The sequence below is a fragment of the Streptomyces pimonensis genome, from assembly GCF_041380215.1.
Taxonomy (GTDB): domain Bacteria; phylum Actinomycetota; class Actinomycetes; order Streptomycetales; family Streptomycetaceae; genus Streptomyces; species Streptomyces pimonensis.
In genome coordinates, this window is sequence record NZ_JAHWZY010000010.1 from 57,672 (window position 1) to 220,459 (window position 162,788).

Here is a 162,788-nt window from a genome sequence, read left to right on the forward strand (position 1 = left end):
ACGGCGGAGACCAGCCAGCACGTGAACACGCTCGGGCAGGCGACAGCCATCAGCCGGCAAGGCAGCGTGAACGCGTGACGAAGGGTTCTACGGGCACTGTCACGTTGTCGGCTGTGTGAGTTCCTGATGGTGTGTCGGGGACACGGTGGACCCACGGTCCGGACCTGTGCCCAGGCCGTGACGGGCCGGCCGGCAGGGCCGGTGGCCCGGTCCCGGATCGCGAAGCGGACGGTCACCTCGGCCCGGTGGCCGGAGGCTGTCATCAGAGGGCGACGGGACCGGAAATGCGGTGAGATGCCGCTGAACACGGACAGGAACCGCTGCGCTGCGCCCCGCCCACGCTGCGGGAGCCCTTCATTGCTCGTTCCCGCTGCCGCGTGGACTGGTGGCTGTTGTCGGCGCGGTTGTTCGAACACCTGTGACAGTGCTCGGCCGAGGGCATGACCTCGCGGTGGCCGGCGCCGCAGGAGCGCAGCCTGTCGGTCACGATCACCCGCGGCACCGTACCCGCCTTCCTCATCGGCCTGCGGAAGAACCGTGTGGCGGCTGCCTTGTCCCGCTGGTTCTGCGCGAGGACGTCGAGCACGGTGCCGTCGGCGTCGACGGCACGCCACAGATCTTTCTGTTCACCGTGGACCTTGATGCAGACCTCGTCCCCGTGCCGTATGCCCCCGGGCCGGAGCCAGCGGCGGCGCAGTCCGTTCGCGTAAGCCTGGCCGAACTTGGCGCGCCAGCGGCGGATGGTCTGGTAGGAGACGACGACGTCGCGCCGAAGCACCAGTTCCCCGACCTCACGGAAGCCGAGCGGGAAGCGGAGGTACAGTCACACGCAGCGGGAGATCACCTCGACCGGGTACCGGTTCCCCCTGTACGACGGCAGTACGCTGGCCACGGGCGATCATCAGTGGAGCCATTCACGCCGGCTCGCGGACTGCTCCAGTCTGACTTCGCGATCTCGCGGTGGACCAGGCTGGGAACGGGCACGGCCGCCGCGTGATCATCGGGGGTATGGACTCCTGAAGATCGTGCGGTGGCCGCGGGCCACAGCGTGGACCCTGCCCGCCGACGGGCGATGTTCGACCAGACCAGGGCCCGGATCGCGGTACGGTTCAGCCGAGTCGAGCCCCGGGCGACCGCCCGCGCCTATCTGCTCGGGCTGCTCCTGAGTGTCGAGCGCAAGAACTGCCGGCAGCAGGCCGGTCGCGCCCGGACCGGGTCGATGCAGCGCCTGGTGCGCTACGCCCGCTGGGACGCCGATGCCGTCCGCGACCACCTGAGTGCCTACGCCGTCGGCCACCTCGGCGCCGACGGCGCGGTGCTCATCACGGACGAGACCGGCCTCGTGAAGGGCCGTGCCTCGGCGGGCGTGCAGCGCCAGTGCACCGTGACCGCAGGACGCATCAAGAGCTCCCCGCTCGGCGTGTTCCTCGCCCTGGCCATCAGCCGGGGACGCCCAGGTTCTTTGGCTGTAGCTGCCGTCGGCGTCGACCAGGTCTGTGAGCACCCAGCAGCGCTGTTGCCGGTCCAGCGGTCACGAGTGGTTCCAGTCCGGGGAGATCTCCGCGGGCTGCGGGCCCTTCCCGCGGAGGCCGGCCATGCGCCGTCCGGGCGGGCCCCGCTCGCCTGCCGCGTTCCCGCATACGGCGTCCTGCCTCGGGGCAGGTGTCCGTGTGCGCACCGGTACGAGCGCAGCGCCGCCGGTTTCGTCCCCCGGCTGCCTCGCCCGGTTCCCCCACCATCCCGGCTTCGTCGGGCTGTGTCTGACAGGCACGGTGTCGGCGCTGGCGGCCGGCTGCTGATGTGGCCGGTTCGGCGAGCCGGGTGGAGTCCGGCGAACCGGCGGGTTCGGCGCAGGAGGACGGCGGGGACGCTGACGGCGGGTGCAGAGCTGACGGGCCGCCGTCCGTGGGCCCCGGCGGTCATGGGGCAACACGATGTCCTTCACCCGGCCCGCTCGGACTGCTGCTGGGTGATCGGTGAGCCTGTCCCGGGACCCCCAGTTCTCTGGGATGGGATACACCGGCCGGCTGCGGCACTCTTTACCCGGCCGACGGCGGTGAGCCGCCTTCGGCGCGTTCGGTCACGACAACGAGGGGGAAGAGATGTCCGTACGAAGAAAGTCCGCCGGAATGCTGGTCGCGGCCGCAGTCGCCGGCTTAACGGTGGCTGGGGTTCCGGCCGCTGTCGCGGCCCCGCCTGCGCCGGGTGACGCGGTGACCGCCTCCGTGTGGCGGGACATCGCTCTGACCGGCACCTACACGATCCGCGACGACGAGGGCATATTCGCCGCCGGTACGTACTGCAACGGCAACGTCGCCTCCGAGGGCTGGGTGAACGAGGTCCGCACGCCGTCGGTGTGGTGGGAGACCACGTGCGGGGGCGAGATCCGTGTGGAGAAGCACGTGTCCGCGGAGACGGACGCCACCGGCGGAGTCATGATCCATGTGACCCTGCAGTTCTACGAGGGCACGAACGACACCAACACCGACCTCGACGCCGAGCACAGCTTCAGCCGCTACGTCCCCGCGGGACAGACCTCGACAGTCAGTGAGATCACACTCCGCAACGGGGAGAACGGCGGCAAGGACTGGGCGAAGCTCAACCTCGTCCTGCACAACAACCGCTGACCCGCAGCGAGGCGCCGATCGCGCGTCTCCGACACCGACGGTCCCCGGGCCCGACAAGCGGAGGCACAGCAGCCTGCGCAAATCGGGCTCGGGAACTGTTGTACGCACTTAGCCTTGGGGCATGGGGAGCTACGGGGGAGTGACGCGGGTCGGCGGAATCGGGGACGCGGCGGTACGGGCGGCGCAGTCCGCGCGGAGCGTCGAGGAGTTCTTCGAGGCGGTGAAACGGGTCGTACGGCCTGTGCTGCGGTTCGACGTATGCGCCTGCGTGACCGTGGATCCGCAGACGCTGATGAACACCGGCGGTGACTACCGGGACGGCCTGCCGTCCGCCATGATGCCGCGCATGCTCGACATCGAGTACCGCGAAGGGGACGCCAACGACCTGGCGGATCTGGCGGCCAGACCGACGCCGGTGGGCCTGCTCAGCCGGGAGACGCGCGGGAACCTCGACCTCAGTCCCCGGTACCGCGACATCATGCGGCCTCTGGGATTCCGCGACGAGTTACGTGTGGTGCTGCGGGACCGTCACGGGGCGTGGGGCGCCCTGGTCATGGGCCGCACGGTCGACGCGCCCCCGTTCGGCTTCCCGGAGCTGGCCGTGGCGGCGTCACTGGTCCAGCCGCTGGGGAGCGCGCTACGCCGGTTGCACCTGACGCGGCTCGCCGAGGGGAACGCCTCGGGGGCGGCACCGGGACTGGTGCTGCTGGACGGCGGCCACCAGGTGGTCCATGCGACGCCCACCGTGGCCATGTGGTTCGACGAGCTGGCTCACACCGACGGCGTGCCCCACGTCGACCGTGGACTGCCTCCCGCCCTGTACGCGGTGGCGGCGGCGGTGCAGGCTGCAGGAGCCGCCGCCTCCCACACCTCGTGGATGCACAGCCGCAGGCACGGCCGGGTACGGTTGCACGCCTGGCGTCTGGAGGATCCCACGGCGACCTCGGCCCGTACCGCCGTCGTCGTCGAGCGGGCCGGTCCCGCCGAGCACATCGCACTGATCGTCGCGGCGTACGGACTGACCCCTCGTGAGAGGGACATCACGGCGCTGGTGCTGCGAGGGCGGTCCACAGCCGACATCAGTCACAGTACCGGCTTGTCACCCCACACGGTCCAGGACCACCTGAAGGCGGTGTTCGACAAGACGGGCGTCCGCAGCCGGCGAGATCTGGTCGCCACCTTCTTCGCCCGTCACTACTTGCCGGACATGACGCCGGCGTGACGACACCACCCGTCAGGTCGGAAGAGGTCCACTCCCGCAGCGATGATTTCCGGCGTACAGCGAAGATCCTTCTCCCGCCGGGCGTTTTCTCATGAACACCCAACCGGCGTTCGGACGTGCTGTCATGACAGGGTGACGAGGGAGCCGGAACGCCCGGGCGCAGGGGAACGGTCACCACTGCCGCGGTGACGAGCACGGCCGGCCGTCTCGCTCCGGGCCCTCACCTCCTGGGGCTGATGGAGGACCAGCTGGATCGTCTCCGCGGTGCGGGGTTCGCCGACCGTGACGCCGCCCTCATCACCTACGTACTGGGCGTGTACGTACAGGGCTTCGTGCTTCAGGAGCAGGCGCCTCTGGCAGCGGATCAGGCCGACGGTGTTCCACGTACCGCAGTCGCCGAGACCGCGGCCGACAGGTTCCGCAGCCTTCCGCAGGACACCCCCCCATTTTGTCGCGCTCGCCGACCACCTCACCCTCCCCACCATGGAAGAGCGGTTCCGTTTCGGCGTCGAGCGCCTGTTGGACGGGATGTCGGCACTGCTTGCGGATCAGCATCGTGGACGGCTCGGCGGAGACGAAGAGGACCTCCAGACCTCCACTTCTGCCGGACGAGGCCGGTGAAACAGGTCGCGGACCGGGTGGTCGAGCGTCCAACGGGTGGACGGCGGTGTCGTGGCGGGCGGTGGACATGACATAGAAGGCGTCAGGCTGCTCGGGCTCGGCCCTCACTCCTCGCCGAAGCCGTACCGGCCCACGGGCGCACCGGTTCGCCGGTCTCGTGCGCCGGCCCGCTCTGCCGGGTGGGGCGGGGGGAGGACCGGGAGACGCCCGGCCTGCCGGACGGTGTGTTCGGGAGGGAACCCCATGGCGGTGAGCGCGCTGATCAGTATGCCGTGGGCCAGCACGGCGGTGGTGTCGGCCTCGGCGCCCAGGGGCAGGTGAACGGTCTTCCACAGCCGTGCCCACCCGGCCCGTACCGTGCGGCCGAACTCACGGTCGTCGGCCGCTTCGGCGGCAGCGACCGTGAGGTACGTCTGCAACTGCATAAGGAGCGTCTCCGGGTGCTCGGCGGCCAGACGGGTGTAGGCGTCCGTCACGGCGCGCAGCGCCTTCTCACCCCTCAGCCCGCGCGTCGCGTCCTCCAGCACGCGGCACGTGTCGTCGAGCGCGCGGAGCGAGGCCGCGACGAAGATCGCTTTCTTGTTGCTGAAGAGCCGGAAGAGATACGGTTGGGACACGCCCACACGCCGTGCGATCGCCTCGGTGGAGGTGCCGTGGAATCCCTGCCGCGCGAATTCGGTGACCGCCGCGCGGACCACGCTCTCGCGCCGTTCCTGTGCGTTCATCATGCCCATGATGGAGGGTGGACGATCATCGGCTGACGGTGTCGTGGGGTGGTCCCGCGTGCGGGTGCGGTGGCGGCCGCCGCCGGGCGGGGCGCCACCGCACCCGCACGCGGGCGCTCATCCGGTCATACGGTTTCCCGCACCGCTGTCCTGGCGTCCGGTTTCCCGGGGGACGTCACCGAGGGGCGCGGCTCGCGCGGGATGCCGAGGGCGCACAGGGCGCCCGCGAGGACCACCGCGACACCGATCCACACCGCCGGGCGCAGTCCGTCGACGAACTGCTGCGGTCCTTCTGTGCTGCCGTGCGCCACGAACACGGTGCTGAGCACCGCGATCCCGAGGGCGCCGCCGATCTCCCGGACGGTGGTGTTGGCCCCGGACGCCTTGCCGGCGTGCTCGCGGCTGACCGACGCCAGGACCACGGCGGCGGTCGGCGCGAACACGAAGCCCATCCCGACGCCGGCCACGATCATCGGGCCGACCAGGGCGGAGTAGGCGGTGTCCGTGTCCGCGACCAGGTTGATCCAGCCGAGGCCGATCCCCTGCAGGAGCAGCCCGAGCGCCATGAGGCGGCCGCCGCCGACCCGGTCGGTCAGCAGACCCGCGACCGGGGCCACGAACATGGGCATCAGGGTCCACGCCAGGGTGCGCACCCCCGCCTCCAGCGGCGTACGCGGGGGCACGATCTGCAGGTACTGCGACAACAGGAAGATGGAGCCGAAGACGCCGAAGTACATCGTGGCGGAGACGACGTTCGTCAGCGTGAAGGCGCGGACCCGGTAGAACGACAGGGGGAGCATCGGTGCGGGCACCCGTGCCTCCCACAGGACGAACGCGGTGAGCAGCACCGTGCCCGCGGCGAACGCGCCCAGAACCTTCGCCGACGTCCAGCCGTCCGTTTCGCCGTGCACGATGCCCCACACGACCGCGAGGAGCCCGGTGGCGGCCAGCAGCATGCCGAGCAGGTCCAGACGGGTTCCCGCCAGCGAGCTCTCGCGCAGCGTCATCAGTACCAGCGGCACGGCGGCGACGCCCACCGGCACGTTGATCCAGAAGATCCACCGCCAGTCCAGGCCGTCGACCACCGCGCCGCCCACCACCGGGCCCATCGCGACGGCCAGGCCGCTGATGCCCGACCACAGGCCGAGGGCGAGGCCGCGCATCCGGTCCGGCACGGCCTGTGACAGCAAGGTCAGCGACAGCGGCATCACGGCCGCCGCGCCGAAGCCCTGGGCCGTCCGCCAGGCGATCAGCTGGGCACTGGTGTCGGCCAGCCCGCAGCCGGCGGAGGCCAGGGTGAAGACCACGATGCCGGTCACGAACAGGCGGCGGCGGCCGAACCGGTCGCCCAGCGCGGCGCCCGTCATCAGCAGGCAGGCGAAGCTGAGGACGTAGGCGTTGACGAACCACTGCAGTTGCTCGGTGGACGCGCCGAGGTCTTGTGCCAGGGTGCGCAGGGCGGTGGAGATGACGAGGTTGTCGAGCGCGACCATGAACATCGGCACGCTGCAGGCCACGATGGCCAGCCACAGCGGCGCGTTCCGCCCCTCGCGGTGCGGGGCGGCGGCCGGCTCGTCGGGACCGGTTTTCTTTTCGGACAGTGTCATGACGGGGGAGTCTCCTCGAGGGATACGTGTCCGGAAGGAGGGGGAACGGCGCGGGTCAGGTGGCGGCGGTGTCGCCGGGGGCGCCGTCCAGGCGCTCCTGCTCGGCGAGGCGGTGCCGCGCCTGCGCCCAGTCGGCGGACAGGCCGGCCGCCGGCGCCCGCCAGAAGGTGAACACCGAGCGCCTCATCGTCGGGCGCAGGTCCTTCATGATCGTGCGGTGCGGTTCGGCCCGGGCGTAGGCGTGCAGGGCCTGCTCGTCCTTCCAGGCCGACAGAGTCCAGAAGGTGCGCCTGAGGGGCTCGGCGGCCAGGGAGGCGCCGAGGGCGCCGGGCGCCCCCTTGACCTGCTTCCACGCCTGGAGCGAGCGCAGGAGGAAACGCGGTACGTCGGTGAGGGAGCGCACCTCCAGGCGGGACGCCATGACGACGGCCTCGGTGTCGGGCAGGGGCGGGTCGGCGGCGGTCCAGCGCAGGGTGGGCATGGCTGTGGCCTTTTCGTGCGGAGGCAGGAGCAAGGGAAAGGGGCCATTGGATACCTTCGCTATCCATGTTAGACAGTTAAGGTATCCAATTGCCAGAGCGGAGCCGTGCGATGCGCATGTCCGAGCTGAGCCGCCGCAGCGGCGTCCCCGTGGCGACGATCAAGTACTACCTCCGCGAGGGACTGCTGCCCGCCGGGCGGCAGCTGTCGGCGACCCAGGCCGAGTACGACGAGCAGCACCTGCGCAGACTCCGTCTGGTACGCGCCCTCATCGGCGTGCGCGGCCTGCCTGTGAGCACCACCCGCGAGCTGCTGGGCGCCCTGAGCGAGTACACCGGCGACACCCACCGTCTGCTGGGGCTCGTGCTCGGCGGCATCCGGACGTCCGACGCCGCCGAGCAGGGCGTCCCCGAGCCGGCCGACGTGGACGCCCTGGTGGCCGAGCTGGACTGGGACGTGCACAAGGCGGCCCCGGCCCGCCTCGCGCTGGCCGGGACACTGGCCTCGCTGCGTACGCTCGGCGTCCCCCTCGACCGGCACAGCCTGCTGCCCTACGCACGGCTGGCGCAACGGACCGCGGTCCTCGACCTCGACCAGCTGCGGGGGATCGACGACCCGCTGGAGACGGCCGAACGCGCACTGCTGCTGACCGTTCTCCTGGAGCCCGCGCTGATGGCGCTGCGGCGCATGGCCCAGGAGAACGAGTCGGCGCGGCGTCATGCGGAGGCCGGAGACTGACCGGTCACCGGCCGCCCAGCTCCCGCAGCAGTTGGGCCGCGGCCTCCTTGCCGGAGGAGAACGCGGCCTCGTGCGAGCCGATCTGGTCGTGGTACTGCTGCCTGGAGTGGAAGTAGGAGCCGCAGAGCTTCACCCGGGTCCCCTCGTTGACCCGGTAGACGGTCCGCTGGGCGTCGCGCATCGCCATATCGATGACCGGGTGCTCGTAGTGGAAGGTGCGGATCACCGCGCCCTCGCGGATCTCCTTCGGGTAGTCGAGGGTGACGACGTAGTCGGTCTCCGACTCGAAGCCGTGCAGCTTGTTCATGTAGTACGCCACGTAGGTGTGCGGCTTTCCGTCCAGGGTGACCTTGCCGTAGTTCCAGGCCTCCCACCGTGAGCGGTCCCGGGACAGGACGGAGGTGTCGGTGTGCAGGACCACGGTGGAGGAGTGGTAGCGCAACGGGGCCAGCAGGTCGCGCTGTGCCGGGGTCGGGTTCTCCAGCAGGTCCCGGGTGGTGTCGGCGTGGGTGGCGACGACGGCGTGGTCGAAACGCTCCTCGCCGGACGCGGTGCGCACGAGCACCCCGTCCTCGTCCTGCCGGATGCCGGTGACCGGCTCCGACAGGTGTGCCTTGGGGTCGATCGCCGCGATCGCCCTGCGCACGTAGGAGACCGAGCCGCCGCCCACGGTGCGCCAGTCGACGCGCCTGCCGCCCAGACCGCCCTCGTCGTGGGCCATGAAGAAGGCGATCACCGTGGTCGCGGGCATCTCCCAGATCAGCTCCGCCGGCACCGACCACACGGCGCTGCACAGCAGGATGAAGTAGCTGTACCGGAACTCCCGGCTGTAGCCGTTTCGGTCCAGGTACTCCCCCATCGGCATGTTCGTCCGCTTCCGGAGGAAGTCCCGGCGGCCCTCCTCGTGGAAGCGGCGGGCCTCGCGGAAGACGGTTTGGAAGGACTCGGGATAGCGTGCGCGGACCTCCTCGTCCGGCAGGTCCAGTTCGTCGCTGCCGAACTGGACCCCGCTGTCCTGGTCGAAGAAGTTGAAGCCGCTGAGGAGGCGCTTGGACTCCACGCCCAGTTCGTCGAAGAAGCCGGTGAGGTTCGGGTAGGCGGGCGCGTTGAAGACGACGAACGCGGTGTCGATGCCCAGGGTGCGGCCCGCGTCCCGCACCTCCACGGTGTTGGCGTGACCGCCGAAGCGGTCCTCGCGTTCGAACAGGGTGATGCGGGCGTGCTCGCGCAGGGCGTAGGCGGCGGAGAGGCCGGCGACTCCGCCGCCCACGACGGCGACGCTGGGCTTGTCGGTCATCGGGAAACTCCTCGTGACAGGGGGGATGAGGGGTCAGCCGGACAGGACGGTGACGTGCAGTCCCGCGGGTCCGGCGTACTCGGTGGCGACGGCCACCACGTGGTGCGGGCTCGGACGGATCAGGTCGAAGTGCCAGTGCGCGGTGGGGCGTTCGAGGTCGTGCAGCCGGACCGGCGGAGCGGACGGGCTGGTGAAGGCGAACGAGGAAAGCCTGCGGCGCAGCCCGGTGCCCAGTGCCTTCAGATAGGCCTCCTTGAGCACCCAGTACTCCGCCACGCGGACCGCCCGCGCCCGGCCGTCCGCGGCGGTTGCCAGGTCGGCCCGCTCCCGCGCGGCGAGCAGCCGCGGCAGGTACGTCACCGCGTCGGCGCCTGCGGGACAGGACTCGGCGTCCACGCCGCAGGCGCGGCCGCGGTCGGTGACCACGCAGGCGATCAGACCGTCGGTGTGCGAGACGTTGAAGCGCAGGCCGGAACCGGCGGACAGGGCCGGCTCGGGCCTGCCGTCCGCGGTGGTGCGGAAGCGCCACGAGCCGGCCGGACGTCCCGACCGGGCACTCAGTGCCTGCCGGACCAGCAGCCGCCCGGCGACGCGGCGCAGCCGGACGTGCGGTGCGAGCGCCCGCTCGCACCGGGCACGCTCGTCGTCGTCCAGCAGGGCCGTGCCGCCCAGCCGGGCGACGAACGCCTCCGCGGCGGACTCCGGAAGCAGCCACAGGTGGCGGTCGCCGGGCGACGGCCGTCCGTACTGCGCGGCGCCCGCCGCGGGAGCCTGACGCACCGCGCCGTCACCGGCCCGGGTGTGGCCGGGACGGGCGGGAGCAGCCGCGCCCCGCACGGTCGATCCGTCGACGGCCGGTCCGGCCGTCCGGAAATGATGGGTCGTGCGCATGCAATGCTCCGAGGGCTCAGCGGCGGGCCGCAGACAGGTCCCCCCGCTCCGCGAGCGGGAACTGCCAGTGACTGAACAGCCGGTCCTGCCGGTACAGGTGCCGCAGCACCCGCATCACCTCGTCGACGGTCGCCGCGTCGGTGACGGCCTCGTGCGGGCGCAGGTGCCGGCGCAGCCGTTCCAGCTGCAGCAGCAGCAGCGCGCCGCTGGGCAGCGGGTCGTCCAGCGCGGCGGCGGAGTGGACGTAGGTGTGCACGCAGGCGGCGGTGGCGTGCAGCAGGCAGTACTCCTTGGCCAGATCGAACAGCTCCGCGGACTGGCCGTGGGCACGGCCGAGGGAGGCCTTCAGCGCCGCGAGCCGCTCCCGTACCGAGGCTGCGTGTCCGAGGAGCTCCCCGGCGACGGCGACGGACCTCTCCAGCCACGCACGCTCCTCGCGCTTGGCCTCCCCGGCGAGCCGGCGCAGCCGTTGCAGGGCGGCTGGGGCGGCCAGGAGCGCGTCGTCCCGGCCGCGACTGAACAGCTCCTGGTCCCAGGGCCGGTACAACGGCAGCTCCCGGTCGATGCCGAAGAGGACGGGCGCCCGCTCCTCCGCCTCGGCGCGCGCCGCCCGGTCCGGCTCGGCGGTCGTGGCCAGCAGCCCCTCCAGCTGCAGGGCGACGTTCTTCAGGTTCACCACGGTGTTGCCGTCGGCGAAGTTGGCCACCGGCAGGTCGCGCAGCATCTTCTGGTGGACGGCGTAGTGCGGGTGGTCCCGGAGGTAGAATCGCGCGCCGAGCACCACGTTGAGCTGGGAGAAGGTGCGCTCCAGCAGGGTCGGCACGAAGTACTTGACCACGGACGACCACACACTGGTCTGTTCGGGGACCACCTGCAGGGCCCGCACCGCGCCCAGACTGACCGCGTCCGCGATCATCAGGTCGGCGAAGCACTCCGTCAACTGGCGCCGCGAGTACGGGATGTCGCTGACGGTGGAGCCGAACACCTCGCGGCCCTCGGCGAAGTCGAGCGTCACCCGCAGCCCGGTGTCCACGGCGGACAGCGCGATCCCGCTGATCAGCGCCCGGGCCGTCTGGGAGGTCTTCAGGGCGATCTCCAGGCCCTGACCGGCACGGCCGAGCAGGGCCGAGTCCGGGACGAAGACGCGGTGCAGGCGGAAGCCGCTCATGTCCAGGCCGCGCAGGCCGTGCATACGCTCGCGCGGCAGCTCCTCCACCCAGCCCGCGGGCGCGCCGCGCTTGTCCACGACGAACACCGAGTAGCCCCCGGGGCCGCCCCGGGGGTCGGTGCGGGCGTGGACGCTCAGGCCGTCGCTGACCCGGCCGTTGCCGATGAGCCACTTCTCGCCGGTGAGCAGCCAGCCGCCGTCGGTCCGTGCGGCGGTGAGCTCGTTGGCGGTCAGGTCGCTGCCGTGACGCCGCTCGGACAGGCCCCAGGCGTACCGGGTGCCGTGCCGGATGGCGTCGACCATGCGCCGCTTCTGCTCGTCGGTACCGGCGATCCAGGCGGGCATGAAGCCGAGACTGGTGATGATGAAGGCGGTGGCGGTGGTGGGATCGCGGCGGGCGATCAGCCGCATCAGGTTGAAGCCGATCTCCACGTCGCCGGCCTTGCCGCCCTGGGCGCGCGGCAGCGAGTGGTCCAGGGCACCCCAGCGCTGCAGCAGGTTGACGAACTCGTAGGGGTAGTCCTCGCGTTCGTCGTACTCCAGTACGCGGGCGTACGGCATCCGGCTGCCGGCGTCGTGCGGATCGCCGAGGTGGTGCTCCAGCCGCCGGGCCAGTTCCGTCAGGTCTTCCTTCGGCACGGATGTCTCTCCCAACAGGTCAGTGGTGGCGGGCGAGCAGGACGGGCAGGGCGGAGAACAGCAGGCCGCCCCCGTGCAGGCCGGCGGTGACGTCGAGCGCGGGCGACTGGGCGGCCGCCTCCCGGCGCGGGTCCACCTGGTCGGCGCGGGCCAGGAGGTGGGCCAGGCAGGCGCCGAGCCAGGCGGAGGAGCCCGGTTCGGTGCCGAACAGGGGCCTGGCGGGGTTGGCCCACCACAGGTGGAGGCAGCAGGCGGCCGCGTGCAGCCAGGCGAACCGTTCCGCGAGGTCGGCCAGGCCGGTGTGCCGGTCGGCGGCGGCCGCCCGGGCGGGCAGCTCCCCGACCGCCGAGACCAGCCGCGCGACCAGGTCCGCCGTGCTCGTGTCACCTCCTGACGCCAGCCGGGCGAGCACCTCGGGGGCGACGGCGCCGAGCGCGGCGGTCACGGGGTCGCGCCCGCGGGAGCCGAGGTCCAGCCGCTCGGGCGCGTAGGGCGGCAGCGGGGCGCTCAGGTCGAAGACCGTGCGCACCGCCGGCACCGGGTCCCCGGCGTGTGCCGGCCGCACGAGCGCCGGCAGCTGCCCGGCGTACGAGCGCAGGTTCGCCAGCGTGCTGGTGTCCACCACCCGCACCACCGCCGCATCCCGCTGGAGCTTCTGGAACAGCCCGCCACCCGGACCCTCGGTGCGCAGCACCGCGCGCGTGGCCAGCACCGTGCCGCAGCGGCGGATCAGCTCCTCGGCGCTCTCGGCCACCACGTGTTTGGCCGCGCAGCCCCACACGCTGAACACCTCGGGCGCCACGTGGATGCCCCGCGCCGAGGCCAGCGCGGTGGCGTCCGCGGCCAGCAGCGCCGCCGAGGCCAGGGCGAGCTCCCGCCGGGGGTGAGGGGAGTCCAGCACGGTCCGCCGCCCCACCCGGCGTCCGGAGGCGAAGTCCAGGGTCAGCCGGAGCGCGGTGTCGGCGCAGCCGAGGCTGCCGGCCATGCTCATCACCCGCACCACCTGCTGCGCCTTCATCACCGACTCCAGCGCCCGGCCCTCCGCACCGACCAGCGCGTGCGCCGGGACGGGGAAGCGGTCGAAGCGCAGGTGGGCGAAGTCGATGCCGCGCATGCCACCGACGGGCACGGCCGGACCGCGTTCGACGTCCCGTTCCGTCAGGTCCAGCAGCACCGCCGAGAACGCCCCGGGGCCCCGCTCGCCGGTCCGCGCGACCACGTAGACCGCTTCGCAGCGGTGGCCCAGGCCGACCAGCCATTTCTCGCCGCTCAGCGTCCAGCCGCCGCCCGCCGGCTCCAGCCGGGCCGTGTTGGCCAGCAGGTCGCTCCCGTGCTCGGCCTCGGACAGCGCGAAGCCGACGGCGCCGCCCCGGCCGAGCAGGTCGGCCGCGTACCTCTGCTGCTCGGGCGAACCGTGCAGGGCCAGGCAGGTCGCGGCGGTGATGCCGAACATGGTGCCGGGCATGACGTTCAGGTCCCGTCGGGCGGCCGTGCGCGCCAGCAGCATGCTCCGGTCGAACGACTCGAACCGGCCGCCCCACTCCCGCGGCAGGTAGTTGAGGTGGAACCCCGCACCGCGCAGAGCCGCGGCCAGCTCCTCCGGGAAGGCGTCGCGCTCGTCCCGGCAGACGGCCGCCGCGAACCCGTACGGGCTGCCGTCGTCGTACGGGTCGCCCAGCAGCTCCTCCAGCTCCTCGGGGGTCACGCGGCCTCCTCCAGCGCGCCCGTGGAAGCCTCCAGGGGCACCGGCCGGTAGTCGGCCGCCGCGGCCGGGAAGCGCACGCCCGCCGCGCGCAGCTGCGCCAGCCGGGTGTGGAAGGCGGCGCCGCGCATCAGGTGGTGGGCGACGTCGGCGACCTTGCGGTTGCGCGGCGCCTTGAGGTAGCTGGCGGTGACCCAGTCGTTGAAGGCGCCCATCGCCGGCCCGCACCACACCTGGTAGTCCAGGACGCGGTCGGGGTCGCCGACGGTGGACCAGCGTGAGGCCATGCCCAGGTACCAGCGGAAGACCAGCGCCATCCGCCGCTTGGGGCTGCCGGCGGCGCGGGCGAGCTGCTCGGGGTCGCGCCGGGTGAAGTAGCGCACGCACTCCTGCCAGACGTCCTCCAGGGGGCGGCGCAGGATCTGCTCCTCCAGCTTCGCGCGCTCGGCCTCGGGCAGTGCCTCCAGGCCGTCGTACGTCCGGTACAGCTCGTACAGGCGCTTGGCCCGCATCGGGAACAGGGTGCCCTTCTTCAGCACCTGCAGCTCCACGCCCATCTCGAACATGTCGGCGGCGGGCGCCATGTCGCAGTCCGCGATCCCGGCGTCGGCGAGCAGCGCCTTGGTGGCCCTGGACGCGCCGGACTCCACGCAGGACTGGTTGACCGAGCCGGTGACGACGTAGGCGGCCCCCATGGTGAACGCGGCGGCCACCGAGGTGGGGCAGCCCAGGCCGCCCGCCGCGCCGACCCGGACGGGCGTGGCGTAGCGGTGCTCGTGCTGCACGGTGTCGCGCAGCCGCAGGACGGTCGGCAGCAGCGCGGTGAGCGGGCGCCGGTCGGTGTGCCCCCCGGAATCGCCCTCGGCAGTGATGTCGTCCGCCATCGGCACGTGCCTGGCCAGTTCCGCCTGCTCGGGCGTGATCAGCCGCTGGTCGAGCAGTGCGCCGACCAGGCCGGCCGGCGCCGGGCGCATGAAGCGTTCGGCGGTCTCCGGGCGGGAGACCTTCGCGATCAGCCGGTGGTCGCAGACGACGGCTCCGGACGGGGCGCGGCGCAGCCCGCTCAGCCGGTAGCGGACCACGTGCGGGCTGAGGTCCATGAAGGCGGACGCCTCCACGCACCGCACGCCGTGCCGGAGGAACAGCTCGACCGCCTCACGCTCCAGACGTTCCTCGCTGGGGCTGTGGATGAGGTTGACGGCGTACGGCAGGTCGGGGATCTCCTCGGCGAACCGGGACAGCGCCTTCCCGATGGTCTCCGGCAGCAGCCCGGCCGCGCCGTAGGAGGCGAGGTACCCCTCGCGGGCGAGGGCGATCACCATGTCGGCGGAGGCGATGCCGCCGGCCATCGCGCCGGCCATGTAGGCGTGCCGGACACCGTGGGCCGCCCGGAAGGCTGGAGAGCCCAGGTCGTGGGCGGGCAGCGGGGCGGCGGCCGCCAGCAGGGGCAGGCCCTGGCCCGTCCCGGCCCGGCCGCCGGAGGCGGCGCCGACGCCGGCGGGCGTGCGGACGATGAAGCAGGGGCGGTCCAGGTCGGCGAGGGCCCGGTAGACGCCGGCCGGATCGGTGCTCGGCCCGCTGCCTCCGTACCAGCGCAGCGGAGTGGTCTGGGTGTCCATGGGAGTGTCTCCTCCGGTCCTTCAGGTCTGGTCGCCGGTGTCGTCCGGGCGGACCTCGACGGCCACGTCCGTCAGCTCGTAGATCCGCAGACCCGGCTTCCACAGGTCGGCGTCGGCGATCACCACCAGCCGCTCGCCGTCCCGGCGCACCTCCTTGATGTGCACGTCGAAGCGCAGCTCGCCGTCGTGGCGCAGGATCTGCCCGCGGTACTTCCAGCTCATGGGGATCTCGCGGGCCGGGGCGAACCGCGGGCGGGGGACGCCGTCCGCGAGGCCCTCCTCCAGGACGTACAGGCGCAGCGCCTGCAGGACCGCCTCCACGCCGAGGGAGCCGGGCATCACCGGATCGCGGTGGAAGTGGCAGTCGAAGTACCACTCGTCGGGCCGGATGCGGCGGTGTCCGTACAGGTACCCCTTGCCGTGCCGGCCGCCGTCGCGGACCAGGTCGACGTGGTCGACGAGGTGGAAGTGACCGCCGGGAAGGTGCAGCCGGCCACCCGACGGGTCGGTGAACTGCGGAGCGTCGTCGTCGAGTTCGATACGGCATACGGCGGCGGGGCGGTTCTGCTCGATCCAGGGCGCGACGTACGCGCCGTTGTCCAGGCCCACCTGGTTGGCGAGCGCGGCCTCGCCGAAGTAGCCGAAGAGGGACTCGCCGGTGTAGAACACCTCGCCGTCGGCGGACAGTTCGTAGCGGAACTTCTGCAGTACCGCTCCGGACACCGCGCTGGTCATCAGCAGCGTCGAGTGGTGGCGGACCGTCCGGCCGCGCAGGTCGATGTCCTTCAGGAGGGTCGCCGTGCCGTCCAGGTTGCGGATGGAGTACTCGGTCTGCGGCTGCTTGAGGGTGGCGCCGAGGTAGTAGCCGAGCAGGATCGCCGCCTGCAGCGAGGTCTCCATGTACACGCAGTTGGGCATGTGCGGGTGGGAGTTCTCGGCGTAGTACCAGGCGTCGGCGGGGGAGTCGTACTCCGTGACCATCTCGGAGCCAGGCCTCAGGTCGCCGCGCACGCCCTGGAGCCGCATGATGCGGTCGACGAACTGGAAGTCGCCGTTGGGGATGTGGGGGGCGCGGCCGTCCCTGTAGACGTCGAACTCCGGCCCCATCGCCGTGCCGAGATCGCCCTTGGCGGCGTGTGCGAGATGCAGTTCGTTGATCATGGCGGGCTCGCCGGCGCGGTTGCGGCGGCCCAGGAACTCCGGGACGCCGCCGGCCTGCGGCCGGTACGGGGTGCCGTCCTTCTCTCGGATCTGGATGCCGAAGTCGCGCATCCGGATCACCGGCTTGTCACCCAGGTACACCAGGATGTCGGCGATCACCGAGGGGCGCGGGAGCAGGGTCAGTTCCATGATCTCGATCTCGTACCGGATCTCGGAGTGCGCGGGCGTGATCTGACCGCGCACCTGCACCTCGGTCTCCAGCCCGACGATGGTCTGGAAACGGGCGTCGGGCAGCACCAGGTGCATGCCCTGGTGCAGCAGGTAGGCCTGGAGGGTCTGCACGGCGCCCTCCGCCACCAGCGAGCCGGCCAGCACCGGGTCGTCGGGGAAGTGACACTCGAAGTACCAGGCGTCCGGCCGGAGCCGCTTGTACGCGGTGATCGCGCCGATGCCGCGCGGCCCTCCGGTGCGGTCGATCACGATCTCGTCGACCATGCGCAACCGGGCGTTCGGCAGCCGCAGCGCCGGGTTCAGGCCGGGGTCCTGGGCGTGGTGCGGCCCGAAGACCTCGCCCGGTCTGCCCTCGGCCAGCAGCTCCAGGTCGGCTGCGGTGAGGTGGTTCCTGTCGGTGTACGCCAGCGGCTTGAACCAGGTCCTCGTCAGCGCGGCCCGCCGCTGCCGGTCCTTCTCCGTGATGACGACGCCGAGCGGGGCGTCCAGCTCCGCCTGGCTGAAGAAGCCGGCGCAGGCGTCCTTGAGCTCGAGGATCAGCTCGCCGTCGGCGTAGCACAGGTAGCTGAAGAAGAACAGCGTGGTGTCGCCCTGGCGGACGAAGCGGTTGATGGAGATGTCGTAGCGCAGGGTCTGCCCGGTGCGCGGCAAGTCGCCGTGGAAGACCAGCCTGCTGTCCAGCAGCCGGTACACGCGCTCGCCCCTGTTGCGGAAGTCGATGCCCAGGTAGCTGATGAGCAGCAGGTCGCACTGGCCGGCCTCGATGGCCACCGCCGGCGGCACCCCGCCGTCGACCGCGTACCAAGCGTCCTCGGGCACGTCGTACTCGGTGCGGATGAACGAGGGCTCGTAGACACCGGTCCCGGCCTGCAGAGCGGTGACGCGGGTGACGAAGTGGTACGGCGGCGCGGGCAGCCGGACCCGCTTGGCGTACGCGTCGACGGGCGCGAACTCGGGACCGAAGACGTCCGCGACCTTCCCCGTGGCGAAGGCGAGGAGCTGCTCCTCGCCCCAGATGACACCGGACGGCTCCGACGCGGGCGCGGGCTGCGGTGGCAACGCGGAGGGCGGCGGGGCGGCCGGCCGGCCGGCCGCCCGCGGGACGGCGGGCGCGGCAGGGGCCGCCGGGGCGTCGAGCAGCGCCTCCGTACGTGCAAGGACCGCCTCCTGGAGCACCCGCTGGGTCTCCATCACGACCGAGTGGGTGGCCACCATCTGCTCGCGGATGTCACGTACCAGGCCGGCGACGGCGGCACCGGAGGCCCCGGCGGCAGGCGCGTCGCCGTCGGCCGCCGGAGCCGGGCGGACCGCGGGCGCGGGCGGCGCGCCGGAGTTCCCGGCGGGCCCGGGGGAAACGGGCCGCGCCGGCCCCGGGGCCGCGGCGTCCGGCTCCGCCCAGGGCAGGAACGCGATCGGCTCGCCGTCGAAGGCGATGCGGTCGGCGTCGTCGAGGGTGGGGTCGGCGGGCATGGGGTCGGTCACCTCCAGCGGGACGGCCGCCGCGGGGGCGGGTCGCGCATCCTTGACGTCGGCTGAGGGCGTGGCCGCGGGGGGTGCGGGCACGTGCGCCGTGTGGGTGGGCGGCGCGGGCTGCGGCGCGGGTTCCGCAGCGAGGACGGGCAGGGCCCCGGCCCGCTGAGCGATCCCGGCCGGGACGGGCGCGCCGCCGCCGACCGGAACCCGCAGCCGGGACGGCCGACCGGTGGTCACCGGGTCGGGGCCGAGCAGCGCGACCAGGTCGACCGGCAGCCCGTGCGCGGCCAGCCGGGCCGCGAGCTGGGCCACGGAACGGGCGGCCGGCACCCCACGGCGGTCGGTCGGCATCGCGACGTGCGGTGCGTCACCGAGGGTGTCGTGGATCCAGCGGGTGCAGGTGGAGCCGGGGCCGGTCTCGACGAAGTAGCGGAAGCCGCGCGCGTAGGCGGTGCGCACCAGACGCGGGAAGTCGACGGTGCAGCGCAGGGTGCGGGCGATGCGCCGCGCCGTCCCGGAACGCTCCAGGCCGGGGACGGGGCCGTAGTCGTAGGAGCTGAGCAGCTCCAGTCCACCCGGCGAACCGGTCGGGTGGTCGTTGAGTTCGGTGAGGCCGTCCAGTTCGCCGTCGACGACCGGGCAGTGCATGACCGAGCCGACGGGGGAGCGGGCCGACGGGCAGCCCAGCTCCTCGATCAGCGCCCGGCACCGCGCCGGGTCGCCCGCGATCACCGCCTCACCGGGGGTGTTGACATGGGTGAGGAACACCCGGTCGTGGCGGTCGAGGGCCTCGGTGATCCGGTCCGCCGACTCCAGCAGCACGTAGCTGCCCCACACCTTCTCGTCGGGGGTGTCCTCCGGCAGGTTCCACAGCTCGCGGACCGTGCGCCGCGGGCCGGTGAGCCGGTCGTGGAACAGGGGGGTGGCGCCGATCCGGTCGTCCCGGCGGGCCGAGCGCAGCCAGCCGCCGGTGGCAAACAGCATGCTGGACTCGCCCAGGCTGTAGCCGAAGGCGCCGTGCGCGGGCACGCCCAGCAGGTCGCGGACCAGGTCGGTGTGGAGGATGGCGAAGGTGGTGCCGGTGGCGAGCATGAAGGGGATGTCCTCGCCCAGCTCCGCCTCCAGGGCCATCAGCGCCCGCCGGTCGGGGGCGGTCCGGGTGCGCGGGTACAGCTGTGCGGCGCGGAACATGCGGTCCGGGTCGGCCGCCTCCGCCTCGAAGCGGCTGAGCAGCGAGGGGAAGATCCGGAACAGGTCCCGGCCGAGCCCGGGGTAGGAGTTGAACGCGCCGGGGTAGACCAGGGCGACCTTGCCGTCCGGGCCGAGGGGGCGCGGCGCGAAGCAGCTGCCGGCCGGGGTGGTCCACTCCTCGCCCCGGGCGTACGCGTCCCGGAGATCGCGGCGCGCCGATTCGAGCTGTTGCCGCAGCTGCGCGCGGTCCCGGCCGACGAGGACCACGCGCAGCGCGCTGCCCGGCAGCCGTTCGGCGGCGGCGCGGCCCAGCCGGTAGGGGTCGGTGCCGTCCGCCAGGAGCTCCAGGTGCCGGTCCACCTCGGTCAGCAGGCCGTCCACGTCCGCCGCGCCCAGCGGCAGCAGGACGGGGGCCGAGGCCCGGCGCCAGTCCGAGGACACGTCGTCGCCGCGGGTGCGCTCGGCGGACAGCACCACATGGCCGTGGGCGCCGTCGGAACCGATCACGTTCACCGCCGCGTACCGGCGGGCGCCCCGCGCGGCGCGCAGCCACGGCCGCGACGCGTCCGGCACGTGGCAGGCGGAGCCCGCCAGCAGCCCGGCCAGCTCCGGGTCGGGCCGGCGCCAGCCGGGGACGCCGGGCACGTAGGCGTGGTGCAGGCACAGCACCGCCCGAAGCAGGCCGGCCATCGCGGCGGCGCAGCCGGTGTCGCCGAGCTGGGCCTTGGCGCTGCCCAGGGCGAAGGCCCCGGAGCCGGCCGGATACACCTGCGCCAGTGCCTCCAGTTCGGCGGCGTCCTGTGCCGCCGAGCCGCCCGCGTGGGCCTCCACGTAGCCGACGTCCCCGGCAGTGATCCCCGCGGCCGCCAGCGCCTGGCCGGCGGCCCGGGCCAGCGCGGCGGCGTCGGCCTCCGGCAGCACGCCGTCGACGGGGACGCTGTGCCGTACCGCGACGGCGTCCACGCGGGCGTAGGCGGTCCGGGCACCCTCGCCGGGACGGGTGACGACGACCGCGCCGGCGCCCTCACCGATGCGCACGCCCCGCTGTCCCTCGCCGAAGCTCAGTCCGGCGCCGGCGACCGGGCGGGCGCCGCGCAGCAGCAGGTTCTCCGGTGAGCCCGCCAGGTCCACGGCTCCTACCAGGACCGCCTCCACCGTCTCGTCCAGCAGCAGCAACTGGGCGATCTGCAGGGCCTCGGCGGTGGCCGCGCCGTCGGAGGAGAGGGTGAAGGAGGGGCCGGTCAGGTTCCACAGGGAGGAGATCCGGCTGGCCATGATGTTGCCGATGTAGCTGAGCACCTCGTTGGCGACGATCGGCCGGTGCACCCCGTCGCGGGCGACGGCGGCGAGCGCGGTCCGCTGCTCGTCGGTCGGTTCCAGCCCGGCGTCCTCGTACGCGCGGCGCAGGAAGTCGCCCAGGCCGTGGCGGGCCAGGTGCAGGTGGGCGCTGGGTTCGATCTCCATCGCCACCACGACGGCGACGCGGCGCGGCCGGGGGGCCCTCTCGCCCTGCGGCACGCTGCGGTCGTATCCCGCGTCGCGCAGCGCCTCGTCGGCGACCTTGGACATCAGGGCGTGCTGGAGGTTGTAGTGGCGCAGGTCGGCGGGCGGGATGCGGTGGTCGGCCGGGTCCATGCCGATGCGGTCGACGAAACCGCCCTCGGGCAGCGCGGCGCGGGTCAGGCCGGCCCGCTCCAGGGTCCCGCCCGTGACGTCCTCCAGGCCGCGCCAGCGGTGTTCGGGCAGCGGCTGGAAGGCATCCGTGCCGTCGTGCAGCGCGCGTTCGAACGCGGTGACGGAGTCGAGGGTGCCGAAGTGGGCGCCCAGGCCGACGACGTCCAGGGCCGGAGGCGTGACGGGGCCGGTCTCCTCGGCGGTGTCCTCGGCGGCGGCCTGTCGGGAGACCACGACGTGGGCGTTGGTCCCGCCGAACCCGAACGCGGACACGGCCGCCCGGCGGGGCCCGGGGCGCTCGTCGGGCCAGGCCCGCCCCTCACGCACCAGCGGCAGCGCTTCGGTGAGCGGCTGCTCCACCCCGATCGTGGGCGGCACGTGCCCGTGCCCCATGGCCAGGATCACCTTCAGCAGACTGCTCAGGCCCGCCACGGTCAGCAGGTGGCCGAGGTTGCCCTTGACGGAACCCAGCGGCGGCACCGGACCGTGGGCGCCGAACCAGGCGGCGACCGTCTCGGCCTCCGTGCCGTCGCCCACGGGCGTGCCGGTGGCGTGGCACTCCAGGTAGTCGACCTGCTCGGGACCGAACCCGGCCCGGGCGTAAGCGAGTTCGTAGGAGGCCAGCTGCCCGGCGGGGTTGGGCACCAGCAGGTGACGGCCGGCGCCGTCGTTGGACAGACCGATGCCGTCGACGACCGCGTGGATCGCGTCACCGTCGGCGAGGGCGTCCTCGAGCCTGCGTACGGCGACCATGCCGGCGCCCTGCCCGGTGAGGATGCCGGTGGAGCGGGCATCGAAGGGCTGGCTGACGCCGTTGTCGGGATAGGCCTTCAGGTCGGAGAAGGACAGGTGGATCAGGGTCGGGTCGGGCGCGCACACCCCGCCCGCGAGCACGAGGTCGGCCTGCCCGGCGGCAAGGTGCTCGCAGGCCAGCTTCAGCGCGTACAGGGCCGAGGAGCAGGCCGCGTCCAGGGCGTAGCGGGGGCCGCCCAGGCCCAGCGCGGCGGCGGCGACGCGGGCCGGGGCGCCGCTGACCCGGGCGTCGGCCGGCGACACGGCGGACGGGTCCAGCAGCGGGGCCGGACCGGGGGCCGGCCGCCCGGACCGGCGCAGGCCCTCCAGCACCGCCTCCTGCACCAGGGGCAGGCTGATCCGGGCCGAGGCGGGTGTGGGGAAGGAGTAGTTGCCGATCACCAGGCCGGTGCGGGCCAGCATCCCGGGACGGTCGGCGTGGCCGCTGTCACGCAGTGCCTCGCGGGCCACGTGCAGGGTCCAGTGGAAGACGCGGTCGAGGCGGCCGATGTCCTCGGCGCGCAGCAGGAACCCGGTGGGGTCGAACTCGAAGTCCGTGACGAACCCGCCGCGCACGCAGGTGATGGTGTGCGCGGGGTCCGCGTCCCGGACGTCCGGGGCGGGGCCGAAGACCTCCGGCCCGCCCTCCGTGCGGCTGTCGAGGCCGGCGCGCAGGTTCTCCCAGAAGGCGTCGGGGCGGTGCGCTCCCGGAAAGAGGCACGACATCCCGACGATCGCGAACTTGCTCATGGGCAGCTGTTTCCTCCGAGGGACCGGTTCCGGCGGACGGGCGGGCAGCCCGCCCGCCGGAACCGGCGGTCAGTGGGTCTGCTCAGCGGCTCGCGAACTTGGCGGCCAGCTGCGGGGTGGACACGAGGGACACGTCGGCGAACCGGAGCAGCACCCGCCCGTCGGGGGCGCACGCGGTCACCGTGAGGGTCGCGCCGACGCCGTTCGCCGACACCGGCTCCACCACCACGACGAACGGTCCGCCGTCCGGCAGCGCCTCGTGCAGTTCGGCGCGCGCCACCGCCGTCGGCAGGCTCGCCACACCGTGGTTCAGCCGCATCCACACCAGTGCGGCCTGCAGCAGCAGGTCGGCGGTGCCGGGCGCGTAGCGGCTGCTGCCGAACGCGCCGCCCTCGGGCCGGTGCTCGTCCAGGGAGCAGGAGATCACCAGCCGCGATTCGTCCGACTCCAGCACGCGGCGCAGCCCTCGCAGGGAGGTCCCGTGGAAGAGGGTGCCGTCGGTGTAGAAGCCCTGGGCGTCGCTGCCGTCGCCGAGGGCGGGCAGCGTGGTGATCCGCGGGGCCTCGCCGGCGGTGGTGCCGAGGATCACCCGGGCCGCGTAGCGCGGGCGTGATCCGCCGTCGCCCCCCACCGAGCGGACGGTGACGTCCGCCTCCCTCCCGTCGGGCGTGGGGTCGACGCCGAGCCGGAACACGTCGCCGTCGGGACCGCCGTCGAAGACGACGCCCTTGTGCACCGTGAAGTCCCGGATCTGCGTGACGGCCCGGCCGGTCAGCCGCTCGACGGCGCCGGCGATCCAGCCCAGGGCGGCCGTGGCCGGCAGCACCGGTGCGTCGCCGATGACGTGGTCGGCGACCAGCGGGTGGGCGGCCAGGACGGTCAGGTCCCGCTCCAGGACGACCGGTGACGCGGGCGCGGCCGCCGCGCGCACCGACAGGGGGGTGGTGGGGCCGAGCACGGTGACCAGGTCGCCGGCCCGGCCGGGCGCGAACTGCTCGGTGAACAGGCGGGTTCCCGTCTCCACCGGGATCAGGGCGATGCCCCGCTCCTCGAAGACCGCCTTGATCTGGGGCGACACCATGCCGCTGTCCCAGGCACCCCAGTTGAGGGAGGTGACGTGGGCCTCGGGGTGGCTGCGCCGGAAGGCGGCGGCCCAGGTGTTGAGGGTCTCGTTGGCCATGGCGTAGTCCGACTGGCCGCGGTTGCCGAAGAACCCGGCGACCGACGAGAACAGCAGGACGTGGCGCAGCCGCTCGGCCGGCAGGGCGGCGAGCACGGACCGCAGGCCGCCGAGCTTGACGGAGAGGACCCGCTCGATCTCGGCCGCCTTCTTCGCGGAGATCAGCTGGTCCGCCAGGACCCCGGCGCCGTGCACCAGACCGGTGATCCGCTCCCGGTACGGGGCCAGGGCGGCCGCAGTCGCGGCGGCGTCCGTGATGTCGACCGGCAGGTATGCGACCTCGCTGCCCGCGGCGCGGATGTCGGCCAGGGTGTGCCGGACCTCGCGTTCCCCGACGACCGCCCGGTACAGCTGCTCGACCCGCCTGGGCGTCGGCTTCTGCCCGGACTGCTTCAGGTGGGCGGCGGCGGCCGCCTTCAGCTCGCCGGGGCCGGTCAGGCCGTGCGCCCAGGCCGGTTCCTCGTCCAGGGCCGTGCGGCCCAGCAGGAGCAGCCCCGGCCGGTGCGCGGCGGCCAGCGCCACGGCGCAGCGCGCGGTGATGCCGCGCCCGCCGCCCGTCACCACCAGCAGGTCGTCGGGGCCGACCGGGACGGCCGGTGCGGACCCGGTGCGGCCGAGGGGTTCCTCGCCCAGGGTCAGCGCGATCCGCCGGGTACCGTCGCGGCCCACCTGCACCGGCTCGCCGGCCGCGTCGTGCGCCTCCTCCAGGACCAGGTCGGCGGCCCGGTCGGCGCCGAGCGCGGGAGCCAGGTCGACGGCGCGGCAGAAGAGTTCGGGCGCTTCCACCGCCAGGGTCTTGACCAGGCCGCCCACGCCGCCGGCGGGAGCGGCGTCCTCGGCGACGCCGGTGAGGCCGAAGGTGCCGTCCAGCCGGGTGACGGTGAGGAAGGAGGCCCGGCGGCCGGTGGCCGCCGCGTCGGTCAGCGGGTGGACGAGGTGGCGGGCGACGAGCAGCAGGTGCGTGAGCCTGCGCACCCCTTCGGCCCACGGCAGGCCTTCGGCGGCCGCGAAGCCGAGCACGAGGTGCACCGGTTCGCCGTCCAGCTCCTTCGTGCGGGCGGCCAGTTCGTCGGGGTCCCAGCCGGTGAGGGGCAGGTCCGCCGCCCCGTCGACGCGCCGCTCGACGCCGGGCAGACGCAGGGTGCGTACCCGCCAGCCGGCCGCGAGGAGCCGGGCCGCCGTCGTCACGGCGACCTCGCTGCCGTCGTCCACGACGAGCGCGGTCGCCCCCTGCGGATAGGCGTCGACGATCCGGTCGGGCAGCGGCAGGTCCACGACCGCGGCCTGGCCACGGCCGATCGCGGCGGCCGGGGCCGGCACGGACGGCGCGGGCCGGACGGCGTCCGGCGTCTCGGCGGCCGGGGCTCCGGACAGTCCGGTGACGAAGTCGACGATCTCGCCGAGGGTGCGTAGTTCGGCGAGTTGTTCGGGGCCGACGGGGGTGGGGCTGGGGAAGGTCTCCTGCAGCACGCCCATGATCTCGACGCGCTTGATGGAGTCGATGCCGAGGTCGGCCTCGATGTCCATGTCGAGGCCGAGCATGTCCGCGGGGTAACCGGTCTTCTCCGCCACGACATCGAGCAGCGCGGCGCGTACGTCGTCCCCGGCGGGCGGGGCGGCCGGAGCGCTCGAGGCGGTGTCCGGCGGGGCCGTGGTGACGGCCGGCGTGGTCCCGGCGGTGGCCGGGACCGTGGACCGCGTGCCGGTGCCCCCGAGGTCCAGGACGAAGTCGACGATCTCGCCGAGGGTGCGTAGTTCGGCGAGTTGTTCGGGGCCGACGGGGGTGGGGCTGGGGAAGGTCTCCTGCAGCACGCCCATGATCTCGACGCGCTTGATGGAGTCGATGCCGAGGTCGGCCTCGATGTCCATGTCGAGGCCGAGCATGTCCGCGGGGTAACCGGTCCTCTCCGCGACCACGCCGAGCAGCGCGGAGGCGACGGCGTCGGTGTCGAAGGCGGGGGCCGAGGCGGTGTCCGCGGGGGCCGCGACGGCGGGCGCCGGCTCGTGGGCCGCGGACCCGCCGAGGCTGAGGACGAAGTCGACGATCTCGCCGAGGGTGCGTAGTTCGGCGAGTTGTTCGGGGCCGACGGGGGTGGGGCTGGGGAAGGTCTCCTGCAGCACGCCCATGATCTCGACGCGCTTGATCGAGTCGATGCCCAAGTCCGCCTCCACGTCCATGTCGAGGTCGAGCATGTCCGCCGGGTAACCGGTCTTCTGAGCCACCACGTCGAGCAGGGCCTTCGCCACGTCGTCGGCGGAGGGGCCGGACGACGTCGTCCCCCCGGACCGGGCAGCGGCCGCGGTGGGCGGCTGCTCGACCACCGGTGCGGACGGCCCGGGGACGACCGGCTCGGCCGCGGGGGCCGGGGCCGGCGCGAGGGCGGCGGGCACGCCGGACTGCGGCTCGACGGCACGCGTCTCGTACGAGGGGGCGGCGGGCACCTGCGCCGGAGCGTGCTCGGCGGCCGTGTTCACCGGCGCCGGAGCACCCGTCTCCAGAGCGGCCAGGTCCCGCAGGATCTCGTTGGCCCGCAGGTGGGTCTGCCCGATCGCCAGGCCGTGCTCCTTCACGGCGGCCAGGCCGGGGACCACCGCGTCGGCGCGGCCCTGCTGGCCGGCGCGCTCCAGGACGTCCATCATGCGCCGGGCGCTGGAGAGCTGGCCGCGAAGGTAGTCGTCGTGCAGGGCGAGGTGGTCCGCGATCAGCGCGGAGAGCCGGTCGTGGGCCGGCGCGGGAACGGAGGATTCATCTCGCACGGTCATGTCCTGGGGGACGTCTGCGGGAACGGACAGGGCCGTGGACGCCGTCGCGGTCGGCGCCCCGGTGGCCGGGACGGGCGGTGCGGTCTCCCGCGGTGCGGGAGCGGGGGCCCCGTCGGCGGGCTGCCGGTCACCGGCCGGTGGGGCGGTGCCCACGGAACGCGGGTCCTCGGCGGCCGGAAGCGGTTCCTGCGGGGACCGGCCAGGCACCCGGTAGCCATTGTCCAGCGCGTCGCGGTACGCCGCCCTACGGGCCTCGGAGACGTGGTTGATGCCGTTCAGCGGTACCGTCATGCCCTTGGCGGGCTCGGCGGTTGTGGGCGGGGCCACGTAGCGGTCCCGGGGCGTCAGCGGCAGTCCGAGCACGGACAGCTGGGCCACGGCACGCTTCAGGGTGAGGTCGGCGTCGCCGCCGCTGCCCGGGTCCAGCTGCACCGCGAAGTGCTCGCGCTCGCCGAGGATGCGGTCCACCAGCCGGGTCAGCACGCCCTTGGGCCCGAACTCCACGAAGGTGCGGAAACCCGCCGCGTACATCTCCTCCACCCGGTCGGCGAACTCGACGGGACGGACCAGCTGGTCGACCAGCGTGCGCCGGTTGGCCTCGACGTCCGCGCCGTAGGAGGCGCCGGGGGCGTTGGCGAACACCGGCCGGCGCGGCCTGCGTATCTCCGCCTCGGCGACCCGGCGGCCGAACGCCTCGACGGCATGCGCGACGAACGGCGTGTGGAAGGCCGCGGACACCGGCAGCCGCAGCGCCCGCAGGCCGGCCTCGCCCGCCGCCCCGATGAACCGTTCCACGGCGTCGGTGGCGCCGCCGACCACGGTCTGGTCGGGGGCGTTGCGGTTGCAGACGGTCAGGTCGGGGTGGGCCGCCAGCAGCTCCTCGAGCCGTTCGGGCGGGGCGGTGACGGCGGCCATGGCACCCGGATCGAAGTCCGGGTCGGCGGGCGGGGCCATCGCGGCGCCGCGCGCCCGGGCCAGCGCGAAGTAGGTGGCGTCGTCGAGCGCGCCGGCGGCCCACAGCGCGGCCAGCTCGCCGAAACTGTGTCCGAGGAACCCCTCGGCGTCGAAGCCGAGTTCGGTCAGGTAGCGGTACTGACCGGCAGCCAGGGCGCCGATGGCGGGCTGGGCGTACTCGGTACGCCGCAGCTCGCTCTCCTGGGCCTCGCGGGTCACCTCGTCGAAGGCGGGCGGCGGGAAGGCGACGCGGGACAGGGGTCGCTCGTGGTCGCCGAACGCAGCGTTCGCCCGGTCGAAGGCCGCTCGCAGCGGCGGCAGTGCGAGCACCGCGGTGCGGCCGGGCTCGACGTACTGGCTGCCCTGCCCGGCGAAGAGCGCGGCCACCTTGCCGGTCGGCGCCGCCGAGCTGCGGAAGTAGACGCCCTTGGGGTGCGACCAGGACTCCGCCGAGGGTCTGGCGCGCAGTTCGGCGACGGCGAGCGCACGCAGTTCGGCGAGTTCCGCGTCGGTGCGGGCCACCAGGGCGAGCCGCGGGTGGCCGTCCGGGGCCGGGGTGTTCCCCGGCTCCGCGCCGTCGTCCAGCGCCCGCACCAAAGCGTCCACGTCGGGGCCGTGCCACAGGTGGACCCGGGCGGTCGGGAACATCACCCGCAGGTCGTCGCCGTCGCCGTGCTCCTCCAGCACCAGGTGGAAGTTGGTGCCGCCGAAGCCGAACGAGGACACGGCGGCGCGGCGCCGGGGGCGGTGCGGGTCGCGGATCCAGGGGCGGGTGCGGATGCTGACGTAGAAGGGGCTGCTCTCCCAGTCGATCGCGGGATTGGGCTTGTCGACGTTGATCGTGGGCGGCAGCAGCTTGTGGTGCAGGGCGAGCGAGAGCTTGATCAGGCCGGCCGCGCCCGCGGCGGCCTTGGTGTGGCCGATCTGCGACTTCACGCTGCCGATCGCGGCGAACTGCCGGTCCTCGGTGTGCTGCGCGACCACGGCCGTGAGCGCGGACAGCTCGGTGGCCTCGCCGACAGCGGTGCCGGTGCCGTGGGCCTCGAAGAGCTCGATGCTGCCCGGGGAGACCTCCGCGTCCTCGTACGCCCGGCGCAGCGCCGTCATCTGTCCTTCCTTGCGGGGCGCGTAGATGGACTTGAAGCGGCCGTCGCTGGAGGAGCCGATGCCGCGGATCACCGCGTAGATCCGGTTGCCGTCGCGCTCGGCGTCGGAGAGCCGGCGCAGCGCCAGCATGCCGATGCCCTCGCCGATCAGGGTGCCGTCGGCGTCCGCGTCGAACGGGCGGATGCGGCCGGACCTGGAGAAGGCGGGCGTCTTGCTGAAGCACAGGTACATGAAGATGGTGTTCTCGGCGTCGCAACCGCCCACCAGCATCATGTCCGAGCGCCGCTCCAGCAGTTCGCTGATGCCGACCTTCACCGCGCCGAGCGAACTGGCGCAGGCCGCGTCGATCGTCAGGTTGGTGCCGCCCAGGTCGAGACGGTTGGCGATGCGGCCGGCGACAACGTTGCCGAGCATGCCGGGGAAGGAGTTCTCCTCCCAGGGCGCGAAGGCCAGTTTGAACTTCTCCGCGATCTCCTCCGCGTCCCGCTGCGAGAGGCCGCAGGAGCGGACGACCTCCTTGAGCACGGGAGTCTGGAGGCGCGCGGACAGCGGCTGGGTGAGCTGGTTGGCGCCGGTCACGCCGAGGACGACGCCGGTGCGGGAGGCGTCGTACCACTCCTGGTCGGAGCCTGCGTCCTTCAGCAGATCGCGGGCCACCACCAGGCTCAGCAGCTGCAGTACGTCGGTGACTTCGAGGGTGTTGGGCGGAAGCCCGAACTCCAGCGGGGCGAAGGGAACGGTGGGGATGAAACCGCCGCGCCTGGAGTACGTCTTGTCGGGTACGGAGGGGTCGGGGTCGTAGTGCTCCGACAAGTCCCAGTGGGTTGCGGGGACGTCCTCGATGCAGTCGGCGGCGGAGACGACGTTCGCCCAGAACTCCTTCAGATCACGGGACTTGGGGTACAGGGCGGACAGCCCGACGACGGCGATGGGGTCTCGGGCGAGCCGACGGTCGAGGTCGGCAGGGTGCGAAGCGTTCACGGCGAGGCTCTCTCGGTCGGACGGCGGGGCCGGGCGGCCCGGCCGGTCGGTGGCCCTGAGGGCGGCGGGCAAGGATGTGCGGAAAAGAGGGATGCGGTGAACCGACCTGTCGTCAGGGGCTGCTCAGCAGCGGGGCGATCACGCCGAGCGAGTCGGAGCGGCTGAGCATCGTGTAGTGGTCCCCGGGACAGCCGCGGACCGTCAGTCCGTGCGGGGCGAGCGGCGACCAGCCGAGCGTGTCGTCGCCCGGTACCAGACTGCGCTCGGCCTTCACCAGCAGCAGCGGGAGGGGTGCCGGCCCGGGGCGGTGTGCGGCCGTCAGGCGGTTGTTGCGCAGCAGGCCGTCGACGTAGGTGTCGTAGAGCTTGCGCAGGCCCGGCAGCGGTGTGTCCGCGGGCAGCGCTCCCGCGGCGACCGCCGCGTCGAGCACTGCGACGAGGCCGTCGTCGACCCCCCGCCCGGCCAGCGCGTCCCGGGTCACCTCGACGGCCCGCTGCCGCTTCGCCCCGAGGTACATGGCGAACCAATCGAGGAGAAGAGCGGGTTCGAGTGCCTCGTCGGGCTGCTGGTACCCGTCGACGGGTGCGATGCTGTCGAGGAGGACCAGGCGCTCGGGTCGCCGCTCCCGCGGCATCGCGTGGACCATCGCGAGCGCGAGCACGCCGCCGAAGGACCAGCCGGCCAGGGTGTGCACATTCTGGCCGGGCCCCAGGCTGGCCAGCAGCCGGCCGGCCAGCGCCTCGACGGTCGTGGCCGCCCTGCCCCCGGTCAGCGCGGCCTCCGCGTACTCGGGTACCGCTCCCAGGTCCAGTACGGTCAGTCCGTCGCCCTTGGGCAGCGCCTCGGCGAGTCCGCGGTGGACCTGGGGTGAGAGGGCGCCGGGGTGGACGACGCAGATCGTACGCCGGCCCGGTGAGGCGGCTCGGAACTCGTGCGCGACCACGGGGCGCGCCTCACGCGGCGGCCGCACGCTGAGCGCTCTCTTCGGCTATGTAGGCAGCCAGGTCCTTGACGCTGGGGTGGTACCACAAGGTCGTGGTGTTGAGCTCGAAACCGAGCCAGCTCTCCATCTCGCCCGCGAGGATGAGCGCCTCGGTCGAGTCGAGGTCCAACTCGTCGAAGTACACCTCGCGCGACACCTCGTCGGTCGCCACGCCCAGACGGTGGGCGATCTTCTCGATCAGCCACTCTTCGGCCTGTTGAGCGGTCACTGCGGTCATCGTGCGTCGTCCTTCCTCGTGTGCTGGTGCGCGGGACCCTGGGGACGGCGGGCCGAGATGTGCCGGCATCGCGTCCCGAAGGCCGTCACGGACGGGTGGGGGATGCCCCGGGTGCGTCCCACGGCACGGCCCATGGGCAGGCCGGGGGCTTCCGTCCGGTTCGGTGCGGGGATTGCGGCGGAGTCGGGGATCTTCGGGCGCGAAGGGCGGCGTAGGCCGAGCAGCGTTCTTCCACGTCCTCGTCGTCGATGCGACGCGTCGATTCGGCGGGAACGAATACTCGCCGGTAAGCCGACTCGCGGGTAAACCAACTCGCGGTGTTCTGGTTCGCCTCCGGTGATTCAGACATGTGAATCCACTACGTCTGCCGGTGCCTTCGGAGTGGCCGCCCCGGGCACGCAGGCGACAGTGTTGCCACTTGCGCGAAGCTTGAACAACCGGCCTTCCGGAGAGTGAAAAACGATCCACGCCATACCGTGTGGGCTTGCTGCGGGACGGTGCCGCATTCGAGCGAATCCGTCCTGCTCACACGGGATTTCACGGTCGTGGGCGTCCGCCGGTCCTGCCGCGGGGGTCGTCGGTGCCGTCCTGGGCGCACACGTGCCGCGCCGGCTTGAGGACCGCGCCGTGCCGGCACGGGCGGTGCCGGCTGAGGCGGGCGCATGTCGTGCCGGCCCGGACGGGGACGCGCCGGGGCCGGCCTCCGCGGCCGGTGCCCGCCATCAACTCCCAAGCCCCGCAAGGGGACCGCTGCAATCGGGTGCGCCACGGCCGGCGCCGTGCGGGGGCGCGGCCGCTCCGGCGGCAGCCCGGACCGGTCGGGAAGGGGAGGGACTGGGGCGGAGCCGGTTCTCCCCGACCGGCCACGGCGACGTGGTGGCTCCGGCGGGTGTCCGGCGCGACCGGACCGGTGCGATGGCGCCACGGACGCCGGCGTGAGGGGCTTTTGAATAATCGCGTGATTGGCCAATAATAGGAGTGGCCGTCCCGACTGAAGCCGTCAACGCATGCGTGTGCAAACTACTACGATGTGCAGGTGAAGGGAACTGACGGGATGACCACCCCGCCCGCTGGTATGACAGAGCGTTCGGTCGTCGACAGGACACTTCGCATTCTCGGAGTATTCGACCGGGAGAACCGGAACCTTACGCTTAGCGGCATCAGTCGGCGCTCGGGGCTTCCCGTCGCCACGGTTCACCGCATCGTCACCAAACTCCATGGTTGGGGAGCGCTGGAGAAGTGTGCGGACGGCACCTACCGCATAGGGCTGCGCCTGTGGGAGACGGCGACCCTCGCACCGCACACCGCCCTGACCGAGACCGCACAGCCGCACCTGGTCGGCCTGCACAAGCAGACCTCGGCCGCGGTGACGCTGGCGGTCCGCGACGGAGCCGACAGCGTCTGCCTGTCCCTCATATCCAACGACGCGCACCGCACGGCGTACCGGAGCGACGTCGGCTCCCGGACGCCGTTGCCCGACACGGCGGCGGGACTGGTGCTGCTCGCTCACACGGGTGAGAACAGCGGAAGACAGGTCCGCGCGGCGCTCCCGCGCACTCACCCCTCGCGCGGGGCCGCGGACGGAGCCGCGCTCCAAAGCCGTCTCGCAAAGATACGGCGCGAGGGCTGTGCCGTCGTCGTGGCCCCCTCGTCCCGAGGCGGCAGCGTCGCAGCTCCGGTGTGCGGCGGCCAGGGAACCGTGATCGCCGCCGTGGCGGTGACGGTTCCCGCTCGGCCCCTCCCGGTGATGCAGCTGCTACCGCAGGTGCGTGCCACCGCGGAGGCCGTGTCGCGTTCCATGCGGATCGACGGGGGGCGGATGGCGGAAGTCGGGGCGTGACGGCGGAAGGGTGACCGTCTGCCCGGACCCGCCGGGCCGGGCAGCGCGGACGGGAACCGTCATTCCCCAAGAACGGCGGCCGGCTGTGCGGTCCGGATCCCGCGGAGCGGAACCGGGACGCCGCCGGCCGCATGACGCCGACCGGGGACGGCATCCCTTGGAACCGCGAAGGCGAACGACACCGCCGACCGCATCGACAGACTTTTCGCGGACCTCGGGCAGCCCGCCCCTCCCGAGGCGAGTACCGACAACTCCAGTGCGTGACCGCTCTCCGGTGGGTCACCGGACCGGTCCTCGCTCGTCGACAAGCACCGTGGGCGGAGACAAGAACACGTCAGCTTCCACCGGGCCGTAGGCGACGTTGAAGGTGTCAAGCCAGTACGACCGCCCCGCACCCCCGCCGCGCTGCTGAAACGGTAGTTGAGCTGCCAGCGAACCCACTGTCCGGGAGCAAGCCGTACGGCCGGGGGCCGTCGTGGCCGAGGAGGTAGGGCAAAGAGGGGCCGGACCCGGGGGAGGACTCGCAACCGACCGTCGTCCTCGCGGAGCCGGACGTCGACCTTGCGCAGGTCTTCCCGGCCGTCAGAAGGGTCGAAGCCGTCGCACTCGTGCATACGGACCACGTGCGCGGCCCCGGGCGCCATGGGCGGGACACGAAAGCCGACCGGAACGGCGTTCCTGCGAGCTGCGGTCTCCCCGCCCCGGGACTGCTTCGTCCAGGACGTCCGTACCCATTGAACGGTGCCCCCCACAACGCCTTCCCCTGCCCACCTCACCGAAAGCCCCACCCGGTGCCCGCACGGCCTGACGACACCTCGGAGGGAGATCAACCTGAACTGTCGACATGGACTGCGACATGGTGTCCGGCCTGTTCCGGACACTGAGCTGCTCCGGCTCCCGTGTCGTACGGTCCGAGGTCGCGGTCGCCTGCCGTCGGCAACGGACCTCACCGTACCCGGCGGTGCCGCCGGGTACGGCCGAAAGATCTGAACCAATACCGGGAATCAGGCCGCGAGGAGCTCCTGCTGGCGGTCCGGCGTCCTGACCTTGGGCTTCCTGTTCGGCAGCGAGAGCCGGAAGACCTTGCGCCACGCGGAGAACACCTGCTTGGGCAGCGGCCCGGTGACGTACTCCAGCTCGTACTTCTCGAACAGCGCGCGCACCTTCACCGCGACCTCGGCGTACCGGTTGCTCGGCAGGTCCGGGAACAGGTGGTGCTCGATCTGGTGCGACAGGTTGCCGGTCATGAAGTGCATGGCCCTGCTGCCGCTGATGTTCGCCGAGCCCATCATCTGGCGCAGGTACCACTGGCCGCGCGTCTCGCCCTTGATCGACCGGCGCTCGAAGACCTGCACGCCCTCGGGGAAGTGCCCGCACATGATCACCGAGTGGGACCAGATGTTGCGGACCAGGTTCGCGGTGAACGTGGCGGCGAGCGTGTTGAGGAACGACGGGCCCGACAGCAGCGGGTGGATCACGTAGTCCTTGAGCACCTGCTTGCGGATCTTGCGGCCCACGGCCTTGGCCCGCGCGCGGAACTCCGGGTTCGTGCGGCGGCGCTTGTGCAGGTTCTTGCCGAGCTCCAGGTCGTACGCTGCGATGCCGTACTCGAAGAAGCAGGCGTTGATGAAGTTCCACAGCGGCTGGCCGAGGTGGAACGGGTGCCACTTCTGGTCCTCGTCGACGCGCATGATGCCGTAGCCGAGGTCGTTGTCCTTGCCGATCACGTTGGTGTACGTGTGGTGCAGCTCGTTGTGCGAGTGCTTCCACTGATCGGACGGCGAGACGTGATCCCACTCCCAGGTGGTGGAGTGAATCTTCGGGTCTCGCATCCAGTCCCACTGGCCGTGCAGGACGTTGTGGCCGATCTCCATGTTGTCCATGATCTTCGCCACGGACAGACCGGCGGTGCCGAGCAGCCACGCGGGCGGGAAGATCGAGAACAGCAACACGCCCCTGCTGACCAGCTCGAGCGTGCGCTGCGCGGAGATGACCTTACGGATGTAGGCGGCGTCTTTCTCGCCGCGGCTGGCGATCACCTCGTCGCGGATCGCGTCCAGCTCGCGGCCGAGCTCCTCGATCTGCTCCGCGGTCAGGTGGGCGGTGGGGTCGATGGCGGTCAAAGTGCTCCTACCGTTCGATGTCGCAGGGGCCCGCCGCGGCGGACACGCAGGTCTGGATGAGGACGCCCGGCTCGGCCTCGGTGATCTCGCCGGTGCGCAGGTCGCGGACGGCGCCCGCCTTGAGCGGCGTGATGCAGCCGAAGCAGATGCCCATGCGGCACCCGGAGGGCATGAGCACGCCGACCCCCTCGCCGATGTCCAGCAACGGTGTGGCGCCGTCCGCGTCGACGGTCTTGCCGGTGGCGCTGAACGTGACCTCGCCGCCGTCGCCGGCGACGACGATGCTGGGGCGGAAGCGTTCGGTGTGCAGGCGCTCCTGTACGCCGTGCTCGCTCCAGTGCTTCTCGGCGGCGTCGAGCAGGCCCGCGGGCCCGCAAGCCCAGGTCTCGCGCTCGGTCCAGTCGGGCACGAGTTCGTCGAGACGGGCGATGTCGAGCATGCCGTCCGTGGCGGTGTGCACCTCGGTGAGCCGCAGCTTCTTGTCCGCGACCAGGTCGTGCAGTTCGCTGCGGAAGATCACGTCGCGCGGCTGTGGCGCGCAGTGGACCATGACGACGTCGTCGAACTCGGTGTCGCGCAGCATGCCCATCACGGGCGTGATGCCGCTGCCGGCCGTCAGGTAGAGCACTTTGGCGGGCTTGACCTGCGGCAGCACGAAGTCACCGGTCGCCTGGTCGAGCTGGATCAGCGTGCCCGGTCTCGCCCGGTGGACCAGGTGGTTGCTGACCTTGCCGTCCGGGATCGCCTTCACGGTGATCGTGACGCAGCCGTCCTGGCGGTTTGTCGGCGAGGTGATGGAGTAGGCACGCCACAGGCGCACCCCGTCGACGTCCACCCCGATCCGCACGTACTGACCGGCTGTGTGGCCGCGCCAGCCCCGTCCCGGCCTGATCACGACAGTCGCGGCGTCACCTGTTTCGGGACGCACGGCCTCGATGCGCCCACGCAGGTCGGCGCCCGCACGCAGCGGGCTGACCAGGTCGAGGTAATCCGACGGCAGTAGCGGCGTCGTGACCATCTCCAGCAGTTTCCACGCCCTGCCGCGCAGGGCTGCACTCGTCATGCCTCCAGCTTGCTGCGCCTCAAGGCGTAAAGTCCTGACCGCAGGACGTGAATCTGGTCGGCTGAATTGTTCGCAGGGAACAAAAACGTGAGTCATGCAATCCGGAGGGCCAGCGAACTGGCCCTGGACGAGACGACGGTCACCGCACTTCGGACCGCGCTGAAGACCACCGCCGACGAGGTCGTCCAGGCGATCATCGACGAGGTCCCTTCCTACGCCAACGCCCTTTCGGGCCACATGGGCGCCACCATCCGCCGAGCCGTCCGCACCGCTCTGGGTCACTACCTGGACCTCGCGAGCGGGAACGCCACAGGCGGTGACGCCGGTGACGCGGCCTACGAGCTGGGCCGCGGCGAGGTCCGCGACGGCCGTTCGATGGACGCCCTGCTCAGCGCCTACCGCGTCGGTGCCCGCGTGGCCTGGCGATGCCTGGCAGCGGGTGCAGTCCCCGCAGGCCTGCCCGCCGCCGAGGTCGCCAAGTTCGCCGAGCTGACCTTCGCCTACATCGACGAGCTCTCCGCCGCGAGCGCCGCGGGCCATGCCGACGAACTGGCCGCCCAGGGCAGGGCCCAAGAGCGACACCTGGAACACCTGGCCCGCGACCTCCTCGCCGACGCGAGCTCGGACGTGCTGCTGGCCTCCGTCCAACGGGCCGGGTGGCAGCCTCCGGTTTCGCTGACCGCGGTCCTGCTGCCCGCTGCTCAGGCCCGGCCTGCCTACCGCGCGCTCGACCCGGGCACCCTCGTCCTCGACGATCTGCCGGACGCCACCGGTGTGCTGCTCGTCCCCGATGCCGACCGGTCGCATCTCCTGAGGCAGCTGTCCGACCGCACCGCCGTGGTCGGCCCGCCCCGGCCATGGACTCGTGCGTCCGCCTCGTACGCACGAGCCGTACGCGCGCGCTCCCTCTCCTCCGATATTCGCGACACCGAGGACCACCTGCCCGAGCTGGTGCTGAGCGCCGACGTGGAGGCGTTCGCGGACCTGCGTGCCCGAGCCCTCGCACCGTTGCGGACCTTGCCTGTCGCGACCGCACGACGGCTGGAGGAGACGTTGCGGGCGTGGCTGCTGCACCAGGGCAGACGGGAGGAGGTGGCGGCGGCATTGTTCGTCCATCCCCAGACAGTCCGGTACCGGATGTCGCAGCTACGAGAGCTGTTTCCGGATCTCGCATCGCCACACCGGGTCCTTGAACTGACGCTGGCGGTCGGTCTTCGGGACAGCTGAGGAGCACTGCCTCGTTCCCGGTGTCGTCAGCCGGCTCATGCGGCCCAGGGAGAGCGGTATGAGCCGGCTGAGGCCGGGGGCTGATGCGAGGACCGGACAAAGCCCCGGGAAGCCCGTCGGGGGCGCTGTCTGTGAGAAGCGCGGTGGCGGATACGGCTCGACTGGGTCCGGTGGACGATGCGCACCGGCCCGCTCGTGCCGGGGACCACCGTGGTTCCGCGACGGCCCCGTGTCTCCCTTCCGGCAGGTCAACCGACGATCGACCGGGCCGGCCCGGCACACCGCGCGAGGGATGATGGGGACGGAACAACGGATGTGAGGCCAGGAGCTTCCACGGCGAGGCGGGTTCACCGCCCCCGTGAGGACGCGGAGCTCAGTCTCATCCTCGGGATGAGTGGGGTTCCGGTCCTCGCATCCTCGCCGGGACATGGCTCAAAACAATCGAGCCCTGCCGGGTGACGGACCTCGTCGTGGGGCATCGCCGACGACTGTACGGACCGCCTGACGGCCGTCCGTACCGGCATCACGCGTTGTCCGGCCGCAACCGAGCGACACGGGATCACCAGAGCCACTTCCTGCGTCCTGCTGAAGGAGGGAGAGGCGGTGGCGCACGGCGCGGAACCCGTCACCATCGCCGAGGTATGAAAGTTCCGGGACGGCAACCTCTGAGCGGCCGCTGCGGCACGTGGCCGCGACGCCCGTCACGTCTCGTCTGTGGGAGCCGCGCCGCCTGAGGCACCTCGAGGCCGAGACACCCGCTGCAGGTCGCGCGCTGCGGGGGCAGGGCCCGTCAGCCCGGTGACACATCTCCACCCGCGTTGCGAATCATGCGCTGCAGAACCTTCAGCGTGATCAGGTACTCCTCATCCGGAACACCCGTGTGCACGTGCCTCCGGCTGGCCTGCTGTGTCTCGGCGGCGCGCCGATGCAGCGCCCTGCCTTCGTCGGTGATGTGGAGCCGGCCGTCCGCGTCCGAGACGAGCAGCGTCCGCTCCACCAGAAGGTCGAGGTCGGGTGCTATACCAGCGCCGACGTCCAGGTTGGCCTGGTGGGTACTGATCACCTCTTCCCGGGTGACGCCGTTCCTGCTGTGCAGGGCCTGGTGCAGAACCCACCACTGGGGCTGTGTGATCCCGATCGCCGCGAGTCGCCCCCTGACATACGCCATCAGCGTCTTGTTCGCAGCCCACGTCCAGTACCCGATCGGCTGGTTCACCAGCTCCCCGTCCTCGTGCGAGTACTCCATCACACCGCCTTCCGTCTCGGCCGGATTCACCTCGTGTGGTGTCCCGGGCGCCAGGCCCCTCAGACGCCGTACGTCACCGGGTCCGCTTCCGTCACGAGCAACCGTAGAACCTCAACTGCGGTTCAGTTCAAGGGGACAGCTGCTCTTGCTTTCGTGGAGTCCTTGAAGTCTGAGTTACGGCCCAGGCGTGAGGAGAACCACCTGCAGTGCCAGTACCACGTAAGTACCCGACGAACTCCGCAAGCGCGCCGTCCGCGAGGTCCGCTCGACCGACCGCCCGATGGCGCATGCCGTCCGTGACCTCGGCATCCACAAGGAGGCCCTGCGGTCCTGGGCCCGCCATGCCGAGGCCGACGCGGGCGAGCGCGATGACCGTACTTCAGCTGTAGACCGTGATCTTCATGTCTGGGATGCGGTTTGTCGTCGGTAATGACTGGCTCGTGATCGCGCCTGATGGCGGCGTCGCCAGACGGACCAGCTGAGCCGGTGGGCCGGGCCGTGATGGAGTCGGACAGCGACAGTGATGAACAAGCGTTGGATTTCGTTGCAGGTCAGTGGGATCAGGTCGTCCGGTGTGGGTCGGTGTGTGTTCGTCGGCGCGGGCGGCGGCGAGGAAGGCGTGAGCGAGCATCGCGAGGGCGACCCAGCGGGCCCAGGAGGGGGAGCGGCGGACCGGGTGCTCATCCAGCCCGGCCAGCCCCTTTTCGCTTTGGAAGGTCTCCTCCACCCGCCATCTGGAACCTGCGTCCCTGACCAGGGTGGCCAGGGACGCCGGCATGGTGGAGTGACAGCGGTAACAGGCGAGTTCACCGGTGGTGTGGTTGCGGCGGATCGGCAGCTGGTGGCGGCCCGGCGATGGGTCGGCGAGGTCGATGAGGTCGATGAGGGCCCAGTCGTAGAACCGCTGTCCCTTTGCGCCGCGTCCGGCCGAGAGCTTCTGCCAGACCCGCTTCGGTACCTTCGCCGCCAGAGCATCGGCGCGGAACCCGCCTGCACCGGTGGACGCTTCGGCCGAGCGGGCCACTGCGAGGACGTAGCCGATGCCGCGTTCCTCCAGAGCCGTCCGCGGGTTCGGGCTGCCGCCGTAGACCTCGTCACCCGTGACCCAGCCGACGCGGTGTCCGGCGGCCGGGAACCGTTCGATCATCACCCAGGCCGGTTCCGGCTTGGTCGCGCGAGCATCAGGGGCCATGGCAAGACTTCGGTGAAGTCGAGCGGGCCGTCTTCCAGCGGGTCGCGTGGTACAACGGTGAACGACTCCACTCCTCCCTCGGTTGCATGCCACCCGACGAGTACGAACAGGTGTGCTGGGCGAGGCCGGAGCAAGTTCCGCAGACCGCTTGATCACACGACTCCACCGAACTCAGGACACTCCGCGGACTCTACGAAAGTCGGGACAGCTCGCCCCTTGCCCAGGTGCACCCGGCGCCCGTCGTCGCCCCGTCCGCTCACTGGTTTCTGCGCCCCCGCATACTTGGCAGCGTGATCAACGAGTACAGATACGTGGCCTGACCAGCGGCGACGGATCTCCGGACGGCACAGGGTCTTGCGCAACCCGGTACGACCAGCCGGGAGGAACAGCCGGTGAGCGCAGCCCGACCGTGTACCCGTCACCGCCTACGTCCCCGGAGAGGGCGTTGACCCATTGGGCAGGAATGATTTTGATCAGGCGGTGAGGGCGGGCGGGGCCGTAGGGGTCGGGAGGATGAGGGCGAGCTGTCGGGCCGCGGCGATCAGGGTCCGGTCGGCCAGGTACGGGCCGATGATCTGGACGGCGAGTGGCAGGCCGGTGTCCGTGGTGCCCGCCGGGAGCACGATCGACGGCAGGCCGACGGGCCCGGCAAGGTTGATCCAGGTCGTCTGATCGAAGAACGAACGCCGTTCGCCGTCGACGGTGATGTATCGCTGGGGCGACGGGAGGGACGTCTGGTCGTCGACGGCCGCGGTCGGCGCCGCCGGCGTGAGGAGGATGTCGTGCTCTGCGAAGTAGTCGGCCCACCGGCCACGCAGCTTGTGCCGGGCCTCGTCGGCGCGCGCCCAGTCACGATGCCGCATGGTGCGTGACTTGAGGTAGAGGGCTCTGGGGTCGTCATCGGTGAGCGCGTCGGCGGCCTCGCAGTCGGCGGCGAATGCCTCGTCGCTCGCGGACGCGGCCCCGGTGGCGTACATCAGGCGCTGGAACAGCCGGTCGCTGGTGGCGAAGTCCACGGGCCGGGAGCTGTCGTCGACTATGGCTCCGGCGCTGCGGACGAGCCGGGCGACCCGGTCGAGGAGACCACGGGTAGCGGAGTCGACCCGGCAGTAGTCGTCATCTGCCCATATGCCGACGCGGTACTGGCTCAGGTCGGTGAACTTCGGTGCGGGCAGGTCGATCCTCCAGGCGGCGCCGTCGGCGGGGGCCGGGGCGGCGATCACGTCCAGGAGGACGTCCAGGTCCGCGGCCGTGCGGGCGATCGGGCCCAGGGCGATCATGTCGGAGCTGGTGAGCCACCCCGGCGGGCGCGGGATGTGGCCGCGGGTCGGCACGACCGGCGCAGCGCCCCGGGAGGTGCGCAAGGCGTAGACGCCGCAGTAGGCGGCCGGGAGGCGCAGGGATCCGGCGAGGTCGGAGCCGATTTCCAGCGCGGTGAGGCCTGCGGCGACGGCCACGGCCGGGCCGCCGGAGGAACCGCCCGGGGTCCTGGTCTCGTCGAACGGGTTCTTCGTCCTGCCGAACACCGGATTCGACGTCTGGATGTCCTGGCACATGGCGGCCGTGTTGGTCTTGCCGATGATGATGGCGCCGGCCGCGCGCAGCAGGGCGACGACGTCGGCGTCCCGGGCGGGGACGTGGTCGGTCAGGTCGGGGGAGCCGCAGGTGGTGCGCATGCCCTTGGTCTCGAGGGCGTCCTTGACGGTGACGGGCAGGCCGTGAAGGGGACCGAGGGTGGTGCCGGTCGCCGCGAGGTGGCGGTCGGCGGCGTCGGCTGCGGCGCGGGCGCCGGCGATGTCGAGGGTCACCACGGCGTTGAGGCCGGGGTTGACCTTCGCCAGGTGCGTGAGCGTCTGGTCAAGCAGCCAGCGGGCGGTGATCTGCCGGCAGCGCAGCGCGTGAAGCTGGGCGCACGCGGAGGAACGGTACGGGGCGGTAACACTCATGACGTCCTTTGTGCTGGTCGCGGCGGCGGCAAGCAGGGTACGGCGATTCAACTACGGGCTCCCGTGGTGCTTTGCGGTTCCACCCCCGCGTGTGGCCGACGGGATGAAGCAGACCGCCATATCGACGAGGTGACAAGGGGCGTTGTCACGTTGTTGGGTGAGTGACTGTCCAATGATGCGCCGTCAGTGGGTGTTTTGCGGCGCCTTCGGACCACTCGGCCAACCGTGTGCCCTCAGGCAGCAGTGTGCCCTCGGGTAGAAGACCGGCCTGGAATCTTCCCGGGCGGTGGTGGCGGCATGGGCCAGATGGCCGGGGCGGCGGAACCTTGAAGGTCTTGGACCGGTACCCCGCACACCTTGCGATGCACGTGACTCACGCCACAACAGGGGAATGTGTCCGTCCGTGCCTCCGTGAGCAGGAACGTCGAGATTGGGAGCGAGGAATCACCGAGTTCGCACCCACTATCAGATGGAACCGGTCCTACGGAAGGTGGATGGACGTGGCACTCCAATGCGCCATCGGCAGCAGCAGGTTCAGGGACCCACTCCTCCTGGCTGGAACTCTGGCGATGGCAGTCGGCAGCCTCGCCGCCGTGCCCGAGCGGGCGACGGCGGCCCAGCAGACCGAACTGGTGGCGGAAGCCGAGCAGTCCGATCATGTCGTGTACTGGAACAAGGTTCTGGTGGAGAGCTTCCAGGACTTGAAGGATGCCCAGGCCACTCCGGGAAGTCTGGCACGGGCGGGGGCGATGATGAACGTTGCCGTGTACGACGCAGTCAACGCGATACACCCCATCGGCAAGCCGTACCTGCTCAGACCCACATCCGGCGGGGGCGGGTCCGTTGACGCGGCGATCGACCACGCTGCCTACGGCGTGCTGAGCAGAACGCTGCCCCAACTGGACTTCACCGACGAGTTCGAAACGGCCCTGGCGATGTCGCCCAGCACGACGCCGGAGGCCTTCGCCACGGGCAAGGACATCGGTGAGAAGACCTCCCGGGCGGTCACGTTTCTGCGGGAGCGGGACGCCTCTTCCATCAACGTGCCGTACACTCCCGGGAACCAGCCGGGCGATTGGCGCCCCACCAGTCCCGGCGTCCCCCCGCTGACGCCCAACTGGGGTCGAGTGAAGCCCTTTGGTATCGAGTACGGCTCGCAGTTCCGTCCGCCCCTGCCTCCGGCCCTTACCAGTGCCCAGTACGCGGCGGAGATGAACGAGGTCAAGGAGTACGGCGGTGCCGATCCCGCCACCACCAAGCGGACGACGGAGCAGACGGAGATCGCGCACTTCTGGGCGAACGACCTGGACGGCACCTACAAGGCTCCGGGCCACCTCTACGCCCTCACCAACGACGTCGTCGAGAAACGGTGGCCGGACAGCCGCCCGACGCAGACGGCCCGCCTGTACGCGCTGATGTCGATTGCGCTGGCAGACGCCGGCGTAGCCGCCTGGGACGCCAAGTACATCACCGAAGTGGACCTGTGGCGGCCCGAAACTGCTATTCGGCTTGCGGACACCGACGGAAATGAGGCCACCACGAAGGACGCCTCGTGGCAGCCCCTCTCCCAGGATCTGGAGGGCAACCACTTCTCGCCACCGTTCCCCGCGTACGTCTCTGGGCACGCCACCTATGCGGCTGCCTGGGCGGGCATCATGAAGAGGTACACCGGCAGCGATACGTTCGACTACACGCTGGAAGCGACGACGGTGGATCCGTTCGCTAAGGACGTCGTCCGGTCGTTCAACTCCTTCAGCGAGATCGCGCGGGAGAACGCGCTCAGTCGCGTTTATCTGGGTGTGCATTTCCGTTCGGACGCCGAACAGGGCCTCGCGGTGGGTGACAAGGTGGCCGACTACGTGTACAACAACGCCTTGCGCTGACGGGCGACTCCATGCGGGAGGGCCCGCCACCTCGTGGTGGCGGGCCCTGTGCCAAGCCGCGTCGGCGCTCCTACTTCTGGTAACCGATGCGCAGGACACGCCAGGTGTTGGGGCCGACGATGCCATCGGAGGCGAGTCCGACATCCTTCTGGAAGGCCTTGATCGCCGTCTCGGTAGCAGGGCCGAAAATGCCGTCCTCGGCGCCCGCGTCATATCCCCAGAGGTTGTTCACCAGGCACTGGATTTCTTTCACCCGGTCGTGGTACTGGGAGTTGTTGTAGTTGATTCCCACTTCCACGTTCCAGGCCCACGAGTACCCCGCCGTGTAGCCGTTGTAGTTCTCGGTGTCCCGGATGTACGGTGACTCGCAATTGAATCCGCTGGCGGCGGTGGCGGGCGCGGCAAGTGTCTCCTCACCGGGCACCGATGCCGAGGCCACGCCGGTCAGTGAGGTGCCGACCAGCAGAGCGGAAAAGGCGATTGTGGTGGCTCTTCTGCGAAGTGACATGTGAGGTCTTCCTGTGTCTGACCTGATGGCCGTGGACGACGGACGACGGGACCCTGTCCGCCGGCCCACAGGAACAATCCCTTCCGCTGCTGTGGTCCACGCCACGCACCAGGACGACGCTCGTCGCCAGCTTGCTCCCCGTCCCGAAGGGTTACTTCACCAGAAGGAGTGTCGACTTGACGACCCTGTCGCACATTCGGTGGTGACGGATCGAACATGTCAAGCACCCCTGTCTTGCGGAGAGTGAGGATGGCGCTCTGACCTCAATGCTCCGAGGCGAACGGCGTCACGCCAGGGCGCCGGTGTTGTGCCCCGTCGGAATCTCACGACCAGACGCCAGCTGCAAGGCCCCGGTCTGCGGTTTCGTGGCCGATGTCCTGTCCGTCGCCGTCGTGACTTGCCGGCACCATCGAATGTGAGAAGGAGCTGTTACTTCTGCAGTCCCCTCTCGTCGCAGCACTCCCGCCGAGGGTGAGTTCTGCACCTTCCACCCTGTCGTGAACGGCGGCGCCTGCTCCTGGAACCTCGACTGCCACAACTGCGACAAGTTCGTCCTGTCCGGCGCCGACCCGCTCTATGGGCGTCGCAAGACTACCCCCGCAGAAGGCGCCGGCGAGCGTCTCCTGCTCCCTGCTCCCTGCTCCGTGCGGGAGCGGGCGGTTGCGGCTGGGGCGTGCCGATCGCGTGGGCGAGGTCGTGTTCCAGGCGGTCGTTCGTGCGCAGGATGTCCGCGTCGGCCCGCGGCGCGGGCCAGGTCATCACGAGGTAGTCCTCCACCGGTTCGGAACTGGTCTTGTCCGGGAGGATGCCGCGGCCCCGCGCGTGAACGCGGAGCCGATACCAGCCCGGTCCCGCTGGGCTGAGGTGGGCAAGCCCGTCGACCGGGCCCTGCTCAAGGGATTCGACCCGCAGGCCGCCTGTGGGAGCATGCACGCTGACTTCCACGATCTCTTCCCAGAGGTCATCTGCGGGTCCGGATGGTGCGCCGGTCATAGGGGTTGCGGTTGCCCGGATCTCGCCAGTGTGGATTCCCGTGACGACGAGAGCCCCGTGTGACATGGGGACGGCGAGTCCGTTGCTCCAGTCCGCCGTCTGAACAGGGATTTCTCCGGCGTCGAGAACACCGAGAGTACCTTCGGGGACGTACACGTTGTGTGCGGCGCTCATGGGAGTCTCCCGGCTGGTGCGGCATTGATCAGGGCGGAAGTCTGCCATGGCCTGCACAAGTGCGGGCAGAGAGCAGGCTCATCCGGAGACACCGCGGTTCTCCGCGGGTGCGGGTGCCGTGGTGTCCCTCGGCACCCGCATGGTGCATCAGGAAACGGTGACTTTGAAGGGGGCTCCGTCGAGGCCGCGCTCAGCTCGGAAGAACTGGGTGTCCAGACCGCCCCGGGCGCTGTTCTCCGTGGGTGGGATCACGCAGACGCTGACGCCCGTCGGGCCGGTCCCGGAGCATCAGTTCGTCTTGTCGGCGAAATACTTGGCCGCCTTGCGCAGGATGTCCCGCTCGGCAGCCGGCTTCCGCTCGCTCGCCTTGAGATCGGCCACCCGGGCCTCCGGCTGCCGGATCCGCTCGTCCGGGCCGGCGGACGGTTCCGGCTGTCCTGCTCTGGCCGGCGCTGCCCACCCGCCCGAGCGGCCTCGGGGACGACGCCGCTTCGAGGACCAGCTCACCGCTTCGCGTTACCCCGCTCCGGTCGACACCGACCATGCCGGCCAGAGGAGGCGGCGCAGCATGATCCGTCGCTCCGCCATCTGGCGAAACCGTCACATCACCGGTCAACGGCTACGGGCCGTGGCCGACAGGGCGAGCGCTGCCCGGCACGGTACTGGACGTCTGCGGGAGCCGTACTCGTCTCAGTGCTCTGGATCCCATGGCACTGGTGCAACGGTTTACGCACCGTCACTCGGGTGACGGCAAGTGCCCCATGCGTAGCCGTGGTGTTACCGGCCCGTGTCTTGACGGCCGCTTGGCCGAAGTGCAGGGTGTTGTTCACTCACCGTAGAGAACGTTTTACGCGTTCTCCTCGTGCTGTTCGCCGGGCCTGCTTACTGCCCCTGGCCCTGCTTGACCGTCACTTCGCCTTCTTCTGCAACACCACCTGGGAGTCCTCAGTGTCCATTCGTACGCCTCGTACGCGGCCGAGCCTGTTCACCGCCGGGACCGCCTCACTGGCGTTGCTCGTCACCGCCTGCGGCGGCAGCGGCGGTTCCTCGGCCGCGCCGGAGGACTTCAGTTACCTGAGCGCCACTGAGAACACCACCGTCAAGAACACCTTGACCACGCTGTCGAAGGGGGTGTGCAGGACGGCGAACGAGGCCCTGCCGCTGAAGGTGGAGACCGTGCCCCAGGCGAGCCTGGACCAGAAGCTGCAGCTGCTGGCCGGCCAGGACGCGCTGCCGGTGCAGTTCGCGGCGGGCAACGCCCCCTCCTTGACTCGGCAGTTGGCCGATTCGGGCAAGGTCGCCGACCTGGAGGAGCAGCTCAGCCTCAAAGCCATCAGCCATCTGGAGCCGGCCGCCGTTTCCACGATCAAGGCGCTGTACGGCGGCGAGCTGCAGGTGCTGCCGTACGAGTACAACGTCGAGGGGATCTTCTACAACAAGAAGATATTCGCTGACAACGGACTGGAAGTGCCGGACACGTGGGAGGAGTTGGTGGCGGCCGCGGCGAAGCTGGAGGGTCTGGGCGTCCAGCCGTTCTCCGCCTCCGGTCAGCAGGGCTGGCCGCTGACCCGGCTGATCAGCGGTTACCTGTACCGCAGTCTCGGTCCGTACGCCATGGAGGACGTTGCCGGCGGCAAGGCGAAGCTGACCGACCCGGAGTACGTGAAGGCGGCCGAGGAGGTCGCCGCGCTGGGCGGGAAGGGCTACTTCGGCAAGGGCGTCGGCTCCATCGACTACGACACCGCGATGAACCAGTTCCTGAACGGCGAGGCCGCCATGTTCTACATGGGCAGCTGGGCGCTGGCGAACATCTCCGACGACAAGCAGAACAAGGTCGGCGCCGAGAACGTCGGCTTCATGCCCTTCCCGGCCGTCTCCGGCGGTAAGGGCTCGGTCGACCAGTACCCCTCCAACGTGGGTCTGGGCATCGCCCTGTCCGCCAAGTCCTTCGACGAGAAGACCGGTGACTGGGTGTCCTGCATCGCGAAGAACTACGGCAGCACCGCCCTGAAGGACCACGGCTCCATCTCCGGCTTCAAGGTGAACACGGAGGTGAAGGACGCCAACGAGGTCACCACCCAGGTCCGCGACACCATCAGCTCCTCGAAGCAGAACGTGCTGTGGTTCGAGGCCCTGTTCGGCACCAAGGCCACCACCGTGTCCCAGACCAACGCGGCGAGCCTGGTGAGCGGGAGCATGAAGCCCGAGCAGTTCATGCAGACCGTCCAGGAGGCGCTGGCCGCCCAGTGACCGGCCGGGGCGGCGCACGAGCCTCCTCGCATATCACCGTGAGCCGCCCCCGCCGACAGCAGGTCTTCTCAGCGGAAACGAACGGGGCACCACCCCATGCGCCGCATCGAGTGCAGGAACCGCGAGGCCGGAACGCATGTGGTCAGCCCTGGACCGATCCACCACCCGGCGCGAGTACATGCCGATGACCATGGGATGCCGTGGCGGCCGAGAGGCCGGTGGGCAGTGGTAGGCCGCGGCGGTCGACGACGAGATGGATTCTCGCCGCCTTTCTTGCCGCGGTCGGTCGGGTTCTGTCCTGTCAGCCGCCCCTTTGGGCTCAGGCACTGAGCGGATCCGTCGGGGGGCTTGGGGCTTGGGCTCATCTGCCCTGCCTCCACCAGCATTCCCAGGTCAGGTCCCGCGAGTCGAGGTAGTGCCGGAACGCCGTGAGGTCTCCGGGACGGTGGAGGTGTGCGGCCGGCCAGGATGACGGGCCTTCTGCCGACCCGGTCCGCCCGGGGAGCGACGAGGAGAGCACCCAGGGCCATGCCGACCAGTCCGCTGCTGAGGAGGAGTCCCAGGGTGCCGGAGTCCAGGTTCCATTCCCCGGACACCGTCTTTCCGGTGAAGGACATGACGAGCACGTCGAATCCGTCAAGGGTGTTGAGGAGTGCGCAGATGGCGATCGCGCTCCACTGGAAACGGCTCATGGGCCCGTTGTCCAGGGCCTCTCTCAAGGGGACGTTCATCGGTCACCTCGTCGGGGGGCACGGCGATCGGGGAACTGGCGCATGACAGCCCTCCGTTGTCGACTGCGGTGTAGCCGGCGGAGCCCGGAGCGGAACGGACGCTCCGGCCGTCGGCGCAGTCATGGTGCGAGTGACGAGGCGCGGTAACCAGGTGTTTTCCCGCATACCGGGAAACGAATTGTCGCCGGCGGACGCCGTTCAGGCGACGGGCGGGCCGAGTGCCCGGGAGATGGCCCGGCCGGTACGGCGGACCAGGTCGGCCAGTGCTGTCACGGACGTCGATCCGTGCCGGACGACGACGGAGACGGCTGCCGCCACCTCGCCTGCCGCGGTGGTGACCGGTGCCGCCACGGACAGTGTGTCGACGGACAGTTGGCGGTCGCTCACCGCGTACCCGTAGGTGCGTACCTGGGCGAGAACCCACCGGAGCAGGGCGCCGTCGGTCAGCGTGAAGTCGGTGTGGCGCCGGATGGGGGCCCGCAGGGCGTCGTCCTGCACCGGGCCGGGGCATGGGCGAGCAGGACCAGCCCTGTGGCGGACGCCGTGACGGCGGGCCGCCCGCCCACGCGGGTCAGCGTGGGCACGGCGCCGCCGGCACGGATGTGTTCCACGAAGACGACTTCGGAGCCGTCACGGACGGCCAGCTGCACGTTCTCGCGCGTGAGGGCGGAGAGAGCCTCCAGGTGGGGCAGTGCCCGTTCACGCAGCCCTTGGGTGCGCGGGGCCAGGACTCCGACCTCCCACAGCCGCAGGCCCACCCGGTAACGCCCCTGTTCGTCCCGTTCCAGTGCTCCCCAGGCGAGGAGTTCTCCCAGCATGCGGTGCACGGTGGAGACGGGCAGGTCCGCCCTGCGGGCCAGGTCGCTCAAGGACAGGTGCGAGTGCTGGGCGGTGAAGGCCCCGAGGATCTGCAGGGCCCGGCCGATGACGGGACCGGTTCCGGGGCCCCGGGGATTCGGATGCTGCCGTTGTCCGGGCGGAGTCGGGGCGGGGAGGGGGCGTTGAGCCAAGGCGTGACTCCTTCGTCGACCCTGGACCGGCGGCCAGGTGAGTTCTGGTGCCGCAGGGCGGCAAGGGGCGGGACCGGCCGAGTCCGGACCGGTTCACTGCCCGGGCCCTCACGCCTCGCCGTCGGGGGACTCGTCGTCCATGGACGCGATCTTGCGGAGAACGCCCGTGGCCAGGGGACGCTCGCTCTCCGACAGCGACATCAAAAGCTGCTCGTTGACCCGTTCCGCCGAAGGGATCAGGGCGTCGAGCAGCTCGGCTCCTTCGTCGGTCAGCTCCAGCAGCGTCCGCCTGCGATCCGTCTCGTCCCGTACCTGGCTGACGTAGTGCTGCTCGGTCAGTCGGCGGACCATCTGGTTGACCGTGGAGCGGTCCAGTGACGTCCGGTCGGCGAGGGTGCGCTGGTCGATGCCGGGTTCCCGGCGCAGGGCGTTGAGGACGGCGAACTGCTGGGAGGTGATCTCCCGGGAGACGTGCCGGAACCACAGCGCGGTGTGCACCTGCTCCGCGCGCCGGATCAGATGTCCGATGTAGTTGTGCAGGTCCAGTGCGCGCGCCACAGTGCTCCGTTCGTCCGCGGCCCGGGTGCTGCCTCCCGGGCGGGCCGGTCGGCCCACCCGGGAGTTTATGAGTGCGCGGCACCACCGCGCGCCGCGGGGCCGTCAGCGGGCCCGGCGGCCGGGGCGCTGCTCGTAGGGGACGGCCCGGGAACCGTCGACGCCCACTTCCAGCCGGCCGACCCGCTCGATCTCCAGGACGACGCGGTCACCGTGGCCGAGCGGCCCCACACCGGCCGGCGTACCGGTGGCGATCACGTCACCGGGGTGCAGCGTCATGACGGAGGAGGTGTAGGCGATCAGCTCGCGGACACCGAAGATCAGGTCCGCCGTGTTGGTCTCCTGGCGGGTGACGCCCCCGACGTCGCAGCGCAGGTCGAGGGAGTCCGGGTCGGGTACCTCGTCCGCGGTGACGATCCACGGGCCGATGGGGGTGAAGGTGTCGAACGATTTCCGGGTGGATCGGTCCTCACCGGAGCGGACGGTGATGTCCAGCACGCAGGTGTAGCCGAAGACGTGGTCCAGCGCGTCGTCCGCGCTGACGTGGCTGGCGGTGCGTCCGATGACCACGCCCAGTTCGCCTTCCTGGTCGGTGCGCTTGTCGGTGTAGGGCAGCAGGATGTCCTGGTCCGGGCCGATGACCGACGAGTTGGCCTTGAGGAAGACGCCGAGGTCGGCGATGGAGGTGGTGTACTCCATCTCGGCCTTGTGGTCGAGGTAGTTGACCGGCGCACCGATGATCTTGCCGGGGCGGGGGAGCGGGGCTTCCAGATCCGCCTCGGTGAGCGGGACGCGCGGGCGGCCGGTGAGGTCGAGGTGCCCGGCGTCGTCGCGGGCCGTTGCCTCGATGTACTGCTGGAGCGCTCCGGCGGGGCCGGGGTTGCCGGGGCCGGCTAGCTGTTCGGTCACGTCGACGAGGTCGTCGCCGTCGATGAGTCCGAGGCGCCCCTTGTTGAACAGGGCCAGACGCATCATGGTCTCCTTGTGAGGTGTCGGGGGAGTGGCGGATCAGGCGCCGGGGTCGGCGTCTTCGGTGCGGTAGAGGCCAAGGGAGCGCATGACGGGCTCGTCGCTGTAGGAGAAGAGCACGGCGTCGTGTGAGGACGAGGTGTTCAGATGCCGGTAGGACGCCCAGCCGGGCACGGCGAAGGTGTCGTGCTCGGACCACTCCAGCCGCTCGCCGTCCACGATCGTGGCGCCCTCGCCGCGGACGACGCTGAAGACGGTCGAGGCCGTGTGCCGGCGCCCCGCGCCCTGGAAACCGGGGCGCAGCCGCTGGACGCGGCAGCCGATGGTGGGCATGACAGGTCCGCCCGTCCAGGGGTTGGTGTACTCCAGGACGATGCCGTCGACGTCGCTGCCTTCGGCGGTGTCGGCGACCGCTTCCAGGGCACGTCGGGTCTCCTCCCATGTGTAGCGCGTCACGGGGGAGTTCGGCCCGTCCTGGCTGAGCCAGGCGGGGTTGAGCCGGCCGTGCAGGAACTGGCGGCTGCCCGCGTCGTCGGGCCGGGTGACCGGCTGGAGTCGCTGCGGGTACTGCTCGTAGAAGCCGGCCTCCAGCGCGTTGACGAGCGGGTAGTCGAGCGCGTCGAGCCAGATCATCGGCGCGTCGCCCTCGTGGGTGTGGTCGTGCCAGTGCCAGCCGGGAGTGAGCAGCAGGTCGCCCGGGGCCATGAAGACGCGCTCGCCGTTGACGGTCGTCCACGCGCCGTCGCCCTCGAGGACGAAGCGGAAGGCGTTGGAGGTGTGCCGGTGGGCCTGCGCGGTCTCGCCGGGCAGAATGATCTGCAGTCCGGCGTACAGGGTGTTGACGGTGGCCGGCGGGTCGGTCAGGCCGGGGTTGACCAGCATCAGCACCCGGCGTTCGGCCTCCTCCAGCGAGAGCGTCCCGGAGAAGTGCAGCAGGTGCGGACGCAGCTCCTGCCAGCTCCAGCGGTAGGGCACGGCGCGGCTCTTGGGCTGGGCGGGGAACAGGTTGCCGTAGAAGCGCCACAGCGGCGCGGCCCCCGCGCCCTCCAGAGCCTTGTAGGCGAGGTCGTCGGTCGTCATGGTGTCCTCCTGCGGTCGCGGTTTCAGGGGGTGGGAACGGTGGCCGCGGACGGCGTCCACACCCAGGAGATGTCGTCGAAGTCGTCGGCCCTGCGGGACGAGAGCAGCATGGTGCGCAGGGTGGCCCCCATGCCCTCCAGATGACAGATCTCGCCGAAGCGGCGGGCGCTGGTCTGGATCAGCGCCGCCCGTTCCCGGCGCCGGTCGGCGTACGCGTGGAAGGCTTCGGTGGGGTCGGTGAACTGTCCCAGCGCGTTCCCCAGGGCCACCGCGTCCTCCAGTGCCTGGCAGGCACCCTGGGCCAGGTACTGCAGCATGGGGTGGGCGGCGTCGCCGAGCAGCACGATCCGGCCGTGCACCCAGTCGGCGACGGGCAGCCGGTCGTACAGCGGCCAGCGCCGGTCACGAGCGACCAGCGGGAGGGCGTCGCGCACGGCCTGGCAGGTTCCGGCGAAGCGCTCCTCGAGTTCGGCCTCGGTGCCCCAGTCGTCCGAGTCCGGTGTGTAGTGGTCGCTCTCGAAGACGGCGACCTGGTTGTACAGCTCGCCGCGGCGTACGGGGTACTGCACCAGGTGCATGCGGGGACCTGCCCAGACCATCACCGCTTCCGAGGCGGCGTGCTGGGACATGCGGCCGGTCATCTTCTCGGTGGGCAGGGCGCCGCGGAACGCGACGTAGCGGGAGCAGACCGGATCGCCGTCGTCCACCAGTATCCGGCGCAGGCGTGAGTGGAGGCCGTCCGCGGCGACGACCGCGTCCGCGGTCAGGACCGTCGGGGACTCGGCGAAGTGCAGCCGGACGCCGGATTCGTCCTGGTCGACGCGGGTGACGGTGTGTGCGGTGCGCAGCGTGACGGAAGGCTGTTCCTGGCAGGCGGTCAGGAGCGCGGAGTGGAGATCCGTCCGGTGCGTGACCAGGTAGGGGTGGGTGAAACGCTTGGTGTAGGCCGTGCTGCGGAGGTCCAGCGACGTGATCTGATGTCCCGTCAGTGCGTCCATCATCACCAGGGCGGGCGGTACGACCGCGGTGCGCCGGACGGCCTGAAGGACGCCGAGTTCCTCGAGAGCGAGGGAGGCGTTCGGGGCGAGTTGCAGCCCGGCGCCGATCTCGCCGAACCGGGCGGCCCGTTCCACGAGCGTCACGGTGTGCCCGGAGCGGGCGATCGCCAGGGCCGCGGCCAGTCCGCCGATGCCGCCGCCGATCACGGCGATGTGAAGGGGGTCAGTGGTCACGGGCACTTGGCCTCCTGGTGTGGAAGGGAGTGGAGGGCACCGGGGAGCGGGGACGGCGGACACCGGCACGTCCCTCATGGTCAGTAGACCAATCATTGGTGTGCTGATTATGTTGCGGAGGTGTCACCCCGATGTCAATGGTCTGCGTCGTGCAAAGGGCCGGTACGGCGCGCGCCGACCTCGTGGAGCGCCGGGGCGCGTGTTCAGCAGGCGGCCGTGCAACTGTCCAGACGTATGGATGCGTCGGTGCGGGCGGTGATGTCCTCGACGGTGACGTGGGGGGCGGTTTCGACGAGGGCGAGGCCGTCGGCGGTGACGTCGAGGACGCCGAGGTCGGTGATGATCCGGTGGACGCACCGCTCGCCGGTGAGGGGGAGGGTGCAGTCGTCGAGGATCTTCGGGGATCCGTCCTTGGCGGTGTGCTCCATGAGGACGATGACGCGGCGGGCGCCGTGCACCAGGTCCATGGCACCGCCCATGCCCTTGACCATCTTGCCGGGGATCATCCAGTTGGCGAGATCGCCGGCCGCGGAGACCTGCATGGCGCCGAGCACGGCGGTGTCGATGTGGCCGCCGCGGATCATGCCGAAGGAGAGCGCGGAGTCGAAAAAGCTCGCTCCGGGCAGCACGGTGACGGTCTCCTTGCCCGCGTTGATCAGGTCGGGGTCGACCTCCGCCGCGGTGGGGTAGGGGCCGGTGCCGAGGATGCCGTTCTCGGAGTGCAGGACGACGTGGACGTCGGGCGGGAGGTGGCCGGGTATGAGGGTGGGCAGGCCGATGCCGAGGTTGACGTAGGAGCCGTCGGTGAGCTCGGCGGCGGCGCGGGCGGCCATCTGGTCGCGGGTCCAGGCCATCAGTTGCTTACCGTCCTCTTCTCAATGGGTTTGTCGGCGGCCTGCTCGGGGCTGAGCGGTACGACCCGCTGGACGTAGGCCGGGCAGGTGGATTTCGTCCGGGGCCAGTTCGCCGGGTTCGACGAGTTCCTCCACCTCGGCGATCGTGACGCGGCCGGCCATGGCGGCCAGGGGGTTGAAGTTGGCGGCGGCCTTGCGGAAGACGAGGTTGCCCTGCCGGTCGCCGCGCCAGGCCCGTACGAGGGCGTAATCGGTGGTGATGCCGTGCTCCAGGACGTGTGTGCGGCCCGCGAAGTCACGGGTCTCCTTGGGCGGCGAGGCGACGGCGACCGTTCCGTCGGGCGCGTACCGCCAGGGCAGCCCGCCCGTCGCCACCTGGGTGCCGACGCCCGCCGGCGTGTAGAAGGCGGGGATGCCCGCGCCGCCGGCCCGCAGCCGTTCGGCGAGGGTGCCCTGCGGGGTCAGTTCCACCTCCAGTTCACCGGCCAGGTACTGGCGGGCGAACTCCTTGTTCTCACCGACGTAGGAGCCGGTGACGCGGGCGATGCGGCCGGCGGCGAGGAGGACGCCGAGACCACGGCCGTCCACGCCGCAGTTGTTGGAGACGACCTCCAGACCGGTCGTGCCCTGCGCGTACACGGCGTCGATGAGGGCAGCGGGGACGCCGGAGAGACCGAAGCCGCCGACGGCGAGCGAGGCGCCGTCGGGGATGTCGGCGACCGCCTCGGCGGCGCCGGCGCGGACCTTGTTCACGTGCGGGTCTCCTTTCAGGTGGGGGCGCCGGGCAGGACGGTGGACCACCCGCCGTCGACTACGAGGTTGGCGCCGGTGACGTAGGCGGCCTCGTCCGAGGCCAGGAAAACGGCGGCGTCGGCCACGTCGTCGGGAAGCCCGACCCGGCCGAGCGGGATGTGACGGCCGACGGCGCGCATCGGGTGGTCGTCGGCGAGCAGGTGGGCGCGCGAGCCGTCGGTGTCGATCATTCCGGGGCTGACGCAGTTGACGCGTACGCCGTGCGGGGCGCCCTCCGCGGCGAGCTGCCTGGTCAGCGCGATCACCGCGCCCTTGGACGCCGAGTGCGCGGTGCGCGGGGCGGTGAGGGAGCCGGCCAGGCCGGCGGTCGAGCCGACGGTCAGTACGCAGCCGCGGCTGCGGACCAGATGCGGCCAGGACGCCCGGACGGTCAGCCACACCGAGTCCAGTTCGGCGCGCACCGTGAAGGCGAAGTCCTCGTAGGCCTGGCTTCCGATTGCGCCGAAGCGGACGGCACCGGCGTTGGCGTAGACGATGTCGACGCCGCCGAAGGCGTCGACGGCCTCCTCGGTCCAGGACCGCACGGAGTCCTCGTCGGTGACGTCCAAGGGGCCGGGTGTGAGGATCGTGCCGCCCTCACAGGCGATCAGCCGCTGGGTCTCCAGGGCCTCCTCGTGCAGCAGGTCGCCGCCGACGACCAGCGCGCCCCCGGCGGCGAAGCGCAGGGCCGCCGCCCGGCCCTGGCCCCGGGCGGCGCCCGTGACGACGACGACCTTGCCCAGCAGCCTCCTGGGGTGCAGGTCGCTCACGGCCGCTCCCGGCTGCGACGTCGGCCGGACGGCAGGAGGACGGGCTCGACGCCGGGGACGACGGTGTTGGTGAGGGTGCCGATGCCCTCCACCGTGAGGGATACGGTGTCACCGGACTTCAGCGGTGGCGGCGACTGCTCGCCGCGCCTGCCCCACAGTTCGGCCAGGCAGCCGCCGTTGCCGCAGGTGCCCGAGCCGAGGACGTCACCTGGTACGACACGGGTGCCGCGGGAGGCGTAGGCGGTCATCTCCTCGAAGGTCCAGCTCATGTTGGACAGCAGATCCTCGCCGACCTTCTCGCCGTTGACCTCGGCGGTCAGCGCCAAGCGCAGGAAACCCTCGTCGTCCCGGTACGGCTCCAGCTCATCCGCGGTGACGAGGCAGGGGCCGAGGGTGGTGGCGGTGTCCTTGCCCTTGCAGGGGCCGAGGCCGACCTTCATCTCCACGCCCTGCAGGTCGCGCGCGGACCAGTCGTTGAACACGGTGTAGCCGACGATGTGGTCGCGGGCCTGCTCGGGAGTGAGGTCGCGGCCCTCACGTCCGATCACCGCACCCACCTCCAGCTCGAAGTCCAGCACATCCGAACCGGGCGGCACCGGGATGTCGTCCCCGTGGCCGTAGACCGCGTGCGGGTTGGTGAAGTAGAAGGTCGGCGCCGCGTACCACTGCTCCGGTACGCCGCCGGTTCCCTCCACGGCGCGGCGCACTCCTTCGACGTGCTCCTCGAAGGTGACGAAGTCCCGTACCGACGTAGGCCGTACCGGAGGCAGCAGCCGCACCTCGGAGACGTGCGGACCGGGCGGGACGTCGAGCGCCGCCCGGCCGGCGGCGAGCAGCCCGGGCAGGCCGTCGGTCTCGGCGAGCAGCGCGGTGAGCGAGATGACGCCGGGCAGTGGGAGGAGAGTGCCGTCGTCCTCCACGACGGCCACCCGGTGGCGGTGCCGGTGTTCGTAAGCGGCGAAACGCATGGTGCGGCTCCTGTGGAGGGTGGTCAGTCGAGGGGAATGCGCATGAGGTCGTGGCCCACGGTCACGCGGCCCCGGTAGCCGGCCGTCCGGGCGGAGGCACGGGCCGCCGCAGCCCACTCACGTGCGGGGAACCGGGTCGGGTCGGCCGGTGCGAGGTGGCTGAGGACCACCTGGCGCGCCCCCGCGGCGGCGGCGATCCCGCCCACCTCGGCGACGTCGGTGTGGACCTCGCGCATGTGCTCGACGACGGTGGTGGGCAGACCCTGCTTCTCGAACCATGCGGCATCGACGGCCTCGTGGACCAGCAGGTCGCAACCGCGGGCCAGGACGAATGAGGTCGTCACTGCGGCTGGTGTCGCCGGAGAAGACGACGGAGCCGTCTGCGGTGTCGAACCGGTAGGCGTACGCGGGGGACATGTTGCCGTGCGGGGCCCTGGTCGCCGTCACCTTCACGGTGGCGGTCTCCAGGACGGTCACCACCGTGCCGGGCCGCGCCGACAGCCCAGTCACGTCGAGCACGGACACGGGGTCGATGCCGAAGCCCTCGGCGGCGAAGACGTTGGTGGATGCGGCGAAGGCGGCGTTCGCGCGGTGGGTGGTCTCGGCGATGCCCGGCGCGGGCCGCTCGGGGGTGACGGGGCCCGGGGTGACCGTGTCGCTCGGCCCCGGACCCCATACCCGCCGTGCCGCCGGGCCCGGGCTGGGACGGCATCACACCGGCGCACAGCAGCGGGAAGCCGAAGTAGTCCACGATGTGGTCGGCGTGCAGATGGGTGAGGAGGATGCCCTTGAGCGACGGCATGGACAGCCCCGCCCGCAGGTACTGGGTCACCGCGCCCCGGCCGCAGTCCACCAGGTAGGTCTCGCCGCCGACGGTCACGGCGGAGGCGTGCCCATGCGCTCGCCGTACGGCGGGGGGCCGCCCGCCGTGCCCAGCAGATGTACCACTGTGCGGTTCTTCGGCCGTGACCCTTCCGTGCCTCGGTGTGGGGCGCCGCGGCGGCCTGCGGGGTGACCGCGAGGGCGGTGGCGGCCGCGCCGCCGGCCAGCAGACCGCGGCGGGACAGCGGGGTCGTGCGAGGGGGCATCGGGCGGTTCCTTCGATCGTCGTTGATGCGGAGCCGTGGGGGAGCCAGGGGAGGGAGGGGCCGGGGCGCGGCGGTACGAGTCAGGGCGTGGACACCACTGCCGCGTCCCCGGTGCGAGGGGGATGGATCAGACCGGCGGGGCGACGAAGACGCCGCGGTCGGGGTCGTTGAACGACTCCTTGGCGACGAGTTCGTTCATGGGGTTGGCGGTGCCCCACTGGTCGGTGACCTCCGGCTGGGAGAAGTCGTAGACGTGGGGGTGCCAGGTGTCCTCGTCGAGGAGTTCCAGCTCGGTGGTGTACTCGACGGTGTTGCCGTGCGGGTCGAGGAAGTAGGTGAAGGTGTTGTCCCCGGCCATGTGCCGGCCCGGACCCCAGATCTTCTGGTACCCGGCGCGGATGACGCGTCCGGAGCCGCGCATGTACTCGTCGATGCCGCGCATCTCGAAGGAGATGTGGTGCAGGGACGTGTACGGGCCCTTGGCGAGGGCCATCGAGTGGTGCTGGTTGCTGATCCGCATGAAGTGCATGACCTCGCCCATGTGCGGCGAGCTGAGGGTGTCCGACAGCGCGAAGCCGAGGTGACGCTCGTACCACTCGCGGGTGCGGTTCAGGTCGGGGGAGTTGAGCACGACGTGGGAGAGCTTGACCGGGACGGACTCCTTCTCCTCGATCCTGCGGTGCTGCCTGACCTCGACGTCGGCGGAGACCTCGACGGTGCGGCCGTCGACGTCGAAGAAGCGGAAGCCGTAACCGCCGCCGGGGGTCTCGACCTTCCCCGGCCGGGAGATCAACCGCACACCGCCGGCCAGCAGGCGCTCGGCGAGGGTGTCGACGTCGGCCGCGCTCGCGGCACCGTAGGAGACGAGGTCGAGGCGCTTGTCGTCGGCCTTGCGCAGCCGTACGACGTACTGCTCCGGGGAGCCCTCGGCGGCCAGGAAGGAGATGCCGGCGTCCTCGGCGACCTTGGTCAGGCCCCAGACGCCGGAGTAGAAGTCGAGCTGCTTGTCGTAGTCGGGCACGGCGAGGTCGACGTGCCGCAGGTGGGTGAGCAGGCGTGTGCTCATGGGTTCCATACCTTTCTTCCTCCTCAGATGAGGGTGAGGTCGAGCAGGGCGGCGGCGTTCCGGCCGCGGACGGCGTCGAAGTCGTCCTCGGGCAGTCGTGCGGCGCGCAGGGCACCGACGGGGTCCTCGGCGCCCATGTCGAAGGGGAAGTCGGAGCCGAGCAGCACCCGGTCGGCCCCCGCGGCCCGGACCAGCTCCCGCAGCACGTGCGGGTCGTGGACGAGGGAGTCGAAGTACAGGCGCTTCAGGTAGCTGCTGGGCAGGTGTGCGCAGCCCGCGCCGGCGTCGGAGCGGGCCGACCAGGCGTGGTCGCTGCGGCCGATGTGGGTGGGCAGGTAACCGCCGCCGTGTGCGGCGATCACCTTCAGCCCCGGGTGCCGGTCGAGGACCCCGGAGAAGATCAGATGGGACAGTGCGACGGCGTTCTCCACCGGCTGGCCGACCGTGTTGGACAGGTACCACCGGTCCAGCCGCTCGTCCAGGGTGCAGCCGAAGGGGTGCAGGAAGAGGATCGCGCCGGTCTCCTCGGCCCGTGTCCAGAACGGCTCGTACGCGGGGTCGGAAAGTTCCCGGCCGGGGGCGTGGCTGGAGATCTCCACCCCGGCCAGTCCCTGCTCCAGGGCGTGGTCCAGGGCACGGACCGCCAGGTCCGGGTGCTGGAGCGGTACCAGGCCGAGCCCGCGCAGCCGGTCCGGGACGGCCGAACAGTGCGCCGCCGTCGCCTCGTTGGCGGTCCGGTACACCTTCTCGGCCGTCTCCTCGTCCACCCAGTAGTGGTAGTGCGAGGGCGAGGGACTGACCAGTTGGACGTCCACGCCCTGGGCGTCCATCGACTTCAGGCGCACGGTGACGTCGGTCAGCTTCAGGATGCGCTCGCGGACCATGGGACCGCTGACGGCGAGGGCTGCGGGACCGTTGCGCCGGGCGTCCAGCTCCTTGGCCGCGTCGTGGCCCGGCAGACCGGACACGAGCGCCTCGATCTCGGGGAGCAGGATGTGGGCGTGCACGTCGACGGTGGGGGCCGTGCTCACGGCAGCTCCCGGAGCATCGTCATGGTGCGGGCCATCAGCCCGGGCACGTCGGCGTCGCGGACGCCGTCGAGCTGCCACTGCCCGATCTGCACGGACGCCTCCACGACCGGCCGGACGCGGGCGATCCGCCGCTCGTGGTAGGCCTGGAGCAATGCGTCGTCCCAGGTGTCCGCGGTGGTCAGCATCTGCGCCAGCACCCAGGCGTCCTCCATCGACAGGGCGGCGCCCTGGGCGAGGGTGGGTGGGCAGCAGTGCGCGGCGTCGCCGATGAGCACGACTCGGCCGCGGTGCCAGGAGCCCTCGACCAGCATGCGGTCGAACCAGGTGTAGTTGACCTTCGCGGGGTCGGTGATGTGCTCGGTGATCTCCGGCCAGAAGCCGCCGTAGGAGGAGGCCAGGCGGCGCATCTCGTCGGCGTACGACTCCGGGGGTATGGAGGCGCGGTCGCGGTTGGCCTCGACGACGTAGGCGTAGAGGGTGGTGTCGCTGGTGGGGCAGTAGCCGGCGATGTAGGCCGGGCCGCCGTAGGCGAGGTCGGTGCGGGTCACGCCGGCGGGCCGGGGTGCGGCGACGCGCCAGATGGCCATGCCGGTGGGCTCGGGCTTCGCCGTGATGCCGATCGCCGCCCGCGTGGTGGAGCCCAGTCCGTCGGCGGCGATCACCAGGTCGTAGCGGCTCTCGGTGCCGTCGCTGAGGCGGACGGAGACGCCCTCGCCGTCCTGGTCCAGGATCTCGGCGGTGGTGCCCAGGCGGACCGACGCGCCACTGGCCCGCACGGCCCCGATGAGGATCTGCTGAAGTTGCGGGCGCTGCATGCCGACGGTGGCGGGGAGGTCGTCGCCGCCGGTGCGCAGGTCGTCCTGCGCGTGCAGGACGGTGCCGTCGGGGGCGGTGATGCCGACGGAGCCGAAGCCGTAGCCGGATTCCTCCACCTCTTCCCACACACCGAGTTCCCGCAGGACGCGCAGGGCGTTGCCCTGGAGGGTGATGCCGGAGCCGGCGGTGACGTTCCAGTCGGTCCTGACCTCGATCAGGTCCACGGTCAGACCGGCCCTGCGCAGCAGGACGGTGACGGCGTTGCCGGCCGCGCCGCCGCCGACGACGAGGACCGTGCGGGGTGTGCTCATAGGGGAACTCCTTCGTTCCGCTGGTTACTTGACGGCGATCGGGTTGACGGGGGAGCCGACCGCGCCGGTGATGGGCAGGGGAGCGGCGGTGAGCCAGAAGTCGTACCTGCCGTCCTCGGCGCAGTCCTCGGCGAGCGCCTCCAGGTCCCACATCTCGCCGATCAGCAGGCCGATGTTCGGGAGGGCCACCTGGTGCAGCGGCTGGAAGGCGTTCTCGAACTCGTTCGGCCGGACCTCGAAGCCCCAGGTGTCGGTGGCGATCGCGGCGATCTCCGTACGGTGCAGCCAGCCGGCCGTGGTGAACGACAGCCCGGGTGCGGGGCCGCCGGCGTAGTCGCCCCAGCCTCCCCCACTGCCTTCGGCGTGGGGGGACCCCCATCGGCGGACCCGGGCGAGCTGCCCGGTCCGTACGACGACGACGTCCCCGCGTCCGACGCTCACCCCGTGCGCCTCGGCGGCGGCGGTCAGGTGCTCCTCGGTGATCGCGAACCCGTCGGGCAGCTCGCCGTCCTCACCCACGACGCGGCCCACATCGAGCAGTACAGCGCGCCCAGCGACGTGTGAGGCCATGTGCTCGATGCCGGTGACCAGGTCGCCCTCGGAGGTGACGACCTTCTCTGCGGGGCGGCCGTTCCACGCCTTGCCGTGGTCGAAGATGTGCCCGAGCCCGTCCCACTGCGTGGAGCACTGCAGCGGCATCGTGATCACGTCGTCCGCGCCGCCGAGGCCGTGCGGGAACCCCTGGTGGCCGAGGGCCGCGTCGGTGCCGGTGTCCAGCATGGTGTGCACCGGGTTGGTGCGCCGCCGCCAGCCCTTCTGCGGGCCGTTCATGTCGAACCGCTGGGAGAGCGAGAAGCTGACGCCCCGCCGTACCAGCGCCGCGCCCTCACGGCGCTTGCCCTCGTCCAGGAAGTTGAGGGTGCCGAGCCGGTCGTCCTCGCCCCAACGCCCCCAGTTGGAGAACGCCTTGGCGGCCTCGGCGATCGCGCCCTCGGGGTCGTGGCGGTCCGGCGTCATGACGCCGCCTCCGCCACGCAGCGGGTGCGCTGGGCGCCGAGCCCGGTGATGGAGCCGTCCATGACGTCGCCGTCGCGCAGCAGCCGTCCCCAGTGCATGCCGTTGCCGGCCGGTGAACCGGTCAGCACCAGGTCGCCGGGCAGGAGCCGGGCGGTCTGCGAGGCGTACGCCACCATGCGGGCGACATCGAAGATCATGTCCTTGGTGGACTCGTCCTGCATGGTCTCGCCGTTCAGCTTCAGCGTGAGGCGCAGGTCGTCGGGGTGCGCGATCGATGCGGCGGGCACGATCCAGGGGCCGAGCGGGGTGAAGCCGGGCGCGTTCTTGCTGCGCAGCCAGTCGGTGCCGATCTGCGGCATGTCCCGGCGGAAGACGGTGGCGCGGTCGGTGAGGTCGTTGGCGATCGTGTACCCCGCCACGCAGTCCAGCGCCTCTTCCACGGAGACCCGGTGGGCGGGCCGGCCGATCACGGCCGCCAGTTCCAGCTCCCAGTCCGGCTGCTCGGCCCACGCGGGGAGGACGACGTCGTCGTAGGGGCCCGTGATCGCGCTCGGCAGGCCGAGGAACACGTACGGCAGGTCCTCGGCCGCCCGCCGGTCCATGATCTTCGCTGCCTCGGCGCGCCGCTCCTTCACGGGCCGGTCGTCGCCCGGGGCGCGGTGGGCCACGTGCAGATCGATCACGTGCTGCCGGTAGTTCGCCCCCGACTGGAACACCTGGCGCGGCTCGACCGGCGCGTGCACCCGGAAGTCCGCCAGCGGCCTGCGCCCCGGCCCGCCGTCGGCGGCCAGCGTCCGCAGCCGCGGCAGCGCCGACTCCCAGCTCTCCAGGAGGCTCCGGGTGGTCAGCCGGTCGTCGCCGAAGGCGACGCGCAGGTCGAGCACCTGGGCGTCAGGCGTGACGAGGGCAGGGAAGGCCGGCCCGTCCGGGGCCGAGAGGGTGCCGAGGGCGAAGGGTCCTGCGAACAGCGCGGACGAGGGTGCAGGTTTCACGGACATGTCCTCCTGATTGCGGTGCGACTAATCTGGACCCGCCACCCGGGATCAGGGAAATCGCTTCTATGGATGACTGGCATCCATGCCGTCGATTACTCCTGGTCAGCGCCGTATCGCAAAGGGAAGACACGTGAATCTGGCCCGCCTCGACCTCAACCTCGTCGTCGCCCTGCGCGCGCTGCTGGAGGAACGCAACGTCACCCGCGCCGGGCAGCGCGTCGGTCTCAGCCAGCCCGCCATGAGCGCCGCCCTGGGCAGACTCCGCCGCCACTTCGACGACGAGCTCCTCGCCCGTGTCGGCAGCCACTACGAACTCACCGCCCTCGGCCAGGTCCTCCTCGACCGCACCGCCACCGCCTACGACCTGCTGGAACGCCTCTTCGCCAGCCAGGCCGCCTTCGACCCCGCCAAGGAGAGCCGCGAGTTCAAGCTGATCGCCTCCGACTACGCCGTCGCCGTCTTCGGGGCCGAACTCGCCCGCGTCGTCCACGAGGAGGCCCCCGGCATCCGCCTGCGGTTCGCACAGACTCCGACCACGGTGGTGGACGCCACGGACACGCTGCTGAGCACCACCGACGGCCTGCTCATGCCGCACGGCGTCATCAGTGACTTCCCCGCCACCGACCTCTACGACGACCGTTGGGTCTTCCTTGTCGCCGACGGCCATCCCAGCGTCGACGAGCGGCTCACCCGTCAGGACCTCGCCCGGCTGCCGTGGGTCACCTACCAGCGCACCTACGACACCCCCGCCGTGCGGCAGCTCGGCATGCTCGGCATCGAACCCCGGGTCGAGGTGTCCGTCGACAGCTTCCAGATCATGCCGCTGCTGGTGACCGGTACCCAGCGCATCGCCCTGATCCAGGCCCGCCTCGCCCGGCTCCTCGCACCGCTCACCGCCGTACGCGTCATGGAGCCGCCGTACGAGGCGGTGCCGCTGCGGGAGGCGCTGTGGTGGCACCCCGTGCACACCCATGACGCGGCCCACATCTGGCTGCGGGAGACGGCCGCCCGGGTCGGCAGACGACTGGCCGAGGCCCCCGGGGCGTGACTGCGGTCCGGCGGGCGCAGTGTCCGGGAAGCCAGCCCGGCGGCCTCGCGGCAGGTCGTCACCGCCGCTGTCCACGGCCTGGATCGACGTCATCCAGGACGCGGACCGCCGCAGGGGTGGGCGGGCCGGTGCCCGGCCCGCACAGTCGTGGCACGTCACGCGCCCATGCGCCGAGTTCCCCGGAAGCGGGACCCGTCCGCGCCGAGGTGCCGCCTTCCCGCCGTCTGCCCCGGAGCGCCGTCATGCCTGTCTTTGCCGTCCCGCCCTCCCCCGACCGCGGCGAGGCCCCTACCGCGCGGGGCGGGCTGCCCGCCGTCCTGCTGATGGCCGGCGACTGCCCACCCGTCCCCGGCGCGGTGCCGCTCGCTCCGGTCCCGCCGCGCATGCAGGAGCACGTCGAGACCGCGCCCGGTCATGTGGCGCTGGTCCCCCTGGCGCTGACCGTCCCGGCGCTCCCACGCGGTACGGCCTGTGGATGGCGGCCTTCTTCCTCGGCGAGTTCGTCTGCCCGCTGCTCCTGCTCGGCGGCAAGGGAGCCCTGGGCTCGTCGGCCTCGGCCGTCGGACTGCTGGGCCTGGCCGCTCTGCTGGTCTCGGCCCTGCTGGTACTCCTCACCCGCCGCGCTTCGCGAGCCCTGCCCCGCCATCTTCCCGAACGGCTCCGACCGGCCCGCGTCACCGCGCCGGCGTCCCCATGGACGACCGGCGCACGACCAGTTCCGGCTGCAGGACGACGTGGGCGTGCCCGTGGACGACGCCGCGGCCGGTGTCCTCGACGAGCAGGCGGCCGGCCTGCCGGCCCATGGCGGCGGCGGGCCGTCGCACCGAGGTGAGCGGGACGACGGCGGACGCCGCGAACTCGATGTCGTCGTAGCCGACGACCGCGATGTCGTCCGGCACCCGCAGTCCGGCCTCGTACAGCGCCTGCATCACCCCCAGGGCGCGCAGGTCGTTGGCGCAGAAGACGGCGGTCGGCCGGGTGGGCAGACCGAGGACGCGGTGTCCGGCGTCTCTGCCGGCGTTCACGGTGAGGGCCGGGCACGGCACGTCCCGCAGCGAGGCCGCCGGAAGGCCGGCCGCACCGATGGCGCCGAGGGCACCCCGGCGCCGGTCCCGTATCTGCTGGAGACGGTCGGGACCGCTGACGTGGGCGATGGAGCGGTGTCCTCGCTCGACCAGGTGGTGGATCGCCGCATGGCCTCCCGCGACGTCGTCGATCCCGACGGAGCAGGCGCCGGGCTGGGACGCGCTCTGGTCGGCCACGACGAAGGGGACCGCGTTGCGGCGGAAGGCGGCCACGGTGCGACCGACCCCCTCACCCGAGGTCAGCACGGCGCCGCGGACCTGGTGGGAGGTGATCAGCGCGAGGTGGCGCGCGGCTTCCGCGGGGTCGCGGGCGCCGGTGCAGACCATCACGCCGAGGTCGGCTTCGCGCGCGGCCTGTTCCACGCCGGTGGCCAGGGCGGTGAAGAACGGGTTGGCCAGATCGTGGACCAGGACGGCGATGACCCGGGAAGTCCAGCCGCGCAACTGCCGCGCCCCCTCGGCGCGTACGTAGCCCAGCGAGTCGATCACGTCGAGGACCCGTGTCCTCGTGGACTCGGCCACGATCTCGGGACGGTTGAGCACGTTGGAGACGGTGCCGAGGGAGACACCGGCCGCTCGGGCGACGTCCTTGATGCCTACTCTGCGGCGCGCAGTGCCGTCCCGGACCATGGCGGTGTCACGCCCGTGTCCCACCCCGCGAATCGCGGCGGGTACATGCTGGCCCATGGTTCAACGGGCCCGCGGGGCCGTGGTGCTGCCGCGCTCCACCAGCCGCGGCGTCATCGTCGTCTGCATGGCCCGGTCCCGTCGGCCTTCCACGCGTTCGATGAGCATGCGGGCGGCGGCGGAGCCCATGGTGTGACCGGCCTGGTCGACGCTGGTGAGCTGGACGGGGGCCAGCGCGGCCAGCGCGGTGTTGTTGTAGCCGACGAGCGACAGGTCGTCCGGGATGCGCAGGCCGAGTTCGTGGGCCGCGCGGTAGATGCCCAGGGCGGCGACGTCGGCGCCGGTCATGACGGCGGTCGGCGGGCGGTCGGCCGTCAGCAGGGTCATGCCGGCCTTGAAACCGCCGTCGTCGGAGTACGCGGCGTGGTGCACGCGCGCGTGGTCTGTGAGGCCGTGCCGTTCCATGGCTTCCAGATAGCCGTCGCTGAGCACGATCTCGGGAGTGCGCTTCCACCGGTTGGCCTTGGTGCCGTGGGCCGACACCAAGGCGATGTCACGGTGGCCGAGCGAGACGAGGTGGTCGACGACCAGTCCGGCGCCGACGTCGTCGGCGTCGACGACCGAGTCGTGGCTGTCCGCGGCGTCGTGGTGGCCGATGACCACGGTCGGCGTCGAGGCGGCCGTGGTGAGGATCTCGCCGCGCGGGGTTCCCGGCGCGATGAGGATCAGTCCGTCCATCTGGCGGTCGACCATGGACCGGATGGTTCTGGCCTGTTCCTCCGGCCCGAATCCGGCCGCGCCGATCAGCACGGTGTACTCGCTGGTGCGCAGTTCGTCCTGGACGCCGTCGAGGATGTCGGCGAAGAAGGCGTTGCGGACGTTGTCCAGCAGCACGCCGATCGTGTACGTCCGGCCGCGCATGCCGCGTGCCGCCGCGTGCGGACGGTATCCGAGCTCGCTGATGACCGCTGTCACCTTCTCCCGCATGGCCGGGCTCACACCGTAGGCGTTGCGCAGCACCTTGGAGACGGCGGCGGTGGACACGCCCGCGTGCCGGGCGACATCGGTGATGGTCACACGTCTGTTCTGTCGGGGTGCCGTAGCCCGGTCCATCGTCAGCGCTCCGGTTCTTGTGGGCGTAGGTGCAACGGTCTACATGATAGCCCCCCGGCGTCGTCAAGTCTTCTGGCGTGTGACTCCAGCGTTACATGGATGTGTCTTGACGGAACCGGAGGAGAGGTGCAGGGTGTTGCCCACTTGCTTGTAGAGAACGTTTTACACGATCTCCGCCCGCCTTCGCCGGGCCTGTTCGTCGCCCCTGGCACCGCACTTCACTCCTCTGCTTTTCTCTCCAAGATCCCTGGGAGTCTTCCGTGTCCGTACGTTTGCCCCGTGCCCGTCGTGCGCGCCTGAGCCTGTTCACCGCCGGGACCGCCTCACTGGCGTTGCTCGTCACCGCCTGCGGCGGCAGCGGCGGTTCCTCGGCCGCGCCGGAGGACTTCAGCTACCTGAGCGTCACCGAGAACACCACCGTGAAGACGGCTCTGACCACCATGTCGAAGGGGGCGTGCAGGACGGCGAACGAGGCCCTGCCGCTGAAGGTGGAGACCGTGCCCCAGGCGAGCCTGGACCAGAAGCTGCAGTTGCTGGCCGGCCAGGACGCACTGCCGGTGCAGTTCGCGGCGGGCAACGCCCCCGCCCTCACCCAGCAGTTGGCCGAGTCGGGCAAGGTCGCCGACCTGGAGAAGGAGCTGAAGAAGCTCGGCGTTCTCGACCAGCTGGAGCCGGCCGCCGTCTCCACGATCAAGGCGCTGTACGGCGGCGAGCTGCAGGTGCTGCCGTACGAGTACAACATCGAGGGGATCTTCTACAACAAGAAGCTCTTCCAGGAGAACGGCCTGAAGGCGCCCGGTACCTGGAAGGAGTTGGTGGCGGCCGCGGCGAAGCTGGAGTCGAAGGGCGTCCAGCCGTTCTCCGCCTCCGGTCAGCAGGGCTGGCCGCTGACCCGGCTGATCAGCGGCTACCTCTACCGGAGCCTCGGCCCCGACGCGCTGCAGAAGGTGGCGGACGGCAAGGCGAAGCTGACCGACCCGGAGTACGTGAAGGCGGCCGAGGAGGTCGCCGCGCTGGGCGGGAAGGGCTACTTCGGCAAGGGCGTCGGCTCCATCGACTACGACACCGCGATGAACCAGTTCCTGAACGGCGAGGCCGCCATGTTCTACATGGGCAGCTGGGCGCTGGCGAACATCTCCGACGACAAGCAGAACAAGGTCGGCGCCGAGAACGTCGGCTTCATGCCCTTCCCGGCCGTCTCCGGCGGTAAGGGCTCGGTCGACCAGTACCCCTCCAACGTCGGCCTCGGCATCACCCTGTCCGCCAAGTCCTTCGACGAGAAGACCGGCGACTGGGTGTCCTGCATCGCGAAGAACTACGGCAGCACCGCCCTGAAGGACCACGGCTCCATCTCCGGCTTCAAGGTGAACACGGAGGTGAAGGACGCCAACGAGGTCACCACCCAGGTCCGCGACACCATCAGCTCCTCGAAGCAGAACGTGCTGTGGTTCGAGGCCCTGTTCGGCACCAAGGCCACCACCGTGTCCCAGACCAACGCGGCGAGCCTGGTGAGCGGGAGCATGAAGCCCGAGCAGTTCATGCAGACCGTCCAGGACGCGCTGGCCGCCCAGTGACCGGCCGGGGGCGGCGCACGAGGCCTCCTGACGCACGCAGCGCGCGCCGCCCCCCGCCACCACCAGGCCGGTCTCTTCAACGGAAACGAAGTGGACACCACCCATGCACCGCGTACTCGGTGACCGCAGGGCCGTCGCGATCCTGCTCGGTCCCGCCCTCCTCGTCTACTCCCTGATCATGCTGGCCCCGATGGTGTGGTCGCTCGGGTACTCCTTCACCAAGGGCAACACCATCGACGGTTTCACCGGCAACGGTGTCGCCAACTTCTCCCGCCTGCTCGACGACCCGGCCGTCCACGACGCCCTGTGGTTCACGCTCAAGTACGCCGTCGTCGTCACCGCCGGGCAGGTGGTCGCCGGCTACCTGCTGGCCCTGCTGTACGTCTTCTTCCTCAAACGGGCCTCGGCGCTCATCCGCACCCTGGTGTTCTTCCCCGTGGTTCTGCCCACGGTCGCGGTGGGTCTGCTCTTCCAGAAGTTCTTCCAGGTCGCCCCGCAGACCGGCCCCGTCAACTCCCTGCTCAACGCGGTCGGTCTGGAGTCGGTCGACTTCTTCGGCAGCGCGGGCAGCGCGTTCTGGGTGCTGATCGTGATGGACATCTGGCGCTCCATGGGCTTCTACGCCGTACTGCTCTTCGCCGGCCTGGTCGACATCCCCGACGAGGTCCTCGAGTCCGCCCGCCTGGACGGGGCGACGGGCCTGCGGCTGGTGCGGCACATCGTGCTGCCGCTGTCGCTGCCGGTGCTGATGTCGTCGCTGATCTTCAGCATCAACGGCACGCTGAAGGTCTTCGACTCCATCGTCGCCCTGACCAACGGCGGGCCGGGCAACGACACCACCCCGCTGACCCTGTACATGTTCCAGACGTCGTTCACCTACAGCGACTACGGCTACGGCAGCACCATCGCCCTGCTGCTCACCGTCGTGTGCCTGCTGGTGAGCCTGGTCGTCTACCGCGTCTCGCGGCGCGACCTCACGGAGGGCTGAGAGCCATGGCCATCGACACGACTGTGAAGACCTCCGCGGGCCGCCCGGGCCGGGGGACGTCCGACGGCGCGGTCCGGGTCCGCCGCCTCCGCAAGGGGGGCCGGCTGTGGGTGAAGGCCGTTGTCGGCCTGCTGCTGGTCGTCGAGATCTACCCGCTGGTCTGGATGTTCCTGACGTCGCTGAAGTCCAACGACGACTACCTGAACAACTCCACCTGGAGCCTGCCCACCACCTGGGAGTGGGGCAACTACACCGAAGCCTGGACCACCGGCAACATCGGCCTGTACGTCCAGAACAGCCTGCTGGCGGTCGTCCCGGCCCTGGCGCTCATGCTGCTCCTCGGGACAGCCGCAGGCTTCGCCCTGCAGATCATGGTCTGGAAGGGCCGCAGCCTCACCCTCCTGATCTTCCTCGCGGGCATGATGGTCCCGCCGCAGATGATCCTGCTGCCCCTGTTCACGGTCTACTTCCAGACCGGCCTGTCCGGCACCCTGTGGCCGCTGATCCTCACCTACACCGGCACCGGCCTGCCGCTGACCGTCTTCATGATGGCCACCTACTACCGCACCGTCCCGCGTGAGCTGTTCGAGGCGGCCACCATCGACGGCGCCGGCATCCTGCGCGCCTTCTGGACCATCAGCGTCCCCCTGGTGCGCAACGCCCTGCTCACCGTCGGCCTGGTGCAGTTCTTCTTCATCTGGAACGACCTGCTCATCGCGCTGACCTTCACCAACGACCAGGACCTGCGCACCATCCAGGTCGGCCTGCTCAACTTCACCGGCGACTTCGGCGCCACCCAGTACGGGCCGCTGTTCGCGGCCATCTGCATCAACGTCTTCGGCACCCTCCTGATCTACCTCTTCCTCAACCAGAAGGTCATGAAGGGACTCACCTCGGGAGCGGTCAAGGGCTGACCACGAGTCAGTCCCACCGCCCCACGCACGTGACGAAAGGTTTCCCTTGCTGCCTCCTCAGCCTTCCCCGGTGTCCTTCGAACATCTTCCGGACGGACTCGGTATCGGAGTGACCGCTCCCCGCCTCACCTGGACGCTGTCTCCGGGCGCCGGTCGTCAGGAGGCGTACGAGCTGCGGCTCGACCGCTCCGGCGACGTGTACCGCACAGGACGCGTCAACAGCGCCGATCAGATCCTGGTGGCCTGGCCCGGTGAGCCGCTGACCTCCCGTGAGCGCGTGACGGTCCGCGTCCGTGTCTGGACCCCGGACGCCGACGAGCCGTCGGCGTGGAGTGAACCGAGCGTTGCCGAGGCCGGACTTCTGACGCCCGCCGACTGGCAGGCCGTTCCCGTGGGCGCCGGTTGGGACGAGGACCCGGAAGCGGAACGCCGCCCGGCCCTGGTCCGCAAGGGCTTCCGTCTCGACCGGTCCGTCGCGCGCGCCCGTCTGTACGTCACGGCCCACGGCCTGTACGAGGTGGAGATCAACGGCCGGCGCGTCGGCGACGAGATCCTGGCCCCGGGCTGGACGGTCTACCCGCACCGGCTGCGCTACCGTACCCACGACGTCACCGGCCACCTCACCACCGGTGCCAACACCATCGGCGCGTGGCTGGGCGACGGCTGGTACCGCGGCAAGTACGGCTTCGACGGCGGCACCCGCAACATCTACGGCACCGACCAGTGCCTCATCGCCCAGCTGGAGGTGACGTACGACGACGGCACCGCCACCGTCGTCGCCACCGACGGTTCCTGGACCGCTGCCCCCGGACCGATCCTCACCAGTGGCCTGTACGAGGGGGAGACCTTCGACGCCCGGCTCGACGACCCCCACTGGGCCACACCACAGGCGTCCGGTGCCGGGTGGACTCCCGTGCGCACCGGTATCCGTGACCCGGCCACCCTCGTCGCCCCGCTGGGACCACCGGTGCGCTGCACCCAGGAGATCACCCCGGTCACCGTCACCCGCACCGGCGACGGCCGCCACCTGCTCGACTTCGGGCAGAACCTGGTCGGCAGGCTCCGCGTCACCGTCGACGGCCCGGCGGGCGCGGAGATCACGATCCGGCACGCCGAGGTCCTGCAGGACGGTGAGCTCGCCACCGGGCCGCTGCGGGAGGCGTACGCGACGGACTGCTTGATCCTTTCCGGAGGAGGCCCGTTCACCTGGGAGCCCCGCTTCACCCTCCACGGTTTCCGCTACGCCGAAGTCACTGGATGGCCGGGCGAGTTGACTCCGGAGGCGGTCACGGCCCGGGTGTACCACACCGACATGCGCCGCACCGGCTGGTTCGAGTGCAGCGACCCGATGGTCAACCGGCTGCACGAGAATGTCGTGTGGAGCATGCGCGGCAACTTCGTCGACATCCCCACCGACTGCCCCCAGCGCGACGAACGCCTCGGCTGGACCGGCGACATCCAGGTCTTCACCCCGACCGCGAGCTACCTCTACGACTGCGTCGGCCTGCTCGACTCCTGGCTCACCGATGTCGGCCTGGAACAACTGCCCGACGGTACGGTTCCCTGGTACGTGCCCGTCATCCCGGGCGAGCCGATGTGGACACCGATCCATCCCGGAGCCGCCTGGGGCGACGTGGCGACCCTCACCCCCTGGACGCTCTACCAGCGTTTCGGCGACCTCGGCCTGCTGCGCCGCCACTACCCCATGGCCAGGGCGTGGGTCGACCTCGTCGAGCGTCTCGCCGGCCCGAGCCGCCTGTGGGACACCGGCTTCCAGCTGGGCGACTGGCTCGACCCGGCAGCCCCGCCGGACGACCCGGCCGCCGGCCGCACCGACCGCTACCTCGTCGCCACCGCCTACTTCGCCTACTCCGCCCGCCACCTCGCCCTGATCGCCGCCGAATTGGCGAACAACGCCGACGCGACGCGGTACGCGGCGCTGGCCGACGAAGTGGCCGACGCCTTCCGGCGCCGATACGTCCTGTCCTCCGGGCGCATGACGAGTGACAGTGCCACCGCCTACGCCCTCGCCCTCGCCTTCGGCCTGCTGACACCGCAGCAACGGCAGGCGGCCGGCGATCGCCTGGCCCAGTTGATCACCGAGGACGACGCCCGCATCGCCACCGGCTTCGTCGGCACCCCGCTCATCTGCGACGCCCTCACCGACACCGGCCACCTCGACGTCGCCTACCGCCTGCTCCTCCAGACCGAGTGCCCTTCATGGCTCTATCCCGTGACGATGGGCGCCACCACCGTCTGGGAGCGTTGGGACAGCATGCGCCCCGACGGCACCCTCAACCCCGGCGGCATGACCTCCTTCAACCACTACGCCCTCGGCGCAGTCGCCGACTGGCTGCACCGCGTCGTCGGTGGCATCACCGCCACCGCGCCCGGCTACCGCTCCATCGCCTTCCGGCCGCGCCCCGGTGGCGGCATCACCTGGGCCCGCACCCGGCACGACACGCCCTATGGAACGGCGTCGCTGTCCTGGGAACTCCGGGCCACCGGACTGACGGCCCGTATCACGGTGCCGGAAGGCTGCACGGCCACCGCCGAACTCCCCGGCTGCGCCCCGGTCGACCTGGGGCCGGGCGAGCACCTCCTGGATACGGCGGAACTCGCCACAGAGGCTGCCTGAGCGGCCGTCCGACCCGACAGCAGAGCCCGGCGCGTGACTGAAACGCGCCGGGCTCTGCTGTTTTCAGGAGGAGTGCGGGAGCTTTCGTATTCGTCCAGTGAATGACTCCCATCCATTGCGTCGATAAAAGGGTGCCTCGCGCGGTTGTTCAATTGAAATTTCAAATCGAATTTCACTTGGATCGGCCTGTATTCGCTGGTCAGGGGGTTGCCTGGGAAAGTGTTGCACGAGGGTTGACCTGGGACACAACAAGCCATAGTTTTCCGGTTCGTTGGATGAAACGCTTCGCGAGACGGTGCCTACGGGCACTGGAACCGTTGCCGTGGGACGCGGCAGCCGTTGTCTTGAAAGAAGTGAAACGGAGGGTGCGCTCTTTGGGACGCGCACCGTGCGTCACCGTCTTCGAAGCCTCACAAAACTGAGGCCGGCCGTATACCTGACCCCTCGGCCGGCCTCACCTCCCCCACTCCTGCGACGGCGCGTCGAGCAGCCGTCATCTTCGTCCGGAGAGCCGCTGTGAACAGACGAACATTCCTCTCTGTCGCCACCTTCACCGCCCTGGCCGTGAGCATGGCCCCGGTCATGGACAACCAGGCCGCCGCCTTCGGCCCCGGCCCGCGGGACCGGGCGGACGCGCTGCTCGCCCGGATGACGGCCGCCGAAAAGGAGGCCCTCGTCCGGTGCGACTTCGCCGCCGTCGCCCACCTGGGTATCCCGGCGCTCGCCATGGTCGACGCCTCGGCGGGGCTGCGCGGCGAGAAGGGGGTGACCGCCTTCCCTGTGCCCGTGGCGCAGGCGGCGACCTTCGACGAGAACCTGGCGGGCCGCATCGGACGGGTCCTTGGCGCGGAGGGCCGCGCCAAGGGCTACAACAACCTCCTCGGCCCCACCGTTGATCTCACCCGCACCTGGCACTTCGGCCGCCAGGCCGAAGCCATGGGGGAGGACCCCTTGCTGGCCGGCCGCCTCGGCGCGGCCCTCACCGTCGCCATGCAGAGCCAGAACGTGGCGGCCACTGTCAAGCACTTCGCCGCCTACACCCAGGAGACCAACCGTTTCTTCACCGACACAAGGGTTTCCGACCGCGCCCTGCACGAGATCTACCAGGCGCCCTTCCGCCGTGTCATCGCAGCCGCACCGGTCACCTCCGTGATGATGGCCTACCCGAAGATCAACGGCACCTTCGCAACCGAGCACCCCGCCCTGTTCGACGACTTGAAGGACCGGATCGGTCTCCAGGGCTACACCGTGCCGGACTTCTGGGCGGGTGCCGACCAGGTCGCCGCCGCCCGCGCCGGTATGGACCTCGCCGGACTCGGCCCCGGCGCCGTCAAGGTCCCGGCGGGCGCCCTCACCGACGGCGCGATCCCCGGCACACGTCTCGACGACGCGGCCCGCCGCATCCTCGTCACGATGTTCGGATGCGGCCTCATCGACCACCCCGTCCCCGCCCCCGCCGACGACGTCAGCACCGAGGAACACAAGAACCTTGCCCACGAGGCCGCGGTCGCCTCCACCGTGCTGCTCGCCAACCGTTCCTCGGCACTGCCGCTCCCCGCGTCGCTGAAGTCCCTGGCCGTCATCGGCCCTGCCGGCACCGACGCCTTCCCCGGCGTGGCCGGCTCCACCTTCGTCGACCCCGGGACCTGGAGCACGCCCCTGCAGGCGATCCGCACCCGCGCCGGAGATTCCGTCAAGGTCACCCACGTACAGGGCACCGAGGGCGACGTCCCCCTCACCACGATCCCCTCGAGCGTGCTGCGCACCGCCGCCGGAGCAGCCGGCCTGATGGGCGCTTACCACGCGGGCGCAGACGCCAACGGCACACAGATCACGACCCGGACCGACACGACCGTCGACTTCACCACCGCGCCGGTCGAGGGCCTGCCCGAGGTGTGGTCGGCGAAGTGGACCGGCACCCTGGTTCCGACCGTCACGGGCCTGCACCGCTTCTCCCTGCTGCCCGCCGGAACCGCGTCGCTGAAGATCGAGGGCAGGACGGTCGTCTCCGGTACCCGGCAGATGCGCCGCTTCTTCCTCGGTCCTTACGACTATCCGCTCCAGGGCATCGCCGAACTGACCGCGGGCCACCCCGTCACCGTGGAGCTGACCTATACCAACGCAACAGCAGAGCCCGGCACCTGCGGCCTCACCCTCGGCTGGCAGCCCGACTCGCTGATCCCCGCAGCCGTAGCCGCAGCCCGCGCCGCCGACACCGCGGTCCTTCTCGTCAACCGGGTCGCCGGTGAAGGCATGGACCACGAACGACTCGAACTCCCCGGCGATCAGAACCAGTTGATCTCAGCCGTCGCCGCCGTCAACCCCCGCACGATCGTCGTCCTCAACACCGACGGGCCCGTCGCCACCCCCTGGCTGAACGACGTGGAGGCCGTGATCCAGGCGTGGTACGGAGGCCGCGGCATGGGCACCGCCCTCGCTGCAGTCCTCTTCGGCGACATTGACCCCTCCGGCCGTCTGCCCGTCACCTTCCCCGCCGATGCCGGCCAGGGACCGGGCACCACGACCGCTTCCTACCCCGGCACGAACGGCATCGTCTCCTACGACGAGGGCATCGCCGTCGGCTACCGCTACTACGACGCCAAGGGCCAGCAACCCCGCTTCCCCTTCGGCCACGGGCTGTCCTACACCACCTTCGCCCACGGCTCCCTCGAAGCCTCCTACGACCCGGCGGCCGGGAACGTCACGCTCACCTTCACCGTCACCAACACCGGGCGGCGCCGGGGCACCGACGTCGTCCAGGTGTACGCCACCCTGCCGGCAGCGGCAGCGGCAGCGGCCGAACCGCGCCGCCTGGTCGCCTTCCAGAAGGTCACGCTTCCGCCGGCGGGATCCCGGCAGCTCCGCATCACCGTCCCCGCGCAGGACCTCACCGTCTGGAAGTCGGGCACCTGGACCCTTGTGCCCGGCCGGTACACCCTCGCGACGGCGCATTCATCGCGCACCTTCACAGCACAGCGAACCTTTACGATCGGCTGATCGTTCCCGGTGACCTCCGCGTGACGCTTCCTCCGGTGAGGGGCGTCACGCGCACCGTTCACCGGGCTCTGTCCCACATTCGGTGGTTACGGAAAGTCATGACGGGGACGGACAGGCCATCGGTCACAAACCTGCAGTCCTACGCCTCCGCATCCCGCGGTACGAGGGCGGGGCGTGGTGGATCTGTCCGGCTCGTGCTGACAGCCGTCCGCCTGTGAGAAGCCGTGCGTGCCCATGCCTCAGGGAAGGCCAACTCGTCTGCCGGCGGCACGTACGGTGTGCTCGTGAAGAGTGCGCGCATTCCGGATACCGAAAAGTACGACGGCTCTGTCGTCGATTGACATAGGACACAGCAGCACCAACGCCGGGGTTCCAAGATGATGCTCGGGGCCCCGCCCGGCAAACCCGAAGGGGCGCCAGTGAAAGACTCCACGATCGGGCCGTGGGCATGGGCTGGGGATCCGCGCGCCGTGATGTGGTGCGTGACCATCACCTACGGCATCACTCCTGAAGAAGTGCTCGCCCGCTACGGAGCCGATGCCCGCACAGCCCGGCTTCTCACCCGGCAGCAGGCCGCTCAGCTGGCCGGTGACGACCTGCCGGAGGGTTCGGTACTGCGGTCAGGGCGGACGGGTGACTGGTCGTTCTGCTTCGAGGACTACGGGGTCATGGGATGCATGTCCGGCCCGTTGTCCGCGCTGTCCCGCGGCACGGAGACCTTCAGCGTACTGCGGGGCGGGGACGGCATGAACGGCTTCGCGTACTGGCGGAACGGACAGTGCGTCGAGCGGTTCGAGCCGGGCGCTGCCGGCACCAAACCGCGTCCTCCCCATCCCTGGTGGGATGGGGTGCAGGGGCGGCTCGACGCATCGGGCGAAGAGTTCCCCGGCCTGGTTCCGGTACTGGAGGCGACAGCGCACCATACCGGAGCCGTACTCGGCACGGGCACCCTCGACGGGCCACTGCTCACCCTGCGGCTCGAGGACAGCGACCGCGCCCCTGACCCTCGAACTTCCCAGCAAGCATCTCAGCCTCCCCGGGGGATGCGGGGCGTCCCCGTCCGGCCTGGACCACCCCCGCCACCCACTATGAGGCAAGCCGTCGTAGTCCCCGTCATTCAGCACAGCTCTGCTGTCGAAGAGAAGGGGTGGAGAAGCAGTGAAGTTCCCCCGGCTCCCGACAGCAGGTGCTTACGCTGCGGGGGTGAGGCCTTGTCCGAACAAGATCCTCGTTTCGAGCGGAGTGACGTACCCGTACTCGGGGTGTCTGCGAAGTCGGCTGCGGTCGCACCCGGTCTCGATGGAGCGGAAGACGTCGGCCCGGGCGGCCCGGGCCGCGGACCGCGCGGCCCACTGGTATCTGGGCCGGGTCCAGGACCGCTACCCCGGCGACCCGGTGGTTGGTGCCGCCTTCCGATCCGTACTCAGCCTGTCCGCACCGCTGACCGCCGTGTTCACCCCCTCGGTGGCCCGGGCCGTTCTGTTCGGCCCGCCCGTCCCGACCCCCGTCGAGCCCCCGATGACCCGCGAGGAACCGCGACCTGACATCCGGTGGACCGGGCAGAAGACGACGGGATCGTGTGCGTCAGCGACCGGAAGCCGTCAGGTCCTGTGGTGCTCGTGGAGTCGTCGCTGCAGATCAAGTCGTGTACCGGTACTCGTGATGATCCCGGGAAGGAGGCGGGTGCGCAGGGTCCTGCAGGGCACGCGATCGTGCAATACCGCAGGCTGTTCTCGGGCCTCGGGTGGTCGTTGGTCTCGTGATCGGTGTGGGGGCGATGCGTGGTGTGGTGCTCTTGACACGCAGCGAGAACCTGGTGGGCAGGTGCTTCGTTCATCACCAGGATGTGATCGAGGGCCTCGCGTCGGATCGTTCCGGTCGCACCGTCAGACCTCTCGATAGGCGCACATCACGAGGGGGCGTGGGCGAGAACCTGGCGACTCCGGGCGTCCTTGGTGTACCTACGGGTCGGGCCCGTGGATGAGCCGGCCTACTGACCAACGTCGGGGTGGGCCTGGTTGTGCTGTGCGTACGTGAGCATGAGCAGGCGCGCGGCATCACGGGCCTGGGTCGCCGGCTGGGCAGTGCCGGTGATCGCTGCTGTGGTGATGGCGCCTTCGGCCAGCAGCACGAGTTGGTCTCCCAGTGTCGCCGGGCGCCCGGTGGCCGTGACGAGGGTGACGAGGTAGTCACGGAAGGCCTGTTTGTGGCGGCGGGTCTGGGCTGCGACTTCGGGTGAGGTTCCGCCCAGTTCGCCGAAGGAGTTGATGAAGGCGCACCCGCGGTAGTCCGGTTCCGAGAACCAGGTGTGCAGCCACTCGAACACCGCGATGACTCGCTCCTCGGGTGTGGTGTGAGTGTCCACGTAGTGGGCCAAGGCTTGCCGCCACTGTCTGTCACGCCTGCTCAGGAACTGCAGTACGAGGGCCTCTTTGGAGGGGAACAGCTGGTAGAGGCGTTTGAGCGACAGTCCGGAGGCATTGCGCACCGCGTCCATTCCCACCGCCCGGATGCCGTGGCTGTAGAAGAGCTTTTCGGCCGCTCTGAGTGCCTGGTCCTGGGCCGCTTCGCGGTCCGGCATGTCCGCCCCCTTGCCTGGAGAACCATCGTTCTCTACTTTAGCAGGACGAGGAGAGAACGAGCGTTCTCCCCTGCGGCGCGCAGCGTGCGCGTAGCGCCCCGGAGCGAGGAGCTGACATGACCGACGCCATCCGTCCCCCGGTCCCGCCGTTCACCCGGGAGACCGCCACCGAGAAAGTCCGCCTCGCCGAGGATGCGTGGAACTCCCGTGATCCACAGAGGGTGTCGCTGGGCTACACGGTGGACTCGCGCTGGCGCAACCGCTCGGAATTCGCGACCGGACGGGAGGCGATCGTCGCGTTGCTGACCCGCAAGTGGAACACCGAACTCGACTACCGGCTGATCAAGGAGCTGTGGGTGTACGACGCCCACCGCATCGCGGTGCGCTTCGCCTACGAGCACCGCGACGACGCCGGCCACTGGTATCGCTCCTACGGCAACGAGAACTGGGAGTTCGACGAGAACGGACTGATGCACACCCGCCACGCCTCCATCAACACCCTCCCGATCGCCGCATCGCAGCGCAGGTACTTCTGGACGCTGGGCCGTCGCCCCGACGACCACCCCGGTCTCAGCGACCTCGGTTTTTGACCCGCGTTCTCGATGCTCGGCTCCGTCCAGGGACCGCTCACGCAGTCGAGCAGGACGACCGCGAGCAGCACTTCTCCTGCGGTCGTCCGCCCGCTCGGGCCCGGGTCGAATGAACAGCCCTGTCCAGCACTCGGTGGTGACGGCAGATCATGACAGTGACGGACAGGTCATCGGTCACGGAATCGCAGGCCTGCACCCCGCAGCGGACGTCCCCCTCCCGGGATCGGCCGATGGGGCGCGTTCTCGCCCACGGAGGGAAGGCCGTGCTCGGCGCACCCGGCAATCCCGCCGCGACGGCGCTGATCGAGCGGGAACGCGTCACGCACTGCGTGCTGCCCCCTGCGGCCGCCCGCCAGTGGCTCACCGCGCACGCCGGCCTCACACGGGCCCGACCTGTCGGGCCCGCAGGTACTGCAGGTCGGTGGGGCCCGCCTGGACGAGGAGACGGCCGGGCAGTTCGGCGACGCCTTCGGCTGCCGGACCCAGCAGGTACACGGAACGAGCGAGGGACTGCTGAACTTCTCCCGGCTCGACACCCCCCAGAGGTGGGGTTCACCACTCAGGGGCGGCCCGTCTCACCAGGGCGACGAGACTCTCGTGATGCTGTGCGGGGACGGGCCGGTGAGGTCGCCGACCGAACTGTTGCCAGCGGGTGAACGCCGTCGTGGCCACGGCGAGCTCTGCGCCGCTGTCGCCCGGGGCCGGGGTGATGCCGGCCGGCTGCGGCGGGGCCAGGCGCAGCCGCAGCGTCGCGGACGCGTTCGTCACGCCCGGGTACGCCGGTTCCAGCAGCACGACCGAACGTCATGCCGCGCTCACCGCCGCCGCGCGGCAGCGGCGACTCGATCGGCCACGGTCAGCGCCCCGAAACCCGCTCTCACCTGTATGGGTAAGGTATCCGTCAAGGGCCGGGCCGGGAGCAGGCGGCGCTGCTGCTCGCCCCGCCCGTGCTGGGCGACGGCCGCGTCCACCAGTTCCGGTGCGAACACCCTCGTCGAGGTCCTTGTGCGCGACCGGCACCCGGCCTCCCCTCATGAGTGAGCCGGCGTTCCGCCCAGCTCAAAGGCGACCGCGTCGGCCGGCGAAGACTTCCAGCACCTACCGGCCCCGGCTCTTCGGCGAGCGGAGAGGACGATTCCTTGACACACCCCGACGAGGACGAGGTGGACCTGTGTCCGTAGCCGTATGCCGGGGGAGGCTGTCTTCCCCTGTCGTCATCGCCCTTGTCTCCCTCCGGGGACGGCTGCCCCGAACCGCTCGGCCCGGCCGGTCAGCATGTGCCGACCGGTTCGGAAGTCTCGCAGGCGTTGTCGATGAACTCGTTGTCCTTCCCCTTGTCGTCGCGGGTGGCCAGGTCCGCCGGGCGGTTGCCCAGTACGAGGTTGCCGCGGACGACGTTCCGCTCGTTGGAGACGCCGTCCATGCTGCCGAATACGACGATGCCGCCGGAATACGGCGAGTCGCCCACGTTGTCGTGGACCGCGTTCTGTGTCACCAGCGCTTTCTCCGTACCGACGAGGACGATGCCGACCCCCTGGAGGTGGGGCAGGCGCGCGGTGGCAGGGCAGTACTTGTTGTTCTCGTGGACCGTGTTGCCGCGGATGGTCAGATCGCCCACCGTGCGCGGCAACACGACGAAGACGCCCGCGCAGTTCCCGGTGATGGCATTGTGCTCGATGGTGAGATTCCTGAGCCGACGGGTGGTCGTGCCGATCCGATTGCCCGTCAGGCGGTTGCCGCTGATTACCGTGCCGCGGGTGTCGAAGGTCTTGCTCTCCGCATCGGCCTCGAACACGTTGGCCGTGTAGATCCCGGCGTCGCCGTTGCCGCTTGCGGTGTTGTGGCGGAACGAGGCACGGGTGGAGCGGTCCTGTGCGATGCCCCACTGGCCGTTGTCCCGGGCGGTCACACGGTGAACCTCCAGTTGGTCGGTGTGCGTGGCCGAAACGCCGTTCTTCTTGAACCCTTCGACGGTCAGTGACTGGATCCGTACCCCGGTGGCGGGGTGCTCGTCCGTACCGGTGACGCAGATGCCGTTGCCCTCCTCAGCGCAAGCACTCCGCCCTTCCTCGTCCTTTCCGGGCGCGATCACGGTCTGGTCGCCCGCGCCCCGGAGGGTCAGCCGCTTGGTGATCGTGACGCTTTCTCTGTAGGTGCCCCGCGTCAGGACGATGGTGGCTCCGGGGCCGGCCGCGTCGATGGCCCTCTGGATGGACTGGCCCGGCCGGACCAGTTGCTCGGATTTGCTGTGGGCGGAGACGGCCGGAGCGAGGGCGCCCGTGCCGACGGCGAGGGGCACGATGGCGCAACCAAGGGATACAACCCGACTTTTTCTCATGATCTCGACGTTATGGGCCAACCCATGGAATCGCCACTCTTGGTGACTCCATGGATTCAATCCGTCATCGACCGGATCGGCTCCCTGGCTCCGTCACCGGCTGCCCGGCCGGGGCAGGCCTGAGCGCCGACAACGATTCCAAGGCCACCCTGGCCTACGGCGGCGGGCTGCTCTTCGCCCGGATCGGCCGAGACGTGGAGTCCCCGGTCATCGGGGAGGGCCGGGAGGAGGCGGGGGGTGCCAAGCCGCGGTGGGGACGGTGAGCAGTCCGTCGGGCGGGGTGCGGCCAGGGCGGTGGCTCCTGTGGGCGGAGCCCCGCGCGGAACGGTGTGCCGGCTCGGCGGGGTGACGGTCCGCATGGGCGGAACGTCCTTCGCCGTGCGGGTGGCAGAGGGAGGTCAGGGGCGGAGGAGGGTCTTGAGGACCTGACGGTCGGCCATGGCCCGGTAGGCGTCCGGTGTCCGACCGAGGGGGGAAGGTGCGGTCGGGGACGAGACCGGCGATGGCTTGGTAGGTGACGGGCAGGGCCTCGCGTCGATGGGTCCAGCGGGCCAGTTGCTTCCAGCGCTTGTGGTCGGCGGGGGCGTCTTCGGCTGCACGCTTGACTCCTTCACGGTGTGCCGGCGGGCTCCTGGTCCCGCTCCGCGACGAAGATGCAGAACGGGTGGCCCTCGGGATCCCGGTAGACGCGGAAGCGTTCCTCGTCGTCGGGGTCCGGCCGGTCCCGGTTGCTGAGCAGACTGCCGCCGAGGGCGAGCACGCGCTCGTGCTGGTTCCGCAGTTCCTCCAGCGAGTCGACGCTCATGTCGAGGTGCAGTTGCTGCGGCACCGGCCCGTCGGGCCAGTCCGGCTCCCGCAGGCGCTCCGCCTGCTGGAAGGCGAGCTGTGGGACACCGTCGGGCGTACGCAGTACCAGCCAGTCCCGGCCGCGCTCGTCCGGCTGCCCGGCCGGAGGCGGCTCGTCCCCCTCGGCGTAGTCGAGGCCCAGCAAGGAACGGTAGAACTCGGCCAGTCGGCGGACATCAGTGCTGTCGAGCACGGTCTGCACCAGCCGGAGGCGACTTGCATCAGTGGTCATGCGATGCAGGTGCCCGGCACGGACCCGTCCGAACGACCCACTCGGGGGAACACGCGTCCCCCCTGGCCTCCGACACCCGGATGACATACCGAGGCGGCGGGTGCCGGGACCATGATGGGGCAGCCCCGACTGCGCCGTCGACGCGGGCTGCGCAGCGACGGGCTGTACACCGCCCTCGGCAGCCTGCCCGACGCCGATCCGGACGATCGGAGCCCCTGTGATTTCCGGCCGGTGATCGTGACTACGGAGGGCAGGAAACCCTTTCATCCCTCGCGCTCTGTTCCGGAAGGCGTAATCCCGGCCGCCGGCAGTGCCTCGGCATCCCGGTGGATGGTGCGCACCGAGACCTCCAGGCGCTGGGCCAGCCCTGTCGCGGGGACGCGCTCCCACTGCTGGAGCAGCAGGAGGACGGAGAGGAGTCGGTCGAACTTCACTCTTTGAGTCTTCCCTATACCTGTCGGTGGTTGTCATGTCTCGGTTTCACGATGGCGCACGCCGGTACGAACCGAATGGAGAGACTGTGAAGCGTGCCGACATCCAGACGCTCGCCTCCCAGGTGGAGGGACCCGTCCTGCTGCCCGGGGACAAGGGGTACGACGAGGAGCGCACCGGGGCGAATCTCGCCGTCCGGCACGAACCCGAGGTGATCGTCGGAGCCGCGCGGGCGGAGGACGGTCCAGGAGGCGGTCCGCTTCGCCGCGGGACGTGGACTGCCCGTAGCCGTGCAGTGCACCGGGCACGGCTACGCCGCCACCGCGCGGGGCGGGCTGCTCGTCACCACGACCCGCATGACGGGTGTCGACGTGGACCCGGACCTGCGAACGGTGAGGGTCGAGGCAGGCGTCCGTTTCGAGCAGGTGATTCCGGCGACGGCGCCGCACGGGCTCGCGCCGTTGAACGGGTCCGCCCCGCACGTCGGCGTCGTTTCCTATGTCCTCGGCGGCGGCGTGGGTCTGCTGGTGCGCACATGCGGCTATGCCGCGGACCGGGTGCGCGGCCTGGAACTGGTGACCGCGGACGGAGAGCTGCGCGCGGTCACCGCGGACAGCGACCCGGACCTGTACTGGGCGGTGGTGGGCGGCCGCGACAACTTCGGGATCGTGACCCGGCTGGAAAGGGATCTGGTTCCGGTGTCCCGGGTGTACGGTGGCGGCTTCTTCTACGACGCCGAGGCTGCGCCCGGCGTTCTGAGCGCCTACGTGCGGTGGGCCGACGGCATGGCCCCGGGAGATGAACTCCTCGGTCGCGCTGATCCCCATGCCGGACGACCCGGAGGTGCCCGAGCCGATGCGCGGCCGGTGCGTCTACCACGTGCGGATCGCCTACACGGGCGACGCGGCGGAGGGCGAGCGGCTGGTGGCGCCACTGCGGGAGGCCGGGCCGGTCCTGCTGGAGATGCTGCGGGACATGCCGTACACGGAGAGCGCCTCCATCCACGACGAGCCGCCGGTCCCCCTCCCGTTCCAGCGGGAGACCACCATGCTGCGCGAGGTGAGCGACGACGTGCTGCGGACACTTCTGGAACACGCGGGCCCGCAGGCGCCGGTGCCGTGCGTGGTGGAGCTGCGGCACCTCGGCGGCGCCGTTGCCGAACCGCCCGAGCACCCGAACCCGGTGGCGCACCGGGACGCCCCGTACCTGCTGTCCGTCGTCACCCTGCTGGTCGGGATCACCGCCGAGGACACCCGAGGGGTGTACGAAAAGCTCTTCGAGGCGCTCGAACCCTTCTCGTCCGGCGCCGGCCTCAACTTCCTGGGCTTCGGCGCGAACGCGGGCGAGAACCGGGTCCGCGTCGCCTATGCGCCGACCGACCTGGAGCGATTGGCGCGGCTGAAGGCCGGGGACGACCCGCAGAACCTCTTCCGCCTCAACTACAACATCCCGCGGCCGCCGATGCGACCGCGGCGAACTGACGGGGAGCCGCCATGACCAATCCCCCATCCCCGCCGACTTTCCCCGCACCGACCGTCCCACCAGCCGGCGCGGCGCCGAGGACGGACTGCGCCGGGTACTTGCCCTGGGCGCGGTGTGCATGGCCGTCGTCGGAGTCGGCTATCTGGCGGCGGCCGGTCCCCGTCGTGCGCGCCGGTGCCGACAGGGCGACAGCTGAACCGAGCGACGGATCACGCTGCTCAGGATGCGGCTGGACCCCACCACGAAGGCGTACGTCGTCCGCCGCACCGGCGAGGGCAAGGGCCTGCGCGACGCGCAGCGATGTCTCAAACGGAACCATCTGCTGCCACAGGCGCAGATGGCCGACTTCGCAGCTGTCGTCGATGAGCTACCGGCAGGCGTCAGTGCAGCCGTCGGCGCATTCCCTGTCCTCACCGTAGTAGGAGCGGATCGGCCGTTCCTCTCGCTGGACATCAGGGCGTGAGCCGCCGGGTGGCGATCACAACTGAGTGGTCTCTGTCCGGTTTCGATCGGAGTGCCCAACTATGAGATTATATGACTGACTTCCGTCCGGTTCCAATCGGGGTGTCCGACTGTAAAATTATCAAAAGGCGGTTGACGATCAGGATCAAGCCAACCTAGGCTCCTTCTCGGTTCGAACATGGAGATGGGGGAAGTGCTGCTCTGCGGCGCGATAGGGGGCTGGGGGAATTTCACGACTTTTTCAAGGCGCCTCGGGTCGTGCGCGTCCTGGTTTCCTAGGCCATTTTCCTCTGTTCGGCTATTGGGTGTCCCGTGGTCCGGCTGTTGCGTGTTCGTCGTCCCATGGCCGCTGTTTCTCGGTGGCGGCGATTCCGGTGATGATGTTGAAAGCGTCCGGAAGTGCAGTGGTGGCCCAGCCGCGCCCTCGTGAGGTGTTGTGTGTCCAGTCCTTTTGAAGAGAACGATGGCAGCTACCGCGTGCTGCGCAATGACGAAGAACAATACTCGGTGTGGCCGGTCTCGGTGGACGTGCCCGCAGGATGGCAGATCGCACTGAACGACGCGAACCGCCAAGACTGCCTCGCCTTCATCGAGGATAACTGGCCCGATATGCGGCCGCGCAGCCTTCGCTGGGCCATGGCGCCCACTACAGGTGCCCATTCCGGCATAGAAAGTTGAACTCGAGACCAGGGGGACGACGCGTGCGCTCGCACATACTTGGCCGCATTGAACTCGACCAGGAACGCCTGGCAAAAGATCTCGCCTATCTCGCCGCGGTGCCCACTGTGGAGGAGGAGTACGACGAGTTCAGCAACGGGTTCTGGAAGAACATTCCGCTGTACAATGCGAGCGGTGGCAGCGACGACAGGCTGTACCGCGACCTTCACGGCGCGGCGGCGCAGATCACCGAGCACGTGGAGCACGTTCCGTACCTCGACGAGATCATCACCACCGTCTACAACGGCGAGCGCCTCCAAATGGCCCGCACCAGGAACCTGAAGAACGCCGTCGTCATCCCGCACCGCGACTTCGTGGAGCTCGACCGCGAACTCGACCAGTACTTCCGCACCCACCTGATGCTTGAGGACAGCCCGCTGGCCTTCCACTCGGACGACGACACCGTCATCCACATGCGGGCCGGCGAGATCTGGTTCCTCGACGCCGCCGCCGTCCACTCGGCCGTCAACTTCACCGAGTTCAGCAGGCAGTCGCTCTGCGTCGACCTCGTCTTCGACGGCGCCTTCGACGAGAAGGAAGCCTTCGCGGACGCCACCGTCTACACCCCGAACCTCAGCCCCCACATTCACGAACGCAAGCCGTTCACCAAGGAGCGGGAGGCGGGGATCCTCGCCCTGTCCGGCGTGATCGGACGAGAGAACTTCCGGGACATCCTGTTTCTGCTGTCCAAGGTCCACTACACCTACGACGTTCATCCGAGCGAGACCTACAAGTGGCTCGTGGCCGTCTCGAAGGGCGCCGGGGACGACGAGATGGTGGAGAAGGCCGAGCAGATCAGGGACTTCGCCATCGGCGCACGGGAACTCGGCGAGCGCTTCTCGCTAACCACCTGGTAAGCGGCGGGAGAACGGGGCCCGGGGGAACAGTGATCGAGGAAATACTTTCCGTCGACGTGATGTCCGCGGAGGCGTTCGACGACGACGCGGACATTCATCTCTTCGCCGAGGAACGAGCGGCCGTCGCCGACGCCGTACCACGGCGCCGACGAGAATTCTCGACGGTACGCCGGTGTGCTCGCAGCGCGCTCGGCGAACTGGTAATTCCCCCGGCTCCCCTGCCGCCCGGGCGGCACAGGGACCCGCAATGGCCGGCCGAAGTGGTCGGCAGTATGACGCACTGCTCCGGATACCGTGCCGCCGCGGTGGCCGGGGCCAGCCGGCGGCGCTCCGTGGGCATCGACGCAGAGGAAAGCGCCCCGCTTCCCGAAGGCCTGCTCGACCGGGGCGCCCTGCCGGCCGAACGGAACCTCGCGGAACGGCTCGGTGCGCGGAGCGACGCGGTGCTCTGGGACCGATTGCTGTTCAGTTGCAAGGAGGCGGTCTGCAAAGTCTGGTTCCCCCTCACCCAGCGGAGGCCGGGGGTCGGCGGGGCCCGGATCGACATCGATTCCGGCGGGTTCTTCTCCGCGCGATTCCTGGCGCCCCCACCCCGGGCGGCCGGGAATTCGGTGCCCCGGCTCACGGGCGCTGGATGCACCGCGGCGGGTTCCTTCTGACAGCCATCGCCCTCCCCCTGTCCGTAAACGAATCCACGGTTTGCGCCACGCGCATTTGGGCACCCTCGCGCGCCTTTTCTAGGACGGAAAACCGATGACCGAATCGCCCACGTTCACCGAGACCTTCACCGTCACCGCCGACAACCCCCTGTTGCGCGGGCACGTCGTGTACGGCCGCAGCCTGCTGCCCGGTGTCGGTTACGTGGACCTGGTGCTCCAGGTGCTCGCCCGGCACGGACACCCCATGCCCGAGGTGGAGCTGCGCAACCTCACCATCCTCGCGCCGCTCGTCGCCGGGCCCGGTGAGGCCGCCCTGACCACCGTCGAGGGGCGCCCCGCGGCGGGCGGGGGATGGCGCGTCGAGGTGCGCAGCCGCCGCGCCCAGGACACCACCGACGTCCTGCACGCCGTCGTCACCGCGTACCACCGCGGCCCCGTCGCCTTCACGGAGCGGCTCCCGCTGCCCGTCCAGGGGGCGACCCGGCGCACCACCATGGACGAGATCTACACCTGGTGCCGGGAGTACGAGCTCTTCCACTCGGGTCTGATGAAGCTCGGCGGTGCCGTCTACCACCGTCCCGGCGACTGGATCGCCGAGCTGGAACTCGCCCCCGAACACCAGACCTCCACCGGCGCGTTCCTCTTCCACCCCGCCCTCTTCGAAGCCGGGCTCCTCGGCGGCGGTGTCGCCCTGGGCATGCTGCACGGGGACAACGAAGGCCCCGGCCTCTACCTCCCGCTGATGTTCGACCGGTTCCGCGCGGCCGGGCCGCTCGGCGAGTGCTGCTACGTCCGCGTGCCCGCCGACTCCGTCCGCCGCGACGACGAGCTCATCCGCCTGGTCGTGGAGTTCTACGACGAGGCCGGCCAGAAGGTCGCCGAGGTCGGCCAGTTCGTCGCCAAGCGCATCCGGGCGGCCGGCGCGCTCGACGTGCGTGGCGACGCTCCCATGGCGACCGCACCTGCGCCGGTCCCGGCCGCCCCCGCTCTCGGCGTGTCGGTCTCCGCCGTGCTGCGGGAGTTGGTGGGGGCTCGGCTGGGGGTGTCCGCCGACTCGGTGGACGCGGGGCTGGGCTATTACGAGTTGGGGTTGGGGTCGGCTGATCTGTTGGCGTTGGTGGGGGAGTTGGAGGGGCGGCTGTCGGTGGAGTTGTCGCCGACGGTGATGTTCGAGCACCGGACGATCGCGGAGCTCGCGGCATGGCTGGAGCCTCAGATGCCCGCGGGTGCCGTCCCCGCTCCCGCGGCGGCCGCCCCCGCTCCGGTGGCGGATTCCCTGCCCGTCTCCGCCGTGCTGCGGGAGTTGGTGGGGGCTCGGCTGGGGGTGTCCGCCGACTCGGTGGACGCGGGGCTGGGCTATTACGAGTTGGGGTTGGGGTCGGCTGATCTGTTGGCGTTGGTGGGGGAGTTGGAGGGGCGGCTGTCGGTGGAGTTGTCGCCGACGGTGATGTTCGAGCACCGGACGATCGCGGAGCTCGCGGCATGGCTGGAGCCTCAGATGCCCGCGGGTGCCGTCCCCGCTCCCGCCGCCGAGGCTCCGGCCGAAAGGGCCCCGGTCCCGCACGCCCAAGTCACCCCCGACGTCCTCTCCGCCGTACGCACCGCCCTCACCGAAGAGGTGGCGGCCCTGCTCGGCGTGCTCCCCGCCGATGTGCACTCCGACGCGGAGCTGGGCGAGTTCGGGCTGGACCTGGGCGGACGCGCGCGGCTCGCCGAGCGGGTGAACGAGCGGTACGGGCTGGCGCTGACTCCGGGCGTCTTCGGCGAGCACCGCACGCTGCAGGCCATGGCGTCCCACCTCGTCGGCACCCACGGTGTCCAGAACACGCCCGCTGCCCACGGCAACCCGCCGAGCACCCTCGCCCCGCAGGACCACTCACGAAACACCTCCGTCCCGAAGACCCACCCGCTGCTCCAGCGGACCGTGCCCGGCGGCCCGGCGGACGAGGTGACGTACGAGACCCGCTTCGACGGCTCGGAACCGTATCTGCGGGACCATGAGGTCCGCGGCAGCCGGGTGCTGCCCGGGGTCGCGCATCTGGAGATGGCGCGGGTGGCGGTCGCCCGGGCGCTGGGCCGGGAGGACACCGCCGCCGTCGGGCTGACCGGCGTGGTGTGGCTCCGGGCCGCCGTGTGCGGCCCCGACGGGCTGACGCTGCGCGTGCGCGTGCGCACCGGCGCGCAGGGCTGCACGTACGAGATCCTCGCCGTCGGCCCCGACGGCACCACCACCCTGTGCGGCCAGGGCCGGGCGGGCCTCGCCGAGGACGCCACCCGGCGCACCCTGCCCCTCGCCGAGCTGCGGGCCGCATGCACCGAGGCGACGTACTCCGACGAGCACGTCTACGGCCTCTACGACGGCCTCGGCCTGGAGTACGGCCCCTCGCAGCGGTCGCTGACCGAGCTGCGCACCGGCAGGGACGCGGAGGGCCGCCGCCAGGTCCTCGCCGAGCTGCGCCTGCCGGAGGCGGCCCAACCGCTGCACGGCGGCCTGCTGCACCCGAGCATCCTCGACGGCGCCCTCCAGGCCACCATCGGCCTGTGGCTGGGCGACGGCGGCTCGGCGGCGCTCGCCCTGCCGTTTGCGCTCACCCGCGCCGAGGCCCTCGCCGCCTCGCCCTCCCGGGCGTACGCCTGGATCCGCCACCAGCCCGGCAGCGGCACCGACCGGGCCGCCGCCCGGCTGGACGTCACCGTCGTGGACGAACAGGGCCGCATGTGCGCCGAGCTGACCGGGCTGTCCAGCCGGCCGCTGCCCGCCGTCGAGACGCCGGCCGAGCCCGGGGCCGTACGGCCCGGTGACATCGCGATCATCGGCGTGAGTGGCCGCTACCCCGAGGCCGCCGACCTGGACGAGTTCTGGCAGAACCTGCGTGCGGGCCGCGACTGCGTCCGCGAGGTCCCGGCCGGCCGCTGGAACCACTCCCGGTACGCCGAGGCCGGAGCCGGCGGCTGGGGCGGCTTCCTGGACGACATCGACCGGTTCGACCCGCTGTTCTTCCAGATCTCGCTGCTGGAGGCCGACCACCTCGATCCGCAGGAGCGGCTGTTCCTCCAGTGCGCCCACCACACCCTGGAGGACGCCGGATACACCGCCGACCGGCTCTCGCGCGGCGCGAAGGTCGGTGTCTTCGTCGGCGTGATGTACCAGGAGTACCAGCTCCTCGGCGCCCAGGCGCAGGAGCGCGGCGAGCCCGCGGCGCTGTGGGGCAGCGCCTCCACGGTCGCCAACCGGGTGTCGTACTTCTACGACTTCCACGGGCCGAGCATGGCCGTGGACACCATGTGCTCCTCCTCCCTGACCGCCATCCACCTGGCCTGCGAGGCCATCCGCAGCGGTCAGTGCGGCACCGCGCTCGCGGGCGGCGTCAACCTCACCCCGCACCCCAACAAGCACCTGGTGCTGGGGCAGCGCAAGTTCCTCTCCAGCGACGGCCGGTGCCGCAGCTTCGGCGAGGGCGGTGACGGCTATGTGCCCGGCGAGGGCGTCGGCGCCGTCCTGCTCAAGCCGCTGGAGCGGGCCGTCGCCGACGGCGACCGGATCCTGGGGGTGATCAAGGGCACGGCGGTGAACCACGGGGGACGCACCTCCGGCTACTCGGTGCCGACCCCGGTCGCCCAGGGCGAGGTCATCGCCGACGCGCTCGCCTCCGCCGGGGTCGACCCGCGCGCCCTGAGCTACCTGGAGGCCCACGGCACGGGCACCTCCCTGGGCGACCCGATCGAAGTCAGCGGCCTGGAGCGGGCGTTCAGCAGCGCGGGCGGAGCACCCGAGCGGCTCGCCATCGGCTCCGTGAAGTCCAACATCGGGCACCTGGAGTCCGCCGCCGGCATCGCCGCCCTCACCAAGGTGCTGCTCCAGCTGCGCCACGGCGAACTGGTGCCGAGCCTGCACTCCGCGACGCTCAACCCGCACATCGACTTCGAGCGCACGCCGCTGCGCGTCCAGCGGACCCTGGAGCCGTGGCGGCGCCCCGTGCTGGAGGGCCGTACGCTGCCGCGGGTCGCCGGGGTGTCCAGCTTCGGCGGCGGCGGCGCCAACGCCCATGTCGTCATCGCCGAGTACCAGCCGCCGGCCCGCCCGGCCGAGGCCCCGGCCGACGCCCGCCCCGCGCTGCTGGTGCTCTCCGCCAAGAGCGTGGGCCGGCTCGCCGAACAGGCCCGTCGTCTGCACGCCCGGCTCGGCGAGGCGACCGACGCGGACCTGTCCGCGATCGCCTTCACCCTGCAGACCGGACGTATGGCGCTGGAGGAGCGCCTCGCCTTCGCCGCGAGCAGCCTGGCCGACGCCCGCGCCCGGCTCGCCGCCTTCGCCGCCGACCCGGGCGCGCAGGGCGCCTGGCACCGGGGCACCGTCCGCCCGGACCGGCCCGCCGACGCCCCGGCGGCGCGCGCCGCCCTGGACGCCTGGACGCGGCAGGGCGCGTACGAGGACCTGCTCGCGCGGTGGGCCGACGGAGCCGAGGTGCGCTGGGAGGACGCCTGGCCGGCCGGCAGCGCGGTGCGGCGCATCGGCCTCCCCGGTTACCCGTTCGCCCGCGAACGCTGCTGGTTCGACCTCGGCACCGAGGGCGCGCCGCACCGGCCCGCGCCGGCCGGCACCCCGGCCGCCGGCGGCGCCGACGTGGTGCTGCTGCGGCCCGAGTGGGCCGAGCGGCAGGCCACGAACGCGGCGCCGGGCGCCTTCTCGGAACGGCACGTCGCGGTGCTCGGCCTCGCCGCCGACGCACGCGACGCCCTGCGCTCCGAGCTGCCCGCCGGAACCGGGTGCACCTTCCTCGAACCGGCGGACGCACCGCTGGAGGAGCAGTACGCCGATGCCGTGCGGCAGGTGTTCACGCTGACCCGGCGGCTGCTGGAGCAGGGCGTGCGCCGGCCCACGCTGCTCCAGGTGGCGGCCGTCGGCGACAGCGACCGACTCGCCTGCTTCAGCGGCCTGGCCGCGCTGCTGCGCACGGCCAGCCTGGAGAACCCGAAGCTGCACACCCAGTACCTGGAGTGCCTGGACGGGGCGTCGCCCGCCACCGTCGCCGCCCGTCTCGCGGCCGAGGCCACCGGCGACCCGGAGCCCGAGGTACGGCACCACGACGGCCGCCGCCAGGTTCGCCGCCTCACCGAGGTCACCGGCATCCGGCCCGTCGCCGCGCCCTGGCGGGAGGACGGCGTCTACCTCGTCACCGGCGGCATGGGCGGGCTCGGCCTGCACGTCGCGCGGGACATCGCCGCCACGGTCGCGCACGCCACGGTGGTCCTCACCGGGCGCTCGCCGCTGACCGACGAGCGGCGCGCGGCCCTGAAGGACCTGCGCACCACCGGCCTGACCGTCCAGTACGAGAGCGTCGATGTCGCCGACCGGGACGCGCTCGGCGCCCTGCTGTCCCGGGTGACCGTGGACTACGGCCCGCTGACCGGCGTGCTGCACGCCGCCGGGGTCATCGAGGACAACTTCGTCGTCCGCAAGAGCCCCGGGGAACTCGACCGGGTCCTCGCCCCCAAGGTTGCCGGACTCGTCCATCTGGACGAGCTGACCCAGGAGCAGCCGCTGGAGCTGTTCGTCTGCTTCTCCTCCCTCGCCGGTGCCTTCGGCAACCCCGGCCAGTGCGACTACGCCGCCGCCAACGCCTTCATGGACGCCTACGCCGGGCACCGCGACCGGCTCGTGCGCGCCGGTCGGCGCAGCGGCCGTACCGTGTCCGTCAACTGGCCGCTGTGGGACGAGGGCGGCATGGGCACCGAGGGCCCTGTTCGTGAGCAGCTGCGCGCCCTGGGCCTCGCCCCCCTGGACACGCTGCGCGGCCTCGCCGCCCTGCACCAAGCCCTGGTCGGCGCCGAGGGCGGCGTCACGGACGGCAGGCTGCTGGTGGTGGCGGGCAGCCGCGAGGCACTGCTGACCCGGCTGACGGAGCGCGCCGAGGAGGCCGCACCGCACACCACGGCGGATACGACGGCCACGGCTCCGCAGGCCCCCGTGCCCGCCGCGGCCGGCGGCGGATCCGTACGGTCCGTCGAGGACCGGGCCGTGGCGCACCTCAGGCGCGTGCTGGCCTCCGCCCTCAAGCTCGGGCCCGAGCGCCTCGACCCGGACACCCCGCTGGAGCGGTACGGCATGGACTCCGTGCTCGCCGTGACCATGGTCCAGCCGCTGGAGGACACCTTCGGGCCGCTGTCGCGCACGCTGCTGTTCGAGGTGCGGACGGTGCGCGGGCTGGCGCGGTACCTCGCGGACGAGCACGTGCAGGCGCTGCGCGCCCTTGTCGGCGAGACGGCGCCCGGGACCGGCCGGCCGCAGACCGTCGCAGCCGAGGCCCCCCGGCCGCAGACCGCCGCACCCGAGACGGCCCGGCCGCACGTTACCGCCCCCGACCCGGTCTCGCCCCCGGCGGGCCAGGACATCGCCGTCATCGGCATCGGCGGACGCTACCCGCACGCCGACGACCTGGACGCCTTCTGGGCCGCGCTGCGCGAGGGCCGGGACTGCGTCACCGAGGTCCCCGCCGACCGCTGGAAGACCGAAGACGGCGCCCAGTACGGCGCCTTCCTCGACGGCATCGACCGGTTCGACCCGCTGCACTTCGGCATCTCGCCCCGCGAGGCCGCCGCGATGGACCCGCAGCAGCGGCTGTTCCTGGAGACGGTGTGGCACCTGCTGGAACAGGGCGGCGTCACCCAGGAGGTGATCGAGCGCCGCTACGGTCGGCGCGTCGGCGTGTACGTCGGCGCCGCCTACCAGATGTACCGGGCCGACGCCTCCGAACCGGTGCTCGCGGCGCTCACCTCCTCCGCCTCGTACAACCTGATCGCCAACCGCGTCTCGCACTTCTTCGGCCTCGAAGGCCCGAGCCTCGCCGTGGACAGCATGTGCACCTCCTCGGCGATGGCCGTCCACCTCGCCTGCGCCGACCTGCTGCGCGGCGAGTGCGAGCTGGCCGTCGCGGGCGGGGTCAACCTGACCGTGCACGAGGACAAGTACGTCGCGCTCTCCGAGATGCAGCTGCTCGGCACCCACCCGGGCGCCCGCAGCTTCCGCGACGGCGACGGCTATCTGCCCGCCGAGGCGGTCGGCGCCGTCCTGCTCAAGCCGCTGGACGCGGCGCTGCGCGACGGCGATCCCGTCCTCGCGGTCCTCAAGAGCACGTCCTCGCTGCACGGTGGCCGTTCCAACGGCTTCATGACGCCCAGCCACCGCACCCAGGTCGCGGCGATGCGCCGGGCGCTGGAGCGGGCCGGTGCCGAACCCGGCTCCATCGGCTACGTCGAGTCCGCAGCGAACGGCACCGCGTTCTCCGACGAGGTCGAACTGCGCGCCCTGCGCGAGGTGTTCGCCGGTGTCACCACCCCGGTGCCGGTCGGCGCCGTGAAGTCGAACCTCGGGCACCCCGAGGCGGCCTCCGGCATTGCCCAGCTCACCAAGGTCGTCCTGCAGCTCCAGCACGGCCAGATCGCCCCGCTCGTCGACGCCGGCACCGCCAACCCCCGCCTGGACCTGGACGGTTCGCCGCTCGAACTGTGCGAGCGGCTGACCGACTGGGAGCCGCGCGGCGGCACGGACACCGGCGGCCCGTCCCTGCCCCGCCGCGCCCTCGTCAACTGTGTCGCGGCGGGCGGCAGTCACGTCAGCATGGTCGTGGAGGCACCTCCGGCCGCCACCGAGGTCCGGACCTCCACCCCGGACACCGCGCCGCAGGTCGTCGTGGTCTCCGCCCGGACCGAGGAACGCCTGGCCACGGCGGTACGGCGCCTGCACGACCACCTGGCGGCCCTGCCGGACGAGGACGGCACCGTCAGCCTCGCCGACATCGCTTACACCACACAGCTGGGCCGCGAGCCGCTGCCCGAACGGCTCGCCGTGGTCGCCGCCGACCGTGCCGAACTGGCCCGGGCGCTCGCCGACCACATGGCGGGCATCCCCGCGACCGTGCCCGTCCACCGGGGCAACGCCGACGAGGATCCGGGCCCGCTGGCCTCCGTCCTGTCCGGCACCCGGGGCGAGGCCTTCCTCGCCGGGCTCGCCGAGGACCGGGCCCTGGAGGAACTGGCCGCCCTGTGGGTGCGCGGGGTCCGGGTGCCCTGGAGCGCGCTGCACACCGGGCGGCGCTGGATGGTGCCCTTGCCGGCCACCGCGTTCGAGGCGGGCAGCTACTGGGTCGGACGCACCCCGCAGGCGGCCGTACCGCCGCTGCCGGCGCCGGACGCCGTGCCGCCCGCCGACGCTGTCACCGACGCCGAGCAGACCATGGCGCAGGCCTGGGCCGACGTCCTCCAGGTCGACGCGGCCATGCTGACCGCACGCACCGACTTCTTCTCGCTCGGCGGCAACTCGCTGCTGGCCACCCGGTTGATCAACCTGCTCAAGGAGCGGGCGGGCGTCGAGCTGCCGACCGAAGCGGTCTTCACCGCACCGCGCCTTTCCGACATGGCCCGAGAACTGCGCGCTCGCCTCCCCGTGGCCGGGGACGCCAGCACGCGCGAGCTGGATCTGATCCTCGAAAGCATCGCCCTCGTCGAGCACATGAGCGACGAGGAGCTGGACGCGCTGGACATCGAGAGCTGAGGCAGGGGACGACGATGGACACCACCAGCCAGGACACCGGCCTCGACCTCATCCGGAGGATCCGCTCGCTGCCGGAGAAGCGGCAGCGCGCCCTGATCGCGCTGCTGCGCAAGCAGGGCGTCGACCTTTCCGCGCTCGAAACCATCCCTCGACTGCCCCGGACCGACGGCACACCCGTGCCCCTGTCCTTCACCCAGCAGCGGCTGTGGTTCCTCGCCCAGCTGGACGGCACCAGCGCCGCCTACAACATTCCGATGGCGATGCGGCTGCGCGGCCGCCTCGACCGCCCCGCGCTGCTGCGCGCCCTGGAGGCGGTCGTCCAGCGGCACGAGGTGCTGCGCACCCGGTTCGCCGACGACGGCGGCGTGCCGCGCCAGGTCATCGGCGACGGCAGCGATTTCACCGTCGCCGAGGAGCAGTTGACCGACCCGGCGCGGCTCGCCGCGGTCTGCCGCGACGAGGCCGCCGCCCCGTTCGACCTGGAGCGCGGGCCGCTGATCCGGGTACGGCTGCTGCGCCAGTCGGAGCAGGAGCACCACCTGCTCGTCACCACCCACCACAGCGTGTGCGACGGCTGGTCGGTCGGCGTCTTCTTCCGCGACCTGGTCGCCCTGTACGAGGCGTTCTGCGCGGGCCGCCCTGACCCGCTGGAACTGCTGCCCGTGCAGTACGCGGACTACGCGCACTGGCAGCGCGAGCGGCTCGCCGGTGACCTGCACGACCGTCAGACGGACTACTGGAAGCGGCAGCTGGCCGGGATCGACCCGCGGCTGACACTGCCCGCCGACCGGGAGCGCCCGCGCGTGAAGACGTACGCGGGGGCCCGCGAGAGCTTCACCTGCCCGGCCGACCTGCTGGGCTCCCTGCGCGAGGTGGCCAAGTTCCACGACGCCACGCTCTACATGACCCTGCTCGCGGCCTACATGGCCGTCCTCAACCGCTACACCCGCCAGACGGACATCGCCGTCGGCACGGTCGTCGCGAACCGCGGCCGGCGCGAGGTGGAGGACCTGGTCGGCTTCTTCGCCAACACCCTGGTGATGCGCGCCGACCTCGCGGACGACCCGGACTTCCGCGACCTGCTGGCCCGGGTGAAGAAGACCGCGCTGGAGGCGTACGACCACCAGGACGTGCCCTTCGAGGCGGTGGTGGACGCCCTCGGCACCGAGCGCAGCCTCGCCCACTCGCCCGTCTTCCAGACGCTGTTCGTCCTCCAGGAGGCCCAGACCCGCCGCGACGTCACCCTCGGCGACCTGGTGGTCTCCCCGGTCGACATCGACCTCAGCTTCACCAAGTTCGACCTGACCGTGGACGTGCGGGAGACCCCCGACGGACTGGCCGGCACCGTCGAGTACAACACCGACCTGTACGACCGCGACACCGTCCGGCGCTTCATCGGCCACTACACGCGGCTGCTCGCCGCCGTCGCCGACGACCCGGCGCTGCCGGTGTCCCGGCTCGTCATGGTCGGCGCCGAGGAGCGCCGCCAGGTGGTCGAGGGGTTCAACGACACCCGGCGGCCCTTCACCGACGACCGCTGCCTGCACGAGCTGTTCGAGGACCGGGTGGCCCGGCACCCCGAGCACACCGCTCTGGTCACCGCCGACCGCTCCTGGACGTACGCCGAGCTCAACGCCTGGGCCAACCGCATCGCCCACGGCCTGCGCCGGCACGGCGTCGGACCGGACACGCTGGTCGGCCTGCACGCCGAGCGCTCCCCCGAGATGGTCGCCGGTATCCTGGGCGCCCTGAAGGCCGGCGGCGCCTACATGCCGATCGAGCCGTCCTATCCCGCGGCCCGCCGCACCGACCTCGTCGAGCGCTCCGGCGCCGACGTGATCCTCACCCAGCCGCACCTGGACACCGAGCCGCTGCACGGCGCCGCCCACCTGCTCGCCCTGCACCCCGACGGCACCCTGCGCGACCAGGACGGCAAGGACGTTCCCGGCGACCGGGACGACAACCTTCCTGCCGCCGGACTCGGCCTGGGCGCAGGAAACTTGGCGTACGTCATCCACACCTCCGGCTCCACCGGCCGGCCCAAGGGCGTGATGATCGAGCACCGGGCCGCCGTCAACCGCATCGAGTGGATGCAGAACGAGTACCGGCTCTCCGGCGACGACGTCGTCCTGCAGAAGACTCCCTACAGCTTCGACGTGTCCGTGTGGGAGTTCTTCTGGCCGCTGTTCTTCGGAGCCCGCCTCGCCGTCGCCGCACCCGGCGGCCACCGCGACCCGGCCTACCTGGTCTCCGCTGTCCAGGACTTCGGCGTGACCACCCTGCACTTCGTGCCGTCCATGCTGCGCAGCGTCATTGAGGAGCCCGGCTGGGCGCGGTGCACAACCGTGCGGCAGGTCTTCTGCAGCGGCGAGGCCCTGCCCCCGGACCTGTGCGCCCGCCACTACGAGCGTCACCCGGCGCCGCTGCACAACCTCTACGGCCCCACCGAGGCCGCCGTCGACGTCAGCCACTGGACCGTACCCGCCGGACCGGCACCCCGCGTCGTGCCCATCGGCCGGCCCATCCAGAACATCCAGCTGCACGTGCTCGACGAGGCTCTCGCACCGCAGGGCATCGGCTGCGTCGGCGAGCTGTACATCGCCGGCGTCGGACTGGCCCGCGGCTATCTGCACCAGCCCGAGCTGACCCGCGAGCGGTTCCTGCCGAACCCGTTCGCCGACGGCCCGGACGCCCGCATGTACCGCACCGGCGACCTGGTGCGCCGACTGCCCGACGGTGCCCTGGAATTCCTCGGACGCGCCGACGACCAGGTCAAGCTGCGCGGCTTCCGCATCGAGCCGGGCGAGATCGAGCACCGCCTCGCCGAGCACCCCGCCGTCCGCTCCGCCGCGGTCCTGGTCCGCGAGGACCAGCCAGGCAGCCCCCGCCTGGTCGCCTACCTCGTCCTCGAACCCGGACAGGCCCTCGACGGCCACCGCACCGACCTGGTCCGGCACCTTGAGGGCACCCTGCCCGAGTACATGGTCCCGGGCGCGTTCGTCGCACTCGACACCCTGCCCGTGACCGCGCACGGCAAGCTCGACCGGCGCGCCCTGCCCGCCCCCGGCATCGAGGCGTTCACCCAGCGCGCCTACGTCGCCCCCGCGACCGGCACCGAGCGGACACTGGCCGGGATCTGCGCCGGACTGCTCGGCTTCGACGCCGGCCGGATCAGCGCCGACGACAACTTCTTCGCCCTCGGCGGCCACTCCCTGATGATCACGGTGTTGGTGGCCCGGCTGAAGGACAGCGGCCTGCACGTCACCGTGCAGGACGTCTTCACCGCCCCCACGCTGGCCGAACTGGCCGCGCGCATCGACCGGACCGGCGCGGCGCCCGCGCACACCGTCCCGGACAACCCGATCCCGGACGGCTGCGAGCGCCTCACGCCCGGCCTGCTCCCGCTGATCGACCTCACCCAGGAGCAGATCGACACCGTCGTGGCCGCCGTGCCCGGCGGCGCGGCCGCCGTCCAGGACGTGTACCCGCTGCTGTCCACGCAGGAGGGCATCCTCTTCCACCACCTGATGGACCCGGACCACGACCCGTACCTCGTCGCCACCCTCTACCGGGCCGAGGACGAGCAGGCGTGCGCCCGGTTCACCGACGCGCTGCAGCGCATCGTCGACCGCCACGACGTGATGCGCACCGCCGTCCTCACCACCGGACTGCCCGAACCGGTTCAGGTCGTGCACCGCACCGCGACCCTGCCCGTGCGGCGGATCCGGCTCGCCGCCGACCGGGACGCCGAGGAGCAGGCGAGGGAACTGCTGGCGCGCCCCGAACGAATGAGCCTGGACAGCGCGCCGCTGCTGCGCCTGGTCGTCGCCGAGGATCCGCGCTCCGAGCGCCGCTATCTGCTCCTGACCGCCCACCACCTCATCGAGGACGCCACCTCGCTGCGGCTGACCCTGCAGGAGCTGGCCCTGCACATGGCCGACCGCGCCGACCTGCTGTCGTCCCCGGCGCCGTACCGCGAGTTCGTCGGCCACACCCTGCACCAGCAGGCCGCCGGGGACGCGGAGGACTACTTCCGCCGGGCACTCGGCGACGTCACCGAACCGACCTTCCCGTTCGGCCTGTCCGACACGCACGGCGACGCCAGCGGGGTCACGCGGCTGCGCCGCTCGCTGCCCGACGACCTGACCCGCGAGCTGCGCGCCCACGCCAGGCGGCTGCGGCTGAGCCCGGCGTGTCTCTTCCACGCCGCCTGGGCCCGCGTGGTCGCCGCGTGCAGCGGCCGCGAGGACGTCGTCTTCGGCTCTGTGATGTCCGGGCGCCTGCAGGGCGTCACGGGCGTCGAGCGGATGCTCGGCAACTTCATCAACACCCTGCCGCTCAGGGTCCGGCTCACCGGACGCACGGTGCGGGAGCTGATCGACGAGGTCGATGCCGGCCTCAGGGAGCTGGTCGCTCGCGAGCACACCCCGCTCGGCCTGGCCCAGCGGTGCGCCGACACCGACGGCGACGCCCCGCTGTTCAGCGCGGTCGGCAACTTCCGGCACTTCGAGCCCGGGCACGGCGAGGCCGCCGCGATCCGCATCGAGGACCAGGGCGTACGGTTCCTCGCCGCCGCCGACGGCATCAACTATCCGCTGTCCGTCTCCCTCGACGACTTCGGCAGCGAGTTCTCCCTCGACCTCCAGACCGACGACTCGGTCTCGGTGGACGCCGTCGCCGACTACGTCGAGGCCGCCCTGCGGGGCATCGCCGACGCCCTCGCCGACGGCGACGGCACCGGCACCCAGGCCCTCGACATCGACGTCCTGCCCGCCGTCGAGCGCCGGCGCCTGCTGACCGAGTGGAACGCCACGGACACCCCGATGCCGTCCCCGACACTCACGGCCGCCTTCGCCGCCCAGGTCGCCCGTACCCCCGACCTGACCGCGCTGGTCTTCGAGGACGCCGAACTGTCGTACGCGGAGCTGAACACCTGCGCCAACCGGCTCGCGCACTGGCTGACCGCGCGCGGCGCCGGCCCCGAGCAACTGGTCGCCGTGAGCATGCAGCGCTCTGTCGACCTGCTCGTCGCGATCTACGGCATCCTCAAGTCCGGCGCCGCCTACCTGCCACTGGACCCGGACCTGCCGCTCGAACGCCGCGAGCAGATGCTCTCCGACGGGCGCCCGCTGCTTCTGCTGGAGGAACTCCCGGACACCGCTGGCCTGCCCGACACCGATCCCGACGTGCCGGTGTACGCCGACAACCCGGCGTACGTGCTCTACACCTCCGGCACCACCGGCCGCCCCAAGGGCGTGATGATCACCCACCGGGCCAGCATGAACTGGCTGCACTGGGACCAGCGCGCCTACCGCATGCGCGAGGGCGACCGGATCGTGTTCAAGACCTCGATCGGCTTCGACGTCTCCATCAAGGAGCTGTTCTGGCCGCTCCAGGTCGGCGGCACCGTCGTCATCGCCCGGCCCGGCGGACAGAAGGACCCCGAGTACCTGGCCCACCTCATCCGCGACCAGCGCATCACCGACATCGACTTCGTGCCGTCGATGCTCGCCGAGTTCCTCTCCGAACCGGCCGCCGCCGACTGCACCGGCCTGGTCCGCCTGGAGGCCACCGGCGAACCGCTGCCCGTGGAGCTGGCCGAGCGCGTGGCGCGCGCCCTGCCCGGCACCGAGCTGTACAACCTGTGCGGTCCCACCGAGGTCGGCGGCGCCCTCGGCCTGGAGGCGCCGTACACCGCTGAGCCGGGCGCCGTCCGGGTGCCGATCGGCGCGCCGGTGTGCAACACCCAGGCCTACGTCCTCGACTCGGCCCTGCGGCTGCTGCCGCAGGGCGTGCCCGGTGAGCTGTACATCGCCGGTGACCAGCTGGCCCGCGGCTTCCTCGGCCGGCCGGGGCTGACCGCCGAGCGGTTCGTCGCCAACCCCTTCACACCGGGCACCCGCATGTACCGCACCGGCGACCTGGTCAAGTGGCGGCCCGACGGACTGATCGAGCACCTGGGCCGGGTCGACGACCAGGTCAAGATCCGCGGCTTCCGGGTCGAGCCGGGCGAGATCGAGAACCACCTGCACACCCACCCCTCGGTGCACCGCGCCGTGGTCCTGCCGTACGGCTCCGGCGCCGCCCGCGTGCTGGTCGCCTACGTCAGCCCGACCCGGGAGTGGCGCGAGGAGGCCGGCCAGGAGGCGTCGCCCGCCCGGGAGCTGAAGGAGTACCTGGCCGCCCGGCTGCCCGACTACATGGTGCCCACCGCGTTCGTCGTCCTGGGCGAGCTGCCGGTCAACCGCAACGGCAAGGTCGACCGGGGCGCCCTGCCCGCCCCGAGCGAGCACGACCTGGCCCGTAAGGAGTACGTGGCGCCGCGCACCGCCACCGAGCGGACGCTGTGCCGCATCGCCGGCGAGGTCCTCGACGTCAGCCGGGTCGGCCTGCACGACGGCTTCTTCGACCTCGGCGGCCACTCCCTCCTCGCCACCCGCCTCTCCCTGCGCATCAAGAAGGAGACGGGCACCGACCTCCCCCTCCAGGCCATCCTCACCGCACCCGACATGTCCGGCATCGCGATGGCACTGGACACCCTGCTGGAGGGGAACGGGAGCCCGGCCGCGACCGGGGGTTCGCCGGGCGTGGCGGAGGAGGACCGGCGTACGGCGGCCGACGGCGATGACGAGAGGGAGGCCGCTGGGGCGGAGGGCACCGGGACGGAGGCGTCCGGGACCCCGACGCCGAACGCGACGACCGGCACCACCCCGAACACCGGCGACGCCCCCCTCTCCCTCCAGCAGCGTGACCTCTGGTTCCTGAACAGGCCCGCGCATGTGTCCGCCGCGTACGACAACGTCCAGCTGGCCTTCCGGCTGGACGGACCCCTCGACCGGGACGCGTTCGTGCGCAGTGTGTGGGCGTTGGTGGAGCGGCACGCGATCCTGCGGACGAGCTACCACCGCCACGCCGACGGCACGATCACCCAGCGCGTGCACGAGGCCGACGGCTTCACCGTGAGCGTGGTCCCCGGTCCCCGCGACGCGACCGGGCTCGTCGAGTGGCTGCATGCCGAGCGGGCCCGGCCCTTCGCGCCGGAGGACCCGTATCCGCTCCGCTCGCACCTGCTCACCCTGGCCGAGGACCGGCACGTCGCGGTGCTCACCCGGCCCTGGGGCGTCTTCGACGGCTGGTCGGTCAACATCGTCCTGACCGAGCAGCTCGCCCTCTACCGCGCACTCGCCACGGGGCACGACGCCACCTTGCCCGAACTGCCCCTCGACTACGCCGACTTCGCTCGCCGCCAGCAGGCCGCCGTGGACGCGGCGGAACTCGGCCGCCAGCGCGGCCACTGGCGTCAGGCGCTGGCCGACCTGCCCGTCCGCCCGGCGCTGCGCACCGACTACGAGCGGTGCCCGGTGAAGACGTACCAGGGCTCCTCGGTGGATCTCCGGGTCTCCAAGCAGGTGGCCGGCAGGCTCCGGCGGCTCGGCCGGGACGCCGGGGCCACCCCGTACATGACGCTGCTGTCCGCCTTCGCCGTGCTGCTCGGCGGCCGCACCGACGACAGCGAGCTGGTCATCGGCTCCCCGGTCGCCAACCGTCCCTGGGCCGAACTGGAGGGTGTCGTCGGCTACTTCGTCAACATGCTGCCGATGCGCCTGGACGTGACCGGCCACCGGACCTTCACCGAGCTGCTGGCCGAGGCCAAGAAGGTGACCACCGAGGCCCACGGGCACAAGGACCTGCCCTTCACCGACCTCGTGCGCACCCTGGCACCTGAGCCCGACGCGGCCGGCTCCCCGCTGTTCCGGGCGGCGTTCAACCTGCTGCCGACCTGGGACACCGCGGCCGGCGCCGACGAGCTGACGGTCACCCAGGTGCGCACCCACGCCGGCCCCGCACGCTACGACCTCAGCCTCGTCGTCCAGGAGAGCGGCGACGGCCTCGGCGGCTACCTGGAGTACAGCACCGACCTGTTCGCCCGGGACACCGCCGAGCGCATGGCCCGTACCTACGAACGGCTACTCGCCCGGATCGCCGGGGAGCCCGACGCCTCACTCGCCGACCTGCGCACCCGCGCCGAGGCGGAGGGGTCCGGGGCAGCCGCGAAGAGCGCGCCACGGGCCGGCGGTCGTCGGCCCGTACGACGGAAGACGGCCCGGTGAGCCGGCCCCGGCCGGACTGAACCCCGGCCACCGCCGCCGCAGCCCCCAGGGGCCGAGAGCCCGCACCGAACCAGAGCCACCACCTGCCCGTCCTGACCGGAACGGGCGTACGAAAAGGGGAGACAGGGCCAGTGAGCAGCCACGACGTCCAGGCAGCCGAGACGGATGTCGCGATCATCGGCATGGCCGGGCGTTTCCCCGGCGCCGACGACCTGAACTCCTTCTGGCGCCTGCTGAGCGAGGGGCGCGAGGGCATCACCCGCTTCAGCCGCGAGGAACTGGCTGCGGCGGGGGTGCCCGCCCGACTGTTGGACGACCCGGAGTACGTCCCCGCCCACGGGATCATCCCGGACGTCGACCTGTTCGACACCGGGTACTTCGAGTTCACCCCGGCCGAGGCCGCGATCACCGACCCGCAGCACCGCATCCTGCTGACGGCCGGCCACGCCGCCCTGGAGCACGCCGGCTACGATCCCGCCCGCTACGACGGGCTGATCAGCGTCTACGCCGGCGCGGCCATCAACACCTACCTTCAGCAGCAGGTCCTCCCGAACGTCGACCAGGCCACCACCTCCGACCACTTCGCGGTGATGGTCGGCAACGACAAGGACTTCCTGGCCACCCGGCTGTCCTACAAGCTCGACCTCAAAGGCCCCAGCTACGCCGTCCAGACCGCCTGCTCAACCTCCCTCGTCGCCCTCCACTTGGCCTGCCAGGGCCTGATCAACGGCGAGTGCGACATGGCGCTGGCCGGCGGTGTCACCGTGAAGCTGCCGCAGGCCAAGGGGTACCTGTACGAGGAGGGCGCGATCCTGTCCCGGGACGGGCACGTGCGCACCTTCGACGCGGACGCCAGCGGCACCGTCCTCGGCAACGGCGTCGGTGTCCTGGTCCTCAAGCCGCTGCGGGACGCCATCGCGGACCGGGACACCATCCACGCCGTCGTCAAGGGCACGGCCACCAACAACGACGGCTCCGGCAAGGTGAGTTTCGCCGCGCCCGGCGCCGCCGGCCAGACCGCCGTCATCCGCGAGGCGCACATCGTCTCCGGCGTCGACCCGCGCTCCATCGGCTACGTCGAGGCACACGGCACCGCCACCCGCCTCGGCGACCCGGTCGAGGTCTCGGCGCTCACCCGGGCGTTCCGGGAGTCCACCGCCGACACCGGGTTCTGCGCCATCGGCTCGGTGAAGTCCAACATCGGTCACCTGGACGCGGCGGCCGGTGTCGCGGGCGTGATCAAGACGGTACTGATGATGAAGCACCGGACGCTGGTGCCGACCGTCAACCACACCACGCCCAACCCGGCCATCGACTTCGCGGCCGGCCCCTTCAAGGTGAGCACCGACACCGCCCCCTGGACCGGGGAGGGCCCGCTGCGCGCGGGCGTCAGCTCCTTCGGTATCGGCGGCACCAACGCGCACGCGATCCTCCAGGAGGCCCCGCCCGCCCCCGTCACCGGCGACGCCCACCGCGCACAGCAGCTGCTGGTGGTGTCCGCCCGTACCGCGACCGCGCTGGGCACGGCCGCCCGGAATCTGGCCGCCCACCTCGAAGGCGACGACCCGGCCGCGCTCGCCGACGTCGCCTACACGCTGGCCGTGGGCCGCCGCGCCCACGAGCACCGGCTCGCCGTCACCGGTTCCGACCGCGCCGCCCTCGCCCGGGCGCTGCGCGAGGCCCCGGTCCCCGAGCGGCCCGGGACCGGCGAGGTCTCCTTCGTCTTCGCCGAGGACGTCCCGGACGCGGCGGGCCTGGCCGGCCGGTGGGCCGCCGCCGAGCCCGCCTTCGCCGCGCACCACGAGGCCGCGCTCGCCGCGGGCGCCGAGCGACTGGGCGAGCGGGGGCGGGCGTTCGCCGTGCAGTACGCGCTCGGCAAGCTGTGGCTCGACTGGGGCCTCACCCCGGTCGCGGTGCACGGCGACGGGCTCGCGGCCCGGGCCGCCGCCTGCGTGACCGGGGCGCTGCGGCTGGAGAAGGCGCTGACCGGCGACGGACCGGTACCGCCCGCCGCCCGCGCGCGCATCCCCGTGCGCACCGCCCACGACGAGGTCCGCGGTGTTGCCCTCGGCGTGACCGACGGCCCCTGGGACGGCGTGGCCCGCGCCTGGCAGGCCGGCGTCGCCGTCGACTGGGCGGCCTGGTTCGAGGGCGAGGAGCGCGGCCGCGTCCCGCTGCCGACGTACCCCTTCGAGGGCCGCCGCTGCTGGCTGACCGGCCCGGACACCAGCGCATCCGCCGACCGGGTCACCGGCCCCGGCCCGCACCCCATGCTGGACGAGAACGTCTCCACCCTGGACACCCTCGCCTACCGCAGTTCCCGCACGGGCACCGAGTTCTACCTCGCCGACCACCGCGTGGACGCCGAGCCCGTGCTACCCGCCGCCGGACAGCTGGAACTGGCCCGCGCGGCCGGTGAACTCTCCCTCGGCGGACCGGTCGGGCTGCGCGGCGTCTCCTTCGAGCAGCTGCTCTCCTACGCCGCCGGGCCGCGCACCGCGCTGGTCCAGCTGTGGCGCGAGCGCGACACGGTCGGTTTCGAACTCACCGCCGACGAGCGGGTGGTCACGGTCGGCGAGATCCGCCCCGGAGCCGTCGAGCGCCCCGCACCGGCCGACCCGGCCGCCGTCGCCGCCCGCTGCGCCGAGCTGGTCACCCCCACCGACTGCTACGACATCCTGCGCGCCCGCGGCCTGGACTACGGCCCTCGCATGCGTGCCCTCACCGAGGTCCGGCTCGGCGACGCGGAGGCCCTCGGCACCCTCGACCTGCCCGACGGTGCCGCGCTCGACGGCGCCGTGCTCAACCCCGCGCTTCTGGACGGTGCCCTGCACGCCCTGGTCGTGCTGCTGGCCCGCGCCTACGGCGAGCGGGCCGACGGCTTCCTGCCGCTGGCCCTGGGCGAACTCACCGTGCACGCCCCCGTCACCGGGCCCTGCCGCGTCCACGTCACGGCCGGCCGGCTGGGGGAGCGGACCGCGCACGCCGACCTTACCGTCCTGGACGTCCACGGCGAGGTCCTGGCCCGCCTGCACGACCTCGCCGTGCGCGTCCTGCGCGAACCCCGCGAGTCGGCCCTGCTGGTCCGCCGCTGGACCGCCGCGCCCGCCGCGCCCACCGACCCACCTCTCGGCGACACGGCCGCCGTCGTCGCCGCCGACCCGGCGCGCGGCGCACAGCTCGCCGCTCTCCTCACCGCCCTGGGCATCGGCACGGTCGCCCGCGACCTCGACCCGGCCACCGCGCCCGACGTCGTCCTCGTCGACGAACCGGCCCCCGAACAGGCGCTGCACGTCGTCCGCACGCTCCTCGCCGCCCGTCCCACCGCACCCGTGCGGGTCCTGCTGCTGCACCGTCACGACACCGACGGCCCACGCCCCGAGCGCGCCGCACTCGCCGCCTTCGCCCGGACCGTCCGCGCGGAGAACCCCCTCCTCGAAGTGCAGGCCGTCGGCCTCGCCGAGGACGTGGCCGAGGCCGACGCGCTCGCCGGTGAACTGGCCGGCCACGGCCGAGATCCGGAGGTCGCCCACACCGCACAGGGCCGCCGGATCCCGCAGGCCGAGCCCGCCCCGGCCGCCGGTCCGGTGCCGGTCCGCGACGGCGGCGTGTACGTCGTGACCGGCGGCGCCGGCGGACTGGGCCGCGCCGTCGCCGGCCGGCTGCTCTCCCGGGCCGACGCCCGCGTCATCCTGCTGGGCCGCAGCGAACGGCCCGCCGACCTGGATGAACGCCTGACCTACCACACCGTCGACGTGTCCGATCCGGAGGCCGTGGCCACCCAACTCTCTTCTCTACGCGAGGAGTTCGGTCCGCTCAACGGAGTCGTCCACGCCGCCGGGGTGCTGCGCGACGGCTTCGCCCTGACCAAGTCCGACGAGGACTTCGCCGCCGTCCTCGCCCCCAAGGCCGCCGGACTGCGCGCCCTGGACGCGGCCACCGCCGGCGACCCGCTGGACTTCTTCGTCGCCTTCTCCTCCATCGCCGCCCACGTCGGCAACCCCGGCCAGACCGACTACGCGTACGCCAACGCCTACCTGGAGGCCTACGCCGAACGGCACGGCCGGATCACCGCGATCGCCTGGCCGATGTGGGCCGACGGCGGGATGCGCCAGAGCACCGAGGCCGCCGCGGACATCGCCGCCCGCACCGGCTTCGGCGTCCTGCCCACTCAGGTCGGCCTCGCCCTGTTCGAGCGGGCCCTCGGCACCCCCGGCGCGCTCGTCGCCGCCTACGGGGACGTCCGTACCATCACCACCGCGCTCACCGCGCCCGTCGCTCGGGCGGCCCGGACCGCCACGGCCACCGCGCCCGCCGAGGGCGGCGCCCCGCGCGACGAGGCCCTGCGGATGCTGCGTGAGTTGATCGCCTCCGAGACCGGCCTGGATCCGGTCGAACTGGCCGAGGACGCCCCGTTCGACCGGTTCGGCATCGACTCGCTGATGATCGCAAAGCTCAACCGCGAGCTGGACCGGCACTTCGACGCCCTGTCCAAGACGCTCTTCTTCGAATACGCCACCCTCGGCGAACTCGCCGACTACTTCGCCGAGCACCACGCGGCCGAGCTGAGCGGCGGCGAACCGGCCGCCGCACCTCTCACCACCACGGCCCGCGCCGCTGCCTTGCGCCCGGCGCGCTCCCAGCGCCGTCCCGGACGAGCCGACGCCGCCGAACCCGCCGAGGACGACAACGACGCCATCGCCGTCATCGGCCTGACCGGCCGCTACCCGGCCGCCGACGACCTCGACGAGTTCTGGGCCACCCTGGCCGAGGGCCGCGACTGCATCACCGAGATCCCCGCGGAGCGCTGGGACAGCCGCCGCTGGTACGACCCGGACCCGGCGGCGCCCGGCCTCGCCCACACCCGGTGCGGCGGATTCCTGCGCCACGTCGACCGCTTCGACCCGCTCTTCTTCGGCATCTCCCCGCGCCAGGCCGAACTGATGGACCCTCAGGAGCGGCTGTTCCTGCAGAACGCCTGGCACGTCCTTGAGGACGCCGGCTACCGCCGCTCCGACCTGGCCGACCGGCCCGTCGGCGTGTACGTCGGCGTGATGTACGGCGAGTACCAGTTCCACGGTGCCCTGGACGCCCTGCGCGGCGGTCGGCCGCTCACCGGCTCGTCCTTCGCCACCATCGCCAACCGGGTCAGTCACGCCCTGGACCTGTCCGGTCCGAGCATGGCGCTGGACACCATGTGCTCCTCCTCGCTCACCGCGATCCACCTGGCCTGCGAGAGCCTGCGCCGGGGCGAGAGCGAACTGGCCATCGCCGGAGGCGTCAACGTCTCCGTCCACCCCTACAAGTTCGCCTTCCTCAGCCAGGGTCGCTTCCTGTCCTCCGACGGCCGCTGCCGGGCCTTCGGCGCGGGCGGCGACGGCTATGTGCCCGGGGAGGGCGTCGGCGCCGTCCTGCTCAAGCCCTACCGCAGGGCGCTGGCCGACGGGGACCGCATCCACGGCCTGATCCTGGGCAGCGCCGTCAACCACGGCGCCCGGACCAACGGTTACAGCGTGCCCAACCCGCGCGCCCAGCAGCGCGCGATCACCACCGCGCTGGAACAGGCCGGTGTCACCCCGGAGGACATCGGCTACGTCGAGGCGCACGGCACCGGCACCGCACTGGGCGACCCGATCGAGCTGACCGGCCTCACCCACGCCTACCGGTCCGCCGAGGCCGCGCCCGGCACCTGGCCGATCGGCTCGGTCAAGTCCAACATCGGCCACCTGGAGTCCGCGGCCGGCATCGCCGGACTCACCAAGGTGCTGCTGCAGTTCCGGCACCGCACTCTGGTGCCCTCACTGCACTCGGCCGAGCTGAACCCCAACATCGACTTCGAGCGTTCCCCGTTCCGCGTCCAGCGCGAGCTGTCCGCCTGGCCCGACGGGGACCGGCCGCGCCGGGCCGGACTCAGCTCCTTCGGCGCGGGCGGCGCCAACGCGCACCTCGTCCTGGAGGAGTCCCCGAACCCCGACCCGGTCACCGGCGTACCGGCGGGCGAGCAGCGCACGAGCGAACCCGTGCTGTTCCTGCTCTCCGCCCGCGACGAGGAGCGGCTGCGCGCCTATGCAGAGTCGGCCGCCCGCTTCGTCAAGACCGAGCGCGTGCCGCTCGCCGACCTGTGCTTCACCACCCAGGTGGGCCGCGAGCCCCTCGACGCCCGGCTCGCGGTGGCGGTCACCGACGGCGGCGAGCTTGTCGCCGCGCTGCGCTGGTTCGCCGACGGCGGCCCGGCGCCCGACCTCGCCGACGCGGGACCACTGGCCGAGCCGGCCCGCCGCTGGCTCGGCGGTGCCGACGTGGACTGGGCGGCCTGGCACGCCGCCCGGCCGGGGCCGGCCCCGCGCCGGGTGCGTGCCCCGCGCTACCCGTTCGCCGCAGAGCGCTACTGGATCCCGCTCGACCCCGACCTGGGCACGACTGCCCCGCATCCGCTGGTCGACGCCAACGAGTCCACCGTCACCGAGGTCCGCTTCCGCAAGACGCTGCACGCGCACGACCCGCTGCTGCGCGACCACGTGATCGAGGGCCGGCCGCTGCTCGCGGGCGCGGCGACGCTGGAGTTCGTCCGCGCCGCCGCCGCGCTCGCCGAGCCGGGCACCCGGCACGCCCTGCGCGAGGTGGTGTGGGGCCGGGCCGTCGAACTCGCGGACGGTGGGCGGGAGTTGTACGTCTCCTTCCGCCCGGACGGCACCGGCCTGGCCTTCGAGGTGTACAGCGGGACCGGTGCCGGCCGCACCACTCACGCCCGCGGCAGCGCCGTCCCCGCCCCCGCCGACCCTGAGGCCGCCGAGGATCTCGCCGCGCTGCGCGCCCGCCTGTCCGTCGTACGCGACGGACCCGCCGCGTACACCGAGTACACGGCCGCAGGGTTCGCGTACGGTCCCTCCTTCCAGGTCATCGACGAGATCCGGGTCGGCCCCGGCGAGGCGCTGGTCCGGCTGGCCCAGGCCGGTACCGCCCCGGGCACCCAGCTGCCCCCGGCGCTTCTCGACGGCGTCCTGCGGGCCTGCCACTGGACCGGCAGGACCACCGCACCGCGCCCCGGTGAACTCGCCGTCCCCTTCAGCCTCGGCGCCCTGGACTCCTTTGCCCCGCTGCCCGAGGTCTGCCACGCGCACGCCCGACTGTCCGGCGAGTCGGCGGGCGTGCGCCGCTACGACCTGACCGTGTACGATGACCAGGGCCACGTACTCGCCTCGGTACGGGACTTCGCGGGCCGCCTGCCCAGCACCCGGGCGACGCCTGCGGGCCCCGCATCCGGCGCTCAGGCGGCACTTGCCGGCCGTACGCCTGCCGCGCCCACCGCGCAGGCCGAGCCTGAGGCCACCTCCGGCGAACCCCGTCTCTACGAGCCGTACTGGCGACCCGCCGCCGACCCGGAAGCGGCGGACGCCGCCGGGACCCTCGCCCTGCTCGGCCGGCACCCGGAGCTGGAGTCCGCGCTGGCCGCGACCGGCGTGTGGCGGCGCGTCGTCGCCGCCGGCGAGGACACCGGCCGACTCGCCTCCCTCGCCAACGAGGACGGGCTGGACCTCGCCGTCGTCCTCGGCGGCGCGGACGACGGCTCGCCCGCCGACCTGCTCGACCGGGCCTGCGCCCCGGTCCTGGACGTGCTCGACGCGGCCCGCACCGGTGTGCTGCCCGGCCGGGTTCGGTGCCTGGTGCTGCACGCGCAGGACGACGGCGAGGACCGGCCCGAGTGGGCCGCCCTGGCCGGGTTCGCCCGCTCCACCGGGCCGGTCGCGCCGCGCCTGGAACTGCTCACCCTCGGCGTCGACACCGCGGCCCCGGCCGCCGAGGTCGCCCAGGCCGTGGCGGTGGAACTGCGTGCCGCACCCCGCGCAGCAGGCCTGGAGGTCCGCCGTACGGCCTCCGGCGAACGGGAGGTACGGGCCCTGCGCCCGCTCACCGGCCCGGCCACCCCGGCCGACGTGCCCCTGCGGGACAGCGGCGTGTATGTCGTGACCGGCGGCGCCGGTGCCATCGGCCGGGTCCTCGCCGAGCACCTGGCCCGCACCCACGCGGCCAAGCTGGTGCTGATCGGCCGCTCCGAGCCCGACGAGCCGACCCGCGCCTGGCACCGCACGCTGACCGGCCTCGGTGCCGAGGTGCTCGCCCTGCGCGCCGACGTGGCCCGGGACGGCGAACTCGACGCGGCGCTGGCCGCCGCCCGGGACCGGTTCGGCGCCCTGCACGGCGTGTTCCACCTGGCGGGCGTCGCCGACGAGGGCCGCGCCGACGGCGACCGGGAGCGCTTCGCCCGGCTGCTCGGCGCCAAGACGCACGGCCTGGTCCACCTGGACCGGCTGACCCGCGAGGACCCTCTCGACCTCTTCGTGGTCTTCTCCTCCGTCTCCTCCCTCATCGGTGACTTCGGAGCGGTCGGCTACGCCACCGCCAACCGCTTCGCCGACCTGTACACGGTGCTCCGCGACCGCCGGGTGCGCCGGGGCGAGCGGCACGGCCGCAGCCTGTCCCTGGCCTGGCCGCTCTGGGCGGTCGGCGGGGTCGACGGGTTGGTCCGCGAGGAGGAACTGGCCGCGTACACCCGCCGCAGCGGGATGCGGGCGCTGACCGCGGAAGCGGGCCTCGACCTCCTCGCTCGCTCCTTCGCCCCCGGTGCCCCGTGGCTCGTGCCCGCCTGGGGCGACCCGGCGGCCGTCGACGCCGCTCTGACGGACGCGCCCGCCCCGCCCCGGCCCGCCGCGCCGGCGCCCGTCGCCGCCGGTGCCGGCCGGCACCGGGACCGGCTGGTGGAGCACCTGCGCGAGGTCCTCTCCGGCGTGCTCAAGCTACCCGCCGGGCGCCTCGACAGCCGGGTGCCGCTGGACGACTACGGCCTGGACTCGGTGCTGGTCATGGAGTCCAACTCGCTGCTGGGCAAGGACTTCCCGGGCCTGCGCGGCACCGTGTTCTTCGAGTTCCGGACGGTCGACGACCTGGCCGGCCACATCCTCGACGAGCAGGCCGACGCCGTCGCCCGCCTGTTCCCCGAGGGGACCGAGCCGCAGCGGGAGGAGGCCGGGCCTCGGCAGCAGGACACCGCTCCCGCTCCCGCACCCGCCTCGGGCCCGCGCACCCCGCCCGCTCGCCGGGACCCCGACGAGCCGATCGCCATCATCGGCATCAGCGGCCGCTACCCCCAGGCGGACACCCTGGAGGAGTTCTGGCGCAACCTCGCCGAGGGCCGTGACTGCGTCACCGAGGTCCCCGCGGACCGCTGGGACGCCGACGCCCTGTTCGACGCGGACCCGGCCGCACCGGGCCGCAGCTACAGCCGCTGGGGCGGCTTCCTGTCGGACGTGGATTCCTTCGACTCGCTGTTCTTCCAGATCGCGCCCAAGCAGGCCCGCACGATGGACCCGCAGGAGCGGCTCTTCCTCCAGACGGCCTGGTCGGCTCTGGAGAACGCCGGCTACCCGCCGTCCCGCATCCCGGCGCCCCGCCACGGCGGCCAGGGGCACGACGCCGGTGTGTTCGTCGGCGTCATGTGGGACGACTACGCGATCCTCGCAGCCGCCGAGTCCGCCCGCGGCAATCACCAGGTCGTACTGGCCAATCGTTCCGCCATCGCCAACCAGGTCTCGTACTTCGGCGACTTCCGCGGTCCGAGCGTGGTGATCGACACCGCCTGTTCCGCGTCCCTGGTCGCCGTGCACCAGGCCTGCGAGAGCATCCGCCGCGGCGAGTGCTCGTACGCCATCGCCGGCGGCGTCAACGTCGCCGTGCACCCCGACAAGTACGTGCACCTCAGCCGCAAGACCATGCTGTCCGACGACGGCCGCTGCCGGGCCTTCGGCGAGGGCGGCACCGGGTACGTGCCCGGCGAGGGCGTCGGCGCGGTGGTGCTCAAGCGGTTGTCGGACGCGGTCCGCGACGGCGACACCGTGCACGCCGTGATCCGCGCCAGCGCCGTCAACCACGGCGGCCGGACCAGCGGTTACACCGTGCCCAACCCGCAGGCCCAGCAGGCGCTGGTGGAACAGGCGCTGGCCGCCGCGGGCATCGACGCCCGCACCATCGGCTGCGTCGAGGCACACGGCACCGGCACCGCCCTGGGCGACCCGATCGAGCACACCGCGCTGGCCCAGGCCTTCGCCCGGCACACCGGCGACACCGGATTCTGCGCGCTCGGCTCGGTGAAGTCCGTGATCGGCCACCTGGAGGGCGCCGCCGGCATCGCCGGGCTCACCAAGGCCGTCCTGCAGTTGCGCCACGGCACGCTGCTGCCCACGCTGCACGCCGAGGAACTCAACCCGGTCATCGACTTCGAGAACTCGCCGTTCACCGTGCAGCGGGAGACGGCGCCGTGGCCGCGCGCGTACGACGGCGACGAGCGTCCGCTGCCGCGCCGCGCGGCCGTCAGCTCATTCGGCGCAGGCGGCACCAACGCGCACGTCGTCGTGGAGGAGTACGTGACCCCCGAGCTGGCCCCGGCCGGGCCCGAGCGGGCGGAGCTGATCGTCCTGTCCGCCCGCGACGAGGACCGGCTGCGTGCCCGCGCGGCCGACCTGGGCCGCGCCCTCGCCGAGCCGGGTGCCCCGAGGCTGGCCGATGTCGCCCACACCCTGCGCGTGGGCCGCGAACCCCTCGCCGCAAGGCTGGCGTTCGTCGCCGCCGACCTCGCGGACGCGGCCGGAAAGCTCGCCGCTGTCGGCCGCGGTGAGGGCGGCCAGTGGCTGCACCGGGGCCGGGTGGAGCAGCACCCGCCGCTGGCCGGCCTGCTGACCGACGGCATCGGCGGCGAGGACTTCCTCGCCGCCCAGATCGCGGCCGGCGCCGACGACCTCCTCGGCCGGCTGTGGGTCTCGGGCGTCACCGTCGACTGGGACCTGCTGCACCGTCTGCGCCCCGCCGAGCGCCGCCGGGTGCCGCTGCCGGCGTACCCCTTCGAGCGGGTACGGCACTGGCTCGACACCACGCCGGCTCCCGCCCCCGCGCAGGGCGGCCCGCGCCGGTGGGAGCGCCGACTCGCCGCCGACGAGCCGGTGCTGCGCGATCACGTGGTCGACGGGCGGCCCATCCTGCCCGGTGTCGGCCACCTGGACCTGGTCGCCGAGGCGAGCGGGGGACTGGCCGGCCGGGCCTGCGCGGATGTCCGCTGGGTCGTCCCGCTGGCCCTGGACGGGGCCGAGGAGACGGTGGCGGTGGCCTTCGACGGCGACCGGTACGAGGTCCGTGGCGCCGACGACGCCGTACGCTCCTGCGGACGCCTCGCCACCGCCCCGGCCGCGCCCGCCCCCCTCGACGTCACCGCGCTGCGCGCCCGCCTGGACGAGGGCGCGGGCGTGGGCTCCTTCTACCGGGCGCTGTCCGGGCAGGGGCTGCCGTACGGGCCGTTCTTCCGCCGCGTCCGGCAGGTGTGGACCGGCCTGGACGAGGTGCTGGGCCGGATCGGTGAGCCCGCTGGCGACGACCCGGCGCACGCCCTGCACCCCGGTGTCCTGGACGCCGCCCTGCACACCGTCGCCGCCCTGCTGGTCCGCCGCCGGGGCGCGCACGCCCGGCCGATGCTGCCGTTCGCGGCCGACTGCGTCGAGGTGTTCGGCGCCGTCCCCATGACCGGCTGGTCGTACGTCCGGGAGACCGGATCCGACCGCTTCGAGGTACTGCTCTGCGACGACACCGGCGCGGTACGGGTCCGGTTCGAGGGCCTGACCTACCGCGAGGCCAAGCCGTCCACGGCAGTCGTGCACCGGCCGGTGTGGACCGCCCGGCCGGTGCGGGAGCGCGCCGCGGGCGCCCGCAGCGTGCTGCTGGTCGGCGAGCGGCTGGATACCGAGCCCGCCGCCGGTATCGCCCGCGCCCACCACGGCGCCGACGTACGACGGCTCCCGGTCGGCCCCGGCGGTCTCGCGGACGCCGAACTCGACCGCGCTCTGGCCGGATCCGGCGCACCGGACCTGGTCTACTTCCTCGCCACGGCCCCCGGGCGCGAGCCCGCCGGCCGCGCCGAACTGCGTGCCCTGACCGACCGGGGCCCGGTCGCCCTGTACCGCCTGGTGCGGGCGCTGGCCCGGCACGGCCTGCTGGAGCGCGAGACACGCCTGAAGGTCGTCACCACGGACGTCCACCCGCTGGAGGCGGGCGACGACTCCTCCCCGTGGGCCGCCGGGACCACCGGCCTGGCCGCCGTCGCGGCCAAGGAGTTCCCCGCGCTGCGCGTGGCGCTCGTCGACGTACGCGCGGCGGAGGCCGCCGAGGCGGCCGATGCGATCGTGGCCGAGCCGTTCTCGGCCCGGCCGGTGCCGGTGTCGCTGCGCGCGGGCGTCCGCCGGGTGCGCACGCTGGAGCGGCTGGAACTGCCCGCCGCCGCACCCCGGTTCCGCCCGGGCGGCGTTTACCTGGTCGTCGGCGGGCTCGGCGTGGTCGGCCGGGACACCTGTCGGCACCTGGCCGGCGCCTACGGCGCGAAGTTGGTCGTGGTCGGCCGCTCCCCGCTCGACGAGAGCCGACGGCAGACCGTCGCGGAGCTGGAGAAGGGGGGTGCCGAGGTCCGCTACCTCGCCCTCGACGCCACCGACCCGGACGCGCTGACGGAGGCCGTCGATCTCGCCGTACGCGAGTTCGGCGCCCTGCACGGGGTGATCAACGCCGCGATGGTGCTGGTCAACCAGGTGCTGCGGGAGCTGCCGGAGGACGGGTTGCGCACCGCCCTGGAGTCCAAGAGCGACTCCGCCTGGAGCCTGCTGCACGCGGTGCGCGAGATACCGCTGGACTTCGCGCTCTTCTACTCGTCCGGCGTGGCCTTCGAGGGCAACCACGGCCAGGCCGGCTACGCCGCCGGCTGTACCTTCGCCGACGCATACGTTCTGCACGCCGCCCGCACCCTGCCCTTCCCGGTACGGGTCCTCAGCCTCGGCTACTGGCACGCGGGCGGCGACCCGGAGCGGAAGCGGGTGCTGCGCCGCTTCGGCGCCGCCGGCATCCGGCCGCTGAGCGCCGAGCAGGGCATGGCCGTAGTCGAGCGGACCCTCGCAGCCGACCTGCCCCAGGTGTTCGCCTTGGACGCCGACCGTCCCATCCTGGACAACCTCGGCATCGACCCCGACCGCACCCTGAGCGTGCTGCCGGGCGGTGCGCCGGACCCGCTGCCCGAGGTCCGCTTCCCGGGCGCGCCCGGCGCCGACCGCGAACTGGCCGCGCACCAGCGTGCGGTCGCCGAGGCGGAGGAGCTGGCGCTGCGCCTGCTGGCGTCGGTGCTCGACCGGGCGGGCCTGTTCGGCGCGGGCGAGGCCTCCCGGGAGGAACTCGCCGCCCGCCTGGGCGTAGTGCCCGAGCACGCCGCGCTGTTCCAGGCACAGCTGGACATGCTGGCCGAGGCGGACTGGCTGACCGTCACGGACGACGGCCGCCTGCGCCCGACGGGCCGCAAGACCGCGTCGGAGAAGCAACTCATCATCGAATGCGGCCAGTTGGTGGAACGCCATCCATCCCTCGCGCCGGTCGTCACGCTCCTCGGTGACTGCCTGACCGCGCTGCCCGACGTGCTCACCGGGCGCCGCCCCGCCATGGAGGTCCTCTTCCCCGACGGCTCCGCCGAGCGGGTGGCCGCCGTCTACCGGGGCGACCCGGTCACCGACCGCTGCAACGCGGAGGTAGCGCGGCTCGTGGCCGGGCAGGTCGAGGCCCGCCGGGCCGCCGACCCCATCGCACCGGTGCGGATCCTGGAGATCGGTGCCGGCACGGGCGGCACCACGGAGGCCGTGCTCGCCGCCCTCGCCCCCTACGGCGACGGCATCGAGTACGTCTTCACTGACGTCTCCCCGGCCTTCGTCCGCAAGGCCAGGAACCGCTTCGGCACGCAGTACCCCTTCACCCGCTTCGAGGTGCTGGACATCGAGGCCGACCCGGCCGGGCAGGGCCTGCCCCCGGGCGCCCACGACGTGGTGCTCGCCACCAACGTCCTGCACGCCACCCGGCGGCTGTCCGACACGCTGACCGGGGCCAAGCGGCTGCTGCGGCGGGGCGGCGCTCTGCTGCTGGTGGAGGGCACCCGGGCGCGGCGCCAGCTGGCGCTCGTCTTCGGTCTGACGGCGGGCTGGTGGCTGTTCTCGGACCCCGAGCAGCGCATGCCCCGCTCCCCGCTGGCGAGCGAACGCCAGTGGCGGGACGCGCTGGCCGCGTGCGGCTTCACGGACATCAGCGCGGCGGCACCGACGACGGAGGCCGGACCGGCCTTCCAGAGCGTCATCGCCGCCGTCAGCGACGGCGTGGTGCCCGGCGCCGGGCAGGCTCCGGCGGCCGAGCGCGAGCCGAAGCGAACCCCGGACCGGGCTCCAGTCCCTGCGCCGGCTTCCGCCGTGGCCCCGGCCGCCCTCGTCTCTCCTGTCTCCCAGGACGACACCCTGCGCCAGGTGACGGACGTCTTCGCCCGCGTCCTGGAGATGACCCCCGACCAGCTCGACCCCGACCTCACCTTCGAGAACTACGGCGTGGACTCGCTGGTCGTCCTGGAGCTGACCCGCGCCCTGGAAGCGGTCTACGGACCCCAGCCGGCAACCCTGCTGTTCGAGCGCATCACCATCCGCCAGCTGGCCGGGCACTTCGGCGCCCCGGCGCACACCCCCGAAACCCCCGACACCCCCGAGCCCACCAACCCCGCAGAGCCCGAACCCGCCCCGGCCGGTGACGCCGAGCGCCTGGTCGCGGGCCTGTCCGACGCAGCCGTCGACGGGCTGCTGATCGAACTGCTCTCCCAGCGCGGGGAGTCCGAAGGAGGCGGACGATGACTGCCGAGCCGTTCAGCTGTGTCGTGATCGGCGAGGAGACCCTCCTCGTCGAGTGCACCAGACTGCTCGTGGGGCGCGGACACACGGTGGCCGCGGTGGTGTCCCCCTCCGCCGAGCTGCTCGACTGGGCCGAGGGGGAGGGGCTGCCCGCCGTACGGTTCGGCCCCGACCTCGCCGAACGGCTGGCCCCGCTGCGCTTCGACTACCTGTTCAGCATCGCCAACCTCCGGATGCTCCCGGAGGAGGTGCTCGCCCTGCCCACCCACCTGCCCGTCAACTTCCACGACGGTCCGCTGCCCCGGCACGCGGGTCTGTTCGCCACCAGTTGGGCCATCCTCGACGGCGACAAGCAGCACAGCGTCACCTGGCACGTGATGAACCTGGAGGCCGACACCGGCGACGTGCTCAAGCAGCGCACGGTGCCCGTCGACCCGGCGGCCACCGTGCACGACCTCGACGTGGCCTGCTTCGACGCGGGCATCGAGTCCTTCGCCGAACTCGTCGACGAACTGGCCGCCGGCACGGCCACCCGCACCCCGCAGGACCTGGGCCTGCGCACCTACCACGGCCGGTACGACGGCCTGCCCCGGGGCGGTGTGTTCGACTGGCGCCAGCCCGCCGCCGAACTGGACGCACTGGTGCGGGCCACCGCGTTCGGACGCCGCCGCAACGACTTCGGCACGGCGCTGCTCGCCCTCGGCGACGACCTGCTCGCCGTCCGCGCCGTGGAGGTCACCGACCGGCCGTCCACCGCCGAGCCCGGCACCGTCGTCGACGCAGCCCCGGACGCCCTCACCGTGGCCACCGGCGACCGGGACGTCCGCCTCACCGACCTCGCCGCCCTGTCCGGGGAACGGCTCGACCCCGTCGTCCTCGCCCGGGAGCTCGGCGGCCGCTTCCCGCACCTGCCCGACGCGGCCGTTGCCGAACTGGCCGAGGCCGCCCGCGCCGCCCACCGCCAGGAGCACCGCTGGCTGCGTGCCCTGCGGTCGCTGCGGCCGGTGCTCCCGCCGAGGTTCGGCCCGCTGACCCAGGTGGCCCGCCCGGCGGGTCCGGTCCCGCTGCCCGGGGCGCTGCGCGAGCGGGGAGCGGAGCCCGAGCGGACGGCCCTCGCCGCCGCCCTGGCCTTCCTCGCCCGGCTCACCCGAGGCGACGAGCGGCATGTCGCCGTGTCCGTCCCCAGGGCGGCCTCCCCGGCCGCCGCCCGCATCCTGGCGCCCGACGTGCCCCTGCATGCCCCGGACGGGCTGCTCGACCTGGCCCTGTCCGACCTCACCGAGCTGATCGGCACCGAACTCGACCGACTCCGGGACCGCATGCCGTACCGGCGTGACGTGCCGCTGCGCCACCCGGAACTGACCGGCGCCGCTTGCACCGGGCTGCCCGTCGCCGTCCTGCTGCCCGGCAGTGCGGCCGAGCCCGGCGACCGGCCGCTGACCGTCCGCATCGACGCGGACGGAGCCGTCGGATTCCACACGGGTGCCGGAATGACCCCGGACCACGAGCGCTGGCTCGCCGGGCACTTCGCCGCCTTCCTCGACGCCCTCGCCGCCGATCCGCACCGCCCGCTCGGCACCGCCGACCTGCTCACACCCGGGGAGCGGGAGCTGCTGCTCGGCCAGTGGAACGACACCGACGAGGAGTACCCGCGCGAGGCGACCGTGACCCGGCTGGTCACCGACATCGCCTGCGCCGCGCCGGACGCCACCGCCGTCCGCTTCCAGGACCGCGCCCTCGGCTACGGCGAACTCGACGAGGCCGCCGACCGGCTGGCCCGGCACCTCGCCGGCCTCGGCGCGGGCCGCGGCACGCTCGTCGGCGTCTGCCTGGAGCGCTCGCCCGAGCTGCTGGTCAGCCTGCTCGCCGTGCTGCGCACCGGCGCCGCCTACGTGCCGATCGACCCGATCTACCCGCCCGCCCGGATCGGCCACATACTCCAGGACTCCGGCGCCCGGCTGGTCGTGACCGACGAGACGCTGGGCGGCACCCTGGCCGAGTTCCCGGTCACCCCGGTGCCGGTGTCCACCGCGCTCACGGCCGGGCCGCAGGCGGCGCCCCTCGACCGCTCAGACCCGGACACCCCCGCCTACGTGATCTACACCTCCGGCTCCACCGGCCTGCCCAAGGGCGTCCAGGTCGGCCACCGGGCGCTGGTCAATTTCCTGTGGACGATGGCCCGCAGGCCCGGCTTCAGCTCCCGGGACTCGCTGCTCGCGCTGACCACCGTGTGCTTCGACATCGCGGGCCTGGAGCTGTACCTGCCGCTGGTGCGGGGCGGCACCGTGGAGATCCTCTCCGCCGCCGAGGCCGCCGACGGCGTCGCCCTGCGTGAGCGCGTGGAACGCTCCGCGCCCACCGTCCTGCAGGCCACCCCGACCACCTGGCAGATGCTGCTCGCCGCCGGCTGGAGCGGCGATGCGGCGCTGCGGGCGTTGTGCGGCGGCGAACCGCTGCCCCCCGAGCTGGCCGGGCAACTCGCGCCCCGCGTCGGCGCGTTGTACAACATGTACGGCCCGACCGAAACCACCATCTGGTCCACCGTGGACCGGGTGCTGCCCGGTGAGGCGGCCACCATCGGCCGGCCCATCGGCAACACCCGCTGCCACGTCCTCGACGAGCGCGGCCTCCCGGTCCCGCCCGGCATCCCCGGCGAGCTGTACCTGTCCGGCGACGGCGTCGCCGACGGCTACCTCGGCCGGCCCGAGCTGACCGCCGAACGCTTCGTCACCGCCCCCGGCGGCGACACCGGCCGCACCTACCGCACCGGTGACCTGGTACGCCACCTGCCCGACGGCCGCCTGGAGTACCTGGAGCGGATCGACGGCCAGATCAAGCTCAACGGCTACCGGATCGAACTCGGCGAGGTGGAGTCCGCCCTGTGCAGGCTGCCCGGCGTCACCGCAGCTGTCGCCGTCGTCCGCGAGGACCGGCCCGGCGAACGCCGCCTGGCCGGCTACCTGGTCGGCCCGGCCGGCCCGCTGGACACCGCAGCCCTGCGCGCCGCCCTGGGCGAGCGCCTGCCCGCCTACATGGTCCCCTCCGCCCTCGCCGTCCTGCCCCGGCTGCCGCTCACCCCGAACGGCAAGGTCGACCGCAAGGCCTTGCCCAAGCCGGACGTCGTCCGCGTCGCGGGCGGTGCGGCGGCCGTCCGCACCGACCTGGAGCGGCGCATCGCCGAGGTCTGGTGCGAGGCGCTCGGCCTGGAGCGGGTCGGCGCCGAGGACAACTTCTTCGACGCCGGCGGCGACTCGCTGCGCCTGACGTCCGTGGTGGCGACCCTGCGCGAGCGGTTCGGCCTCCAGGTCACCCGCCTCGACATGTTCGGCCATCCGACCGTACGGGCCATGGCCGCGCATGTCACCGGCGCCGGCGGCCCCGCCGAGCCCGCCGCGGCCCGGCCCCGGCGCTCCCGGGACACGGCGGCGCTCGCCCGCCGCCGCGACCGCAGGGGGCGGCGCCCGTGACCGGCCACCACGACGTCGCCACACCCACCGCATCACCAGATCCGTCCGTCACACCAGGGGGTTCCGTGTCCAGCTGCCAGGTCTGCTCGCTCAAGGCCAGCCATCCGGGAGTGGTGATCGACGACCAGGGGGTGTGCAACCTGTGCAACCTGGACTTCGCCGAGGACCTGCTCGTCAACTACCGCTACACCAGCGAGGTGTTCACCGAGTTCCAGCAGGCGCCGCCCGGCACCGGCGAGTACGACTGCCTGTTCATGTACAGCGGCGGCAAGGACAGCACGTACATGCTGGACAAGTTCGTCAACGAGTACGGCAAGCGGGTGCTGGCCTTCACCTTCGACGTGCCCTTCGAGAGCGTGCACGCCGCCCAGAACATCGCGCTGGCCCGGGAGAAGATCCCGGCGACGTTCTTCCTCGACGCCGACGACGACAACATCAAGCTGATGATGCGCGAGGTGTTCAACCGTCCCGCGCCGAAGAAGCCCGGCAAGTACCTGGACGAGAAGCTGCCCTGCGTCTCCTGCCGGACCTTCTTCGTGCTGCGCGCGATCCTCATGGCCTACCGGCAGAAGATCCCCTACATCGCGCTGTGCGCCGACCCGCAGCAGATCCTCACCATGGAGTCCAACGTCCGGGAGATCGTGCGCGGCTTCTACAAGACGTTCGGCGAGCGGCTCACCGACACGCTCTTCGGCGGGCAGCTGGAGGAGCTCCTCTTCGACGACGACGAGAACCTGCCGAAGATCGTCTTCCCGTTCATCGCCATGCGGCACGAGTACGACCCGGACCGCATCGTCGAGGAACTGCGCGCCAAGGGCCTGTACGCGTCCTCGCCGCTGGAGACCCACTGCACGCTCTTCCCGCTGCTGAACTACTACTCGTACACGAACTTCGACTGCATGTTCTACAAGCTCAACGCGGCCAGCCACGTGCGGTCCGTCAAGCGCAACGCCTCCTACGACCGCAACACCTTCAGCATCAAGTTCCCGCGCTCGCTCGATCTCGCCGACGTGGAGGAGCGGCTCGGCAAGGTCGTCAAGGAAATCGCGGCGGGGGAGGGCGACCGCGACGAGCACGAGCGCAGCCTCGTCGACCTCTTCCAGCGCATGGACGCCTCCGAGGACGCCGCCCGCTTCGTCGCCCAGAGCTTCCTCGACATGCGGTCCGTCGCCGCCGACCTCGGCATACGGCTGAGCTGACACCCGAGCAGGAGAACCAGCACCATGACACTTTCCGATTCCGACGTCGCCATCATCGGCATGGCCTGCCGCTTCCCGGGCGCCGACTCCGTCGACCGCTTCTGGGACGTCCTCAGCGAAGGCCGCGAGACGCTGACCCGGTACACCGACGAGGAACTCCTCGCCGCCGGCGTGCCCGCCGCCCGGCTGGCCGACCCGCGCTATGTGAAGGCCGCCCAGACCATCCCCGGCACCGACCTGTTCGACTCCGAGCTGTTCCAGTTCACCCAGGACGAGGCCGAGATCCTCGACCCGCAGCACCGGGTCTTCCTGGAGTGCGCCCTGGAGGCCCTGGAGCGGGCCGGCTACGACCCCGAGCGCACCGACGCCCAGATCGGCGTCTACGCCGGCGCCGGCATGAACACCTACCTGCTGCACAACCTGGGCGAGCGCTACCGGGCCGCGTCCTCCGTGGACCACTACCGGCTGATGCTCGCCAACGACAAGGACTTCCTCGCCACCCGGGTGTCCTACAAGCTCAACCTGACCGGCCCCAGCGTCAACATCAACACCGCTTGTTCCACCTCGCTGGTCGCCGTGCACACCGCCTGCCTCGCGCTGCTCGGCGGCGAGTGCGACATGGCCCTGGTCGGCGCGGTCCACCTCAACCCGCCGGGCCAGGGCTACCAGTACCAGGAAGGCATGATCTTCTCGCCGGACGGCCACTGCCGCGCCTTCGACTCCGAGGCCCGCGGCACCGTGATCGGCAGCGGCGCCGGAGCGGTCGTCCTCAAGCGGCTTAAGGAGGCCCTCGCCGACGGCGACTGGATCCACGCCGTCATCAAGGGCTCCGCCATCAACAACGACGGCTCCGCCAAGACCGGTTACACCACGCCCAGCATCTCCGGGCAGGCCGCCGTCGTCGCCGACGCCCAGGACGTCGCCGACGTCGACCCGGACACCATCGGCTACGTCGAGGCGCACGGCACCGGCACCCCGCTCGGCGACCCCATCGAGGTCGCTGCGCTCACCGAGGCCTTCCGCGGCGGCACCGACCGCACCGGGTACTGCGCGCTCGGCTCGGTGAAGACCAACATCGGGCACCTGGACACGGCCGCCGGCATGGCGGGCCTGATCAAGACCGCGCTGATGCTGGAGCACCGCACCCTGGTGCCCAGCCTGCACTTCACCGGGCCCAACCCGGACATCGACTTCGCCGCCGGACCGTTCTTCGTCAACACCGAGAAGACCGAGTGGAAGAGCGGGACGGGCCCGCTGCGCGCCGGCGTCAGCTCCTTCGGCATCGGCGGTACGAACGCCCATGTGATCCTCCAGGAGGGCCCGGCCCGCGGTCAGGCCCCGCACGAGAGCCGCCCGGAGCTGCTGGTCCTCTCAGCCCGCTCCGAGGAAGCCCTCGATCAGGCCGCCGCCGCCCTGGCCCGCCATCTGCGGGCCCACCCCGGCCTCGACCCGGCCGCCGTCGCACAGACCCTCGGCCTCGGCCGCCGCGCCCACACCCACCGGCTGGCCCTGGTCGCCGGCAGCACCCGCTCCGCGGCCATGGCGCTCGCCCTCGGCGACGAGGAGCGCATCCGGCGCGGCGTGACCGGACGCGAGCCGAGCGCGCCCGTCCTCGTCCTGACCGGCACCGGCGCCGACCCGGACGGCACCGCCGAACTGTACGCGTCGGTGCCCGCCTACCGGGACGCCGCCGACGCCTGCGCCGCCGCCCTCGGGCGCTCCGGCGAGGCCGAGGCCCTCCTCGCCGAGGATGGCGCGGTCGCCGCCTGCTGCCACGAGTACGCCCTCGCCACCGCCCTCACCGCCTGGGGCGTCGCACCGGCTGGTCTCGCCGCCACCGGCACCGGCCTCGCCGCCGCCGCCGCCCTCGCCGAGGCCCTCCCGCTCGCCGACGCCCTCGCCCTGGCCCGGGGCACCGCCCCCGTCCGCGCCGTCCCGCCCCGGCTGCCCGTCGTATCGCCGCGCACCGGCCGCTGGATGACCGAGGAAGAGGGCCGCGCCCCCGCCGTCTGGACGAGCCCGGCCGACGCGACGGCCGCCCTGGACGCGCTGCTCGACGGCACCGGCCGGCACGCGGTCCGCCTCACTCCGCCGGACGACGAACCCGGCGGCCTCGCTCACCTGCTCACCCTCGCCGCCGACCAGTGGGTGCTCGGCGCCGGCCTCGACTTCGCCGCTGTGTACACCGGCCGGGACATCCGCCGGGTGCCCCTGCCCACCCACCGCTTCGAGCGACGGCGGCACTGGGTGGAGCCCGGCGACCACACCGCCCGGACCGAGGCGGCGCCGGCCGGGGACCGGCTGATCGCCCGCTTCGACCCGGCCGATCCCGAGCACAACGTCGAACTGATCCGGGACTACCTCACCGAGGCGGTCGGCAAGGTCCTCGGCGGCCGGCACCTCGCCGCCCCCGACACCAACCTCTTCGACCTCGGCCTGGACTCCCTGGTGCTCATCGAGGTCGTCGCCAAGCTCGGCGAGGAACTGGGGTTTGAAGTCCCGGCGGCCTCCTTCGTCGAGTTCCCCACCATCCGGTCCTTCGTGGACAACCTCGCCGAGCTCATGGGCCTCGCCCCCGGCACGGCCCCGGGCGGCCACGGCACCGCCCCCGCGCCGCGCACCTCCCGGCGGGCCCAGCGCGCGGCCGCCCGCCACACCGGCCAAGCCTGACCCCCCTCCCGGCGACGCCCCGGCCCTCGGTGGCCGACCGAAGACCTGTGAGAGAGAGCAACTGTGGACGACAAGCGAAAGCTGCTGCTGAGCCTGCTGGCCCGGGCCTCCGCCCCGGCCCCGGCGAGCGACGGGGTGGCGATCGTGGGCGTCGCCGGCCGCTACCCGCTGGCCGAGACGCCCGCCGAGCTGTGGGACAACCTGGCCGCGGGCCGGCACTGCATCCGTGAGGTGCCCGCCGACCGCTGGGACGCCGACGCCCACCACGACCCGGCGGGGGTGCGCGGCAGCTACAGCAAGTGGGCCGGATTCATCGACGACGTCGACAAGTTCGACCCGCTCTTCTTCCAGATATCACCGGCCGACGCCGAGGCGATGGACCCGCAGGAGCGGCTGTTCCTGCAGACCGCCGCAGCCGTCCTGGACGACGCCGGCCACCCGGCGGCCGAGCTGGCCGGCCGGGGCCCGGTCGGCGTCTTCGCCGGCGTCATGAACAACAACTACGAGTGGATGGGCGGCGAGGCCACCGCCCTCGGCGTCCGTACCGACGCGCACTCCAACCACTGGTCGATCGCCAACCGGGTCTCGTACACCTTCGACTTCACCGGACCGAGCCTCGCCGTCGACACCGCCTGCTCGGCCTCGCTCACCGCGATCCACCTGGCCTGCGAGAGCATCAGGTCGGGGGAGTGCCACACCGCGATCGCCGGCGGCGTCAACCTGATCCTGCACCCCATGCACCTGCGCATGCTGGCCGACCGAGGGATGATCTCGCGCGGTGACCGGCTCAGGAGCTTCGGTGCGGACGCGGACGGGTTCGTCGACGGCGAGGGGGTGGGCGCCGTACTGCTGCGGCCCCTGAAGGACGCGATCGCCGAAGGTGACCGCATCCTCGGCGTGATCCGCGGCTCCGCCATCAACGCGGGCGGCAAGACCGGCGGTTACACCGTGCCCAGCGCGGCCGCGCAGGCCGAGGTGATCCGCGCCGCCCTGCACCGCGCCCAGGCCGACCCGGCCACCGTCGGCTACGTGGAGGCCCACGGAACCGGCACCCCGCTCGGCGACCCCATCGAGATCGCCGGGCTCGTGGAGGCCTTCGGCGGGCGCATCGAGGCGGCCGAGCGGGCCGAGCGCCCGATGGTCGCCGTCGGCTCGGTGAAATCCAACATCGGCCACCTGGAGTCGGCGGCGGGTGTCGCGGGCCTGACCAAGGTGCTGTTCCAGCTGCGCCACCGTACGCTGGTGCCCTCGCTGAACTCCGCCCGGCGCAACCCCGGCATCGACTTCACCACCACGCCCTTCGAGGTGCAGCAGACCCTCCAGCCCTGGGCGCCCGCGGGGGACGACGACCTGCCGCTGCGCGCGGTCGTCAGCTCCTTCGGCGGGGGCGGCGCCAACGCCTGCCTGGTCGTAGAGGAGTACCGCACACCACCGGCCGAGCCCGTCGACCCGGACACCGACCAGCTCCTCGTTCTGTCCGCCAAGAGCGAGGACAGGCTGCGCGCGTACGCCGCCGACCTCGCCGCGTTCCTGCGCGGCAGCACGGGTGCGGATCCGTCGGGCGCCGGCCGGGACGCCCTGGGCGACGCCCAGCGGCTGTGCCTGCGCCTGGCCGCCGAAACCGTCGGTGTGGCCCCCGAGTACCTCGACCTCGGCACCGACCTCGCCGACTGCGGCTTCGGCATCCCCGAACGCGCCCGCTTCGAGGCGTCACTGACGGCGGAACTGGACGGCATCCTGCCACCGACGGTGACCACGGCACGCACCCTGGGCGCGGTGGCACAGGCGATCGCCGGGAACGCAGGCGCCACCGGACCGTCCGGAAACGGCTCCCCTTCCTCGGGCACGGTCGGCGCACCGGCGAGTGCCGGGGTTCCGGCAGTCACCCGCCCGGCCGCCGACGCCCCCCGCCTCGCCGACATAGCCCACACCCTCCGGTCCGGCCGTACCCCCTACGAGTTCCGGCTGGCCCTGGCCGTCGGGTCGGTGAGCGAGGCGGCCGCGCTGCTGGAGGGGTACGTCCAGGGGGAGGCCGACGCCCGGATCGGCACCGGCCGGGCCGCCCGGGCGCGGGTCGTGCTCGCCGGGGCCGAGGCCGACGCCCTGGAGGCGGCCCTGGCCCGGCGGGACTTGGTGGCGGTGGCCGAGCACTGGCTGGCCGGCGCCGACGTCGACTGGTCCCGTGTCACCCCCGCCGCGGCCCGCCGAACCGAGCTGCCGACGTACCCCTTCGCCCGCAAGCGCTACTGGATCCCCGAGCCCCCGGCCCGTACCGCCCCCGCACGGCCGCCCCGGTCCGAGGACGCGTCCGAAGAGCAACTCCCGGACCTCTACCGGCCCTTGTGGGTACGCGAGGACGCGCCCTCTCCCGGACCCGTCTTCCGAGCCGGCCGCGTCGTCGCTCTGGTCACCGGGGCCTCCGCCTGGCTCGCCGAGGCGATCTCGGCGCGCATTCCCGAGAGCCGTTTCGAGCAGGTCCGCATCGACGAACGCCCCCCGTCCGCCTGGCTGGGGCGGACCGACGGTGCCGACCTGGTGCTCCACCTCGGCGGCGTCGGCACCGGCATCGCCGAGGGCCTGGGCGCCGACCGGGCCGCCGGGCAGCTGCGCACCGGCTCCCTCTCCCTGTTCCACCTGGTCCGCTCGACCAGCGCCGCGCGCGTCGTCGTGGTCACCAGCGACGTCCACCCGGTCGCGGGCACCGCCGCCGCCAACCCCTTCGCCGCGGGCATGCACGGTCTGCTCCAGGTGGTGGCCAAGGAGCGCCCCGAACTCCGGGTCGGCGCCATCGACTTCGCCTCGGCCGACCTCACGGGCGAGGGCGCGTCCGCCACCCTGGCCGACGCGATCCTGGCCGCGCCCGCCGACGCCACCGGCCGCACCGTGGCCCTGCGCGGCGGGGTCCGCTACGTCCGCCGCCTCGGCCGCGTCACCCTGCCCGCGCCCGGCCCCGTCTTCCGGGACGGCGGCGTCTACCTGCTCATCGGCGGCACCGGCGGCATCGCCCAGGAACTCAGCCGCCACCTCGCCGAGCGCCACCGGGCCCGGCTGGTGTGGTTCAGCCGTGGCGACCTCGGGGCCGGACAGCGCGCCGCCGCCGAGGAGATCCGTGCCCTCGGCGGCAACGTCGCCCACGTCCGCGGCGACGCCTGCGACAGCGCCGACCTCGCCGCCGCCGTCGCCGAGGCGCACCGCCGCTTCGGCGCCCTGCACGGGGTCGTGCACGCCGCGATGGTGTTCGACAACCACGCCCTCGCCGACCTAGATGAGGAGACCTTCGCCGCCGCAACCCGCGTCAAGACCGAGGGCGCCGCCGCGCTCGCCGCCGCCGTCGACGGCCAGGACCTCGACTTCCTGGTCTACTTCTCCTCCGCCGGCTCCTTCGGCAGCTTCGCCGGCAACGGCGCCTACATCTGCGCCTCCGCCACCGAGGACGCCTACGCGCTGTTCCTGCGCGACCGGCTGCCGTATCCGGTGACCGTCGTCAACCAGGGCTACTGGGGCATGGTCGGCTCCGGCGCCCAGCCCGGCCTCGCCGACATCTTCGCCGGGCTCGGCATCCAGGGCTTCAGCCCCGCCGCGGGCATCGCTGCCGTCCACCGCATCCTCGGCAGCGGGCTGCCGCAGGTCATGCCGATCCGCGCCGGGCGCCGGGCCCTGGAGGCCATGGGCCATAACCCGGCCCTGGACGGCGAGGTCCTCGGCGGCGGCCACCCGGCCACCCTGGCCGCCGCGGCCGTACACCTCGGCACCGGTACCGCCGCCGCCCCGGCCGCCCGCCGCGTCCTGACCGGATACGAGGAGCTGGAGGCCGTCTCCGCGCCCATGCTGCTCGGCGTCTACCAGCGCATGGGAGCCTTCCGGTGCTCCGGCGAACGGCACGGCGCCGAGGAGCTGCGCGGCCGCCTCGGCATCCTCGACCGCTTCCGGCGGCTGCACGAGGCACTGCTCAACATCCTGGCCGGGGCCGGGTTCCTGACCCGCGACGGCGACCTGGTCACCACCACCCCGCCGGTCGACGGCGTCGACGCGGACGAGCACTCCGGCCGCTGGGAGGCGGAGTTCGACCGGATCGCGGCGGCCTACCCGGACATCGAGCCGACGGTCACCCTCAACCGCCTGTTCCTTCAGGCGTACCCGCGCATCCTGCGCGGCGAGGTGGGCGCCACCGAGATCATGTTCCCCGGCTCCTCGATGAAGCTGGTGCAGAACTTCTACAAGGGCAACCCGCTCACCGACTCCTTCAACCTCCTGGTCCGCGACACGGTCCGCCACTTCCTGGACCTGCGCCTGCCGCAGCTGCCGCCGGGCCGCACGGTCGAGGTCGTGGAACTGGGCGCCGGCACCGGCGCCACCAGCGAACGGGTGCTGCCCGCGCTGGCCGCGCACCCGGGACGCGTCGGGTACACCTTCACCGACATCTCGCCGCGCTTCCTGGAGCACGGCCGGGAACGCTTCGCCGGACGCTACGACTTCGCCCGCTTTCAGGTGCTCAACCTCGAACGCGGCCTGGCGGAACAGGGGTTCGAGCCCGCCTGCGCAGACCTCGTCGTCGCCACCAACGTCGTGCACGCCACCAGCGACCTGCGGGCCACCCTGCGCAAGGCCAAGGCGTTGCTGCGGCCCGGCGGCTGGCTGGTGCTCAACGAGCTGACCTCCGTGCGGCCGTTGCTGACCATCGGCGGCGGTGTCCTGGAGGGCTGGTGGGCCTTCGAGGACGGCCACCTGCGCATGCCCGACTCCCCGCTCGCCTCCGCGGAGGGCTGGACCCGGCTCCTGCACGAGGAGGGATACGCCCCAGTCCACGCGCTGGGCGCGGGCGACCCGGCACTGGGCCAGACCGTCCTGGTGGCGGAGAGCGACGGGGTCCTGCTGAGCGCGGCCGTGCCCACGGCAGGCCCGGTCACCGCCACCGCGTCCGCCTCCGGCCCCTCGGGTGCGGCCACCTCCACCGACGCCCTCACCGAGCGCCTGCGCGACCTCGTCGAACGGGTGCTCAAGCTGGACGAGCGCATCGATCCCGGCCGCCCACTGGCCGACTACGGCTTCGACTCCCTCAGCGGCATGAAGATCGTCGCCGCCGTGGACGAGGAGTTCGGTGTCGCCGTACCGCTCGGCGACTTCTTCGAGCAGCCGACCCTGCGCGAGCTGGCCGCCCACCTGGCCGCCAACTGGCTCGCCGGAGTGGTGGCCGGGCCCGCCCGGCCCGAAGCGCCCGGCACACCCGCCCCGGCGCCCACCACACCTGCCCCGGCCACCGCTTCGGCCATGTCCCCGGCCACCGAGGCCGCGGCCCGCGTCCTGCGCCCGCGGACCGACGGCGAGGAGAGCCGCCACCCCTTGTCCGAGGGCCAGCGCGCCCTCTGGGTAATCGAACAGATCGCGCCCGGTACCTACGCCTACAACCTGCCCCTCGCCCTCTGGCTCGACCGCGGCCTCGACGTGCTCGCCCTGCGGGCCGTCCTGCAGGACCTGGTCGACCGGCACGCCGAGCTGCGGGCCACCGTCCACGTCGGCGACGAGGGGCCGTACGCCCGGATCGCGACCGAGCCCGAACTCCCCTTCCAGCAGGTCTTCCTGACCGCCAGAAGCGACGCCGAGCTGCGCGACCGGATACGCGCCGACCTGCGCCGTCCCTTCGAGCTCGCCGCCGGCCCCCTCGTCCGGGCCACCCTCTACACCCTGGGTGACGGCCGCAACGCGCTGCTGCTGACCTTCCACCACCTGGTCTTCGACGGCGTCTCCATCGCCCTGCTCCTGCGCGAGCTGGAATGCGGCTACCGCGCGCTTCTCGCGGGCCGTGCGCTCCCCGCCGAGCGCCCTGCCCGCAGCTACGCCGACTTCACCACCTGGCAGCGCGAGCTGCTCGCCGGTGCCGAAGGCCGGCGGCTGCGCGCGTACTGGACCGAGCGGCTGCGCGGGCGCAGGACCACCGTGCCGCTGCCGCTGGACCGGCCCCGCCCGGCCGTGCCCGACTTCCACGGGGCGAGCCTGGACGGGCACATTCCCGCCGCGGTCGCCGACCGGGCCCGCGTGCTCGCCGGCACCGAGCAGACCTCCCTGTTCGGGGTCGTCCTCGCCGCCTGGTTCACGCTGCTGCACCGCTACAGCGACCAGGCCGACATCGCCGTGGGCACGCCGACGGCCGGACGCCCGGCGAGCGGCTTCGACGACACGCTCGGCTACTTCATGAACATGGTGGTGCTGGCCGAACGCGTCGACGGCGCCGAGGAGTTCCGCACCCTGGTCCGCCGCGTCCACCGCACCGTGCTGGACGCCCTGGAACACAGCGCGTACCCGCTGATCACCCTGGCCGACGACCTCCGCCGCGCCGACCCCGAGGCCGGTACCCCCTTCAACGTCGCCTTCTACTTCCAGAACTGGACCCGCACCGCCCGCCGCGACGCGTCCGGCGACGCCGTGGTGCTCGGCCCGGTCGAAGGAGTGCACCAGGAGGGCGAGTTCGACCTGACCCTGGAGGTCGTCGAGCAGGAGCAGGGCTGCCGCTACACGCTCAAGTACGACCCCGGCCTCTTCGACGAGGAGACCGTGGCCCGCCTCGGTGCCCACTTCACCACCCTCCTCGCCGCCGCCGTCGAAGGCCCCGGCACCCCGGTGGCCGACCTGGAGCTGCTCACCGAGGACGAGCGGGCCCGGCTCACCCCGCCCGCCCCCGCCGACTACCCGGCCGACACCCTGGTCTGGGATCTGGTACGACGGCAGGCCGGCGCCCGGCCCGACGCGGTCGCGGTCCGCCACGCCGGCACCGGACTGACGTACCGCACGCTCGTGGAGCGCGTGGAAGCCCTCGCCACCCGGCTGACCGCCGCCGGAGCGGGCCGTGGCCGCACCGTCGGCGTGCTGCTGCCGCGCGACCAGGACCTGCCGGTGGCGCTCCTCGCCGTCCAGGCAGCCGGCGCTGCCTACGTACCGCTCGACCCCGCCTACCCGCAGGACCGGCTCGCCTACATGGCCGAGGACTCCGGGCTGCACCTGCTGCTCACCCACTCCGGCTCCGGCGTCACCCTCCCCGGCGTGCCCCGGCTGGTCGTGGACACCTCCGAGCAGCCGTCGGCCCTGCCCTCGCCCGGTCCGGCCGGCTCGTCCGACGCCGCGTACGTCATCTACACCTCCGGCTCCACCGGCCGTCCCAAGGGCGTCCGGGTGCCGCACCGCGCGCTGACCAACTTCCTGTGGTCGATGGCCCGCGAGCCCGGCTTCGGACCCGGCGACACCCTGCTGGCCCTCACCACCGTCTGCTTCGACATCTCCGGCCTTGAGCTGTACCTGCCGCTGGTCACCGGCGGCACGGTGGAGGTGCTCGCCGCCGAGGACGCCCGCGACGGGCTGCGGCTGCGCGAGGCCATGGAACGTGCCCGACCCACCGTCGTGCAGGCCACCCCGGCCACCTGGAGCATGCTGCTGGCCGCCGGCTGGCAGGGCGACCCCGCGCTAAAGGTGCTGTGCGGCGGCGAGGCGCTGCCCGCCGACCTGGCGGAGGCGCTCCTCGCGGGCAACGGGCAGGTGTGGAACCTCTACGGCCCCACCGAGACCACCATCTGGTCCGCGGCGAGCCGCCTCACCCCGGGCGGCCGGGTCACCCTGGGCGCCCCGATCGCCAACACCGCGCTCCACGTCCTCGACAGCGCCCGCCGGCCCGTCCCCACCGCCGTCGCCGGGGAGCTGTACATCGGCGGCGACGGCGTGGCCGACGGCTACCTCGGCCGCCCCGAACTGACCGCAGAGCGCTTCCTGCCCGACCCGTTCGCGGCGCGGGCCGAGGCCCGCATGTACCGCACGGGCGACCTCGTACGACGGCTCGCCGACGGCACGATCGAGTACCTCGGCCGGCTCGACTCCCAGGTCAAGGTGCGCGGCTACCGGGTCGAGCTGGAGGAGATCGAGGCGACCCTGCGCCGCCTCGACGGCGTCCGCGAGGCCGTCGTCGTGGCCCGGGGACAGTCAGCGGGCTCGCACACCCTGCTCGCCTGCTACGTCCTGGAGGACGGCGCGGCCGAGCCGGACCGCGAACGGCTTGCGGCCTGGTTGCCGGACCATATGGTGCCCGACGTCCTGGTCCGGATGACCGGCTTCCCGCGCACCCTGAACGGGAAGACCGACCGCACCACCCTGGCCGCGCTGCCCCTGGCCGACCTGCGCGCCCGCTTCGGCGCCGGATCCGCGCCCACGGCCCGCACCACCGCCCCGGCAGAGGCCACCGGCGGCCGCACGCAGGCCCTCGTCGCCGAGCTGGCCCGCATAGTCGCCGACCTGGTGGACCTGCGCCCCGAGGACATCGGCGCGCACACGCCGCTCGGCGAGACCGGCATGAACTCCGTGAGCTTCACCTCGCTCAGCGCCAAGCTGCGCAAGACGTACGGCATCACCGAGTACCCGACCCTCTTCTACCGCCGCGGCACCCTGCACGCGCTCGCCGAGCACCTGTGGGAGCATCATGCGGCCACGCTGACGGCCCACTTCGGAACGGCCCCACAGGCATCACCCCTCACCGGACAGGCCGCCCCCGCCGGATCGGAGACTTCGGCGGCTCCCGCTGGGGCCGGGGCTTCGTCGGCTCCAGATGGGCCCGAGACCCCGGAAGCCCCCGCCGGCCGTGAGGTCGCCGTCATCGGTATGGCCGGGCGGCTGCCCGGCTCCCTGGACCTCAGGGAGTTCTGGAACCACCTCGCCGCCGGGGACGACCTGGTGGGCGAAATCCCCGCCGACCGCTGGGACTGGCGCGAACACCCGCGCTCCCGCTCCCGCTGGGGCGGCTTCGCCCCGGACGTGGACCGGTTCGACGCCGCGTTCTTCGGCATCTCACCCCGGGAGGCCGAACTGATGGACCCGCAGCAGCGGTTGCTGCTCGAAACCGTCTGGCAGGCCGTCGAGGACGCCGGGTACCGTCCCTCCGAGCTGGCCGGGAAGAGGGTCGGCGTGTTCATCGCCGTCACCAACTCCGACTACCACGAGGTGCAGCGGGCCGCCGGACGCGCCAGCGAGGGCCACACCCTCACCGGTGCCGCCCTGTCGATCGTCCCGAACCGGGTGTCGTACCTGCTGGACCTGCGCGGTCCCAGCATCGCCATCGACACCGCCTGCTCCGGCTCCCTCACCGCCGTCCACCAGGCCTGCGCCGCCCTCCGCGACGGCACCTGCGACCTGGCCATCGCGGGTGGCGTCAGTCTGATCCTGGCCCCGGGTGTCTACGAGGCCCTCAGCCAGGGCGAGATGCTCAGCCCCGACGGCCGCTGCAAGGCCTTCGACAGCCGTGCCGACGGCTATGTCCGCGGCGAGGGCGCGGGCGTCGTCCTGCTCAAGCCGCACGAGCGGGCCGAGCGCGACGGCGACGCCGTACACGCCGTGATCAAGGCTGTCGCGCTCAACCACGGCGGCCGGACCACCTCGCTCACCGCCCCCAACCCCGACGCCCAGGCCGACCTGTTGGTCGAGGCCTACCGGGCCGCTGGCGTCCACCCGGACACCGTCGGCTACATCGAGGCGCACGGCACCGGCACCGCCCTGGGCGACCCGATCGAGACCACCGGCCTGAGCACCGCCTTCCGGCGGCTGCGGGCGGGGCGGAACGCGCCCGGCGGGTCCGCGCCCTGCGCCATCGGTTCGGTCAAGACGAACATCGGCCACCTGGAGGCCGCCGCCGGTATCGCCGGACTCTTCAAGGTGGTCCTGTCGATGCGGCACGGCACCATCCCGGCCAGCCTGCACTTCCGCGAGCAGAACCCCTACCTGGAACTCGACGGCGGCCCCTTCGAGGTCGCCGCCACCGCCCGGCCCTGGCCCCGTCCCCAGGACGCCCACGGAGCCGAGCTGCCCCGCCGCGCCGGCGTCAGCTCCTTCGGCTTCGGAGGGGCGGGCGCGCACATCGTGCTGGAGGAACCACCCATGCCGGACACCCGTGACGAGCCCGCGACCCAGCAGGTCTTCGTACTCTCGGCCCGCGACGGCGAGGCGCTCAGGCGCTCGGCCGCCCGGCTCGCCGACCACCTCGGGCGCCAGGACGTCCCGGCCGCGGACCTCGCCCACACCCTGCAGACGGGCCGGGAGCCGATGCCGCACCGGCTCGCCGTCGTCGCAGACGGCACCGCGGCCCTGCGGGCCGAGCTCACCGCGTACCTGGCCGGCCGCCCTTCCGCCGTCCGCACCGCAGAGGTGACGGCCGCTCAGACGGGTGATCCCGTCTCCCCGGACCGGCGCGACCTCCATGCTCTGGCCACCGCCTGGCTGCACGGCACCGACGTCGACTGGCGGACCCTGCACGAGGGCGCCGCCCGGCGCCGCGTTCACCTGCCCGCCTACCCGTTCGCCGGTCCCCGGCACTGGGTCGCTCCTGGCGAGCACCCCGCCGCGCCCGGCCCCCGTCTGCACCCCACCCTCCTGGACGCCAACGTCTCCACCTTCGGCGAGCAGCGGTTCGCCAAGACGCTGACGGGCGAGGAGTTCTTCTTGCGGGACCACGTCGTCGGCGGCGACCTGGTACTGCCCGGCGTGGCCTACCTGGAGATGGGCCGCCTAGCGGGAGAACTCGCCGCCGGAGGAGCCCCGGTGCGCGGCGTCGACGACCTGGTGTGGGCGGCGCCGGTCCGGCTCGCCTCCGGCCGCACCGGGCAGCCGCTGCTGGTCCGCGTCACCGGCGACCGCTCCTGCGCCGCCTTCGAGGTGCGCGGCACCGCAGAGGACGCGCCGGTCCACGCCAGCGGCACCCTGCGGTTCGACGACTCCGGTGCCCGGCCGGCCCCCATCGTCCCGGCGGACGTACGCGCCCGCTGCACCCGCGTCCAGGCGGGAGCCGACTGCTACGACGGTTTCGTCCGGCTCGGCTTCGCCTACGGCCCCGCCTTCCGGGTGATCGAGGAGATCGCCGAGGGCCCCGGGGAGGCGCTGGCGACGCTGCGCCTGCCGGAGCCGCAGCGCGCGGACGCCGGTACGTACGCCTTCCACCCTTCGCTGCTGGACGCCGCCCTGCAGACCGCCGGCCGGCTCGTCCCCGGCGCCGGGGACCCGGCGGGCCCGGCGCCGTACCTGCCGTTCTCCCTGGGCTCGGTCCGGCTGTACGCCCCCCTGCCCGAGCGGGGTTACGCGTACGCCACCCCGGCCCGACGCCCCGCCGCGGCGGGTTCCCCCGCCTTCGACGTCGCCCTGCTCGACGAGGACGGGCAGGTGGCCGCCACGCTGGAGTCCTTCACCCTGAGGGCGCTGCGCCCGACGGACGCCACGCGGGCAACGGACACTGCGCCCGCGTCTGGGATGCATGCCGTGCCCGCGACGCACACCGCGCCCGACGCCGACGCCGTCCACGCCTTCGAGCCCGTATGGCAGGCCTCGCCCGCTGCCCCGCACGGCCAACTCCCCTCCGCCGCACGGGTTCTGCTGCTCGACCTCGCCTCCGCCGACGCCACCGACGTGGCCGCCGCCCTCACGGCGACGGGTGCCGAGGTCCGCCGTGTCCCGCTCGGCACCGGCTTCGACGCCGAGGCAGCCGTCCGCGCCGCCGGAGCCGGACCCGTCCACGTCGTCCACCTGGCCGGTGGCGACCGCACCGCCCGGGACGCCGTGGAGCACGGCTTCCACGCGGCCCTGGCCTTCCTGCGGGCCTGGCAGCGCGAGCGCCGCGACGCGCTGCGCTACCTGTACGTCCACCCCGAGCCGGCCCCGTCGCCCGCCCAGCCGGCGATGGCCGCCTTCGCCCGCACTGTGCGTCTGGAGCACCCGTCGGTCGCCCTCGGCGTCCTGGCCCTCGCCCCGAGCCGCCCGTTCGCCGAGGCCGTCGTAGCCGAACTCGGCACGGACGGCGGCCCCGAGGTGCGCACGGGCGCGGAGGGCCGGGCTCGCCGTGCCTGGCGGCAGGTGACGCTCCCGGCCGCGCCGGGCGCCGCGTTCACCGGCGCCGGCGCGCACATCGTCACCGGCGGCACCGGTGCCCTGGGCCTGCTCGTCGCCGAGCACATCGCCGCCGCACGGCGGGCCGCGGGCGTCACCGGCGGCGGCATCGTGCTCGCCGCCCGCACCGCCCCGGGTCCCGAGGCCCGGGCTCGCGCCGACGCGCTCGGCGCCCGGGTGGTGCTCGCCGACGTCGCCGACCCGGCCGCCGTTCGGGACCTGGTGGCCGAGGCCCACCGGGCGCACGGCTCGGTCAGCGGCGTCGTGCACGCGGTCGGCGTCCTCAGGGACGGGCTCATACGCACCAAGCAGCGTGCGGACGCGGACGCCGTCCTCGCCGCCAAGGTGCACGGCACCGTGCTGCTCGACGAGGCGACGGCGGACGAACCGCTGGACTACTTCGTCGCGTTCTCCTCGGCGGCCGCGGCCTTCGGCAACGCCGGCCAGAGCGACTACGCCTTCGCCAACGCCTTCCTCGACCACTTCGCCGAGGAGCGCGAGCGGCGCCGCCGGGGAGGCACCCGGCACGGTCGCACCCTCGCGGCCGCCTGGCCGGTCTGGGCCGACGGGGGGATGCGCGTCGACGCTGACGCCGAGGCCTACATGGAGCGTGCGCTCGGCATGCGTCCGCTGCGCACCACCCCCGCCCTGCGAGCTCTGGACCGCGCCCTCGCCCACACCGCGCCGCGCCTGCTCCTGGCCGCCGGCGACCCCGACCGCATCCTGCAGGCCCTCGAAGGCGCCGAGTCGCGCAAGGACGAGTTCGCCACCGCCGCACCCGGGGTGCACGAACGCGCCGAGGAACTGGTCCTGCGGCTGCTCGCCGAGGAACTGAAGCTCCCGGAGGCGGAGATCGCCGTCACCGAGCCCTTCGACCGGTACGGTGTGGACTCGCTCATCACCATGAGCCTCATCCGCCGCCTGGAGGAACACGTCGGCCCGTTGTCGAAGACCCTGCTCTTCGAGTATGTGACCGCACGCGACCTCGCCGGCCACCTGGCCGGGGCCCACCCCGGCGCGTTCCCGGCCGCCGAGCCGGTCGCGCCCGCCCCCGCGGCCGCAGTGCTTCCGGTGAAACCGGCCGAGCCGGTCGCGCCCGCCCCGCAGGACGCCGCCATCGCCGTCATCGGCGTCGCGGGCCGCTACCCCCAGGCCGGCGACGTCAGCGAGTTCTGGCGCAACCTGCGCGCCGGCCGCGACAGCGTCGGCGAGGTTCCCGCCGACCGCTGGGACCACGGCCTGTTCTACGACCCGGACAAGTCCGCCACCGGCAAGACCTATGGCAAGTGGGGCGGCTTCGTACCCGGCGCCGACCGCTTCGACCCGCTGTTCTTCCGGATGTCGCAGATCGAGGCGGAGCACACCGACCCGCAGGAGCGGGTGTTCCTGGAGACCGTCTGGCATCTGCTGGAGGACGCCGGATACACCCGCGAGCAGCTGCGCGGCGCCCGCACCGGCGTGTTCGTCGGCATGATGTACGGCCACTACCAGCTGTACGGCGTCCAGGAGGCGCTGCGCGGCGAGGGCTTCGCGACCTCCTCGTCGTACGCCTCGGTGGCCAACCGGGTGTCGTACTTCTTCGACTTCACCGGCCCCAGCGTCGGCCTGGACACCATGTGCTCCTCGTCGCTGGTCACCATCCACCAGGCCTGCCTCGCCATCCGCAACGGTGACTGCGACGTCGCCGTGGCCGGCGGGGTCAACATCTCCAGCCACCCGGTGAAGTTCCTCCAGCTCGCCCAGCGCGGCTTCCTCGCCGAGGACGGGCGCTGCCGCAGCTTCGGCGAGGGCGGCACCGGGTACGTGCCCGCCGAGGGCTCCGGCGCCGTCCTGCTCAAGCGCCTGGACGCGGCCCTTGCCGACGGCGACCGGATCCTCGCCGTGGTCAAGGCGTCCGCCGTCAACCACGGCGGCGCGGGCGCCGGTTACAGCGTCCCCAATCCCAAGGCCCAGGGCGACCTGGTGCGTACGGCGCTGGAACGCGCCGGGCTCGCGCCCGCCGACCTCGACTACCTGGAGGCGCACGGCACCGGCACCGCGCTCGGCGACCCGGTGGAGATCACCGGCATGCTGCGGGCCTTCGGCGAGGAGGCGCCCGAGCGGCTGCCCATCGGCTCGGTCAAGTCCAACATCGGGCACGCCGAGTCGGCCGCCGGCATCGCCGCGATCACCAAGGTGCTGCTCCAGATGCGGCACGGCGAGCTGGCGCCGTCCCTGCACGCGGACCGCCTCAACCCGAACATCGACTTCACGACGACCCCGTTCGAGGTCCAGCGCGAGCGGGCGCCCTGGCCCCGCCGCGTCTCGGCGGACGGCACGGTACGGCCGAGGACGGCGGGCGTGAGCTCCTTCGGCGCGGGCGGCACGAACGCCCACATCATCCTGCAGGAGTACGTCGGCAAGGGCGCCGCTGCCGGGGCCGCCCCGGCCGGTCCCCAGCTGGCGGTGCTCTCCGCGCGGGACGCCAGCCGACTGGCCGCGCAGGCCCGGCGGCTCGCAGGGCACCTGCGCGCGGAGGAGGGCACCGCGACCCCCGCGCAGGTCGCCTGGACCTTGCAGACGGGCCGGGAGGCGATGGCCCACCGGCTGGCCGTGCTTTTCCACGACCTGCCCGAACTGTGCGCCCTCCTGGACGAGTTCGCCGCGGGCGGGACCCCGGTCGGCAGCTGGACCGGCATGGTCGACCCGCGCCGTCCCGCTGCGGCCGAGCGGCTCCCCGCCGACCCCGCCGCGTACGCCACCGCCTGGACCGGCGGACAGCAGGTCGACTGGCCCGCCCTGCACGCTGGCGGCAGGCCCACCCGGGTGGCGCTGCCCGGCTACCCCTTCGACGGCGACCGCGTCTGGCTGGCAGCGGCGGACGCCGAACTGGCCGCACTCGGCGCCGGACGGGACGCCTCCGGTGCAGGCCACGGCGCGTCCCGTGCCGGCCACAGCACCCGCACCGCCGGCCACAGCGCCCTCGACGCCGGGCGCGACCCCGAGGGGCTGCTGCTGACCCGGCAGTGGCTCCCTGCCCCGCCCGCGCCCCATACGGCTCCGCCCGCCCTGACCGCCGTACTCGCCGCACCCGGCACCGAGGCGCTGGCCGCCCGGCTTGCGGCGGCGCTGCCGGCCGCCGAGGTGCTCACCACCGACCGTATCAACGCCGAACTCACCGACGCCGACACCCGCTGGGACCGCTTCGACGCCGTCGTCGACCTGGCAGGCTGCACCGGACCCGCGCTGCCGCCCACGCACGCCGCGCTGCCCTCCTGGCTGCGCTGGCTTCAGCACCTGGTCGACCTCGGCCGCCGTGACCTGCGCGCCCTGCTCGTCTCGCGCGGCGCGCCCGCCCTCGGCGGAGCGGCCCGGGTGGGCCTGTACAGGATGCTGCAGAGCGAGTACCGCCACGTCCGCTCCCGTCATGTGGAGATCGACCGCGCCGCGGCCGACGAGCAGCTGTGCCGCTGGGTCGCCGAGGAACTGTCCGCCGACGGCGAACCCGCCGAGGTCGCCTACCGAGGGGGAGTGCGCCACCTGGCGACGCTCGCCGAGGTCCCGCCGGCACAGCGCGCCCGACTTCACTTCCCGGCGGACCACGTGCTGTGGGTGACCGGCGGCACCCGCGGCCTCGGGCTGCTCACCGCGCGCCACTTCGTCGCCCGGCACGGCGTGCGCAAGCTGGTCCTCACCGGCCGCGAGGAGCTGCCGCCGCGCGCCGAGTGGGCCGCACACATCGCCGAGGGCGGCCCGCTGGGCCGCAAGCTGCGCCCGCTCGCCGAACTGGCCGCCCGGGGCGTCGAACTTGAGGCCGTTGCCGTACCGTTGGACGAGAAGGAGGCGCTGGCCAAGGTCCTCGCCGACGTCAGACTGCGGCTCGGCCCTGTCGGCGGCGTGATCCACAGCGCGGGCTTCACCGACTTCGGGAACCCGGCGTTCGTCCGCAAGCCGCAGACCGGCGTCGCCCGTGTCCTCGCCCCGAAGGTGTTCGGCCTGGACGCCCTGCTGGAGTGCTTCCGCGACGAGCCGCTCGGCCTGTTCGTGCTGTACTCGTCGGTCGCCGCCGCCGTTCCCGCCCTCGCGGTCGGCCAGAGCGACTACGCCATGGCCAACGCCTACCTGGACGCGGTCGCCGAGGCCCGCCCGTACGGCCTGCCCCTGGTCAGCGTGCAGTGGCCGAGCTGGAAGGACACCGGCATGGGGGAGGCCCGCAGCGCCGCCTACCAGGCCTCCGGCCTTGCCTCGCTCACCGACGCACAAGGGCTGGCCCTGCTCGACCGCGCGCTGGAGAGCGGCGCCCGGGTCGTGATGCCCGTACTGCCGCGCCCCGGCGCCGGGTTCAGCGCCGAGCGCCTGACGGCACGACGCCTGGACACCCCGCCCGCCGCACCGGCCGGCAGGACCGCCGCACCGGCCGCCGCGCCGCGGCCGGTGGCCGGCACGGACGTGCGCGCCGCCGTCGAAGCGGTCGCCTCCTGGCTGCTCGACCGGCTCGCGGCGGAACTGCGCTTCGACCGCGCCAAGCTGGCCGGGGACGTCCCGGTCCACGATTACGGCATGGACTCGATCATGGTCTCCCAGCTCGTCCAGACCGTCGCCCAGCGCCTGGACGTCTCGGTCGACCCGTCGGCCCTGCTGGAACACCCGACGATGGACGGCTTCGCGGCGTACCTCGGCGAGGAGCACCGGACAGAGCTGCTCGCGGAGTTCGGCGGCACGGCACCCGAGGCTGAGGCACGGACGGAGTCGGCGGCCCCGGCACCCATCTGGTCCTTCGACGGACCCTCCGCCCCGCCCGTCGCCGTCCACCAGCAAGGCACCGCCTCCCACACCTCCGACCCGCGAGCGGGCGCCATAGCCGTGGTCGGCCTCTCCTGCCGCTTCCCCGACGCCGACTCCGCCGACGCCTACTGGGAGCTGCTGCGGGACGGCCGTACGGCTCTGCGCCCCGTCCCGTACTCCCGCTTCGGCCGCTCCCTCGGGTACCACGCCGGGCTGCTGCCGGAGGTGCTGCGGTTCGCGCCCGAGCGGTTCCTGCTGTCCGAGGCGGACGTCAAGGCGATGGACCCGCAGGCGTTGCTCCTGCTGGAGGAGGTCGACCGGGCCGTGCACCACGCCGGTTACCGCCCGGCGGATCTCAAGGGCCGCAGGGTCGGCGTGTACGTCGGCGGCCGGGCCACCCACACCCCCGACCCGGTGGCCCTGGAGCGGGCCAGGAACCCGGTCGTGGTCACCGGCCAGAACTACCTCGCGGCCAACATCTCCCAGTTCTTCGACTTCCAGGGCCCGAGCCTGGTGGTGGACACCGCCTGTTCCTCCGCCCTGGTGGCGATGGACATGGCCGTACAGGCACTGCGCGCGGGATCCGTCGAGTCGGCCGTCGTCGCCGGTGTGAGCCTGCTCGCGGACGACAGGGCGCACCGGGTGTTCGGGCAGCGCGGGCTGCTCAACCCCGGCCCGGAGTTCCACGCGTTCGACGGCCGGGCGGCCGGCCTGGTGCTCGGTGAGGGCGTCGGCGTCGTCGTCCTCAAGCCGCTGGCCCGGGCCCAGGAGGACGGTGACCGGGTGCTCGCCGTACTGGAGGGCATCGCGGTCAACAACGACGGCCGCACCGCCGGACCCGCCACCCCCAACCTGCGGGCACAGAAGGACGTGATGGCCGAGGCGCTGGCGCTCAGCGGCCGCGCGCCGCAGGACATCGGCTGGGTGGAGACCAACGCCTCCGGCTCGGCCGTCACCGACCTGCTCGAACTGAAGGCGATCGAGGGTGTCTACGGCTCCGGCCCGGCCCGTTCGACGCGGCTCGCGCTCGGATCGGTGAAGCCGAACATCGGTCATCCGCTGGCCGCGGAGGGCATCGCCGCGTTCATCAAGGTCGTCCTGATGCTGCACCACCGGCAGCAGGTGCCGTTCCGTTCCGGACAGCAGCCCCTGCCGCACTTCGACCTGGAGGCCTCCGCGATGTACTTCCCGAGGGAGCCCCTGCCCTGGCCGGCGGGCGCGGAGCGGGCCGCGCTCAACTGCTTCGCCGACGGCGGCACCAACGCACACCTGCTGCTCGCCCCGGCCCCGGCGGACCACCGCGCCGCCCGGGCGCCGCTGCCACGGCCCCCGCTGGAGCACACGGTCGTCATCCGGGGCACCGCCGCCGAGGCACCCGGCGCACCAGCCCAGCCGGCGGCGGCCGGCCTGTTCTGGGACACCTACCGATGACCGCGGCAGGCGGGACGCCCCCGACGACCGAGACGCCTGCACGGCGCCTGCCCGTAGTCTTCATGTTCTCCGGGCAGGGCTCGCAGTACTACCGCATGGGCGAGGAACTCCTCGAGACCGACGAGGTGTTCCGCACGGCCCTGAGCCGGTACGACGCCGTCGCCGCCGGACTGCTGGGCGAGTCGGTCCTCGCCCGGATCTTCGACCCGGCCCGGCGCAAGAACGACCCCTTCACCGACACCCGGCTCACCCACCCGGCGATCGTCATGATCGAACTCGCCCTGGCCGAGTCCCTGCGCGCGGCCGGCATCGAGCCGGACTACCTGCTCGGCTCCAGCCTCGGCGAGTACGCGGCCGCGGTCGTCTCCGGCAGCATCGACGCCGAGACGTGCCTGCGGCTGCTCGTCCGGCAGGCGGACGGCCTGCGGGCGGGCCCGCGCGGCGGTCTGCTCGCGGTCATCACCCGCCCGGACGCCCGGGACCGGATCCCCGCGCTGCCCGGCTGTGAGGTCGCCGCCCGCAACTACCCCGGCCACATCGTGGTCGCGGGCACGGACGCGGACCTGGACCGGGCCGAGGCGGCCCTGCGCGCGGCCGACGTGCTGCACCAGCGGGTGCCGGTCGAGTACGCCTACCACTCCAGCCTGATGGACGGCGTCCTCACCGAGTGCCGGGCCGTCTTCGACGGGGTGCCCTTCGCCCCGCCGCGCATCCCGTGGGTGTCGTGCGTGGACGGACGGCTCGTTGAGCGGCCCGGCGCCGACCACTTCTGGCAGGTCGCCCGCAGACCCATCGAGTTCGAGCGGGCCATGGCCGCGATGCGGGCCCGCGGCGACTTCCTCTACCTCGACCTGGGCCCCTCCGGCACCCTGCACAACTTCGTCCGCGGCAACCTCCCGCCGGGCGACCGCTCCCGGTCGCTGCCGCTGCTCAGCCCGTTCGGCCACGACCCCCGGGTCCTGGACCAGGCCCGGACGCTCGCGGCACCGCCCCCGACCACCCCTCCGATCACACATCTGCATCCACATCCGACTCCGGCGACACCGAAGACGGCAGGAAAGGCACACGGCATGAAGGTTTACGGTTTTCCAGGTCAGGGGTCCCAGCAGCGGGGCATGGGCAAGGAGCTGTTTGCCAGGTACCCGCGGGAGACCGCGATCGCCGACCGCGTGCTCGGCTACTCGATCGAGGAACTGTGCGTCCACGACCCGGAGCGCCGCCTGGGCCGTACCGAGTGCACACAGCCCGCGCTCTACGTCGTGAGCGCCCTGACCTACCTCGACCGGTTCGCCGAGGACCCTGAGCCGGCCGACTACCTGATCGGCCACAGCCTCGGCGAGTACGTCGCCCTGTTCGCCGCCGGCGTCTTCGACTTCGAGACCGGGCTGCGCCTGGTGCAGCGGCGCGGCGCCCTGATGGCGGCGGCCTCCGGTGGCGGGATGGTGGCGGTGGTCGGCTGCGACGAGGCGACCGTCCTGCGGCTGCTCGCCGACTCCGGCAACGACGACCTCGACCTGGCCAACTACAACGCCCCCGAGCAGTTCGTGCTGTCCGGTCCGGCCGAGCGCGTCGACGCGGCCCGCGCCGCCTTCGAGTCGGCCGGTGTCCGGGCCGTCCGGCTCAACGTCAGCGCGCCCTTTCACTCCCGCCACATGCGCGACACCGCCGAGGAGTTCGCCCGCTTCCTGGACGGCTTCACCCTATGCCCCCCGGCCGTCCCGGTGCTGGCCAACGTGGACGCGCAGCCGTACGCCCCCGACGCCGTCAAGACGACTCTGACCGCGCAGATCGCCTCCCCCGTCCGCTGGACCGACACGGTGCGCCGGCTGATGGGCCACGGCGACTTCGAGTTCGTGGAACTGGGCCCGGGCCGGGTCCTGACCAACCTGGTCGCCAAGATCAGGAAGAGCGCGGAGCCACTGCCCGCGCCAGCCGCAGGGGAACGGCTGGAAGAGCCGCTGCCTTCCGGCCAGTTGCCGCCCCCCGTACGCGATGCGGCCGCTTTCGTCGCCCCGACGGCCGACACCCTCGGAGCCGCCACTTTCCGCGAGCGGTACGGTCTGCGGCGCGCGTACCTGCTGGGTGCCCTGTACGGCGGCATCTCGGGCCGCGAGATGCTCGGCGCGGCGGCCAAGGCCGGGCTGCTCGGCTTCCTGGGGACGGGTGGCCTGCCCCTCGGCGAGGTGGACGGTTTGCTGCGCGACCTGGCCGGGGAACTGGGCCTGGGCGGCGCCTTCGGCGTCAACCTGCTGTACCGGCACGGCGCCCCCGAGGAGGAGTCCGCCCTGGTGGACCTGCTCCTGCGGCACGGTGTCGACCTGGTTGAGGCGTCTGGCTTCCCACTGATCACCCCGGCGCTGGTCCGGTTCCGCCTGAAGGGCGGCCGGATCATCGCCAAGGTGTCCCGCACGGACGTGGCCGCCGAGTTCCTGGCTCCGCCGCCGGAGCGGCTGGTCGCCCGGTTGCTGGAGGCGGGCGAGGTCACCGCGCAGGAGGCCTGCGCGGCCGCCGGCCAGCCGATGGCGGACGACCTGTGCGTGGAGGCCGACGGCGGCTGGCTGAGCAGCACGGCCGACCTGCTCACCCTGCTTCCCGCCGTGCTGCGGCTGCGCGACACGGCGCCGACGGGCGGCCACCGGGTGCACGTGGGGTGCGCGGGCGGCATCGGCACGCCCGAGGCGGCCGGGGCCGCGTTCCTGCTCGGCGCCGACTTCGTGCTGACTGGCTCGGTCAACCAGTGCTCCGTGGAGGCGGCCACCAGCGCGGGGGTGAAGGACATCCTCCAGGAGGCCCGCGAGTACGACGTGGACACCGCACCCTGGGGCGAGCTGTTCGACCTCGGTGTCCAGGCCCGCTACCTCAAGCGGGGGCTGTTCTTCCCGGCCCGGGCGTCCCGGCTGCACGAACTGTGGCACCGGCACGGCTCGCTGGCCGAGCTGGACGACGAGACCAGGAGCCAGGTCCTCGACCGCTACCTGGGCGGCGAGCCCCTCGCACCCGCCGCGCCCGGCACCGACCCCAAACAGCACCTGGCGACCGTTTTCCGCGGCTACTTCACCCGCGGCTTCCGCCTCGCCGTGACCGGCGACCAGCACTCCCGGGTGGACTATCTGGTCCACTGCGGCCCCGCGATGGGCGCCTTCAACCAGGTGGTCGCGGACACCGGCCTGCACTCCTGGCGTGCCCGTACCGTGGCAGAGATCGCCGACATCCTGATGGGCGGCGCCGCCGCCCACCTGACCGCACGTCTGCGCGAGTTCGGCTGAGCGGAGGGCCGTATCCGGCTCTCCGCCCTGCCAGCGGCGCACCGACTCACCCCGCTCGGCGCGGCCTCGTCCGGGGATCACGAGCGGGCGAGCGGCCCCTGCGGTGACGAGCCCGTCGGGCACGCCTACACACGCGACGGCTGGTGCGCCACCGGATAAACCGGCCTGCACCTGGCACTCGGCGAGGCGGTGAATGGCCCAGGCGGCTACTTCGGCGGGCACCTCGCCCGCCCTGGGCGACTGCCTGCGCGGCGCTTTCGGCCACACCGCCCCGGCCACCCTGCTCTGGCGGGACAGGCTCTGTCGCACATCCGGTGGTAACGGATAGTGAACGTTGAACATCTCTGTCTCGCGGAGAGTGCGGATGCCGTTCTGACCTCGATGTTTCCAGGCGGACGACAGCACACTGAGTTTCTCGCCTCCTTGCGTCGAGCTCTCGCGGTCAGACACCAAGTCGATCGGCCGATCCCGGAGAACGCCTACTGCGGGGCGCAGGCCTGCGGTTGTGCGACCGGTGATCTGTCGGTCGCCGTCATGACCTACCGTCACCACCGAATGTGAGACAGAGCCGCTCGTCGTTTGACAGACCCCCGGGGGGCGGCCCGCCCGGTCAGTCTCGGCTGACGGCCGGGCGGCCCCTCGCGTGTGGGCCCCGTTCAGCCCGTGACGACCTGCTCGGCCCGGCGTGTGAGGTGAGCCACAGGATCCGCGCGTGGGCCCGAAGCGGGCAGGAAACGGAGCGCGGACGGGGTCGAACAGGCACGACCGGCCCGCGGTGCGCGCACCCTGGATGCGAAGCGTGGGGCACCAGTTACTCCAGGGTCAGATGTCGCGGTTGCGAATTGCCGGCCGCGATGGCAGGTGGCGGGGCGTCAGGTATTCACGGCGGCATATGCGCGGGCGGGTTCGCGGCGTCTGGTGGCGCGCTCCGGGGGCCGGTGGAGATGTGTGTTTCCGCTTTATGAACCACAGAAAAGGCGTCTGGTGCGGGCTGTACCCGCTCCGATATTGTGGGGCCCGGCGCAAGCTTGGTCCTCCGTATAGGCCCGGTGTTCGCACGGGAAGGCGCAAGAGAGGGATAAGCGTCGGCCGGCCGTGACGCGGGTCACCGTACTCGTGGGCGTACCGTATCGGCTGTCGTAAGGAGAAGAACGGACCGAGCTGTCTTCGCGTCACGAATGTGAGTCGCCGTTTTCTTCAACAGCTTGTCCTGTTCTCCGGCAATCGGCTGATGCGTCATGAGGTCCGGCCGTTACGACAGGCGATCCAGGCCGACGACGCGTCGAGAGCATGTCAGACGCGAGGCGTTTTCCCCGTGCCCCGCCGACGGTATTCACGTCGGCCCCCGTTGCCGTACCCCACTGTTCGGCCAAACAGCGCCTTGAACGGTGCGGCAGGGGCAGGCCCCCGGCGCGCCGCCCCGCCCCGGCCTGCCTGCGCGCCTGGTCCGCCGCCGGGCGTACCGGACCTCCGCAGTCGGCGAGCCCGCCTCGACGCTTTGTTGATTCCGTGTTGCGGAACGGCGATGCGCAAGCGCTGGAGGGTTGACGGAATTCGTATGGCCGGGAGTAGGACCTGTATGGCCGGAATGCGTTGGATCGTGGCTGAAGAACGCCGCATGGACCATCACCTGCATACCGGCTACGGGCCGTGCGGCGCTGCTGCGCGATGGGGAAAGGACAGGTGTGCGAGGGCGCAAGATCCGACGGTGCGGGGCTAGTACCCCATGTTCGCGCCAATGGCTTCAGGTTAATCATGGACGTCCATACGGTTAATCGTGTATGACGCAGTGACTCTGACTTGCCTTTACGCACGCCTTACGATCGTTTTCCGCCTGTCGTGGACCGAAAATAGTTCACAGTTGACAATTCCTGGATAGCTGGTTTTGACTTGCGATTGCCGTCGTGGAAGTGGCCGAGAAAGCAACGAGGCGATTCAGGCCAGCCATGCGTGTATCCGGTTCCCAGTGGATGACTGACGAAGGCAGAGGCTGCCATGCGCTTATCAGAAGGGGTGCACACCGGCGCTGTCGCCGTCGTCGGGGTCGCGACCGCGGTACCGGTGCGGGCGGAGCGCGATCACGGTGTGCTGGCCGAGCTGACCGGTGTGCCGCTGCCCGCGGGCCGGGCGGACGAACTGGAGTCGGCGTGGAGGGCCTGCGAGGACGCCGGCATCGACGCGGACGACCGGGCGGGCGTCGGTGTCTATCTGTCGGCCGGGGCTGGGACCGAAGCGGGGGCTTCGGCCGAACGGCCAGAACAGGCCACCGAGTTGGCGCACGCACTGCGTCTGAGCGGCCCCTGTCGAACCGGACAGGCACCCCTCGCCGATGCCGTCTCCGCCGTGCTCTCCGGCGAGTGCGACCTGGCGCTCGTCGGAACGGACGGCGCCTTCGCCGTGCTCACGCGCCAGGACGACGCGCGGGCCGCGACCTTCGCCTATCGGCTCGGCACCGACCACGCGTGGCCCGACGGTGTCCCCGCGTTGGTCGAGGCCGCGCTCGCCGCGGGCCGCCCCCGGCTCGGCCGCGACGCGGCGGACGGCCCCGCCGTCCCGGTCGCCCTGTCGGCGCACAGCGACGACGCGTTGCGGGCCCGCGCCGCCGATCTGCACGCGCTGCTGGTGGCCGAGCCGGACCTGCCACTCGCCGACCTCGCCTTCTCCCTCGCCACCACCCGGCCCGCCCTCGCCCGACGCGCCGTCCTGGTCGGCCGGGACCGCGCGCGGCTCGCCGGGGAACTGCTCGCCCTCAGCGAGGGGCGCGTACCGGTGCCGGGGCCCGCGGCCGGCGGGCCCGCAGCGGGTGACATCGCCTTCGTGTTCTCCGGCCACGGCCCGCAGTGGCTCGGCATGGCCGATCAACTCCTCGACGCCTCACCGGTGTTCGCCGAGCAACTGCACGCCTGCGCCGACGCCCTCACCCCGTTCGTGGAGTGGCCCGTGCTCGACGTGCTGCGGGGCACGACGGACACGTACTCCCTCGACCGGCCGGACGTCGGACAGCCCGCGCTCTGGGCGATGATGGTGTCCCTGTCCGCGTTGTGGCGCTCCTGGGGCGTACCGCCCGGTGCCGTGGTCGGCTCCAGCGTCGGCGAGATCCCGGCGGCGACCGTCGCGGGCGCGCTGTCCGTCGAGGACGGTGCGCGTGCCGTCGCCCTGTTCAGCCAGGCGCAGGTGCACCTCCTCGAACAGGGCGTGATGCTCTCCGTACTGGCGTCGGCCGACGAGGTGCGCGAGCGGCTCGCCCGCTACGAGGGGCTCGACCTGGCCGCCGTGCACGCCCCCACCTCGGTCCTCGTGTCGGGAACCGAGGACGAGGCCACCGCGTTCCTCGCCGAACTGACCGCCGACGGTGTCAGGGCCAAGAGCATCGCCATCCGCGTCGCGGCCCACGGCCGTCAGGTCGACTCCGTACTCGGCATGGTGCGCGAGGTCCTCGCCCCGCTCACCCCCCGCCCGACGGACGTACCGATCTACACGGCCACCACGGGCGGGCGCGTCGACCCACGCACGCTCACCGCGGACCACTGGTGCCGCAACCTGCGCGGCACTGCCGACTTCCGGAGCGCCACGCGCGCCGCCCTGGCAGCGGGCCACCGCCTGCTGCTCGAACCGAGCCCCCACCCCGTACTGACCCGGGCCGTGCAGGAGACCGCCGAGGAAGCCGCCGTGGACGCCGCGGTCGTCGGCACGCTGCGCCGGGGACGGGGCGGCGCGGACGAGATGACCGCCGCGCTCGGCGAACTGCACACCCACGGCGTGCTCCCCGACTGGCGGGCGGTGTTCGCCGGCCGCGACGCGCGCGCGGTGCCGCTGCCCGCCTACCCGCTGCGCCCGGCGCCCGGGGCCGCCCCGTCCCTCGCCGACCGGCTCGCCGAGGTCCCCGACCGCACGGCGTACCTGCTCGACCTGGTCCGCGCGCAGGTGGCCGCCGTCGTCGACGGCACCCGGGACGACGTGGACGCGGCCGACGCGGACGCGCCGCTGCTCGAACTGGGCGTCGACTCGGCGGGCGTGGTGCGCCTGCGCAACCTGCTGAACGCGGCCACCGGTCTGACCCTGCCCGTGTCGGCGATCTTCGACAACCCGACGTGCCGCAGCCTCGTCCGGTACGTCGACCGGGTCCTGCTCGGTGCCCCCGCCGAGGACGACGAGCCGGTGACCGGGGCGGCCGCCGGCGACGACGAGCCGATCGCGATCGTGGCGATGAGCTGCCGGCTGCCCGGTGGCGTGCACAGCCCCGAGGACCTGTGGGAGCTGCTCACCACGGGCGGCGACGGCGTCACCGCCTTCCCCACCGACCGGGGCTGGGACCTGGAAGGACGCTACGACGAGGACGCCGAGCGGCCAGGCCGCTACTACCAGCGCGAAGCCGGGTTCCTGCACGACGCCGGCCAGTTCGACCCCGAGTTCTTCGGGATATCGCCCCGCGAGGCCCTGGCGATGGACCCCCAGCAGCGACTGCTCCTGGAGATCGCCTGGGAGGCCGTCGAGCGCGCGGGCATCGACCCCACCGGCCTGCGCGGCAGCCGGACGGGCGTGTTCGTGGGCGCGATGACGATGGACTACGGGCCCCGGCTGTACGAGGCGCCCGCGGAGCTGGAGGGCCATCTCCTCACCGGCAACACCGCGAGCGTCGCCTCCGGCAGGCTCTCGTACTCCTTCGGCCTCGCCGGGCCCGCCGTCACCCTCGACACGGCGTGCTCCTCGTCGCTGGCCGCCCTGCACCTGGCCGTGCAGTCGCTGCGGCGCGGCGAGTGCCCCCTCGCGCTCGCGGGCGGCGTCACCGTCATGCCGTCGCAGGGCCTGTTCGTGGAATTCAGCAGACAGCGCGCGCTGGCCCCCGACGGACGCTGCAAGGCGTTCTCGGCGAGCGCCGACGGCTTCGGCCTCGCCGAAGGCGCCACCATGGTGCTCCTCGAACGACTGTCCGACGCGCGCCGCAACGGCCACCCCGTCCTCGCCCTGATCAAGGGCACCGCCATCAACCAGGACGGCGCCTCCAACGGCCTCACCGCCCCCAGCGGCCCCGCCCAGCGCAAGGTGATCCGGCAGGCGCTCGCAGACGCGGGCGTCCCGGCCGCCGAGGTCGACGCTGTCGAGGCGCACGGCACCGGCACCCGCCTGGGCGACCCGATCGAGGCGGACGCCCTCCTCGCCACCTACGGCCGCGAACACCCCGCCGACCGGCCGCTGCTGCTCGGCTCGGTGAAGTCCAACATCGGCCACACCCAGGCGGCCTCCGGCGTGGCCGGTCTGATCAAGATGGTGCTCGCGCTGCGGCACGGCGTGCTGCCGCCGAGCCTGCACATCACGGAGCCCACCCCGCACGTGGACTGGACGTCCGGCGCGGTGTCGCTCGTCACCGAGGCCACGCCGTGGCCGCAGACCGGACGCCCCCGCCGGGCCGGTGTGTCCTCCTTCGGCATCAGCGGAACCAACGCCCACGCCATCCTCGAACAGGCACCCGAGGAGACCCCGGCCGAGCCACCGTCGCCCTCGGGCCCGGTCCCGCTGGTGTTCTCCGCGCGGGCCGAGGACGCCCTGCGCGCCCACGCCGCCCGGCTCGCCGCCGCCGCAGAGGCGAGCGCGCCCGCCGACCTGGCGGACGCCCTGCTGTCGCGGTCGGTGTTCGAGCACCGGGCCGTGGTGGTGGCCGGCGGCGCGAACGCGTTGTCGGCGGTGGCCACCGGCACCGAGTCGGCCCGCGTGGCCGTGGGAGTGGCGCGACCCACGGGGCAGGTGGCGTTCGTGTTCCCCGGGCAGGGCTCGCAGTGGCTGGGGATGGGGGCGGAGCTGGCGGAGTCCTCGCCGGTCTTCCGCGCCTCCCTCGACGCCTGCGCCGAGGCACTGGCACCGCACGTGGACTGGTCCCTGCACGAGGCGCTGGGCGATGCCGAGCGGTTGGAACGGGTGGACGTCGTCCAGCCCGCCCTGTTCGCGGTGATGGTGTCGCTGGCCGCGCTGTGGCGCTCGTACGGTGTGGAGCCGGACGCCGTGGTGGGACACAGCCAGGGCGAGATCGCCGCCGCGCACGTCGCGGGAGCGCTCTCCCTGGAGGATGCCGCCCGGGTCGTCGCCCTGCGCAGCAAGGCGATCCTGGCGCTGTCGGGCCGAGGCGGCATGGTGTCGCTGGCGGTGACCGTCGACCAGGCGCGGGAGCGGCTGGCGCGATGGGACGGACGTATCTCCGTCGCCGCCGTCAACGGACCCGGCTCGGTGGTCGTGGCCGGTGACGCCGACGCCCTGGACGAGCTGATGGAGTCCTGCGCGGCCGACGAGGTGCGCGCCCGGCGGGTACCGGTGGACTACGCCTCGCACTCCCCGCACGTGGAGCGCATCCAGGACGCGCTGGCCGAGGCGCTGGCCGGCATCGCACCGCGGCCCGCGAGCGTGCCGATGCTGTCCACGGTCACGGGGGAGTGGCTGACCGGCAGCGAGACCGGCGCGGAGTACTGGTACCGGAACCTGCGCAACACGGTGCGGTTCGAGGAGGCCACCCGCGGTCTGCTCGACCACGGCATCGGCGTGTTCGTGGAGTGCAGCCCGCACCCCGTGCTCACCATCGGCGTGCGCGAGACGGTGGAGGCCGCCGGGCGCGACGCGATCGTGGTCGGCACGCTGCGCCGGACCGACGGGGACCTGGACCGGTTCCTGCTCTCCGCCGCCGAAGCGTACGTCGAGGGCCTGCCGTTCGACTGGCGTCGCGTGGTGCCCCCCGGGCGGCCGGTCGACCTGCCCACCTACCCCTTCCAGCGCAGGCGGTTCTGGCTCGACGACACCTCCCGCCCCACCGCCGCCGCCGACCCCGCCTTCGAGGAATTCTGGGCCGCGGTGGAACGGGGCGACCTCGCCACCACGCTGGACGTGCCCGCCGACGCGCCGCTCACCGACGTCCTGACCAGCCTGACCGACTGGCGCCGCCGCAGCCGGGAGCGGTCCGCCGTCGACTCCTGGCGCCACCGGATCACCTGGCGCCCCCTCAGCACCCCCACCCCGCCCGCCCTGCACGGCACCTGGCTCGTGGTGGGCTCCGCGTTCCAGGCGGACCACCCCTGGCGGGCGGCGGCCGTCGACGCGCTGCGCGCCCACGGCGCCGACGTCCTGGAGACCGACGGCTCGGCCGAGTCCCTGCGCGCCGCCGGGGTCGTACCCAGCGGCGTACTGTCCTTGCTGGCCTTCGACGAACGCCCCGACCCCGCTGCACCGAGCGTGCCCCAGGGCCTGTCCGCCACCCTCGCGCTGGTGAGGGCACTGGGTGCGGCCGGGATCGACGCACCGCTGTGGCTGGCCACGACGGGCGCGGTGTCCGTGGGACGGTCCGACCCGCTGACACACCCGGCACAGAGCCAGGCCTGGGGCCTCGGCCTGGCCGTCGGCCTGGAGCACCCCCAACGCTGGGGCGGTCTCGTCGACCTGCCCGTCGCCCCCGACCCGAGGACCGCCACGCGCCTCGCCGCCGTCCTCGCCGGGCGGACGGACGAGGACCAGCTCGCCATCCGCGCCTCCGGAGTCTCCGTACGCCGGCTGACGCCCGCCCCCGCCCCGGCCCAGACGCCCGCCTGGCGCGCCGCCGGCACCGTACTGATCACCGGCGGCACCGGGGCCATCGGCGGCCACGTCGCCCGCTGGCTGGCCGGCAACGGTGCCGAGCACCTCGTGCTGACCAGCCGCCGGGGCCCGGACGCGCCCGGCGCGGCCGAACTGCGGGACGAGCTGAGCGGCCTCGGCGTCCGCGTCACCGTCGCCGCCTGCGACGCCACCGACCGCACCGCCCTCGGCGACCTGTTCGCCCAGCTCGACGCCGAGGGCACCCCGGTCCGCTCCGTCTTCCACGCGGCGGGCACCGTACCCACCCTGCCGCTGACCGAGACCGGCACCGCCGACCTCGCCCACGCCCTGGCGGCCAAGGCCGGCGGCGCCGCCCACCTGGACGAGCTGTGCGTCGGACGCGACCTGGACGCGTTCGTGCTGTTCTCCTCCGGATCCGCGGTCTGGGGCAGCGGCGAACTGGGCGCGTACGGCGCGGCCAACGCCTTCCTCGACGCCCTCGCACAGCGCCGCCGCGCCGACGGACTGCCCGCCACCTCGGTCTCCTGGGGCATGTGGGCGGGCGGCGGCATGGTGACCGGCGAACTCGACGACCAGCTGCGCCGCCGCGGCCTGCGCCCCATGCGGCCGGACCTCGCCGTCGGCGCGCTCGCCACTGCCCTGGCGGCCGGCGAGACGACCCTGACGGTCGCGGACATCGACTGGGCCCGCTTCGCTCCCGGCTTCACCGCGGCCCGCTCCCGGCCGCTGATCAGCGAGATACCCGACGTCGTCGCGCTCGCCGCCCAGGACACGCCGCAGCAGCCGGCCGCGGGCGGCGCCCTGGCAGACCGCCTCGCCGGGCTCAACGACGCCGACCAGCACCGGCTCCTGCTCGACCTGGTCCGCGGTCACGCGGCGGCGGTGCTCGGCCACGAGGGACCCGACGCCATCACCCACGACCGGGCCTTCCGCGAGCTGGGCTTTGACTCCCTCACCGCCATCGAGCTGCGCAAACGCCTCAACACCGCCACCGGCGCGCACCTGCCCGCCACCGTCGTCTTCGACCACCCGACACCCGAGGCACTGACCCGCCACCTGCACACCGCGGTGCTCGGCGAGCGGCGCACCGCCACACCCGCCGACAGCGCGCCCCGCGCCACCGACGAGCCGATCGCCGTGGTCGCCATGAGCTGCCGCTACCCCGGCGGCGTACAAAGCCCCGAGGACCTGTGGACGCTCGTCCTCGAAGGACGCGACGCCATCGGGCCCTTCCCCGACGACCGGGGCTGGGACACCGACCGGCTCTACCCGGCCGACGCGGAGGCCCAGGGCCGCAGCCGCACCCTGGAAGGCGCCTTCGTCGATGACGCGGGCGGCTTCGACGCGGGCTTTTTCGGCATCGCCCCGCGCGAGGCACTCGCCATGGACCCCCAGCAGCGACAGGTACTCGAACTGGCCTGGGAGCTCTTCGAGCGGGCCGGCATCGACCCGACCTCCGTACGCGACAGCCTCACCGGCGTGTACGTCGGTGCCTCCCCGCAGAGCTACGCGGGCACCCTGGAGCAGGCGGCACCCGAGATGGACGGCTACCGGCTCACCGGCGACGCGCTCAGCGTCGTCTCCGGCCGCGTCGCCTACACCCTCGGCCTGCGCGGACCCGCCGTCACCGTGGACACCGCCTGCTCGTCCTCGCTGGTCGCCCTGCACCTCGCGGTACAGGCGCTGCGGTCGGGGGAGTGCTCGATGGCCCTGGCGGGCGGCACGGCGATCATGGTGACGCCGACGCCGTTCGCCGAGTTCAGCCTCCAGGGCGGCCTGGCCCCCGACGGCCGATGCAAGCCCTTCGCCGACGCCGCCGACGGCGTCGGCTGGGGCGAGGGCGCGGGCCTGATCCTCCTCGAACGGCTCTCCGACGCACAGGCCAACGGCCACCAGGTCCTCGCCGTCGTCCGGGGCTCGGCCACCAACCAGGACGGCGCGTCGAACGGCCTGTCCGCGCCGAGCGGCCCCGCGCAGCAGCGGGTCATCCGCGCCGCCCTCGCCAACGCGGGCCTGTCCGCCACGGACGTGGACGCCGTCGAGGGCCACGGCACCGGCACCCGGCTCGGCGACCCCATCGAGGCACAGGCACTGCTCGCCACCTACGGCCAGGACCGCCCCGCCGACCGGCCGCTGTTCCTCGGCGCCCTGAAGTCCAACATCGGCCACACCCAGGCCGCCTCGGGCATCGCGGGCGTCATCAAGATGGTGCAGGCGATGCGGCACGGCGTACTGCCCCGCACCCTGCACCTGGACCACCCGTCCCAGCACGTGGACTGGACGACGGGCGCCGTGGAACTGCTCCCCGAACAGCGGCCGTGGCCCGAGACCGGCCGGCCCCGGCGCGCGGCCGTCTCCGCGTTCGGCGTCAGCGGCACCAACGGCCACGTCATCCTCGAACAGGCCGCGCCCGCCCCCGCGGCCCTCGTCCCGGCCGACGTCTCCGACGACCGCCCCCTGGCCTGGGCGCTGTCCGCCCGCGACACCGCCGCGCTGCGCGAGCAGGCCGCCCGCCTGGCGGCCACCGTCGACGCCCGGCCGGACCTTGGGCCGCTGGACATCGCCGCCACCCTCGCCGGCGGGCGGGCCGCGCTCGACCACCGCGCGGTCGTCCTCGGCACCGGCACGCCCGCACTGCGCGCGGGACTCGACGCGCTGGCCCAGGACGCCGCCACCGCCGACGTGGTACGCGGCACCCCCGACGGCGGCCGGCTCGCCGTCCTCTTCTCCGGCCAGGGCTCCCAGCGCGCCGGCATGGGCCGGGACCTGTACGCGGCCCACCCCGCGTTCGCCGACGCGCTCGACGAGGTGTGCGCCCACTTCGACCCGCTCCTGGACCTGCCGCTGCGCGAGGTGGTCTTCGGCGACGACCAGACCGTCCTGGACCGCACCGAGTACGCCCAGCCCGCGCTGTTCGCCGTCGAGGTCGCCCTGTACCGCCTGTGGGAGTCCTGGGGGCTGCGGCCCGACGCGCTCGCGGGTCACTCGATCGGTGAACTGGCCGCCGCGCACGTGGCGGGCGTCTTCTCCCTGGCCGATGCCTGCGCGATCGTCGCCGCGCGCGGCGCGCTCATGCAGGCCCTGCCCGCGGGCGGCGTCATGGTCGCGGTGCGGGCCACCGAGGGCGAGATCGCACCGGAGTGCTCCGACAACATCGGCATCGCCGCCGTCAATGGCCCCGACTCGCTCGTCCTGTCCGGCAGCGAACTCGAAGTGCTCGGCCTCGCCGACCGGCTCAAGGCACAGGGCCGCAAGGTCACCCGACTGCGGGTCAGCCACGCCTTCCACTCACCGCTGATGGAACCCATGCTCGACGCGTTCCGCCGCGTCGTGGCGGGCGCCACCGCCCACCCGCCCACGCTGCCGATCGTCTCCACCCTCACCGGCGCACCCGTCGGCGCCGAGGAACTGACGTCACCGGACCACTGGGTCCAGCACGTACGCCAACCGGTACGGTTCGCCGACGGCGTCATGAGCCTGGCCGCCCAGGGCGTGACGACCATGGTGGAGGTCGGACCCGGCAGCGCCCTCACCACCATGGGCCCGGACAACGCCCCCGACGCCGTGTTCGTGCCGACGCTGCGCTCCGACCGGCCCGAGCCGCACGCGGCGATCCTCGCCGCCGCGCGGCTGCACGTCCGGGGCGTCCACCTCGACCTGGCGGCCGTGCTCGGCGGCCACGGCTCCCGCGCCGACCTGCCCACCTACCCCTTCCAGCACGACCGCTACTGGCTGACCGCGGCGGTGGCGCCCGCGGGCGACGGCGCGACGGCGGCCCTCGGACTCACCACCGGCGACCACCCGCTGCTGCGCGCCGCGGTGGCGTTGCCCGACTCCGAAGGCGTCGTCCTCACCGGCAGGCTCTCCACGAGGACCCAGCCCTGGCTCGCCGACCACGCCGTCGGCGACCGGGTCCTGTTCCCCGGCACCGGCTTCCTCGACCTCGCCCTGCACTCCGCCGGCCACTGCGGCCTCGACACCGTCGAGGAACTGACCCTGCACGCCCCCCTGGTGCTGCCCGAGCGCGGCGGCCGGGCCCTGCGCGTGACGGTCGGCGCCGACAGCGACGGCACACGGAGCATCCGGGTGCACTCGCGGGCCGAGGACGCCGACCGGGACGCGCCGTGGACCGAGCACGCGACCGGCACGCTCACCACGGGCGACGCCCCCGCGACCGAGCTGTCCGCGTGGCCGCCGCAGGACGCGGCACCCATGGACGTCGACGACGTCTACGACCGCCTCACCGAACTCGGCTACGACTACGGCCCCGTCTTCCGTGCCCTGCGCGCGGCCTGGCGCCTCGGCTCCGACGTGTACGTCGAGGTGTCCCTGCCCGAGGGAACCGGCGGCGAGGGCTTCGGCGTGCACCCGGCCCTGCTCGACGCCGCCCTGCACGCGCCGGTGCTGCACGCCCTCGAAGAGACCGGCGGCGGCCCCCGGCTGCCGTTCAGCTTCTCGGGCGTACGACTGCACGCCGCCGGCGCCTCGACGCTGCGGGTGCGCTGGTCGCCCACCGGGCAGGACCAGATGTCACTGGCCGTCGCCGACCCGGCCGGCCGGCCCGTCGCAAGCGTCGAGTCACTGGTCATGCGGCCGGTCGAGCTGCACAGGACCACGTCGCCGGTTACCGACGCCCTGTTCCGCCTGGAGTGGACGGGCCTCGGCACGGAGACCGAGGAGACCACGGCGACCGGGCTCGCGGTGCTCGACGCCGACCGGCCCGGCGCCGACGCCCTCGGCCTCGACGTGCCGGCCGTGTCCGGCTTCGACGCCCTCGACGGTGTCGGCGACCTGCTCGCGCCGTGCCCCCGGCCGTCCGCCGGGGACGGGACGCACGGGACGGACGAGTCGTACGCCTCCTACGCCTCGGACGCCTCGGACGAAAAGGCGGCGATCCGTGCGACGGTGACCTGGGCGCTGACGCTGGCCCAGGACTGGCTCGCCGACGAGCGCACGGCGGACACCCGCCTGGTCCTCGTCACCCGTGGCGCGGTCGACACCCCGGCCCCGGACCCGGCCCAGGCCGCCGTATGGGGACTCGTACGCTCGGCCCAGACCGAGAACCCGGGACGCTTCGTCCTGCTCGACCTGGACGACAGCGCCGAGTCCGCCCGCGCCGTCCCGGCCGCGCTGGCCTCCGGCGAACCCCAGGCGGCCGTGCGCGACGGCCGGGTGACCGTGCCCCGGCTCACCCGCGCCACCCCGGACGGCCCGCTCACCGCGCCCGACGCCCGCCGCGCACCCGAGGCGCCGGCCCCTCCCGGCCGGGAGCCGCACACCGCCGACACCGGTCTGACCGTGCCCGGCGTGCTCGATCCCGAGCGTTCGGTCCTCGTCACCGGCGGCCTCGGCACCCTCGGCGCACTGGTCGCCCGGCACCTGGTCACCGACCGGGGCGTACGTCACCTCGTCCTCGCCGGACGCAACGGCCTCGCGACCGAGGGCGCCCCGACGCTGCGCGACGAACTCACGGCCCTCGGCGCCGAGGTGACCGTGGCGGCCTGCGACGTCGCCGACCGCGACGCGGTGGCCGCGCTCCTCGCCTCCCTCGACCGGCCGCTCGGCGCGGTCGTGCACGCCGCGGGCGTCGTCGACGACGGCGTCGTCGAGTCGCTGACCCCCGAACGGGTCGACCGCGTCCTCGGCCCCAAGGTCGACGGCCTGCTCCACCTGGAGGAACTCACCCGGGACACCGACCTCTCCGCGTTCGTCGTGTTCTCCTCCGCAGCCGGCGTCCTCGGCAGCGCCGGCCAGGCGGGATACGCCGCCGCCAACGCGGCGCTCGACGCCCTGGTGCGGCGCCGCCACGCACTCGGCCTGCCCGGCGTCTCCCTGGCCTGGGGCATGTGGGCGGCGGCGAGCGGCATGACCGCCGGTCTCGACGCGGACGACCGGGCCCGCCTCGGCCGCTCCGGCGTCCTCGAACTGCCCACCCAGGACGCCCTGGCGCTGTTCGACGCCGCGACGCAGGACGACCGCCCCGTCCTCGTACCGGTCCGCCTCGACACCGCGACGCTGCGCGGCCTGGCGGCCGACGGCGCCCTGCCCCCGGTGCTGCGGGGCCTGGTCCGCGCCCCCGTCCGCCGTGCCGCGCCGACGGCCCCCGCCGACGGCCCGACGTTCACCGAGACCATCGCCGGACAGTCCGCGGCGGACCGTGAACAGACGGTCCTGGACCTGGTCGGCGCACAGGTCGCGGCCGTCCTCGGCCACCCGGCCGGCACCCCCATCGACCCGGGCAGGTCCCTGCAGGACCTCGGCTTCGACTCGCTGACCTCGGTGGAGCTGCGCAACCGGCTCACTGCGGCCACCGGCATCCGGCTGCCCTCGACGCTCGTGTTCGACCACCCGTCGGCCGCCGCGATCACCCGGCACGTGCTCACCCTGCTCCCGCGCACCGAGGCCGAACCGGACACCGGGGTGCTGGACCAGCTCGACCGTCTGGAGCGCGCGCTGTTCGACCTCGCTGACGACGGCACCGCCACCAAGGTCGACCTGCGGCTGCGGGCCCTGCTCGCCAAGTGGAGCGACACCCGGGCGGACGCAGCCGACGAGGAAGCCGACTCCGGCGACCTCTCCGCGGCGACCGACGACGAACTCTTCGACTACCTCGACAACGAACTCGAAACCTCGTGACCGGTACGGACCGCAACGATCTCCCCCGCATCGCTGTAAGGAGCACGCGCCAGATGCAGAACGAGGACAAGCTCCGCGACTACCTCAAGCGGGCCACCACCGATCTGCGCACCGCACGCCGGCGCCTGCGCGAGGTCGAGGAACGGGAGAACGAGCCCATCGCCATCATCGGGATGAGCTGCCGCTACCCCGGGGGCGTCACCTCACCGGAAGACCTCTGGCAGTTGGTGGCCGAGGGCCGCGACGCGGTGGTCGAGTTCCCCTCCGACCGAGGCTGGGACGTCGACTCCCTCTACCACCCCGACCCGGACCACGCGGGCACCTCGATCACCCGGCACGGCGGCTTCCTCCAGGACGCCACCGACTTCGACCCGGCGTTTTTCGGGATCAGCCCGCGCGAGGCACTCGCCATGGACCCCCAGCAGCGGCTGCTCCTGGAGACGTCCTGGGAGGCGTTCGAACGCGCCGGCATCGACCCCGCGCAGGCCAGGGACACCAAGACCGGTGTCTTCGCGGGCATCATGTACAACGACTACGCCACGCGCCTGCCGCAGGCCCCCGAAGGGTTCGAGGGCTTCCTCGCCAACGGCAGCGCGGGCAGCATCGCCTCGGGCCGGATCGCCTACACGCTCGGCCTCGTCGGCCCCGCCGTCACCGTCGACACGGCGTGCTCGTCCTCGCTGGTCGCCCTGCACCTGGCGATGGTGGCGCTGCGCCGCGACGAGTGCTCGCTCGCCCTCGCGGGCGGCGCCACCTTCATGTCCACACCGCGCACCTTCGTCGAGTACAGCAGGCAACGCGCCCTGTCGGTGGACGGCCGCTGCAAGGCGTTCTCCGACAGCGCCGACGGCACCGGCTGGGGCGAGGGCGTCGGCATGCTGCTGGTCGAGCGCCTGTCCGACGCCCAGCGCAACGGCCACCCCGTCCTCGCCGTCATCCGCGGCTCCGCCGTGAACCAGGACGGCGCGTCCCACGGCCTGACCGCACCCAACGGCCCCGCGCAGCAGGCGGTGATCAACCAGGCCCTGGCCGGCGCACGGCTCACCCCCGCGCAGGTCGACGCGGTCGAGGCGCACGGCACCGGCACCACCCTCGGCGACCCGATCGAGGCCCAGGCCCTCATCGCCGCCTACGGCGCGGAACGCACGGCGGACCGCCCCCTGTGGCTGGGCTCGCTGAAGTCGAACATCGGCCACTCCCAGGCTGCGGCCGGAGCCGGCGGCATCATCAAGATGGTCATGGCGATGCGGCACGGCGTGCTGCCCAGGACCCTGCACGTCGACGAGCCCAGCAGCCACGTCGACTGGTCGGCGGGCACCGTGGCCCTGCTGACCGAGGACCGGCCGTGGCCGGAGACCGGCGAACCCCGCCGCGCCGGTGTGTCCTCCTTCGGCGTGAGCGGCACCAACGCCCACGTCATCCTGGAAGAGGCACCCGCGCCCGACCCGGACACCACGACCGACGGCGACACTCCGGCGCCCGCGCGGACCGCCGGCCGGCCGGCCCCCGCCGTCACCCCGTGGGTGCTGTCCGCCCGGACCCCCGACGCACTGCGCGCGCAGGCCGGCCAACTACTGTCCGCCGTGACCTCCTCCGCCGACTTCGACCCCGAGGGCGTCGGCTTCTCACTGGCCACCACACGCTCCCTCTTCGAACACCGCGCCGTGGTACTCGCCGAGGATCGAAGCACCACCACCGACCGGCTCACCGCCCTCACCGGGGGACGCGGCGGACCCGGCATCGTCCTGGGCGAGGCGACACCGCACAA

At 72.5% G+C, this 162,788-nt stretch carries 71 protein-coding genes and 13 pseudogenes; 37 read left to right on the plus strand and 47 right to left on the minus strand.

Annotated features, from left to right (window positions below; translation table 11 throughout):
* Positions 1–173: 173 nt before the first annotated feature.
* Positions 174–892 (minus strand): annotated as a pseudogene (locus KYY02_RS12645) (IS6 family transposase); the annotation flags it as partial.
* A 180-nt stretch (positions 893–1,072) separates the two neighbouring features.
* On the opposite strand from KYY02_RS12645, the pseudogene KYY02_RS33925 reads away from it, so the two are divergent.
* From KYY02_RS33925 to KYY02_RS12665, 4 genes and pseudogenes are all read left to right on the plus strand, one after another.
* Positions 1,073–1,453 (plus strand): annotated as a pseudogene (locus KYY02_RS33925) (transposase); the annotation flags it as partial.
* 760 nt (positions 1,454–2,213) lie between these two features.
* The gene (locus tag KYY02_RS12655) at positions 2,214–2,627 is read left to right on the plus strand and encodes a hypothetical protein (RefSeq protein WP_371238008.1); all 414 of its coding nucleotides are present in this window, start codon (positions 2,214–2,216) and stop codon (positions 2,625–2,627) included.
* Positions 2,628–2,748: 121 nt separating this feature from the next.
* Positions 2,749–3,849: a helix-turn-helix transcriptional regulator gene (locus tag KYY02_RS12660; protein ID WP_371238009.1), complete on the plus strand. Its 1,101-nt coding sequence runs from the start codon at positions 2,749–2,751 to the stop codon at positions 3,847–3,849.
* Between the two features lie 185 nt (positions 3,850–4,034).
* The gene (locus KYY02_RS12665) at positions 4,035–4,541 is read left to right on the plus strand and encodes a TetR/AcrR family transcriptional regulator C-terminal domain-containing protein (protein ID WP_371238010.1); all 507 of its coding nucleotides are present in this window, start codon (positions 4,035–4,037) and stop codon (positions 4,539–4,541) included.
* A gap of 33 nt (positions 4,542–4,574) precedes the next feature.
* Here the strand turns inward: KYY02_RS12665 and KYY02_RS12670 are convergent, their stop codons facing one another.
* The 3 genes from KYY02_RS12670 to KYY02_RS12680 all read right to left on the minus strand — a co-directional run bounded on the left by KYY02_RS12670 (position 4,575) and on the right by KYY02_RS12680 (position 7,283).
* On the minus strand, positions 4,575–5,204 hold the full coding sequence (locus tag KYY02_RS12670) for a TetR/AcrR family transcriptional regulator (RefSeq protein ID WP_371238011.1): 630 nt from the start codon (positions 5,202–5,204) through the stop codon (positions 4,575–4,577).
* A 116-nt stretch (positions 5,205–5,320) separates the two neighbouring features.
* The gene (locus tag KYY02_RS12675; protein WP_371238012.1) at positions 5,321–6,802 is read right to left on the minus strand and encodes an MFS transporter; all 1,482 of its coding nucleotides are present in this window, start codon (positions 6,800–6,802) and stop codon (positions 5,321–5,323) included.
* Positions 6,803–6,857: 55 nt separating this feature from the next.
* Positions 6,858–7,283: a DUF3291 domain-containing protein gene (locus KYY02_RS12680; protein ID WP_371238013.1), complete on the minus strand. Its 426-nt coding sequence runs from the start codon at positions 7,281–7,283 to the stop codon at positions 6,858–6,860.
* Positions 7,284–7,393: 110 nt separating this feature from the next.
* On the opposite strand from KYY02_RS12680, the gene KYY02_RS12685 reads away from it, so the two are divergent.
* Complete coding sequence (locus KYY02_RS12685) at positions 7,394–8,020, plus strand: MerR family transcriptional regulator (protein ID WP_371238014.1); 627 nt, start codon at positions 7,394–7,396, stop codon at positions 8,018–8,020.
* A 4-nt stretch (positions 8,021–8,024) separates the two neighbouring features.
* On the opposite strand, the gene KYY02_RS12690 is transcribed toward KYY02_RS12685, so the two are convergent.
* From KYY02_RS12690 to KYY02_RS12730, 9 genes are all read right to left on the minus strand, one after another.
* Positions 8,025–9,317: an NAD(P)/FAD-dependent oxidoreductase gene (locus KYY02_RS12690; RefSeq protein ID WP_371238015.1), complete on the minus strand. Its 1,293-nt coding sequence runs from the start codon at positions 9,315–9,317 to the stop codon at positions 8,025–8,027.
* Between the two features lie 33 nt (positions 9,318–9,350).
* A complete protein-coding gene (locus tag KYY02_RS12695) occupies positions 9,351–10,208 on the minus strand; it encodes a 4'-phosphopantetheinyl transferase family protein (RefSeq protein WP_371238016.1) in 858 nt (285 codons plus the stop codon).
* 16 nt (positions 10,209–10,224) lie between these two features.
* Positions 10,225–12,015 (minus strand): acyl-CoA dehydrogenase family protein, encoded by a 1,791-nt coding sequence (locus KYY02_RS12700; RefSeq protein ID WP_371238017.1) that lies wholly within the window; start codon positions 12,013–12,015, stop codon positions 10,225–10,227.
* A gap of 19 nt (positions 12,016–12,034) precedes the next feature.
* Positions 12,035–13,720: an acyl-CoA dehydrogenase family protein gene (locus tag KYY02_RS12705; protein ID WP_371238018.1), complete on the minus strand. Its 1,686-nt coding sequence runs from the start codon at positions 13,718–13,720 to the stop codon at positions 12,035–12,037.
* Positions 13,717–15,336, minus strand: coding sequence for a PfaD family polyunsaturated fatty acid/polyketide biosynthesis protein (locus tag KYY02_RS12710; RefSeq protein ID WP_371238019.1), 1,620 nt, complete (start codon positions 15,334–15,336; stop codon positions 13,717–13,719). Before KYY02_RS12710 ends, KYY02_RS12705 begins: the two co-directional genes overlap by 4 nt.
* A 21-nt stretch (positions 15,337–15,357) precedes the next feature.
* The gene (locus KYY02_RS12715) at positions 15,358–22,608 is read right to left on the minus strand and encodes a beta-ketoacyl synthase N-terminal-like domain-containing protein (RefSeq protein ID WP_371238020.1); all 7,251 of its coding nucleotides are present in this window, start codon (positions 22,606–22,608) and stop codon (positions 15,358–15,360) included.
* A gap of 82 nt (positions 22,609–22,690) precedes the next feature.
* Entirely contained in the window at positions 22,691–29,593 is a 6,903-nt protein-coding gene (locus KYY02_RS12720) for an SDR family NAD(P)-dependent oxidoreductase (protein ID WP_371238021.1), read from the minus strand.
* Between the two features lie 112 nt (positions 29,594–29,705).
* Positions 29,706–30,536, minus strand: a complete 831-nt coding sequence (locus KYY02_RS12725) for a thioesterase domain-containing protein (RefSeq protein WP_371238022.1) — start codon at positions 30,534–30,536, stop codon at positions 29,706–29,708.
* Between the two features lie 10 nt (positions 30,537–30,546).
* Positions 30,547–30,813, minus strand: a complete 267-nt coding sequence (locus KYY02_RS12730; protein WP_371238023.1) for an acyl carrier protein — start codon at positions 30,811–30,813, stop codon at positions 30,547–30,549.
* A 1,075-nt stretch (positions 30,814–31,888) separates the two neighbouring features.
* On the opposite strand from KYY02_RS12730, the gene KYY02_RS12735 reads away from it, so the two are divergent.
* On the plus strand, positions 31,889–32,653 hold the full coding sequence (locus tag KYY02_RS12735) for an IclR family transcriptional regulator (protein ID WP_371238024.1): 765 nt from the start codon (positions 31,889–31,891) through the stop codon (positions 32,651–32,653).
* A gap of 279 nt (positions 32,654–32,932) precedes the next feature.
* Here the strand turns inward: KYY02_RS12735 and KYY02_RS12740 are convergent.
* The 3 genes and pseudogenes from KYY02_RS12740 to KYY02_RS12750 all read right to left on the minus strand — a co-directional run bounded on the left by KYY02_RS12740 (position 32,933) and on the right by KYY02_RS12750 (position 35,839).
* Positions 32,933–33,405 (minus strand): annotated as a pseudogene (locus tag KYY02_RS12740) (hypothetical protein).
* A gap of 252 nt (positions 33,406–33,657) precedes the next feature.
* Positions 33,658–34,776, minus strand: a complete 1,119-nt coding sequence (locus KYY02_RS12745) for a fatty acid desaturase family protein (protein WP_371238025.1) — start codon at positions 34,774–34,776, stop codon at positions 33,658–33,660.
* Between the two features lie 7 nt (positions 34,777–34,783).
* Complete coding sequence (locus tag KYY02_RS12750; protein ID WP_371238026.1) at positions 34,784–35,839, minus strand: ferredoxin reductase; 1,056 nt, start codon at positions 35,837–35,839, stop codon at positions 34,784–34,786.
* 87 nt (positions 35,840–35,926) lie between these two features.
* On the opposite strand from KYY02_RS12750, the gene KYY02_RS12755 reads away from it, so the two are divergent.
* Both KYY02_RS12755 and KYY02_RS12760 read left to right on the plus strand, forming a co-directional pair.
* Positions 35,927–37,066, plus strand: a complete 1,140-nt coding sequence (locus tag KYY02_RS12755) for a PucR family transcriptional regulator (protein WP_371238027.1) — start codon at positions 35,927–35,929, stop codon at positions 37,064–37,066.
* A gap of 390 nt (positions 37,067–37,456) precedes the next feature.
* A pseudogene (locus tag KYY02_RS12760) lies at positions 37,457–37,711 on the plus strand (thioredoxin domain-containing protein).
* Between the two features lie 145 nt (positions 37,712–37,856).
* Here the strand turns inward: KYY02_RS12760 and KYY02_RS12765 are convergent.
* On the minus strand, positions 37,857–38,312 hold the full coding sequence (locus tag KYY02_RS12765) for a MarR family winged helix-turn-helix transcriptional regulator (RefSeq protein WP_371238028.1): 456 nt from the start codon (positions 38,310–38,312) through the stop codon (positions 37,857–37,859).
* A 280-nt stretch (positions 38,313–38,592) separates the two neighbouring features.
* Here KYY02_RS12765 and KYY02_RS12770 point away from each other — a divergent pair, with 280 nt between their 5' ends.
* Positions 38,593–38,742: a hypothetical protein gene (locus KYY02_RS12770; protein ID WP_371238029.1), complete on the plus strand. Its 150-nt coding sequence runs from the start codon at positions 38,593–38,595 to the stop codon at positions 38,740–38,742.
* Here the strand turns inward: KYY02_RS12770 and KYY02_RS12775 are convergent.
* Both KYY02_RS12775 and KYY02_RS12780 read right to left on the minus strand, forming a co-directional pair.
* Positions 38,712–39,660 (minus strand): annotated as a pseudogene (locus KYY02_RS12775) (IS701 family transposase). The gene KYY02_RS12770 and the pseudogene KYY02_RS12775 sit on opposite strands and share 31 nt — an antisense overlap.
* Before the next feature lie 317 nt (positions 39,661–39,977).
* Positions 39,978–41,450 carry an amidase family protein gene (locus KYY02_RS12780; RefSeq protein ID WP_371238030.1) on the minus strand — a complete coding sequence of 491 codons (1,473 nt, stop codon included), beginning with the start codon at positions 41,448–41,450 and terminating at the stop codon, positions 39,978–39,980.
* A 569-nt stretch (positions 41,451–42,019) separates the two neighbouring features.
* Between KYY02_RS12780 and KYY02_RS12785 the strand changes: the two genes are divergently transcribed.
* A complete protein-coding gene (locus KYY02_RS12785; protein WP_371238031.1) occupies positions 42,020–43,333 on the plus strand; it encodes a vanadium-dependent haloperoxidase in 1,314 nt (437 codons plus the stop codon).
* A gap of 70 nt (positions 43,334–43,403) precedes the next feature.
* Here the strand turns inward: KYY02_RS12785 and KYY02_RS12790 are convergent, their stop codons facing one another.
* Together KYY02_RS12790 and KYY02_RS12795 are read right to left on the minus strand one after the other, a co-directional pair.
* Complete coding sequence (locus KYY02_RS12790) at positions 43,404–43,841, minus strand: peptidoglycan-binding domain-containing protein (protein WP_371238032.1); 438 nt, start codon at positions 43,839–43,841, stop codon at positions 43,404–43,406.
* A gap of 591 nt (positions 43,842–44,432) precedes the next feature.
* A complete protein-coding gene (locus tag KYY02_RS12795) occupies positions 44,433–45,008 on the minus strand; it encodes a hypothetical protein (RefSeq protein ID WP_371238033.1) in 576 nt (191 codons plus the stop codon).
* Between the two features lie 948 nt (positions 45,009–45,956).
* Here KYY02_RS12795 and KYY02_RS12800 point away from each other — a divergent pair.
* Positions 45,957–47,258, plus strand: a complete 1,302-nt coding sequence (locus tag KYY02_RS12800; RefSeq protein ID WP_371238034.1) for an ABC transporter substrate-binding protein — start codon at positions 45,957–45,959, stop codon at positions 47,256–47,258.
* Between the two features lie 202 nt (positions 47,259–47,460).
* Here KYY02_RS12800 and KYY02_RS12805 read toward each other — a convergent pair.
* The 18 genes and pseudogenes from KYY02_RS12805 to KYY02_RS12890 all read right to left on the minus strand — a co-directional run.
* Positions 47,461–47,572, minus strand: a pseudogene (locus KYY02_RS12805) (IS5/IS1182 family transposase); the annotation flags it as partial.
* Between the two features lie 615 nt (positions 47,573–48,187).
* Positions 48,188–48,487 carry an IclR family transcriptional regulator domain-containing protein gene (locus tag KYY02_RS12810; protein ID WP_371238035.1) on the minus strand — a complete coding sequence of 100 codons (300 nt, stop codon included), beginning with the start codon at positions 48,485–48,487 and terminating at the stop codon, positions 48,188–48,190.
* Entirely contained in the window at positions 48,433–48,999 is a 567-nt protein-coding gene (locus KYY02_RS12815; RefSeq protein ID WP_371238036.1) for an IclR family transcriptional regulator, read from the minus strand. The genes KYY02_RS12810 and KYY02_RS12815 overlap by 55 nt, the downstream gene beginning before the upstream one ends.
* Positions 49,000–49,107: 108 nt before the next feature.
* Positions 49,108–49,557 carry a MarR family winged helix-turn-helix transcriptional regulator gene (locus KYY02_RS12820; RefSeq protein ID WP_371238037.1) on the minus strand — a complete coding sequence of 150 codons (450 nt, stop codon included), beginning with the start codon at positions 49,555–49,557 and terminating at the stop codon, positions 49,108–49,110.
* A gap of 102 nt (positions 49,558–49,659) precedes the next feature.
* On the minus strand, positions 49,660–50,529 hold the full coding sequence (locus tag KYY02_RS12825) for a fumarylacetoacetate hydrolase family protein (protein ID WP_371238038.1): 870 nt from the start codon (positions 50,527–50,529) through the stop codon (positions 49,660–49,662).
* Positions 50,530–50,562: 33 nt separating this feature from the next.
* Entirely contained in the window at positions 50,563–51,603 is a 1,041-nt protein-coding gene (locus KYY02_RS12830) for a cupin domain-containing protein (protein ID WP_371238039.1), read from the minus strand.
* 23 nt (positions 51,604–51,626) lie between these two features.
* Entirely contained in the window at positions 51,627–52,835 is a 1,209-nt protein-coding gene (locus KYY02_RS12835; protein WP_371238040.1) for an FAD-dependent monooxygenase, read from the minus strand.
* Between the two features lie 203 nt (positions 52,836–53,038).
* Positions 53,039–53,689, minus strand: a complete 651-nt coding sequence (locus tag KYY02_RS12840) for a CoA transferase subunit B (protein WP_371238041.1) — start codon at positions 53,687–53,689, stop codon at positions 53,039–53,041.
* A pseudogene (locus KYY02_RS12845) lies at positions 53,689–54,442 on the minus strand (CoA transferase subunit A). The gene KYY02_RS12840 and the pseudogene KYY02_RS12845 overlap by 1 nt, the downstream one beginning before the upstream one ends.
* A 14-nt stretch (positions 54,443–54,456) precedes the next feature.
* Positions 54,457–55,251 (minus strand): SDR family NAD(P)-dependent oxidoreductase, encoded by a 795-nt coding sequence (locus tag KYY02_RS12850; RefSeq protein WP_371238042.1) that lies wholly within the window; start codon positions 55,249–55,251, stop codon positions 54,457–54,459.
* Positions 55,248–56,219 carry a fumarylacetoacetate hydrolase family protein gene (locus KYY02_RS12855; protein WP_371238043.1) on the minus strand — a complete coding sequence of 324 codons (972 nt, stop codon included), beginning with the start codon at positions 56,217–56,219 and terminating at the stop codon, positions 55,248–55,250. Before KYY02_RS12855 ends, KYY02_RS12850 begins: the two co-directional genes overlap by 4 nt.
* 23 nt (positions 56,220–56,242) lie before the next feature.
* Positions 56,243–56,563, minus strand: a complete 321-nt coding sequence (locus KYY02_RS12860) for a hypothetical protein (RefSeq protein WP_371238044.1) — start codon at positions 56,561–56,563, stop codon at positions 56,243–56,245.
* The gene (locus KYY02_RS12865) at positions 56,560–57,099 is read right to left on the minus strand and encodes an MBL fold metallo-hydrolase (RefSeq protein WP_371238045.1); all 540 of its coding nucleotides are present in this window, start codon (positions 57,097–57,099) and stop codon (positions 56,560–56,562) included. Before KYY02_RS12865 ends, KYY02_RS12860 begins: the two co-directional genes overlap by 4 nt.
* A gap of 335 nt (positions 57,100–57,434) precedes the next feature.
* Entirely contained in the window at positions 57,435–58,373 is a 939-nt protein-coding gene (locus KYY02_RS12870) for a VOC family protein (RefSeq protein WP_371238046.1), read from the minus strand.
* A 23-nt stretch (positions 58,374–58,396) separates the two neighbouring features.
* Positions 58,397–59,404, minus strand: coding sequence for an amidohydrolase family protein (locus KYY02_RS12875; RefSeq protein WP_371238047.1), 1,008 nt, complete (start codon positions 59,402–59,404; stop codon positions 58,397–58,399).
* Entirely contained in the window at positions 59,401–60,531 is a 1,131-nt protein-coding gene (locus KYY02_RS12880) for an FAD-dependent oxidoreductase (RefSeq protein ID WP_371238048.1), read from the minus strand. The genes KYY02_RS12875 and KYY02_RS12880 overlap by 4 nt, the downstream gene beginning before the upstream one ends.
* A 24-nt stretch (positions 60,532–60,555) precedes the next feature.
* Positions 60,556–61,548 carry a cyclase family protein gene (locus KYY02_RS12885; protein WP_371238049.1) on the minus strand — a complete coding sequence of 331 codons (993 nt, stop codon included), beginning with the start codon at positions 61,546–61,548 and terminating at the stop codon, positions 60,556–60,558.
* Entirely contained in the window at positions 61,545–62,546 is a 1,002-nt protein-coding gene (locus KYY02_RS12890) for a fumarylacetoacetate hydrolase family protein (protein ID WP_371238050.1), read from the minus strand. Before KYY02_RS12890 ends, KYY02_RS12885 begins: the two co-directional genes overlap by 4 nt.
* Positions 62,547–62,673: 127 nt before the next feature.
* Between KYY02_RS12890 and KYY02_RS12895 the strand changes: the two genes are divergently transcribed.
* The gene (locus KYY02_RS12895; RefSeq protein WP_371238051.1) at positions 62,674–63,591 is read left to right on the plus strand and encodes a LysR family transcriptional regulator; all 918 of its coding nucleotides are present in this window, start codon (positions 62,674–62,676) and stop codon (positions 63,589–63,591) included.
* 674 nt (positions 63,592–64,265) lie between these two features.
* On the opposite strand, the gene KYY02_RS12900 is transcribed toward KYY02_RS12895, so the two are convergent.
* Positions 64,266–65,306, minus strand: a complete 1,041-nt coding sequence (locus KYY02_RS12900; protein WP_371238077.1) for a LacI family DNA-binding transcriptional regulator — start codon at positions 65,304–65,306, stop codon at positions 64,266–64,268.
* A gap of 60 nt (positions 65,307–65,366) precedes the next feature.
* Entirely contained in the window at positions 65,367–66,380 is a 1,014-nt protein-coding gene (locus tag KYY02_RS12905; RefSeq protein ID WP_371238052.1) for a LacI family DNA-binding transcriptional regulator, read from the minus strand.
* Between the two features lie 296 nt (positions 66,381–66,676).
* Between KYY02_RS12905 and KYY02_RS12910 the strand changes: the two genes are divergently transcribed.
* From KYY02_RS12910 to KYY02_RS12940, 7 genes and pseudogenes are all read left to right on the plus strand, one after another.
* Complete coding sequence (locus KYY02_RS12910; protein ID WP_371238053.1) at positions 66,677–67,990, plus strand: ABC transporter substrate-binding protein; 1,314 nt, start codon at positions 66,677–66,679, stop codon at positions 67,988–67,990.
* A gap of 103 nt (positions 67,991–68,093) precedes the next feature.
* A complete protein-coding gene (locus KYY02_RS12915; protein ID WP_371238054.1) occupies positions 68,094–68,978 on the plus strand; it encodes a carbohydrate ABC transporter permease in 885 nt (294 codons plus the stop codon).
* Positions 68,979–68,983: 5 nt separating this feature from the next.
* Positions 68,984–69,892 (plus strand): carbohydrate ABC transporter permease, encoded by a 909-nt coding sequence (locus KYY02_RS12920; protein WP_371238055.1) that lies wholly within the window; start codon positions 68,984–68,986, stop codon positions 69,890–69,892.
* A gap of 70 nt (positions 69,893–69,962) precedes the next feature.
* Positions 69,963–72,530: a family 78 glycoside hydrolase catalytic domain gene (locus KYY02_RS12925; protein ID WP_371238056.1), complete on the plus strand. Its 2,568-nt coding sequence runs from the start codon at positions 69,963–69,965 to the stop codon at positions 72,528–72,530.
* A 516-nt stretch (positions 72,531–73,046) separates the two neighbouring features.
* Positions 73,047–75,527 (plus strand): glycoside hydrolase family 3 protein, encoded by a 2,481-nt coding sequence (locus KYY02_RS12930; protein WP_371238057.1) that lies wholly within the window; start codon positions 73,047–73,049, stop codon positions 75,525–75,527.
* A 473-nt stretch (positions 75,528–76,000) separates the two neighbouring features.
* Positions 76,001–76,327, plus strand: a pseudogene (locus tag KYY02_RS12935) (DUF6461 domain-containing protein); the annotation flags it as partial.
* 514 nt (positions 76,328–76,841) lie between these two features.
* Positions 76,842–77,063: pseudogene (locus tag KYY02_RS12940) on the plus strand (monooxygenase); the annotation flags it as partial.
* A gap of 454 nt (positions 77,064–77,517) precedes the next feature.
* Here the strand turns inward: KYY02_RS12940 and KYY02_RS12945 are convergent.
* Positions 77,518–78,108, minus strand: coding sequence for a TetR family transcriptional regulator (locus tag KYY02_RS12945; protein WP_371238058.1), 591 nt, complete (start codon positions 78,106–78,108; stop codon positions 77,518–77,520).
* 116 nt (positions 78,109–78,224) lie between these two features.
* Here KYY02_RS12945 and KYY02_RS12950 point away from each other — a divergent pair, with 116 nt between their 5' ends.
* Complete coding sequence (locus KYY02_RS12950; protein WP_371238059.1) at positions 78,225–78,698, plus strand: nuclear transport factor 2 family protein; 474 nt, start codon at positions 78,225–78,227, stop codon at positions 78,696–78,698.
* Positions 78,699–79,250: 552 nt separating this feature from the next.
* Here KYY02_RS12950 and KYY02_RS12955 read toward each other — a convergent pair.
* The 5 genes and pseudogenes from KYY02_RS12955 to KYY02_RS12975 all read right to left on the minus strand — a co-directional run.
* Positions 79,251–79,493, minus strand: coding sequence for a hypothetical protein (locus KYY02_RS12955; RefSeq protein ID WP_371238078.1), 243 nt, complete (start codon positions 79,491–79,493; stop codon positions 79,251–79,253).
* Between the two features lie 475 nt (positions 79,494–79,968).
* Positions 79,969–81,036, minus strand: coding sequence for a right-handed parallel beta-helix repeat-containing protein (locus KYY02_RS12960; protein WP_371238060.1), 1,068 nt, complete (start codon positions 81,034–81,036; stop codon positions 79,969–79,971).
* A gap of 480 nt (positions 81,037–81,516) precedes the next feature.
* Positions 81,517–81,627, minus strand: a pseudogene (locus KYY02_RS12965) (transposase family protein); the annotation flags it as partial.
* Positions 81,628–81,646: 19 nt separating this feature from the next.
* On the minus strand, positions 81,647–82,114 hold the full coding sequence (locus KYY02_RS12970; RefSeq protein ID WP_371238061.1) for a VOC family protein: 468 nt from the start codon (positions 82,112–82,114) through the stop codon (positions 81,647–81,649).
* 293 nt (positions 82,115–82,407) lie between these two features.
* Positions 82,408–82,548 (minus strand): annotated as a pseudogene (locus KYY02_RS12975) (HTH domain-containing protein); the annotation flags it as partial.
* Between the two features lie 276 nt (positions 82,549–82,824).
* Between KYY02_RS12975 and KYY02_RS12980 the strand changes: the two are divergent.
* The 17 genes and pseudogenes from KYY02_RS12980 to KYY02_RS13060 form a co-directional block, all read left to right on the plus strand.
* A pseudogene (locus tag KYY02_RS12980) lies at positions 82,825–83,088 on the plus strand (FAD-binding protein); the annotation flags it as partial.
* A gap of 256 nt (positions 83,089–83,344) precedes the next feature.
* Positions 83,345–84,043, plus strand: a complete 699-nt coding sequence (locus KYY02_RS12985; RefSeq protein ID WP_371238062.1) for a BBE domain-containing protein — start codon at positions 83,345–83,347, stop codon at positions 84,041–84,043.
* A gap of 208 nt (positions 84,044–84,251) precedes the next feature.
* On the plus strand, positions 84,252–84,491 hold the full coding sequence (locus tag KYY02_RS12990; RefSeq protein ID WP_371238063.1) for a hypothetical protein: 240 nt from the start codon (positions 84,252–84,254) through the stop codon (positions 84,489–84,491).
* Between the two features lie 437 nt (positions 84,492–84,928).
* Complete coding sequence (locus KYY02_RS12995) at positions 84,929–85,168, plus strand: MbtH family protein (protein ID WP_371238064.1); 240 nt, start codon at positions 84,929–84,931, stop codon at positions 85,166–85,168.
* Between the two features lie 23 nt (positions 85,169–85,191).
* On the plus strand, positions 85,192–86,064 hold the full coding sequence (locus KYY02_RS13000) for an aspartyl/asparaginyl beta-hydroxylase domain-containing protein (RefSeq protein WP_371238065.1): 873 nt from the start codon (positions 85,192–85,194) through the stop codon (positions 86,062–86,064).
* Positions 86,065–86,093: 29 nt separating this feature from the next.
* Positions 86,094–86,723 (plus strand): 4'-phosphopantetheinyl transferase family protein, encoded by a 630-nt coding sequence (locus KYY02_RS13005; protein WP_371238066.1) that lies wholly within the window; start codon positions 86,094–86,096, stop codon positions 86,721–86,723.
* Positions 86,724–86,817: 94 nt separating this feature from the next.
* On the plus strand, positions 86,818–95,274 hold the full coding sequence (locus KYY02_RS13010) for an SDR family NAD(P)-dependent oxidoreductase (RefSeq protein ID WP_371238067.1): 8,457 nt from the start codon (positions 86,818–86,820) through the stop codon (positions 95,272–95,274).
* Positions 95,275–95,288: 14 nt separating this feature from the next.
* Positions 95,289–103,385: a non-ribosomal peptide synthetase gene (locus tag KYY02_RS13015; protein ID WP_371238068.1), complete on the plus strand. Its 8,097-nt coding sequence runs from the start codon at positions 95,289–95,291 to the stop codon at positions 103,383–103,385.
* A 131-nt stretch (positions 103,386–103,516) separates the two neighbouring features.
* Positions 103,517–118,120: an SDR family NAD(P)-dependent oxidoreductase gene (locus KYY02_RS13020; protein ID WP_371238069.1), complete on the plus strand. Its 14,604-nt coding sequence runs from the start codon at positions 103,517–103,519 to the stop codon at positions 118,118–118,120.
* Entirely contained in the window at positions 118,117–121,584 is a 3,468-nt protein-coding gene (locus tag KYY02_RS13025; RefSeq protein WP_371238070.1) for an amino acid adenylation domain-containing protein, read from the plus strand. The genes KYY02_RS13020 and KYY02_RS13025 overlap by 4 nt, the downstream gene beginning before the upstream one ends.
* A gap of 65 nt (positions 121,585–121,649) precedes the next feature.
* Positions 121,650–122,783, plus strand: coding sequence for an adenine nucleotide alpha hydrolase family protein (locus tag KYY02_RS13030; protein ID WP_371238071.1), 1,134 nt, complete (start codon positions 121,650–121,652; stop codon positions 122,781–122,783).
* 24 nt (positions 122,784–122,807) lie between these two features.
* On the plus strand, positions 122,808–125,453 hold the full coding sequence (locus KYY02_RS13035) for a type I polyketide synthase (protein ID WP_371238072.1): 2,646 nt from the start codon (positions 122,808–122,810) through the stop codon (positions 125,451–125,453).
* Positions 125,454–125,516: 63 nt separating this feature from the next.
* Complete coding sequence (locus KYY02_RS13040; protein ID WP_371238073.1) at positions 125,517–143,546, plus strand: non-ribosomal peptide synthetase; 18,030 nt, start codon at positions 125,517–125,519, stop codon at positions 143,544–143,546.
* 62 nt (positions 143,547–143,608) lie between these two features.
* Complete coding sequence (gene fabD / locus KYY02_RS13045; protein ID WP_371238074.1) at positions 143,609–146,812, plus strand: ACP S-malonyltransferase; 3,204 nt, start codon at positions 143,609–143,611, stop codon at positions 146,810–146,812.
* Between the two features lie 105 nt (positions 146,813–146,917).
* Positions 146,918–147,107 (plus strand): annotated as a pseudogene (locus tag KYY02_RS13050) (barstar family protein); the annotation flags it as partial.
* A gap of 1,700 nt (positions 147,108–148,807) precedes the next feature.
* Positions 148,808–161,020 carry a type I polyketide synthase gene (locus KYY02_RS13055; RefSeq protein ID WP_371238075.1) on the plus strand — a complete coding sequence of 4,071 codons (12,213 nt, stop codon included), beginning with the start codon at positions 148,808–148,810 and terminating at the stop codon, positions 161,018–161,020.
* Between the two features lie 53 nt (positions 161,021–161,073).
* A partial coding sequence (locus KYY02_RS13060) for a type I polyketide synthase (RefSeq protein ID WP_371238076.1) occupies positions 161,074–162,788 on the plus strand: 1,715 nt, incomplete at its 3' end.

Bases quoted from the DNA above. Each gene is read 5' to 3' on its own strand.
- KYY02_RS13055 (WP_371238075.1), top strand. From the start codon at position 148,808: ATGCGCTTATCAGAAGGGGTGCACACCGGCGCTGTCGCCGTCGTCGGG.
- KYY02_RS12880 (WP_371238048.1), bottom strand. From the start codon at position 60,531: ATGAGCACACCCCGCACGGTCCTCGTCGTCGGCGGCGGCGCGGCCGGC.
- KYY02_RS12765 (WP_371238028.1), bottom strand. From the start codon at position 38,312: ATGGAGTACTCGCACGAGGACGGGGAGCTGGTGAACCAGCCGATCGGG.
- KYY02_RS13015 (WP_371238068.1), top strand. From the start codon at position 95,289: ATGGACACCACCAGCCAGGACACCGGCCTCGACCTCATCCGGAGGATC.
- KYY02_RS12830 (WP_371238039.1), bottom strand. From the start codon at position 51,603: ATGACGACCGACGACCTCGCCTACAAGGCTCTGGAGGGCGCGGGGGCC.
- KYY02_RS12900 (WP_371238077.1), bottom strand. From the start codon at position 65,306: ATGGTCCGGGACGGCACTGCGCGCCGCAGAGTAGGCATCAAGGACGTC.
- KYY02_RS12670 (WP_371238011.1), bottom strand. From the start codon at position 5,204: ATGGGCATGATGAACGCACAGGAACGGCGCGAGAGCGTGGTCCGCGCG.
- KYY02_RS12750 (WP_371238026.1), bottom strand. From the start codon at position 35,839: ATGACGAGTGCAGCCCTGCGCGGCAGGGCGTGGAAACTGCTGGAGATG.
- KYY02_RS12920 (WP_371238055.1), top strand. From the start codon at position 68,984: ATGGCCATCGACACGACTGTGAAGACCTCCGCGGGCCGCCCGGGCCGG.
- KYY02_RS12950 (WP_371238059.1), top strand. From the start codon at position 78,225: ATGACCGACGCCATCCGTCCCCCGGTCCCGCCGTTCACCCGGGAGACC.
- KYY02_RS13025 (WP_371238070.1), top strand. From the start codon at position 118,117: ATGACTGCCGAGCCGTTCAGCTGTGTCGTGATCGGCGAGGAGACCCTC.
- KYY02_RS12680 (WP_371238013.1), bottom strand. From the start codon at position 7,283: ATGCCCACCCTGCGCTGGACCGCCGCCGACCCGCCCCTGCCCGACACC.
- KYY02_RS12885 (WP_371238049.1), bottom strand. From the start codon at position 61,548: ATGACGCCGGACCGCCACGACCCCGAGGGCGCGATCGCCGAGGCCGCC.
- KYY02_RS12710 (WP_371238019.1), bottom strand. From the start codon at position 15,336: ATGGACACCCAGACCACTCCGCTGCGCTGGTACGGAGGCAGCGGGCCG.
- KYY02_RS13035 (WP_371238072.1), top strand. From the start codon at position 122,808: ATGACACTTTCCGATTCCGACGTCGCCATCATCGGCATGGCCTGCCGC.
- KYY02_RS12675 (WP_371238012.1), bottom strand. From the start codon at position 6,802: ATGACACTGTCCGAAAAGAAAACCGGTCCCGACGAGCCGGCCGCCGCC.
- KYY02_RS12945 (WP_371238058.1), bottom strand. From the start codon at position 78,108: ATGCCGGACCGCGAAGCGGCCCAGGACCAGGCACTCAGAGCGGCCGAA.
- KYY02_RS12985 (WP_371238062.1), top strand. From the start codon at position 83,345: ATGAACTCCTCGGTCGCGCTGATCCCCATGCCGGACGACCCGGAGGTG.
- KYY02_RS12855 (WP_371238043.1), bottom strand. From the start codon at position 56,219: ATGCGTTTCGCCGCTTACGAACACCGGCACCGCCACCGGGTGGCCGTC.
- KYY02_RS12890 (WP_371238050.1), bottom strand. From the start codon at position 62,546: ATGTCCGTGAAACCTGCACCCTCGTCCGCGCTGTTCGCAGGACCCTTC.
- KYY02_RS12970 (WP_371238061.1), bottom strand. From the start codon at position 82,114: ATGACCACTGATGCAAGTCGCCTCCGGCTGGTGCAGACCGTGCTCGAC.
- KYY02_RS12735 (WP_371238024.1), top strand. From the start codon at position 31,889: ATGACAGAGCGTTCGGTCGTCGACAGGACACTTCGCATTCTCGGAGTA.
- KYY02_RS12990 (WP_371238063.1), top strand. From the start codon at position 84,252: ATGCGGCTGGACCCCACCACGAAGGCGTACGTCGTCCGCCGCACCGGC.
- KYY02_RS12715 (WP_371238020.1), bottom strand. From the start codon at position 22,608: ATGAGCAAGTTCGCGATCGTCGGGATGTCGTGCCTCTTTCCGGGAGCG.
- KYY02_RS12795 (WP_371238033.1), bottom strand. From the start codon at position 45,008: ATGAGCGCCGCACACAACGTGTACGTCCCCGAAGGTACTCTCGGTGTT.
- KYY02_RS12915 (WP_371238054.1), top strand. From the start codon at position 68,094: ATGCACCGCGTACTCGGTGACCGCAGGGCCGTCGCGATCCTGCTCGGT.
- KYY02_RS12785 (WP_371238031.1), top strand. From the start codon at position 42,020: ATGGCAGTCGGCAGCCTCGCCGCCGTGCCCGAGCGGGCGACGGCGGCC.
- KYY02_RS12685 (WP_371238014.1), top strand. From the start codon at position 7,394: ATGCGCATGTCCGAGCTGAGCCGCCGCAGCGGCGTCCCCGTGGCGACG.
- KYY02_RS12840 (WP_371238041.1), bottom strand. From the start codon at position 53,689: ATGGCCTGGACCCGCGACCAGATGGCCGCCCGCGCCGCCGCCGAGCTC.
- KYY02_RS12690 (WP_371238015.1), bottom strand. From the start codon at position 9,317: ATGACCGACAAGCCCAGCGTCGCCGTCGTGGGCGGCGGAGTCGCCGGC.
- KYY02_RS12870 (WP_371238046.1), bottom strand. From the start codon at position 58,373: ATGAGCACACGCCTGCTCACCCACCTGCGGCACGTCGACCTCGCCGTG.
- KYY02_RS12660 (WP_371238009.1), top strand. From the start codon at position 2,749: ATGGGGAGCTACGGGGGAGTGACGCGGGTCGGCGGAATCGGGGACGCG.
- KYY02_RS12825 (WP_371238038.1), bottom strand. From the start codon at position 50,529: ATGATGCGTCTGGCCCTGTTCAACAAGGGGCGCCTCGGACTCATCGAC.
- KYY02_RS12960 (WP_371238060.1), bottom strand. From the start codon at position 81,036: ATGAGAAAAAGTCGGGTTGTATCCCTTGGTTGCGCCATCGTGCCCCTC.
- KYY02_RS12790 (WP_371238032.1), bottom strand. From the start codon at position 43,841: ATGTCACTTCGCAGAAGAGCCACCACAATCGCCTTTTCCGCTCTGCTG.
- KYY02_RS13010 (WP_371238067.1), top strand. From the start codon at position 86,818: ATGACCGAATCGCCCACGTTCACCGAGACCTTCACCGTCACCGCCGAC.
- KYY02_RS12695 (WP_371238016.1), bottom strand. From the start codon at position 10,208: ATGCGCACGACCCATCATTTCCGGACGGCCGGACCGGCCGTCGACGGA.
- fabD (WP_371238074.1), top strand. From the start codon at position 143,609: ATGTTCTCCGGGCAGGGCTCGCAGTACTACCGCATGGGCGAGGAACTC.
- KYY02_RS12730 (WP_371238023.1), bottom strand. From the start codon at position 30,813: ATGACCGCAGTGACCGCTCAACAGGCCGAAGAGTGGCTGATCGAGAAG.
- KYY02_RS12770 (WP_371238029.1), top strand. From the start codon at position 38,593: ATGGCGCATGCCGTCCGTGACCTCGGCATCCACAAGGAGGCCCTGCGG.
- KYY02_RS12780 (WP_371238030.1), bottom strand. From the start codon at position 41,450: ATGAGTGTTACCGCCCCGTACCGTTCCTCCGCGTGCGCCCAGCTTCAC.